The sequence below is a fragment of the Streptomyces sp. NPDC051207 genome (genome assembly GCF_040682395.1).
Lineage (GTDB): Bacteria > Actinomycetota > Actinomycetes > Streptomycetales > Streptomycetaceae > Streptomyces.
The window spans coordinates 57,140-246,784 of record NZ_JBFBAX010000007.1 but is presented as its reverse complement, the minus strand read 5'-3'; the positions used below and the strand labels follow the sequence as shown (position 1 = coordinate 246,784).

The window sequence follows — 189,645 nt, the reverse complement described above, 5'->3', positions numbered from 1 at the left end:
TCGAAGCTGACCACGTCCGGCTCCGACGAGTCCTACACGGTCAACGACTCCGCCAAGGTGGCCTGCGGCAACGTCAAGACCGCCAACGCCAACGTGTACATCATCGACACCGTCCTGATGCCCAAGAGCTGACCGCACAGCACGAGCCGGTCCGTCCGAGTCAGCCTCGGCGGACCGGCTCTGGTCGTACGACGGCCCCCCACGACAGCGCGGGAACCGGGTCACCCACCGTCGGACGGCTTCTCCTGCCCGGCGTCCGGCACGACCGTCACGGGGCCGGCAGGACGACGGTCCTCATCGTCGTCCGGGATGCCCACCAGGTCCTCCACGTCGAACATGCGGGCGATGGGCACGTCGGTGGAGCTGTGCGCGATGATCGAGAACGCGATGCACACCGCGATCATCGTGTACGCCTCCTCCGCCTGCGGGATGCCGGACTGCAGCACCAGCAGCCCGTACACCACCGAGGCGAAGCCCTTGGGGCCGAACCACGCCGCGGTGAGCTTCTCCCGCCGGGAGAAACGCGTCCCGATCAGTGAGATGAGCAGGGACGCCGGCCGGATCAGCACGATCGCCAGGACGACCGCCACGTACCCGCCGAGCGACAGATCCCCGAACAGCCGCGGGGTCAGCAGCGCGCCGAACACCAGCAGGGCGGCGAACTTGGCCAGCTCCGTCAGCGCCTCGCCCAGCGGCTCGAAGGCGTGCTTCGCCTCGGGTGACACGGCGGCCAGCACGGCACCGGCGGAGAAGGCGGCCAGGTAGGGGTTGGCGTGGGTGAGGTGGCACAGCCCGTACAGGAGGATGCCGGTCGCCAGCGGCAGCAAGGGCTGGAGTTTCGGCTCCGCGCACAGCAGACGGAACCGCACCAGCCAGTTGACGATGAGCGGCAGCAGGACACCGAAGGTGAGTCCGAGCCCGAGTTCCAGGGCGATCGTGCCGATCGACGCCTCTCCCGTCTGCCCGGCGGCCGGTCCGGCAGCGGCGATCAGCACCAGTACCACCGGCAGGGCCAGACCGTCGTTGATGCCGCTCTCGACGTTCAGCAGTTCACGGAGCTTGGCGGGCACCTCCTTGCGGCCGACGATCGCCGAGGCGAACACCGGGTCGGTCGGCGCCAGCACCGCGCCCACGAGGAAGGACGTCGTCCAGTCCAGGCCGACGAGGAAGTGCGTGACCAGCGCCATGAACACGAAGGCCAGCGGCATGCCCAGACCGAGCGCACGGGCGGGGTTGCGCCAGTTCGCCCGCAACTTCCCGAAGGAGACGTACTGGCCGTCGGTGAACAGCACGGCGAACAGTGCGAGGTCCGCCGTCACGGAGACGATCTCGCTGTCCGCGGTGATGTGCACCAGGCCCAGGAAGCCGTCGCTGACCAGCGCACCGCCGACCAGGAAGAGGAAGGAGGTGGACAGTACCGTCCGCGCCGCCAGACCTGACAGCAACACCGCCACCAGCAGCGCGACGCCGAAAACCGCCACGAGCACCATGCCGTACGCTCCGATCGGAAGAGAGAGTCCGCTCCTGCTCGCCGACCAGACTTCCCGGCACACCGGGGCGAACCCTACCTTCCTCGTCGCACCTTGAATAACGAGCCTTCCGGCACCTCCGGGCCCACTTCACTGCCGGAATCCGGCAAGGGCCGACACGGACGCACCCGTCGGAAGCGTGCGGCACTCAGCGGCGTCCCTGACCGGCATGCTCCCGTCCAGCCGGGCCGACGGCTCCGCCGTCCGGTGTCACCGGAACCGAATCAGGGATTGACGGCGAGAATCGGGTAGCCGTTCGTCATGAGCGACGCGCAAGACCCGAGCAAGGACGTCGAGAGCTGGGTGACGGGGGACGAACCGGCCACCGGACCACAGCTGAGCTACCTGGAGACGTTGGCCCGTGAGGCCGGCGAGGAGGTGCCGCCCGACCTGACGAAGGCGGAGGCGTCGAAGATGATCGACCGCCTTCAGGGGGCTTCGCCCCGCACCGCCCGGGACAAGCCCTCCCGCACTCCCGAAGACGAAGCCGACCGTGGCACCGGCCCGTAAGGGTGCCGCCCGGGGCGGGTCCGGCCGGCACCAGGGGAAAGGCGAGACGGCGGCCGACACCACCGGTCGGCTCCGCCGAACCGCCACGGAGGCCTTCGGCTGGCGGGAGCTGCGGCCGGAGCAGCTGAGGGCGATGACCGAGGTCGTGGCAGGGCGCGACACCCTGGTCGTGATGCCGACCGGGGCGGGAAAGTCGGCGGTCTATCAGGTGCCCGCGCTGCTGCTCGACGGCCCCACCGTCGTCGTCTCCCCGCTGCTCTCGCTCCAGCGCGACCAGATCGCCGGACTGCTGGAGCACCGGGCCCCGCAGGCCGTCGCCGTGAACTCGGCGCAGTCCGCGGGGCAGACGGAGGCGGCGTGGCAGGCGGTGCGCGCCGGGGACGCCGAGTACCTCTTCCTCTCCCCCGAGCAGCTCGCCAAGGAGGAGGTGCTGGAACGGCTCGCGCGGGTGGCGCCGGCGTTGTTCGTCGTCGACGAGGCTCAGTGCGTCTCCGCCTGGGGGCACGACTTCCGGCCCGACTACCTGCGTCTGGCCGACGCCGCCCGGCGCCTGGGCCGCCCGCCGCTGCTGGCGCTGACGGCCACGGCGGCTCCCCCGGTACGGCAGGAGATCGTCGACCGGCTCGGCATGGAGGAGCCCGCCCTGGTCGTCGCCGGGTTCGACCGGCCCAACATCGCCCTTCACGTGCTCCGTTTCCAGGACGACGACGACAAGCGCCGCGCCGTGGTGGAGCGGGCGGCCGGCGAACCGAAGCCGGGGATCGTCTACGCCGCCACCCGCAAGGACACCGAACGGTACGCCGAAGAGCTGGCCGGCCTCGGTCTGACGGCCGCCGCCTACCACGCCGGGCTGCGCAGCGGTGAGCGGTCGCGGGTGCACGACGCCTTCCTCGACGGCACGCTCGACGTGGTCGTCGCCACGTCGGCGTTCGGCATGGGCATCGACAAGGAGGACGTACGTTTCGTCGTCCACGCCTCCATCCCCGGCTCCCTGGACGCGTACTACCAGGAGATCGGGCGCGCGGGCCGGGACGGGGAGCCCGCGGTCGCCGTGCTGCACTACCGGCCCGAGGACACCGGCATGCAGAACTTCTTCGCCGCCCGCACGCCCGGCACCGACACGCTCGGCAAGGTCGCCCGGCACCTCAGCGACCAGCGGGAACCTCAGGACCTGGATGAGCTGCGGGACGAAACGGGGCTGTCCCGCAACCGCCTCACAGCCGCCGCCAACCTCCTGGAGGAGGCCGGAGCCGCGCACACCGACGACCAGGGCGCCCTGCGTATCGAGCCGGGCGTGTCCGCCGACGACGCGGTGGCGCAGGCCGGCGAGGCCGCAGAGACACACCGCAGGCTGGAGCGGACAAGGGTGGAGATGGTGCGCGCCTACGCCGAGACCACGGGATGCCGCCGCAGGTTCCTTCTCGGCTACTTCGGCGAGCCCTACGAGGCCCCCTGCGGGAACTGCGACGTGTGCGGGACGGCGGAGCCCGCGGCCGTCGGCGCCGCACCGGGCGCCGACGGCACACAGCGGGACCAGGCGCAGTCACCCTTCCCGACGGGGGCACGGGTCCGCCACCAGGAGTGGGGCGACGGCACGGTCCTCAGCGAGGAGGACGACCGGATCACCGTCCTGTTCGACACCATGGGCTACCGCACCCTGTCACTGGCGACAGTCGACGAGCACGACCTGCTGTCGGTCCTCGAACAGCCACCCGGCTGACCACCCCGTTCGAGTCCCCGGCCGATGCCGTCGTACGGCAGGAAGGAAGGGCCATGAGCGATTCCGTCCGGTCCGGCACCGCACCGGGCACCGGCTCCGCGTCCCGCAGGTCCATGGCCGTCTCCGCGCTGATCGGGGCGGCGGTCATGGCCTCGGTCGACGAGATCGTCTTCCACCAGATCCTGGGGTGGCACCACTTCTACGATCGTTCCACCTCCGGCGTGGGTCTGCTGTCCGACGGCCTGCTGCACACCGCCGAACTGCTGGGTCTGGTCGCGGGGTTCTTCCTCTACGCCGATCTGCGCCGCCGCGGGGCCCTGGCGTCGGCCCACGCGTGGTCGGGCTTCTTCCTCGGACTGGGCACCTTCCAGCTGTTCGACGGAATCGTGGATCACAAACTGCTGCGTCTGCACCAGATCCGCTACGGGGTGGATGTCACCCCGTACGACTGGGCGTGGAACATCGCCGGTCTGGTCCTGCTGCTCATCGGCGTGATCCTGGCGCTGCGTGCGACCCGCCGCGGCGGGGCCGGGCCGCAGTCGTGACACTCGCGCACGTCCACCCCGGCCCGGCCGGCGGACCCGGGACGGGCCAGGTGCTCGCCGCCGTGGCCGCGCTGCTGGTGACGGTGGCGTATCTGGCGGCCGCGTCGCGTCTGCGACGCCGCGGGGACGCCTGGTCCCGGTGGCGGGACGTGTCGTTCACCGCCGGGGGCGTCGGTACGGCCTGGGCGTCGGGGGGACCGGTGACGGGAGCACCGTTCACCGGGCACATGATCCAGCACCTCGTCGTGGGCATGGCCGCCCCGCTGCTGTTCGTCGTGGCCCGCCCCCTCACCCTCGCCCTGCGAGCCCTCGGGCCCGGCCGGGCCCGACGGGGCCTGCTGGCTGTCGCGCGATCCCGTCCCGTGGGCTGGCTCGTCCTCCCCCCGCTGGCGGCTCTGCTGAACGTGGGCGGCCTCTGGCTGCTGTATCGGACGGAGCTGTTCGCGGCGACGCGGCACCAGCCTTTGCTGCACGGCGTGGTCCACGCGCACATGCTGGCGGCAGGGCTCGTGTTCACCTTCGCCGTGTGCCAGCTCGATCCGGTGCGCCGTCGCTGGGGTGTCGCCGTACGCGGCGCCACCCTGCTGGCCGCCGGCGCCGCGCACGCGGTGCTCGCCAGGACCCTGTACGCACTGCCGCCGCCCGGCACCGGCTTCACCCCTGCCGACCTGCACAGCGGCGCCCGATGGATGTACTACGGCGGTGACGTGGTGGACGCCGCCCTGGCGGTGGTGCTCGGCGTGGGCTGGTACACGGCCGGCGGACGTGCCCGCGCCCGTCACCACCGACGGGGAGCTGCCCCGACCCGCTCCGGACAGAGCGCGACCGGCGCAGCCGCGGCACCCGGCCCGACGACCCCGGCGCGCCCTGCGGGAGGTGCGCGCCAAGGTGCTGGGGCACGCGGCCTGCGAGGAGCAGTACGAGTCGCCCCGGCCGCGCGAAAAGGCCCGAGCGCGGCGGCTTGCGATGATGGCCATCGCTGTCCGGGCCGCCGATGCCGTGGCGCCCCCCGCCCGCGCCCCGGAGTGGAGACCGCGGCACCGACACCGCCGCCGGGCCCGTGGCCGCCGTGAGGACCCGACCCGCGACGCCGCCCGCGAGGCGATGGGCGGCCAGGACGGCCCATCGCGTCGGGCAACCCGGCCGGCCCGACTCCGGCCTGGTCGGCCGTTTGCGGTGTGCGCAGGTGGGGACCCGGCCGCGCATGACCACGACGCCACGCCGTCGGATGCGGCAGAACCGGGTCCTGTGGCTGCTGGACCGCCTGGAACAGGACCCCCGGGCCGATGCGGTGATCGACGCGATCGGCCGGGGCGTGCGTGCCCTGCCGCTCGGTCGCGGCCGGGACGCGCTGCACGGGAGGTGGCTGGGCCACCCCGTGCATCCGCTGATGGTGCAGGTTCCGATCGGCAGCTGGCTGTCCGCGGCCCTGCTCGATCTACGGCCCGGCCGTTCCCGTGAGGCGGAAGCGCTCATCGGCGTCGGCCTGGCCGCCGCCGCCCCCGCGGCCCTGACAGGCCTGACCGACTGGGCGGAGCTGCACCACCGGCAACAACGCGTCGGCCTGGTGCACGCCCTGAGCAACGTGACGGCCGTCGCGCTGTACGCCACCTCACTCGCCTGCCGCCTCAAGGGACGCCAGGCCGCCGGCCGCGCCTACGGCCTGCTGGGACTGACGGCGGTCGGAGTCGGCGGCATGCTGGGCGGCCACCTCGCCTACCGCCAGGCCTCCGGCGCCAACCACGCCGAGGAGGTGCCGCACGTGGTCAAGGAGGGCTGGCACCGGATCGGCGCCGTGGACGAGTTCCCGGCCGGCCGGCCCGTGCGGCGCCGTGTGGACGACGTACCGGTCCTGGTCGTGCGCGAAACAGGCGGCACCATTCACGCGCTGGCCGACCGGTGCAGCCACCTCGCCGGGCCGCTGTCCGAGGGCACGATCACCGACGGATGCGTCCGGTGTCCCTGGCACGGAAGCGTCTTCCGCCTCTCCGACGGCTGGAACGTCCGCGGCCCCGCCACCGCTCCCCAGCCCGCCTTCGACACGCGGATCACCGGCGGCCACGTCGAGATCCGCCTGCGCCGGGACGACCGGGCGGAGCACGCGGACGACGGCCGCCGCGCCTGACAACACCGACGCCGCCGCGGCCGACAGGACGGCCGGCAGCCGCCTCGTACCACGCCTGCGCGAGCTTGCCCGGCGCACCGGACGACGGTACTCCGCAGGGCACGACCGGCCCCTGGGCGGCTGTCTCGCGGCCATGACGGCATTCGGGGCGACACGGCGGCCCGGGCCCCGGCGCCGCCGGCCGGCACGGGGCCCACGGTCACGCCCGGAGGTGCCGTTCCATCCAGTCCGCGGCGGCCCGGCGGAACAGGCGCCGGTTGTCCGCGCGCAGGAAGTCGTGACCCTCGTCGCGCAGGGTCAGCAGCTCGGCGCGGATGCCCCGTTCCCGCGCTGCCCGTACGAACTGCTGGGACTCCCCCGGTGGCACGTTGGTGTCGTGTTCGCCGTGGACGGCCAACACCGGAACACGCAGCGCTTCGATACGGCTCATCGGTGACAGGGCGCGCAGCAGCTCGCGGTCGCGCTCCGGGTGACCGTACTTGTGCGCCGCGGACTCCGCGATCCAGGGTTCCGTACCGGCGAAGAAGGTCAGGAAGTCCGACATGCCGCAGACGGCGACCCCGGTGCGGAAGAGATCCGGGTGCCACACGAGGGAGGCGAACGTCAGACAGCCGCCGTACGAGCGGCCCATGACCGCCAGCCGCGTCGGATCGGCGGGGCCCGCGGTGACCGCGTGGGCCGCGCAGTCCGCCACGTCGTCGAACGCGGCGAAGCGGCCCGCGCCCAGGTCCGCGTCGACGAACGACCGGCCGTGTCCCAGGGATCCCCGGACGTCGGGGGCGAAGACGTCCAGGCCGCGCCCGGTCAGCTCGTGGTAGAGCGGGTCGAACACCGGGCGTTCCTGTTCCTCCGGACCGCCGTGCAGGTGGATGACGCACGGTGCCGGTTCGTCGCGGGCGCGCCCCGGCGCCCTGTAGTACCAGCCGCTCAGGGGCAGCCCGTCCCGTGCCGTCAGACGCAGGGGGACGGGGCGTACCGGTGGCCGGCCCGGCGGGACGGCGTCCTCGTCCGGGGCGGACCAGGGCGTGCGGAGCACGGACACGCCTTCGTGGGCCCACCAGACACCCGGGCGGCGTTGCGACCCGGACAGCGCGAGCAGCAGTCGCCCGGCTCCGGCGGGGGTCACGCGGGTGACGACCTCGTGGGGCAGGGGAAGGGGGCGTGCCGGGCCGGTGCCGTCGGGGGCCTGCCCGGTCCGGAAGGTCTCGACGAGTTCCAGCTCGCCGGCGCCCTGCACGTTCCATGCCAGCGCGGCGGTACGGCCGTCGTGCGCCAGCGCCAGGAGTTCCAGGTCGCTTCCGTCGCGTTCCGCCGCGACGGACGTACGCTGTGGCCTTCCGTCGGCGTCCAGAACGACGGCGAAGAGCGCCGCGTACTCCCGGTCGGCGTTGCTGCGCAGCCACAGCGTCCGCCCGTCCGGGGAGAACCGTCCGACCCACGGGTCACCGTCGGCGACCGGCAGGGCGAAGGTGGTCGCCGCGTCGGCGGTGCGGTGGACGACGGCCTCGCGCCGTCCGCGCGGCCCCCGGCGCAGCAGTGCGAAGCGGCCGTCGTGGCTGAGGTCGCACGCGCGCAGGGAGGCGGCGCGTGTCTCCGTGGTGAGCAGCACGGGGGACGCGAGGCCGTCGGGATCGATCAGGTAGACCGACAGGCCGCCGCCGGGCCGGGCCGCGGGAGCCGTGGTGCCGGTCGGCGTCCCGTTCGGGACCGGCCTCGACGTGGCGTCGTACGCGGCCGGGCCGAGAAGCGTCGCATGGCCGTCCCGGTCCGCCCAGTCGGCCCCCGGGCGGGCCCCGGCGAGCAGGCCGTCCGCCGGGCCGTGGTCCCACGGGGTCTGCCCGACGAGGCCCGGGTGGACGGCGGCGGCCGGAGCCGCGACGGTGACGGCGAGGGCCGAGCCGTCGTGCGCCCAGCACCCCAGATGGGCGGAGCTGGCCGGGTCGGCCCCGGCCAGGATGCGGCGGCCGGTGCCGTCGGGCCGTACGCACAGCACCCGCGTGTGTTCGCCCCCGCCCGGCGCTGTGGTGTACGCGATCCAGCGGCCGTCCGGTGACCAGGACACCTCTTTCACGGGATCCGGTGAGGAGTCGAGCAGGCGCACCTCGTCGCTGCCGACGGGCCCGGCCCACAGCTGGGGGACACCGCCCCGGTCGCAGATGAAGGCCGCCTCGGTGCCGTCGGCGTTGGCGGACGGGTACCAGCAGCCGTGCGCGCGCAGCCGGGTCACCGCGTCTCGGGGGCCGCCCGCCTCGGGCAGCGCCACCGGCGCCGGCGCGGGCGCGGCGGCGCCGGAGGCGCCCGGCCGGTCCCCGGTCCGGCCGTCCTGGGGCGGCACGTGGGCCGGACCCGGTGCCCCGGGAGCGGGGAGGACCGGCGCCGGGCCGTCCACCGCCCGTGTGCCCCGGCCGCCGGTCACTTGATTCCGTGGGTCTGCAGCCATATCTCCAGCAAAGCTATCTGCCACAGGGCGTTCGCGCCCCGCCTGGTGCGGTGCTCGTCGGGCGCCTCGAGCAGCTCGGCGACATACGACTGCTGGAACAGTCCGCGCTGCTTCGCCTCCGGTGCCTCGAGTGCCTCGCGCACCCGCTGCAGGACGGGTCCGGCCATGTGCCGGATGGCCGGTACCGGGAAATAGCCCTTGGGGCGGTCGACGACCTCCCGGGGCAGGAGCTTGCGGCCCGCCTCCTTCAGCACGCCCTTGCCGCCGTCGGCCAGTTTGAGTTCCGGTGGGCAGGCCGCCGCCAGCTCCACCAGTTCGTGGTCGAGGAAGGGCACGCGGGCCTCCAGGCCCCAGGCCATGGTCATGTTGTCGACCCGCTTGACGGGGTCGTCGACGAGCATGACGTGCGTATCCAGGCGGAGCGCGGCGTCCAGCGCGGTCTGCGCCCCCGGTACCGCCATGTGGCCGCGGACGAAGTCACCCGAGACATCGTCGGGGGGCAGCAGTTCCGGCCGCAGGATCCGGGCGAGATCGGTGTGCGACCGGTCGAAGTACGTCTCGGCGTAGCGCTCCGGTTCGTCCTCGCGGGAGACCTCGGCCAGCTGCGGGTACCAGTGGTAGCCGGCGAAGACCTCGTCGGCGCCCTGCCCGCTCTGCACGACCTTCACCTCCTGGGACACCTGCTCGGACAGCAGGTAGAAGGCGACGACGTCGTGGCTGATCATCGGCTCGCTCATCGCGGCGACCGCCCCGTCCAGCGCCGTCGAGACCCGCTCCGAGGGAACCATCGTCCGGTGGTGGTCGGTGCCGAACTCCCGGGCCACGAGGTCGGAGTACCGGAACTCGTCCCCCTGCTCACCGCCCTCCGTCTCGAACCCGACGCTGAACGTCATCAGGTCGCGTTGCCCCTCGTCGGCCAGCAGAGCCACGATCAGACTGGAGTCGAGTCCGCCGGAGAGCAGCACCCCGACCGGCACGTCGGAGACCATGCGGCGGCGCACGGCTGTGCGCAGCGCGTCCAGCACCGCGTCCCGCCATTCGTCCGCGCCCATGCCGGCGTGTTCCGCCCGGCGTGTGTAGGACGGCTGCCAGTAGCAGTGATCCGTGTGGGTGCCGTCCGGCTCGACGACCCGCACCGTGGCCGGGGGGAGCTTGCGCACGCCGTTGAGGACGGTGCGCGGCGCCGCGACCGTGGCATGCCAGCTCAGGTACTGGTGGAGGGCGACCGGATCGAGTGAGGTGTCGACGTCTCCGGCGGCGAGAAGGGCGGGCAGCGTGGAGGCGAACCGCAGCCGGTCCGGTGTCCGTGCCAGGTACAGCGGCTTGATGCCGAGGCGGTCCCGGGCGAGGATCACCCGGCCGGTCCGGTGCTCGACGATGGCGAAGGCGAACATCCCGCGGAAGTGCTCGACGCAGGAGGTTCCCCACTGCAGGTAGGCGTTGAGCACCACCTCCGTGTCCGAGGTCGACTCGAAGCGGTGTCCGAGGCGGCGCAACTCCTCCCGCAACTCGGGATAGTTGTACACGCAGCCGTTGAAGACGCCGGTGACCTCTCCCCGGGCGTCCGTCATCGGCTGCCCTCCCCGGTCCGACAGGTCGATGATCTTCAGTCGCCGGTGTCCCAGCGCCACCGCGCCCCGCGTCCAGGTCGCCTGCCCGTCGGGTCCACGGGAGGCGAGCCGGTCGGTCATGCGTCCGACGGCCGCCAGGTCGGGCCGCCGGCCGTCGAAGCGGATCTCCCCGCTCAGACCGCACATCGCGTCCCGCCTCCCTTCCGGGTACCGACGACGGCGCGCCGTGACGGGACTACCGGCGCCCGCCCTCCTGTCGGGATCCGGGCGGTACTGCACGACATGACAAAACCCTTTCTGTACGGGGACAGGACACACGTTCTGCAAGGGCACGGCGGGCGGTGTCGCCCGGGAAGGCCGTACCACCGGGGCGGCGAGCGCCCGCGGGGGGCGTGGTGCGCACGGAGGCCGCGGGGCCGGCGGCGGTCTCATGACACGCACCGCTCATCGGGGGCCGATGGCCTCCGGCGCCCCGGAACCGGTGGTGGAGTGCGGGCCGGCAGCGGCGACGGCCGGGGTGAGCCCGCGGCCGAGCGGCGCGGACCGGCGGGGTGCGCGTTCACCGCGGGTCTCGGCGATCAGCATGTCGACACAGCCGAGGAGGTCCTCCTCCTGTGCCGTACGGCGGATGCGGCGGGCGGCGCTTCCGTCCGCGAGGGCAGCCTCGGTCAGCTCCCGCACGGTGTGCCAGTCCCCGTGGGCCTCGAGGGCGGGCCGCAGTCGGACGAGCAGCTTGCGCAGGACCTGGCGTGCGGGTGCCTCGCGGTGGGTCTCGGGGTCCACCAGGGCGCCCTCGAGCCCGGACCGGGCGGCACGCCATGCCGCGCCCCGCAGCCACTCGTGCCGACCCGCGCATCCGGGAGCGCGCTCGCGCAGCCGTTCGAGGGCCTCGGTCACCAGGGCGCGGAAGAGTCCGGCGATGAGCACGACGGTCTCGGCACGCGGGCAGGCATCGCAGATGCGCAGTTCCAGCGTCCCCAGGTGGGCGGAGGGGCGGACGTCGTAGTAGATCATCCCCGCGTCGCTGATGACCCCGGCCCGTATGAAGTCGTCCACCGCCGCGTCGTACTCGGCCGCGCTGGAGAAGCAGCCGGCCGGTCCCGCGGTGGGCCAGCGCTGCCACACCATGGAACGCCAGCTCGCGTACCCCGTGTCGGCCCCCTGCCAGAAGGGCGAACTCGCGGAGACGGCCAGCAGCACGGGCAGCCAGGGCGAGACCTCGCACATGACGCGTACGGCGGTGTCGCGGTCGGGCACGTCCACATGGACCTGGGCGCCGCAGATGAGCTGCTCGTCGGCGACCTTGCGGTACTCCTCGGCCATGTGACGGTAGCGGGCGCCGGCGGTGGGGGTCGCCGCCGCCGCGGGCGCCAGGGGGGCTGTCCCCGCGGCCACCACGGCCAGCCCCTGCGAGGAGGCGGCCGCGTCCAGCCGCCGTCTCAGGCGGGTGAGGTCGGCGTACAGGTCGTGCAGGGACGCGTGCACCGCGCTGTTGGTCTCGACGGTGCACTGGTGCAGTTCGGTCGTGAAGGTCTGCCGGGGAAGCCGTCGCAGGATCGCGTCGGCGCGCGGCACGAGCAGTCCGCTCTCCACCTCCAGGACGTGGAACTCCTCTTCCACCCCGATGCGCATGGTCACGTCACTCCTAGGGATCCGAGCGCTGCCCTCGGGCGGGAACGGGACCCTGCCCGGGACGATGGGCGGCTGTGATGTGCTCCGAGTTCCCAGCTCACCCGCGGATAAGCTCAGCACCGCGCAGGTGGCGCGCCGGCCCCACAGGTGAGCACGGCAGAGGGACAAAAGGGCACGGGCGTCGGGCGGCCCGTGACCGGGCGGCGGCAGACGAGTGCTTCGCCGGCGTAGGCGCCAGGAACAGACCAGAGGACCCCTGCCGGTCGGGCGGGGGTCCTCTGGTGTTGCGGCGCCGGGTTCAGTGGCTGCCGGCGAGTTCGCCGGTGAGCTTTCCGTGGAGGTCGGCGCTGGGGTCGTTCAGGCCGGTGATCTCGACGGTCTTGCCGCGCTGGGCGTACTTGGTCTCGATCGCGTCCAGGGCGGCGACGGAGGAGGCGTCCCAGATGTGGGCGGCCGAGAGGTCGATGACGACCTTCTCCGGGTCGCCCGCGTAGTCGAACTGGCCGACGAGGTCGTTGGAGGAGGCGAAGAACAGCTCCCCGGTGACGGAGTAGACGACCGTGTTGCCGTCGGGGTCGGTGACCGCGGTGACGTGGGCGAGGTGGGCGACGCGCTTGGCGAAGACGACCATGGCGGTGACGGTTCCGACGACGACGCCGATGGCGAGGTTGTCGGTGGCGACGACGACGATCACGGTGATGGCCATGACGGCCATCTCACCGGCGGGCATCCGCTTCAGTGTCCTGGGGGCGACGGAGTGCCAGTCGAAGGTGGCGAAGGCGACCATGACCATGACGGCGACCAGCGCGGCCATGGGGATGTCGGAGACGACGGGGCCGAAGACGATGCACAGCACCATCAGGAAGACACCGGCGAGGAAGGTGGAGACGCGGGTGCGGGCGCCGGAGACCTTCACGTTGATCATCGTCTGGCCGATCATGGCGCAGCCGCCCATGCCGCCGAAGAAGCCGGTGACGATGTTGGCGATGCCCTGGCCGACGGACTCGCGGGTCTTCGAGGAGTGGGTGTCGGTGATGTCGTCGACCAGCTTGGCGGTCATGAGCGACTCCATCAGGCCGACCAGCGCCATGGCGAGGGCATAGGGCGCGATGGTGGTCAGGGTGTCCAGGGTGAACGGCACGTCGGGCAGACCCGGCACCGGCAGCGAGGACGGCAGGTCGCCCTTGTCGCCCACGGTGGGCACCGCGATCCCGGCCGCGACGGTGATCACGGTGAGGATGACGATGGACACCAGCGGTGCCGGGATCACCTTGGTGACCTTCGGGAAGAACACCATCAGCGCCAGGCCGCCGATGATCAGCGGGTAGACCGGCCAGGGCACGTCGTGCATCTCCGGCACCTGCGCCATGAAGATCATGACGGCGAGGGCGTTGACGAAGCCGGTCATCACCGAGCGGGGCACGAACCGCATGAGCCTGGCCACGCCCACCGCGCCCAGCAGGACCTGGAACACACCGGCCAGGATGACGGTCGCGACCAGGTGGCCCAGCCCGTGTTCGCGGTTCACGGGCGCGATGACGAGGGCGACCGCGCCGGTGGCGGCAGAGATCATCGCGCGGCGGCCGCCGACGATGGAGATCGTCACGGCCATGGTGAAGGAGGCGAACAGTCCGATCGCGGGGTCAACACCGGCGATGATCGAGAACGAGATCGCCTCGGGGATCAGGGCCAGGGCGACGACCAGACCGGCAAGGACCTCGGTGCGCCAGACCTTCGGGTTGTTCAGCCAGTCGGGGCGCAGGCCGCGCAGGCGCGTGGCGGGAGTCACAGCAGCGGAAGACAAGGAGACGTGTACCTGTCGTGCTCGGGCACACCCCGTCGGCAGGCCGGGGCGTGCGGGAAGGACGTGCGGGGGCCGGGCCGGCACCCCGCGGAGGCCCGCGGGGCGGGCCGGAAGTCGAGGGAGAGGGGAGCGAGGCAGGGCGGCGCGCACGGACGGCCCGCCGGCTCACATCCGGGGGCGAAGGGTCACGGCGGGCAGGCGGCGGCGATCGGCGTCATGGGCTCGCGCACGCTCTCTCCTGCAGAAATGGGATCCTCGCCGGGGGCGCCTTCGGCCCCGGAACGGCAGTGGCAGGGGCAGCCGGGCCGCCCTCACCGCCAGCAACTCTACCCTAACGTTAGAGTAGAGGCCGGTGGGGTCGCACGGGACGCGGCCCGTCACGGACTGGAACGGCCAGGAGAGCGGCGTGGACGGCAAGCACATGCAGATCGGCGAGGTCGCCGCGCGGACCGAGCTGTCCCTGCGCACCATCCGGCACTACGAGGAGACCGGCCTGGTCATTCCCTCTGCCCGCTCCCAGGGCGGGTTCCGCCTCTACACCGAAACCGATGTCGCCCGGCTGATGGTGATCCGTCGGATGAAACCGCTCGGCTTCACCCTGGAGCAGATGCACGACCTGCTGGACGCCACCGACCGCCTGGACAGCAGCGACGCCCTCGACGCCGACGAGCGCGAGGCGCTGCTGGAGCGGGTGCGGACCTACGCGCGCGCCGCAGCCGAGCAGGTGGAGAAGCTGCGGGTCCAACTGGCCCGCGCCGAGGACTTCGCCGCCACCCTGGGCGCCCGCCTGGAGGAGAACGCTCCGGCCGCCCGTACCTGAACCGCGGCGCCGCTTCGAAAACGCCACCGCCCCGCCGGCCATCGGGGCGGTACACACACGCGGCGGTACCCCCGGTCGGGCCAAACAACGGGCAGGTTTCCCCGCTGAAGGTCAGGATGGCCATACCGGAACGCTCCTGCGGGCGGCTGTGCCGACCCCCGGTCAAGGAAATGCTGAGCGCTGTGCCGCCATTCTCGGCAGCAGCACCCGCGCGGCCCTCCAGGCGTGCCACGAACTTCTCGCCGGAGCGGACCGACCACTGCACCGAACGACCACCGAACCCGGCCTTCACAAAGCAAGGGGAACCACCATGGCAGACATCAGCCCCATCGACGTTCAAAAGGCCCTCAAGGGCGCCAACTACCCTTCCAGCCGCGACGATCTGATTGAGCTGGCAAAGGAAAACGGAGCGGACCGCAGCCTCGTCGACAAGCTCTCCAACGCCTCGACCGACCAGTTCGACGGGCCCAACGACGTACAGAAGGCCGTTTTCGGCGACGAATGACATCACAGGTGTCCATCACCCGGATCCAGCCGACCGCCCGGACCATTGCGCGGCGCGTCAGCCGGTGAGAAGAAACGCGCTCGAAAGGCGAGATGGTGGAACCGAATTCTTATGCGGGCCTCTCGGACAAACACGCCCTTGTCACTGGTGCGGCCCGCGGCCTGGGGGCATCGATCGCCCACCGCCTGGCTGAGGCAGGAGCGAGCGTCTGCCTGGCCGACGTCCGGTGCGAAGACGGGGAGAAGGTACGGACCGCCTTGACCGTGGAGGGCCACGACGCGCGATTCGTGGAACTCGACGTCTGCGACCCCCACGCCGTCGACGCGGTTGTCCGGGACCTGGAGCGGAACGGATGGCCGGTGGACATCCTGGTCAACAACGCCGCTGTCGACGTCACCAAGCCGATCGAGCATCTGACCCCCGGCGAGGTCACCCGCGTGGTGACCACGAACCTGCTGGGCCCGATGTACCTGTGCCTGGCCGTCTACCGGCGCATGCTCGCACGCGGTGGCGGTCACATCGTGAACATCCTCTCCACCGCGTCCCACCGGACCTGGACCGAAGCCGGCCCCTACGCAGCGAGCAAGTCCGGCCTGCGTGCCTTCACCCACACGCTGTTTCAGGAGGCACAGCGCGATTGCCTCGGCATCGGCGTCACAGGGGTCATCGCCGGGGGCATGGAAACACCGTTCATCCTGGAACGCTTCCCGGACGCCGACATCTCCAAGCTGCAACACCCCGATGTCGTCGCCGACGCGGTGCTGTGTGCCTTGTCCGTACCCGCGAGCAGCGCCATGCCGGAAGTGGTCGTCGTCCCGCGCAACGAGCCGTCCTGGCCGTGAAGTCGCAGCGTCACCTGCGGCAGGGTGTGGAAACGGCTGGCGCCGGCCGGGCGAGGGCTTGCCCCAGGTCTTCGGCGCCGGCGAACCCGGCACAGCCGAAGCGCAGCACGGAACGGTCTGCCCGCCCCGTTCGACCCCGGAGGCGCAAGGCAGGGCACCCCCTCCGGCCTGGGCCGGAGGGAGTGCGACAGGACGAGTCGGGCTGTACGCCGGGTATTCCTGGAGCACCCTTCTGACCTGCGGCTTTACGGGTCGGACCGGCTGTGACCTGCTAGGACGGGTTGCAGAGGCGATCGGAGGCAGTCAGAGGAAACCGCTCTGATTCGACCCGGGTTCGACCCGAGCTGCTCGGAGCCAGTCAGAGGCAATCGCCCTCTGTTTGGCTCCGAGTCGGCTGAGGTCGGGGCGGTGTCGAATCGGTTCGGACTCCTCTGGCGGCACTCCGAGTCGAACTCGGTCGAGCCGCGATGGGGACGTCTGCCTCCGCTGAGGAGCCAGGCATACGAAGGCCTCCAGGACGGCCATCCTGGAGGCTTCGCCTGGCACCGATTGGAGGTCGGTTCCGGACACCACCCGTGGTTTTAGCGGGCCTGGGTGGTGTCCACGTCCTTGCGAGACGACTCCACAGTGCCACACCACACCCAGCAGACGGACTCACCCCGACGTCCAATTCACCCGAGCGAGCGACTGGGCCTTCACCGGCTGCCCCGAGCCGCGGCTGACCTTGTCCTGCTCGGCGATCTCACCGGCCGCTACGCGGCGGGCAGCTACAGCAGGCTCGGCTCCGACGGCCGGAGCGTGGTCCTGCGCGAGGACCGTCAGGGCGCGGCCGAGCACGGGCACCGGATCACGGCGGCCATCGCCTGCCACGTCGCCCGCGCCGGCGGAACCGTCGACGAGCTGACCCGGATGCTGCTCCACCCCGACCACGAGGGCGGTCGGCACGCGCGGCACATCGCGCTGCGATCCGGGCAGGCGCGTGCCCTGGACTACATCCGCCGGGTGTGGGCCAGTGCCTCGGCCGCGGTCGCCAGCACGCGGGTCGTGGAGTCGCGTCAGCAGGCGTACGAGGTTCTGGCCGCGCTGCGGGACCGGATCGAGACGACGCCCTGGCGCGGGGAGCGGGGCCGGAACGCGCTTCGGGTGCTGCGGGCGCATCTAAACTTCGCCGAGATCGCGGGCGGGCCCCTGCACCACGCCAGTGAGCGGCAGACCGCCGAGGAGGCCGGGGTCTCCCGGACGACACTGCGGGTCGTCTACGAGACGGTCCTCAAGCCGCGTGGCTGGTTGCGTCGCTTGCGGGTCGGCCATGGCCGCGAGGGGTCCACCTGGTACCTCGGCGACGGCAGCGTCGGCCATCACGGCAGCCCCGATTCGTTGTCTCGTTTCCGGACCACTCAGTACCCCCCCGACCCGGTACTTGAGGAGTGGCCCACCCCTGAGACAGGTGCGGCGGCGGACATCGACTCCACCGTCATCGGCCGGCTGATGGGCCACGACGCCTTCGCCCACCACGGCCTCGGCAGCTCCGCCCTCATGATCATCGGCGCGCTGCACGCGCGCCCGGCCCAGACCATCGGCGAGCTCGTCGGCTCGACGTCGGTGTCCCGAGCCACCGCCTACCGGACCTTGCGTCGCCTGGCCGACCACGGCCTCGTGCACCACAGCGGAGAGACCTGGAGCCTCGCGCCTGGCGCGCTGGAGGGCTTCGGTAACAGCCTTCCAGATGTTGTGACCGACGACATCGCAGAACCGGCTCAGGGCTGGGACTCGGTGGCAAAGCAGCATGGCACCACAGGCGTCGCCGCCCGGCGCAAGGCCCTGCACGCGGCCGAACGGTCGGCGTACCGGGAGGCACTGGAGCGGCTGGCGGAGCACCGCAGCAAGGCCGTGGTGATCGTCCGCGACGGCCGCCAGATCCTCGCCCCGGCACCCCGCCCCGACGAGATCCCTTCCGCCTGGCACGCCCCGGGCGGTCGCGTCCTCGACCCGGTCACCGGTCGCGCCGTTCCCGACTGGCGGATCGCCACCGATGGACGGCTGATCCTCATCACCCCTGCCGACCAGCGCAGTTACGACGAGCTGGCCGCCGCCCATGCCGAAGCCCTCAGCGAATGGGAGTCCGCCGCATGAACCAAGAGCCCCCGGTCACCTCCGATGCGAGCGAGGCGGTGACGCCCGAGTCGCTACGCAAACAGTACGAGGCGGGTGCCACGGTCGACGAACTCGTCGCCGCCAGTGGGCTGTCGTACGGCACAGTCCTCAACCGGCTGCACGAGACCGGGACCGAGATGCGCACGTCGTGGCAGACCCGCCGGATGCGCCAGGATCCACAGGCGCGCCAGCGTCTCGCAGCCCACCTGCGCGCCCTGTACGAGCAGCACGGCGCGACCCTCACCGAGCTCGCCGCGGCGGGGGCTGGGACGAGGCGTGCTGCCCGACGCCTGCTGATCGAGGCCGGCGGCGCTGTGCGCACCCCGCAGCAAACGCTGCGGATGCGCGCCGCAGCGCGGGCCGCCGAGCGGCAGAAACTCGCGCTGTCCCTGCGGGCGCGCTACGAAGCCGGAGCCACGGTCCCGGAACTCGCCAAAGAGTGCAGCTACTCCGTCGCCACCGTCTACCGGCTTCTGCACCAAGCAGGCACCCACATGCGACCCCAGCACAACCACGGCCCGGCCTGCGCCCCAAGGAAGCGGCCATGAGCGCCCCCGTCCTCCCAGGTGTCCCCCGCGGTGCCGCTCGGCTCAACGACCCGCCCATCCACCATCCCGGCCGCAGTTGCGCAGCAAGGGCTCCCCCACACACAGCCACACCCGAAGCCTGCGTCGACGCCGTCGACAACCGCCACATCAACGCACCCTTCCAGTTTCAGGAGATCAAGCACACGTGAACGAGAACACCCGCATCAAGACCCTGGCGGCGGCCACAGCCCACGCCTGGGACGCCTTCGTGATCGTTGTCGGCATGCTCAAGGGCGGCACCGGCAAGACCACTTCCGCCTGGTTCATCGCCCTGTACTACGCGGTCGTCCTGGGGCTGCCGACGCTGCTGCTGGACGCCGACGCGACCAGCCAGTCCGCCTGGGACTGGTTCAAGGTCGCCCAGGCCGAGGGCTTCGAGATCCCGGAGAACCTGGTGGTCGAGCGGTACCCGTTCGACGACATCGCCGAGTACATCCGCGCCAAGCGCGCCGAGTTCGGCGCGATCGTGGTCGACGCCGGCGGCGGCAGCGCCCGCATCTTCCACGAGGCTGTTACCGAGGCGAACCGGCTGATCGTGCCGGTCGCCCCCACCAAGATCGAGCGCCGCAAGCTCGTGGCCACCTTCGACGAGGCCGAGCGCGCCGCCGCCCGCAACGAGCGCGACGTCACCGCCCACGTGGTCCTGGTCAAGGCCGACGACCGCACCAGCCTGCCCCGCAACGCCAAGGACAAGCTGCTGGAGCCGGCCGAGGGCGAGGGCATCGGTCCGGACCGTGACGAGCCGTTCCCGCTCGCCGAGACGACCATCCACTCCTGGGTGCACTACATGGAGGTTTTCGGCGAGATCCCGACCGAGCTGAGCGAGTACGCCGAGCTGATGAAGGAGCTGACGGCATGAGTGAGCGTATGAAGCCCCCGGCCCGCCGCACTGGTCGCACCCTGGGCGGGGCCAAGAAGGCGACTCCGCCGCCCTCTCCCCCGGCCGCCGAACTCACCCCCGAGCAGTACGCCGCCGAGCAGGCTGCCGCCCAGGGCGAAGGCCGTCCCACTGCGGGCGAGGCGCAGGTTCAGCCCGCTCCTTCCGCCGTTCCCGCCGAGGCATCGGCGCACGACCGGACCGAGGCAGTGCCCGAAGTGGCGCAGACCTCAGCCCAGCCGACTGCCGAGGCGCCGAGCAGCCCAGTGCCGGAGCCGGCTGCCAGTCAGCCGACTCACCCGGCTGTCGACGTGCCAGAGGCGGGGACAGAGTCCGCGCCGATGCCGGTGGAGCGGCACATGCCGCCTGTGGTCCTGGCTCCCCAGCCGGCCGCACCTGCGGTCCAGGCCACGCAGTCGGCCGCACCTGTTGCGCAGCATGGTCCGACTCCTGTTGCGTCCGCGGCTGCTGGTGCGGCTCCGGCCGCCGAGGTCGCCATTCGCCCGGCCGTTTCCCCGGTCGCAGGCGGTACGGCGTTCCCGGTGAGGACCGAGGGTCCGGGGGCTCACCAGGAACAGGACACTCGATCGCAGGAGGCTCACAGCGAGGGGACGCCGTACGCGCACGGTCCCGGACGGCCCAAGGACATTCCCGAGGTCGCCGTCGTTCTCAACCAGCGCATCATCACGCGGGAAAGTCTCGACTCGTCGGTCCCCGCCGCACTCAAGCTGAAGAAGCGGATCAAGCGCTTCGCGCTGGACAACGAACTCGACCACCTGCCCATCGGCGACATCGTCTCGGTCGCGCTGGACGAGTGGCTTACCGCCCGCGGCTTCTGAACCCGGCCGAAACGCACGGGGCGGCCGGCCCCCACATCAGGGTCCGGCCGCCCCCTCCCACCGACTATCCCAATAGCCCGATAGGCGGCTAGCTATCCGCCTAGCCGACCAACCGGAGGAGCTCTCGTGCCTGATCACTCCCTCTACGCCCACCGGCTGCGGGAAATCGCCGACGCGCTCGACGCCGAGCCCCAGCCACCCGACGACGCCCTTACGCCGCACCCGGACACTTTGGAGGTCATCAGCAACCGGCACACCAAACGCGGACGACTCAACTACGCCGTCCCCGAGGCGCTGGAACTCCAGCGCCGGATCCGCCGTTTCCATGCCGACACCGGCATACCGCACGGGGACATCGTGGCGCTTGCCGTTGACACCTGGCTCCGCGCAAAGGGCTATCCGCCAGGTCTCAGCCCGGCCAAGACGACGGCGACATGACCAGGCAGACCACGAACTACACGCCAATCCTGCTGTCCTAGGTGCAAACCGCGCATCAACTCGGCTTCCGGGACCGCGCCTGAAGCGTCCGCCGCTGGCTGGGACCCTGCGGGGAGCGGAGCCCTCCCTGCGCGGCCTGCCGCGGACACCCACCATCCGACGCGCCGTCACCTGGTTCCCCCGCCATCCCGACGGGCTGACCAGCGAGGAAGCACTCCGCCTGAAAATACTGCTGGAGCAATGCTCCGAACTGGCCGGCACCGCCCACCACGTCCGCGAGTTTCGCCGAGATCATGGACCGGCTGGACGGCAAGAGGCGCCTTCCCGCATGGACCACGCGGCCGAGCAAGCAGCTGTGCACTCGGTTCGGAACTTCGCCCGCAACCTGCGAAACGACCTCGTCGCGGTCACCCAGGGCCTGAGCAACTCCCTCAGCTCCGGCATCGTGGAGGGGCGTGTCGCAGACGCGAAATCGGTCAAGCGGCAGATGGCGGACCGAGCCGGCTTCCCACTCCTAAGGAAGCGCGTCCTACTCGTCGCCGCCAGCCGACGACCACCCAATGCCACTGAGGTCGCCGATCCCCGCGAACCAGTGGTGCCAGGGCGTCTGCTACTCAACCGAGCACCTTGGCCGGTATAACGATCTGCCATGACCATCATCGCGGCGCCGAGCGAGACCTTCTGGACGGCTATGGGGGCGGTGGGAGCCGTGCTCGCGATCCCGACCGCACTCTTCATCGGCTGGCTCAGTTACCGCGCCGTCTGGCCACGACGCCGGATCTATTGGTCGGCACGCGTCAGCACTCTCACACACACCGCCGCGCACGGCGCTCTGACCATCACACACGGAAGCACAACGCTGAGCAACCCGCATGTAGTGGAAATTGACATTTCCAACGTCGGCAACAAGGACCTAGAGCCCGCTCAATTCAACGGCCAGCCCATAGAGGTCACATCCACAGCCGACGTGATCGCTGTCCTCAACGAGACGTCACGGCCTACGTCGCAGCGGGTGCTGCCAGCCACTGTCGAAACCAAAGTTCTCAGCCTGAACCCTGCGACACCTCTGCACCAGGGCCAGACATTGACGTACATCATGCTGGTAGACGGCTCAGACCCGCAGATCGACCTGCGAGCATCGGCGAGCAACACACATATCAAGCGTCAGACCCGGCTGACCCCCGATGAGATCGTCCGCATGTACTACACGCGCATGTCCCAGGTCGTGGGAGCCAGCGCCGGAACAGGGCTTCTTTATCTCGTCTTCCTTCTGCTCTCCAAAGCGTGACGAGGCGGAACGAGACGCGCTGGAGACGCACGGTGCACCGGATGCCGACTACCGACGGCAACCACCCGAGGACGGCTGCCTGATCGGCTCACGAAAATCTTGGAAGAGCCGTATCTACTGGCCGCCATCGCGTGACTCGAACTCAAACACGGCGCCGGTTCACGCGTGCCATCGAAAGGGCGATTCGAATCGGACTTCCATCAGGCGAATCTTCAGAGACGATCGAGGATCACATGCCCGCCGACGAAGAGGTAGGGATTCACTGCGCGCGTGGGCCTTTGACGGGAAGCCGTCCGGGGTTGTCAGTGGCCGCCTATACGCTCCCCTGGTGATCATTGAACGTGACGCTCGCGTTGTCCCTCCCCGCTACCCCGACCGCGACGTACGCAGAAGGATGGGCGACGCGTTGGGCAAAGCCGACGAAGCTGACCTGCTCGCTGCGTACTTGTGGGTGCAGGAAGTCTCGATCGGCCGCGAAGCCTGCACCCAGCTGCGAAGGCAAAGAGATGCCCTCCGTAGAAATCTTGAAAAGCTGGAGAAACTCAGGGGCGACTCGCACTTTCGCGGGCGCACCTGGGACTTCACTCGGGCCGAACTTGATTTGGTCTTCGATGAGTTCATCAAGACGGTGAACGATGAGCTCGACCTCATCGGGCGCTGCTTGCAGCAAGCGAGTCTGGCCTTCGAGGAACTCAGCACGCTGCCCGAAGAAGACCTGTCCACGCGCTACGCTCCAGGCCGTGTCGACTCTCCGCTGAACACTATCGCCGAGCAGTGGGACGAGATCGTGCCCAGCACAGACCGCTTCGAAGCAATGAATCAATGGGCGCTGGCGGAAGCGGACCGGCTCGAAGCTGTTGATGACCGGAGGAACCTCTTCGCCCAGAGTCAGGAGAGCTACAGCCTGCGGCGCATCCAGGGTTTCGATGGCAAGGACTTCGAGCTTCTCGTCGCGTGGCTCACCCAGCGCGACGGGATGAAGGTGATCCGTCAGCACGGAGGGACCGGGGACCGGGGTGCGGACGTCATCTCTCAGACGCCTGACGGCCGGCGTGTGGTGGTGCAGTGCAAGCAGACCAGCAGGACTGCCAAGCACATGGTGACCAGTACGAACGTCCAGACGTTCAATGGCACTGCTCGCCTTGAGCACAAGGCTGACATCGCGCTGATGGTCACGAACGGTACCTTCTCCGAGCCAGCGCGCGATTTCGCCAATGATCACGCGATCCACTTGATCGGTGCAACGGAACTGGAGCGCTGGGCTACATGGGGAGACTCCCTGTACGAGGTCGTGGGAATTTCGCAGGGAAGCTCCAGTGAGGCAGCAGCAGCCTGATCCTTCTGCTCTGGTACGGAAGGTCGATCACGCCGACCGCGCGTCCGACTTGGCTGCCTGCGGGGCGGCAGGACCGGTCTTCGCTGTGCCCGGCAGCAGGGTCGTGTTGCTGCCGGGGGGTCTCAGCGTGTGAATCGCCGGGTCAGTTGTTCGGCGGTGAGCTCCACTCGCCCGGCCTGGAGGTCGTATCCGAACATGCGTGTGGGCCGGTTGAGGTATTCGGACTTTGACGGGTACTGGAAGTAGAGGATTTGCCCGCATACGGGGGCTACGTCTCGCATGAGTGTGTCTTGGCACGTGCCCAGGACGGTGATGCCGTGGGCGGTGGCGACTTTGGTGATCGCGCTGAGCACTTCGCGTCGGTGTTCTTGGCCCAGGGAGTCGCCTAGTTCGTCCAGGACGAGCACTCGGCCTTGGGCGTGAGGGGCTGCCAGGAGGGCGGCGAGAACGAGGTGGATGGAGAAGAGCTTTTCCTGGGCGGTGTTGGTGACGGTGTCGTAGGCGAGCATCGGGCCGTTGGGGTTGCGTCGCCACCGTGGTGTGACGGAGCAGCGCCAGCTGTGGTCGGTGTCCGTGGGCGGGTCGATCTGATAGTGCAGGTCTGCGCCGAAGAGGCCGGCGTCGCGGTTCAGTTGGTCCAGTGCCGTGGTGATGTTGTCGAGGGCTCCGGCGACGCGTTGGGTGATGACTTCCTGGGTGTGTCGGAGTTCCTCGGCGAGGGTCTCCACCGATCGGGAGATGAAAGCGTTCTCCTCAAGGCGCTCGGCACGCACCTTCTCTACGGTGGTGTGGATGTCGGCGTCGGCGGCCTCGTTGTCGGTGAGCCACTCGCTGAGTGCCTGGAGTGCGGCGTCGGCTTTCGCATCGAGGTCGGCGTCGTCGAGGCGGCTGGCGTGAGCGAGGGCGACAGTGGGGTAGCCGCTGGTTGCCGCCCGAAGGGTGAGGGCGACCATGCAGCCGTCGACGGTCGCGTTGGCGGACATGTGGAGTTGGGCGGCGGAGCGCCGTTCCCGGGGCGGTTCGCCGTGGGGCGCGGCGGGTGGAAGCGGTGCTTCGTTGAGAAGCTGCGTGTACTGCGTGGGTAGCCAGTCTGCGGGCCAGTTCAGCAACGTACGGGCAGCTTCAGCGTCCAGCCCCAGGTCGGCTGCCGCGGCGCTGGCGCCGTCTCGTTCGATGACCGCCTCTTGTTCGCGGCGCTCACGGTCGCAGTTTTGGAGTGTGATCTTCGTTTCCCGGATGCGCCGCTCGAGTTCTTCGATCCGTTGCTTTCGGCCGCTGAGGGCGGTTTTGGCCATGGCCCAGGCGTCCACTGCCTCGTCAAGAAGGGTTGCGACCTGGGGAAGCGTGTGGCGTCTGCGGGTGAGTCTGTCAGTGGCTTCGCTGTGGTCTTTCAGCAGTTGCGGTAGGGCTTCGAAGGCCTGGGCGCGCGTGAGTTCAGCCTCTGCCAGGGTGATGCGGCGTGCGAGATGCTCAAGGAGGTTCTCCGCTCTCTGCTGGCTGAGCAGGGCCTCGTGGTGTCGGGCGCGCAGCTGGGCGCACAAGGCGGCCCGCCCGACGGTCGGGTTGGGGAAGGCTCCGACGATGTGGACGCCGAGGGCGTCGACGCTGGAGTGCGGGGGTTGTTGGGTCCATTGGGTCTGGGCGGCGAGTGCGTGCAGGAACTGGCGTGCAGGTTCTGGCGCCGAGCGGATGCCTGTGGGCCACGTGGTCGCGTGGCTGGTGGGTGAGGTGGCGGTTGGGGTCCTGTCTGGGTTCTCGGTGATCAGGACGGCGCCGGGCAGGGCGGTCAGTGCTGTGAGGGCGGCGGGCAGATCGGCATGTGCTATGCAGACGGCGTCGCGCCACGGGTGAAGGGCGGCTTCCCACCTGTCCCGCATCTGGTCGTCGAGGTCGATCTGGTCGAGCAGTCCGACGCCGGTGATGTCCTCCTCGGCGGCCAGCGTGTGCAGGACCTCTCCGACGAGTCCTGCTTGTCCCTGCTCGGCTTTGCGGAGTTGGTCTGCGTAGTTGTGGGTGTCACGTTGGGCGATGCCGCGGTTGATCTCCGCTTCTGCCGTCTGCTGGGCGAGCAGGGTCAGCTGTTCCTGGAGCGCGGCCGCGGTTTCGCCGGCGTGGGCGGCGCTGAGGGTCCGGGCCTCGTCCAGTGCCTTTTGCGCCTTGGCGAGTTCTTCTACCAGGCGGCGTTCTTCGGTCTGTGCGTTGGTCAAGTCGGTGAGGCATTGGTTCTTGGTCTGCTCGGCTGTTTCGCAGGCCTGCTCGAGTGCGGTGAGGTTGGAGGCGTCGGTCTTCTGGGCCTCCAGGTCTCCTAGAAGATCGGTCGTCGTCTTGAGGGTGGCCGCGGTCTGGGGCAGGAGGGTCTCGGCACTGCGCAGCTGTGCGGTTTCGTCCAGCAGGATGCGGGCCAGGGCGGCGCGGCGGTCAGCTTCGGCACTGCCGATCTTGCGGCGGAGTTCGTCTCGGGCCTCTGCCTCGCGGAGCATGGTGTCTTCCCGGGCGAGTGCCTGTTCGTGCCGTTGAAGGGCCTTGGCGTACTTGTCTCGCTTGTCCTCCAGTGCCTTACGCTGCCCTTTGTCGTGTTCGAGCAGGCTGGAGCGGCCGGACAGGGTGATCAGGGCATCCCCGATGTGGTCGGGTGAGTAGGTGCCGGCTTCGAGCTTGAGCAGGGAGGGCCGTGAGCGTACCTGCCCGCGAGACGCCACGTAGGCCAGTACCTTCGGCGATCGGCCGTAGAGCTGGTTGGCGTATTCGCTGGAGCCCAGTGCCTCGACACCGAGTTGCTGGTAGAAGGCCGGTGCTGCGCGGTGACGCTCGTCGTCAGTTCCGTCGGTAAGCAGGTGGACGCCGGGATGGTGGCGTACTTGGACATGGGGTGAGTCGTTGCTGATCTGCAGCCAGACGCTGTGCGGGCGGCTGCCGTCGGATTCTGCGAAGACGCCGGCGATGTAGCCACGGTCGGCTGCGTCGACCAGCTGGGTGGAGGCCCCGGCGATGACGGGTTCGAAGAGCAGGTTGACGGTATTGGCTGTGCCGTTGCTGGTGATCTGCCATTCGGGGTCGCCCAGGAGCAGCGCCACGGCGGCGAGGAAGCTGGTCTTGCCTGACTCGTTGGAGTCTTTGGGGCCCCGGCCTGTCACGGCGATGAAGGTGCCGGGAATCAGTGCCACCGGGTCGCTGGTGAGCCGGGCGATGGCGAAGGTCTGGACGGCGACCAGTTGCCGGCTGCCGATGATGCCGGTGGACAGTTGGCTGTCGGGGCCGGGCGGGATGGTCACGTGTGCTCCTGGGACGGGGCGGTGGGGCGGGCGGCTTGGCGCCGCCGTGCGATGGCGCGGGCGAGGTGGCCGTCGGGCCGGCCGGCGAGGATGAGGTCCTCCCACAGGGCGGCGATGCTGGGTTCACTCAGGCGCTGCAGGCACGGGCCGGGGACGTAGTTTCCTTGGCCTGCGGTGTCGACCATCCCTGCCGCGGTCAGGGTGCGCAGGGCCTCGCGGATCGTGGTTTTGGTCAGCGTGCGGTTGCGGGCGAGTTCGCGCAGGGTGACGGAATGCTGGGTGGCGTTCCATTGCGGGTGCGTGTGGCGTCCCTGGGCTCGTGGCAGAGCGACGGTGTGCAGAAGGACCAGGGCGAGGACGGTTCGCTCGGCCGGGCTCAGGGTGCCGATCCCGGCCGCGGCGAGTGCTTCGGCGACCGGGTCTGGGTATCCGGTGGTCCAGGTGCCCTGGGGTGTGCGGATGAGCATGCGGCCGATGTCGGCCAAGGCAGCCTGGACGTGGGCACGGATATCGAGGTCGTTGAGGGCCGGCAGGTCGCGTGGGGGCAATGGACCTCGTGCGGTTTCCAGGGCAGTGATGATGCTGCGGCTGATGTGCTCGCTGCTGTGTTGAGCATCGTCGGGCGGGGTGAGTTCGTGCGGCGAGGTGGCGGTGTCCGGATCGCCAGCGTGCGCCTGTGGGGGATGGGGTGAGGAGTGCACGGTGTGCTGCTGGTAGGGGTCAGGCAGCCGGTGGTGGCCTCTGCGGAGCGCGGCGATGGTGGGACCGGGCAGAGTGGCCACGGCGGGCCCCAGATACAGCATCGGGCCGACCGCCACGATGAGACCGTGCCCGGGCAGTAGGCGCTCCAGAGCGGTGGAGACGCTTTTGGAATCCGCGCCCAGGTGCGCGGAGGCGGTCTCGATCAGCTGGGCGGAAAAGGGCTGGCCGGGGTAGTGCGGCAGCGTGGGATCGGGCCATGCGGCCTTCAAGCACAGAGCCCAGACCAGGGTGGGAATGCGGGCCAGAGCGGCGGGAGCCTGCTCCCCCAACTGCTCGATGTCCGGGGCGCTGCCGGCGGGCCACCCCAGCCGCAGCGTCATCATGCTCTCCCCTGCGGCCCGGAGCTGCAGCACGGTCCGGCCCGCTCGTTGGGCGGCATCAGCGGTTTCCTTGAGCAGGGCTGCACTGCGGGGGGCGGCGACTGATCCCGCGGCGCGGATGGCGGCCAGCAGGAGTGCGGACGGGGACGGTGGGGCGCTGTCACCGGTCACGGTCGTGGCCTCCCGCGTCGCCTCCGGCGTGGAGGGTGATGTCGTGGAGGTAGGTGACCTTGGCGGCGGGATCGACGCGTACCGGCACGGCGATGTCGATGTGGCAGTCGACGCGGGGATCTGCATCGGCGGCCAGGAGTTCGACCAGCAGTCGCCCGGCTCCGGGCCAGCCTCGTGCTTCGAGTACGTCGGCAAGGTGTGTGTGCTGCTGCCCGCCGAGGAGGTCCTCCAGGAGGATTTCCTGGCGGAGGATCTCGTGCTGGGTGGCGTCGTCCAGGACGGCGAAGGGGTCGGCGTCGTCATCGGGTGTCGGCTGGGGCGGGGCCGGACGCGGTCGAGACGGCCGCTGCGGGGTGTACGAGGCTGCGGTGTCAACCACGTGCTGGCCGTCGATCCACACCGGGGGCGTGTCGGCGACGAGGAACTCGCCGAAGTGTCCGAGACGGTCGATGCCGGCGGTCTTGGCGAGGTGGAGGTACTCGGCGGGGGTGAGGACGTCCAGGTTCAGGCTTCCGCCGCCGTGCTCCAGGATTTTGTCGATGGCCGCGAGGAGTTGCTGGCGGTAGAACTGTGCGGCCTCGATCAGCGCGGTGGCCGCGTCCTCCAGGACGAGGTCACCGGAGAAGGCCCGGGTGACCAGCTCGTTCAGGTCTGTCACCTGGCGGGAGAAGTCGGTGTGGTCGTGCTGGCGCTGGGCGTTGATGAGTTCTGCGGGCGTGGCCATGATGACCTGCCGCTGCAAATCCAGTGCGAAGACCGTCAGTCCGTGCCGGCATGTGCGCAGCGCTTGCAGCACGGGAGTGGGATCTGGGTCGTCTCGTTCCAGCAGCTCACGTGTACGGTCCAGCAGCCCGATGAGTTCGTCGACTCCCCCGTGCAGGGCGAGGCGTTCGGCGGCGATGGCGCCGGCAAGGCCGGCGGGGCGCATGACGTAGCGGTCCTGGTGCTTCTTGAGTACGTAGGGCTCCAGGAAACTCATGTCGATCATCAGCGACAGGCGTGAATCCAGGACGGCTGAGGGCCAGCCCCTCCCGCTGGGTCCCAGATACTCCCGCATCTGGTTTCGGGTCAGTCCGCTGGAGGCGGCGTGTTCGGCGAACACTGCGACGACGTCCGCGGCCAGGCGGACCAGTTCCGGGTCCTTCACCAGTGCCTCGCGGTGGGCGGCCAACGGTGCGAAGAATGCACGCCAGTTCATCAGCCGTTGGCCGGGGGCGAGGAGCACCTGGTCCTGTTCGTCCAAGGGCAGCTGACCGCTGGTCACCGTGTCTTCTCCTGGCTCGGGTGGGCGGGCCCAGGTACGGGCAGGTGGAGGAAGGGCTCCAGCAGCTCGGGCAGGCGGGGAAGAACGGAGGGGTAGAGCGTCTCTTGCTCTCGTGACTCCCCGCTCTCGGCGACGGCGAGGGCCAGCTCGCGCAGGGGACCCGTCACGTACTGTGCCAGGTCCGTGGCGTGTTCGGCGTCAAGGGCCTTGTCTTGCTCGGGATTCTTACGCCGCCGGTAAGGGCCTTCGCGCCATAGTTCCACGTCCATTCCGACGGCGTGCACCGGTGTGCCGAGCCGACGGGACAGGTCATGGATGATGCCGATGCCGTCGGCGTCCAGATCACACCAGGCGACGATCGGCCTGGGCTGCAGCCACTGGAGGAACGTGACGAGCTGATCGCGTGCGTAGCCGACGCCCCAGACGCACAGCCACTGTTCGGTCAGCTCCGGCAGTCTGCGGCACACGGCTCCGAAGGTGTCGGAGTTCTCGATCACCAGTACACCGCGGGCGCTGCACTGGGCCTGGCCGATCACTCGGATGCCCTGTGAGGGCAGTCCGACCCAGGGCTGGGCGACCGCGGCGTCTGCGGCGACCTCGCCGATGTGCCACGACAGAGGTCCCTTCACCCGAAGGTCGGTGTCTTCTTCACGGACTGCGTCCTCGAAGTCCACGCCGATGAGGTTGGCAAACCCGACCTGTTGCTGCGCCGTCCACGTCTTGGAGCCTCCCAGCGCGTGCGCGGCCAGCTGCTTCAAGGTCACTTCTTTCTCACCTTGACCACGCAGCTCCCACCACTGCGCTGCGGCCCGAACCGCGGCCTCGTAGACTGACCACGCCGCCGTCCGGACGCGGCTTCCAGCGGGAACGACCAGCCCCGCTCCTTCGGGGACTGCGGCAAGAATCTGGCGCTCCTGCGCGAGCTGTTCAACCGGTTCCATCACCTGCAGAAGCTCGCGGCGCGCACGGCGCGGATCACGGGCGCCACGCAGTTCCGCCAGGCGATCTTCCGCCTGCTCCTGCCAGGCCTGAGTCAACGTCCAGCGCACGGGTCGGCCCAGTTGGAGCAATTCGTCGACCTCGCAACGCAACACCACCGCCCCGCAGCGGACCAGGTCGGCTGTCACCTCGAAGGCCTGCCCGCCGAACCGCTTGACGACGGAGGTCCATTCGCGTCGGCCGGAGTCCAGGACCCACACCAGGTGTGACGGCGACAGCCCTTCGGGCGCTCCGAACAGGGGCACTTCGCCGGCTGGAACCAAGTCCACCCGCGTGACGTTCAGTTTGCGCCGTCGGTCGCGTGGCAGCCTGTCCTGTCCGTCTCGCCGTGTCGGGACTGTGACGGCACGCAGTCCCTCTGGTACTCCCTCAAGTGCGACGGGCACCCGTCCGAACGATTCTCCGAAGAGCAGTCCGCCCCCGGTACGCGCAGCGACTCCCACAGGTCTTCCCCACTCCCCGCGCCGCGGCATGCGTCAGCGGCTGTACGCGCTCGCCCCTGTCTTCGCGCACTGCGACGGGCCCGTGGCCGAGCGGCTCTGTTGCCCATCGAGGTTATCCGTGCGTTGGATAAGCGACAGAGCCTATGAGCTGAGGCGTATGTCACTTCTCAGAAATGTCATCACCATGCCGTCTAAAACGCGACTGGTCCACACCAATTGCTCTGGGGTCACTGCTGACGCTTTCGGCTCAGTCTGCGGGAGCACTGCACCCTCTGAAAGAGGTGCGATCACCAACGACGCGCTGCTGCCGCGTAAGTGAACGACGTCAGTCCCTGCTCCGACTTCGCCGATCGTCCGACGACGAGTGGTGCGGAACACCGGGGATGCCGTGACCATGCTGCCGGAAGGGAACCTCATCCGGGTGTCGCCGGACGCGCGCGCCGCCAAGCGACGTCGAAGGACAGATTCTCGTCGCTGACCGCGGGGACGCCGCCGGTCCAGGTCATCCTCACCACCCATAGCCCCAACCTGGCCTCGGCCATTCCAGTCGAACACCTCACGCTCGTCGCTCGCGGTCCAGGATGCAGGCCAACGCCACCGGGCTCTGCGCACCGTCGCGCTGGAAGATCCGGCTGTAGCGGAAGAAGCCCACCCGCGCAGACCTCAGGACAACCGCGACGATGCCGTTGGCAGACCGTACGACGGCAGCACGCCTGACGACATCACGATTCCCGGATTGTCACCTCGAACCACCGGGCGCGGAGTCACCGGATTCTTCTCGGGGGATGTGATTGACGAGTTCCCCGGGTTCCACATCGAGCCCTGCAGCGATGTCCAAGAGCGTAAGAACGCTGGGTCCACGCTGCCCGTGCTCGATATAGATGAGGCCGCGGAAGCTCAGCCCGCTGCGTTCTGCGAGTTCTTCCAGGCTGTATCCCCGCTCCTCTCTGAGGCGACGGATTTGCATACCCAGGGACAGGAGTCGCGGGTCTGGTGACGGTTCACGTGCTGGCACACGGTGACTCGACCGTCACACCTTTGCGTGCACCATGAACAGCTGTGCATAACTACCGGTTGTAGCGGACAGTATCGCCCTGGCGGACAGCAACAACGCCGTGGGGCACGTCGTCAAGCCAGCGCGAGAGGGCAGCGACGGGTCCAGCACGCAGCTCAGTTTCGCGGGCAGGGCGCATGAGCAAGCCAATCGAGCCGTTCGATCGCTGGCACAAGAGATATCCGAAACCAGAACGTGGTGACGCACCGTGCCGATGTGGCACGCCAGATCAGCCGCTGTATCCGTCTGCGGACCACGGCCGCGGCCATCGGTGGCAGGCCCGGTACACCGACTGCTCAGGAAAAGAGAAGCGACCGGCCTTTGCCACCTGGCAGGAAGCCCGCGGCTGCCTTGACAAGGTGCTCATAGAATCCGAAAGACAGGCGACGCGAGACAGCACCCCGGGCAGCCTGCAAGTTGAATACTTCGCAGCCGAGATGATGGAAAGGAAACGCAAGCGGAAGAAGAACACCAATACCTGCGACACCTACGAAAGCCATCTCCGCAACCACATCCTGCCCTTCGCCGGCGACCGCACGGCAACCAGCCTGCGCCGCCCCGATTCCATGGCCTTCGTCGACTACCTCCTCGACAAGGAAGGCATTGACTCGGCCTGCACCGTCCTCCAGATCTTCAAGACCTGGCGCATCCTTATGCATTACATGCTGGACGAGGATGTCCCGCTCCCTCCCAACATCGTGGCGCGGATCGAACTCCCGGACGTCACACCACGCGTCAAGGTCGCACTGTCTCCCGGGCAGGTCGCAGCAGTCGCAGCGGCAATGCGAAAGGTAGCGCCGCGCTATGAGGTGCTGGTCTGGCTCGGAGCCTGCGCCGGACTGCGCCAGGGCGAGGCCTTCGGGCTGAAGCGAAGTCAGGTGGCCTGGGGACACGACCTGCTTCACATCGAAGAGCAGCGGCAGCGCGGTAAGGCCGTGCGCCTCAAGACCGAGGCCAGTTACGCAACCTTGCCGGTGGATCGCTTCCTGATCGAGCGGCTGCTACACCACGTGTCACGGTTCTCCGAGCCGGAGCCCGTCTCGCCAGCCGCCGAGCGCCGACGCAGGGCACGCGGTTACGTTGAGCCGCCGGACGAGGGCCTGATCGTCACGAACCGTTTTGGCCGCCCTGTACTGAACACCGATTTCCATCAGAAGTGGCGAAGGGCAGTGAAGCAAGCCGGGCTACCGGACAGAACCCGCTTCCACGACCTCAAGCACTTCTACACCACTACGCTCGGCGGTTCCCGCAAGCACGACCCGAAGACGGTGCAAGCGCTCTCCCGGCACGCCAGATTCTCCGAGACCTGGGACACCTACGCCCACCCGCCCCTCGCTGTGGAGGAGGTCACGGTCACCGTGTTCGGAACCGCCTTCTCACACATCGACGCTCCCACGACCTCGTCGCGGAACGAGTCTGCCTTCGGTTCTTGCGCGTCGTCCGCGTCCTGACGTGCCTGCCATCTCCTGCCTCCAACTCGGCGTCCAGGAGCAGCCTCAGTCGCACCTTGCCTCGATGACCTTCTCGGCAGATCGCCCTCCCCTCCCTCTGCAGCCATCACAGGATCCAGCCAATTCGTTGCGGTTCCCGGTTGCCTCCGTTCGAACCTTCGACCGCGGTTCGGCTCCTGGCTGAGCCCTGGCCGCGTCGAGCAGCACGGCAGCAGCTCCGGCGTCCGTTTTCGGACTGTGCGCGGGTATGTCCCCTTGTGTGCGCCCGTCGCATCCGACCTAGCGTCTCGATCTTGTCGTGACGCCACCGATGCGACGTAGGGGGAATAGCCGTGGCAGAAGCAGCACAGGTGCTCAAGGAACTGGTGCAGGCCTGGAGTGTGCAGATCGACTCGACCGGCGCGTTGGCGGGGGCCGTTGCCGATGCCGCCGCGAAGGACGACAAGGAACGACGAGAGGACGGGCGCGAACCGCTTCGGCGGAAGCCGGGCTTGAGGGCGTTGCCGGCCACCGAGGGCGGCCCGTCGGTCATGTTCACGCCGTGGGATGTGCTGCACGCGCTGGGGCGTGCCACCGTGCTGTCCCGGCATGGAGCCGGGCGTGGGCTGGCTGAGCACTGGGGTTGTCTGAAGTACTGCCAGGCACTGGACGGCAGCCCTGGTCGGTATATGGCGCTGTCGGAGGAAGGGTTGAACCCCAGGCGCCACTACAAGACCGTGCAGTCGGGTGAGTTGGGCATCGGATTCGCGCTCGCCGTCGCCGAGCAAGCCCTCAAGAAGCGGTACCCGGACCACTTGATCTCGGTCGTGGACGCGGACATTGCCCTGCAGGCGGGCTGGGCGTTGGTGGGCAAGGACGTCAAGCGACGGGACTGGGTGAAGCTGCGCCCCGACTTCCTCCTGGAGGCCTGGAAGCCCGGCGAGCCGTCGAAGGTCATCCCCCTCGCGTGCAAGGGGACCCATGCGAAGGGCTCTTACGCGCATACGCAGCTGGCCGCTGCCTCAGCGCAGGTCGAGGCGGTGCACGTGGGCCCCTGGGATCAGACGCCGACCCTGGTGACGTCGACGGAGCTGCTCGGCCAGGGCGGCATCATCGTCCATGTGCTGCATGCCCCCGGTGACGGCTCCCTGTCCATGCCACCGGACGCTCTGGACGCGGATCGCGAGCTGGAGGACCTGAACATCTACCCCGACGTCCGCATCCCGGGCGCTGCCGGGGAGGACGAGCAACTCGTGAGCGGCTTCCAGGTACTGCCGGATCAGTACCCCTGGTTCCGCAGGGCGCTCGCACGGGCAGGGGCAGCCGGGCTGATGGGGTTCACCGGCGGCGGTGAACCGACCGCGCAGTACCTGACGGAGCGGCAGGGGAAGCGGCACTTCAAGGGCTTCACGCATGCCGGTACGGGAATCGTGCAGGACATCGATCACGAGATCGGCGGGATGACCTTTGTCGGGACGGATCACGTCTTCCGGCTGAACGGCACGCGGGTGGAGGCATTCTCCGGTCTCGAGGCAAGCCTCTTCGATCACCTGCGCGACGGGCGGGTGGAGGAGTACCGGCGCCAGGCACACGCTCTGCGATCGAGGTGGAGGTCTGTCCGCCGCCAGGACGACTGGGACGGCCCCGTTTCGCTGCGCGAGGACGGTTCCATCATGGCCATGCGGCTGCTGCCCGAGCCGCCCCGCAATCGCCGCCGCCTCCGCGCCCTCTGATCCGAGCCGACGGCGGGTGTTGCCACTCCCGGCTGGCTGAATGGTGCCCCTGCGGACACCCGCCGAGCTGTTGCCAGGGGCACCTTCATGCCAAAGTCATCCCACGTGACGACGCGATAACAAGGAGTGGTGCATGCAGGACGGGGGACGCCGGTGGCAGCTCGTGGTGCCGGCCGGCGGGGACGCGCTGCGGCAGGAACGTCTCACACGCGATCTGTACGCGGCCCTGCACGGGACGGAGGCGTGGTCGCCGGTTTCACCGAAGAGGACGCGGCAGTCCAGCCCGGCCACAAGGGCGCCGGCGTCGGTGAGGTGGCACTGTGGGCTGCCACGGCAACCGCGGTCGCCCGGCCCGCTTCCCAGGTCCTGATCACCGCGATCAAGGAATGGTGCGCCAAGGACCGTCACCGCAAGGTCGAGGTCACCTACGACGGGCATTCCGTCGCCATCACGGGACGCCCGGACCCTGCTCAGGAGCGCGTGGTCCGCGAATTCCTGGACAAGGTGGGTGACGCCCCGTCCAACGGACCGGAAGGTGACAGCGAGTGACCCGGCTGGTCAGGCGCCGCGCCCTGCTGATCGGCAATGAGCTCTACGACGACAGCCGCTTCCCGCCGCTACCCTCCACGCGGGCGGACATCTGGGGCATGGAGCAGGTCCTCAGACACCGCAACATCGGCGGGTTCGTCTCCATCACGTCCCGGGAGAACTTGAGCGCCGCCGACATGCAGGAGGCCGTCAGCGAGTTCCTGGAGGCCTGTGAGCAGGACGAACTGGCCCTGGTGTACGTGTCCGGACATGGCGCGCGACTCGTGCGGGACGGCGGGGAGTTCCACTTCATCGCCACCGACACCGACTTCGACCGGATCGCGGAAACGGGGGTGAGCGCGGGCTTCGTCAACGAGCAGCTGGAGCAGTGCTGGGCGCCGCAGAAGGTCGTAATGATCGACTGCTGCCGCAGCGGCGGCTTCGCTGTGGGCCTGCGCACCTCTGACCGGCAGCCCGACTCGGTCGCGAAGTCCGCCGAGCAGGAGCAGCCCCTGCTCACCAGCCGCGGCGTGTACGTGCTGTCGTCGTCGCGGGCCGGTGAGGACTCGTACGCCGACACAGGCAGCACCGGCGAGGTGCAGCCGTCCGCCTTCACCGCCGAGGTCATCGAAGCCCTGCGCACTGGCAAGGTGAGCAAGGACGGTAAGGGTGACGTGTCGGTGGAGGACCTCTTCCACTACGTCAACCGGCGCATGCGCGCCCAGGGTGCCCGTCAGGTGCCGGTCAAGTTCGCGCATGGCGTCGACGACCGCATCGTCATCGCCGACTGCCCGTTCGGCGCGGCCCCGCTGCTCACACCGCTCACCCGTCGCCCCACCCTTTCCTCCGAGCCATCGGTTCAGGCACCTACTCGCAAATCCGCCTCGTCTCAGCCGACGTGGCACCAGCTCCTGGACTACTACCGCGAGTGCGTGCTGTCCGACGAGACCGAAACGCCATTGATGTCGGTCAGCGACCACGGCACTTCGTACGTCTGCCTTTCCGGCTCGGAGCGACTTCTCTCCGGCGATGTCGACGACGACGGCTGCATTCCCGTCCCGACGGAGGCAGACGCGCTGATCGAGTCGGCCGTCGAGCAGGAGGCCGAACTGTGGGCCGGCTACCCGGCCGTGGTCATGACCGGGCCACGCGGCGGCCGACCTTGGTATCACCCGAAGTTCGCGCCCTTGCTGATCCGCCGCGTGGAGGTCGTGTCCGAAGACGGCCGGGTACGGCTCAAGCCCTACGGTCCGGTCCAGCCGCATCCTCAGCTGGCGCGGGACTGGCTGGGGGACGAGGAGGCCGCCCAGCTCGCCGACACCTTCCAGCCGACCTGGCATCGCGGCCAGCACGACCGCATGGCCGTGGAAGCGAGCAAGCTTCTCAGGGAGGAGTTCGAGATCCCGTGCGTCCAGGAACTCCTTCCCGATCAGCTTGCCGAGCGCATCGACATCCACACGCCCGGCGACGGCGCGCGCAACACCGCCGTGCTCTTCACAGCCCTGCCCGACACCGCCTACACGAAGAAGCTCCTGGACGACTTCGCCGGTATCACGGAGCAGACGGACCGCATCCAGACGACAGCACTCGCCGCCCTCTCGCCCGACGCGGCGGAACGCACCCGCGCACTGGCCCTGTCGGAACCGGAGCCGGCTCGTCTGGTGACGCCGCTGCCCTGCAACGAGGCCCAAGCCGCCGTGCTGCGCTCGGCCATGACCGGCCGGCTGACCGTCGCCACCGGACCTCCCGGCACCGGAAAGAGCCAGCTCGTGGCCAACCTCGTCGCCACAGCGGTGACGGGCGGCCAGACCGTTCTCGTGGCCTCCAACAACAACGAGGCGGTGGACGAGGTCTGGCGCCGCTGCGACACGCTCGTGCCCGGCAGTGTCATACGCACCGGCTCGGCCAAGGCCAAGACCGGGAACTACGTCGAAACCGAGGCCAAAGGCCTGGACGCCCTGCGCACCGCGCCGGAACCCGTCCCCAACGTGGCCACGGCCGCCATGGACGTCGACATCGCCCGCGGCCAACTCGACCGCGTCCGCCACGACCTCGCCCAGATCACCGCGACCGAAAAGGACCTGCTGCAAGCCGGCCAACTGCGTGAGGAACACGCCGCCCAACTCGGCCGGTCCGTAACCGAACTGACCGAGGTCCTGTCGCAAGCAAGAAGCCTGGATCAACTGGAGGCCCGGGCACGGCGTCTGGCCCACGCACGGTTCTTCGGCACCTGGCGGCGCGGCCGCTTCCTGAGCAAGATCGGTCTCAAAACTGTCGAAGGGGACCGGGCAGAAGGCTGCCTCGCTCTGGCCGGCTTCGCTGCTGCGGAAGCAGCCTGGCGTACCGGATACGCGCAGGTCGCCCATGTCGATGACGGCGCGCTGGCTGCGACGGTTGGCGCTGCCGAGGTGGGCGTGCAGAAGGCCTCGCGCACTCTGCTGGAGAGCACCGTACGGAGCAACGCGCGGGCCGGCCGTCAGCGCATCCGCAATCTTCTGAGCGCCAGGGACAGCAACCGCACCGACTGGGCCGCGGTGCGCGAAGTGTTCCCTGCCGCACCCGGATGGGCGGTCACGAGCCTTTCCGCTCGGCGCTTCCCGCTCGGCCCCGCCCTGTTCGACCTGGTCGTCATCGACGAGGCCAGCCAGTGCGCCATCCCGCACGTACTTCCGCTGCTGTTCCGGGCGCGGCGCGCCCTGGTCATCGGGGACGCCATGCAGCTACCGCACATCGCAAAGATCAGCCCGGAACGCGAGGCTCTGATCCGCCGCAAGACCGGCCTGCGCTCCGGCTGGCTGGAAAAGCACCGGCTCGCCCACCGCCGCCACTCCGCATTCCACGCTGCCGAGCGCTCCGCGGGAGGCACCCTCCTCCTCGACGAGCACTTCCGCTGCCACCCGGACATCGCCGCCGTGTCCAACGAACTCTTCTACGACCAGGGGCTGACGGTCCTCACCGACACCCGGGACCGCCCGTCTCTGCCCAGGCAACCGATCTTCTGGTCCCACGTTCCCGGACGGGCCACCCGGCCTCCGTACGGCGGCTCCTGGGTGAACCACGACGAGATCCGCCAAGTGGACAGTTTCGTGCGTGCCCTGCTGGAGGAACTCCCCGACGAAGCCACGATCGGCGTGGTCACCCCCTTCACGCCCCAAGCCGACGAACTCCGCGCACAACTGAAGCAATACGGCCGGCAACGCGTGCGCGTCGGCACCGTGCACACCTTCCAGGGCGGTGAGCGCGACGTCATGGTCTTCTCCCTCGTCGCCGGTGAGGGCATGCACGAGAGCGCGATCGGCTGGGTCCACCGCCAGCTCAACCTCTGGAACGTCGCCATCACCCGCGCCCGCAGCCACCTCATCGTGGTCGGCGACATGAACCTGTGGCGCAAGTGGGGCGGTGTCGCCGCCGAGCTTCTGAACGCCGCCACCATGAACGGACCGCGCATCGAAGACCGTGCGGGAGACGGCCTGCTGCTGCGCCTCTACGAGGTCATGTCCACACAGCCGGGAACGACAGCGGCGCTCGGCGAGAGCGTCCACGGCCACCCCGTCGACGTCCTGGTACGAACCGACGCTGCCAGTCCACAGGCCGTCCTGCTCGACCGCGGGCCGGACGAAGGCGCTGACGAAGCACGCCACCTGCGCCTGATGCTGCACCGTCGTCGGCTCGTGGACTGCAGCGAAGAAAGCGGTCACGCCCTGCGGTACCCGGCGTGGCGACTGTACGACACGAGCACCCGCTGACCGGTGAACGGCTTTTGGGCGCCGGTCACTTCCCGTAGGCCTGCTTCCAGCGCGCCCGGTGACGGAAGTCTCCCTGGCCGCGACCGTTCACACGGCTCAGCGCCAGAAGGGACGCTCCGTTGTTCCACAAGCCGAGGTGATCGCGGTGCAGAGCGAGAATGCCGTGCTCCACCGCAAACCGCTCGGAGGGACGGCTGAACCTGGTGGTCGTCACAAACACCGCCACGTCAGCGTGGAAGTGGACCTTGGCACCCAGCAGATCACGAAGCTCACGGCTGGCGATGGTGTTGCTGGGCGCGTACCGCTTGCACTGGATCACCACCCTCCGGCCGTCCGGCAGGCGACCGACGACGTCGGCACCGTTGTCGTGCGAACCGCCCACCCGCCGGACCTCCGTACACCCGTCCCTACGGCACAAGTCGGCGACCAACTCCTCGAATTCAATGCCCGTCATCGCATCCACCTCGGCCAGGGTCCGCCGACCGGCTTTCACCGCCTCGTCCTGGCGCCAACGGCGGTCCCGAGCACGCACCTTCCGGTCGGTGCGCCACAGCCACCAGCCCACAGCTCCGATACCGCCGAGAACTACACTCCCAACGACGTACGGCCACACCTCCGACCAGAACATCATCAGCACGATGAGCAGGCCGCCTCCGCCGAGCACGATCGGCTTTGCTCTTGTCGCCCGCCCGCGACGACGAGCCAGATTCCGTCCACGTTGAACAGCCATCTCGCCTTCCCCGAACCTTCCTGAAGCGAGAGTCTCGGCAACGCAGGACAAGCCCGGAAGAGCGCAAGTCAGCCATGACCGATTCCGCTCAGCCGGATCCAGCCGCCGATGCGACCATCCGCTGATTCAGCAGCGTGGCTGTCAGCGCGCTACTCGTAGACAGTCGTGATCGGCGTGGAGACGCTGGCTCCGCTGCCGGGAGCGGCGTACGAGATGGTCCACACGGCGGCGGTCTTGTTCGGATAGCCGTACAGGTAGCCGCCGTTGCCGCAGCCGTAGTTCAGGCGTTGTCCCGCAAGCGTTGCGGTGCCGCCACCGGCGAACGAGCAGCGGGCGCCGTTGGTCAGGACGAGGGTTATCGGTTCGATGTCGGGTCCGCCCGGGCATGTGGTTGTTGTTGCCGGGAAAGCACTCGGGGACCGACGGTTCGACCATGCGGTCGGGGGCTCCGTCCAGGCACAGTGCGCTGGTGTCCGAGGGATTGGAGTCTGGGGAGAAACAGGGGTCGAGGATCTGGTTTCCGGCGGTGCAGCGCCAGGCTTCCGTGCGCATCGTGGATTCGGCGGTCCTGAAGCAAGAGCCGCTGGCCCGGTCGGTGATGGTGATGCCGGTTGCCGGGGTGCCGCCTGGGGACCAGGGGCTGAGAGTGATCACCTGGGTCTGCGTCGGCGCGGACGACGCCGCGGCGGTCGGGGTCTGCGACTCGGTGACGGCGGAACGGGCGAGAGGTGACGTGGTCGCAGCCGTGATCCGGGCCAGCGGGCCGTGCGCCGCCGTGTGCTCTGCGAGCGTCAAGCCGGGTACGTAGGCCGTCGCCAGCCACGGGATGTCCGCGTCGGGATCGGCCTCCAGCAGCGGCACCAGACACGGACCTGACACTCGCCGCAGAACCTGCACCTCGCGCCGGAATCGGGCCCGGAACTGGTCATCTGCGGCCTGCCCAGCGTGCACGGCCTTCACCGCTACCCGCTCGCCCCGCTCCCCACCGCGGAGTACACGGTGCCCATCCACACGCGCCCAGCACCCCGACCACCCAGAAACGCCCGATCCGAGCCGGGTCCGAAGCACGACGAGCAGCAATCCGCGACCCGAACAAGACCCCCGCCGAGAGCAATTGTGGAAGAGATGTGAACCCTAGCGGGGATCGCCAACGCCACACGCCAGTCGGCATCAGATGGGATCCACCCGTGCCATGCCCGCCCTGCCGGACCCCGAGCCCTCCGCGATCAGTGCTGGCCAGCCAGCGCGGTGGGCAGATCCTGGTTCCAGCATCCTTTGCGGTGCCTGGAGGTTGCGTGCGTCGGTGACGGTGCGCAGGTTGGTGCCTGCAGCCAGGCAGCGCAGTTGCTCCGGTGCCCCTGGGCGGGTCTGTAGTTCGGCGACCTTGCGCGGAAGGTCCTTGGCGTGCCAGCGCAGATCGGTGAGCTGGGGATAGCGGCAAGAGAGGCGGAGAGCGAGAGCCTGGTGCAGAAGTTACCGAATCGACCTCCGTGCAGGGGACGCCTACTGCCGACCGGCGGGAACGGCCCCGGCCGTTCCCGCCGGTCGGCATCCGTGAGATGGCCCAAATCACCGGTCGTGATGCTTCAGCGTGGAGCGCCGCGGTCTCCAGGAGGTCAAGTCGTGGGTGCTGAGCCCGTACGCGCTGAGCATGTCTTCGAAGTGACGTTGGAACACCTCGACTTGGCCTACCTTGCCCGCCGATTCGTCCTGAGTCTCCCACCGGTGCATGGAGCGGAGCAGTTCCTGCACTCCGGCCAAGAGAGAGGTGAGACGACTCATACTCAGATTTGGTTGCCGGCCAATAGCACTGACCAAATCCAGCAGAACGCGAACACGATCTGTTCCGCTCCAGCCGGACCAACCGAGCAACAGACCACCCTCTTCGTCGACGACATCGGCGTAGGAGATGAAACGTTCCCGGGGAATGTCCAGCCTGCCTCGGATCGACCAGTAGGACGCGCGTTGAAAATCAGCGCTCACGTACTTGGGCGGAACCGGAATCCCCAATGCCTCGCCCGTCTGGTCCTCGCGGCGCTGAAGCTCCCAGACCCGCTCCCACTGTGCGCGCTTGCGTAGTCCCGACTCCTTGTACCTCAACGCTGCCGCATACGGGACCTGCTCACCTTCCAGGATCGTGGCTAGCACATCTGCGAGCGTGGCCTCCCGCAGCCCCAGGTGGTCGGCAGCGTAGAGCCCGGCTGCGGAACAGACTCCGGCATCGTCACCGAGTTCACTGGCCAGTTGACCGATCGTTCGGGGATGCGGACTCTTGTCGCCATTCTTCTCCTCGAACCACAGTTGTTCGTGCTCGCAACGATCGAGCAGCCAAGCGCGCAGCGCTCGCTCCTCGCGCTTCTTCCAGGGCTCCGTCGCCCACCGCCGCTTGTACTCAGGTCGCTCGACGAGGGCGATTGTCTGGTGGGACTCAATGGCATCGATCCTGGCCTGTACGACGTCCCGGTAGGCAGCCGGCCAGTGATTCGGGACGTCGGTGACCGGGCTGACTCCGTGCCTCTCGAACCAGGCCTGCCCCTCGAACCAGGACGACGAGGCCGTACCGTCGGCGACCTTGCGGGCCCACACAATCTCGAACGCGCGCTCCCCTGGCCTCAGCGCAGGGAGTTCGAAATCCGGCGAGGTGGTCAGACGCGCTCGCTCATCGGCGGACAGCAGTCCATACGAGCCGTAGACGTCCCAGTCCAGTTCCTCCTGCAGGGCGACCATCTCATGGCGGATATGCGTATATGCGGCTCTTGCCGCGTCCAAGACTCTCCGGCTGGGCTCACGGCGATCCGCGAGGACGGTGCTCGGCTCTTCGGCACCAAGAAGCCTGGCCCGCCTGGTCAGTTCCCGCGCTCGAGCATGAGGAGCGTCGGATGGAAGCGGAAGCTGAAGGAGAGACTTCGGCGCAAAGCTGTACGCACGTGCCCATTCATTGCCCGGCGCGGAGAGAGCCGCCCCACCGGTCCCCTTGCTGGGGCTGGTCTGCTTGAGCCAGAAACAGACCGTGGACGAGTTGAGGACTCCGAGCAGACCGACGTATGTGTCCTCGCTCGCGTCGGCCGGCAGTCGAAGTACAGGTGCGGTCCTGCTGAACGCCGTTTCGTCGTCCACTTGCGCGAAGTGATTGTGAGTAGCTACGGCGGCGAATGTAATAAGCGGACTCCGATGACGCTCGGGGAGCCAACGCCGCCAGGTCCACCACGGCCGGCGCTGCGACGATCCCCGCTGTCCGGTGGCCGTGCGGAGTACCTGTCGCATTGTCCAGAGGTGTCGCCCCCACGAGCTGCTGAGGTTCGGGAGAAGCGGTGAACCGTCCCCGTCATAAGGGGCCAGGACTTCCGTTGCAGCTTCGGCACGCCAGTCCCGCACGACTTCACCCGTGACAAGGCCGAGGCCCAGCCCGGACGCGTCGGGGTGCCGGTTGAACCAGGGACGACCGAGATCGAAAACGCCTCGCTCCCCCGGGTCGGAGCCCACTCCGACCGGTCCGGAAAGGACATCGCCCAGTCGCCGCGGGGATCCCGAGAGCTGATCCATGAGATCCGCTGCTCCGCCGCCCACCATGGTCCACGGGAAGCGGGAAAAACGGTGACGGGGTTCGTCCTCGACACTCACCCATTCCGAGGTGCTGCCGGGCAGGTCAATCTGGTCGAGGATCGACCGCCACACGATTCCCTGGGCCGGGTGCTCCGGTTGCCCGGGCTCACCGTGCACGCTGAACACCACCCGCACCGGGGCATCACGCATGGTCGGGTCATTCCGGCCGACAAGAATCAGGGTCGGTGTTCCGTGGCCCGGCACATAGGCACCCGAGGTGTCGATGACGTGCGTCAGTCCGACGCGGGGCAGGAAATTTCGATCAGCTTCTCACCGAAGGCCCGGTTCGTGAAGGAGCTGGATGTGTACTGCCCGACATACCCGCCGGACGTTCCTTCATTCTTGGTCACCGCCAGCTGGAACATGCGCTCCACGAAGAGAAGTGAGAGCGGAAATACCCCCGAAGCCACTTTATAGGACTCCCTGTATTCGGCTCTTCTCGCTTCGTCACTCACGAAAATGAAGGGAGGTTCGCCCACCACGACGTGGTAGGAATTCATCCCGAGGAGGTCACAGGAGGCAGAGAAGTCGGCAACGTCTCCGATCACACGCGGCGGCCCGCCGGGCGCGCCGCGGCCTTCCAGCAGTGCATCCCCCACCGCGACGTTGACCACCTGACCCGGCACCTGGCCCAGCATCCGTCGACCGCTGGCCTTTGCGGCGGCCATCAGCAGCCTGAATCTGGTGATGTTTACGGCGAACGCGTTCACATCGCAGCCGTGGACCGATTCCAGGGCGCGGCGGATCAGCTCATCGTTCGGAGTACCGGGCTCAACCGCCCGCCAGGCGTTCAGCAGCCGTCCGAAGATTCCGAGGAGGAACGCTCCAGAGCCGCAGGCCGGGTCGATCGTTCGAAAACCCTTGAGGCCGAAATCCGCGATAGCCGGATCCACGGTGAGGTCCAGGATGAATTCCTCGATGAATTCCGGAGTCGGAACGAGCGCGTAGGCCTGTCGCGCCGCCTCGCTGATGTCCTGGTACAAGTCTCCGAGAAAGCGGGTGTCGAGTTGCGGGTCGCTGAAATCGAATCGGAGGGAGCCGTCCTCGTCTCGCTGCCGCCAGAACTCGACCAGGCCGGTCGCGGCCCGCGGAGAAGGTGACAGCTGCCAGAGGGGATTGTGCTCGCGGGCGAAAATTCGGCCCATTACCGGGTGGGAACGCGCAAGATGCACGAACGCCTCGCCCAGCCAGTCCCGGTCCTGTGCCCCATCCTGCTGCGCCAGGCACGTGCTCTGCCGTTCCTCCGCCTCTGCCAGGCGCTCTCCCGGCCCCGCGATGAACGGCCGGGCGATCAGGTCGTTGTCCTCGCAGTAGCGCACGAACACTGTGCCCAGCACCCAGGCGACCGCGGCCTGCATGATGTGCTCGTCACGCCAGGCGCCATACGTGGCGCTGGTACGGCCGACGGCTCTCTCCTGCTCGTATGCGCCCCGCAGCCGGTCGCGATACTGATCGATATTGTCGCTGCGCTCACGAAGATCCGCCTCCAGGGTCCGGACCTGCTTGCGCAGACCAACAAGGAGCGCCTGCCTGTCCAGCGAGGGCGTCCCCGTATCGGCTCCGCGAGTCGGAGGCACCGCGGCGACCACTCCTCCCTACGTCGGCGATTTCACGGTCCACTGTCCTGTCGGACACATCTTGCCAGCTCTTGGGGCCGCCACCCCGATTCCGTCGCCCGCCACTGGCCTGACGCGTACCGTCCGTCACTGCCCGGCGCTCTATGATTCCTGTGCGCGCCGGACCGCCGAGGGGACACATGCTGACAAGACTCGAAGTCAGTGGATTCAAGAACCTGCTCGACCTCACGGTCGAGTTCGGCCCCTTCACCTGCATCGCGGGGGAGAACGGCACCGGAAAGTCCAACGTCTTTGACGCCATCCAGTTCCTGAGCCTGCTCGCCGACCACTCCATGATCGAGGCCGCCCAGGCCGTACGCGGGACCCATGGCGCACTGCACGGCGACGCGCGCGACCTGTTCTGGAACGGCTACTCGGACGACGAACACCGGATGGAGTTTGCCGCGGAGATGATCGTCCCGGGCGAGGTCGAGGACGACTTCGGCCGCCTTGCCGAACCGACGTCCACTTTCCTCCGCTACGAGCTTCACCTCGGGTACCAGCCGCCTCAGGGCGGTGAGCGGAGCGGCAGGCTGACGTTGCTCCGCGAGGACCTCAATCAGATCAGGTCGAGTGAGGCCGCCTCACATCTTCGGTTCCCGCACACCAAAGACTTCCGAAGCACCGTCGTCCGTGGTCGCAGATCCGCCCCCTACATCTCCACGTCTCTTGAGGCGGGCGCCGTCATCCGCGTTCACGCCGACGGCGGCCGCAAGGGGCAGCCACGTCCGGCACCCGCAAGCCGGGCGGCCAAGACCCTGCTCTCCACCATCAATCTGAACGACGATCCAACCATCCTGGCAGCCAGGCGGGAAATGCAGTCGTGGCGCCGGCTCGCCCTCGAACCCTCAGCCCTGCGCACGTCCGACAACTACCGCGATCCCAGCGAGATGCAGCCCGATGGCCTGCATCTGCCACGGAGCCTGGACCGGATCGCGCGGAAGAAGTTCCCGGACGACCCCGCCCGGGTCTACTCCCGGGTCGCGGGGCGCCTGTCGGATCTGTCCGGACTGCACGTCAAGACGCTGCACGTCGAAGCGGACGACACACGCGAGCTGCTGACCATCAAGCTCCATGAGATCGACGGAATGGTACTCCCGGCGCGCAGCCTGTCGGAGGGAACCCTGCGCTTCCTGGCCCTGTGCGTACTGCTCGAGGACCCACAGGCACACGGGCTGCTGTGTATGGAGGAGCCGGAGAATGGCATTCACCCGGCCAATCTCTCCGCCATGGTGAACCTGGTGCGCGATTTGGCGGTGGATCCTTCCGTACCGGTGGACGAGGACAACCCCTTCCGACAAGTCCTTATCAACACCCACTCCCCGGGTGTCGTCCAGCTCGTGGACGATTTCGACCTGCTGATCGCCGATACCGCGAGCATCCCCCGGGGTATGGGCAAGGCCGCACGCGGTCTGCGGTTGCGGCCCCTCGCCAGCACCTGGCGGGCGGGCGGTGCCGAGAAGGGCTACGGGACGAAGGCTGACATCCTCGCTTACCTCACATCTCCGCCAGAAGCCCGGCTGACTCTCGCGGGGAGCACCTCGTGATTATTCACGCCCTCTATCTCTGTGAAGGGTCCAGCGACATTGGCCTGCGCGATCACATCGAGGAGATCGGGGCAGAAATGGACCGCGAGATCCTTGTGACGCCTCCCGATCTGAACCGCCTCCCGAACAAGCCGGGCCACTCTGTCAGGGACAAGCTGCGCGCCGCACAGTGGCTCAGCGACGAGGGGCAGGTGTACGACCTCGTCATCATCCACCGCGACTCCGACGGCAACCCCCCGGAGCGGCGGCGCAGTGAGATCGCCGAAGCGGTCAATGAGGTGAGCCCTGGCCTGGCACACGTGCCCGTTATCCCGGTACGGATGCTGGAAGCCTGGCTGCTTCTGAACCAGGCGGCTATCCGCGAAGTGGCGGGAACCCCAATGGCAAGGTGGCACTCGACCTCCCAAAGCCGGCCCGGGTCGAGTCGGTGCCAGACCCCAAGGCACTCCTCAAGCAGGCAATCGCTACTGCCAGCGAGGAGAAAGGGCGCCGCTTGGAGAAGCTCCAAAGGCGCTTCCCAGAGAATCGAGCACGACTGCTGCAGATGCTGGATCGCGAAGGGCCGGTCCAGCAGCTCGCATCCTGGCAGGCGTTCACGCACGATCTGCGGGAATCGCTGAGCGGCCTCTGAGAGTTCCCGGCGTCGCGTCGCGGTCAGTCAGCCAACCGGGACAAGCAACGGACCACATAGGTCATGTGCTGGATGTTCCCCATGGTGTTCCACGTCCCACCGTTGCCCGTGCCCTTGGCGTCCGTGGTGCGGGCGCACTGTTCGTACCAGCGGTCGCCCGTACTCGCACCCGAGCCACGGAAGTCGGGGAATCCGGTGATCCAACGAGCCGCCTCGCGGGTGGCTCCTGTCTCGCCCCGCTTCTCGGCCCAGAACCTTGCGAGCAGGAAGGTGCGTTCCGTCGTGTACCGCAGTAATCCGTAGGGAGACCGGTCGGTATCGTCCGCCGATCGCGCCAGGTTGCGTGCGGCGAGGATGCCGTAGTCGCCGTAGCGGACGAACTGCGCGTAGGATCGCCGACTCGCCCGTAACTCGTGCCAGGTGTCCCAGTCCGCCCGCTCGGCCTCGCCCCGGTCTCGGTCGAGCACCCTGTCGACCTCGTCCGGGAAGCCGCCCGCCATCAGGGCGATCGTGCGCCATACGGCGAGTGGAACCAGCATGTCGAGTGCGCGCAGTGCTTCCTTGGCCGCGTCGGGGTGGATGGGCAGGACGGTGTGAAGGTCGAGGAGGAGATCCACGGGCACGTCGGGATCCACTCGCGCCAGCAGCGCCCTTGTGCGCTCGGCGAGTTCGTCGTTCCAGGCGCCGGGCAAGCGTATGCGGATTCCGAGGCCGCCACCGCCCTCACCGGCACACTCCATGGCCACAGCCTGGTGGGACGGGGGAAGGGCCGGATCGGTGACGGGTCGAAGCGCCGCGTGTGACCAGTAGAAAGGGAGCAGATGTCCGTAGGGGGCCTCGTCGAGGGCAGCGTACGGCGCATCCAGCCATGACGCCGTGTACTTGTGGACGCTCGCGATGCGCCTCAGCTCCTTGTCCACCGCCACTTCGAGCTGACCGGCGTCCTCGCCCACGATGATCGGCAGCGTCCACACCGGGGCCACCCGATCACGGATCCCTGGGGCCAAGCCCTTGATCGCTGCCACGGCATGGGCGCGCACTGGAAGGACTGGCACGTACAGCGGTCCGGACATGGCGGCCCCCTCCACACTGCCCCGCGACGGTGTGGAACCAGCGTGAGCTGGGGTGATGCGCACCGAAAGGGCGCAATCCAGTCACCGGGTGTGCTGCGTGCCAGGTTCGGCGCCGTTGTCAGACCGGTTCACTCTCCCAGCGCGTACGTTGGGACAGCACAGCATCGGCCCCATCCGTGTCGGCAAGGCGAGCGGCCAGCACGCTGGCGGCGAGGTCATCGGGGAGCGCTGCGGAGAACTTGAGGCCACGTACGGCGGCCGCAGAGACCTGCGGGAGCTCCTCCCTCCGCGGCGTGCTTCGCGCCTGGTTCCACTCCTCGCGGGTCAGGTCGTGGCGGAGCCGGACGTAGGAGTCCGCAGGCCGCTGCAGCGGGTCGACCGCGCCGGCCAGCCACGCCGTGAGGGTCGCGTTCGCGCGGAAACCGGCCCAGGTCCACCACCGTACGTCGCGTCCGCTGCGGGTGATCAAGGTCGCCTCCGGGTGAGCGAACCGGCATTCGGTTTCCCGTAGTTCCACGAGACCGGCCTGTGCGCGCCGGGTGAGACCAACCGCGGGGTCGGCGCCGAGCAGCACCTCGCGCATCGCCTGGGCAAGCCGGTACGACAGGCCGCGGACGGTGCCGGTCTGCCACTTGGCGACCCCGCCCGACTCGGCGGCCTCGACGAAGACCCGATGCCGTCGCCAGTCCACATACGTCACGTGCCAGCTGCGTCCGGCGAGCAGCAACCGAAGGGGCCCCTCGTGTTCCTCGACCAGCAGAGCCGGGTCTGTGTGCCCGATCTCCGTACGTCCGTGCAGGACTGTGAACTGGGGCGGTGCGGTGAACGACGCGGTGAGGTCCATGAAGTGCCGCCTGCCGAAGCGCTTCTCGGCCTGTTCGCCGATGAAGTAGATGCCGCTGTCCTGTTCCAGGAAGCCTTCGGTGAGGAGGTGATCGAGGACAGGCCGGGCAGATCCGTCGAAGGGAGCGAGGCCGTTCCACTCCTCGTGCCAGTCCGCGGCAGGCAGCTTGTGGCGCTGGAGGGCGACGGCGAGCAACTGCTGGGCGACGAGGTGTTGCGGTCCCGGCGGTGCGGCGACCGGCTCCACCCAGTGCCTGCCCCACAGGGTCAGCAGCCCGGCTGCCTGGAGGAGGCTGTCGTGGGAGGTGGCAAGGAAGAGACAGTTGCGCGTGCTGTCGGACCGGCGTCCGGTACGGCCGAGGCGCTGCAGGAAGGACGCGACGGTCGCGGGAGAGTCGATCTGGATCACCCGGTCGAGGTCGCCGACATCGATGCCGAGTTCGAGCGTGGAGGTGGCGACGATCACGCAGTCGCGTGCCTGCGCAAAGGCTTCCTCGGAGCGTTGACGCTCGGCTGCCGAGAGCGACGAGTGCGAGAGGAAGACGGTCACGCCGCGTGCTCGCAGTGCCTGCCCGAGCTCTTCGACCTGCCGGCGGGACTCGCAGAAGACGAGGCGCTTCTCGCCCCGGTGGAGGGCGGAGATGACGGTGGCTGCGTTCGGCAGCGAGCCGACATAGTCCAACTCGATGTCACCGGGCGGGGGTTCAGCTGCGTGCGGCTGAGGTTCCGCCGTCGTGGCTATGGGGCCGGTGTCGACGCCGGGGGCGATGACCTGGCCGGGCGTTCGACCGCGACCTGAGCCTTGTAGCCAGGCGAGGAGTTCGTTCGGGTTACCGACCGTGGCGGACAGGCCGATGCGCTGCAACCGCCGGCCGGTCAGCCGCTGGAGTCGTTCCAGGACCGCCAGCAGGTGCCAGCCGCGGTCGTCCCCGGCGAAGGCGTGCACCTCGTCCACGACGACCGCCCGGACCCCGCCGAGCAGCAGGGCGTGATCGGTCTTGACGCTGATGAGCTGTGCTTCGAGGGATTCCGGTGTCGTGAGAAGGATGTCCGGCGGCTCGCGGCGCAGACGTCGCCGTTCGCCCTCGGCCGTGTCCCCGTGCCAGAGCGCAGCCGTGCGTCCCAGCCACTGGGCATAGGCGTGCAGGCGTGGCTGGAGGTTGTTGAGCAGGGCGCGTAGAGGCGTGAGGTAGAGAACCGAGGTGCCGGACCAGCCGTTCCGGGCCATGGCAGTGAGGAGGGGGAATGCGGCGGCCTCGGTCTTGCCGCCTGCTGTTGGCGCCAGCAGTACGGCGTCCTCGCCGTCGAGGAGCGGTCCGATCGCGGAGGACTGCAGGGGCCTGAGGCCGGGCCAGCCGAGGGTGTTGACGATGTGGTGGAGGAGGACTGGATCAAGCCGGTCGACAGGGTCGGCGTCCGCTGTTCCGCTCACGCTCACAGGTCGAGCTCCACCTCGTCGGCCGAGGCTGCGGGGGCAACCGGAAGGGTGGCGGCGTGGCGCTCGGCGTGGGTGAGTTCGGTGCGGTCGACGGTGAGGCGGTAGTAAACGCGAGGATCGAAGTCGGGGAACTGGTCGATGCGGTCGAGGACGTCGCCGACGAGCTTCTTCAGATAGAGGCGGGGGGCGACGCCGACCTTGCCGCCCAGGGCTCCGCCGACGGCGTGGGCCAGGTCGGCCACGTACGCGTCGTCGGCGACGGAGCGCACCCGCTCCGGGTCGGTGCTGCCTGTCGCGTACAGGTCGCGGATCTTGCGGCCGAGTTCGGTCAGCGTCTCCAGCTGGAAGCCGGGAAGACGGAGTTGCACGGCCCTGGGGTTGTCGAAGCGTGGGTCCGTGGAGAAGTCGGTGGCCAGGCGTTGAGCCAGGGGCGCGAGACGCTGTACGCCCTGCGGGCCGTCGTAGAACGCGGGAGTTCCGGTGATCACCAGGTAGAGGCCGGGGAATCGGCCGGAGTGGACCTCGTCGATCAGCTGCCGAAGGGCGTTGAGCGCCTTGTCCCGGGCGTCGGAGCGCACGCGCTGCAGGGTTTCCACCTCGTCGAGCACAAGGAGGAGGCCAGGGTGTCCGCTGTCGCGCAGAACGGCGAGCAGCCCTTGAAGGAAACCGAGGGCGCCGAAGTGGTCGAGGTCGCCGCGTACCCCCGCAGCGCGCTTGGCGGCGGCCGCCACATGCGGCTCGCCGCCGAGCCAAGCGAGAACGGCCGCAGCGGTGGCCTCGTCGTCCGCGCCCAGCGCGGAGTGGTAGCCGCGCAGTGCGGCGGCGAATCCGGGGGCGCCGCGGGAGACCTCCGAAAGGCGGTCGTCGAGGAGCTTCGCGACGGCCTGCTCCAGCCGGGAGTCGTCGGCGCCGGCGGCAAGGGCGTCCTCTTCGAGCGCGTAGAACCACGCGTCGACCACGGGCCGGAGGGCCGACGGCTGGAAACTCGCGGTGGCCAGGCGCTCGGTGGCCCGGCGGTAGACGGTCTCCAGCCGGTGCAGGGGCGTCTCGGTCTCCGACACCTGTACCTCCGCGACGGCGAAGCCGCGGCGCTTGGCACGTTCGCCGAGCCAGCGGGCGAAGAAGGTCTTGCCGCTGCCGTACTCGCCACGGACGGCCTTGAAGGCGGATCCGCCCGCGGCCACGGCGTCGAGCTCGCCGTCCACGGCCGCCTCGAACCGGTCGAGTCCCGTGGCGAGGAGATCGAGACCGCTGTCGGGGACGGCTCCGCGCCGCAGCGCGTCGACGACGGCCCGCCGCCGCGCGGGCGACACCGTGACGCCGGAGGCGGAGGATGCGGAGGAGGGCTGTTCACTCACCCTGCCAGTTTCCCACGGTCACTGTCCCGCTCGGCTCCGCCTCCGAACGGGACGACGCGACCGCCCCCACTCAGAGGCCGAACTGAGCTTTCAGCAACGGCTCGTTGAGCCGGAGCGTACGGTTGTCCGGCAGGATCTCCAGCACCTGTTCGCCGTCGTGGTTGAGGAGCTGCCGCAGTACCGCGGCGAACCCGGCAGCGCGCACGGGCCGCTCCCCGGCACGCTGTGCCAGAGCCGTGAGCGGCAACGTCCTCGACGCGAGCAGTTCCTGTACGGCGGCGCGCACCTTGTCCAGGTCCACCGTGCGGCCCACGAGCTTCAGCTGTGCCTCGAAGATCTCCGACGACATCAGCGCGTCCACGAGCGCGGTACGGGGATCGGACGGCACGGCGGGCTCGGCCTGCCGGACGGGCACGGCAGGGGCCGTTTCGGCCTGAACGGCGGGCTCGGCGAACAGGCTCTCCTCCTGGGTGACCTGCTTCGACTTCGAGGGGCGGCGACGTGCCGGAGCGGGCGCCGCGGCCGGGTCCGCGGAAGGAGCCGGGGCAGCAGGGGCTTTTTCAGCCACATGGTCGAGCGACCACCAGTGGGGAGCGGGATCACCGAGTTCCCGCCATCCTTCGGGCGGCGTGGCGCCGAACGGCAGGTAGGCCTGGAGCGGAATGGCGATCTCGGCGAGGGACGCGCCGCCGTGGTAGCCGGCTTTGCGCCCGGTGTAGCGGGAGTCGGCGTCCCACAGGGCGATGACCGCTCCCCCGGGCTCGGGCGCGACCACACGAGATCCGCGCAACCGGATCTCCCGCTCGTCCAGCTCTCCCTCGGTGTACGGGCGGTAGCGGTCCGCAGCTTCGGGCACGGAGACCCGGCGGTCGCGCCGGTCGACGACGTGCCCGTGGTCGGAGAGGAGCAGGACGGCCATGCCCTCGGCGGCGGCGGTGTCGAGGAGCTCGCCGAGGAAGCCGATCTCGTCGACGGACCATCGGGTCGCGCCCAGGCGCTGTTCCTTGGCGAGCCGGTCGTCGATGGTGTTCAGGACCACCGCGACGTGGGTGCGCCCGTCGTGCAGAGCGGCCTCCAGTGGTGCGCTGAAGGGGCTCCCGGTGCGCTCGGCGCGCAGGTCGTCCTTGTGGAAGACGGCCGCCGCGCGCCCGGGACCGGCGAATGGGTGCTGACGGAACAGCCGCTTCTCGTCGGCCTGCGCGCCGCGCAGCAGCCGCCCGGCGAACAGGCTGGTGCGGCTGACGGCGGTGACGCTGGGCAGTGCGGCGGCCACAGCACGGCGCCGCGGGCCTCCCGTCGCCTCCGGGAACGGGTCGTACTCGCTGAAGCGCTCGCGCAGCTCCTGCCCGAGCTCGGCGGCGATGGCGGAGGTCATGCCGTCGACGACGACGATCAGCAGGCGGCGCCGGTCCTTGGCCCTGGCCGCGGGGGCGGCGACGCGGTCGAGGAAGTCCTCGACGGTGAGCAGGTCACCGGGTGCGCCACCGCCCTCCGTGAAGGCTGCGAGCCGCTGGGCGAAGGCATGGTCCATCTCGCGCCTGCGTTCGCGGACCTGCTCCCCGAGCCGGTCGTACGCGTCCCGCAGGGCGGGAACGTCCTCGCCTCCCGCCTCTATGCGGTCGAGGGCGAGGTCGGCCCAGGCGGTGTCGGTGATCTGCAGCCTCAACCAGTCCTCCACGGACTGCGGCTGCTCTGTCGGACCGGTCAGCCAAGCGGCAAGCCGCTGTGCCATGCGGGCGCGCTCGACGCGGGCGCGACCCTCCGGGCGACCCGCGTGCCGGTGTTCGCCCCACGCGCCCACGGCCTGTGCGATGCGGTCCGGATCGCCGGTGGCCAGGGCGGCGCCGGCATCGGCCGCGCGCGCCTCGAAGCTGATGGGGAGGAACAGACTTACGGCCGCGGCCTGTTCGGCCCCGAACTGGCGGGCGAGAACATCGGCGCGCTGCAGCAGCGGGGTGAGCACACGCCGGTCCTCACGGGCGACGAGCGTGTCCACCGTCGCTTCGGCCACCGTGCCGTACTGGGCGAAGTGCACGTCGGACTCCTCGGGCGAGAGGACGCCCCCCTGGCCGCCCGCCCACAGCTCGGCCCGGCCACGGGCCCGGTACACCTCGGGGCCGGGAGAAGCGGTGTGGCTCCACAGCGCGGCGGCGACCAGACCGTAGGCGAGTGCGTCGGTGCCGTGCCCCTCGCTGATGAGGCCGAAGAGGATGGTGGCGGCTGGTCCGGCCTGGCCCTTCTCGCAGAGGAACCCGGCCAGGCCGTCGCGTTCGGCGTCGCGCAGGGCGAGGAACCGTTCGGCGGCTCCGGGCCGCACGGCCCACCGCAGCAGAGCCGTGAGGCCGATACGGTCGTCCGCGACGTCTTGTGTCTCGTCCGCCGCGTCCGCGTACCGGCCGAGGCCGAGGCGCCGCTGGGCGAGCTGGGCGAGGGCGTGGTCGCGGGTGAGCGTGCCGCCCGCGATCTTCGGCCAGCGGTCGAGCGGTGCCGCCTCCAGCAGGGCCTCGGCGGCCCAGCCTCCGTCGGAGACCTGCAGCCGGTGGTCCACGGCACCGGCCCCGAAGGAGGTGCGTACGACTTCCCAGTTGTCCACGCTGCGGACGCCGTTGTGCCACACGCGAGCGAGAAGACCGGGGTCGAGCGTGGCCTCCTCGCAGTCGGTGAGTACGACGAGGACACGGGGGCCGGACCCGTCCCCGGCACTGTGGAGATGGCCGATGATCTGCTCGTGCACGGCGAGCGGCGAGGGAGCGGCGGCGACGGTGGCCCGCTGCCCGCCGCCGTAGGTGAGCGTGTCGGGTCCGTCCCACTCGGGCTGGGCGCGGAGCAGGACGACGGCACGGGTACGCCCGTCCAGTCCGGGTCGGGCGGACAGGTACTGGACGAGCAGCGCGGGCGTGAGCCGGGCCAGGCAGGCGGCTGTAGTCGCGGTGGTCACTCGCCCACCATCCGCCAGGTGATCTCGATCTCGGCGTCGGGCTGTGCCTCGGCGAGGGCCTGGATCTCGGCGGCGAACTGGGCCGCGGCGGCCCGGGCCTTGGTACGCCCGCCGCCGGCCCGCCGCACACCGCCGGAACCCGGGGTGGCCGTGTGGGTGGACGGCACGGACGGCTCGGCGTCGTCCCCCTTGAGGGAGATGTCGTCGGGGCCGGAGGGACCGGGAGGCTGCTGCTCGGGCGGGGTGGGCGGTGTCTGGCGTGCCTTCAGCAGGGCGATCACCTCGCGTCGGGCCCTCTCGAGGGCACCCGCCAGGTCAGCCGTCTGCTGGTCGCTGCGAGCGGCGGCCTTCAGCCGCTCCAGGATGGAGTGGCCCTCCGGACCGAGGCCCTCGGCGAGTTCCAGGGTGTCCCAGTCGGCGTTGGCCTCGGCGAGCGCCGAGGCGACCTTGCGGGCCTGCGCGAGCGACGTGCCGTAGCGCAGGGGCGAGACACCCCGCAGGTCGAAGCCCGCGAGGGTCTCGACCGTGCGGCGGGCTGCGGCCGAGCCGGCCTCGGCGGTGTCGATGAGCTGCTTGACCAGAGCCAGGGACCGGCGGGCGAGAGCGAGCCGCCCGGCCGGGTCCGACTCGTCGAGGCCCAGCTTCCCCTGGGCGTCCTCCAGCCGGCGCACCAGCTCACCGGCGGCCTCGTCGCACGCCCGCGCCTGCTCGCGCACCGCCGTGGCGAACTGGTTGATGATCTGCCCGCGGTAGAGCCGGGACTTGGGCTTCTCCCCGAAGAGGGACTCGTAGCGGTCGAGTGCCTCCTCCCAGTCGGGCTCCGAGGGCCGGGGCTGGGTGCGCAGGGCGTCTCCGGCACGGGTCGCGAAGGCGAGCGAGACGTCCTGGACGGCACCGCCCCGCACCCACACCCGGTCGGCGATCTCGGCGAACCCGGCGATCACGAGCTGCCGGGCCGTCTCGTGCAGCCCACGCGGCTCGGGCCGGTCGAGCCAGTCCGTCAGGCGTACGTATGTCAGGTCGTCGCCCGCGGACAGTTCGTCGGCGCGGGCCTGGTCGTCGAAGAAGTCCGTCCAGTGCGAGGACAGTTCGAAGTACGCCTCACCCATGGTGCCCAGCAGCAGGGGCTGCGCCAGCCGCGTCATCAGTTTGCGCTCACCGGAGGGCACCTCCACCCGCCGGTCGCGGGCGAGCGCGGCCCGCCGCACCAGCTCGTACACCTTCTTCGCGTCGGACGTGGTGATCGCCCTGCCGGTGTTCTCCGGATCGAGCTGCGGGTGGGCCGGGAACTGGCACTCCAGCAGGCGGGCGGCGATGAGCCGGACGGCCTTCTCGAAGGAGGCGCCGATCGGAAGGGACAGGCCGGGCACCGGATGCACGGGGTCGAGGTGGTCCTCGAAGCCCAGCTGGACCTCGGTCTCCTTCTTATCGGCCAGTCCGTACGCCTGCTTGAACGCCTTCTCCGCCTCCCGCGTAAGGGTGTCGCGCTGGGCTTCGAGCAGCTGCCAGGCGCGTACCCGCTTGTCCTGGCTGAGGTGCTTGGCGAAGGTTCCGTGGAAGCGGTCCTCGTCGGAGAGGACGCTGTCGATGACGGTGAGCCGCCGGAAGCTGTCGCGCGCCTGCTGGGACAGGTGGGTGGGCAGCCAGGCGAGGGTGCGGGCGGGACCGTCAGGGCCGGCCTGCGCCCGCAGGCCCTCGATTCGCATGGCGTCCTCGCGCGGCCCGTAGTTGCCGTCGTCGAACGGGTAGTCGACGACGATCCGCCACAGCCCGTCGGTGGCAGGCTTGAGCTGCTCGTCGCCGACCCGGTCCTTGTCGCGGACGTTCGCGAAGTTCACCTCGAGCGTGCGGGGCGATCCCTTCCACACGAGGGCGAGTTCGTCGTAGCCCGTGCGCGGGGTGGTGCCGAGCAGCCGGCGGAGGATCCGTTCGGCCAGGTCACGCTGGAAGCGGGTCTGGGTGTAAGTGTTGGCGTTGGCGAGGATCGAATCGAGGTCGATGTCGGTCAGTTCGAGCAGCACGGAGGCCTGGGCGCCGGAACCGCTGACCTTGATCTCGGCGAACTTGCCCGCCCACTGCTGGAGCTTGCCGTCCAGGGCCTGGACCGCGCCCCCCTTGAACCGGCTCTTGATCGAGCCGTGGTTCAGGGCGAGGAGCCGCTCCACGGTGAGGTTCTGCAAGGACACCGCCCCGGGAGCCAGCGCGGACAGCAGGAGGGTCCGCATGATCCGGTCGTCCCCGGTGAACGCCTCCAGCGACGGCCGCCTCTCGGCAGGCACGGAGTCGGGGTCGCGCGCGTAGGCGTCGATCTCCTCCTCGCTGACGTCATGGGTGGTCATCAGGTACGGCCGGAGTTTGGTGTTGTAGAGCCGCTCGGCCGACTCGAACACCACTCGGGTCGCGTCCTGGAAGGGCTTGTTGCCGCCCTTGCCCAGGTAGGGGTAGAGGTCACCGAGGCACACCAGGTCACCCAGGCGCAGCCGGTTGCGCTGGTCGGCGAGGATCTCGCCCATCAGCTTCATACCGGTACGGTTGCGCTGCAGCGCCGAGGAGATCTTGACCAGCGCGTCCATGAACGCGGGCGTGAACGGGTACGCCTTGCGCAGCGGCTCCTCGCCCGCACCCACCAGGGCCTTGTCGTCACCGAGCCAGGTGTCGCGCACCGCACCGGGGTTGGCGGCCAGCAGCCGGTCGAGCCCGGCCTGGATCTCCTGCCGGGCCTCGTCCGAGCGCGGCCTGAGCAGCCGCTCGTGGGCGATCTCCGGCAGGTTGCGGTCCTCCAGCTTGATGGAGTCGAAGCGGCCGGAGGCGTAGTTGAGGTTCTGCTGCATGGCCGCCTCACCGGTGCCGTGCATCTCCTCGCCGGTGATCTCCCGCAGGTCGCGCTGGCGGGCGATGAAGGAGATGATCGGGATGGCGCGCCGGCTGTCGCCGCCCTCCACGAAGTTGGTGAACTTCGCGGACTCGCGCAGAACCTGCTTCTCCTCCTGCATCATCATCGTGAGCCACAGCATCAGCTCGTCGAGGAAGAGCACCAGCCCGTCGTAGCCGAGGGACTTGGCATGCTCGGCAATCACGGAAAGGCCCTCGTCGAGCGGGATGAACCCGTCCGCCTGCGCCGCGATCCTGGCGTACCCGCGGGCCACGCTCTGCAACGCGTCCTCGGTAAGACGCGCGCGCAGCTCCGCCGGGGTGGTGGGGTTCTGCACGTCGAGCCGCACGTTCTTGTCGTGGACCTCGGCCGCGTTCAGCGCGGTTTCGAGCCGCTCAGCGGTCCAGAACGCGGCGGGGTTGCCCCACTCGTCGACCTCCCCCGAGGCGCCCGCGTTGAGCTGGGCGAGGAACTGCTCGTCCCCGAAGTCCCGCTTCAGATCCCGGAGTTGGTCGAAGAGGGCGTCGGTGCGGTAGACGCGGGGGGTGGAGCAGCCGGGCCGGACCTTGGCCACCCACTCGACGTAGCCGCCCAGCACCCTGTGCTCCAGGCTCTCGGCGTTCAGCATGTGGTACGGGACGAGCAGGAAGTTCTTGCCGCCCGTCCGCAGCCACTCGAACTCCTGGTACAGCGGGTCGAACTCCTGCCGGGCCCGGGCCGCCTCGCTGTTGGACAGCAGCGCATGCAGTACGGCCATGAAGTGCGACTTACCGGCACCGAACGAGCCGTGCAGATACGCCGCCTTGGAGCTCTGCGTCTCCAGCGCGGTCGAGATCATGTTGAGGGCGTCGCGGAAGTTCCGCAGCAGCTCACCGGTGACGACGTAGTCGTCCAGGGCCTTCCGGGCCCCCTCCTCGGTGACCGCCTCCGACAGCTTGAGCACGTAGGAAGACGTGGAGACGGACACCGGCAGGTCCATCAGGTCCTTGAGCAGCGGTGCCGTGCTCTGTCGCGCAGGGGCGGCCATCGGTGTCAGGACTCCTTCGTGGTCTTCGTCGTGCTCTTGGTGCTCTTGGCTGTCTTCGCGCTCGCCCCGCGTCCGCGACGGGCGGCGGGCGGCCGCCACGCCTTCAGGTCCTCGTCGGTGAGGTGACGGTCCCCCTGAAGGGAGCGGCGCTGCGCAAGCGCGTCGGCGGCGGGCGAGGTGCCGTACGCCGGGTCGATCTCGCCGTGCCACTGGTCCAGCCACAGCTGCAGTTCGAGGAGGGCGGCGAGCAGCGGCGGCCACTCCTCGTCCGACATCTCGTGCCCATGGGCGTGGAGGTGGCCGATCAGCGCCTCGGCCTGCTGGAGGTGGTCCCAGCCGGCCCAGCCGTAGAGGGGCGGGGACTGGACGTTCTCGGTGCCGTAGGAAATGAAGCGCTCCTTGGGCACGTCCAGCTTGCCGCGCAGACTCCAGTAGGAGCTGCGGAGGAAGTCCGCGCTGGTGTAGGGCCGTGGCACCGGGATCGCGTCGCGGATCTTCTTCTTGGCGATGAAGTCCTGCTCGGCGTCTTCCTTGCGCTGCTCCTCCCAGGCCCGCTCCCAGTCGGTGCGCTTGTCCAGGCCGGAGGGCTTGTAGCGGAGGGCGGCGACGGCCGGTACGTGCTCGGTGGAGAGGAGAGCGGCGACCGTCTTCGCGAACTCCTGTCCCGGCGCGAAGAGCTCGGCGACCGCAACGAAGTCCTCGTCCTGCTCGAGATCGTGGACCAGCTGGTTGAGGGTGCGGATCAGCGGGCCGCCCTCCGCGTCGAACCAGAGGGCGCGGTCCTCCATGCGGTTGAGCAACCAGGAGCGCAGCGCCTTCTCCTGAAGCGCGTCCCAGCCCTCGGTGGCCCAGCGCCGCTTGTACTCGGGGCGCTCCACCATGCCGATCTGGCGGTTCGACTCGATCGCGTCGATGCGCTTCTGGACGATCTCCCGGTAGGGGGCGGGCCACTCGGCCGGGATCTCCGTGATAGGCGTGGAGCCGTGACGCCGGAACCACTCGCCCGACGCCTCACCAGCCTTGACCTTGCGCGCCAGCACGATCTCGAAGGCGCGCTGGCCGAGAGCGAGTTCGGGGATGTCGGCGAAGTCGTCGCCGTTGCGGGGGGCGGGGCGGAGGTCGTCGTCGAGGAGGTTGTAGAGGGCGTAGACCTGCCAGTCCAGTTCTTCTTGTAGGGCGATCAGGCGAGCGCGCAGGTGCTCGTAGCGTGAGCGGGCCTCACACAGAGCAGCTGCGCTCGGTGTGCCTGCGGCGGCCACGGCTGATGGAGTGGCGGTGGCCAATTGCTCGGCTAGGTAGTCAAGCTCGATTACAAGGGCAGTGGGGTGGACAGGCGGAAGGGGGAAGTCCTCCACCATCGTGCTGTTGTATTGGTGCCGTACGGTCCACTTCTCCGACTCGAGGCCCCGCTTTACCCCGTTACTCGGTTTGTCCTGCGTAACCTGTCGCAACCAGAACGCAGCTGTAGAACTGTTGAGCACCCCGAGCAGTTGCAGGTGCTCTTCCTCCGAGGCATCTTCCCGCAGCTTGACCACAGGTGCGGTCTGCTTGAAGACCTTTCCGTCACGATCCAACACAAAGTGGTTATGGGTGGCCACCTCGGCGAACGCGATCGACCACGAGTGGCAGCCCGCACTCGGAGTTACCTGGTGCCACTCGTACCAGGGTCTCCCGTCGGAGAAGTATGTTCCTTTGGAGAAAGTGGCCCGGTGTCCTAGCACCGTTCGGCTAGGCCACATCCATTTGTACGCACCCGAATCCTCGGGCAAGGGCACAAGCTCGAACTTCTCCGGAGTCGCCTCGTAGGGGAAGAAGGTGTACGTCCCCTCTGAGTGGAGCCAGTCACGCAGCTCTTCACCGACTACGAGGGTCCGCCCAAGCTCCTCCTCGCAACCACGACGCAGCCACGCCTCACGGTCTGTGGTCATGATGCTGTCAGCGCTGGTCCGTCCCGTGCTTCCCAAACGGGGGGCGACCGCCTTCAGTTTGCGACGCCCGCTTCGCTCAAGGGAGTCCAGCAACTCCTGTCCCCCATCGGCCAGCACCCAAGGCTGCTTCGCGAAGAACTGTTTACGATCAAGGTCGCCAACGGACACCCATTTGCTTACACTGCCGGGTTTCTCGATCTGCTCGACGATTGCCGACCACACGTGCCCCTTGGCCGCATCGTCGGGAATCCCCGGCTCTCCCTGCACCGACCGCACAGTACGTACAGTCGATGTCCGGTGTCGGCCACCTCGCCGCCGCCCCACGAGGATCACCGTGGGCGTGCCATGCTCCGGAATGAAGGCACCGGAAGTATCGATGACCTCCGTCAGCTCAACTTGATGCCCGAAGTACCCCTCAATCAGATGCACACCGAACTCGCGCTTGATGAACGAGTTGGAGGTGATCTGCCCGACCATCCCATACCCACGACCAGTCTCGGGATCGCCGTTCTTGGACAGCTCGAAGAACCGCTGCGCGAACGGCACGGTGAGTGCGTACTCCTTGTGGCACACCTCCCGGTACATCTCCCGATACCGCTGATTGAGCTCCTTGTCCTTCACGGTGATGTACGGCGGGTTACCCACAACCACGTGATACCGTCCCGGCTTCAGAATGTCCGGGTGTTCCAGCCAGTCCTCCGTGCGGTACGCGAACGAGGCCAGCGGATCCTCCGCTGCCTCCCCGTCCAGCGTGAGCTCCAACTGGCGGGACTTGATGAGCGAGTCGCCCACCGCCAGATGGACCGGCCACTCGTACCGCGCCGCCTTGCTTATCGTCCGCACGTTGGCGGCAGCCATGGCCGCGACCAGCAAACGGAAGCGCGCGATGGCGACTGCGAACGGGTTGATGTCCACTCCGTGTACCGAGTCGAGCGCTGCCCGCACTCGCTCATGCACGTCTACTGTCGAGGCCTTGCTGGACCATTCCTTCAAGAGCCGCTCGAATGCGCCAAGGACGAAATGCCCGGACCCGCAAGTCGGGTCAATCATCCTCAGGCCCTTGAAACCGTGCTCCCTGAGAGCCGGAGTCATCGTGCGGTCGAGGATGAAATCCTCCACAAACTTCGGTGTTTGCAGCAGCGCGTACCGCTCCTTGGCGTCCTCGCTCAGGTCCTGATACAGGTCCCCAAGGAAACGAGTGTTCCACCCCCGCGTCCCCTCGTCATTCAGGGGATCCGTGAAGTCATGAACGAGCGTGCCGTCCTCCCTCCGCCGCCCCCAGAAGGCGACCAGCGCACCCGCCCCCTCATGCGACAGCGGCACCTGGTACAGCGGGTTGTGCCACTCGTCGAAGAGAAGCCGTCCCGCCTGCCCGTCCCCGATCTCCGCGAACGCCTTGAGGAGCCAACCCCGCCAGGTGGGATCTGCCGCCGTCGACTTGTACTCGTCGTACCGCGCCTGCGCCAGCTCCCGCCGGTCGATGTCCGGCGACGTCAGGTACGGCTCGTCGATCAGCCTGTTGTCCTCACAGAACCGTACGAACACGGTGGCCAGCACCCACGCCACGGCCACCTGCGTGAGCTGCTCGTCGAGCCAGGCCTTCCTCGACGCCGCCGTACGGCCGAGCTCACGAGCCTGCTGGTACTCGATCCCGTACCGCTCACCCACCTCGGGACGCTCGTCGACCTGCCGCTCAAGGTCCTTCTTGGCTGCGGCGACCTGCGGCTTGAGGTCGTCCAGCAGGGCCTTGCGGTCGATCATCGGGCGTACTCCTCAGTGCTTTCGGTCTGTGCGCGGTGCGGTTGCCGAACCCACGACTCCGGCAACGGGATCCACTCCCCCAGCGGCTCCTGGTAGGCGGCGTACACGTCCCGTACGCCATCGGGCCCCACGGCCCTCCCCAGGACCGGTGCGCGACCAGGATCGGCCTGCGGAACCAGCAGCCACAAGGGCCGCTTGGCTTCGCCCTCCCGTGCCTGCCGGGCGAGTTCGTCCAACCCGCCGACGTACTCGTAGCGGGCAAAGACAGCCGCGTCCGTCAGCAGCAGCGGGCGCGGATCCTCGCCCTGGCACAGCAACGCACTGATCTCCTCCCGCATGCGGTCGCATGCGTTCCGCGCGAAACGGGCGAAGTTCACGGCTGCCGTGGACCCCGCGTCCGCAGCGTCGGCCTTGAGGAGCGTCTCCCAGCGCGGCAGCCCCTTCGGGTTCGCGGCCGCCTTCGTCTCCTGCTCGTCGTGAAGGTGCCGCAGGAACAGCGAAGTGGCCGAGACCGCGACCGCTCCCCCACCGAACCTCGCGTCCGTCAAGTGACGCACCGCCCGCTCGGCCAGTCCACTGCGGACGGTCAGCACCCGGTAGCCGTCGCCCCGTCCCGCGGCCAGCAGGCGGTCCTCGGCGCGGGCCCTCGCGGCCAGGTCGGCGTCCTCCGACCAGGCGGCGGCGGAGGCGGTTCCGGTGGACGTGCCGTCCAGCCCGGAGCGGAAGTGGCTGGCGTTCTCCAGGCCCTCCGGGAGGTAACGCTGGTGCCGCCCGTCCTTGTGGGTGCGCAGGATGAGCGGGAAGCCCGCCTCGCGCAGAGCATCGGTGAGGGGGGCGTCCGTCGGGAGTCCGTGTCCGTCCTCGCCCTCCCCCGTCCGCAGTTCGGGGAAGCGGGAGCGGACCCGCTCGTGGACGGCGGCCACCGTCAGGCCCGGCTGCTCGTCGTCCGGCAACCCGGGGATGATCTTGACGATGCCTGCCTGCGTGAGGCGCAGTGCCCGCACCAGGCCGAGGCCGCGCGGGTACAACTCCAGGCGGGAGGAGACCGCCGCATCCTGTGAGGCCGCCGCGGCGACGTCGACCATCCTCCGCTCGTCCCAGTCCAGGGTGCCCTCAGGCGGCTCCACCCGGGTCAGGTCGGCCAGCACGGCTGCGGCCGTCGGCAGGGTCTCGACCTGGACGAGCCGGTCGGCGCGCCTGCCCAGCCTGATCGCGTAGTCGAGCAGACCGGGCGCGGAGGGGGTGTCAGGGCTGTCGATGCCTTCCCGGGCGTGCAGGGCGAGCAGGCCGGGGCGCAGGGCGTCGTCAGTGGCCTGGCGGCTCATGCGGTGCAGGAAGGCCGGGGTCGCGGCACGTTCCTCCATCTCCACGACGGCTCGTACGGCGGCCAGGGCGAGGGCGCGGCGCTGGTACAGCTCGGGCAGGTCGGTGCCGCGGCGCAGGATCAACGCATCGGCGATCTCGCCGGCGGAGGCCAGGCGGCCGGACTGCTCCAGGATCTCCAGCACCTCGACGCGCAGCTCCCGCAGGACCTGCTCCTCACGCCACTTCTCCCGCAGGCCCAGGATGTGCGGGTTGACTCCGCCCTGGGTCATGTCGAGGAACTTGGCCACGTCCGTCTGTGTGGGCCAGCCGGGCAGGTGCGGCAGCCGTCCGTCGTCGTCGGGCAGGCGCAGCAGCGCGCGGGCCACGGCGACCCGGGTCTCGTTGCTGCCCACCGGGCCCCGCTGGCCGGGCACCAGCTCGGGCACCAGACGGGTGGCGAGCGCGTCGAGGGAGACCCGCCGCAGGGCGGAGCGGTCGCCCGAAGCCAGGCCCAGGTGGTCGCTGAGCTTGCGTTCCAGGCCCGATTCGGCCTTGGCCGCGTCCAGTTCGGCCTTGGCCGCCTTGCGGCCCTCACCGGTGAGCGGGTTGAGGTCTGCGGCGCGCAGCCGGCGCCGCCATTCCCGGACACGGCGCTGGATGTCGGCGAGGGTCTTGGCGCCCAGGCCCGGCTTGTTGATCAGATCGCGCTCGCTGCGGTCCAGCAGCTGCCCGACCTCGGTGATCCCCAGGCCGTAGAGGAAGGACTCGGCGGCGGCGGTCAGGCCCGACAGGGAAAGGTGGGTGTCGAGCTGGGCGGCGGCGGCCCGCTCGTCGCGCACGGCCTCGGAGTCAACCGCCTCGTCGAGGCCGTGTCCCTTGTCGTGCGACGAGGGCACGGCCTGCTGGGACGCGTCAAGGAAGACCTTCTTCCACGCGTCGTGCATGTCCTTGAGCGTGGCGAACCGCTTACCGGCGTCCCGGTGCAGGGCCTTGCGGAAGAACCGCCACAGGCCCTTGCGCACCGGGTCGTCGAACGCGTCCTTGGCGATCTCCGGGTGCGGCATCTCCTCGGGGTCGGTCATCTCGGGTGTGACCGAGCCGTCTCCCCAGCGGGGCAGCTCGCCGGAGGCCATCTGGTGCAGGGTGACCGCGAGGGCGTACCACTCGGCCTGGTCGTCGTAGACCGCCCGCCTGTTCACCGGGCCGCCGACGAAGGGGTCCATGTACCCCCGAGTGCCGACCCCGGTCTCGCTGGCCGGGTAGGAGGCGAGGGAGAAGTCGATCAGGACCAGTTCGCGGGTGCCGTTGGGGCGCTTGCGGATGGCGATGTTGTCGGGCTTGATGTCCCGGTGCCACACGCCTTCGCCGTGGAGGAAGTCGACGGCGCCGAAGAGCTGGTCGCCGTACTTCTCCAGGGACTCCGTGCCCATGGCGCCGAGCTCGCGCAGCCAGCGGGCGAGGGTCTCCTCGCGGGCGCGGATCTTGCCGGTCGCGCCGTCGTCGTCGGAGAGTTCCGCCTTCTCGTCGCCGACGTACTCGACGGCGAGCACGGTGCGCTCGCCCAGCCGCAGCGGCTCGTCCACAACCAGGTTGATCACGCGGGAGTCGGCGCGCATCCGGCGCATCACCTGCGCCTCGTCCTCCAGGATGGAGGCGCTCCGGTCCGCGACGGCCACCTTGAGGACGGCGAGCGGCCGGGTCCGGAACTCCTCGGCGCGCAGATCCCGGACAAGGAAGGCCCGCGAGGTGGAGCCCGTGCCGAGGCGCCGGCGGACCTGCCAGCGACCGCCGCCCAGTACGTCGCCGGGCTCGGCCTCCAGCGGATCGGGCTCTTCCTGCGGCTCGGGTTCTGCCTGGGCCTCGGCAGGTCCGGCCGCAGCCGCGGGGGCCGCGGGCTCGGCGGGTGGCGCATGCCGGATGCCCACCGACTCCTCGGCGTCGGCGAGGAGTTCGAGGAACTCGTCGACGGAGGACATCCGGTGGAAGGGGTTGAAGGCCGTGGCCGCGTGCACCAGCAGGTCGACGTCGTCCGTCAGGCCGTCGACCACGGCCGACGGCGTCAGGCCGTCACCCTCGCGCAGCATCGCCAGGACCTCGGCCTGGCTGGATGCCGGAGGGCGGCCCGTGACCAGCAGATAGGCGAGCGTGCCCAGGCCGTACACGTCCAGCAGCACCGGGTCGGGCCGGGTGGCGGTCAGTTCCGGCGCAAGGTACGGCCCGGCTCCCTCGGCCACGTGCGTTGCGGACAGCGCCGTCGGAGCAAGGGCCGCGGCAGCGCGCGCCCCGCTGCTCGAACCGAAGCTGCGGGCGCTGGCCACCTGCCAGTCGGCGATCTCCAGACGCGGACGGAGCCACGCCTCTTCCGCACCGGGCTTGCGCGGGCCCGGGATCACGTCGATCGAGCGGGCGGCGAGGGCCCGGTGGTGGAGCAGGCCGGCGTGCGCCGAGCGGATCGTCTCGGCGAGCTGCCGCAGCAGTCCCAGGCGGGCCTGGATGGTGAGTCCGTCCCCGTAGCGGCGGATGTACTCGTCCAGGCGCATCGCCCGCATGTCGTGCTCGAAGAGCAGGGCGGGCCCGGCGGGGTGGCCCGCCGGTTCGAAGGTCTTGTACTTCGCGGCCCCCGGGTGCTTGAAGCGGCTGAGCACGGCCGCCTCACGGCGCGCCGCCCGCTCCACGGACTCGCGCGCCTCGTCGGTCGAGCCCCGCTCGCGCAGGTAGACGCGCACGCGGACAGTCTCGTGCAGCTCCTTGTGGTGGCCGACGTAGTCCACCCAGGTCGGGCCCGAGGCGAGCTCCTTGTCCAGGCGGTAGGCGCCGACCCATTTCTCGGCCTCACTCGGACGGATACCGGCCTTCTTGAGCCACTTGGCGATGTTGTCCGAACGGCCCTCGTTGATCTTGAACCGTTCGTCGCGTGGCGGTCGGCTCAACTCCTTGACCAGCTCGGCGATGGTGAACACGTTCTGCCGCTCGTGCGGCGGCAGCTCCACGCGCAGCTTGGGATTGGTGAAGCAGACGGCTTCCCGGATCCACACCTTGGGGGCCTTGGGCCCGGCCGCCCGCTCCAGCAGCCCCGACAGCTGAGCAGCCTTCTTGTTCAGCAGGTGCAGCGGGTTGCCGTGGTCGACCTCTTCGCCGTTCCCCTTCGTCTGCACCCAGGTGCCGTACGGAGCCGAGAGGCGTCCGACCCAGTCCTTGAGCTCAACCAGCCACACACCGCCGGGAGCGACAACGAGGAGGTCACATTCGCGAGGATGGCCCGAATTGGCAGTGAAGGTGAAGTTCGACCAGGCTCGCCACGGCTTGCCGTCAGGGAGCTGTTTGCGGATCGACTCCAGGCCCCGCTTCTCGTGCCCGTATTCAGACTCGGTGACGGTCGTCCACCGGTCCTTCTCCATCGCTCCTCGCTAACTTCGCCACCCCGTCAACGGTGCGATCACGCCGGTGACCGCGGGACATCGTATCCCTCACGCACGCACCGGCGAGATGCCATTACTTGACGTAGCACTCCGCGCACCGGACGAACGCGGACCACTGAGGGGCGGGGCCTCCCTGAAGGTCCGGCAGATTCTTGACGGCGTGCAGTGAGCGGTACGCATGGCAGCGCTCACTGCACGCACGACATCCACAGGGCACAGGCGCTCCTGGCCTCCGCCCGAGGTCTATGGCTACCTTCGTGGCCACGTACGTAGCCACGTGACCCCGTTTGAACCGGTGCCGAACGGGGTCTGGTCAAACCCTCTGCTCCGACAAAAAGGCCCCCTGCCCAGCACATTCCCTGGTCAGGGGGCCGACCGGCAGACGAGTCGGGCTATACGCCGGATTCTGTCACCCAGTCGCCTCGCGGCAGCCGGGGAGACGGCCATCCATCTAGGGCCGACGTTGCCGCCGGCCTCGTGCGGTCTACCCGCGGACTCGGGCGGGCAGCCCTCGAACGTCCGCGCAGAGCCGCCTTCTACAGCGGCTCCTCTTGACCTTGCTCCGGGTGGGGTTTACCTAGCTGCCCAGGTCACCCTGGGCACTGGTGGTCTCTTACACCACCGTTTCACCCTTACCCAGCGCCTGAGCGCTGGGCGGTTTGCTTTCTGTGGCACTGTCCCGCGGGTCACCCCGGGTGGCCGTTAGCCACCACCCTGCCCTGTGGAGTCCGGACGTTCCTCGGGAAGCCCCTGGGAGCTCCACGCGGCCGTCCGCCCGGCTCGTCTGCCGTGTGGACCATGGTAGCCGACCAGGCGCGGCCCCCGGTTTCCTCCGATCAGCGACCGACGGGCGGATCCGGCGTCTCCTTGATCTGCGTCCCAGGCGCAATTTTCTCCATGGAGTAGTCGAGCCACAGCTCTCCGGTCACTCTCTCCCTCGCGCCCAGCTGGCGTCCTGCTCGCACCGCCCACTCGCGCACGCGTGCCGCATCCAGCAGCCCGTCCGGGCCGAGCAGGTCGTGACGCCCGGCTTGGTCGAGCCGGTAGGAAGCGGTCACCCGGTCCGGGACCCGGCCGCTGCCACCGATGGCTATCCCCTGTTGGTCAGCCCAGGCTCGGACGGCGTGGGTCTCGGCCTGGGAGACGGCTGGTCGCCGACGTCGCCTGGCCTGTGTGGCCAGACATCCACAGCTGCGGGTGTTTCCGTAGGTGACTTGCGACTGGACAGCGGTGAAGATCTCGGGATTGCGGCATGCGCACTGGTAGTCGCGGACGATCTCATCCGGATTTTCCGGGTTCCGGTAGGGCTCTGAGATGGGTGACAGCAGGCTGTCTGCGTGCGGGGCTGTTGGGGAGAGGCGGCGCGGTGTCGGCGGGCCCGCCTTTTTTGGCTTTCGGCGCGGAGGACGCAGTTCGCCCCATACCGCGGTGATGTAGGCATCGGCAGTGACTTGGTGCCGGGCCGTGCCACTGTTGAGGTACGCGTCCAGGCCCGGCACATCCCCGGGATAGCGCACCGAGAGGGCCGAGGCCACCGCGCTGGCCTGCCGGTAGGCCGTGGCTCGTTCGTGCACCGCCACGACCAGAGCGTGGGGGGCCTCCATCTCCGGCAGATCGCCGATTCTCACGTGAATGAGCATGTCCAAGAGCCCTGCTTCTACCAGTACCCGGCTCTTGTCGTTCTCGTACTGGCGGCGGTCCCGGTGTCTGGCCGAGTGGTGGAACGCGCCGTCGTACTCGAGGCCTACTCGGACACCGTGAGGCAGATGGAAGATCGCGTCGACCTCGACGTCCTTGTAGCGCCAGTGGGTCGGCTTGTGCTCGGGCGGAACGGTGAGGTGGTGCGAGGCGAAGTCGGGCACGCCGTCCGGCAGCCGTGGATCCCGGCTCTTCGGCGGTACGAGGTCGATGAGTCCCGCGAGTTCAGCAACCAGCCGGACCTGCTCCTTCGATATCCCAGACTTTGAGCACTTGCCGCAACCCGTGCCCTGGACGCGGTTGAGGATGGTGGCCTCCCAACCGTGGCCGTGACGGCACCTCCAAGGCAGGGTCGCGTACATGCCCTTGCTCTCGGCTTCAGCGGTTTGCTTTCGAGGGATGTTGTGCTGGCTCGTAGGCAGCCGGCGCGGGTCAAGGCCCGGAGCATCCAGCTCGTCGGCGATTTCCGGGAACCAGGTGGACAACGAGTTCGTGTCGTCGATCACGTACCCAGCACAGACCAGGCAGCCGTCACCCTGAAGAGCCCGCTCTTTGACCACCGCTTCGAAGCGGTGCTCAACTGGCTGCCACACCCCGGTACTTGGATCGACGGCCCATGTCCGGCACGTCCATGGCACGCTCTCGTGTGCTGCGTGGGTGATGCCGCTAGCCAGTCTCTGTCCTCGGTACTGGGAGGCCAGGGTCGGAAGGTCTGCGACCCGGATCAAACGGCGGCACTCGGGGCACCCTGCACCTTTCTGGATACGGTCCTTGGGCCAGGCCGGCCACGGTTCATGGCCAAGGCCAAGGGGGCATTGCCACAGGTACGGGCTGACCTCGCCGCCTCGCTGAGCCATCGCCGAGACGTTCTCGGATAGGGCGAGGTTGTCCCGGTGCCACTGCGCTGCGACCTCCGGGATGTCCGCGACGGTGGTTTCTCCCCGGCCACCGATACGGCTGTCCCACCGGTCCTTGACCGTGACCTTGTGCCGATTCCAGTAGGCGGTGACTTCGGCCTGCCGGGCCTGGGCCGCTGCGAGTTCCTTCTTGATCAGCTCACGGCGGGCAGCGTTGACGTCGTTCCAGACCGAGCGCATCTGGCGAAGCATCCGTAGGCGGTCCTCGCGCCCGCCGCTCCCGGTATCGAGCGGCACTGGCTGAAGTGGCCATGCGGCCAGCGCTGCCGCGTCACTCCCGGACGCGTCTGAACCTTGAGATGCGATCACGGCGTGAGGATACGAGCGAGGTCTGACAGAGCCGCGCCGATGTCCAGATCATTCACATTTCGCCAGGCCAGACACCTCGGACAATACTTTTTGTATAGTCCATGCTGTCCCACTGTCAGGTGCAACGCTGCTGGTCACAGCCTTTTCATCGAATGGTGCTTCAGGCAGCGGACGTCGCACTGCACGCACACGGCGAAATTCGACCCGGATTCGACCCTGCCGCCGATTTTCTCCGCACCACAGCCCTCTGACCTGGGAAAATACCGGGCGGGAGCAATACTCGGATGTTACGCCGGGTTCTGTGCCGAGGGACCTCGCGGTCCGTTCGGTGACGGCCATCCATCTAGGACCGGTGTTGCCACCGGCCTCCAGCGGTCTACCCGCGGACTCGGGCGGGCCGCCCTCGATCGTCCGCGCAGAAACACCGGGGTGTTTCCTTCTTGACCTTGCTCCGGGTGGGGTTTACCCAGCTGCCCAGGTCACCCTGGGCACTGGTGGTCTCTTACACCACCGTTTCACCCTTACCGAGGATCGAGATCCCCGGCGGTCTGCTTTCTGTGGCACTGTCCCGCGGGTCACCCCGGGTGGCCGTTAGCCACCACCCTGCCCTGTGGAGCCCGGACGTTCCTCGGGAAGCTCCCCCTGGGGAGAACTCCACGCGGCCGCCCGCCCGGCTCGTCTGCCGTGTCGACCATGGTACCGGGCCGGGGACGGCGGCGGTCCCAGCCGTTCGCCACGCCGCAGCGCCCCCTTCCGCTCTCGTGCCGGCCCTCACGCGGGCGTGAAGATCACCCGGCGTGCTGCCGGGTCCGCCTGGGTGAGGCGGACCTTCAGGCGCCGGCCGAGCATGTCCTCCGCCGTGTTCTCGATGCGGCCGATGACCGCCGGGGACTCCACCTGGACGGTGCCGGTGCCGGGGCGGCGGTCCCCGAGGTCCACGACCACGCCCTCGAACTCCTCGCCCACCCGGTCCTTCAGCAGGGCCGCCTCCACGATGTCGACGCAGGCGCGTTCGACGGCGTTCGCGCGGCGCCCGCCGTCCGCCATCTCCCCCGGCAGCGCGTCGAGGGCGGCGAGCGCCCAGTCGGGCGGGGCCTGCCCGGCGACCGCCGCCAGGCACAGCTCGGCGGCGTACCGGTCGGCGAGGCGGCGCAGCGGCGCCGTGCAGTGGGTGTACGGGGCGGCCACGGCGGAGTGGGTGGTGATGTCGGGCAGGGCGCCGTCGCGGAAGACGGTGTACCCGGCGCCGCGCAGCAGCGTCGTGCACTCCTGGAGGAACGCCGCGTGCCGCGGTTCGCGGGGGTCGAGGGAGCGGATCAGTGCCGCGTACGGGACGTGGTGCGGCCAGTCGATGCGCAGGGCCTGCGCGGTGCGGCGGAGCCGGCCGACCGCGCCGTCGGGGGCGGCGGGCAGGGTGCGCAGGACGCCGGTGCCGTGCGCGAGCATCAGGTCGGCGGCGGCCATGCCGGTGAGCAGGGAGATCTGGGCGTTCCAGCCGTCGGCGGGCAGCGGGGCGCGGTAGGCGAGTTCGTACGTGTGGTCGTGGGGGACGATTTCCTGCTCGGGGACGTTGAGGGAGATGCCGCCGCGTTCCGCCTCGCGGCGTTCGCGCAGCCGGCCGATCTCGGCGAGCAGGGCGAGGGGTTCCTCTGCGGTGCCGTCGTCGATCCGGCGCTGCGCGGTCTCGTAGTCGTACCGCATCCGGCTGCGAACCAGCGCGCGGCGTACGTCCACGGCGGTGGTGCGGCCGTCCGCGTCGAGGTCGACCGTCCACAGGACGGCGGGCCGGTCCTGGCCCGGCAGCAGGCTGGCGGCGCCCTCGCTGAGCACGGGCGGGTGCAGCGGGACGCGGGTGTCGGGGAAGTACAGCGTGGTCACGCGCCGGTGCGCCTCCGTGTCGACGGCTCCGCCGGGGCGGACGAAGGCGGCGACGTCGGCGATGGCGTACCGGACGCGGTAGCCGGTGCCCTGCCGGGAGAGGTGCATCGCCTGGTCGAGGTCGGTGGAGGTGGGCGGGTCGATGGTGAAGAGGAAGATGTCGGCGGTGGTGTCATGGTCGGGCAGCACCGGGTTCTTCGCCGACTGTTCCGCCTCGGCCAGGGCCTCGGGCGGGAAGTCCTGCGGGACGCCGAGTTCGGCGCGCAGGGCGGTGAGGGCGGCGCGCAGCGGGGCGGCGGGGGTTCCGGTCACGCGTATGTGGCGGCGAGGCATACGGCGAGCGTAGGGCGGGGGCGGCCGGGAGGCACACCGTACGCTGTCGAAAGCTCAACAGAAGGAGATCTTCGTGCTTGTCCTGCTGCCTCCCTCGGAAGGTAAGGCACCCTCCGGCCGCGGCGCCCCGCTGAAGCCGGACGCCCTGTCGCTGCCGGAGCTCGCCGCGGCCCGCGAAGCCGTGCTGGAGGAGCTGGTCGAGCTGTGCACGGCGGACGAGGACAAGGCCCGCGAGGTGCTCGGACTGAGCGAGGGGCTGCGGGACGAGGTCGCCAAGAACGCCGGGTTGCGCACGGCGGGGGCCCGCCCGGCCGGGGAGATCTACACGGGTGTGCTGTACGACGCCCTGGACCTGGCCTCGCTGGACACGGCGGCGAGGCGCCGGGCCGGGCGTTCGCTGCTGGTGTTCTCGGGGCTGTGGGGCGCGGTCCGGGTGACGGACCGGATTCCGTCCTACCGCTGCTCGATGGGCGTGAAGCTGCCCGGCCTCGGCGCGCTGGCCGGGCACTGGCGGGCGCCGATGGCCGAGGCGCTGCCCGCGGTGGCCGGGGGCGGGCTGGTGCTGGACCTCAGGTCGGCCGCGTACGCCGCCGCCTGGAAGCCGAAGGGCGAGGTCGCGGAGCGCACGGCGACGGTACGGGTGCTGCACGCGCCGACCCGGAAGGTGGTCAGCCACTTCAACAAGGCGACCAAGGGCCGGATCGTACGGAGCCTGCTGACGGCCGGTGCGGTGCCGAAGGGACCGGCGGAGCTGGTGGAGGCGCTGCGGGACCTCGGATACGCGGTGGAGGCGCAGGCGCCGCAGAAGGCGGGGCGGGCGTGGTCGCTGGACGTGCTGGTGACGGAGATCCACTGACCAGCGCGTGTTGCACCCTGCGCAACGTTCTTTGCGCAGGGTGTGTGTGCTGGGCAGGATGAGGTCATGGTCCCCTCCTCCGCCTCCTCCGCCTCCTCCCCCTCCGCCGCCGTGCCCGGTTCCGTGCTGGGTCTGGCCCCCGTGGTGCCCGTCGTCGTCATCGAGGACGCCGCCGACGCCGTACCGCTCGCGCGTGCGCTGGTGGCGGGCGGGCTGCCCGCGATCGAGGTGACGCTGCGGACGCCCGCCGCGCTCGACGCGATCCGCGCGATCGCCGACGGCGCGGTGCCGGGTGCGGTGGCCGGGGCGGGCACCGTGATCACGCCCGGGCAGGTCGCCGGCGCGGTGGCGGCGGGGGCGCGTTTCCTGGTCAGCCCCGGCTGGACGGACGGACTGCTGGAGTCGATGCGGGCGTCCGGGGTGCCGTTCCTGCCGGGGGTGTCGACCGCGTCCGAGGTGGTGGCGCTGCTGGAGCGCGGGGTGCGGGAGATGAAGTTCTTCCCGGCCGAGGCCGCGGGCGGCACCGCCTACCTCAAGTCGCTCGCCGGTCCCCTGCCGCAGGCCCGCTTCTGCCCGACCGGCGGCATCGGCCCGGCCTCCGCACCCGAGTACCTGGCGCTGCCCAACGTCGGTTGTGTGGGCGGCAGTTGGATGCTTCCGCCGGACGCGATCGCCGACCGGGACTGGGGGCGCGTGGAGTCACTGGCCCGGGAGGCGGCCGGTCTGGGGGCGGGTGCGGGCCTGAGGGCCGGTGAGTCGGCGCAGGTGTGAGGTGTCGTTGAAGAGGCGGACGCTGGCGGCGCCGTCCGCGTAGTACGCCACCGCCGACAGGGACGCCGCGGACAGTTCCATGCGGAACAGCGACTCGGGCGGTGCGCCCAGGGCGAGGCGTACGAGCGTCTTGATCGGCGTGACGTGCGAGACGAGCAGGACCGTGCGGCCCGCGTACGCGACGACGAGCCGGTCCCGGGCGGCGGCGACCCGGGCCCCGGTCGCGGCGAAGCTCTCGCCGCCGCCGGTCGGAGCGGCGTGCGGGTCGGCCAGCCAGGCGTTCAGATCGTCCGGGTGGCGCTCGCGGACCTCGGCGAAGGTGAGCCCCTCCCAGGCGCCGAAGTCGGTCTCGCGCAGCCCCTCCTCGACGGCGACCTCCAGACCGAGACGGGCGGCGACGATCTGCGCGGTTTCGCGGGCACGGGCCAGGGGCGAGGACACGATCGCCTGGACCGTCCCGCGCCGGTCCAGCGCCTCGGCGACCCTCTCGGCCTGCTCCCTGCCGACGTCGGACAGCGACGGGTCGCTGCCGCCGCTGCCGGAGAACCGCTTCTGCGGGGTGAGCGGCGTCTCACCGTGCCGCAGCAGGACGAAGGTGGCGGGGTCACCCATGTCGGGGGGACCCCAGCCGGGGGCGGGGGCGGCTTGGGCGGCGGGGCTGCGGGTGCTGGAGGGCTGGGCGGCGCGAGCGTCGGCGGCGGGCCCGGCGACTCGGGGGTCGATGGCTACGGCCTGGGCGGCGCGGGTGTCCGCGGCCTCGCCGGACGCGGTGACTTCGCCCGGCCCGGCGGCTCCGCCCGGCCCGATGGCTCCGCCCGACGCGGCGGTTTCGCCGGGCTCGGCGACTCTCCCCTGAGCCAAGTCCGCGACCTCCCGGCGCACCACGTACGCCCCCTCCGACGCTCCCCCGTCCATCGCCTCGTTCGCCAGGCGGTCCGCGTGCTTGTTCCGCTCGCGGGGGATCCACTCGTACGTGACCCGCCCGGGCGGGAAGATCCGTGCCGCCTGGGCCGCGAGCGGCTTCATGTCGGGGTGTTTGATCTTCCAGCGCCCCGACATCTGCTCGATGACCAGCTTGGAGTCCATGCGGACGTGGACCGTGGCGGACGGGTCCAGTTCACGGGCGGCGCGCAGGCCGGCCAGCAGCCCGCGGTACTCGGCGACGTTGTTCGTGACGACGCCGAGGTACTCGGCCGCCTCGACCAGCGTCTGCCCCGTCGCGGCGTCGGCGACCACGCAGCCGTAGCCCGCGGGCCCCGGGTTGCCCCGAGACCCGCCGTCGGCCTCGACGATGAACTCCCGCACGGGCCGCGCCCCTTACAGGCCGGACTCGGCCGTCCGCACCAGGATGCGGCGGCAGTTCTCGCAGCGCACGACCGTGTCGGGGGCCGCGGAGCGGATCTCGCTCAGCTCGGTGATGGCGAGCTCCTGGCGGCAGCCCTGGCAGGTGCGGGCGTAGAGCTTCGCCGCGCCGACGCCGCCCTGCTGCTGGCGGAGCTTGTCGTACAGCTTGAGGAGGTCGGCCGGGACGGAGGCGGCGATGACCTCGCGCTCCTTGGTGACGGTGGCGACCTCGCCGTCGATCTCCTCGAACGCGGCGTCCCGGCGCGCGGTCGCGGCGTCGATCTTCGACTGGACGGAGGAGACCCGCTCGGTGAGCTCGGCCACCCGCTCCTGCGCGGACTCGCGGCGCTCCATGACCTCCAGGACGACGTCCTCCAGGTCGGCCTGCCGCTTGGCGAGGGAGGCGATCTCGCGCTGGAGGTTCTCCAGGTCCTTCGGGGAGCTGACCGCGCCCGAGTCGAGGCGCTTCTGGTCGCGGGCGGCGCGCTGGCGCACCTGGTCGACGTCCTGCTCGGCCTTGGTCTGTTCGCGGGCGCAGTCGCTCTCCTCGGTCTGCGCGGCCACCAGCAGGTCGCGCAGCTGCGTGAGGTCCTTGGTCAGCGACTCCAGCTCGGCGTGCTCGGGCAGGGACCTGCGCCGGTGGGCGAGCTGCTGCAGGCGGACGTCGAGGTCCTGGACGTCGAGGAGTCGGATCTGGTCGGCGGGCGCGGCGTTCAGTTGGGGGCTCCCAGTGGGTCGGGGGTGGCGGCGGAGGCCGCGTGGGCGGTCCAGGGGTCGGTGACCGTCTTCGACACGTGGACGCGGAGATCCCATCCGTGCCGGTCGGAGATCTCGTCGAGCTGGCTCGCGGCCAGCTCGCACCAGGGCCATTCGGTGGCCCAGTGCGCCGCGTCGAGCAGCGCGAGCGGACTGTGGGCGCGATCCGCAACGAACTCCGACGCCGGGTGGTGGCGCAGGTCCGCGGTGAGGAAGGCGTCGACGCCGGCCGCGCGCACGTGGTCGAAGAGGCTGTCGCCGGAGCCGCCGCTGACGGCGACCGTACGGACGGTGGCGCCGGGGTCGCCGGCGACGCGGATGCCCTGCGCGGTGGCGGGCAGCCGCTCGGCGGCGCGGGCGGCGAACTCGCGGACGGTGAGCGGGTGGTCCAGCTCGCAGATCCGGCCGAGGCCGCGGCGGCCCCCGGGGTCGGTGGTGTCCGGCACGAGGGGACCTGCGACGCGCAGGCCGAGCGCGCCCGCGAGCGCGTCGGAGACGCCCGGGTCGGCGGTGTCGGCGTTGGTGTGGGCGACGTGCAGCGCGATGTCGTTCTTGATGAGGGTGTGCACGACGCGGCCCTTGAAGGTGGAGGCCGCGACCGTCGTCGTCCCGCGCAGGTAGAGCGGGTGGTGGGTGACGAGCAGGTCGGCGCCGAGCTTCACGGCCTCGTCGACGATCTCCCGCACGGGGTCGACGGCGAACAGCACCCGGGAGACGTCCTGGCCGGGATCGCCCACGACGGTCCCGACCGCGTCCCAGGACTCGGCCCGCTCGGCGGGCCACAGGTTCTCCAGCGCGGCGATGACTTCAGACAGACGGGGCACGTGGGAAAGGCTACCTGGCTGCTTCGTACGGCTGAACCGGTGCCGCCCGCCGCGGGGGCCGGCGCCGGGTGCGACGCCCGGTCGGCCGTCCACCGTCGGGGCCGGCGTCCCGCACCGGGAGCACATATGCCGTCGTTTCCTCAGCAGAATCGCTTTTGCGCCACCCGTAAGGGCGAAGCCGGTGCCCGACCGTCACACGTCCATCCGTGCGAAACCTAGTTTCGTCACCGGAGGTGACCGAACGATGACGGCCTGTGCGATCGAGTCGGCGGCGGAACACGCGGGGCCCGGGGAAGAAGGGACTCCGCAGGCAGGCTGCGCCCTCAGCGCGGACGGCGCCTATGCGGCGCGGCTCGCCCCGGACGGCGACGCGTGGTTTCCGGAGCGCTGGACGCTGGACGGACCCGAGCCGTACGTGGTGCCGCTGCCCGGCCGGCAGCCGGAGGGGCCCGGCACCGAAGTGCAGCCGATGGGCGACGGGCGGGTGCTCATCCGCCGGCCGCTGGACGGGCGGCACGCCTTCTCGCTGCTGTATCCGACCGGGCCCGGCACTGGCGAGCTGCCGCTCGGCACCGTGGAGTGCCCGGTCGAGGGCACCCGGCTGCGGCTGCTGCCGCCCGCGCCCGGTGGTGACCGGGCCTACGCGCTCGCGGTGGGCCGGCGCTCCAGCGCGGTGTGGCTGGTGGCGGGCGGGGCCTTCGGGCCCGAGCGGCTCGCCGAGGTGCCCGGCCGGTGCTCGGGCGGCGTGTGGCTGGACCGCACCGGGCGGATGCTGGCCCTGGACCGGGAGACCGGCGGCCGTACCAAGGCGGTCGTGGTCGACCTGGAGCGCGGCGGCGAGGTCTCACCGCTGCTGCAGCTCACCGAGGACAGCGACGACCGGCTGCTGCTCGCGGACCCCGACAGCGGCCTGCTGCTGATCGCCTCGGACGCCCCCTCGCCGGGCGCTCCCCGGCTGGGCTGGGGCATCCTCGGCAGCACGCTGCCGGTGCGGTTCCCGGAGAGTCTGCGCGTGCCGGACTGCACGGTCACACCGTTCGCGGTGCAGCCGGGGCAGGTGCTGACGCCGGAGGCGTGCGGGGTGGCGCTGCGGGTGGACGGACCGCTCGGAAGCCGGGTGGGTGTGTGGCGGCCCGCCGGCCGGCGAATCCACCATCTCCCGGCGCCCGGCGGCTGGTTGGCGGGCACCGGCCAGTGGACCGAGGAGGGCGAACTCCGCCTCCCCTGCGTCACACGCGAAATGCCGTGCGGCGTGGCGCGGCTCGCGGCGCCGTGGGCGGGCGTGGGTGGCGTGGAGGAAGCGGGGCCAGGTGGTGCTCGGCCGCGGGCGGCGGAGCAGGCACCCCCGGCAGTGGGTGACGCGGGCGGCCGGGGGTGGGGGGAGGCCTCCGTGTCGCCCGGCCAACCGGTCGGCCGGGGCCGGGAGTCGGTCGACGTGACGCGGGTCGGCGCGGTCGGCCAGAGGTCCGCAGGATGTGCCGCGCCGCGCCCTGTGCCCTTGCGGGAAGCGCCACTTGGACGGCTGGTAACGAACTAGTGCCGGTTGGCGTGGCCGTCTGGATTCGCCCCACGGTGTGCCGGTTACACTCGCCCGGCTGTAGGAAAGATCATGTTTGACGGGGTGAGTTCCTTCCGATGAGCGACGTAATGAACCAGCCGTGCCCGGCCGACGTCCAGGACATAGCCGCCGGCCACGGCCGGCACCGGGGCGAGGTCTCCACGCAGGACAGCGACACGGCGCCGCGCGGTCGTCACCGCAAGCCCGCCGAGGAGTCCGAGTCGACCGCGGCCTGACCCAGTACTGGCCGGTCGCGCGCGGCAGGCCGCGGGTCCCTCCGCGGTACGCCGCACCGGTCGGCCATCGGCGTCACACGGCCCCGCCCGTCGTCCGACGGGCGGGGCCGTTCCGTTGGGCAGGTGGGCTCCCGGCTCGGGTCTCCGGTGCCCGTCGCGCCGTCACGCGTACTCGATCCGCCCGGCCGCCAGTACGGGGGTCTCCCCCCGCTCGGCCGTGCTCACCTCCACCCGGACCGTGCGGGCCTGCCCGGCCCCGCGCCACATCCGGATCCGGAGCGTCTCCCCCGGGTACACCACGCCCACGAACCGCGCCCGGTACCCCCGTACCCGGTCCGTCTCGCCCGCGAGCAGCGTGTCCACGGCCGCCTTGAGTGTCATGCCGTAGGTGCACAGCCCGTGCAGGACGGGCTGTTCGAAGCCCGCGGCCCGCGCGAACTCCGGGTCGGCGTGCAGGGGGTTGTCGTCACCGGTGAGCCGGTACAGCAGGGCCTGGTCCGGGCGGACGGCCCGTTCCACGGTCACCTCGGGCTCCCCGCACGGCGGTTCGGGATGCGTGGACGGTCCGCGTTCGCGTTCACCGGCCCAGCCGCCTTCCCCGCGGACGTAGACCTCCGCCTCCTCCGTCCACAACGGCCCGCTGCCGTCGGTCACTTCGGTCCGCATGACGAGCAGCGCCGCCTTGCCCTTGTCGTGTACGGCGACGAGGCGGGACGTGGCGGTGGCGGTGCCGTCGGTGGGGACCGGCCGGTGCAGCCGCAGACTCTGCCCGGCGTGCAGGACGGCCGCCAGGTCCACGTCGACACCGGGCATCGACAGGGCGCCGATCACACCGGGCGGTCCGCCGCCGGCGACGGTGGCGAAGCTCGGCAGGACGTGCAGGCGGGACTCCAGGGTGTAGCGCAGTTCGGCGGGGTCGGTGGCGGGGACGCCCGCGCCGATGCCGAGGTGGTAGAGCCGCACGTCCCGGCCGCTCCAGGAGATCTCCTCGACGCGGGGCGCGCCGCCGAGGGCCTGGGCGACGTCGATGGGCATGGCACTCCTTGTCGGGGTCGGCCGGTTGGGCGGTTGGGCGGCCGTCGTGCGGGCGGGGCACACCCCCGTGGAACGGCGGACAGCGGCACCGGTCACGGTGGCATTCAACGCGGCGCGCGACGGAACAGCGCCGTCCACAGGAAGTCCGCCCCGAAGTACGGCGAGTCCTCCGGCTGGTCGCGCATGCGGCGCAGTTCGCGTTCCGTGAGGTTCGGCTCCCGGTGGCCCGAGAAGATGTGGCGCAGCGCCTGAGGGGTGTACGCCAGGCCGCCGTGCAGCCGGCCCTGGCGGTAGAAGTCGGCGTCCGGCAGCTCGGAGCCCATGCCGCCCGCCGCGAAGCAGGTCAGCGCGAACGCGCCGCCGGGGGCCAGCACCCGGTCCAGCAGGGCGAGGTGGCTGACGCGGCGGTGCGGGGGCAGATGGTGGAAGCAGCCGGAGTCGTACACGAGGTCGTACGGGCCGGGCAGTTCCGTGCCGGCGAGCGCGAAGGCGTCCCCGCAGTGGAAACGCACGCCTTCGGCTCCCGTCTCCGCCGCCCGTTCCCGCGCCCAGGCGACGGCCGTCGGCGAGAGGTCCACGGCGTCCACGTCGAAGCCGCGCGCGGCCAGGTGCAGGGCGTTGCGGCCGGGGCCGCAGCCGAGGTCCAGGGCGCGGCCCGGCCCGAGGAGGCCGCGGTCGATCCAGGACGCGAGGCTCTCGTCGGGCTTGGCCACGAAGAACGGCACCTGCCGGGAGCGGTCGGTGTAGAAGCCGTCCCACCAGTCGGCGCCGCCCCGGCCGGTCCAGCGGTCGGCGTCCGGTGCGAACAGGTCGTCCAGGAGCGTGAGTACGTCGTCGACAGTGCGTATGTGCCGGTCCATCCGGCCCCCCTTCCGCGTCCCCGTGATGCTACGCCGGGACGGGAAGAAACCCCAGGTCAAGCCCTGTTTGCTCACCTCTCCGGGGCCGCTGTGCGGTCGCGTGGCGGGGTGTGGGGGCGGCCCGTGGGGGATCACTCCGGGGTGGGCGGGAGAGGCCCGCCGTGGCGCCTCCGGGGCTGTCCACGGCTCCTCCTCCGGCACCCGGAAGCCCCGTTTTGACTCCTGCCGGCCCGGCACTCCCCTCACCGGGCCGCCCGCCCCCTCACCCCCCGCCGCGCGCCCGTGTCCGTGTCCGTTTCTGCGCCGGGCCCCGCCCGCTTCTCGCCCCGGGGCAGCCACAGCCACATCAGGAGCGTGCCCGCGCCGAGAACCGCCGTGCCCGCCCGGAACACCAGCGCGTACCCCTCCGTCAGCGCGTCCGGTGAGGTGCTGCCGCCCGAGCGGGCCGCCGCCAGGGTCGACATGACGGCGAGGCCCAGTGAGCCGCCCATGATGCGCGAGGTGTTGATCAGGCCGGACACCAGCCCGGCCTCCCCCGGCGCGGTCCCCGACGTGGCCAGTGAGGCGAGCGGGGTCGTGGCGAGGCCGGCGCCGAGCATCATCAGGACGCCGGGGATCATGATCGCGGTCACGTACGCCCCGTCGGCCGTCAGCGTCGACTGCCAGCCGAAGCCCGTCGCGGCGACCGCCGTGCCGAGGGCGGCCAGTGCCCGCGCGCCGAGCACCCGCATCAGCCGGGGGGCGACCTTGGAGCCGGCGATCACGGCGAGGGAGCTGGGGATCAGGGCGACGCCGGCCTCCAGCGGGGAGTAGCCGAGGACGTTCTGCGCGTACAGGGTCATGAAGAACCACATGCAGAACATGGCGGAGCCGCTGAGGAACATCGCCGCGTTCGCCGAGGCCACCGGCCTCAGCCGCAGCAGCCCGAGCGGCATCAGCGGGGTGGCCGTGCGGGACTCGACGGCGAGGAACAGGCCGAGCAGGGCGAGTCCGGCGAGCAGTGGGACGAGGGTGGCCGCCGCCGTCCAGCCGTCGGCCTCGGTGCGGGAGATGCCGTACGCGAGGGTCGCCAGCCCGGCGGTGGCCAGGACGGCGCCCGGCAGGTCCAGGCGCCGTCCGTCGCCCGCGCGGCTCTCCGCGAGGTACCAGGCGGCGCCGGTCAGGACGACCGCGCCCACGGGGACGTTGATCAGCAGGACCCAGCGCCAGGACAGCAGGTCGACGAGGATTCCGCCGACGAGCCCGCCGGCCGCGCCGCCGCCCGCGCCGACCGCCGTCCAGGTGGCTATGGCGCGGTTCCGTGCGGCGCCCTCCGGCACGGCGGCCGTGAGGATGGTCAGGGTGGCGGGCGCGAGGACGGCGGCGCCGAGTCCCTGCACCGCCCGCGCCAGCAGCAGGTGCCCGCCCTCCTGGGCGAGGCCGCCGCCGAGCGAGGCCAGCGTGAACAGGGCGAGCCCGGCGAGGAACATCCGCTTGCGGCCGTAGAGGTCTCCGGCCCGGCCGCCCAGCAGCATGAAACCGGCGAAGGCGATGGCGTAGGCGTTCACCACCCACTGCAGTCCCTGCTCGCCGAGGCCGAGCCCGGTGCGCATGGACGGCAGGGCGACGTTGACGACGGAGACGTCGAGCACGACGAGGAACTGCCCGGCGCACGCGAGCGCCACGACCAGCCAGGTGGGTGGCGTGGCGCGACGGGCGGGGCGGCGAAGGCGTGCGGCTCGGGGCATGGGTGTCATGGTCCCAGCGGCCGGACGCTCCGGGGATCGGGAATCCGGCCGAGTCGTTCCCGGACCTGGGGACGGAGGCTCTGTACGGGGGCTCTGGGTGCGGGCTCTGAACATGGGTCCCGGGCGGGTGCCCGCCTCGTGCGGCGGGACTGCCAAGAGAAGGTCAAGATTTCGTGGGGCCGTCGATGCGGCCGGGATGGCGACCCTCCCCCCCCGGCCGAACCCCCGGAGCGCGATGCGGCAGCATGGAGCCCGCCCGGGTGCCCCGCCCGGTCGCGCACCACCGGAGTGAAAGGCAGGACCCCATGTCGGCGGCGCCCCAGCCGGAGGTCATGGCCGCGTTCGAGGCGGCGAAGGGGTTCATGCCCGTGGACGAGGGCCTGGCCCTGTACGCGGCGGCCGTGCGGGCCGGGCGGCTGGGGCTGCCGCTGCTGGAGGTCGGCACGTACTGCGGGCGCTCCACGATCCTGCTCGCGGACGCCGCCCGGCAGGCCGGTGTCACCGCGCTGACCGTGGACCACCACCGCGGCAGCGAGGAGCAGCAGCCCGGCTGGGACTACCACGACCCCGAGACGGTCGACCCCGAGCTGGGCCTCATGGACACCCTGCCGGCCTTCCGCCGCACCCTGCACCGGGCGGGTCTGGAGGAGCACGTAGTGGCGCTGGTCGGGCGCTCCCCGCAGATCGCCCGGCTGTGGAACGCGCCGCTCGGCCTGGTCTTCGTCGACGGCGGCCACACCGACGAGCACGCGGGCGCCGACTACGAGGGCTGGGCCCCCCATGTGGCGGAGGGCGGCCTGCTGGTCGTCCACGACGTGTTCCCGGACCCGGTGGACGAGTTCACGGGCCAGGCCCCTTACCGCGTCTACCTCCGCGCCCTCGCCTCCAGGGCCTTCACGGAGGTGTCCGTCACCGGTTCGCTGCGGGTGCTGCGGCGAACGGGAGCGGGGATCTGACGGCGCGGTTAGAGTCGCAGACGTGTCGTACGCAGGCCCCGATGCCGAACCCTCCCGTCCGCCGCGGTCCCGCCGCCCGCTGACTGTGGCGCTGGCCGCGCTGCTGCCGGGTGCGCTGCTCGGCTGGCTCGTGTACGAGGCGGTCGGGGATTCGGGGGGCGGTTTCGGCGGGGCGGCGGACGTGTCGTCGCCCCCGGCGGCGGGCGGCGGGTCCGCTCCGGAACGTGGTGACGACGGCAAGAAGCCCGGCCCGTCCCCCACCGCCTCCAGCGCGTCGCCCTCGTCCTCCGCGCCCGCCGCCTCCGGGCCGCTCAAGGGCAAGGTCGTCGTCATCGACCCCGGGCACAACGCGGGCAACTTCCGGCACACCTCCGAGATCAACCGCAAGGTGAACATCGGGACGGGCTGGAAGGAATGCGACACGACGGGCACGTCCACCAACGCCGGTTACACCGAGGCGACGTTCACGCTGGACGTCGCCCGCCGGGCCCGCACCCTGCTGGAACAGCAGGGCGCCACGGTGAAGCTGACGCAGAACGCCGACCGCCCCTTCGGGCCGTGCGTGGACGAGCGGGCCCGGATCGGGAACAACGCCCGTGCCGACGCCGTCGTGTCCGTCCACGCCGACGGCTCGGCCGAGGGCAACCGCGGCTTCCACGTCATCCTGCCGGGCAGCGTCCACGCGGGCGAGGCCGACACCCGGCCCATCGTCGGACCCTCCCGTGACCTGGGCGAACGCCTCGTCGGCAGGTTCGTCCGGGTCACCGGCAGCGCGCCCGCCAACTACGTGGGCGACGGCACCGGCCTCGTCACGCGCACGGATCTCGGCGGTCTCAATCTGTCAACGGTTCCCAAGGTGTTCATCGAGTGCGGCAACATGCGCGATAGCAAGGACGCGGCGCTGCTGACCAGCGGCGCCTGGCGGCAGAAGGCGGCGCAGGGGATCTCTGAGGGAATCGTGAGTTTCCTGCGCGGGTAGCGGTCCGCGGGCTGATCCCGGCGGACACCTCAACCGGTCGGACGATAGTGTCGTCCTTACGATGAGGGGCCACCCCCGCGCTTCCCACCCGGGCCTGACGGCGACATGGTGACAGCGACGCCTCTACCGACGACGAGACGACCTACGAAGGACCTGAAGTGAATATCCGCTCCCTCACTCGAGGCGACGGCGTGGTGATCGGAGCAGCGGTATTGCTGTTCATCGCGTCGTTCCTCGATCTGTACTCCGCCAAGGGGTTCGACCTGGACGTCACCGCGTGGGACAGCCTCGGCACCGGCCTCGGTCTGTACATGGCCGGTGTCATCGGTGCCGCTCTGATCGTCGTCAACCGCTGCCTGCCGCAGCCGCGCAAGGTCGCCGGCCTCGACCTCGGGACCGTCGGCACGGCGTTCACGGTGCTCGTCGCCTGGAGCCTGTTCTGGTCGCTGGTGGACGTCGGTGACGGCGCCAGCGCCGCGGCCGGTCTCATCCTCGGCTTCATCGCGGCTCTGCTGCTGGCCGGTGCCGCCGTCGCCACGCCGCTGATCCCCGCCCTCCAGGGCTCGCTCGTCCCGGCCCCGCGTCCCGCCGCCCCCCAGCCCTACGGCGTGCAGCCGCAGGGCGGTTACGGCTACCCGGGTGCGCAGCAGCCCGCGTTCGGCGGTCAGCCCCAGTCGGGCCAGCCGCAGGCGGGCCAGCCCTACGGCGCCCAGCCGCAGCAGGGGCAGCAGCAGCCGGCGGGTCAGCCGGCCGGGGACTTCTCGCCGTTCTGGTTCGCGGTTCCGGTGCCCCGGCCGCTGTTCGCGGAGGACGGCTCGCCCACACCGATCGCCGAACTCGCGCCGGGCACCTGGTACCTGGCCGTCGAGCAGCGCGGTCAGGCCCTGGTCGCGCAGACGCAGGACGGCCGCCGCGGTGTCCTCCAGGACACGTCGGGCATCCAGCGCGGCTGACGCGCACCGCACGTCGTGGCGGCCGTCGGCCCCCGCCCTTTCCGGGCGGGGGCCGACGGCCGTTTTGCGTGCCCGGAGCGGCGCGCGGGCCCGGGTCCGGCGCCTCCGGGCCACACGGGTCACTTCCTCCCACGCCGTCACCCGGCGCGCCGGAACAGGCCGCCGCGCGGGGCCCGTTCGGGTTTCGTCCGGCGTTCCGGGGCTACCCGAAGGGCATGTCCCCTCGATATCGCACCAGCGCCAATCAGGCCGGGACGGTCATAGCGGTCGTCGCCGACATCATGGCTCTCATCCTGGGCCTGTGGATCCTGATGTACCTGCTGGACGCGAACCGCGCAAACGACTTCGTGCAGTTCGTCCACGACGCGGCCCGCTGGCTCGCGGGCTGGTCCCACGACCTGTTCACGTTCGACGCGGAGTGGGCCCGGGTCGTCGCCGGGTACGGCCTGGCCGCGGTCGTCTACCTCTTCGTGGGCCACGCGATCGCCAACCGCGTCCACCGCCACTGAGCCGCCGCGGCCCGCACGGGCCTGACGCCGGCCGCGGCGCCGCACGGGCCCGCCCGTCAGTCGCAGCAGTCCGGGTCGAGCCCCGTCGGCAGGTGCTCGCCGCCGAAGACCGCGCAGGTGGCGTCGTGACCGCCGAGCGCGGCGACGGCCAGCAGCAGTGAGCCGGCCGTCCAGGTGGTGAGTTCCCGCGGCCATATGACGCCCTCGTCGAAGACGCGGCCGGTCCAGTACAGGCCGGTTTCCGGGTCGCGCAGATGCTGGATCGACTGCAGGATCTCCAGCGCCCGGTCGGACTCGCCCGTCGCCCACAGCGCCAGGGCGAGTTCGGCCGACTCGCCGCCCGTCACCCAGGGGTTCGGCACCACGCACCGCACCCCGTGGCCGGGCACCACGAAGCGGTCCCAGCCGTCCTCGACGCGGGCCTTGGCCTCGGCGCCGGTCAGCGCGCCGCCCAGCACCGGGTAGTACCAGTCCATCGAGTAGCGGTCCTTGTCGAGGAACCGCTCCGGGTGCCTGCGGATCGCGTGCCGCAGCGCGCCCGCCGCCAACTCCCAGTCGGGTTGCGGTTCTTCACGCTGCTCGGCGATGGCGAGCGCGCAGCGCAGCGCGTGGTGAACGGACGACGAGCCGGTCAGCAGCGCGTCCGCGGTGTCGGTGCCGTCGTCGTCCCGCCGCCAGCCGATCTGGCCGCCGGGCTGCTGGAGCCGCAGCACGAACTCGACGGCCGCGTACACGACCGGCCACATGCGGTCCAGGAACGTGTCGTCGCCCGTGGACAGGTAGTGGTGCCACACGCCGACGGCCGGGTACGCGACGAAGTTGGTCTCCCGGCCGCGGTCGGTGACCTCGCGCGCGTCGCCGTCGGCATAGGCGGCGTACCAGGAGCCGTCCTCGTTCTGGTGCCGGGCCAGCCAGGTGTACGCCCGTTCCGCCGCGGCGTGTTCACCGGCCGCGTCCAGCGCCATCGCCGCCTCGACGTGGTCCCACGGGTCCAGGTGATGCCCCCGGAACCACGGGATGGCGCCGTCCGGGCGCTGCCCGGCGAGGATGCCGCGCACGGTCCTGGCGGCCTGCTCGGCGGTCAGCACCCCGGGCAGGACCAGGTGCTCCGTCCGGGGAGTGGTCACGTGGCGTCCGCCTCGGCCACGCGGGGCAGGTGCGGCTTGGTCGCGTACGCCACGAAGCTCTTGCCGATCAGCGGGTTCAGCGCCTGCTCGGCGACCCGGGTGGCGAGCGGCTTCTTCATGATGTCCCAGACCAGCAGCTTGTGGTACGCCCGCACGGGCAGTGCCTTGTCGTTGTCGACGCCGAACGCGCACTTCAGCCACCAGTACGGCGAGTGCAGCGCGTGCGCGTGGTGCGTGCCGTACGGCTTGAGGCCGGCCTCGCGCATCCTGGCGAGCAGTTCGTCCGCCCGGTAGATGCGGATGTGGCCGCCCTCGACCTCGTGGTAGGCGTCGGACAGCGCCCAGCAGACCTTCTCGGGGCCGTAGCGCGGGACGGTGACGGCGATCCGGCCGCCGGGCCTGAGCACCCGCACCATCTCGGCGAGGACGCCCTTGTCGTCGGGGATGTGCTCCATCACCTCGGAGATGATGACGACGTCGAAGGAGTCGTCCGGGAAGGGCAGCGCGAGGGCGTCGCCCTCCATGGCGGTGGCGGTCGCGCCCTCGGGCGCCTCACCGGCCTCCTTCATCGCCGCGAACCACTTGGCGACCTCGCGGATCTCCTCGCCGTTGCGGTCCAGCGCCACGACCCGCGCGCCGCGCCGGTAGCACTCGAACGCGTGCCGTCCGGCACCGCAGCCGAGGTCCAGGACCCGGTCGCCCGGTGCGAGGGGGAACCGGGAGAAGTCGACGGTCAGCACGTGGCCCTGCTTTCGGGGTAGACGCTGTCAACATCGGGGGTGGGGGCCCCGGGTGCGCCGGTGCGGGACGCGGCGGCGATGGCCTCCCGGTAGCGGGCGACCGTGCCCTCGGCGGCCCGCGCCCAGGTGAAGTGGCGCAGCACCCGCTCCCGCCCGGCCGAGCCGAGCCGCGCGCGCAGCCCGGGATCGCCGAGCAGACGGCTCAGTCCCGCGGCCAGCGCGTCCGCGTCGCCGGGCGGCACGGCCAGGCACGTCTCGCCGTCGCGGCCGGCGACCTCGGGGATCGCGCCGCCGGTCGTGGCGAGCAGCGGGGTGCCGGTGGCCATGGCCTCGGCGGCGGGCAGCGAGAAGCCCTCGTACAGCGACGGCACGCAGGCGATCTGCGCCGAGCGCACCAGGTCGACCAGTTCGGCGTCGGAGATGCCCTTGACGAACCGGACGGCGCCGCCGAGGCCGTAGCGTTCGACGGCCCGCGCGACCGGCCCGTCCGTGGGCTGCTTGCCGACGACGACGAGGTGCGCGGCGGGGTGCTCGGTGCGCACCTTGGCGAGCGCCTCGACCAGGAAGACCAGGCCCTTGAGCGGTACGTCGGCGCTGGACGTCGTCACGATCCGCCCGGGCACCTGCGGCACCGACGGATCGGGCGAGAACAGGTCGGTGTCGGCGCCGATGTGGACGACGTGGATGCGGTCGTCGCGCACGCCGAGGTGGTCGACGATCTCCTGGCGGGAGGTGCCGGACACGGTCAGCACCGACGGCAGCCGGCGCGCGACGCGCTTCTGCATGCGGGTGAAGGCGTACCAGCGGCGCACGGCGTACCGTCGTCGCCGGCTCCGGGCGGCGTCCAGCTCCAGCCGCCGGTCGACGGTGATGGGGTGGTGGATGGTGGTGACCAGGGGCGCGCCGAGGTCGCCGAGGAGGCCGTAGCCGAGCGTCTGGTTGTCGTGGACGACGTCGAAGTCGCCGCGGCGGGCGCGCAGATGGCGGCGGGCGCGCAGCGAGAAGGTGAGCGGCTCGGGGAAGCCGCCGGTCCACATGGTGGCCACCTCGAGGGCGTCGATCCAGTCGCGGTACTCGTCGCGCCTCGGGGTGCGGAAGGGGTCCGGCTGGCGGTAGAGGTCGAGGCTGGGCAGCTCGGTGAGGACCGGTCCGCCGCGGCCCTCGCCGAGGACGTCGAGGACGGGGTAGGGCTGGGCGCCGATGACCTCCACGCGGTGCCCGAGCCGGGCCAGTTCGCGGGACAGGTGCCGGACGTAGACGCCCTGGCCGCCGCAGAACGGGTTTCCCTTGTACGTGAGGAGCGCGATGCGGAGCGGTCGCCTGCCGTCGGCAGCGGGGCCCTCCGGGGGCGCCGCCTCCCTGGCCTCAGCGGTCACTCTGGGCCCCCTTCTGCCTGCACTGTCCCGCGAGATTACGACGGGACGCTAATCTAGAACAAGTTTCAGACTTGATCGTTCGAGAGGCTCCGAATCTACCGGCAGGTAGGGGCGCTGTGGCCGGCGGACCGGGTGATTCGTGCCACGGTGTGCGACCCCGGCATGCCGTGCGACCACTCGCCCTCACCGACTGTCGCGGAACGCACGGGAACGCACGGAACGGACGGAACGGCACCATGGCTGCGGGATCCACAGCGGAGGCGGGCGCGGCGGGACCGGCCGCCGCCCCGCTCACCGAACGGCAGGAGGCGCGCCGCCGCCGCATCCTGCGCGCGACCGCGCAACTGGCCGCGCGGGGCGGGTTCGACGCGGTGCAGATGCGGGAGGTCGCGGAGTCCTCGCAGGTCGCCCTCGGCACCCTGTACCGCTACTTCCCGTCCAAGGTCCATCTGCTGGTCGCCACGATGCAGGACCAGCTGACCCGGCTGCACGGCACGCTCCGTAAGCACCCGCCGGCGGGCGAGACGGCGGCCGAGCGGGTCGCGGAGACGCTGATGCGCGCCTTCCACGCGCTCCAGCGCCGGCCGCACCTGGCCGAGGCGATGGTGCGGGCCCTGACGTTCGCGGACCGCAGCGTGAGCACGGAGGTGGAACAGGTCTCCCGCCGGACGACGGCGATCATCCTGGAGGCGGCGGGCCGCCCCGCCCCGAGCCCCGACGAGCTGTCCGCGATCCGCGTCATCGAGCACACCTGGCACTCGGCCCTCATCACCTGGCTGTCGGGCCGGGCGTCGACAGCGGAGGTGCAGAGGGACATCGAGACGGCGTGCCGTCTCATCGGGCCCGCGGGGGCCCGGCGGGACGGTTAGACGGCGGGACCGCGGCCGGTCGCCGGGAGCGGCAGTGCGGGCCCGGTGGTCGCCCCTCTCCCCGCGGTCCGCTCCCTACGGGCGGGTAGAGTGGCGAGTCGTCATCACACCCGTACGGGGGAAGCCGGTGCAGTTCCGGCGCCGCCCCTCCCCGCGTCTCGACGCCGCTCGACCCGGGGACGCCCCTGTCCGTGAACCGCCCCCGGGTGGTGAGCCGGATCGCCCCGTACGGTGCGTGAACGGCCCACGTGCCCGGCAGTCCGCCGGAGCACGGCACCGTCGAGGTACACGGAGCCGAGCCGCCGGGGGCATCCCGTGCTGCCCGGCTCCCCCGCAGGGAGAGGCACCCGCCGATCATGAACGTCCGCCGCAGCGCCGCGGTCCTGGCCGCCACCGCCGTGATCGGTGCCGCCGCACCGGCCGCCGCCGACTCGTCCCCGTCGCCGTCCGCGGCCCTCCCGTCCGGCCTGTACGGCAAGGCCGACCCGACGTACGACGGTGTCTGGCGCCAGTCCCTCGCGCTGCTCGCCCAGGACACGGCGGGCGTGCGGCCCGCGCCGAAGGCCGTCGACTGGCTGCTGGCGCAGCAGTGCGCGAACGGCGCCTTCGCCCCGTACCGCGCCGACCCGGCCAAGCCCTGCGACGCCAGGACCACGGTCGACACCAACAACACGGCCGCCGCCGTCCAGGCCCTCACCGCGCTCGGCGGCCACGACACCGCCGCCGGCGAGGCCGTCGACTGGCTGAAGTCCGTGCAGAACGCGGACGGCGGCTGGGGCTACGTGCCCGGCGGCGCCAGCGAAACCAACTCCACGTCCGTCGTCGTCGGCGCCCTCGCCTCGGCCGGCGAGAAGCCCGCCGACGTGGTGAAGGGCGGCAAGTCCCCCTACGACGCCCTCCTCGCGCTCGCCCTGCCCTGCGAGGGCGCGGACGCGGGCGCGTTCGCCTTCCAGCCCGACAAGAAGGGCAGGCTCGCCGCCAACGCCGACGCCACGGCCGCGGGTGTCCTCGGTGCCCTGGGCAAGGGCCTGGTGGTGGAGCCCGGCAAGAAGGCCGGTACGGCCCCGGCGCCCTCCTGCACGGACACCGGACGGGCCACCCCGGAGCGGGCCGCCGCCAACGGTGTCGCGTACCTCACCAAGTCCCTTGCCAAGACCGGCCACTTGACCCTCGCCGGGTCCGGCGGCCCGGACGTCGGCAACACCGCCGACGCCGTCGTCACCCTCGCCGCGCACGGCGCCACCGGCCAGGCGGGCAAATCCCTGGACTGGCTGCGGAAGAACTCCGCCGCCTGGGCCGGGCAGAGCGGCCCCGCCGCCTGGGCCCAGCTGATCCTCGCGTCCCACGCCATGGGCACGGACCCGCGCGACTTCGGCGGCAGGGACCTCGTGAAGCAGCTGAACGCGACGGGCCCGGCCCCGCAGAGCGAGAAGGCGGCCGAGGAGAGCGGGGAGAAGAACGAGGAAGACAAGGGGGAGGACGGCTCCTCGCCGTTCGGCGTGTGGTGGTACGTGGGCGTGTGCCTGGTCGTCGGCATCGGCTTCGGCTTCCTGCTGAGCGGCCGCACCCGGAAGCAGCAGCCGTGACCGGCCGCCGCCGTCCATGGGCCCTGCTCGTGGCCGTGTTGGTCCTGTGCACGGGTGCGGGCGCGGGCCAGGCGCAGGCCGCGGACTACCGCTACTGGTCCTTCTGGGACCGCGACGGCGACCGCTGGACGTACGCCACGCGGGGTCCGTCGACCGCCCGCCCCTCCGACGGCGACGTCCAGGGCTTCCGCTTCGCGGTGAGCGAGAACTCCGGTGACGCGGCCCGCCCGCGCGGCACGGCCGGCTTCGCGGCGATCTGCGCGTCGACCCCCGAGCGGGAGGGCAGGAAGCGGGTCGCCCTGGTCCTCGACTTCGGCACCAGGGCCGACGCCCCGGCCGGGGAGACCCCGCCCCCCGCGCGCACGGCCTGCGCGAGCGTCTCCCCCGGCGCGACGACCTCCGACGCGCTGGCCGCGGTGGCCAAGCCCCTGCGCTACGACACGAACGCCCTGCTGTGCGCGATCGGCGGGTACCCGAAGCGGGGGTGCGGGGAGCAGGTCGCGCACCGGGAATCCGGGAAGCGGCAGCCCGCCACGGACAGCGGACCGTCGCTGGGCCTGGTGGCCGGCGGGGCACTGGTCGCCGCGCTGGCAGCGGGGGCGGTGTGGCAGGTGCGGCGCAGGCATGGGTAGTGGTGGGGTGCCGTGCCGCGGCGGGTCGCTGGGCCGCCCGGGCGGTGCCCGTCCCGGCGCTGGGGACGGGCATGCCTAGCGGCGGGCTGCCCGGCGGGACCCGGCCCGCGCCGGCGAGTGACCCGGCCCCCGGGCAGCGCTCCCGCGCTCAACTGCACCCCGGTGCCTGGTGGCTGTGGGCGATATCGCTGGGCGTCGCGGCCACCCGCACCACCAACCCCCTCCTGCTCACCCTCCTCACGGCCGTCTCGGCGTACGTCGTCGCGGCCCGCCGCCCCGACGCCCCCTGGGCCCGCTCCTACGGCAGCTTCCTCCGGCTCGCCCTCGCCGTCCTGGTCGTCCGCCTCGCCTTCACGGTGGTCCTGGGCTCGCCCGTCCCGGGCACCCGCACCGTGCTCGTCCTCCCCGAAGTGCCCCTCCCGGCCTGGGCGCAGGGCATCCGGCTCGGCGGCGAGGTCACCCTGGAGCCGCTCGTCTTCGCCCTGTACGACGGCCTGAAACTGGCCACGCTCCTCATCTGCGTCGGCGCCGCGAACGCCCTCGCCAACCCCTCCCGCCTCCTCAAGTCCCTGCCCGGCGCGCTGTACGAGACGGGCGTCGCCGTCGTCGTCGCCCTCACCTTCGCCCCGAACCTCATCGCCGACGTCCACCGCCTGCGCGCCGCCCGCCGCCTGCGGGGCCGCCCCGACAAGGGCCTCAGGGGCCTGCTCCAGGTCGCCCTGCCGGTCCTGGAGGGCGCGCTGGAACGCTCGGTCGCGCTCGCCGCCGCGATGGACGCCCGCGGCTACGGCCGTACCGCCCGGGTCCCCGCCGCCGTACGCCGTACGACCGCCGCGCTCACCCTGGGCGGCCTGCTCGGGGTGTGCGCGGGCACGTACGGGACGCTGACCGCGGAGGGCGGCGCGTACGGGCTGCCGGTGCTGCTCGCCGGGGTGGTGACGGCGCTGGCGGGGCTGCGGCTCGGCGGGCGCCGCTCGCTGCGCACCCGGTACCGCCCGGACCGCTGGGACGCCCGCGCATGGCTGGTCGCCGGGTCCGGGGCCGCCGTGGCCGCCGCGCTCGCGCTCGCCGCCGTACACGATCCGGCCGCCCTGCACCCGGGGGTCGTCCCGCTCGTCACCCCCTCTCTCCCGCTCTGGCCGGCCGCGGCCGTGCTGCTGGGCCTGGTGCCCGCGTTCGCCGCACCGGCCCCGACCCCACCGCCCGGGGAGCAGTCGTGATCCGCTTCGAGGATGTCTCCGTGACGTACGACGGCGCGGCCGGGCCCGCCGTGACGGGCATCGACTTCGAGGTCCCGGAAGGTGAACTCGTGCTGCTCGCCGGGCCGTCGGGGGTCGGCAAGTCGACCGTGCTCGGCGCGGTCGGCGGTCTCGTCCCGCACTTCACGGGCGGCACGCTGCGCGGCCGGGTCACCGTCGCCGGCCGGGACACCCGCACCCACAAGCCGCGTGATCTCGCCGACCTCGTCGGCACGGTGGGCCAGGACCCGCTGGCCCACTTCGTGACGGACACGGTGGAGGAGGAACTGGCGTACGGCATGGAGTCGCTGGGGCTGGCCCCGGACGTGATGCGGCGCCGGGTGGAGGAGACGCTGGACCTGCTGGGGCTCGCGGATCTGCGGGACCGTTCCATCGCCACGCTCTCCGGGGGCCAGCGGCAGCGGGTCGCCATCGGCTCCGTCCTCACTCCGCACCCGTCGGTGCTGGTCCTCGACGAGCCGACGTCGGCGCTGGACCCCGCCGCGGCGGAGGAGGTCCTGGCCGTCCTGCTGCGGCTGGTGCACGACCTCGGTACGACGGTGCTGCTGGCCGAGCACCGCTTGGAGCGGGTCGTGCAGTACGCCGACCGGGTCGTCCTGCTGCCGGAGCCGGGCGCGGCGCCGGTGGTGGGCGAACCGGCGGAGGTGATGGCCGTGTCGCCGGTGTATCCGCCGGTGGTGGGGCTGGGCCGGGTGGCGGGCTGGTCACCGCCGCCCCTGACGGTACGGGACGCCCGGCGCCGGGCGGCACCGCTGCGCGAGCGGCTGGCGGGCAGGGAGATCGCGGGCGACGCGACGCCGAGGGTGATGCCGGCGCCGACGACCGGTGAGGTGCCCGAGGTGGGCCCTCGTCGGCCGGCGACCGGCGCGGCGTCCGGGGTGACGTCGGCGCGCCGCCCCCGCTCCGTCGCCGTCCGGCGTTTGCTGCGCCGTCGTACCCCGGCCGATCCAACTGCCCCGCACGTGGCGGAGGTCCGCTCCCTCGCCGTGCACCGTGGCCGCGTCCAGGCGCTGCGCCACGTCGACCTCGCCGTCTCCCCCGGCGAGACCGTCGCCCTGATGGGCCGCAACGGCGCCGGGAAGTCCACGCTGCTCGGCGCGCTGGTCGGCCTCGTCGAGCCGGCCGCCGGTTCCGTGCGCGTCGGCGGCGCCGTACCGCACCGGACGGCACCGCGCGACCTCGTGCGGCGCGCCGGGCTCGTACCGCAGGAGCCGCGCGACCTGCTGTACGCCGACACGGTCGCCGCGGAGTGCCGGGCCGCCGACCGGGACGCGGACGCGGAACCCGGCACCTGCCGGGCCCTGCTGTCCGCGCTCCTGCCCGGCGTCGGCGACGGCACGCACCCGCGTGACCTCTCCGAGGGGCAGCGCCTCACCCTCGCGCTGGCCGTCGTGCTGACCGCGCGCCCGTCGCTGCTCCTGCTGGACGAGCCGACCCGCGGCCTGGACTACGCGGCGAAGGCCCGCCTGGTCGGACTGCTGCGCGAGCTGGCCGCCGAGGGTCACGCCGTCGTCCTGGCCACGCACGACGTCGAGCTGGCCGCCGAGGTCGCCCACCGGGTCGTGCTGCTGGCCGACGGCGAGGTGATCGCCGACGGACCGACGGCCGAGGTCGTGGTGTCGTCCCCGTCCTTCGCGCCACAGGTGGCGAAGATCCTGGCGCCGCAGCGGTGGCTGACGGTGGGACAGGTGGGCGAGGCACTGGGACGGGCCGCGGGGGTGGCAGCCGTGGATTCGCCGGGGCCGGCGGGGACGGCGGACTCGGCCGGTGGGTCGCGGGGGCCCTCGGCGTCGCCCGGGTCGGCGGACTCGCCGGGGTCGCCCGGTTCACCCGGGGCGGCGGACTCGCCCAGGTCACCCGAGGCGCCGGGGTCACCCGGGGCGGCGGACTCGCCCGGGGCAGTCTCGTGACCGGGCGGGTGCAGCGGCAGGTCCGGGGTGTTCGGCTCGGGCCCCGCTCGGTCGCCGCGCTGCTGCTCGTCGGCGCGGTCGGGGTGGTGGCCGTCGGCTGGCCGTTCCTCGCGCCGCCGGACTCGCAGGTCGCGGCGCACGCCCAGGACGCGCCGTGGCTGTTCGCGGGGCTGCTGGTGCTGCTGGTCGCGGTGGCGGCGGCGACGATCTCGGAGACGGGGCTCGGCCCGAAGGCCGTGTCGATGCTGGGCGTGCTCGCGGCGACCGGCGCCGCCCTGCGGCCCATCGGGGCGGGCACGGCCGGCATCGAGCCGATGTTCTTCCTGCTGGTGCTCAGCGGCCGGGTCCTCGGGCCGGGCTTCGGCTTCGTGCTGGGCGCGGTGACGATGTTCGCGTCGGCGCTGCTCACGGGCGGGGTGGGGCCGTGGATGCCGTTCCAGATGCTGGCGATGGGCTGGTTCACGATGGGCGCGGGCCTGCTGCCGGGCGCGGACCGGCTGCGCGGCCGTGCGGAACTGCTCCTGCTGGCCGCGTACGGCTTCCTGGCGGCCTTCGCCTACGGCACGGTGATGAACATGGCGGGCTGGCCCTTCCTCGCCGCCCTGTCCTCCCACATCGCCTTCGACCCGGACGCGGCGGTCCCCGTCAACCTGGCGCGTTTCCTGGCCTACTGCCTGGCCACCTCGCTCGGCTGGGACCTCGGCCGCGCGGTCGTCACCGTCGTCCTGACGATGACGCTGGGCGCCCCGGTCCTGCGCGCCCTGCGCCGCGCCACGCGCCGGGCGGCCTTCGAGGCGCCGGTCGCGTTCGAGGCGCGCGGCGAGCAGGACGGGGCGTACGGGCGGTCACGTCCGGGGCGAGGCGCAGGGTGAGTCCGCTTGGCCGGTGGTGCGGGCCGCCGCTGCGGGTGTCCGCGCCCTCGGACCCCGGAGCACGTACGTCAGGCCGAAGCCCGCGCCGACCACCAGGGCGCCGCCCGGCGCGTCCAGGACCCAGTGGTTGCCGGTCGCCACGATCGCCGACGCCGTGAACAGCGGGTGCAGCAGGCCGAGCGCCTTCATCCACGCCTTCGGCGCGACCACCGCGATCACCAGGCCGCACCACAGCGACCAGCCGAAGTGCAGGGACGGCATCGCCGCGTACTGGTTGGTCAGCGCGGTCAGCGTGCCGTAGTCCGGCCGGGAGAAGTCCTGCGCGCCGTGCACCGTGTCGACGATCCCGAAGCCCGGCATCAGGCGCGGCGGCGCCAGCGGGTACAGCCAGAAGCCGGCCAGCGCGAGCAGTGTGGCGAAGCCCAGCGCGGAACGCGCCCAGCGGTAGTCGGCCGGGCGGCGCCAGTACAGGACGCCGAGCACCGCGAGCGGGACGGCGAAGTGGAACGACGTGTAGTAGAAGTCGAAGAAGTCCCGCAGCCGGCCGGTCCGCACCACGGCGTGGTTCACCGCGTACTCGATGTCCAGGCGCAGGAATCTCTCCAGGCCGAGGATCTGCCACCCGTGCTCCTCGGCGCGCTCCCGCCCGCCGGCCGCCGCCAGCCGCACCTGCGCGTACGCGGCGTACGTGACGCGGATCAGGAGCAGTTCGAGGAGGAGGTTCGGGCGGGTCACCGTGCGACGCAGCGCCGGTACGAGGGGCACGTGCCGGAACCGGGCCGGGACCGGCGCCGCGCGCTCCGCCGGGACCGGCGACCGGTAGTACGGCGAGGTGCGCGGCAGGAACGGTACGGCGGTGGCGGCGGCCAGCGCCACGACCAGGACGGCGTTCTCGCGCAGCGGGTGCAGCACCGTCAGGTCCGGCAGCAGCATCGTCGCCGGCAGCGTCATCACCAGGACGACGGTGACCGGCCAGACCCAGCGGTCCCGGGCCCGCCGGCCGACGCGGCCGACGACCGCGAGCAGCACCCACAGCACCTGGTGCTGCCAGGCCGTCGGCGACACCGCGACGGCGGCGCAGCCGGTGATCGCCACGGCGAGCAGGAGCTGGCCGTCGCGGGCGCAGCGCACCGCGCGCCGCACGCCGAGCACGGCCACGGCCGCGCCCAGCGCCAGAAAGAGGGCGATCTCCGGCGGGCCGGTCAGGCCGAGGCGGAGCAGGGCACCGTGCAGGGACTGGTTGGCGAGGTCGTCGGCCGGGCCGCCGAGGCCGACGCCGGCCACGTGGTGCACCCAGTAGGTGTACGAGTCGTGCGGCATCGCCGCCCAGGTGAGCGCGGTGGCCGCCGCGAACGTGGCGGCGGTGGCGGCTGCCGCGCGGCTGCGGCCGGTGAAGTGCAGCAGGGGGACGAAGAGCAGGACGGTCGGCTGGAGAGCGGCGGCCACGCCGATCAGGGCGCCGCCGGTCCGCCGGCCGCGGGCGGCGAAACAGCCCAGGAGGACGAGCAGGACCGGGACGATGCTGGTCTGGCCGAGCCAGAGGGTGTTGCGGACCGGCAGCGACAGCATGAGCAGACTGACCGCCACGGGGGCGGCCAGGAGGGACGTACGGCGGCTGACGGGGCGGGGCAGGGCGCGCGCGGCGACGAGGCCGAGGGCGACGGCGAGGAGGAGCGAGCCGAAGACCCAGCCCCCGCCGAGGGCCTGCTCGGCGGCGCGGGTGAGGGGTTTGAGGAGGAGGCCGGAGAACGGGGTGCCGGTGAAGCGGGTGGAGCCGTAGAGGGAGCCGGTGGCGTGCAGGACGCCGGCCGGGCCGAGCCGGGTCTCCAGGTCCGTGAGGCGCTCCCCGCGCGGGGTGCGCAGGACGACGGCCGACTGCCGTACGGCGAGGATCGCGGCGACGGCCCACAGCGCGAGGCGGGCGGCGCGCATCCGGGCGGTCGCGCCTGCGGCAGCCACCCGGAACCCCTCCGCCGCGCCCCCGGCACGCTCCGCCTCCACCACGCCTCGCCCGCCCCTTCTGTCCGATGAAGTCCCACTTGGGATCACTTCACGAACCTTAGGAGGTGCGCATCCTTCGGGAAGGGGGACGCGACCGGCCGGCCTTTCACCTCGTCCTCGCCTGCCGCCCCGGCGTCGGCGTCGGCGTCGGCGTCGGCGTCGGCGTCGGCGCGGAGTCTGCTCCGTGCGGCCGAAAATCGGTGACGGGGGAACACGGACGCCCCCACCACCCGTTGGTCCAGCTAGTCAGGTCATCCAAAGGGTCAGGGCAGGTCCACGAAAGGCATGTGCGCATGAGCGACTCGCAGCTCTGGGACGACGTCGACGACTACTTCACCCGCCACCTCGCAGCCGACGACGACGCCCTCGCCGCCGCCCTGCGCGACAGCACCGCGGCCGGCCTGCCGCAGGTCGGCGTCACCGCGACGCAGGGCAAGCTGCTCCAGCTCCTCGCCCAGGTGCAGGGCGCCCGCACCATCCTGGAGATCGGCACCCTGGGCGGCTACAGCACCATCTGGCTGGCCCGCGCCCTGCCCGCCGACGGACGGCTGATCTCCCTGGAGTACAACCCGCTGCACGCCGAGGTCGCCACCCGCAACATCGCCCGCGCGGGCCTGGACGGCATCGTGGAGGTGCGGGTGGGCCCCGCCCTGGAGTCGCTGCCGAAGCTCGCCGACGAGCACCCCCCGCCGTTCGACCTGGTCTTCATCGACGCCGACAAGGCCAACAACGCGCACTACGTGGAGTGGGCCCTGCGGCTGACCCGCGCGGGCAGCCTGATCGTCGTCGACAACGTGGTGCGCGGCGGCCGGGTCGCCGACCCCGGCAGCACCGAGCCGGACGTGCGGGGCACCCGCGCCGCCGTCGAACTCATCGGCAGCCACCCGCGGTTGAGCGGTACGGCCGTCCAGACGGTCGGCAGCAAGGGCTACGACGGTTTCGCCCTCGCGCGCGTGCTCGGCTGAGGCCCCGGCCGGGAAGGTCCCGGCCCGGCGTCACATGTCGTGGTAGAAGCCCACGTTGACGCTGCGCGGGGCGGTGCGGTCCTGGATCACGACCTCGCCGCTGCCGCCCCTCGGCAGCGGCACCACCCCGCCGTAGGACACGGCACGGACCTCGCCCGCGACGGTCAGCCGGACCTCCGAGGACGGTTCCGGCTGCGAGCCGCGCAGCCACGTCATCTGCCAGCCGCCGTCCGGGCCGCACAGGAACTCCAGGTGCACGCGGGAGACGAACAGCCAGTCGTCCGGCGTCGACAGCCGGCACAGGGACGTGTCGCGGCCCACCCGCAGCACGGTGCCCGGCTCGCTGGGCGCGTCGGCCATGAGCATGCCGGCCGTGGCGCCCTCGTCCGCCGCGGAGACGGCGGCCATGGTGAGTTCGAGCACGAGCGCTCCTCCTGGGACTCCCGGTACGGCCGCCCGCAACGACCGTGCGCGGTCGCCCCGTTGGCACACCGCCGCCGCCGCATGATAGATCGACCGGCGCCGCGGCGTCCGGCGCAACGGCCTCACCACGGCCACTGCCGCACGACGTCCTCGACGTCGTGCGGCAGTGGCGGGAGCACCCGGTCCCGGCCGTGACGGGGCGGCGGGCGGGCGTCGTCTCACACGCGCAGCAGGCGCTCCGCGAGGTCCCGGTAGTCCTTGAGGGCCAGGCGGAGTTGCTCGGTGTCGCCCGCCGGGCCTTCGGAGCCGGTCGTGGTGCCGTCGGGCTGCCAGGAGGAGCGCAGGCCGCGGCGCCGGTTCGTCATCGCCTCCGTGAAGTGGGCGACGATGTCCTCCAGCACGTGGTCGGCCTCCTCCACGGCGTCCCGCGGCCCGTCCACGAACCCCGCCGCCGCCTGCTGCATCCGCAGCGCCAGCCGGTCGCACTCGTCCTGCGGCAGGAGGCTCCCGCCCGTTCCGGCGGTGGCGTCCTTGCCGCCTGTGGTGCGGTGGGTGCCCGTCGTGCCAGTGGTGCCTTCGGTGCCGGGGGTGGCCCCCGTTGCCGTACCGCTCGTACCGCCCGCGCCGGGGCCGCCGGTCGCCGTCGCGCCCGCGCGTGCCGCTCCGGGCGCGCTGCCCGGCCGTACGCCCGTCCCGGCGCCCGTTCCCGCTCCCGCGTTCCCCGGTCCGCGGGATGCCGTGCCGGTGGTGCGGTCCGTGGTGTCTGCCGGGGTGCCGAGCGAGGTCTCGCCCCGCGCGTCCCGGTCGTTGTCGCCGCCGCGCGGCGGTATGCCGCCGATCGGGCCCGTGGGATGCGTCATCGCGTCAGCCCTCCTTCGTGCGGCGGCCGTGCAGGACCGACGGCATGTGGCCGCGGCGAGTGGTGTGCCGTTCGACGTCGCTTCCGGCGCGGTGGCGGCCGTGGTCACCCCGGGAGTCGGAGATCAGGTCGTCGAAGAGGGCCCGCGCCTGGACCATGGCCTCGCGCATCTCCTCGGTGCCGAGGCCGGTGCCGGGGGCGCCGTCCCGCGTGCCGTCCGGGTGCGCGCGCGCCGCGCGGTGCACGCGGCGGTAGCCGTCGACGTGCCCGGCGTGGTGCACGGACAGCGCGGCGAGCTGCTCCTCGTACTGCCCGCCGTTCGGGAAGCCACGGGCGCCGGCCAGGTCCGCGAGCAGCCGGTCCGCCTCGGCGACGGCCTCACGCGGGGAGTCGACGAAGCGCTCCTGCGCGGCCGCCCAGCGCGCCTCGTACTGCTCGCGCTCGGCCGGTTCCAGCGGCCGTTCCCGCAGGTTGCCGTGGCGCTCGAGGCGCTCGGCGAGTTCCCGCTCGGCGGCCTTGGTGTCCCCGTCGTGCCGGGCCACGGTGTGGTCGTACTCGGGCCCGAAGCGCTGCCTCAGGTCCGGCCCGCTCCGGGTGCGCCGGGCGCGCAGGGTCAGGGCGACCGCGAGGATCACGACCGCCGCAATCACGATCAGAGCAATGATCAGGCCAGTGGACATGAATGCCTTCCGGATTCTCGACCGGACCGGCTCTCCTTGCCTAGCCGGTTCACCGGACGGGTAGCCCGGCGGACCGCCGCCAAACGACGCACGACGGCGCTCCCCGGCGAGCCGGTGGCGGATCCGGCCGCCCCGAGCGCCGGTCTCCGAGGGCGGATCCGGCCGCCCCGCGTGCCGGACGGCGGGCGGGGACGCTCACCCGGCGCGGGTCGGGGCCGCCCGGTTGTCGTGCGGGCGTTCCCGTTCCGAGCCGCACAGTTCGCCGTTCAGCTCGGCCACGAGCTGGATCAGGTCGCGCGGGCGGTCGGGGCCCCACCAGTCGCCGAGCAGTTCGGCCAGCGACTCCTCGCGGGCCCGCGCCAGGTCGTCGGCGATCTCCCGGCCCCGCTCGGTGAGGTACAGGTCGAGGCCCTCGCGCACGGCGAGGCGGCGTTCCTCGACCTGCCGTACGCCCTCCATGACGACCTGCAGCGGTACGGAGGTCCGCTCGGCGAGCACGGCCGGTTCCACCGTCCCGTACCTGCGGATGCGCAGCAGCAGCCAGCCCGCGGCGGGCAGCAGGTCGTACCCGGCGCGTTCGATGATCTTCCGGTAGACCTCGCGCCGGCCCTCGCGCGTGCCGAGCACGGACAGCGCGCGGCACACCTCGTCGTACGAGGACCGCTCCACGGGATTGCTGGCGAGGGTCTCCGTGACGTCGGGTGCGGTGACCGAGCCGCGCAGCGGGTCCTCGTGCAGGAACCACGCCAGGACGAACCCGGCAAGGGCGACGGGCGCGGCGTACAGGAAGACGTCGGTGATGGACGTGGCGTAGGCGTCGACGGCGGCCGGGCGCAGGGCGGACGGCAGGGCGGCGATGCCGCGCGGGTCGGCCTCCAGCGCGTCCACCGAGACGCCGGGCGGGAGCCGGACGCCCCGGAAGGCGTCGGTGAGCTGGTCGTCGAGGCGGCCGGTGAAGATCGTGCCGAAGACGGCGACGCCGAACGAGGCGCCGATGGACCGGAAGAAGGTCGCGCCGGAGGTGGCGACGCCGAGGTCCTGGTAGGAGACGGCGTTCTGCACGATCAGGACGAGGACCTGCATGACCAGGCCGAGGCCCAGGCCGAAGACGAAGAAGAAGGCGCTCATCTCGAAGGCGGGGCTGTACTGGTCGAGCTGGTGCAGCAGGAGCAGGCCGAGGGCGGTGACGCCGGTGCCCGCGACGGGGAAGACCTTCCAGCGGCCGGTGCGGCTGACGATCTGGCCGGACGCGGTGGACGCCAGCAGCAGGCCGAGCACCATCGGCAGCATGTGCACGCCGGACATGGTCGGGGTCACGCCCTGCACGACCTGGAGGAAGGTCGGCAGGTAGGTCATCGCGCCGAACATGGCGAAGCCGACGACGAAGCTGATGACGGCGGCCAGGGTGAAGGTGCGGATGCCGAACAGCTTCAGGGGGAGTACGGGTTCGGCGGCGCGGCGTTCGACGGCCACGAAAGCGACGGCGAGGACGGCGCCGAGCACCGCGAGCCCGATGATCTGCGGCGATGCCCAGCTCCAGGTGGTGCCGCCGAGGGAGGCGACCAGCACGAGGCAGGTGGCGACGGACGCGATGAGGAAGGTGCCGAGGTAGTCGATGACGTGCCGGGTGGCCCGGCGCGGGATGTGCAGGACGGCGGCGATGACGGCGAGCGCGACGACGCCGACGGGCAGGTTGACGTAGAACACCCAGCGCCAGCTCAGGTGCTCGGTGAACAGGCCGCCCAGCAGCGGTCCGAGGACGCTGGTCGCGCCGAACACCGCGCCGAACAGGCCTTGGTACCGCCCGCGGTCGCGGGGCGGCACCAGGTCGCCGACGATGGCCATGGACAGCACGATCAGCCCGCCGCCGCCCAGGCCCTGTACGGCGCGGAACGCGATCAGCTCGGCCATGTTCTGCGCCATGCCGCACAGCGCCGAGCCGGCCAGGAAGATCACGACGGCGGTCTGGAACAGCCGCTTGCGCCCGTACTGGTCGCCGAGCTTGCCCCACAGCGGGGTGGCGGCCGTCGCGGCGAGCAGGTACGCGGTGACCACCCAGGAGAGGTGGTCCATGCCGCCGAGTTCGCTGACGATGGTGGGCAGCGCGGTCGACACGATGGTCTGGTCGAGGGCGGCGAGCAGCATGCCGAGGAGCAGGGCGCCGATGGAGACCAGGACGTTCCCCGGCACGTGCTCCCCGGTGGCGGCGTCCTGCCCGGGTGGCCCCCCCGCCGAGGGCTGCGGGTGCCGCACTTCTCCTGTCGTACCGTGCGCGTCTTCGGCCATGAAGACCTCCGGAGGCTCTCGGTGACCCTTCCATCCTGAACGGTGTGGCCGGTTATGGCCCGTTGAGTCCCGCTGGAACCCGTTGTTCCGGGGGGCTTGTCGCACAAGGTGCAGCGCAGGACTGGATAATCTCTGGGGTTCGCTGGGGGACGCGAAGGGAGGGGACGATCACATGGCGAAGCCGAAGGGGCACCCGTGCCCGGAGTGCGGGGCGCCGCGCGAGCCGGACAACACCCCGTCCTGCGCGTGCGCGCGCCGCGCTTCCGAGGCCCTGCGCGAGGCCCGTACGGCCCAGGTGGCGGCGGCGGAGGACTTCGACCCGCTGCGGATCAGGCCGTACGTCGAGCTGGACGGTGCCGCGACAGCCCCGGGAGCGTCCTCACAAACGCCGGGAGAGTCCTCACGAACGCCGGGAGCGCCCCACGCCACCCCGCACGCCCCCGCCCCCGACCACGCCACCTCCGTGCTCCCCACCCCCCTGGCGCCCCCGGCCGGCGCGCCGAGCGACACCGACCTGCGGCTGTTCGAAGCGGCGGAGGTGGAGAGGACCGGCCCGGCCGGGGACGACGGCGACGACAGGGACGGCGCACGCCCGCGCCGTCGGCGTCGCGGACTGCTGCTCACCGCCGCGGGAGGCGTCGTCGCCGTGGTCGCGGCGGCCGGGTACGCGAGCGGGCTGTTCTCCTACGAGACGCCGTCCCGGGACTCCGCCCTGCCGTCCGGCCTGCGGGCGAGCATCCCCGACGCCCCGGCCGACGCGGTGTCCGACGCGGCGAGCGGCAGCGCGTCCCCGTCCGCGTCGCCGACCTCCGCGTCGCCGACCGCGTCCGCCGGTGAGAGCGCCTCGCCGTCGCCGAGCCCGTCGCGGTCGAGCGCCTCCCCGAGCCCGTCGAAGGAGCCCGCGGAGCCGTCGGCGGCGCCGACGGTCACGGCCACCGGCACCGTGTCGTCCGGCCCGGACGACGGCCGGGTCGGCGAGGCGGCCGTCCTTCGCCGGGGCGACCGGGGCCCCGAGGTCACCGAGCTCCAGCTGCGCCTGCGCCAGCTGTACCTGTACACGGGCGACGCCGACGGCCGCTTCACCGACCAGGTCGAGAACTCCCTGCGCAACTACCAGTGGTCCCGGGGTGTGGAAACGGGCGAGGGCCAGCTCGGGGTGTACGGCCCGGAGACCCGCCGAAGCCTGGAGTCGGAGACGCGGGAGCCGTAGGGGCACGTACGGACGTGCCCCCGGCCGGGTACGGCGGAGACGGCGGGCGGCGAACCCGGGCGCCGCGACCGAGCCCCGGCCGGGTACGGCGGAGACGGCGCGGCCCGGCGCGGGAAGCAACCCGCGCCCTCGGCCCTCGTCACCCCACCCGCACCCGCACGCCCCCGCCCGCCGGCACCTCCACGGCAACCTCCGTGAGGTCCGTCACGAGCGCGTCCGGCCGGTGGACGGCGGCCCGGGCCCCGACGCCCACCACCCGCATCCCGGCGGCGCGGGCGGCCGTGATGCCCGCGCCGGAGTCCTCGAAGACGACGCAGTCGGCGGGGGCCACGCCCAGTTCGGCGGCGGCCTTGAGGAAGCCCTCGGGGTCGGGCTTGCTGGCGCCGACGGACTCGGCGGTGATCCGCACGTCGGGCAGCGGCAGCCCGGCGGCGGCCATCCGGGCGGTGGACAGCGCGACGTCGGCGGAGGTCACGAGGGCGTGCGGCACGTCGGCCAGGGCGGCGAGGAATGCGGCGGCGCCGGGAATGGCGACGACGCCCTCGGTGTCGGCGGTCTCCTCGGCGAGCATGCGGGCGTTGTCGGCGTGGTTCTGGTGCATGGGCCGGTCGGGCAGCAGCAGCGCCATGGAGGCGTAGCCCTGCCGGCCGTGCACGACCTTCATGACCTCGTCGCCGTCGAGCCCGTGCCGTTCGGCCCAGCGCCGCCAGACGCGTTCGACGGCGGCGTCGGAGTTGACGAGGGTGCCGTCCATGTCGAGCAGGAGGGCGCGGGCGGTGAGGTCGGCGGTGACCGGCATCGGCAGGCTCCAGGGAAACGGGAACGGGGGCGGACGTGAGGTCCGCCCCGGGGGGACAAAACGGCCCCGCCCGCCGGTCAGGGAAAACGGGCGGGAGCCACTTTGTTCCTCCACGGTACAAAACAAGCCCCGAGAGCGCCAGGGCCCCGCGCGACCGTTCACCCGGTGTTCAGCTCAGCCGGTCACGGCCTCCCACAGGCTCCACACCCCGAGGCCGAGCATCAGCAGCGCCGCGATCTGGGTGATGAGCTTCAGCGGCACCCGCTTCATCAGCGCCTTTCCGCCGACGATGCCGAGCCCGGCGACCGCCCACAGCGCCAGCACCGCGCCGAGGCCGACGGAGAGCGGGTCGTCGTAGCGGGCGGCGAGGTTCGCGGTCATGATCTGCGTCAGGTCGCCGAACTCGGCGACCAGGATGAGCATGAAGCCCGCCCCGGAGACCTTCCAGAAGGACTGGTTCTCCGGCCTGCGGATCTCCTCCTCGTCCTCGTCCTTCTTCAGCAGCAGCATCGCCGCGCCGGCCAGGAACAGCACACCCGTGAGCGCGTGCACGATCTGCTGCGGCAGCAGGGTGAGCACGCTGCCCGCGGCGACGGCGAGCGCGACGTGCAGCGCGAAGGCGGCGGCGACCCCGGCGAAGACGTACGAGGCGCGGTAGCGGGTGCCGAGGACGAGGCCGGCGAGGGCGGTCTTGTCCGGCAGTTCGGCGAGGAAGACGACGCCGAAGACGATCGCCGTCACGGAGAAGCTGATCAAGGGTTCCTCAATCGGTCGGGGCTGCCCCACCGAGAGCGCTGAGCCTTTCCGCCACGACACCCCGGCACGGCAGCACACGGGTCACCCGGGCCTGACGGCACTGGCGTGCACTGCTTGCCGAAGGTCTCGCCGGCCGGTCCGCGAGGACCTGCCTCCGGGCGCCGGCCCAGACGAGCTGAGCAGTGTGTCGACGGTCCGGCGAAGAGCTACTCCCCTTCTGCGCGCCCCATGGTACGCGACCGGCGCACCGCGACCCGATCGCGACGGGGTGCCGCACGCCCATGGACACGACATGTACGCGTCATTAGCTTCTTACCGAACGCACACCCCACCGCCATACGGCGTCGCGAGCATTCCCCCGCTCGTATCCCCACGCCCGTCCCTCCCAAGGAGTTCGCATGGCCAAGTTCTACGCGCGTCGACGCTGCGGCATCCTGCTGGCGCTCGCCGGGCTCGTCGCCTCCGCCGGCCTGTTCAACGCGCCGGCCGCCTCCGCGGCCCTGCCCACCCCGGTCAGCGGCGCCACCGCCCGCAGCTACCTCGCCACGCTCCCCGTGCGCACCGAGAACCGCACCGGCTACAGCCGCGACCTGTTCCCGCACTGGATCACCATCAGCGGCACCTGCAACACGCGCGAGACCGTCCTCAAGCGCGACGGTTCGAACGTCGTCACCGACTCCGCCTGCTACGCCACGAGCGGCAGCTGGTACTCCCCGTACGACGGCGCCACCTGGACCGCCGCCTCCGACATCGACATTGACCACCTCGTCCCGCTCGCCGAGGCCTGGGACTCCGGTGCGGGCTCCTGGACCACCTCGCGCCGCCAGGCCTTCGCCAACGACCTGACCCGCCCGCAGCTCCTCGCGGTCACCGACCACGTCAACCAGGCCAAGGGCGACCAGGACCCGGCCACCTGGATGCCGTCGCGCACCTCGTACCACTGCATCTACGTCCGCGCCTGGGTGCAGGTGAAGTACTACTACGGCCTGTCGGTCGACTCCGCCGAGAAGTCCGCGCTGACCAACCACCTGTCCGGCTGCTGACACACTCCGCTCTCCGGTGACGGAAGCCTCCCCTTCCGGCACCGTCGCCCCGTACCGTACGGGGCGACGGAAGAGGTGATCACGTGGCCGGACTGCGGCTGGGACCGCTGCTGAGGTACACGGGCGGCCGGTCGGCGACCGTCTGGGTCGAGACGAGCCGCCCGTGCACCGCCGAGGTGCGCTGCGCCGACGGCGCGCACGGCACGGCCCGCACCTTCCAGGTCGCGGGCCACCACTACGCCCTCGTGCCGGTGACCGGGCTCACGGCGGGCACGGGGACGCCGTACGAGGTGTTCCTCGACGGCGTCCCCGTGTGGCCGCTGCCCGGCTCGCCGTTCCCGCCGTCCGTCATCCGCGCGCCGGGCGAGGGCGACGAGGTCAAGGCGGCCTTCGGCTCCTGCCGCTGGGCCTCGCCGCCGGCCGGGGGCAAGGACCCGGTCGGCCCGGACGCCCTGGACACGCTCGCCAGGCGCATCGCCGCCGACCCGGGGGCCGAACGGCCCGACGTGCTGCTGCTGCTCGGCGACCAGGTGTACGCCGACGAGACCTCCGGCGCCACCCGCCAGTGGCTCGCCGCCCGCCGCGACCTCTCCGAACCGCCGGGCGACCAGGTCGCGGACTACGAGGAGTACACCCGGCTCTACTACGAGTCCTGGCTCGACCCCGAGGTGCGCTGGCTGCTGTCCACGGTGCCCAGCTGCATGATCTTCGACGACCACGACGTCGTCGACGACTGGAACACCTCCGCCGCCTGGCTCGCCGACATGCGGGCCACGCCCTGGTGGCGGGAGCGGCTGCTGAGCGGTCTGATGTCGTACTGGGTGTACCAGCACCTCGGCAACCTCACCGCCGCCGACCTGGCCGCCGACCCGCTGTACGCCGAGGTGTGCGCGACCTCCGACGGCACCGACGCGCTGCGTGCCTTCGCCGCCCGGGCCGACGCCGAGCCCACCTCGGTCCGCTGGAGCTACCGGCGCGACTTCGGCCGCGTACGCCTGCTGATGGTCGACACGCGCGCCGCGCGGGTGCTGGACGAGGAGCGGCGGTCGATGCTCGACGCGGGTGAGGCGGCGTGGCTGCGCGAACAGGTCATGGACGAGCGGGAGTCCTACGACCATCTGCTGATCGGCACCTCGCTGCCCTGGCTGCTGCCGCATCTCGTGCACGACGTGGAGAACTGGAACGCGGCGCTGTGCGGCGGCGCCAAGGGCACGTGGTGGGCGCGGACCGGCGAGCGGGTACGGCGCGCCGCGGACCTGGAGCACTGGGCGGCGTTCCCGGCGTCCTTCGAGGCGCTGGCCGGCCTGATCGCCGAGGCGGGCAGCGGGCCCGGGGCCCCGGCGACGGTGTGCGTGCTGTCCGGGGACGTGCACCACGGGTACGTGGCCGAGCCGTCCTGGCCGGACGGGGGCCCCGACGCCCGGGTGCTGCAGCTGACGTGCTCGCCCGTGCACAACTCCGTTCCGCTGTCGATCCGGCTGGGCTTCAAGTTCGGCTGGAGCGCCCCGGCGCGGGCGCTGGGACGGCTGTTCGCCCGGCACGGGCGCGTGCCGCGGCCGCCGGTCACCTGGCGCAAGGACGGCGGGCCGTGGTTCGGCAACCAGCTCATGACGCTCACACTGCGGGGGCGTTCGGCCCGGCTGCGGCTGGAGCGGGCGCGGGCCGGCGGCAGTGCCGGGCCCCGGCTGACGACGGTCACGGAGTCCGAACTCACCCCGTAATCCCGCCTGCTGCGCCTGTTTGTCGGACGTTGTGACGGCGTGTCCCGGGATGCTCGTGAGGCATCCCACAGTGAGGGCCGTTCCTGCGGCCCGGAGGTCGGCTGTCCGGCGCGGCGACGGCATGATGACCCGGACCGTCCGCCTCCAGCGGGCGGTCCGCCGCCACGAACCCGCACTGCCACGCGCCACACGCCCGGGAGTCACACCCTTGTCCGCACCGACCGAGGCCCCCACCGAGGAATCCATACCGGCACACGGGAGGGCCGCCGACCGCGCCGGAAGGCCGGCGGCGGTCGCCGTCGCCCTCGTGGGCGCCGGGCCGCGCGGGACGAGCGTCCTGGAGCGGCTGTGCGCCTCCGCGCCGGAACTCCTGCCGCCCGGCACCGGGTTGACGGTCCACGTCATCGACCCCGACCCGCCGGGGCCGGGCCGGGTGTGGCGCACCGCGCAGTCGCCGGAGCTGCTCATGAACACCGTGGCCGGCCAGGTCACCCTGTTCACCGACGACAGCGTGGACTGCTCGGGCCCCGTCCGGCCGGGCCCGAGCCTGTACGAGTGGGCGGCCCGGGGGACCGCCGGGGACCGCGGACCGGCCCTGGGCCCGGACGACTACCCGACCCGCGCCCAGTACGGCCGTTATCTGGAGTGGGTGTTCGCCACGACGGTCCGCGACGCGCCGCCCGGGGTGCGCGTGGTGACGCACACGGCCCGCGCCACCCGCCTGGAGGACACCCCGGACGGGCGCCAGGCCCTCACCCTGGACGACGGCCGGGTGCTGCCGGGGCTGGCCGCCGTCGTCCTCGCGCAGGGCCATCTGCCGGTGACGCCGGACCCGGAGCAGCGGCGCCTGGCCTCGTACGCGCGGCGGCACGGCCTGCGGTACGTGCCGCCCGCGAACCCGGCCGACGTCGACCTGTCGTCGCTCGCGCCCGGCGAGCCGGTGCTGCTGCGCGGCCTCGGCCTCAACTTCTTCGACCACATGGCCCTGCTGACCACCGGCCGCGGCGGCCGGTTCGTGCGCGACCGCGCCGGGCTGCGGTACGTGCCGTCCGGCCGCGAGCCGCGCCTGTACGCCGGTTCGCGGCGCGGCGTGCCGTACCAGGCGCGCGGCGACAACGCCAAGGGCCCCTACGGGCGGCACGTCCCGCTGGTGCTCACCCCGGAGGTCGTCGCGGGCTTCCGCAAGCGCGCGGACTCCGGTGACGCGCCGGACTTCCGTGCCGAGATATGGCCGCTGGTCGCCAAGGAGGTGGAGACGGTCTACTACGCGCGCCTGACACGCCGGCCCGGCTTCACCGACCGGTTCCTCGCCGTGCCGCACGGCGACCCGCGGGAGGCGCTGCTGCTGGACGAGTTCGGGGTGGCCGCCGCCGACCGCTGGAGCTGGGAGCGGATCGCCCGCCCGTACGGGTCGCGTACGTTCGCGCATCCCGGCGAGTGGCGCGACTGGCTGCTGGCGTACGTGCGCGAGGACGCCGCGCAGGCCGCCCTGGGCAATGTGGACGGCCCGCTCAAGGCCGCCCTCGACGTGCTGCGCGACCTGCGCAACGAACTGCGGCTGATCGTCGACCACGGAGGGCTGACCGGCGTCTCGCGCCGCGACCACCTGGACCGCTGGTACACCCCGCTCAACGCCTTCCTGTCCATCGGCCCGCCCCGGCGCCGCATCGAGGAACTCGCCGCGCTGATCGAGGCGGGGGTGGTCGAGGTGCTGGGGCCGCGTGTCGAGGTGCGGTGCGCGGAGGACTCCTGGCTGGCGCACTCCCCCGACGTGCCGGGTTCCCGGGTCCGGGCGGCGACGCTGATCGAGGCCCGCCTTCCGGAGCCCGAACTGCGCCGCACGGCCGACGAGCTGCTCGCCGGTCTGCTGCGCAGCGGGCAGTGCCGGGCGCATGTGGTCGACGGCTACGAGACGGGCGGCCTGGACGTGACGCGGCGTCCGTACTTCCTGATCGACCGGCAGGGGCGGCCGCATCCCGGGCGGTTCGCGTTCGGGGTGCCGACCGAGGGGGTGCACTGGGTGACGGCCGCCGGAGCGCGCCCAGGAGTGGATTCGGTCACACTTTCGGACGCCGATGCGGTAGCCAGAGCCGTGCTACGTGCGGTTACCCGTGGGGCGAGTTTGCAGTATGTGGAAAACCTTTGGCCAGATGTTGAACTTGCAAGCTTTGATGAGGCGCACCTAACGTGAAGTGCCCCATTCGGTTCCGTCCCCTGCCGGTCCGCCGCCACAGGCCGGTACCTCCGAAGGAGTCCCTCTGCCATGACCGACCCCCTCAACAGAGCTCAGCCATACGCTCTCGGCCTGTTCCGCATCGTGATCGGCCTGCTGTTCACCTGCCACGGCGCGGCCTCCCTCTTCGGCGTGCTCGGCGGCGCCCACGGCGGGGGCACCGTCCCGCTCGGCTCCTGGCCGGGCTGGTACGCGGCCGTCATCCAGCTGGTCTGCGGCGGCCTCGTCCTGGTCGGCCTCGGCACCCGCGCCGCGGCCTTCCTCGCCTCGGGCTCCATGGCGTACGCGTACTTCAAGGTGCACCAGCCCGAGTCCCTGTGGCCGCTGCAGAACGGCGGCGAGGCCGCGGCGATGTTCTGCTGGGCGTTCCTGCTGCTGGTCTTCACCGGCTCCGGCGCCTTCGGCGTCGACAAACTGCTGACGCGCCGTTCCGCGGCGCCCGCGGAGGCTCCGCGGGAGGCTCCGGTCGCGGTCTGACCGGTCCGGCCTGGTTTGGACGGTGCCCTTCCGCGCGTGCTGTGCGGGAGGGCAGCGTCGCGTTCAGGCAGGCCGGTCGAACGGCACCGTGAAGCAGGCGACGCGGGTGCCGCCGCCCCCCGGCGCGGTGTGCAGCACCACGGAGGACGCCTCGCCGCGCCGGAAGCCCCGCTCGTGCCGGGCGCTCGCCGCGCCGCGGCCGAGCCCGTCGGCCGTGAAGTCGAGCCAGACCTCGTTGCGCGGGTTGACGGCGGCCGGGTCGCCGGACGGCTCGTGCTGGTAGTGGCCGCCTGCCGTCGCGGGGTCGGCGCCGCAGGGCCTGCGGTGCACGTGGACGCCGTAGGCATGGCCGGGCCTCAGCCCCGCCACGCGCAGCGTCACCGTCATGGCACCCCCGGGCCGCGTCCGCCGGCGCACCTCGATCCAGGAGGCCACCGGGACGAGTCTCGTGTCGTACGTCACCGCCGTCGGGGGACCGCCGGCCAGGAAGGCGGCGGGGGGCGCGAAGAAGGCCGCCGTTCGCATCGAGTGGCCGTGGGCGCCGGGCGCGTGGGCGTTCGCGCCGGTTGCGTAACCGTCGGCGCCGGTCGCGCCTGCCGTGCCTGTCACCAACACGGCCGCCGCGAGGGCACCCGCGCACAGTCCTGCCATGGTCTCCACCGTTCCCGGGCCCGGCCGTCCCGTTGTCCGTCCGGCGTCCGTCCGCGCCCGTCTCCCCGTTGCTACGGCAGACCCGCACCGGCCGCGCGCCGGGGGCGGCAGCCGGGTGAACGCGCCGTGCCCAACACGCGAGCCCCCCGTGAACCCCCTGTCACACCTCAGGCGTACGCTGTATGGCTGTCACGGCCACTCCTGCCGCTCCCCCCGTGTCGTTCACCGGCGGCACGGTCTGGCCCACGGGGGAACGACGGGGAGTTGCGGTGCTGGAGAGTATGGGGCCACTGACCGGTAGCCCATGGATCTACGCGGTGGTGGCCCTGTCGGTGCTGCTCGACGTGTTCCTGCCGGTGCTGCCCAGCGGCGTGCTGGTGATCACGGCGGCCACCGCAGCGGCGGCAGCGGGCACCGGCGCGGCGACCGGCAAGGTGCCCGCCGACGTGCCGGACATCCTGGTCCTCACGCTGTGCGCCGCGACGGCGTCCGTCCTGGGTGACCTGGTGGCCTACCGCATCGGCTGGAGCGGCGGACCCCGGCTGGACCGCGCGATCGCCCGCTCACGCCGGCTCACCGGCGCGCAGGAACGTCTCGGCGCGGCGTTCGCGCGGGGCGGCGGCGCGCTGGTCGTCCTGGCCCGGTTCGCACCGGCCGGCCGCTCCCTGGTCTCGCTCGGCGCGGGCGCCGCACACCGCCGGGTCCGCGAGTTCCTCCCCTGGTCGGCGCTGGCCGGCCTGTCCTGGGCCGCGTACAGCGTCGCCCTCGGCTACCTCGGCGGCCACTGGCTCGGCGCGACCTGGCTCGCCACGGCGGTGTCCGTGGCGGCGCTGTTCGGGGCGGGGGCGGGGGCGGCCTATTTGATGCGGAGGGGGCCGAGGTAGGGGCGGGTTGCTTGCGGTCGCTCTTCGGCGTCGCCGACCGCCGGCGTCCGCCCCTCCCCTGCCCGACCCGTCACGTCACGTCCGCCGCCGCGTCACCCGGCGCGTTTCGCCGTCCGACCCCGTACCTCCAGGCCTGCCAGCAGTTCGGCCGTGGCCTCGGCGATCACGTTCACGGCGTGGTCGAAGACCTCCTGGTTGTGCGCGGCGGGGGCCCGGAAGCCGGACACCTTGCGCACGTACTGGAGGGCGGCGGCCCTGATGTCGTCCTCCGTGGCCTCCTCGGGCAGGACGGGCGGGCGGAGCGTCTTGATGCTGCGGCACATGCCCCCAGTCTCGCTCGTTCCCGGGAATACCGTCGCGCCCCGGCCGGATTGAGCGGAACATGATCGCAGCGGCCACCGTCCCGGGGCCGACCGACGAGAGGACCGACACATGGCGCAGGACACAACCACGGTGGCCGTACTGGGCCCGGGCGGCGTGGGCGGACTGCTCGCCGCGCTGCTCGCGCGGGCCGGGCACCGGGTGATCTGCCTGGCCGGCGAGGACACCGCCCGGACGCTGCGTACGGACGGGATCCGGGTGCGCAGCGGGCAGTTCGGCGACTTCACGGCCCGCGTCGAGGCGGACACCGAGCTGCGCGAGCCGGTCGGCGCCTGCCTGGTCGCGGTGAAGCACACCAGCCTCGCCGCCGCCCTCACCCGCGTCCCGGTCGGCGCGCTCGGCGACGACGGCCTGCTCGTGCCGCTCCTGAACGGCGTCGAACACCCGGCCGCCCTGCGCGCCCGCTACGGCACCGACCGCGTCGCCCCCGCCGTCATCCGCGTCGAGTCGACCCGTGTCGCACCCGGCGTGGTGCAGCACGGCAGCCCCTTCACCGAGGTCGACCTGGCAGGCGACCCCGTGCCCCGCGCGCGGCTCGACGCCCTGGCCGCGACCCTGGCCGCCGCGGGCCCGGCCACCCGGGTACTGGAGGACGAGGCGGCGGCGCTGTGGGCGAAGATGTCGTTCCTCGCGCCGTTCGCGCTGCTGACCACCCGCCACGGCCTGCCCCTCGGCGAGATCCGCACCCGGCACCGCGACGAGCTGACCGCGCTGGTGACGGAGACGGCGGCGATCAGCGGGGCGTGCGGCGGCCCCGCGGACCCGGCCGGGGCGCTCGCCCGGTACGACGCCTTCCCGCCCGGCATGAAGTCCTCGATGCAGCGGGACGCCGAGGCGGGCCGCGCCCTGGAACTGGACGCGATCGGCGGCGCGCTGCTCCGCGCGGCCGAACGCCACGGCGTACCGGCTCCGGTGACCGCCCGCGTGGTGCGGGAGCTGACCGAGCGCGGGTACTGACGGCAGGTAAGTCTGACGGCAGGCGGAACGGCCGACCGCCCGCGGGGTCGGCCGTCCCGCGAGGAAGCCGGACATCGGCCACCCCCGGTCAACCGCCCCGCACGAACAACCGGCCCCCGCCGCCGGTCAGCCGTCCCGCGGGGGCCGGACGTCGGCCAGGTCCCTCCGCCAGTCGTTCGACGTGATCGGGTTGCCCTTGGGGTATGCGAACGCGACCGTCCCGAGCAGGGTGAACCCGGCCCTGCGGCACACCGCGTTGGACGCGAGGTGGTCCACCTTCGGGAAGGCGTGCAGGCACTGGTGTCTGCCGGCGTCCCGGGCGGCCCCGGCGACCGCCCGCGCCGCCCGTACGGCGAGCCCCCTGCCCTGGAACTCGGGCAGGATCCCCCACCCGGTCTCCCACACCGTCCCGCCCCGCCACTCGTGCTCCCAGAACCCGATGAGGCCGACGGTCTCGCCGCTGCCGGCCGACTCGATCCGGAACATCCCGCCCGCCGCCAGTCGGAGATACCGGCGGTGCCGGGCGAGGAGCATCTCCTCGGTCTCCGGGCCGCCCAAGTGCCCGGTCATCTCCGGGCTGTTGTGGCGGCGCAGCAACCACAGGTCCCCGTCCGCGTACGGCACCAGGCGCACGTCCTCACCGGTCACGCCCCCGCCCGTGTTCTCCATGCCGCCACGTTACGCAGCAGCCGTCCACCGAGCAGCACCGCACAGGCCCCGGCGGTCAGCGACCCACCGGCGAGGAAGGTGCCCCGCACGTCGGCGAGCGGCAGGATCAGTCCCCCGAGGGCGGCGCCCGCCGCGATGCCCGCGTGGTAGGAACCGGAGTTCGCCGCGAGTGCGATGTCGGTGCGGCCCGGTGCGCAGTGCAGCATCGCGTTCTGGGTGGTCATGAACACCGGCCCGAGTGCGCCCCCCATCAGCAGCAGGAACACCACCGCCGCCGCAGGATGGCCGCCGGCCGCGTACAGGCCGAGCATGCCCACCGCCTGCGTGGCCACGGCAGCGGTCAGCGCGGCCTGCGGAAAGCGGTCCAGCAGCGCCCCGGTGATGCTCACCCCGACCAGGCAGGCAGCGCCGAAAGCCACGAGCAGGGCAGTGACCGTGTCCGGGGAGAACCCGCTCACGTCGCCCAGGAACTTCACGACGTACGTGTATCCCGTGAACGCCCCGGTGGCGGACAGGGCGCCGGCCGCCAGCACGGTCCCGAACCGGCGGGCGTCGGGACCGGTCGCGTAGGCGGCGGGCTCGTCCTCGGGACGCGAGGTCGGCAGCAGAACGGCGATCGTCACCAGGGAGACGAGCCCCAGGACCGCCGGCACGGCGATGGGCACCGGCCAGCCGCTGTGCCGGCCCAGCCAGGTCCCGGCGGGAACACCGAGCACGAGGGCGAGCGATCCGGCCACGGACAGCGCCCCGACCACGCGGCCACGGACCTCGGGGGCGAACAGGCCCGCCGCGACCGGCCCGGTCACGGCCCAGAACAGCGCCTGGGCGAGCGCGGTCAGCAGCCGCGCCGCGAGCAGCAGCCAGTAGGAGGTCGCCAGTGCCGCGACCAGGCTGGACACGACGAGCGCGGCCAGCAGCCCCGTGAGCACGTGGCGTCGGGGCACCGCCCGCACCATGTGGGCGAGCGGCAGGGACGCGACGGCCACCGTCAGGCCGTAACCGGTGACCAGGAGGCCGACCGCCGGCACCGAGACCCGCAGGCCTTCGGCGATGAGCTCCAGGAGGCCGATCGGCAGGTTCTCCGCCGTGTTGAAGGTGAAGGCGGCCAGCATCAGGGCCACGAGCACCGCCGACCTCTGCCACGGAGCCGGCCGCGCCGCACCCGTCCGGTCCCGTCCCGCCCCCGCCCCCGCCCGTCGCGCCTGCTCCACGGCACCGTCCATGGCAGAACCTCACCGGGCTCACCGGTCCGGCCGCAACCGAATTCGGGCAGGGCGGTCACGCGAGGCGCCGTGTCCGACTCGCACCTCAAAATCGAACAGGCGTATCATTGGGCTGTGGCAACGACCTATGACTTTCCGAGTGACCTCCTCGCCGGTCAGGAGGAACTGCATCAGGTCCGGGCCGAGCTGTCGGCCCTGCTGAAGCGCCTCCCCTGGTCGGTCGAACCGCTGGACGGCTTCAGCGACGACAACGGCTGGCGCAAGGTGGAGCGCCCGGCCTCGCCCGGCTGGACGGCCGACGAACAGGCCGAGGTGGAAAAGCTGCGGCGGCGCGAGCGCGAGCTGGCCGTGTTCGTCAGCACCCACCGCTACTGGACGGAACTGACCGGCCCCGACCGGATGCGCGCCCGCTCCGAGCTGAAGCACGCGCACGAGGCGCCGGCGGAGGACCCCGACGGCGCCCCGTAGCGCCGTCAGCCCTTGCCGAGCAGCTCGTTCATCTCGGCGATCTCCTCGGTCTGTGCCGTGGCGATGGCGCCGGCCAGCTTCCTGGCCGGACCGTGGCGGCCCTTGCTCTTCTCGGTCGCTGCCATCTCCACGGCACCCTCGTGATGCTCGATCATCATCGTGAGGAACATCCTGTCGAAGGCCTTGCCCGACGCCTTCTCCAGCTCGGCCATGTCCTCCTCGGACATCATCCCTGGCATGCCCGCGCGCCCCGAGTGCGCGGAGTGGTCCGAGCCGGGCGCCTCCCCGGGCACCTCCTCGCCCCAGGCCCTCAGCCAGCCGGACATGGTCCGGATCTCCGGGTCCTGCGCCTTCTCGATGCGCCGGGCGAGGTCCTCGACCTCCGCGGAACCGGCCCGTCCGTCGGCCAGGCGGGCCATCTCCAGGGCCTGCCGGTGATGCGGGATCATGCCCTGCGCGAAGGCGACGTCCTGGGCGTTGTGCGCACCGGCCGTGGCGTCGGCCTGCGCGCTGGACGTGGCGCTCGCGGACGAGGAGCCATGGCCCCCGTGTCCGCCGCCGTCGCCGCCACAGGCGGCCAGGGCGACCCCGGCGAGGGCCGCGACCGCGACCGGAGCGGCACGGCGCGTGAGGGTACGAATGCTGGTCATACGGTGAACTCCTCCTGCGGGAAAGGGACGTGCGGCACACTGCTGCGCCACGCCGAGGGGGCGCGGCGCGGGAGCGGTGCCTATATCCGCAGGAGCTGGAGTTCGGCCAGGGAGGGCGGCGCGCGTGCACCGTCAGGCGCCTCGGCCGCGTACGCCCGTACGGCGTCGGCCCGGACCACCGCCGGAACCGGGTCAGGGACGGGCGCGGGCAGCACCGGCCCACCACTCACCGCACCCGCTGCACAGGCCGGGTCGGCGTGCCGTGGGTGACCACCACCGCCGTCCGGGCAGGCCGTCTCCGGGGTGGGTGTCGTGGCGGGGGCGGCGTGGTGGTGCTGGGCCGCCCCATGAGAGCCCTGCACCTCACCGGGCGCCAGCCCATGCATGGCCAGAACCCCTGCCAGCAGCCCCAGCACGCACACCGCACGCCACCACCACGCGGGTGGTCGCCGGTCGCACGCTCGGGGGCCCTTCACAAGGGGTCATCCTAAGGACCCCGCCGGGCGGCACGGGAAACGCCCCGGACCGATGGCACGGTCCGGGGCGTCTCCCTCATGCTCCGGTGGGCGCGGACGGTTTCGAACCGCCGACATCCTGCTTGTAAGGCAGGCGCTCTACCCCTGAGCTACGCACCCGGTTCCCGGGCCACGTGGCCCAGGACGAGTCGACAGCCTACATTGCCCGGGCCACAGTCCCGCAAACCCGTATCGCGTCCCATGGGGGAACGGCGGGGGTTAACCCCACCCCGGATCCGGGAGCGGCCCGGATGCCCCGGGGCCGTCCCGCTCCGTACGGTCGTAGAGCCCGCACAGCAGCGGGTGCCGGTCGCGGAGCCGCCGCGCCGACCGTCCCAGGGGGAGACCGTCATGTCCCGTACCGCCCGCCGTACCGCCTCCGTTCGCGCCGTCGCCGGTGCCGTCGTCGTGCTCGTGGCGGGTGTGAGCGCCTGTGCCGCCGCCGGGGACGACAAGGACCCCGAGCGCCGGTCCTTCGCGCTGTCCGGCCGCACCCTCACCGTCGACTCCGACGACTCGGCGCTGGAGATCGTCGCGGCGGACGGGCACAAGGAGGGCGCGGTGGAGGTCACCCGCTGGTTCGACGGCTCGGTCGCCCTCGGCGAGGACCCCGAGGTGACCTGGGAGATGAAGGGCGACCGGCTGGTGCTGCGCGTGCACTGCACCGGGATGGTCGCCGACTGCGAGGCCAGACACCGCATCGAGGTGCCGCGCGGCGTCGCCGTCAAGGTCGAGGACGGCGACGGCAGTGTCCGGGCGAGCGGCTTCCGCGAGGCGCTCGACATCCGCACCGGGGACGGCGCGGTGCGTGTCAGCGACTCCAGCGGACCTCTGCGGGTGCGCACCGGGGACGGCTCCGTGAGCGTCAACGGCTCCAGCGGGCCCCTGCGGGTGCGCACCGGGGACGGCTCCGTACGCGTCACGGACACCTCCGGGCCGGTCCGGGTGCACACCGGGGACGGCTCCGTCAGCGCGGACGTGTCCTCGCGCAAGGTGTCCGCCCGCACCACGGACGGCTCGGTCCACCTCGAACTGGGCGCCGTACCGGACCTGGTGGAGGCCCGCACCGGCGACGGCTCGGTGACGATCGCGGTGCCCAGGGAGACGTACCGGGTGACGACCAGGACCGGCGACGGCTCGGTGAACGTGTCCGTGCCGCGGAGCGACACCAGCGCCCACGTGGTGTCCGCGCACACGGGCGACGGGAAAGTCACGGTCCGCACCGCGAACTGATCGGCCCGTGTGTTCGTCCTCAACCGGTGGGACAATGACATGACACCGGGCAGGGCGGATCACAGCACGGGAGAGGGATGTGACGGCGACACCATCGCGGCCGTACCCACCGTTCGCGCCGCGCGCACGCCGCCGCGCCCCTCGCACCCCGGGCCCGCGCGCACGCCGTGCGGCCGGCGCCCCGGGGCCGCTGCGTGACGCGCTGACCCTGGTGGCGCTGCCGCTGGCCGCCGTGCTGGTGCTGCCCGCCGCGTTCGCCGGCGGCGGCACACGGCGCTGGTTCGGCGGGCGGGCCGAGGGCCAGCGGGCCGAGGCGCAGGCCGCGAAGGACGCGGCGGCCACGGCCTTCTACGAGCTGGACACCGCCCAGCGGGACCTGCGGATCTCCATCGAGACGATCACCGCCGTGGACGCCTCCCCGGCGGCCCGCCGTGCCGTCGCGGACTTCGAGGAGATCGGCCGCCGCATCGACGAGGCCAGCCACCGGTACATCAACGCCGTCGACGCCCACGACCTCGACCGGGACGACCTGGAGGCGTCGGCCGCCGCCCGGGCCCGCGCGGAGCTGACCGAGGCCAAGGGTGAACTGGAGCGCGTGAAGCGGGAGCTGGACCGTTTCACCGAAGGGCTCGGCCCGCTGCTCGGGAAGGCCGAGACCCAGCTGGCCCGGCTCGCGCCCGCCGTCGAGCGGGCCCGGCAGTCCCTGCTCGCCGCGTCCAACGCCCTCGACGCGGCACGCGGCTCGGGACTGCGCGCCGACGACCTCGCCGCCCGGCTCGCCGCGCTCGCCCCGGAGCTGACCCGGCTGAACGAGGGCGCCGGGCAGCACGGCGTGCCGCAGACTTTGGAGCGGGCCGAGCGGGTGACGCGCGAGGCCGAGGCGGTGCGGGTGGAGGCGGAGCGGTTGCCGGAGCGGGCCGCCGAGATCGGCCACCGGCTGGTGTCGCTGCGCACCCGCGCCGAGGCCCTGACCACCCGCACCGAGCAGGTCGAGCCGGTGCTGAGCGAGTTGCGGCGGCGGTTCACGGCCGCCTGCTGGCAGGACCTGCAGCACGTGCCGGGCAAGGCGGTGGAGACGGTGCGGCAGGCCGAGGCGAAGCTGCGGGAGGCGCAGGCCGCGCGGGACGAGCAGCGCTGGCCGGACGCGACGGCGCTGCTGTCGACGGTGCGGGCGCTGCTGAACGCGACCGACGAGGCGGTGTCGGCGGCCGGTGACCGGCTGCGGCGGCTGAACGCCGTGCAGAAGGACCCGCGGGCGGAGATCGAGCGGACGCGGTTCGCTGTCCGGGACGCCCAGCGGCTGGCGATGGCGGGCCGCACCACCCCCGACCCGCGTCACGCGCGCCCGCTGGACGACGCGGTGGCCCGCCTGGACCGGGCGATCGGCACGCTGGAGGGCCGGCACCCCGACTACTGGCACTTCCTGACGGAGACGGAAGCGGTACGGCGGGCGGTGGCGCAGGTGGTCTCCGCGATACGGGAGGAGCGCGGCGCCGGCCAGTGACGGGACCGGCGACGCCGCGGGCCGCGCCCGTTAACCTGTGGGCATGCCTCGTTACGAGTACCGCTGCCGGACCTGCGGCGACACGTTCGAACTGAGCCGTCCCATGGCGGAGTCCTCCGCTCCCGCGAGCTGCCCCACGGGCCACGACGACACGGTGAAGCTGCTGTCGACGGTGGCCGTCGGCGGCACGTCCGCGGGGTCCGCGCCGGCCCCCCGGCAGGGCGGCGCGGGCGGCGGCTGCTGCGGCGGGGGCTGCTGCGGCTGACCCCGCCGTCACCCCGACCACCGCTCACCCCGTACCGCCCACCGCCGTCGGACCGACTACGCGCCGCCCCGCACTTCCCGCAGGAACTCCCGCAGAATCCGCTCCCCCGCGAGAACCCCCCGCTCGGGCAGCGGCGTGATCGCCGGTGCCGTCCACTGCGCGTCGGCGAGTTCGCCGTGGCCGGGGCGCCAGCCGCGGTCGGCGGCCAGCAGCAGGTCGGCGTCGAGGAGGGAGTCGCCGGCGGCGAGGGTGAGGTCGGCGCCGGTGCGGCGGGCGACCTCGCGCATCGCGGCGCTCTTGGTGAGCGGCTTCGGCACGGCGTAGACCTTGCGGCCCTGCACGGACACCGTCCAGCCGCGGTTCTCCGCCCACACCGCGAGTTCCTTCACCCAGTCCTCGGGGAGCAGTTCGCGTTCCACGACGAGGTAGGCGAACAGGTCCTCGGCGATGCGGTGCTTGCGCACCCACAGCGGGTCGGCGGTGTTCATGAGGTGCTCGCGCACCTCGGTCAGCGGGGCGCACTCGTCGGCCAGCCGCGCGGTCACGCGCGCGTGCCACTCGGGGTCCGACACACCGTCCACCAGGAGATGGCCGCCGTTGGCGCAGATCGCGTATCCGGGCGGCGGGCCGGGCAGGTTGATGCGCTGGTACTGCTTGCGGGTGCGGGTGGTGGTCGGCACGAACACCGCCGCGTCACCGAGTTCGGTGAGCAGGTGCCCCGCCGTCTCCGTCAGGTAGGACAGCGGCCTGCTCTCGTGGACCTCCACGCACAGCAGCCGGGGGGCCCGGGCGTCCGGCATGGTGAGGGCCAGCGCCGCCGCCGAGTAGATCAGTGTGCGGTCGAGGTCGCTCGCGACGAGCACCGGCATCAGACCGTCACCGCCCTGCCGTCGGCGCCGGTGGCGCCGCGCGTGAACCGGGGGTGGATCAGTCCGACGCAGGTGTAGGGGAGTTCGGCGACCTCCTCGACGGGCACCCCGCGCTGTTCGGCGAGCAGCCGCACATGGTCGAGGTCGCGGCCTGCGTTCTGCCGGGCGAGGATCTTCCACGGCACGCGGCGCAGCAGCACCCGGGTGGTCTCGCCGACGCCGGGCTTGACGAGGTTCACGTCGTGGATGCCGTACTCCTCGCTGATGCGCTCGACGGCCGCCCAGCCCTCCCAGGTGGGGGCGCGGTCGGCGGACAGCAGCTCCTTGACCTGCCGCCCGACGGCGTCGTGGACCTCGGGGAAGCGGGCGGAGACGGCGTCGAGGAAGGCCACGGAGACGTCGGCGCCGGCGAGTTCGCGGTAGTACTTCGCGCCGTGGTAGTCGTGCGGGCCGACGAGGTCGGACCGCAGGACGGTGCGGGAGATCAGTCCGGAGACGGTGGAGTTGAGGCAGGCGGAGGGGACGAGGAAGTCCTCCCGGGTGCCGTAGGTGCGGACGCAGGAGCCGGGGTCGGCGAGTACGGCGATCTCCGGGTCGAAGCCGGTGATGCCGTCGCTGTCCTCGAACTCCCGCAGCGCGGTCGCGAGTTCGCGGGTGATGGCGCCCTTGCCGGTCCAGCCGTCGACGAACACGACGTCGCGCGGGTCGTGGTCGGCGGCCAGCCGGCGCAGCGCGTTGGCGTCGATGCCGCGGCCCCGCACGATGGACACGGCGTAGTGCGGCAGGTCGAGGCCGTGCCGGTACTGGGCCCAGCGGCGCATCAGGATGCCGATGGGGGTGCCGGCGCGGGCCAGGGACACCAGGACGGGTCTCGGGGAGCGTTCGGCGAGCACCAGCTCGGTGACAGCGCCCGCGGCCAGCGCGATGCGGGCGGCGGAGGTGTCGAGGGCGGCGTGGAACAGCTCCTGGTACTGCTCGCTGGGCTGGTACTCGACGGGCAGGGACTCCGCGTAGTGGGCGCCGCCGCTCTGGATGGCCTCCTCGCGCTCCTCGGTCGGCGCCTCCAGCGTCACGTCCGAGAGGTCCTGGAGCAGCCAGCCGACCTCCTCGGGCGGGTACGAGGAGAAGGCGGGGCCGCGGAGGGGCTCGGGCAGCATGGCGGGCCTTTCGGTGCGGGGCTCGGGGACGTGACTGGGGACGACCACGAGCAGGACCTGCGGGGTGTGCGCGGCGAGCCGGTCGAGCAGTCCGCCGGGCGCGTGCAGGGCGGGCGTGTCGGCGACCGAGTCGACGACCGCGATCACGGCGTCGAAGCCCGCTCCGGCCACGTTGTAGGCGTAGCGCTCGCCGGGCCCGTCGGCCGGGTCGTCGTGCGCGGGGAAGACCAGGCGGGTGCGGATGGCGTAGCCGGGGTCGTCCACGGCGAGGACGGGCGAGCGGGTGGTGGTGGAGAAGCGGACGTCGGCGGTGACGGTCTGCTCCAGTTCGCCGGCCAGCCTGAGCGGCGCGTACATCAGCTCCTCGCAGCCGAGCACGAGCACGCGGCGGGCGCCTGCGGGCAGCGCTTCGGCGACGCGGGCCGCCATGGCGGGCAGGGCGGCCTCCAGGCGGGCGCGGTGCGCGGGCGTGAAGCCGTGCCGGCCGCCGTCGGGCAGGCCGCGCGGCCAGCGCGGGTCGAGGCGCGTGATCCGGCCGCGGGGACGTCCGGTGGGGGCGGTGTCCGGGGTTTCGTGCCGTGCGACGAGTTCGCGGCCCTTCTCCAGCACGCCGTCGGGCAGGGTCACCGTGCCGGAGGCGGCGGTCACGAGGTCGACGCGGGCGCCGATCTCGCGGGCGAAGGCGGTGAGCCGGTCGCTGTCGGCGGGTGAGCGCATGTCGACCAGGGCGACGACGACGTACCGTTTCCGCGGGTGGCGGGCGTGCAGGTCGCGGATGGTGTTGAGGACCGTGTTGCCGGTGGAGAACTCGTCGTCCACGAGCACCAGCGGCCCGTCCCCGGCGAGCAGTGCCGGGTCGGCGGGCAGCAGCAGGTGCGAGGTGGCGTGCGAGTGGGACTCCTCGAAGCCGCCGGCCGGGGCCACGCCGTCGACCGGGCGGCGGGTGGAGTGCAGGTAGGGGGCGAGTCCGACGCCGTCGGCGACCGAGTGGCCGAGGCCGGTCGCGGTCTCCGCGTAGCCGAGGACGACGGCGGTGGCCGCCTCGGCGCCCAGCAGCTCGCGCACCCGGCGGCCGAGCCGGAAGCCGTGGCCGTGGACGACGGACGGCGACTGGGGTACGTGCTTGCCGAGGACGTTCGACACGAGCAGGTGGGCCCGTTTGGGGTTGCGGCGCAGCGCGAGGCCCAGCATGCCGGTCAGCGAGTCGTCGCCGGTCAGCCGCACGCCGAGCCGTTCGGCGACCCAGCGCCCGGACCATATGCGGTCGGTGCCGTCGGACGGCCCGCCCTGCTCCCCGTGTCGCACGCGCTCGTGCACCTCCCTGTTCGCCCTCATGCATATCCTGCGCCCGCCCGGAACCGAAATCGCGTCCACGGCCCGGGCGGTGCCGTCTTCGGTCACGTGCCGTCCGTGAGGCCCGCGGCGAGCAGCTCCACGAAGCCGATGTCCTCGTTGGCGACGCCGAACGCCTCGGCGCGCAGCAGCGTCCGCTCGGCCCAGGCGCGGTGCGGCTTCACCTCGTTCATCTTGTTGGTGTACGCCGACCTCAGCACGCCCCCGCCGCCCCGTTCGGGCCGCAGGATGTCCTGGGCGTCGGTGAACTCCTCGTGGCTGACGACGGACAGCGCGTGCACCGGCAGTACGTGGGTGGGGTGGATGCAGGTCTTGCCGAGCAGGCCGTTGGCGTGGTCGAGGGAAACCTCCCGCAGCAGTCCGTCCATGGCGTGCTCGATCAGTTTCTGGCGCAGCTCGACGGCCTGTACCTCCAGGAAGGGGCTCTGCCGCAGCTGCGGCTTGAACATGCGTTCCTGGACGTGGAAGTACTCCCAGACGGGCCCGGTCACGGTGAAGCCGGTGCCGTCGGCCCGCCCCAGCATGTTCACCACGTCGGAGATGACGGACGCGACGACCTGGATGTCGTACGCCGTCATGTCGGGGCCGCGGCGCAGGCCGTAGGAGGAGCAGAAGTCGGTGACGCCGAGGCGCAGCGCGAGGACCCGGTCGCGGTACTTGTCGACGGCGCGGAAGATGCCCTCCAGGGTCGCCACGCGCGACTCCCGGTAGAGCAGTTCGGGGGACTCCAGCACGGGCATGGCGAACAGCCGCCGTCCGCCGGCGGCCTCGGCGCCGGCCAGGGCCTCCAGGAAGGCCATGCCGCGTTCCTCGGTGAACTTGGGCAGGACGAACCCGGACAGCAGCCGGGCGGCGGGGCCGAGCCGGTGCACCAGGTCGGGGATCTGCTCGGGCACCCGGACCCGGACGAACAGCAGCGGCAGGTCGGCCCCGGCGCGGCCCGCGAGGGCGGTGAGCTGCCGGACGAGGTTGTCCTCGCCGGCCGGGACGTCCGCGTCGTCGATGGAGTCCTCCAGGCACAGCACCATGGACACGACGCCGCGGGCGGCCTGCTTGAGGACGTCGTCCGCGAGTCTGGGCCGGGTGGCGGGGCTGTAGAGCGTGGCGCCGAGGGCCGCGGACAGCAGACGGGCCGGGGAGTCGGCGGTGAACTCGCACGGCTCCCGGTAGAAGATACGTTCCCGCACCGCAGGGGCGATGTGTCCGAAATGCCGCATGAACTCCCCAGTGGTGTGTGGGCGACCGGTAACCGGTCCGAAGGTGGCCGGTAATAGTACGTAGAAGTGCGTGTCGGGGGTTCCCGGCAGGCGTGAACTCCGAGTGAAGCGAGCACACCGTTCCGGCCAACCGCGCCCGCCCCGGGTTCCCCGTGACGTGCACCGGAATCCCTTCCCCCGCGTTGTCGTGACCAGGACCGGCAAGGCAGGATGAACGGCATGACGCACGCGATGCTGAAGGGGTCGAACGTCCCGCTGGACGCCACCACGGTACGTGCCGTGCTGCGCTGGAATCCCGGGCAGGGGGTCCCGGACGTCGACGCCTCCGCGCTGCTCCTCGGCCCCGGCGGCCGTGTGCGCTCCGACGAGGACTTCGTCTTCTACAACCAGCCCCGGCATCCGTCCGGTCAGGTGTGGCGGCTCGGCAAGGAGCGCGTCGCCGAGGCGCTCACCGACACGATCCAGACAGACCTCGCCGGTGTCGAGCCGGAGGTCGACCGGATCGTCCTCGTCGCCTCGGCGGACGGCGTCACCTTCGACCGCGTGCGGGCGCTGCGCATCCTGCTGTACGACGCGACGGCCGCCGACGCGGAGCCGCTCGCGTACTTCGACGTCAAGCCGGAGACCGGCGAGGAGACGGCGCTGATCTGCGGCGAGCTGTACCGGCGCGGCGAGGGCTGGAAGTTCCGCGCGCTCGGCGAGGGCTACAGCAACGGCCTGAAGGGCCTGGCCACGGACTTCGGCATCTCGGTGGACGAGTCGGAGCAGACGGACGGCCCGACCCGGGTCACCCCGCGGTCCGAGGTCTCCCAGCCGCTGCCGCCGGAACAGCCCACCGCGGCGGTCCCGGCCCAGCCGTCCTACGGCTACCCCCAGCCGCAGCCCTCCTACGGCTACCCCCAGCCGGCGGGCGCGGCCCCCTCCTACGGCTATCCGCAGCCGGCCCCGGCCGCCCAGGGCTACGGCTACCCGCAGCCGGACCACCCGGACCCGGACTTCCGGCTGCCGCCGCAGGGGCCGCAGTTCATCGGACGCTAGAGGGGCGCTCCCGGGCTGCCCCGGGCCACCGGGGGCGGCTCACCGGTCCGCCTTGGACTTGTAGCCGCGCCCCCACTGCAGGCCCCACCCGTACAACCGGTCCAACTCGCCCTGGAAGCCGTACACGAACTTGACCTCGCGGCGCACCAGGATCTCCCCCTTCACGTTCTCGATCATCACCACCGCGCAGGACCGTGCCTGCGGGTGCCTCTCGTCGAGTCCGATCTCGATCCGGGGCCCGCTGCTCGGGAAGAGGGTCACGATCGCGTGCGTGCGGTCGAACGCCGGGGTCTGGTCGTAGATGTACACGAACACCAGCAGCCGCTTGATGTCCTCGCGGTGGTCGAGGTTGATGTACATCGTCTCGCCGGACGCCGAGCCGAACCGGTCGTCACCGCTGAGCTTGACGTACGGCGGTGCGTTCACGTCGCCGAGGAGGCCGCCGAGCGGCTGGACGACGCCCTTGGTGCCGTCCTGGAGCTCGTACAGGCACCCCAGGTCGAGGTCGACGTTGACCATGCTCTGGCTGTGGCCCATGACCTCCGGCGGTTTCAGCGCCCTGAAGGGGTGCCGCAGCAGGCTCTCGCGCTGCGGGCCGCCGATGTCGGAGGTCCGCATGCGCCAGTTGAGGTTGACGCGCAGATGGCCGGTGGCCGCGCCCTGCTTGGTCAGGGACACCTGGCCGTTCCGTTTGGTCAGCTCGATGGCGTTGCTGGACGCGCTGCCCGAGTCGAAGTCGGCCCGGCGCCCGCGCCACAGACCGTCCAAGATGCCCAATTCCCGCCCCCACGTTGCCTGGTGGACCGACCGAGACGGGGCGGCCGTCCAGGACTTCTCCCCGACGGCCGCCCCGCTCAGAGCGTTCCTCACCCGGATGGGTGTCACACCCCGGACGACACCTCAGTCTTGTCGTCCGTTCCCGCTTTTCCCTCTGCTGCGGCCAGTGCCTTGTTGCGGCGCAGCGACGACCAGAACGACCAGCCGATCAGGGCCACGCCGATCAGGCCGGTGATCATCTCGTGGATCTCGTACTGGATGGTGATCAGCAGGATCATGGCGAGCGCGCCGATGGCGTAGTGCGCGCCGTGCTCCAGGTACACGTAGTCGTCCAGGGTGCCCTGGCGGACCAGGTACACGGTGAGCGACCGGACGTACATGGCGCCGACGCCGAGGCCGAGCGCCATCAGGACGATGTCGTTGGTGATGGCGAAGGCGCCGATCACGCCGTCGAAGGAGAACGACGCGTCGAGGACTTCCAGGTAGAGGAACATGAAGAACGCCGCCTTGCCGGCGAGGGCGACCGCGGAGCGCGGCTTGCCCTTCTTCACGGCCTCTTCCTCCTGCTCGTGCTCGCGTTCCTCCTCCTCTTCGAGCTTGTCCTCGAAGTAGCCGGAGAGACCGCCGACGATCATGTACGTGATGAGGCCGGCGATGCCGGACAGGAGCACCGTCTCGGTCTTGTCGACGTGCGCGCCGCCGTGCTGGTGGGCGTTGGCCGCGAAGGTCATCGCCGAGACGAGCAGCACGATCAGGGCGATGCAGACCGACAGCATGTCGACCTTGCCGAGCTTGGCCAGCGGGCGCTCGAGCCAGCCGAGCCACTTGATGTCGCGGTCCTCGAAGATGAAGTCGAGGAAGATCATCAGCAGGAACATGCCACCGAAGGCGGCGATCGACGGGTGGGCGTCGGTGACCAGTTCCTGGTAGCGGTCCTTGTCGGTGAGCGCGAGGTCGACGGCCTCGATCGGTCCGAGCTGGGCGCTGACGGCGACGATGACGACGGGGAAGACCAGCCGCATGCCGAAGACGGCGATCAGAATGCCGATGGTCAGGAAGATCTTCTGCCAGAAGGCATTCATCTTCTTCAGGATGCCGGCGTTGACCACCGCGTTGTCGAACGACAGCGAGATCTCCAGTACGGAGAGGATCGCCACGATGCCGAAGGCGGTCCACCCCCCGTAGAAGACCGCTGCGACCAGTCCGAGCGCGGTGACCGCGAACGACCAGCCGAAGGTTTTCAGAACCACTGGCTACCCAATCCCTTGTGTGCGGGGTGTACGGGTCTCCCCCGCGCCGCACCCGGCTTTACGAAACGTTGACTCCGAAGTCTAGGGCGATGCCTCGCAGCCCCGACGCGTACCCCTGTCCGACGGCTCGGAACTTCCACTCCCCCTGGTAGCGGTAGACCTCGCCGAAGATCATCGCCGTCTCGGTGGAGGCGTCCTCGCTGAGGTCGTAGCGGGCGAGTTCCTGACCGTCGGCCTGGTTCACCACGCGGATGAACGCGTTGCTGACCTGGCCGAAGGCCTGGCCGCGCTCGTCGGCCAGGTGGATGGAGACCGGGAAGACGATCTTGTCGCACTGGGCCGGCACCTTGGACAGGTCGACCAGGAGGGACTCGTCGTCGCCGTCGCCCTCGCCGGTGAGGTTGTCACCGGTGTGCTCCACCGAGCCGTCCGGGCTCTTGAGCTGGTTGTAGAAGATGAACCACTCGTCCCCGAGCACCCGGCCGTTGCTGCACACCAGCGCGCTGGCGTCCAGGTCGAAGGGGGCTCCGGTGGTGGAGCGCGCGTCCCAGCCGAGCCCGATCATCACCTGGGTGAGGTTCGGTGCGGCCTTGGACAGGGAGACGTTGCCTCCCTTGGCGAGCGTGACGCCCATGTTCTGGTCCCTCCCCGTTCGGTACTGCTGTCTTGGTTGTCCTGCGCGTCCGGCGCCGCACGCAAACCGCGCGGCGCCGGACGGTGCGGGCGTGGGACCCGCTCAGACGTTCACGCCGAAGTCCTGCGCGATGCCGCGCAGGCCCGAGGCGTACCCCTGGCCGATGGCGCGGAACTTCCACTCCGCGCCGTGCCGGTACAGCTCGCCGAAGACCATCGCCGTCTCCGTGGAGGCGTCCTCGCTGAGGTCGTAGCGGGCGATCTCCGCGCCGCCGGCCTGGTTCACGACGCGGATGAAGGCGTTGCGGACCTGGCCGAAGGACTGCTGGCGGTTCTCGGCGTCGTAGATCGAGACCGGGAAGACGATCTTCTCGATGTCGGCCGGGACGGCGGCGAGGTTGACCTTGATCTGCTCGTCGTCGCCCTCGCCCTCACCGGTGAGGTTGTCACCGGTGTGCTCGACGGAGCCGTCGGGGCTCTTGAGGTTGTTGAAGAAGACGAAGTGCGCGTCGCTGGTGACCTTGCCGGAGCTGGTCAGCAGCAGTGCGCTGGCGTCCAGGTCGAAGTCGGTGCCGGTGGTGGTGCGCACGTCCCACCCCAGACCGACGATGACCGCGGTCAGGCCCGGAGCCTCCTTGGTCAGCGAGACATTGCCGCCCTTGCTGAGGCTGACTCCCACGAGTCCTCCATTGGTGTCCTGGGGCGGGGAGCCCCGAAGTGCTGGATGTCGGATCAACGAGTCGATCCTAGTGACGGGTTCCCGTCCCTCGCAGGCCCGGGCGGTCCGCGATCACAGGGTGTCGAGCGCCTTCACGTAGTCGTTCAGGTCGCGGGCGTCCGGCAGGCCGTTGACCACGGTCCAGCGCACGACGCCCTCCTTGTCGATGATGAAGGTCCCGCGCACCGCACACCCCTTGTCCTCGTCGAAGACGCCGTACGCGCGCGAGACATGGCCGTGCGGCCAGAAGTCGGACAGCAGCGGGTACTCCAGGCCCTCCTGCTCGGCGAAGACGCGCAGGGTGTGGACGGAGTCGTTGGAGACGGCGAGCACCTGGGTGTCGCGGTCGGAGAACTGCGGCAGGTGGTCCCGCAGCTCGCACAGCTCACCGGTGCACACGCCGGTGAAGGCGAACGGGTAGAAGAGCAGCACGACGTTCTTGTGACCGCGGAAGTCGGAGAGCTTCACGGTCGCGCCGTGGTTGTCCTTGAGCTCGAAGTCGGGGGCTTTTTCGCCGACCTTGATCGCCATCGCGCTGAATGTCCCTTCGGTGGGCTGTTCGAGTGGTGGCACCACCCTACGCAGCGATCACCGGGGACCTTCGGACGGGCCGGGCGCGACGGCCCGGCCCGTCCGGTCTGTCATGGGCCGGCGGGGGTCACTTCTTGGACTTGGCCGCCTTGGGCGTGGCCAGGCGGCTGCCGCTCCAGTCCTTGCCCACACTGACGCTCTTGGACGCCGTCAGGCCCGCCGTCGTCGCGGCCTCCGAGATGTCGCTCGGTTCCACGTACCCCGCACGGCCGGTCTTCGGCGTGAGGAGCAGGATCGCGCCGCCTTCTTCGATGTACGTGGTGGCATCCACCAGCGCATCCGTCAGGTCGCCGTCGTCGTCACGGAACCACAGCACAACGGCGTCGGCCACGTCGTCGTAGTCCTCGTCGACCAGGTCGCCCTCGACGACTTCCTCGATGGCCTCGCGGAGTTCCTGGTCCACGTCGTCGTCGTAGCCGATCTCCTGGACCACCTGCCCGGGCTGGAACCCCAGCCTGGCGGCAGGGTTCGTCCGCTCCTCCGCGTGGTCCGCGGTCGCGCTCACGGGTTGCCTCCTGATCATGTCTGGTGAATCTGTGTACCCCCCGCTCTGACGAGCTGGGGGAATATCAGCCACGCGCGTGCGCGAAGCATTGGCCGTAGTCCACACGGGCGGGACGGATCGCGCAAGTACCCGGCCTCCGGGACCGCCGAAACGGTGACGATCCCGGCCGTGTCACCGCAACTCCTTGCACATCCTCCCGCCCCATGGTGACGCACACCACACCTTTCTGCCCTGTTTGCGCATTTGGGAACCGGTCACGGGTACGAGACTCGAAGGAGTCTGCCGAGCCGGGCAGGGCCGGGAACCGACTCGGTTACCTCTCGGTAAAGATGACGTCCGCCTCCCAAGAGGTACACGATGGGGACGGCGCAGGCACAGCGACATCCCTCTCCCAGCAGCCCCCCGACAGGTAAGGACCAGCGTGGCTTCCGGATCCGATCGCAACCCGATCATCATTGGCGGCCTTCCGAGTCAGGTTCCTGACTTCGATCCCGAGGAAACACAGGAGTGGCTCGACTCCCTCGACGCCGCCGTGGACGAGCGCGGCCGGGAGCGGGCCCGCTATCTGATGCTGCGGCTCATCGAGCGGGCCCGCGAGAAGCGCGTGGCCGTGCCCGAGATGCGCAGCACGGACTACGTCAACACCATCGCCACCAAGGACGAGCCGTTCTTCCCCGGCAACGAGGAGATCGAGCGCAAGATCCTGAACGCCACCCGCTGGAACGCGGCCGTGATGGTCTCGCGCGCCCAGCGGCCCGGCATCGGGGTCGGCGGGCACATCGCCACGTTCGCCTCCTCCGCCTCGCTGTACGACGTGGGCTTCAACCACTTCTTCCGCGGCAAGGACGAGGGCGACGGCGGTGACCAGGTCTTCTTCCAGGGCCACGCCTCGCCGGGCATCTACGCCCGCGCGTTCCTGCTCGACCGGCTCGGCGAGCGGCACCTCGACGGGTTCCGGCAGGAGAAGTCGAAGGCGCCGTACGCGCTGTCGTCGTACCCGCACCCGCGGTCGATGCCGGACTTCTGGGAGTTCCCGACCGTGTCGATGGGGCTCGGCCCGATCGGCGCGATCTACCAGGCGCGGATGAACCGCTACATGCACGCGCGGGGGATCGCGGACACCTCGAAATCGCACGTGTGGGCGTTCCTCGGCGACGGCGAGATGGACGAGCCGGAGTCGCTGGGCCAGCTGTCGATCGCGGCCCGCGAGGGCCTGGACAACCTGACCTTCGTCGTCAACTGCAACCTCCAGCGCCTCGACGGCCCGGTGCGCGGCAACGGCAAGATCATCCAGGAGCTGGAGTCGATCTTCCGGGGCGCCGGCTGGAACGTGATCAAGCTGGTGTGGGACCGCACCTGGGACCCGCTGCTCGCGCAGGACCGCGACGGCGTGCTGGTCAACCGGATGAACACCACGCCGGACGGCCAGTTCCAGACGTACGCCACCGAGTCCGGCGCGTACATCCGCGACCACTTCTTCGGCGACGACCACCGGCTGCGGGCCATGGTCGAGGGCATGACCGACGACCAGATCCTGCACCTCGGGCGCGGCGGCCACGACCACCGGAAGATCTACGCGGCGTACAAGGCGGCCGTCGAGCACAAGGGCCAGCCGACGGTCGTCCTTGCCAAGACGATCAAGGGCTGGACGCTCGGCCCGAACTTCGAGGGCCGCAACGCCACCCACCAGATGAAGAAGCTGACGGTCGACGACCTCAAGCGCTTCCGGGACCGGCTGCACCTGCCGATCTCCGACCGGGAGCTGGAGTCCGGCGTGCCGCCGTACTACCACCCGGGCCGGGACTCGGAGGAGATCCAGTACATGCACGACCGCCGCAGGAGCCTGGGCGGGTACGTGCCGACGCGCGTGGTGCGCTCCGAGCCGCTGCCGCTGCCGGACGACAAGACGTACGCGACCGTGAAGAAGGGCTCCGGTCAGCAGTCCATCGCGACCACCATGGCGTTCGTGCGGCTGCTGAAGGACCTCATGCGGGACAAGGAGATCGGCAGGCGGTTCGTGCTGATCGCGCCGGACGAGTACCGCACGTTCGGCATGGACTCGTTCTTCCCGAGCGCGAAGATCTACAACCCGCTCGGCCAGCAGTACGAGGCGGTCGACCGCGATCTGCTGCTCGCCTACAAGGAGGCACCGACCGGGCAGATGCTGCACGACGGCATCTCCGAGGCGGGTTGCACGGCCTCGCTGATCGCCGCCGGATCGGCCTACGCCACGCACGGCGAGCCGCTGATCCCGGTGTACGTCTTCTACTCGATGTTCGGTTTCCAGCGCACCGGCGACCAGTTCTGGCAGATGGCCGACCAGCTCTCGCGCGGTTTCGTGCTGGGCGCGACCGCGGGCCGTACGACCCTGACCGGTGAGGGCCTCCAGCACGCGGACGGCCACTCGCAGCTGCTGGCGTCGACCAACCCGGCGTGCGTGGCGTACGACCCGGCGTTCGGCTTCGAGATCGCGCACATCGTCAAGGACGGCCTGCGCCGGATGTACGGCGCGTCCGAGGAGCACCCGCACGGCGAGGACGTCTTCTACTACCTCACCGTCTACAACGAGCCGATCCAGCACCCGGCCGAGCCGGAGAACGTGGACGTCGAGGGCATCCTCAAGGGCATCCACAGGCTCAGCGAGGGCACGTCCGGCGCGCTGCCCGCGCAGATCATGGCGTCCGGTGTGGCGGTGCCGTGGGCGCTCGAGGCGCAGCGGATCCTCGCCGAGGAGTGGAACGTCAGGGCGGACGTCTGGTCGGCGACCTCCTGGAACGAGCTGCGGCGCGACGCCGTGGAGTGCGAGGAGCACAACCTGCTGCACCCGGAGGAGGAGCAGCGGGTGCCGTACGTGACGCGGAAGCTGGCCGGCGCGCAGGGGCCGTTCGTGGCGGTGTCCGACTGGATGCGGTCGGTGCCGGACCAGATCGCGCGGTGGGTGCCGGGCACGTACCAGTCGCTCGGCGCGGACGGCTTCGGCTTCGCGGACACGCGGGGCGCGGCGCGCCGCTTCTTCCACATCGACGCGCAGTCGATCGTGGTGGGCGTGCTGACCGAGCTGGCCAGGGAGGGCAAGGTCGACCGGTCGGTGCTGAAGCAGGCCGTCGACCGGTACCAGCTCCTCGACGTGACGGCCGCGGACCCGGGCGCGGCGGGCGGCGACGCGTAGCACCGCGCGGGCGGATCCGGGGGCGGCGGGGCCGACCGGCCCGCCGCCCCCGGGCGTTTCCTACGATGCCGGGCATGAGTATCGGCGCGGACGCGCGAAGCGGGGACGGGACCAGTGCGGCGGACCGTTGGGAGCGGCGGACCCAGCGGCCGCTGCTGGCCCTGGCGGTGGCGTTCGCCGTCGCCTACGCGGTGCCGATCGTGGCGAGCCCGGCCGGCCCGGCGGTGACGCGCGCGTGCGCGGTCGTGGAGTGGGCGGTGTGGGCCGCGTTCGCCGCCGACTACCTCGTGCGGCTGTGCCTGGCCCGGGACCGCCGGACGTTCGTGCGCACCCACTGGCTGGACCTGCTCGCGGTGCTGCTGCCGCTGATCCAGCCGCTGCGGCTGCTGCGCCTGGTGTCGACGCTGCTGCTGGTCGGGCGGCGGGCGCGGATGGCGTCGCAGGTCCGGCTGACGACGTACGTGGCCGGTTCGGTCGTCGGGCTGCTGATGTTCGGCTCGCTGGCCGTGCTGTCGGTGGAGCGCGACGCGCCGGACGGGAACATCAAGACGCTCGGCGACGCCGTGTGGTGGTCCTTCACGACGATGACGACCGTGGGGTACGGGGACCACGCGCCGACGACCGGCCTTGGCCGGGTGCTGGCCGTGGGGCTGATGCTGTCCGGGATCGCGCTGCTCGGTGTGGTCACCGCGAACATCGCGGCCTGGTTCATCGCCCGGTTCGAGGACGACGCCGAGGAACGGCGGCAGACGGCGGCCATCGAGGCGCTGACGGAGGAGGTACGGGCGCTGCGGGCCCAGGTGGCGGCGCTCGAGGAGCGGAAGCCGTAGGCGGCGCCGCCCCCGGGCCCTCGCGCCGCGCCGGGGTCCGTGAGCCGTGCCGTGCCGTCTCCTGGGCCCCCGTCCCCCGCCGGGGTTTCCATGAGCCGGGCCGCGCCGTCCTGGGCTGCGGCGTTCCATGAGCCGCGCCGGGCAGAGGTGGGCCCCCGGCGCGCGGCCGGGGGCCCTGCCTCACTGCCCCGGGCGTTACATGCCGATGCCCGGGGAGGCCGCTCCCGCGAGCCAGATGACCGCCAGCAGCGTGTCGACGGCTCCCAGAACCAGGGCGACCACGGCCGGTACGGGCCGGGAGCCCACCCAGCTGCGGCCCATGGCCAGCCAGCCGCAGACCATCGCCACGGGACCGAGGACGATCCCGAGGACGAAGAAGCCCGCGACCGCGCAGATGACTCCGATGATTCCGAGCGTCGCGCGATCCGGCCCGCTCCGTGACCACGTCCGGCCACGTGACCGGGGGTGCCTGCGCGATCCATGTCCGAAGCTCGCCATCATCAACTCCCTTGAACCCCTCTACGGTTGGGTTCGTTCCGGGTCCGGGAGGCGAGTACCCCCGTACGTGTGTTCAATCCCCGGGGTGGCCGGGAGGGGGCGAAGCGGTCGCCGCACGCCCCCTTCCGACGGGCCGTCAGATGTGGCCGACGCCCGCGCCCGCCTCGGCGTTCGCGCCGCGCTTGGTGAGGAACGCGACCAGCACCGCGAAGGTGGCGACGCCCGCGGCGGTCAGGGAGGCCAGGCTCATGCCGGAGATGAACGTGTCGTGCGCGACCTCGGTGATCTTCCCGGCGATCTGCGGCGGGGTGCCCTCGGCGACCGGGGCCACGCCGACCTGGACCGCCTCGGACGCCTGGTCCATCTGCTCCGGCGGCAGCTTCGGCAGGCCCGCGTCCGCCCAGTTGCCCGCCAGGTCGCTGTCGACCTTGGAGGCCATCACGGCGCCCAGCACGGCCGTGCCGAGGCTGCCGCCGATCTGCATGGCGGCCTGCTGGAGACCGCCTGCCACACCGGACAGCTCCATCGGGGCGTTGCCGACGATGACCTCGGTGGCGCCGACCATGACGGGCGCGAGGCCGAGGCCGAGCAGGGCGAACCAGAGCGACATCGGGCCGCTGCCGGTGTCCACGTCGAGCGTGGACATGCCGTACATGGCGACGGCGGTGACCGCCATGCCGCCGGCCAGCGGCAGGCGCGGACCGAACTTGGTGATCATCACGCCCGCGAGCGGGGAGCCGACGATCATCATGCCGGTGAGCGGCAGCAGGTGCAGGCCGGCGTCGATCGGGCCCATGCCGTGCACGTTCTGCAAGTAGAAGGTGACGAAGAACAGGCCGCCCATGAAGGCGATGGCCATCAGGACCATGAGGACGACACCGGCCGACAGCGGCACCGAGCGGAACAGCGCCAGCGGGATCAGCGGCTCCTTCACCTTCGTCTCCCAGCGGGCGAACAGCAGGAAGCCCACGGCGGACACGGCGAGGTAGATCCAGGTCCGGCTGTCGCCCCAGCCCCACTCCGGGGCCTTGATCAGGGCCCACACGAGGCAGAACATCGCGGCGGACAGCAGGGCGATGCCGAGCACGTCGAAGGAGCGCGGGGCGTTCTCGGCGCGGTGGTCGAGCAGGATGACGACGCCGAGCACGACGGCGAGGATGCCGACGGGGACGTTGACGAAGAACACCGACTGCCAGTTGACGTGCTCGACGAGGACGCCGCCGAGGATCGGGCCGCCGGCCGTGGAGGCGCCGATGACCATGCCCCAGATGCCGATGGCCATGTTGAGCTTCTCGGCCGGGAAGGTCGCGCGCAGCAGGCCGAGCGCGGCCGGCATCAGCAGCGCGCCGAACACGCCCTGGAGCACGCGGAAGGCGACGACCAGCGCGATGCTGTCGGACAGGCCGATGGCCCCGGAGGCGGCGGCGAAACCGATCACGCCGATGAGGAAGGTCTGCCGGTGGCCGAACCGGTCGCCGAGCTTGCCCGCGGTGATCAGGGAGACCGCGAGGGCGAGGAAGTAGCCGTTGGTTATCCACTGCACCTCGGCGAAGGTGGCGCCGAGGTCGCGCTGGATGGCCGGGTTGGCGATGGCCACGATGGTGCCGTCCAGGGCCACCATCATGACCCCGACCGCGACGGTGATGAGGGTGAACCAGGGGTGGCCGCGCAGCCCCTTGGCCGGTGTCGGGTCCGACGGGGCGCCCGGCGCCTTGTCCCCCGGTCCGGTCGCTTCGACGGTGGTCTGACTAGTCATGCGTTCGAGGCTAAAGTCAGTCGCTGACACTTGACAAACCCATTCACAAGTCGGCGACTGACACGAACCCGCGTATAGCCTGAACTGCACGGAGAGGCGGACGCCGCGCGAAGATCCGTGCAGGTGCGAGCCCTTGAGAGAAGTGAGGCGCATTGGAGACGGCGGACACCGCCCGTACGGCGACGCCGCGGCCGGGGCTGCGCGAGCGGAAGAAGCAGCGCACCCGGGACGCGCTGCTGCGGGTCGCCCTGGAGCTGTTCACCACCCGCGGCTTCGAGCGGACCACCGTCGACGAGATCGTCGAGGCCGTCGACGTCTCGCAGCGCACCTTCTTCCGCTACTTCACGAGCAAGGAGGACGCCGCCCTCTTCGTGACCCGGCTGGTGGAGTCCCACTACGTCCAGGCTGTGCGCGAGCGGCCGGCGCACGAGGCGCCGCTGGAGGCGCTGCGCCGGGCCGCCCTGGAGAGCTGGGACGCCATCGGCGAGGCGATCGAGCGGGTCGTGCCGCTGGAACTGCACATGCGGGCCTACCGGGCGATCGAGTCAACGCCCGCGCTGCTCGCCGTCCATCTGCGCCGGTCGATGGAGGTGGAGGAGGAGATCGCCCGCATCATCGCCGAGCGCGAGGGCCTGGACGTGGACGCCGATCCCCGGCCGCGGCTGGTGGTGGCCATGTTCGGCGCGGTGATGCGGGTGACCGAACGGCGCTGGTCGGTGGGCGAGGACGTCAGCATCGCCGCGATCCGGGACCTCACCGCCGCCCACCTGGACCAGGTGGGACCGGCCCTCACCGGGAGCTGGCGCGTCGACTGAACCCTCGTCGGCAGGATCGAAACGTGATCCCGGCCACATGGCTCACGCGAGACCCTTCCGTTCTCCTAGTGTGTCCTTTCAGTGACTTCCTTCGACACCTCCCCGCAACTGAACGTCTGGCGTGCCCTGCTCGCGCTGGCCGTGGTGTTCGTGATGCTGGCGACCACCGGCTGGACCGCGATGCGCGGCCAGCAGCCGGCGACGCCGCTGAAGGCCGCGCTCTCCGCCTGGGAGAACGGGCGCATCGCCGGACACCGGCTGCCCGACGCGCAGGCCGCCCCCGCCCGGCTCGCCCGGTTCTTCGCCTCGCTCACCGAGCGGCAGCGCACCGGCCTCGCCCGCCGCCACCCGCTCGTGGTCGGCAACATGAACGGCGCCCCGGTAGAACTGCGCTACCGCGCCAACCGCATCGCGCTCCGCCAGGCCCGCGACGTCGAGCGCAGGCGCATGCGCGACAGCCGCCTCACGCCCGCCGGGAAGCACGAGGCGGGCCGCCGCATGCACCGCCTCCAGGCCCTGATGAGCCCCGGACGCCGCATCCTCGCCTTCAGCCCGGAGGGCTCCGGCCGTGTCGCCGAGGTGTTCGGCAGCCTGCGGAAGGCCGAGCGGGTCTCCGTCGTCGTCCCCGGCGTCGACACCCACCTGCTCACCTTCCAGCGCACCCACCGCACGTACTCCGCGCCGGTCGGCATGGCCAAGGCGCTGTACGCGGCCGAGCGCGCCGCGAGCCCCTCGACCCGTACGGCCGTGATCGCCTGGGCCGATTACACCGCGCCCCGCGGCGTCGGCATGGACGCGGCCACCGCGCCGCGCGCCGCCGACGGAGCCGTCCGGCTCGACGCGCTGGTGCGGGCGCTGCCCGGCCGCGCGCCCGTCGCGCTGTTCTGCCACAGCTACGGCTCCGTGCTGTGCGGGCTCGCCGCGCGCCACCTGCCGGACCGGGTCGCCGACATCGCGGTGGCGGGCAGCCCCGGCATGCGCGCCGCCACGGCGTCCCAACTCCGCACCACCGCCCGGGTGTGGGCGATGCGGGACGCGGACGACTGGGTGCAGGACGTGCCGTACCTGGAGGTCGGCGGGCTCGGTCACGGCGCCGACCCGGTGTCGCCGGGCTTCGGCGCGCGGGTGCTGTCGGCGGCGGACGCGAAGGGCCACAGCGGCTATTTCGAACCCGGCACGGACAGCCTGCTGAACTTCGCCGGGATCGGTGTGGGCGCGTACGACTCGGTCCGGTGCGCGGGTCAGGACGGCGGCTGCCGTGCGGGTGTGTCCGGCGCCGCCCCTTCCGGACGCGCGTAGAAGCGGAGAAAATGCGGGATGCGCGTGGAGGGGACGGAAGAGGGCGTGCCGCATACGATGAGCCGCATGGGTGATGTACTGGCCGGATTTCATGCCGCCTGGGAGTTCGAGTCCGACTCCGTGCTCATCCGCTACGAACGAGGGCTGCGCACACCCAAGCTGTTCCAGGCGCTCGGTGAACGGCGCATCCCGCTGGAGGCGATCGCCTCGGTGACGCTGACGCCGGGCAGGCGCGGCACGGTCGTGCTGCGCGCCGAGCCGCGGCCCGGCGCCGACCCGCTGATGGAGGCGGCGGCCGGACAGCTGAAGGAGGGCTGCGACCCGTACCGGCTGGTGCTGCCCGCCGAGCGGGAGACGCTCGCCGAGTACTACGCCGACGAGCTGCGCGCCCGGCTGACCTCCTCCGGCCCGGCCGAGCGGCACCTGGTGGCCGCGCCGCGGGCACCGCTGCACTTCAAGGCGTACGACGGGAAGGCCTCCTTCGACGGGACGTCGGTGTCCTTCCGGTGGTCCTGGACCGGCGCGTCGACGGCGAAGTGGAAGGCCGGCGACCAGACGTTCCCGGTCGACGGCCTCGTCGGCGTGGAATGGCGCTCCCCCGAGGTGTTCGAGGGGCACCTGCGGCTGCTGCGCCGGGACGCGGCGGGCGGGCAGCCGCCGCAGCCCGACCAGGACCCGGCCGCCGTCGTGTTCGGCCTCGGGTACGGGACCGTGCACGAGTCGCTGCCGTTCGCGGCGGCGGTGCTGGCGGCGGTACGGCGGTGCCGCCCGGCCGACCCGGTGTCCGTGCCGGCGCCCCGGCGGGACCCGGCCGACATCGCCGAGCGGATCCGGCACCTCGGGGAGCTGCACCGGGCCGGGCTGGTCACGGACGAGGAGTTCTCCAGCAAGAAGCGGGAGTTGCTGGCCGAGCTGTAGCTCCGCCCCGGCCGGGTGTTACTCCCGGCCCGCCGACGTGAACGTCATGTCGGCGTAGCGGTCGCCCGCCACCTTCGACGCGATCGGGTCCAGCAGGGCCAGTTCCTCCCGCGTCAGCTCGATGCGTGTCGCCGCCGTGTTCTCCTCCACCCGCGCCGGCTTGCGGGTGCCGGGGATCGGGACGACCGGCAGGGCGTGGACCGCCGCCTGGGCGTGCACCCAGGCCAGGGCGATCTGGCCGGGGGTCGCGCCGTGCGCCTCGGCGACCGCGCGGACCGGTTCCAGCAGGGCCGCGTTGGCCGCCGCGTTGTCGCCCGTGAAGCGGGGCTGCTGACGGCGGAAGTCACCGGCCGTCAGGTCCTGTTCGGCGTTGACGAAGGCCCCGGTGAGGAAGCCCCGGCCGAGCGGCGAGTACGGCACGAGGGTCACGCCCAGCTCGCGGGCCGCGGGCACCACCCGGGCCTCGATGTCCCGGCTGAACAGCGACCACTCCGACTGCACGGCGGCGACGGGGTGCACGGCGTGCGCGGCGCGCAGTTCCTCGGCGGTGACCTCGCTCAGGCCCAGCTGCTTGACCTTGCCCTCGCGGACCAGCTCCGCCATGACGCCGACGGTGTCCTCGATGGGGACGTTCACGTCCCTGCGGTGCATGTAGTAGAGGTCGATCACGTCGACGTCGAGCCGCTTCAGGCTGGCCTCGACGGCCTGGCGGATGTACGGCGCGTCGTTGCGGATGACGCGCCGGGTCGGCTCGTCCGGGGGGATGGCCAGGGCGAACTTCGTCGCGATGACGACCTCTTCCCGGTGCGCCTTGAAGAACGGCGCGAGGAACCGCTCGTTCTCGCCGGCGCCGTACGCGTCCGCCGTGTCGTACAGCGTGACGCCGAGTTCCAGGGCCCGCTCCAGGGTCGCCCTGGAGGCGTCGGTGTCCGCCGGGCCGTAGGCGAAGCTCATGCCCATGCAGCCCAGGCCCTGCACGCCCACCTCGGGGCCGTCCTCGCCCAGTTGTGCCGTCGCGATCCTGCTGTCCGTCATCGGGACCTCTCCGACGCCAGGGGCTGCCCGGCGTCCGCGTAGAAGCTGATCTTGCGGTCGAGCACGGCCAGCGTGCCCTGGAGTTCGGCGATCCGCGCGAGCACGTCCTCGCGGGTCGACTTCAGCAGCTCGAAGCGCTCGCCGTAGGTGTGGTCGCCCTCGCGGACGAGTTCCGCGTACCGCACCATGTCCGCGACCGGCATGCCCGTCAGGCGCAGCTTGCCGACCAGGTCGAGCCAGTCGAGGTCGCGGTTGGTGTAGCGGCGCTGCCCGGTGTGCGAGCGGTCGATGTGCGGCATCAGCCCGATGCGCTCGTACCACCGCAGGGTGTGCGCCGTCAGGCCGGTGAGGGCGGCGACCTCGCTGATCGTGTACTTGTCCTGGCCGTCCGGGCGCCGGTCCTGCTGCCGTGGTCCCGCGCAACTGTCGGTTGTGGGGGTCTCCATCACCGTCATGCGCCCCACGCTAGAACCCTGGAGTGCACTCCAAGCAAGCGAAACCCGGGAGAAATCGGCCCGCGGGAGGCGGCCGGGGGCGCCGGGCCACCGGATCCGACCCCTCGGTGCGGCCGGGTCCGTGAGCCGCATAGGCTCGTCCGCATGTCGCTGAACAGCCTCGCGTTGATCGAGAACTGGCCCGTTCCCACCGCCGCGGCCGGTGCCGTACGGACCGACGGCACGGTCCTCGGCACCCACGGGCCGGCCGGGCGGCGCTTCCCGCTGGCGTCGGTCACCAAGCCGCTCGCGGCGTACGCGGCGCTCGTCGCCCACGAGGAGGGCGCCGTCGAACTGGACGAGCCCGCCGGGCCGCCCGGGTCGACGGTCCGGCACCTGCTCGCGCACACCTCCGGCCTCGCCTTCGACGAGCACAGGGTGACCGCGCCGCCCGGTGAGCGGCGGCTGTACTCCAACGCCGGGTTCGAGCAGCTCGGGGACCACCTCGCCAAGGCCACCGACATCCCGTTCGCGGAGTACCTGCGGCAGGCGGTGCTGGAGCCGCTGGGCATGACGTCGACCTCGCTCGACGGATCGCCCGCGAAGGACGGCGTGTCCACGGTGGAGGACCTGCTGCGGTTCGCCGCCGAGGTGCAGGCGCCGCGCCTGCTGGACCCCCGCACGGTGGCCGAGGCGATGACCGTGCAGTACCCCGGGACCAAGGGCGTCCTGCCGGGCTACGGCCACCAGAACCCCAACGACTGGGGCCTCGGCTTCGAGATCCGGGCCGCCAAGTCCCCGCACTGGACGGGCTCCGCGTCCTCGCCGCGCACCTTCGGCCACTTCGGCCAGTCCGGGACCTTCCTGTGGATCGACCCGGTGGCCGGGCTGGCGTGCGTCGCCCTGACCGACCGGGCGTTCGGCCCGTGGGCGGCCGAGGCGTGGCCGGCGTTCACCGACGCCGTGCTCGCCGAGCTGCGCCAGGGCCCGTCGTTCGGACCGGCCCGGCCGTGATGCGCCGTGCCTCCGGGCCCGCCCGGGCGGAGCCTGGTGCGTGCAGCTGCGAGGCGGAGGAGGGCGACGACGCGATGGGGGTCCCTCCCGCGCGACCCTAGGTCATCTCCCACAGCAGCAGCTCGGCCGCCGTCTCCGCCGTCGCCGTCAGGTCCTTCGCCGCCGTGACGCGGGCCGCGTCGCCCGGGGCCAGCCGCGTGCCGTCGAGTCCGACCTCGCCGCGCACGACGTGCACGTACACGTGGCCCGCGTCCGGGACCGCCGTGCGCTCCCCCGGGGCCAGGCGGCGCACGTGCAGCATCGCCCCCGCCTCCGGGAGGGCGTACGGGGTGGCGTCCGCGATGCCGTGGACCGTCTCGTAGTGCGGGTCGCCGCCCGGCCGGAGCGGGGCCAGCCACATCTGGACGAAGACCAGCGGGATGTCGCCGTCGTTGCGTTCGACGTGGCGCACGCCGCTCGCCGCGCTCAGGCGCTGCACGTCCCCGGGCCGGATGCGCGTCTCGTGGCCCGTCGAGTCGCGGTGCGTCAGCTCGCCCTCGACCACCCACGTCACGATCTCGGTGTGGCTGTGCGGATGCTCGGCGAACCCGGCACCGGGTGCCAGGCGCTCCTCGTTGCAGGCGATCAGCGCGCCGAAGCGGAGGTTGTCCGGGTCGTAGTGGGGGCCGAAGGAGAAGGCGTGCCAGGACTCGATGCCGGCCGCCGGGTCGCCCCCTGGGTAGCGCTCGTCGGCGCGCCGTACGTCCATCACGGCGTCCACGGTAGCCCCCGGCGGCGCACGCTCCCGTCCGGATAAGGCACTCTTGTCCCCGTGCCCGAACCCGAATCCAGCAAGTCCGCAGCCGCAGCCCGTGCCTCCCACCCGCACACCGCGACCCTGAAGCGGCTGGAGAAGTCGTCCGGTACCCTCGCCGCGCAGGCCATCGCGCGGATGGACGAGACGCTGCCGTGGTACCGGGCGATGCCCCCGGAGAACCGCTCCTGGATCGGGCTGGTCGCGCAGGCGGGCATCGCCGCGTTCACCGAGTGGTTCCGCCGCCCGGACGCCCCGCAGGCGATCTCCACCGACGTCTTCGGCACCGCGCCGCGCGAGCTGACCCGGGCGATCACGCTGCGGCAGACCGTCGAGATGGTGCGCACCACCATCGAGGTCATGGAGAGCGCCATCGACGAGGTGGCCGCACCGGGCGACGAGTCGGTGCTGCGCGAGGCGCTGCTGGTGTACGCCCGGGAGATCGCCTTCGCCACCGCGCAGGTCTACGCCCAGGCCGCCGAGGCACGCGGTGCCTGGGACGCGCGCCTGGAGTCGCTCGTCGTGAACGCGGTCCTCAGCGGAGAGGCCGACGAGGGCGCCGTCAGCCGGGCCGCCGCGCTCGGCTGGAACTCGCCGGAGCACGTGTGCGTGGTGCTGGGCACGGCGCCCGACGGCGACTCGGAGCTGACCGTGGAGGCGATCCGGCGCGCCGCCCGGCACGCCAAGCTCCAGGTGCTGACCGGTGTGCTCGGGGCGCGCCTGGTGGTGATCGCGGGCGGCAGCGACAATCCGCTGGCCGTGGCGAAGTCGCTGATCGGGCCGTTCGCCGCGGGCCCCGTGGTGGCCGGGCCCGTCGTGCCGGACCTGCTGGCCGCGACCCGGTCCGCGCAGGCCGCCGCTGCCGGGCTGAAGGCGTGCTCCGCGTGGCAGGACGCCCCGCGGCCGGTGCTGGCGGACGATCTGCTCCCGGAGCGGGCGATGGCCGGAGACCCGTCGGCGCGCGAGCAGTTGGTGGAGGAGATCTACAGACCGCTGGAGGAGGCGGGGGCCGCGCTGCTGGAGACGCTCAGCGTCTATCTGGAGCAGGCGAGCAGTCTGGAGGGTGCGGCGCGGATGCTGTTCGTGCACCCCAACACCGTTCGCTACCGGCTCCGACGTGTGACTGACGTCACCGGATGGTCGCCTTCGGATGTACGGTCGGCGTTCACGCTCCGGATCGCGCTGATCCTGGGGCGTCTCGCCGACGGAGATCCCCAGTTCTAGCGTTTTGTCGGGGCTCCACAAAACCCCTTCGTGTTCTTCGTCCCTGTCGTCACGGGCGGCCGTGCCCGTACCCAAGAGAGAGTGTGAGAGTGCTCGTACTCGTCGCTCCCGGCCAGGGCGCCCAGACGCCCGGCTTCCTGACTCCCTGGCTCGAACTCCCCGGTGCCGCCGACCGCGTCGCCGCATGGTCGGACGCCGTCGGACTGGATCTCGCCCACTACGGCACGAAGGCCGACGCGGACGAGATCCGTGACACCGCCGTGGCGCAGCCGCTGCTCGTCGCCGCCGGCCTGCTGTCCGCCGCGGCACTCGGTGACATCTCGCCGGGTGCGGTCGCCGGGCACAGCGTCGGCGAGATCACGGCCGCCGCGTTCGCCGGCGTCCTGGACGACACCGCGGCGCTCACCCTCGTCCGCAGGCGGGGCCTGGCGATGGCCGAGGCCGCGGCGGTCACCGAGACCGGCATGGCGGCGCTGCTCGGCGGCGACCCCGAGGTCACGGTGGCGCACCTGGAGAAGCTGGGTCTGACCCCGGCCAACATCAACGGCGCGGGCCAGGTCGTCGCGGCGGGCACGCTGGAGCAGCTCGCCGCACTGAACGAGGACAAGCCCGAGGGCGTCCGCAAGGTGGTCGCGCTGAAGGTGGCCGGCGCCTTCCACACCCACCACATGGCCCCGGCCGTGGACCGGCTGGCCGAGGCGGCGAAGGAGCTGACGCCGGCCGACCCGGCGACCCGCTACGTCTCCAACCGGGACGGCCAGGCCGTCGCCACCGGCGCCGAGGTGCTTCAGCGGCTGGTCGGCCAGGTCGCCAACCCGGTCCGCTGGGACCTGTGCATGGAGACGTTCAAGCAGCTCGGCGTCACCGCCCTGATCGAGGTGTGCCCGGGCGGCACCCTGACCGGCCTCGCCAAGCGCGCCCTGCCCGGCGTGCGGACGCTGGCCCTGAAGACCCCCGACGACCTCGACGCGGCCCGCGAGCTCGCCGCCACCGCGTCCGAACCTGCTGCCGACGCAGCGGGCGCCTGACGCCCTAAGGAGCCCCACCGCATGGCGAAGATCAAGCCCAGCAAGGGCGCCCCGTACGCGCGCATCCTCGGTGTGGGCGGCTACCGCCCGACCCGGATCGTGACGAACGAGGTCATCCTGGAACGGATCGACTCCTCCGACGAGTGGATCCGCTCGCGCTCCGGCATCGAGACGCGGCACTGGGCGGACGCCGAGGAGACCGTCGCGGCGATGTCGATCGAGGCGTCCGGCAAGGCGATCGCCGACGCCGGGATCTCGGTCGCGCAGATCGGCGCCGTCATCGTCTCCACGGTCTCGCACTTCAAGCAGACCCCGGCCGTCGCCACCGAGATCGCCGACAAGCTCGGCACGAACAGGGCCGCCGCCTTCGACATCTCGGCGGGCTGCGCGGGCTTCGGCTACGGCCTCACCCTCGCCAAGGGCCTGATCGTCGAGGGTTCCGCCGAGTACGTGCTGGTCATCGGCGTGGAGCGGCTCAGCGACCTGACCGACCTGGAGGACCGGGCGACGGCCTTCCTGTTCGGCGACGGCGCGGGCGCGGTCGTGGTCGGCCCCTCGCAGGAACCGGCGATCGGCCCGACGGTGTGGGGCTCCGAGGGCGACAAGGCGGAGACCATCAAGCAGACGGTGCCGTGGACGGACTACCGCGACGGCACGGTCGAGCGTTTCCCAGCGATCGCGCAGGAGGGCCAGGCGGTGTTCCGCTGGGCCGTGTTCGAGATGGCGAAGGTCGCGCAGGAGGCGCTGGAGGTCGCCGGGGTCAGCCCGGCCGACCTGGACGTCTTCATCCCCCACCAGGCCAACGAGCGGATCATCGACTCGATGGTGAAAACCCTCAAGCTGCCGGAGCACGTCACGGTCGCGCGTGACGTGCGCACCACCGGCAACACGTCGGCCGCGTCGATTCCGCTCGCGATGGAGCGGCTTCTGGCGACCGGCGAGGCGAAGAGCGGCGACACCGCCCTCGTCATCGGATTCGGGGCGGGTCTCGTGTACGCCGCGACGGTCGTTACCCTCCCTTAGGCACTCAGTGCCGGATTTCTGTCCGGCACGGGCACCGCAGACGCCTGCCGCTCGCGCGGCGGGCGCCAACCCTCTGGAAAACAACGAAGGAGCGCCTGACATGGCCGCCACTCAGGAAGAGATCGTCGCCGGTCTCGCCGAGATCGTGAACGAGATCGCCGGCATCCCCGCCGAGGACGTCCAGCTGGACAAGTCCTTCACCGACGACCTGGACGTCGACTCGCTGTCCATGGTCGAGGTCGTCGTCGCCGCCGAGGAGCGCTTCGACGTCAAGATCCCGGACGACGACGTGAAGAACCTCAAGACCGTCGGCGACGCCACCGACTACATCCTCAAGCACCAGGCCTGAGTCCCCGCTCGGGCCGGTGCCCGGCCCCGCCACCCGGCGGTGGCGCCGCTGAATCCTCGTATTCGTTGGAGAAGGAATTCCCGTGAGCTCGACCAATCGCACCGTGGTCGTCACCGGTATCGGCGCAACCACACCGCTGGGTGGCGACGCAGCCTCTACCTGGGAGGGCCTGATCGCCGGACGTTCCGGCGTGACGCCGCTGGAGCAGGAGTGGGCCGCCGACCAGGCGGTCCGCATCGCGGCGCAGATCGCCGTGGAACCGTCCGAGGTCATCCCGCGGCCGCAGGCCCGCCGCCTGGACCGTTCGGCGCAGTTCGCGCTGATCGCCGCCAAGGAGGCGTGGGCCGACGCCGGCTTCACCGGCAAGGCCGGTGAGGACGGTTCCGTCGACCCCGACCGGCTGGGCGCGGTCATCGCGTCCGGCATCGGCGGCGTGACGACCCTGCTCGACCAGTACGACGTGCTGAAGGAGAAGGGCGTACGCCGTGTCTCCCCGCACACCGTTCCCATGCTGATGCCGAACGGCCCGTCGGCGAACGTCGGTCTGGCCGTGGGCGCCCGCGCGGGCGTGCACACGCCGGTCTCGGCGTGCGCGTCGGGTGCCGAGGCCATCGGCTACGCCATCGAGATGATCCGCACCGGCCGCGCCGACGTCGTCGTCGCGGGCGGCACGGAGGCGGCGATCCACCCGCTGCCCATCGCCGCGTTCGGCAACATGATGGCGATGTCCAAGAACAACGACGACCCGCAGGGCGCCTCGCGGCCCTACGACGTCGCCCGTGACGGCTTCGTCCTCGGCGAGGGCGCCGGCGTGGTCGTCCTGGAGTCCGCCGAGCACGCCGCGAAGCGCGGTGCGCGGGTGTACGTCGAGGCGGTCGGGCAGGGCGTCTCCGCCGACAGCCACGACATCGTGCAGCCGGAGCCCGAGGGCCGCGGCATCGCGCACGCCCTGCACAACCTGCTGGACCGCACGAACCTGAAGCCGGCCGAGATCGTGCACGTCAACGCGCACGCCACGTCGACGCCGGCCGGTGACATCGCCGAGCTGAAAGCGCTGCGCAAGGTGTTCGGCGACGACACGGACCACGTGGCGGTGTCCGCGACGAAGTCGATGACCGGGCATCTGCTCGGTGGTGCCGGTGGTGTCGAGACGGTCGCCTCCGTGCTCGCGCTGTACCACCGGGTGGCTCCGCCGACCATCAACGTCGACAACCTCGACCCGGAGGCCGAGGCCAACGCGGACGTGGTGCGCGGTGAGGCGCGCAAGCTGCCCGTGGAGGGGCCGATCGTCGCGCTGAACGACTCGTTCGGCTTCGGCGGGCACAACGTGGTGCTGGCGTTCCGGTCGGTGTGACGGCGCTGTGGACGAGCAGTGGCCCGGTCTCCCTGGGGAGGCCGGGCCACTGGCCGTTTCTCAGGTCTCTCGGACCACCCGGTGCAGCCGGCGCGTCAGACCACCTGGTGCAGCCAGCGCACCGGGGCGCCCTCGCCCGCGTACCGGAAGGGTTCCAGCTCGTCGTCCCAGGGCTTGCCCAGCAGCCTGGACAGTTCCGCCGCGAGGTCGGTCTCGCCGCGCTGGGAGCGCTGGAGGGCGGCGCGCAGCCGGTCCTCGGGGATGAGGATGTCGCCGTGGATGCCGGTGACGGCGTGGAAGATGCCGAGGTCGGGGGTGCAGCTGTAGCGCTCGCCCTCGGCGGTGGCGCAGGGCTCGGCGGTGACCTCGAAGCGCAGCAGGTGCCAGCCTCTCAGCGCGGACGCCAGCTTGGAGGCGGTGCCGGCCTCGCCCTGCCAGGAGAACTCCGAGCGCCAGGTGCCGGGCGCGGCGGGCTGCCGGATCCAGTCGAGGCTGACGCGGGTGCCGAGCACCCCGGCGACGGCCCACTCGACGTGCGGGCACAGCGCGCGCGGCGCGGAGTGCACGTACAAAACTCCACGTGTCGTCACCTGGACCTCCGGGCTGAGCGGGACCTGTCGATACGGGCGGGCAGTGGCACGCCGGCCATGGGCCGAGGCTACCGCGCGGGGGCGCGGGGAGTGTGACGTACCGTCGGTCCCACTGCCCCGAAACTCCCGCATTCACCCAGGGGGACGCCTGTACGGGTGTGTGACGTTGCACCGGCCGGGTCCGGGAACCCGCGCGCGTTGTCATGGAGGAGGACCTTTGTACGCCGACCGAGGGGACCAGCGGGGCATGGGAATGCGGAACGGGGCGCGGGCCGTGGCCGCCGTCGTGGCGCTGGCCGTCGCGGGGGTCGCCGGGTGCGACGCCGGCGGTGACGGCTCCGCCGGGGCGTCCGGCTCCCCGACGCGCGTGAGGCCGTCGCCGGAGCCGGTGTGGGACCGCAGCCCGTCGTCGGTGGCCGCCGTGGGCGACTCCATCACGACGGGTTTCGACGCCTGCGAGGTCCTGGCGGACTGCCCGGAGGTGTCGTGGGCGACGGGCGGCAGCCCGCGGGTCGACAGCCTGGCCGTGCGGCTGCTGGGGAGGGCGGGCGCGGCCCGGCGGAGCTGGAACCTCGCCGTGTCGGGCGCCCGGATGGCGGACCTGCCGGGCCAGATGGCGCGGGCGGTGCGGCACGAGCCGCAGCTGGTGACGGTGCTCGTCGGGGCGAACGACGCCTGCCGTCCGACGACGGCGGCGATGACGCCGGTCGCCGCGTTCCGCGCCGACTTCGAGAAGGCCATGCGCACGCTGCGCGAGGCGCTGCCGAAGACGCAGGTGTACGTGGCGAGCGTGCCGAACCTGAAGCGGCTGTGGGAGCAGGGCCGCACCAGCACCCTCGGCCGGCAGGTGTGGAAGCTGGGCATCTGCCCCTCCATGCTGGGCGACGCGGAGGCCGTGGACGCGGCGGCGAACCTGCGCCGGGAGACGGTGCACCAGCGGGTGCGGGACTACAACGAGGTGCTGGCGCAGGTGTGCGCCAAGGACGAGCGGTGCCGCACCGACGGCGGCGCCGTGCACGACTACCGCTTCGGCACGGACCAGTTGAGCCACTGGGACTGGTTCCACCCGAGTGTGAACGGCCAGGCCCGGTTGGCGGAGATCGCCCACCGCTCCGTCACGGCGCCACGGCCCTGACTTAGAGTTCCGCACATGAACGAACTCTTCGGCACGCTTCCCGACGGCTCCCCGGTCCACCGCTGGACCCTGGAGCGCGCGGGGGTACGGGTGCGGGTGCTGTCGTACGGCGGGATCGTGCAGTCCGTCGAGGTCCCGGACCGGGACGGGCGCGCGGCAGACGTGGCGCTCGGGTTCGACGGCCTGGACGGCTATGTCGCACAGCCGGAGCCGTATTTCGGCGCGCTGATCGGCCGGTACGCCAACCGGATCGCCGGGGGCCGTTTCCCGCTCGACGGGCGCACCTACGCCCTGGCGCGCAACGACGGGCCGAACTCGCTGCACGGCGGGGAGCGCGGCTTCGACAAGCGGGTGTGGGACGTCACCGGCATCGAGCACGGCGTGCGCCTGACGCGGGTCAGCCCGCACGGCGAGGAGGGCTTCCCGGGCCGCCTGGAGGTCACGGCGACGTACACGCTGGAGGAGTCGGGTGCGCTGCGCTTCGCCTACGAGGCGGTGACGGACGCCCCGACGGTGGTGAACCTGACGCATCACGGCTACGTCAACCTGGCGGGTGCGCGTGCCGGGGACGCGGGTGGTCACGAACTGCGGCTGGACGCGGCGCGTTTCACGCCGGTCGACGAGGACCTGATCCCGGTGGGCGCCCCGCGGGAGGTGGCGGGCACCCGCTTCGACTTCCGGCAGCCGCGCAAGGTGGGCGCCGGGTACGACCACAACTTCGTGCTGGACAAGGGCGTCACGGCCACGCCCGTCGAGGTGGCCGAGCTGTACGACCCGGCGTCGGGCCGGGTGATGACCGTGTCGACCACCGAGCCGGGTCTTCAGCTCTACACCGGGGACTACCTGAGCGAGCCGTTCGCGCCCGGCGACGGCATCGCGCTGGAGACCCAGCACTTCCCCGACTCCCCGAACCGGCCGGACTTCCCGAGCACGGTGCTGCGGCCGGGCGAGGTGTACCGCTCGGAGACGGTGTACGCGTTCTCGGTGCGCTAGCCGGGCCGGCCGGGGCACGCGCCATGGCGTGCCGTCCTTCCGTCGCGCATACTGCGGCCCTCCGGTGCCACGCACCGCCGCGACGACGGAAGGACCTGGACTGCCTTGGCTTCCCCACGTGTTCGGATCGGCGTACTCGGACTGACCCTGGTGGCAGGGCTCGCCACCACTCCCGCGACGGCGGGCACGGCCGGGGCTCCCGCCGCTCCCGCGCCGACCGTCGAGGAACAGCGGCTCGACAGGCACGTGCCGCGGGAGATCCTGCGGCTCTCCGGCTTCGACGCCGCGGCGGCGCGGTTCACGCGGGCGCTGGAGGCGGCGCGCTCCCCCGCCGAGGCGCGCCGGGTCGTCGTACGGGAGGGCTCGGCGCTGTGGCGGCGGGCGGTCGACCGGGTGCAGGGGCGTGGCCCGGCGGGCGGTGACCTCAGCCGGGACGACGACCGGCCGCTGTACTGGGCGCGGCTGGCGATGACCCGGGAACTGCGCTCGTGGGAGCCGGAGTTCGGGCTGACCGAGGCGCAAAGGGCCGGGCTGGTCGGCGAGCTGGAGCGGACCTCGCGCGGTCAGGGCGCGATCCGCTATCCGCGCGATGACGGGATCAAGCGGATTCTGCTCACCGGGTTCGACCCGTTCACGCTGGACCGGGACATCCGGATCTCCAACCCGTCCGGGGCGACGGCGCTGGCCCTGGACGGCACGGTGATCGAGACGGCGGACGGACCGGCGCGCGTCGAGACGACCGTGTTCCCGGTGCGCTGGCGGGACTTCGCGGACGGCGTGGTGGAGCGGGCGCTGCGGCGGTATCTGCCCGAGGTCGACCTGTTCACGACGGTGAGCCAGGGGCGGGTCGGCCGGTTCGACGTGGAGCGGACCAACGGGGCCTGGCGGGGCGGCTTCCCGGACAACGAGAACGCCTCCTCCACGGGGACGATCCCGGTCGCCGACCCGGCCTCCCAGCCGCAGTGGACGACGACCACGCTGCCGTACGAGGCCGTCACGGGCGCGGAGACCGGCCGCTTCCCGGTCTACGACAACACGGGCGTGACGGAGATACCGGCGGGCGGGACGCAGCCCGTGGTGCGGCCGGACGGGCCCACGCCGGGGTCGGCAGCGCGGGCCGGGGGCGGCGGGGACTACCTGTCCAACGAGATCGCGTACCGGGTGACGCTGCTGCGGGACCGGCTGGGGCTGGGCGGGGTGCTGCCGGGCGGGCATCTGCACACGCCGGTGCTGCAGTTCGGCGCCGGGAACACCGATCCGGCGAGCGGCACGGTGACGGACCCGGAGTTCGTGCGCAACCGGCTGGACATCGTCGCGCAGGTGCGGTCGATCCTGGTGGTGGCCGCGGAGGCCGGCGGGGCGACGGAAGGCTGACGCCGAGGGGGCCGGGATGCCGGTCAGCGGGCGCCGTCGTCCTTCGCCGGGGCGGTGGCGCCGTTCTCCCGCGTCTCCTCGCCCATCAGGTCGCGGGCGAGGAGGGTGGCGCCCGCGACCGCGCCCGGCATCAGGAACACCGCGACGAACGGCACCAGGAAGGACACCGCGAGGGGCGTGCCGAAGCCCCAGACCAGGGTCCTGCGGGAGCGCAGCAGGGTGAGGCGGTCGCGCAGTTCGACGCCGCGGCGCTGGAGGGCGACGGCGGCGAGTTCCTCGGTGAGGAAGAAGCCGGTGACGAGGAAGCCGATCACCGGGACGGCCGTCTGGCCGAGGACGGGCACGAAGCCCAGCGCGAAGAGGAGCACGCCCCACACGGCGGCGCGCAGGACGACGCGCAGGCTGTCGCGGCCCGAGATCCACAGCTCGCGCCAGAGCGGCAGGTTCGACTCGGGCGCGGTGCCGTCCGGTGAGACGTCGCGGTCGACCCGCTCGGACAGGCTCTCGTAGAAGGGCTGGCCGATCAGGAGCGTCACCGCGGTGAAGGTGACGACGGACAGCAGCAGGGCGAGGACGAACAGGACGGCGGTGAGGAAGCCGCGGAACAGTCCCTGCCACGGGCTCGTCCAGTCGTCGGCGAAGGGCGTGGCCCAGCCGACGAGGTTGTCGCCCCACAGGGCGAGGGAGACGAGCGCCGCCGCGTACAGGACGAGCGTGATGAGGCCGGGCAGCAGCCCGAAGCCGTACTGCCTGCCGTGCCGGGCCACCCACCGCTGGCCCTTCAGCAGATACCCGAGACCCACCCCAAGATCGCGCATGGGGGCACCCTACCGAGGCGCGGTCATCCGCGGGTCACCGGTGGGCGGGCTGTCCGTCCTGCCCCAGCATCCGGCGCAGCGCGTCCCGCAGGGCCACGCGCTCCTCGTCGGAGAGGGCGGCGAGCGGCTCGCGGGCGAAGCGCAGGGATTCCCGCAGGCTGCGGGCGACCCGGCGGCCCTCCTCCGTGGCCGCGGCGACCTTCACGCGGCGGTCGGCCGGTGCGGGGCGGCGCTCCACCAGACCGCGGGCCTCCAGGCGGTCCACGATGCCGGTGACGTTGGACGGCTCGCACTTCAGCCGCTGGGCCAGCTTGCGCATGGGCAGCGGCTCCAGGGAGAGCAGGCTCAGCAGCTTCGCCTGGGCGCCGGTCAGGGCGTGGCCGGCCGCGGCCTCCTCGTAGTCCGCGTGGTAGCGGGCCACGACCTCGCCGACCAGTTCCACGACTTCCGCCGTCAGGGCGTCGGGGCGGCGGGGTGCGGATGAGGGGGCCATGGCGCCATGGTACCCAGTTGCTTGACACGATGAAATATTCAGGAGCATGGTTGTTTCAGGTTCTGAAGTAAATGGCACGGCACAGCGTTCCGCCGAAGATGGAGAGGCCCGCTCATGATCAACCGCGAATGGCACCTGCTCAGCCGCCCGGAGGGCTGGCCGCGGCCCGAGGACTTCGCCCTGGTCGAGGCGGAGGTCCCGACGCCGGGCGAGGGACAGGTCCTGGTCCGGAACAGGTACCTCTCCGTCGACCCGTACATGCGCGGCCGGATGAGCGCCGCGAAGTCCTACGTGGCCCCCTACGAGCTGGGCAGGGCGATGGAGGGCGGCGCGGTCGGCGAGGTCGTCGCGTCGAACGCGGAGGGCATCGCCGTCGGCGACCACGTGCTGCACTTCCTCGGGTGGCGCGAGTACGCGGTGGTGGACGCGAAGAGGGCCGTGGCGGTGGACCCGCAGGCCGCGCCGCTGTCGGCCTACCTCGGCGTGCTCGGCATGACCGGGCTCACGGCGTACGCCGGGCTGCTGCGCACCGCCTCCTTCCAGGAGGGTGACGCGGTGTTCGTGTCGGGCGCGGCCGGGGCGGTCGGCAGCCAGGTCGGGCAGATCGCCAGGCTGAAGGGCGCCTCGCGGGTGATCGGGTCGGCCGGCTCCGACGAGAAGGTGAAGCTGCTCCTGGACGAGTACGGCTTCGACGCGGCCTTCAACTACAAGGCGGGGCCGGTGCACGAGCAGCTGAAGGAGGCGGCGCCGGACGGCATCGACGTCTACTTCGACAACGTCGGCGGCGACCATCTGGAGGCCGCGATCGGCCGCCTCAACCGCGGTGGGCGCATCGCCGTCTGCGGCATGATCTCGGTCTACAACGCCACCGAGCCCGCGCCCGGGCCGCGCAACCTCGCCCGGCTGATCCAGACCCGGGGCCGGATCGAGGGCTTCCTGGTGGGCGACCACTACGACCTTCAGCCGCAGTTCGTGCGGGAGGTCGGCCCGTGGGTCGCGTCGGGCGCGCTGAAGTACCGCGAGACGGTGGTCGAGGGGATCGAGAACAACCTGGAGGCGTTCCTCGGCGTGCTGCGCGGCGACAACACCGGGAAGATGATCGTCAAGGTCTGACCCCTCTCCCTCTTCTCGCATATTCCGTCATGCGGTAACTTCTTTCCGAAACCGTCGGGATCGTGGGCGCGAGTCGCGGCGGAACGAGGAGGAACGCACCGTATGACCATCCAGCAGTCCGACGTCCTCTACACCGCGGTGGCGACCGCGCGGAACGGCCGTGACGGGCGGGTGACCACCGACGACGGCCGGCTCGACGTGGTGGTGAACCCGCCCAAGGAGATGGGCGGCAGCGGCTCGGGGACCAATCCGGAGCAGTTGTTCGCCGCGGGGTACAGCGCGTGCTTCCGGAGTGCGCTCGGTGTCGCCGCCCGGGAAAAGGGGGTCGACGTGTCCGGGGCGACGGTGACCGCGAAGGTCGGCATCGGGAAGAACGACGACGGCTTCGGGCTGATCGTCTCTCTCGCGGCGGAGATCCCCGGCGTCGACGCGGGGGTTGCGCGGGGGCTTCTGGAGAGGGCGCACGAGGTGTGCCCGTATTCGAAGGCGACGCGGGGGAACATCAGCGTGACGCTTGTGTGACGCCGTCGTTGCGTACGGCGAGGGCCGCATCCTTGGACGTGGGGTGCGGCCTTCGTGCGTGCGGGCGCGTTGTGCCGCCCGGGGTGCCGTGCCACCCGGGGCCGCGGTGACCGACGCGCTACGTGCACCACCACAGGAAGCGGTCGCACGTCTCCGTCGGGGTCGGCGGGGCCGGTGTCGGGGCCGGGTCTGACGGCTGCGGGGACGGGGGCTGCGTTTCGGACGGCGGGGGTGGGGGCGGGGCTGTCGTCGTCGCCGAGGACTGCGGTGTCTGGTCCTCCGGGGGCCGGGAGGGGGCCTCCTCCTGGGACTCCGACATCGACGCCGACGGTGAGGTGGACGGGGATTCCGACGCCGAGGGGGACGGAGAGCCGGACGATCCCCGTGCCGGCCGCGTCGCGTCCGCCGCCGGCTCTCCCGCGTCCACCTCTCCCGACGCCCCACCGTCCGCCGTCGCCGCGCCCGCCGCCGCAGGTCTCGGCGTGTCGGCCGGGGTGTCCGCCCCCAGTTCCGCCAGGCTCAGGCCGGCCGCCGCCAGGACGAAGCCCGCGCCGATCAGCAGGGCCCTGCGGCGGCGGCGCCGGTGGGCCGCCGCCTTGCGGTCCCGGCGGCCGCGCGGGGACCGCGCCCGCTCGCGCGGCAGCGCGTCGTCCGCCTCGACGGGCGTGCCCACGGGGTCCGCGTACACGTGCTGAGCCCGCGTGTACGCGGCCGGGGTCCCGCACCCCGGGCAGTTGAGGGCGCCGTTCAGGTGCCGTCGGCACGGCTGGCAGTAGTCCATGACGCGGGAAGATTAGGTTCCCGTCCGAGGGTGTTCCTAGAGCCCTCTGTGAAGATTGCGTAGGGACTGCCGGGTTCCGGTTCTCGAAAGTGCCGAAACCGTTATGTGCCGGCCCCATTGACACTCCGACCACCACGTCCTTACTGTCACGCCAGCATTTCGAACGTGTGACGAAATCTCGAACACACCGAGTCGCACCGAAGAGACAACGACAACGACGCAGCAAGGGGCAACCGCCGTGCGCATCACTGGAATCAGCACACACGTGGTCGGGACGCCGTGGCGCAACCTGACGTACGTCCAGGTGCACACCGACGAGGGCATCACGGGAGTCGGCGAGACCCGCATGCTCGGACACACCGACGCCCTTCTCGGTTACCTGAAGGAGGCTGAGGCCAACCACATTCTCGGTTCCGACCCGTTCGCTGTCGAGGACCTCACCCGGCGCATGAAGTACGGCGACTACGGCCGCGCGGGCGAGATCGTGATGTCCGGCATCGCCGTGGTCGAGATGGCCTGCTGGGACATCAAGGGCAAGGCGCTCGGCGTTCCCGTCTGGCAGCTGCTGGGCGGCAAGGTCACCGACAAGGTGAAGGCGTACGCCAACGGCTGGTACACCACCGAGCGCACCCCGGAGGCGTACCACAAGGCGGCGCAGGGCGTCATGGAGCGCGGTTACCGCGCGCTGAAGATCGACCCCTTCGGCACCGGGCACTACGAGCTGGACCACCAGGAGACCCTGTACGCCGTCTCCCTCATCGAGGCCGTCCGTGACGCCATCGGCCCCGAGGCCGAGCTGATGCTGGAGATGCACGGCCGCTTCTCCCCCTCCACGGCCGTCCGCCTGGCCAAGGAGCTGGCGCCGTTCAAGCCGGCGTGGCTGGAGGAGCCGGTGCCGCCGGAGAACCTGAAGGCGCTCCGGAAGGTCGCCGAGAAGGTGGACATGCCGGTCGCCACGGGTGAGCGCATCCACGACCGGATCGAGTTCCGCGAGCTGTTCGAGGACCAGTCCGTGGACATCATCCAGCCGGACGTCGGCCACATCGGCGGCATCTGGGAGACCAGGAAGCTCGCCGCGACGGCGGAGACGCACTACATGATGGTCGCGCCGCACAACGTGGGCGGTTCCGTCCTGACCGCCGCCTCCCTCCAGGTCGGCTTCACCTCCCCGAACTTCAAGATCCTGGAGCACTTCAACGACTTCGCGGACGCGGAGATCAAGAAGGTCGTCAAGGGCGCCCCGCAGGTGAACCCGGAAGACGGCTGCTTCCACCTGTCCGACGCGCCGGGCCTGGGCGTGGAGCTGGACACCGACGCCGCCGCGGAGTTCCCGCAGCAGCAGGCGCGTTTCGACCTGTGGGCCGAGGGCTGGGAGCAGCGCAGGCCGAAGGCCACCACGTGAGCACCGCCGTCGTCGTCGAGGCGCCGGGCGAGCACCGGCTCGTGCCGCACGAGCCGCGCGACCCCGGCCCCGGCGAGGCGCTCGTGGCCGTGCACGCCGTGGGCATCTGCGGCAGCGACCGCGAGGTGTACCAGGGCAACCGGCCCGTGGGGTACGTACGGTATCCGCTGACCCCCGGACACGAGTGGTCCGGGACCGTCGCGGCGGTCGGCGCCGGGGTGCCCGGGAGCCTCGTCGGCCGCAAGGTGGTCGGTGAGGGCTTCCGCAACTGCCAGGTGTGCGACCGCTGCCACGCGGGCGAGACGACGCTGTGCACCGCCGGGTACGAGGAGACCGGGTTCACGCAGCCCGGCGCGATGGCCGGCACGCTCACGCTCCCGGCGCGGCTGCTGCACGTGCTGCGGGACGACTGCGACCTGACGGCCGCCGCCCTGCTGGAGCCGGCCGCGTGCATCGCGGCGGCCGCGCTGAAGGCGAACGCGCGGCCCGGCGAGCGGGTGGCGGTGGTCGGCACGGGCACGCTCGGCATGTTCGCCGTGCAGGTGCTCGCGGCGGGCTCCCCCGCGGAGCTGCTGGTGGTGGGCACGCGGGACGACCGGGAGGCGCTGTCGCGGCGGTTCGGCGCGAGCGACTTCCGCACCAAGGACCAGGAGCTGCCCGGCGGTTTCGACGTCGTGATCGAGACGGCCGGGTCCGCCGACGCGGCCCGTACGGCGGCGGCGCTGCTGCGGCGCGGCGGGCGGCTGGTCCTGACCGGCATCCCGGCGCCGGGCGCGCAGGGCCTGGACCCGACCGACCTGGTGGTGCGGCAGCTGGAGGTGCACACGGTGTTCGGCGCGCCGCCCGGGGCGTGGGCGCACACGGTGCGGATGTTCGGGGCCGGTCTGCTCGACCCGTTGCCGCTGGTGACGCACGAACTGTCGCTCGCCGAGTTCCCGCACGCCATCGAGCTGGTCGGCTCCGGTGACCCGAAGGTGGGCAAAGTGCTCCTGCACCCCTAGCCGTACGCCGGTACGGGGGCACCTGACGGCCTCCGTACCGGCGTACACCCACCGCCCGGCACCACCCCTTCGGCAGGGCTCTTCCCGCCCCGAGCCGCGAACTTCGTCCGGCATATCGAAGACAGACAAAGGACAGCTTGTGACCGACGCTTCCGCCCCGGCAGCCCGCCGACCCGGTGAGCCGGCGCTCACCACTCTGGGTCTGGGGGCGCCCGCCCCCGACCCCGCCGACGCCTCGCCGCACTCCTTCCCCGGCGGCGGCCGCTGGCGCACCGAGATTCCCTCGTGCGAGGGGCCGGAGGCGCTCGCGGCGGTACTGAAGGAGGCCTCGCGGCTGGACGTGCCGATCCACCGGATCAGCCAGGGCAGCGGCGTGTGGATGCTGACCGACGCCGAGATCACCGAGATGGTCGAGGCCACCGCCGAACGCGACATCGAACTGTGCCTGTTCACCGGCCCGCGCGGCACGTGGGACATCGGCGGCTCCACCCGCACCGACTCACGCGGCGGCGGGCTGCGCGCCCGGGGCCACGACGCGGTGGCCGGCTGCGTCGAGGACGCGGTGCGGGCCACGGAGCTGGGCGTCAAGTGCCTGCTGGTGGCCGACGAGGGCGTGCTGTGGACGCTGCACCGGGCCCGCGAGGCCGGGATCCTCCCGGCCGACACGACGCTGAAGGTGTCGGCGCTGATCGGACCGGTGAACCCGGCCGCGTACGCGGTGTACGAGCGGCTCGGCGCGGACTCCGTCAACGTGCCCAGTGATCTGACGCTGGATCACCTGACGGAGATACGCCGGGTGTCGGCGGCCCCGATGGACATGTACATCGAGGCGCCGGACGACCTGGGCGGCTATGTGCGGATGTACGAGGTCGCCGAGCTGATCCGGCGGGGTGCTCCGCTCTATCTGAAGTTCGGCCTGTCCAAGTCGCCCGGCATCTACCCGTACGGCCACCACCTGCGGGAACTGACGCTGGCGACCGCGCGGGAGCGGGTGCGGCGCGGCCGGCTGGCCCTGGACCTGCTGGCCCGGCACGGCGCGGACGGCGACATGGCGCCGCTGGGCTCGCGCCTGCCGGGGCCGCTCAACCGGTTCGAGATTTCGTCATAACGTTCCGGAAACACTCTTCACAAAAGAAGACACAGCCGCGCACAATCCCACACACCCGAGCCCCCGCACCACGCAAGGATGATGACCATGCGCAACCGCAGAGCCGCACTCGCCGCCCTGGCCGGAACCGTCTCACTCGCCCTGTCCCTGACCGCCTGCGGGCAGAGCGGCGAGGGCGGCAGCGAGGAGGACAAAGGTGACGCCAAGGGCGCCACCATCGGCATCGCGATGCCGACGAAGTCCTCGGAGCGGTGGATCGCCGACGGCAACAACGTCAAGCGGGACCTGGAGTCCAAGGGCTACAAGACCAAGCTGGTCTACGGCGAGGACGACCCGGACCAGCAGGTCTCGCAGATCGAGAACCTGATCACGCAGGGCGTGAAGGCCCTGATCGTGGCGGCGATCGACAACAAGTCGATGAACAACGTCCTCCAGCAGGCGAAGGAGGCCGACATCCCGGTCATCTCCTACGACCGCCTCATCCTGGGCACCGAGGACGTCGACTACTACGCCTCGTTCGACAACGAGAAGGTCGGCGAACTCCAGGGCAGCTACATCGTCGAGCAGCTCGGCCTGAAGGACGGCAGCGAGAAGGGCCCGTTCAGCATCGAGCTGTTCGCGGGCTCCAACGACGACAACAACACCCGCTACTTCTTCCAGGGCGCGATGAACGTCCTGCAGCCCTACATCGACAAGAAGCAGCTCGTCGTCAAGTCCGGCCAGACGAAGCTGACGCAGGTCACCACGCTCCGCTGGGACGGCGCCACCGCGCAGCGCCGCATGGACGACATCCTCACCAAGTCGTACAAGACCGGCCGGGTGGACGCGGTGCTCTCGCCGTACGACGGCATCTCCATCGGCATCCTGTCGGCGCTGAAGTCGGACGGCTACGGCTCGAAGGGCAAGCCGCTGCCGGTGGTGACCGGGCAGGACGCCGAGGTCGCGTCGGTGAAGTCGATCATCCGCGACGAGCAGTCCATGACCGTCTACAAGGACACCCGCGAGCTGGCGAAGGTGGCCTCGAACATGGTCGACGCGCTGCTGAACGACAAGAAGCCCGAGGTCAACGACACCAAGACGTACGACAACGGTGCCAAGGTCGTGCCGTCGTACCTGCTGGAGCCGGTCGCCGTCGACAAGGGCAACTACCAGAAGGTCGTCGTGGACTCCGGTTACATCAAGGCGAGCGACCTCAAGTAACCGCCGCCGCCCCCCGACGACCCATCACTGACTGGAAGGCACGACCATGGCGGGACCCGTCCTGGAAATGCGCTCGATCGTCAAGACCTTTCCCGGCGTCAAGGCGCTGTCGGACGTCTCCCTGACCGTCCGGCAGGGCGAGGTCCACGCCATCTGCGGGGAGAACGGCGCCGGGAAGTCCACCTTGATGAAGGTGCTCTCCGGCGTCCATCCGCACGGCACCTACGAGGGCGACATCCTCTTCGAGGGTGAACTGTGCCGCTTCAAGGACATCCGGGCGAGCGAGCAGCACGGCATCGTGATCATCCACCAGGAACTGGCGCTGGTGCCGTTCCTGTCGATCGCGGAGAACATCTTCCTCGGCAACGAGCACGCCACCCGCGGGCTGATCAACTGGAACGAGACCCTGCGGCACGCCACCGAGCTGCTGCGCCGGGTCGGCCTGAGCGACCACCCGGAGACCCGGGTCGCCGACATCGGCGTGGGCAAGCAGCAGCTCGTGGAGATCGCCAAGGCGCTGTCCAAGAAGGTGAAGCTGCTCATCCTGGACGAGCCGACCGCGGCCCTGAACGACGAGGACAGCGACAAACTGCTCGATCTGATCCTGGAGCTGAAGAACCAGGGCATCACCTCGATCATCATCTCCCACAAGCTGAACGAGATCCGCAAGGTCGCCGACTCGGTGACGATCATCCGGGACGGCCGGTCGATCGAGACGCTCGACGTGAAGGCCCCGGGGACCACCGAGGACCGGATCATCAGCGGCATGGTCGGCCGCGACCTCGACCACCGCTTCCCCGAGCGCACCCCGCACCACCCCGAGGAGGGCGCGGCGCCCGCGCTGGAGATCCGCAACTGGACCGTGCACCACCCGATCGACCAGCAGCGCAAGGTGGTCGACGACGTGTCGCTCACCGTGCGGCGCGGGGAGATCGTCGGTATCGCGGGCCTGATGGGCGCGGGCCGCACCGAGCTGGCGATGAGCGTGTTCGGGCGCTCCTACGGCCGGTACGCGGGCGGCACGGTCCTCAAGGACGGCCGGGAGATCCGCACCAAGAGCGTCGCGGACGCGGTCGGGCACGGCATCGCGTACGTCACCGAGGACCGCAAGCACTACGGCCTGAACCTCATCGACACGATCAACCGCAACATCTCGCTGACCGCCCTGAGGAAGGTCTCCCGGCGGGGCGTGGTGGACGAGCACCAGGAGCGGCAGGTCGCGGAGCGCTTCCGCACGTCGATGAACATCAAGGCGCCGACGGTGTTCGAGCCGGTCGGCAAGCTGTCCGGCGGCAACCAGCAGAAGGTCGTCCTCAGCAAGTGGATCTTCGCGGGTCCGGACGTGCTGATCCTGGACGAGCCCACGCGCGGGATCGACGTCGGCGCCAAGTACGAGATCTACACGGTCATCGACAAGCTGGCCGCCGAGGGCAAGGCGGTCGTCTTCATCTCCTCCGAGCTGCCGGAGCTGCTCGGCATGTGCGACCGCATCTACACGATGGCCGCGGGACGGCTGACGGGTGAGTTCTCGCGGGCCGAGGCCTCGCAGGAAGCGCTGATGCGTCAGATGACGAAGGACAAAGAGGTAACCCGATGAGCACGGATGTGTCCGCCAAGAGCCCGGCCCCGGCGCCGCCGGGCCGCACCGGACCGGTCTCGGCCGGCGGCCTGCTGCACCTGGTGCTGGACGGCCTGCGGCGCAACATGCGCCAGTACGGCATGCTGCTGGCCCTCGGCCTGATCGTGGCGCTGTTCGCCGTGTGGACCGACGGTGACCTGCTGCTGCCGCGCAACGTCTCCAACCTGGTGCTGCAGAACAGCTACATCCTGATCCTGGCGATCGGCATGATGCTGGTGATCATCGCGGGTCACATCGACCTGTCGGTGGGATCGCTGACGGCGTTCGTGGGCGCGTTCGCGGCCGTACTCACGGTGCAGCACGACGTGGCGTGGCCGGTGGCGGTGGCGCTGTGCCTGCTGGCCGGCGCGGTCGCGGGCGCGGCGCAGGGCTTCTTCATCGCGTATCTCGGCATACCGTCGTTCATCGTCACCCTGGCCGGCATGCTGATCTTCCGCGGCATCACGGAGATCCTGCTGGAGGGACAGACCCTCGGCCCCTTCCCCGACGGGCTGCAGAAGATGGGCAACGGCTTCCTGCCCGAGGTCGGCCCGGAGACCAACTACCACAACATCACGCTGCTGCTGGGCTTCGTCCTGATCGCGTTCGTGGTGCTCCAGGAGATGCGCGACCGCAGGCGCCAGCAGGAGTTCGCGCTGGAGGTGGTGCCGCGCAACCTGTTCCTGCTGAAGCTCGTCGCCATCGCCGCCGCGCTCCTCACCGTGACGCTGCTGCTGGCCAGCTACAAGGGCGCGCCGATCGTGCTGCTGATCCTGGGCGCGCTGGTGGTCGGCTACGGCTATGTCATGCGCAACTCGGTCTTCGGCCGGCACATCTACGCGATCGGCGGCAACCTGCCGGCGGCGAAGCTGTCCGGTGTGAAGGACAAGAAGGTCACCTTCCTGGTCTTCCTGAACATGGGCGTGCTCGCGGCCCTGGCGGGTCTGGCGATCTCCGCCCGCCTGAACGCGGCCTCTCCGAAGGCGGGCCTGAACTACGAACTGGAGGCGATCGCCTCGGCGTTCATCGGCGGCGCGTCCATGAGCGGCGGTGTCGGCACCGTGCTCGGCGCGATCATCGGCGGTCTCGTCCTCGGCGTGCTGAACAACGGCATGAATCTCCTGAGTGTCGGCACCGACTGGCAGCAGGTCATCAAGGGCCTCGCCCTGCTGGCCGCGGTCGGGTTCGACGTCTGGAACAAGCGCAAGTCAGGTTCTTGAACGGTCAGCTCGGGCCCCGCCGGAAGGCGGGGCCCTCTCCTTACGCCTCACAGCAGGAGCCGCACATGGACATGAGCAGACGAACCGTCGTCGCCGGGGCGGCCGCCGCCGGTGTCACCGCCGCGCTGAGCGGCACCGCGCACGCCACGGGAGGCAGGCACCCGGTGAAGGAACTCTTCGGCAGGCTCGCCGACGGCACGAAGGTGTACCGCTGGTCGCTGGAGAACGGCGGCACGCGGATGAAGGTCCTCTCCTACGGCGGCATCGTGCAGGCCCTGGAGATACCCGACAGCCGGGGCCGCTACCGCAACGTCTCCCTGGGCTTCGCCGACCTGGACGACTACGTCGCCTCCAGCCCGTACTTCGGCGCGCTCATCGGCCGCTACGGCAACCGCATCGCCAAGGGCCGGTTCACCCTCGACGGCACGACCCACCAGCTGTCGGTCAACGACGGCGAGAACAGCCTGCACGGCGGTGAGCGGGGCTTCGACAAGCGCGTGTGGGACGTCGAGCCGTTCACCCGGGGCTCCGACGTCGGGCTGCGGCTGTACTGCACGAGCGCCGACGGGGAGATGGGCTACCCGGGCACGCTGAAGTCGAAGGTGACGTACACGCTGACCCGCGGCGGCGACTGGCGCATCGACTACGAGGCCACCACGGACAGGGCCACGGTCGTCAACCTCACCAGCCACGTGTACTGGAACCTGGCCGGTGAGGGCAGCGGCTCGATCTACGACCACGAGGTGTCCATCGCCGCCTCGCGCTACACGCCGGTCGACGCGGGGCTGATCCCCACGGGGGAGCTGGCGAAGGTGGCGGGTACGCCGTTCGACTTCCGGCGGGCCAAGGCGGTCGGGCGGGACATTCGCGTCGCCCACCAGCAGTTGCTGTACGGGAAGGGGATCGACCACAACTGGGTGCTGGACAAGGGGATCACGGGGACGCCCGAGCACGTGGCCACGCTGCGGGACCCCGGCTCGGGGCGGACGATGAGGATGGCCACGACCGAGCCGGGGTTGCAGTTCTACTCCGGGAACTTCCTCGACGGGACGTTGGTCGGGACAGGCGGGGCTGTGTACCGGCAGGGGGACGCGTTGTGTCTTGAGACGCAGCACTTCCCCGACTCGCCGAACCAGCCGGCGTTTCCGTCCACGGTGCTGAGGCCGGGGCAGGTGTACCGGTCCACGACTGTGCACTCGTTCGGGGTGTGACGTGCGGGCCGGGCAGCGCGCCGTGAGGTGCGGTGCGCTGCCCGGCGCTCGCGGTCACACCGGGTTGAGTCTCCACTGCTGACAGGTGTTGTTCAGCCAGGTCCATTGGCGGACGTCTGCCGCGTCTGCTGTGGAGCAGTTCGCCACGTCTGCCACTTTGCCCGAGGCCTGGTTGGTGATGCGGACGTGACCGGTGTCCGTGGCGATGAAGCGGAAGCGCTGGCAGGTGTTGTTGAGCCAGGGCCACTGGCGCAGGTCGGCGCCGTCGGCCGTGGAGCAGTCGGCCGTGTCGAGCACCTTGCCGGTCGCCACGTTCAGCAGCCGGCTGGTGTCGTCGCCCTGGTCCTCCAGGCGCCACCGCTGGTGGGTGCCGCCGTTGCAGGTGTACTGCTGGACGTTGGCGCCGTCGGCCGTCGAACCGCCCGCCACCTCAAGGCACTTGCCGGTGCTGCGGTTGGTGATCGTGTACGTGCGCTGCACTCCGGACGGTTCGCCCGACGGGCCGGCCAGCGAGGCGCCGAGCGCGACCGGTGTGCCCAGGTTCGGCGTGCCGTCGGCGTTCCACGTGAACTTCTGCGCGCGTGCCGTACGCCCGTTGTCGCAGCCGTCGGACGCGGAGTCGTTGGCGTGGTAGACCATCCAGCTCTCGGAGCCGTCCGGTGAGGTGAAGAAGCCGTGGTGGCCCGGGCCGTACACGCCGGCCGAGTCGTTGCGCTGGAAGTCCGGCGTGGACTTCTTCGTCCAGGAGGACGCGGAGAGCGGGTCGGTCCCGGTCAGGGTGAGCCGCCCCAGTTTGTAGTCGGGCGTCCAGCAGCCGCTGGCCGAGTAGGACAGGAAGGTCTTCCCGCCCCTCTGGAGGATCTCCGGGCCCTCGTTGACCGGGGCGCCCGACCGCTCCCACGCGTACGTCGGCGTCGAGACGGTCGAGAAGGAACCGCTCACCGTGTACGGGTTGGACATCCGCGCGGCGACGATGTTCTGCGTGCCGCCGCCGCTCGCGCTGCCGAACAGGTACAGCTGCCCGTTGATGGTGGCGACCGTCGGGTCCAGCATCCAGGAGGAGTTGAGCTGCGCCCGGTACGTGTACGGCCCGAGGGGGTCGGAGCCGACGCTCTCCAGGACGTGGGTGCGCTGGGTCGGGTTGTAGTCGGCGACGTTCTGCCCGGCGACGTAGTACAGGTACCAGCGGCCGTTGAGGTAGTGCATCTCGGGGGCCCAGATGTTGCAGCACCGCGAGGGCGCGTCGCCCCGCCACACCTGGATGCTCGGCGCGGTGGACAGCCCGGCCAGCGTGGCCGACCTGCGGACGGTGATGACGTCGGTCCAACTGGTCGACACCAGGTAGTAGGTGCCGTTGTGGTACGAGATCCAGGGGTCGGCGCCCTTCTGCGCCTTGACCGGGTTGGCGAACGAGGCCGCGCTCGCGGTGGGCTGCCCGACGGCCAGGGCCAGCAGCAGCGCGGCCAGCAGGGTCAGTAGGCGACGGGCCATCCGCTGCTCCAGTTCAGGAGGTTGATGCCGAGCTTGGGCGTGCCGTTGTCGTTGCCGTCGTAGTAGTGGTAGACGATCAGGTCGCCGTCGGTGTCGCTCATGATGGACTGGCCGCCGGGGCCGATGACGCGGCCGTGCGACTCCAGCACCGGGGTGCCGCCGTTGTTCATCATGCTGACGCCGTTGCGGTCGTAGTACGGCCCGGTGACCTTGGTGGCCCGGCCGACCTTGACCTTGTACGTCGAGCTGGTTCCGTTGCAGCAGGTGTCGTACGACGCGAAGAGGTAGTAGTAGCTGCCCCTCTTGACGATGTACGGCGCCTCGACGGCCTTCGTGCCGGTGGGGCGGGAGGCGAGCGCGTACCGGGTGGTGTTGGTCGACAGCTGCTTGCCGGTGGACGGGTTGATCTGGATCATCTTCAGCCCGGTCCACCAACTGCCGAAGGACAGCCACCACGTGCCGTCGCCGTCGACGAAGAGGTTCGGGTCGATGGCGTTGTAGTCGCTGGACGTGGACGAGCTGTAGACGACGCCCTGGTCGGTCCAGGACCCGGGCAGGCCGGTGGTGGACGTGGCCAGCCCGATGGCGGACCGGTTGGAGCCGAACGTCGAGACGGAGTAGTACAGCAGGTACTTGCCGCCGTGGTACGAGATGTCGGGCGCCCACGCCTCGGTGTTCCCGTACGACGACCACCAGCCCGGCCGCGTCCCGAACGCGTCGCCGCCCGCGCTGAACGCGATCCGGTCGGTGGACGAGCGGTGGCTCAGGCCGCCGCCCGTGGCGTACAGCAGGTAGCGGCCGGACGAGGTGCGGATCATGGTCGGGTCGTGGACGACGGTCGCGCCCGTCACCGCGCCCGGGTTGGGGTACGCCGAGGCGGTGGACGGGATCAGCGCGAGCAGGGCGGCGGCGGGGACGGCGATCAGCGCGGCTCTGCGCCGCAAGGTGCGGGGGGTGCGGGGAGTGCGGCTCACTCGGGGCCTCCAGTGTGGGGATGCGGACATCACGGCAGTTCGAGATCTCGAACGTCAGTCGTATTGTCGGACGTGATGTCGAACGGGACCGTAGAATCGAACTCCCTGCGCGTCAATGGTTCGCGCAGCCGTAACCCCCCGCACACCGGCCTCACTTGACCAGCGCGCGCCGGCCCGGCAGGTCGACCTCCGCCCGCAGGGTCTTGCCGGGCTCCCGGTGCGCCACCTCCCAGCGGTCGGCCACCGCGTCCACGAGCAGCAGCCCGCGCCCGGATTCGGCCAGCGGGTCCGGCGCCGTCAGCTCCGCGGGGCCGGGCGGCCGGGGCGGCCCGCCGTGCGTGTCGCTCACCTCGATCCGGACGCTGCCCGTGACGAGCGAGAGCCGCAGCTCGAAGTCCCGTCCCGGCACCCGGCCGTGCGTCACGGCGTTCGCCGCCAGCTCGGCCACGATCACGGCCACGGCGTCGGAGGCGTCCGAGCCGTACGGGACGCCCCACGCCTCCAGTTGGCGGAGGGCGAGACGCCGGGCGAGCCGTGCCCCTCGCGGGGTGGCGCTGAGTCGCTGGACGAACATACGCGCGGTGACCGGGAGTCGGTGGCGGGGAGGTGCAGTCATGCGCCCAATATGTCCGCCTCGGTACCCGCTCAACCAGCCCAGAGGCGTGTACAGCGCAGGCTGTACACGGTGACGCCCTGGACGGTACGCGTCACCATCCGTAACGATGCCTGCGGGAGGTGACCGACAGTGGTCGACATGGGCGAGCAGGAAACGTCGGACAGTCTGCGCACGTTCGGGGCGGTCGTGCAGGGTTTGCGGGAACACGCCGGGTTGAGCCGGGAGGAATTCGGCCAACTGGTGGGGTACTCCAAGCACACGGTGGCGTCGGTGGAGCTGGGCCGCCGCATGCCGGACCCGATGTTCGTGGAACGCGCGGAGGAAGTCTTCGGCAACACGGGGGCGTTACGCCGGGCGGCGGCCTGTCTGGTGCGGAGGCCGGGGCTGGCGGCCTGGTTCCGGCAGTGGGCGCGGTTGGAGGGCACGGCGGTCAATCTCTACACCTACGAATGCCGACTGGTGCCTGGGCTGTTGCAGACGGAGGCATACGCCCGCACGCTGTTCGTCAACCAGCTTCCGCCGCTGAACGACGAGCAGATCGAGGAGCAGTGGCTGGCGCGCGCGGAACGGCAACGGCTGCTGCGAGAACGGCCGAACACGGCGTTCAGCTTCATCCTGGAGGAGCATCTGTTCCTACGGCGGACGGGCGGGGCCGAGATGACGCGAGAGCTCATCGACCATGTGCTAGAAGTCGCCGCGATGCGGCACATCGAGATGCAGGTCATGCCTGTCGTGCGAGAAACGCATGCCGGACTCGCCGGTCCCATGCAGCTCTTGGAGACGCCGGAGAACCAGTGGTTCGCCTACTGCGAGGGGCAGCGAGGCGGCCAGTTCATCGTCGACTCGAAGGAGGTCAGCGTTCTTCAAGGCCGTTATGCCAGGATGCGTTCGCAGGCTCTCACCCCTGAAGATTCAGTGGGTCTGTTGGAGCGGATCCGAGGAGCGCTATGAGCAACGAACTGACCTGGTTTACATCGAGCCACAGCAGCAGTGCTTCCGGCGACTGCGTGGAGGTGGCCCTTTCTTGGCGCAAGTCCAGTTACAGCAGTAGCGGCGACGGCGACTGCGTGGAGATAGCCACCGAACCCCACACCATCCACGTCCGCGACTCCAAGAACGCGCACGGCGCCCGTCTCGCCCTCTCCCCCGCCGCCTGGGGCGACTTCCTGGGGCACGTCTCGGCGCACGGCACCGCCGAGTAGGTGCAGCGGGGCGACGGCCTCCGCCTCGACCGGGCCGTCGTCCTGCCGCAGGGCCCGTTCCCGCACGGCCCGCACCGCATGGTCCGCCCGCGCCGGGACCTCGTTTGAGCATTGTGCGGGGCGTCCGTAGAGAATGACCGGCATGGAGCTCAGCAGACGGACATTCGGTGCGCTGGCCGGCACGGCGGTGCTCGGCCTGGCACTGACCGGCAGTGCCATGGAGGGTCCCGGCACGCGCAGGGGAGGCCGGGTGGCCACGGGGCCCGCGCCGGAACCGCCCACGGCGGACGGCAGGCGGCACGACATAGACGTCGACCGGTACTCGCTCGTGGTCGACGGCAGACGCCTCGTGCTGTGGTCCGGCGAGCTGAGTCCGTTCCGGGTGCCGAGCCCGTCCCTGTGGCGGGACCTGCTCCAGAAGATGCGCGCCCACGGGTACAACGCGGTGAGCGTGCGGGTGCCGTGGAACTTCCACGCCTTCGGCCCCGGGAAGTACGACTTCACCGGGCCCCGGAACCTGGACCTGTTCCTGCGGCTGGCCGCCGAGGCCCGGCTGTACGTGCTGCTGCGGCGCGGCCCCTCGATCGGCGCCGACGTGGACGCCGGAGGGCTGCCCGGCTGGCTGGCGGGGCGGGCGCGGGGCGACGACCCGGAGTACCGGCGGCACGTGGACGACTGGCTCGCCGCGGTGGACCGCGTGACCGTCCGGCACCTGTACGCCGAGGGACGCGGGACCGTGCTGCCGTACTGGATCACGGACCTGGTGCGGGAGAGTCGCAGCGGGCCGCCCGACGTGTGGGGCGGGCCGGGCTACGCGGCGCTGCGCCGGTCCCACGACGCGGCCCGCGAACGGCGGGCGCTGCTCGCCGGGTTCGGCGGCCGGCCCGCGCTGCACGGCACCCGCCCGGCGTTCGGGGGCACCTCCTGGGGCTGGCTGCCGTCGTCGGGCCACTACACGTCGTACGACTGCGCGGCGCCCTTCGACGAGGCCCGCAACGCCACGCCCAAGCTCGCCGCGGCGCACCAGCTCGGCCAGCTGCTGCGGACCGTGCCCGACCTGGCCCGGCTCGACCGGGCGCCCCGGGTGCGCGCCTCCGACCGGAGGGTGGCCGTGACCCACCTGCGCAACCCGGACACCGGCGCCCACTTCTACGTCCTGCGCAACGACTCCGCCGAGCCGGTCTCCACCCAACTGCCCCGCACGCCCGTCGACACGCCGGTCACCGTCCCGGCCCGGGACGCCAAGCTGATCGCGGCCGGGGTGCGGCTGGCCGGGCGGAAGATCGCGTACTGCACGGCGCAGCCCATGCTGGCGCGGACCGTCGGTGGCGTGGACCTCGTGGTGTTCGCGGGCCGCCACCGCGAGATGGCGCAGGTCGTCGTGGAGTATCCCGAGGAGCCGGTGCCGACCCGGATGGACGCCGAGGCGGCCTGGGCGTTCAGCGACGGCCGGCTGCACGTGACGGTGCCGCTCGGGGTGGGCGGCCTGTGCCGGGTGCGGGTCGACGGCGGCGGCTTCGACCGGCCGCTGCTGCTGGTCTTCGCCGACGACGCCGCGTCGCTGCGGCTGTGGCCGTACGACACACCGGACGGTCCGCTGCTGGTGTACGGCCCGGCGCTGCTGCGCAAGGCCGCCGTGCGGGGCCCGGTGGTGCGGCTGACCGGCGACACGACCGGCGAGACCGGCCTGGAGGTGTGGGGGCCGGCCGGGACCGGTGACGTGCGCTGGAACGGACGCCCGGTGCCGACGGTGCTCAGCCGCTCCGAGAGCCTGGTGGCGGAGCGGCCGCTGCCGGGCGCGCCCCGGCCCGCGCTGCCCGCGCTCGACGGCTGGCGGCGCCGCACGGAGAACCCCGAGTCCGACCCCGGCTTCGACGACAGCGCGTGGCGGCCCGCGGACAAGAGGACGTCCGGCAGTACGACACCCGTGCCGGACGGGCAGCCGGTGCTGTTCGCCGACGACTACGGCTTCCCGTACGGCGACGTCTGGTACCGGGGCCGCTTCACGGGCGCCGAGGGCGTGCGGTCGGTGTCCCTGGCCTACCGCACCGGCACGCAGGGGCTGCTGATGGCCTGGCTGGACGGCCGGCCGCTCGGCACCCACCGGATGCCCGTCCCGGACCGGGACTCGCCCGGCACGTGGGCGGCCACCGCCCGCTTCGAGGTGCCGCAGGCGTCCCGCACGGGCGGCCCGCACGTGCTGTCCGTCCTGGTGCGGCCCATGCAGCACGACCAGGACGGCACGGCGGCCCGCGGCCTGACCGGGGTCACCTTCGAGGGCGCCTCCCCGGACGTCGGCTGGCGCATCCAGGGCACGGCGGAACCGGACCCGGTGCGCGGGCCGGTGAACAACGGCGGCCTGTACGGCGAACGGCACGGCTGGCACCTGCCCGGGCACGACGACACCGGCTGGGAGGAGGCCGAACTGCCGCGCCGGGACCGGCGGCAGGGCGTCACCTGGTACCGGACGCGGTTCCGGCTGGACATCCCGGCGGGCGTCGACGCGTCGGTCGGGCTCACCCTGGACGACGACGAGGACCGCGCCTGGCGCGCCCAGATCTTCCTCAACGGCTGGAACCTGGGCCAGTACGTCAACGACGTCGGCCCGCAGCACACGTTCGTCCTGCCCAACGGCATCCTGCGCACCCGCGGCGGCAACACCCTCGCCCTCGCGGTGCTGTCCGACGGCACCACCCCGTCGGGCCCGCGTGACGTGCGGCTGACGCTGCTGGGCCGCGCGGCCGGAGGAGTGCCGGTGGCACCGGTCGACTCCCCCGGCCGCTGAGCGTGGCTACGCCAGCCGGATCACGTTCCAGGACAGCGGCTCCAGCGTCGCCGTGAGCGTGCCGTCCGCCAGGGCCGTGCCGTCGACCGGGTGGGGGGTGACCCGCTCGGGCTCCGCGAGGGTGTTGCGGGCCTCCGGGTCGGCGTCCGCGAGGGCGCTGTGCTCCACGACCCGCGTCAGGTCGAGGCCGGCCAGGGCGACTTCCAGGGGCAGCGGCTCGGTGCGGCTCCGGTTGACGGCGAAGACGGTGACCGTGCCGTCCTCGGCGCGCACGGCGGTGGCGTGCAGCAGGTCGGCCTCGCCGTACTTCTTCGTCTCGTACGTCGGCGAGTCCACCCGCACGTCGAGGACCTGGCCGCGCCCGTACCGGGAGGCCTGCGCGAACGGGAAGAACGTCGTCTGCCGCCAGGCCGGACCACCCGGCTCGGTCATGATCGGGGCGATCACGTTGACGAGCTGGGCGAGGCAGGCGACGGTCACGCGGTCGGCATGCCGCAGCAGGGCGATGAGGAGCGAGCCGAAGACGACGGCATCGGTGACGCTGTAGTTGTCCTCCAGCAGGCGCGGCGCCTCGGGCCAGTCCAGGGCGCCGACCTCGGCCTCGGTCCGGGACAGGTACCAGACGTTCCACTCGTCGAAGGAGAGGTTGATCCTCTTCTTCGACTTCAGGCGGGCGCCGACGTGGTCGCAGGTCGCCACGACGTTCTCGATGAAGGACTCCATGTCGACGGCGGACGCCAGGAAGGAGTCGACGTCACCGTCCAGCGGCTCGTAGTAGGCGTGCAGGGAGATGAAGTCGACCAGGTCGTACGTCTCCTTCAGGACCGTCGCCTCCCACTCGGCGAAGGTCTCCATGGACTGCCCGGAGGAGCCGCAGGCGACCAGTTCCACACCCGGGTCGATCTGCCGCATGGCGCGGGCGGTCTCGGCGGCGAGCCTGCCGTACTCCTCGGCGGTCTTGTGGCCGGTCTGCCAGGGGCCGTCCATCTCGTTGCCGAGGCACCACAGCCGGATGCCGAAGGGGTCCTTGTCGCCGTGCGCGGCACGGAGGTCGGACAGGGCCGTGCCCGAGGGGTGGTTGGCGTACTCCTGGAGCTCGATGGCCTCGGCGACACCGCGGGTGCCGAGGTTGACCGCCATCATCGGCTCGGCCTGCGGGCCGACCTTCTTCAGGAACGCGATGAACTCCGACAGGCCGAAACGGTTGGACTCCGTGGTGCGCCAGGCCAGGTCCAGGCGGCGGGGGCGGTCCTCGACCGGGCCGACGGAGTCCTCCCACTTGTAGCCCGAGACGAAGTTTCCGCCGGGGTAGCGGATGGCGGTGACGCCGAGTTCCCTCACCAGGTCCAGGACGTCCTGGCGGATGCCGTCCGCGTCCGCGGTGGGGTGGTCCGGTTCGAAGATGCCGGTGTAGACGCAGCGGCCGAGGTGTTCCACGAAGGAGCCGAAGAGGCGGGGGTTCACGTCGGCGACGGTGAAGGCCGGGTCGAGAGTGAAGCGGGCGGTGTGCATGGTCGCCTTTCCAGGGGTGGTTCTTGTTCGTCGGTGCGTGCGGGTGCGTGGTGGCCTGTCGCGCCCACGCGGCGGAGCCGCACATGGACGCCGCCCCGCGCCCCCAGGGCCTGTCGTTTGGATCAGCCTGGCCGTGATGCGCTGTGCCTCCGGGCCGACCCGAGCGGGGTCTGGTGCGTGCAGCTGCAAGGCGGAGGAGGGAGTCGACGCGGAGCGTCGGCGAGTGACGACAACGCCGCAGATGTGCGTACCAGACCCCGCGACGCCGGGATGATCCAAACGACAGGCCCTAACGGAGGCTCGGCCAGCCGTCCGGCTTCCAGCTGAGCCTGTTCAGGCCCAGCTTGGGCGTGCCGTTGTCCGCTGCGTCGTAGTAGTGGTACGCCAGCCAGTCCTCGCCCTTGTTCTTGAAGACGGACTGGCCGCCCGGGCCGATGAAGCGGCCGTGGCCCTTCAGGAGGAGGTCGCCGCCGCCCTCCAGGAGCGGCTTGCCGGTGCTGTCGACGTAGGGGCCGGTGACCGAGGTGGAGCGGCCCACCTTGATCTTGTACGTGGAGTTCACGCCGGAGCAGCAGGCGTCGTGGGAGGCGAAGAGGTAGTAGTGGCGGCCGTGCTTGACGATGTACGGGCCCTCGACGGCGTAGGGCGCGTCGGGGCGGGTCGCCAGGTGGTGGACGGTGGCGCCGGGGACGGCCTTGCCGGTGACGGGGTCGAGTTCGACCATGCGGATGCCGGTCCAGTAGGAGCCGAACGACATCCACAGCTTGCCGCCGGACCTGATCAGGGCCGGGTCGATGGCGTTCCACTGGTCGGTCGTCTCGGAGGAGAAGGCCTTGCCGTGATCGGTCCAGGTGCCGGGCAGGCCGGTCGCGGAGGTGGCGACGCCGATCGCGGAGTGGTTGGTGCCCCACGAGGACACGGCGTAGTACAGCCAGTACCTGCCGTCCCGGTAGGAGAGGTCGGGCGCCCACGGGTCGCCCGTGTCGTTGTACTCGTACCACCACGTCGGCGGCTCGGCGAAGGCGTTGCCCGCGTCCTTCCAGTGCCGCATGTCGTCCGAGAGGCGGGCGCCGATGACGCCGCCGGTCGAATAGGCGACGTAGCCGCCGGACTTGAGGCGGGCGACGGTCGGGTCGTGGATGATCTGCTGGCCGGTGATCGGCAGCGGGTCGGGGTGGGAGGTGTCGGCGTGGGCCGTGGCCGGGAGCAGGGCGACGAGGGCCGCGGCGAGCACCGCCGCCGTTCTGAGGGACTTCAACTGGGATCTCCTGACAGGGGGTTCACTGGCCGGCGAGGCCGGTGTGCGCGACACCCGCCACGATCTGGCGCTGGAAGAAGACGAAGACGACGATCAGCGGCAGGCCCGCCATCAGGCCGCCGGCCATGAGCTGGGCCCACTGGATGCCGTAGGAGTTCATGACCGTGGCGATGCCGTTCGGCATGGTCATCAGGTCGGGGTTGTTGGTCACCATGTACGGCCACAGGAAGTTGTTCCACGAGGCGATGAAGGTGAAGATGCCGACCGCGGCGAGGGAGGGGCGGGACAGCGGGAGCACGATGGTGAAGAAGACCCGCCAGCGGCCCGCGCCGTCGATGAACGCGGCCTCCTCCAGTTCGCGGGGGATGCCCTGGAAGAACTTGTAGAGGATGTAGACCATCGCGGCGGGCGCGCACTGCGGCAGGATCATGCCCCAGTAGGTGTCCACCATCCCCATCTGCTGGACGGTCGTGAACAGCGGCACGCCGAGCACGGCGGGCGACACCATCAGCCCGGCCATCACGAGGCCCAGCAGCGCCTTCTTGCCGCGGAACTCGGTGCGGGCGAATCCGTATCCGGCGAGCGCGCTGACCACGAGCACGACGGCGGTCACGCACACCGAGACGACCAGGGAGTTGACGAACCAGTTGGTGATGTTGCCCGTCTCGAACAGGGCCTTCCAGGCCTGGCCCGTCCAGACCTCGGGCAGCCAGTGCGGCGGGATCTGCGCGGCCTCGGCCTCCGACTTGAACGAGGTCAGCAGGGCCGCGGCGATCGGCGCCACGAAGACGGCGGAGACGGCGACGCCGAGCACCGTCAGGACGATCTGGCCGGGCGTCCAGGAACTGCGGGGCTTGAGCCGGATGCCGGTGACGCTCATCGGGCGCCCTCCTCACGGGTGCGCAGCAGCCACATCCGCGCCAGGGCGACGACTGCGATGATCACGAAGAAGATGATGGACATCGCGGAGGCGTAGCCCACGCGGTAGCTGGTGAAGCCCTGTTCGAGGGTGTACTGCACGAAGGAGCGGGTGCTCAGCTCCGGTCCGGGGCCGAAGTCCATCATCACGACGGCCTGGTCGAACAGCTGGAGCGAGGCGAGGATCTGGAGCGCGATCACCAGGCCGGTGATGTTGCGCAGCAGCGGCAGGGTGATGTGCACCATGCGGTGCCAGGCGTTCGCGCCGTCCAGCTTCGCGGCCTCGTACAGGTGGGCGGGGATGCCCTGGAGGGCGGCGAGGTAGAGCAGGAAGCTGAAGCCGACCGTCCACCACAGGGTGGTGATGACGATGGCGAGCATGGCGTACGACTTGTCGGTCAGCCAGGGCGTCTCGATGCCGAGGGTCTCGTTGAACAGGCCGATGCCCTGGGTGAACAGCCACTGCCACATGTTGGCGGCGACGGTCGACGGCAGCAGGAACGGGGCGAAGAAGCACAGCCGCCACAGCCACTTCCCGCGCTCGATGTGGTGCGCGAGCATCGCCAGCAGGAAGGCGAGGAGCGTGATGCAGGGCACGACGAGGAACGTGAAGTACGCGCTGTGCCCGAGCGCGTCCCACATCGCGGTGTCGTTCAGTGCCTCGCGGTAGTTGTCGAGGCCGACGAAGGCGGTGTTCTCGCCGGAGACGTTGGCGTTCGTGAAGCTGAGGTAGACGCCGCGCAGCAGCGGCCAGATCACGAACAGCGCGAACAGCGCCAGGAACGGGGCGACGAACCAGCCCCCGTGCTGGAAGCCCTGCTTGCGGCGGACGGTCGCGGTGGCCGTGGCGGTTCTGGCCCGGGCCGGGGCGACGACGGTTTCGGCGCTGGTGGTCATGCGACGGCACCTCCCTGCGCGGCTGTGGTGCCGTCCATCGGGTTCTTCGAGGCGAGGAGCGTGGTGAGCCGGGCCTTCATGCGCTGTGCGACGGCGGCGGGCCGGGCGGAGCCCGTCGTGGAGGAGACGACGACGGGGCCGAGGTCCTGGGCGAGGACGCCGGTGGAGCCCGCGAACCACACCTTGGGCTCGGTGGCCTGGTGGTCCATGGCGCTCACGTACTCGTTCTGCGGCGCGAGTTTCTGGTAGCCGGGCGTGGTCAGGGTCGGGGTGTAGGCGGGGATGTGGCCGCCTCCGGCCCAGGCCTGGGCGTTGCGCACGACGTAGGCGGCGAGCCGGTGGGCGCCCTCGTTGGCGGGGCCGCCGCGGCCGGCCTGGTGGGGCAGGACGAAGGCGTGCGACTCGGCGTGGGTGGCCTGCTTGCCGAAGACGGGCGGCAGCGGGGTCGCGCCGTAGTCGAGCTCGGCGCCGGAGAACACCGGCACCGACCAGTTGCCCTCCCAGGTGAAGGGGGCACCGTTGACGAACTGCTCGCCGGTCGGCGCGCCCGGGATGGTGTACCCGTCGGTGACGTGCTGCCGCAGGAACTCGAGGACCTGGGTGGCCTTGTCGACGTCGAAGGTGACCTCGGTGTTGGCGGCGTTGAACCAGGTGCCGCCGAGCTGGGTGTAGAAGGCGACGAAGAACCACCACTGGAAGTTCTGGTCGTTGGTCCACAGGCCGATGGTCTGCAGGCCCTTCTTGGTGACCTTCTTCGCCTTCTTCAGCACGTCGAACCACTCGGCGGTGGAGGTCACCTGGACCATCCTGCCGTCGTCGCCGAGCAGCCCGGCCCTGCCCAGCACGTCCTTGCGGTAGAAGCAGAGCTGTACGTGGATGTCGAGGGGCAGGGCGTAGAGCTTGCCGTCGATGACGGCGCGCTTCCACAGCTCGGGGTTGAAGTCGGCTTCCTTCACGCCGTACTTGGCGAGCAGCCCGACGTCCCAGGGGTCGAGGAGCCGGCCGGGTGAGAAGCCGGTGACCCGGCCGAGGTGCATGACGCCGAGGTCGGGTGCGCGGTTGCCCGCGGCGGCCATGGCGAGCTTGGTGTAGAAGGGGTTGCCCCACTGGAGGGTGGAGTCCTTCACGTCGATGCCGGGGTTCTCCTCACGGAAGGCGTCCAGCATCGCGATCATGTTGTAGCCGTCGCCGCCGCTGAAGAGGTTCCAGTAGCGCACGCGGGTGTCCGCACCGGAGGCGAGCGCGTCGGCCCCGGTCCCGAGCGCCGCGAAGCCGAAGCTTCCGGCGACGGTCAGCCCGCCGATTCCGGCGAGAAGGTGCCTGCGACTGAGGCCAGGTCGTCCCATGCCCTGCCCTTACTGTTCGAAAGTGCCGTTCACATTGCTGTGCGGGATTGCTGTTCTGTCGTTCGAGATTTCGAATGATGCTCGTAACTTCGAACGGGACCGTAGGTTCGTTGAGCGTGCGCGTCAATGGCTCCGGCAAAACTTTCAGAAACCCCGTGGCCCGGGGCCGACCGGACGACGTGGCACGCAGTGCACCGGCCCCACTGCACGCAGTGCACGGCCTGCCGGAGGACATGACGGCGGCAGTTCCGGCCGCGTAGTCTCCGAGCAGGCCGCCGCCCGGCGGCGAGAAGGGGGTGCGATGGTGTTGGCGGGCGCGCTCAGGAGGGCGTCCCGGGTCGCCCCGGCGCTACGGCGCCCGAGGAGCGGCTCCGCCCTGCGCGACCTGGCGTCCGACCTGGCCGGCGCGGTCCGCTCCGGACCCCGGGCCCCGGCCGGCGTGCGGGACCTGTGCCGGGCCCTGTGCGAGGAGATGAGCGCGCGGCGCGGCGGGCGGCGCGTCGAGCTGCGCTTCGAACGCTTCCCGGACGAGATCGAAGTGACCGGGCTGTGGGTGGAGTTCCAGGACTTCGACCTCGTCATCGTGGAGGAACGCGCCGAGGCCCTCCAGCAGTTGGTCATCCTCGGCCACGAGCTGTGGCACCTGCACGCGGGCCACGGCCACCACCACGCCGTCGGCACGGCCGCCGCCCGCGCCCTCGCCGGCGCCCCCGACTGGCACGACGGCGCCCTGACCGTCGCCGCCCGCAACGGCTCCCGCGAGGCCGACGAGGCGGAGGCCGACGACTTCGGGCACCGGCTGGCGGCGGCGCTGCGGCCGTACCTGCACGGCGAGGGCGGCGGCACGGCCCCCGGCCCGGTCCAGAGGTCCCTCGGCTACCGCGGACGCGGAGGTACGGCGCGGTGACGCTCGCGTCGGAACCCGCCGAGTGGTTCAGCGGGCTGCCGATCTCCTTCTGGCTGCCCGCCCTGGTGCTGGGCGCCGCCCTGGCGCTGAAGCTGCCCACCATCGTCAAGATGTGGCGGGACCCGCTGCTGCGGGCCGTCGGCGGGCTGCTGCTGTTCGGCTGCGCGGTGTTCGTCTTCGCCGCGCCCGGCACCATCGCCTGGACCAACCGCGTCACCGGCGTGCCGAACATCTCGGCGCCGTGGGTGTACTCCCTGCTGACCGTGCTCAGCGCGTCCTGGCTGCTGCTGATCATCGCCTGGCGCAACGGCCTCGACGCCCGCTCCGACCAGACGCGGCGCGCGACCCGCTGGGTGGTGTCCGTCTACGCCGGGGTGGTCGCCACCCTGTGGATCCTGTTCTGGCTCGCGGACGCGCCCGTGGAACGCCTGCGGGACCTCGACACGTACTACGCCAACACGCCGTTCATGCGCGAGCAGATCCTGCTCTACCTGACCGCGCACACCGTGGCCTGCGCCATCACGGCCCGGCTCATCTGGAACTGGATCCGCACCGACGGGCTCGACGGCTGGCTGCGCGCGGGCCTGCGCTTCCTGGGCGTCGGATACGCCTCGAACCTGTTCTTCGACGCGTCCAAGCTCACCGCCGTCGCCGCCCGGTGGACCGGCCACGACCTGGACTGGCTGAGCACTTACGTGGCGCCCTCGGCCGCCTGCGTCTCGGCCACCCTCGTCGCCGTCGGCTTCATCATCCCGCACGCCGGCCAGTACCTCCAGGAACAGTGGCGGGTCCGGCTCGGGCACCGGCGGCTGCGCCCGCTGTACCGGCTGATGCGGACCGTCACCGGCCGGCGCGAGCCGTACGCGCTGCGCGCCACCGCCCCGCTGCGGCTGATCCGCCGCGAGACGTTCATCCGCGACGGGCTGCTCCAGCTGTCCCGGTACCTCGACGAGGACCTGCGCGGCCGGGCCGAGGAGGCCGCCCTCGCCCTCGGCCATCCCCCGGCGCGGGCCCGCGCCCTCGCCGCCGCGGTGACGATCCTGGACGCCGCGACCGCCCGGGAGCGGGCCCCGGGGAGCGACGGCGCGGGCGCGGGCTCCCCGGCCGGCCCCGACACGGCGTACCTGCTGCGGGAGATCCGGGACGTGTCCCGGGCCCTGCGCCGTCCCGACGACCTCCAGGCGGTGCGCGCCCGCGCGACCGCACCGGCAGAGAGCGTGCCCGCGCATGAGTGAACGTCCCGACCCCGCCAGAACCGCCGTCGTCCTCGGCGGTTCCCACACCGGCATGCTCGCCGCGAGCGCCCTGGCCGGGTGCGCCGACCGTGTCGTGGTGGTCGACCGGGACGTGCTGCCCGCCGGGCCCGAGCCCCGCAGGGGCCTGCCCCAGGCGCGCCACGCGCACATGCTGTGGTCGGGCGGCGCCCTCGCCGTCGAGGAACTGCTGCCGGGCAGCACGGCGGCGCTGCGGGACGCCGGTGCGCGCCGGCTGCCGGTCACCACGGACGTGGTGGCCCTGTCGGCGCAGGGCTGGTTCCGGCGCTGGCCCGAGTCGCACCACGTGATCCTCGCGGGGCGCGACCTGCTGGACGCCACGGTCCGCGCCCGGGTCCTCGCCGACGACCGGATCGAACTGCTCCCCCGCACGGAGGCACGGGGCCTGACGGGAACCGCCGCCGCCGTCACGGGCGTACGCGTCCGCGACAGCGACGGCACCGAGCGCACCCTGCCGGCCGGTCTGGTCGTGGACGCCACGGGGCGCGGCTCGGGCGCGGCCCGGTGGCTCGCCCGCCTCGGGCTGCCCGCGCCCAGGCAGCGCGAGGTCGACTCCGGGCTCGCCTACGCCAGCCGCCTCTACCTCGCGCCGCCCGACGCCCGCGACGGGTTCCCGGTCGTCAACGTGCAGCCCGACCCGCGCGAGGGCGGCCCCGGCCGGGCGGGCTTCCTGCTGCCCGTCGAGGACGGCCGCTGGATCGTCACCCTCTCCGGCACGCGCGGCGGCGAACCCTCGCCCCGCAACGACGACTTCGTGGCCTTCGCCCGCGACCGGCTGCGCCACCCCGTCATCGGCGAACTGCTGGAGCGCGCCGAACCCCTCTCCGACGTGTGCTTCACCCGCTCCACCGCGAACCGGCGCACCTTCTACGAGCGGATGCCGGCCTGGCCCGAGAACTTCACCGTCCTCGGCGACGCGCTCGCCGCGTTCAACCCCGTCTACGGCCACGGCCTGTCGGTCGCCGCCCAGTGCGCGCTCGCCCTGCGGGACGTGACACGCCGGCACGGCTGGGGCACGCCGGGGCTGGCGCGCCGCGTCCAGAGGGCGGCGGCCCGGCCGGTCGCCGCCGCCTGGGACCTCGCCATCGGGCAGGACGTGTTCTACCCGGGCGCGAGCGACAGCGGCCCCACCCTGCGCGACCGCCTCGTCGCCGCCTACGTCGACCGCCTGATGCTCACGGCCACCGGCAACGGCCGCATAGCCCGCCGCGTGACCGACGTGACGTCCCTGCAGCGCCGGGCGGAGACCCTGCTGACGCCGAGCATGCTGCTGGCCGCGGCGGTGGGCCCGCTCAAGCCCCGCCTGACGTCGCCGCCGCTGACGGCGGAGGAGCGGAAGGCGGCGGGGCTGGTGTAGGCGGCGGGCCCCCGTGGTGGCCGGGGCCGGGTGGCGGCCGGGCCGCTCGGCCGCAGCCGCCGTACCGGTCGGCCGGCGGGCAGCTCAGCCCGCGAACGGCGGTTGCGGCAGGCCCTGCCCCGCGCCCGGGACCACCAGCAGTGAGCCCGACAGCGGTCCGGGTGCGTCAAGGCCGACGCGGGCCGTCGTGACGTACAGGTCGGTCAGGCCGGGGCCGCCGAAGGCGCAGGCGGTCACGCGCGGCACCGGCAGCTCGATCACCCGGTCCAGCACCCCGTCCGGCGTGTAGCGGCGTACCGCCGCGCCGTCCCACAGGGCGACCCACACGCAGCCGTCGGCGTCGACGGTGAGGCCGTCGGGGAACCCCGCGCCCTCCTCGATCTCCGCGAGCGGACGCCGGCCGGAGACGCGCCCGCCGCCGTCCCCGTCGTAGTCGAAGACGTCGACGCGGCGCGTGGGTGAGTCGATGTAGTACATCAGCCGCCCGTCGGGGCTCCACCCGGTGCCGTTGCTGACGGCCACGCCGGGCAGGACGACCTCGACCGTGCCGTCCCCGGTGACACGGGACAGCGTGCCACCGCCGGGCGCCTCGTCGTACCGCATGGTCCCGGCCCACAGCGCCCCGTCGGGTGCCACGGCCGCGTCGTTGGCGCGGCGGCCGGGGACGGTCTCCCGGTGCAGCCAGCGGAAGCCGCCGTCGGGGTCGAGCAGGCCGATGCCGTCCCGGAGGTTCAGGACCAGCCCGCCGCCCGCGCGGGGCTTGACCGCACCGACGTGCTGTTCCGTCGTACGGACCGTGCGCCGCCCGGACGCCGGGTCGTAGCCGTGCACGCGGGAGCCGAGGATGTCGATCCACAGCAGCCGTCCGGCCGCCGCGTCCCACGTGGGCCCCTCGCCGAGCGTGGCCTCGGCCCGTACCGCCACCTCGTAGCCGCTCATGCGACGCTCCGGTGGCCGAGCCGCTCCGACAGGTCGGCGGCGCCCTTGACGGCGAGTTCCTGCAGCTCGGCGAGGCGGTCCTCACTCCAGCGGATCATCGGCACGGAGATGGACAGCGCGGCGACGACCTGCCCGGTGCGGTCGCGCACGGGCGCGGCGACGCAGGAGACGTCCGGGTTGGACTCCCGGCTCTCCACGGCTATGCCGCGCTGCCGGATCTCCGCGAGGGCCTCGCGCAGCACGGCCGGGTCGGTGATGCTGTTCGGTGTCATCCCGGCCAGCTCGGCGTCGTCCGGGATGCGCGCGGCGAGTTCGTGCTCCGGGAGGGAGGCCAGCAGCATCTTGCCGACGGAGGTGCAGTGCGCGGGCAGCCTGCGCCCGGCCGCGGACACCATGCGCACGGCGTGCGTGGAGTCGACCTTGGCGATGTAGATGACGTCGGTGTCCTCCAGGATCGCCACGTGCACGGTCTCGTCGCAGGTCTCGGCGACGGTCCGGGCGACCTGCTGCCCCTCGGCGGCGAGGTCGAGCTGCTCGGCGTACCGGGCGCCGAGCTGGTACGGGCGTACGCCGAGCCGGTACCGTCCGGGCTGTCCCTGGACCTGGACGATGTACTTCCGGGCGGCGAGTGTGGTGACCAGCTCGTGCACCGTGGTGCGGGGCAGCTGGAGCCTGCGCACGATGTCGGGTGCGGAGAGCGTCCCGTCTCCGTCGAGGAAGAGCTCGAGTATGTCGAGAGCCCGGGTCACGGCTGGTACGAGTCGTCCCACGACCGGCCCCTCCCTAATAAGTCTCAGGCGCCTGCGTTCGAGATTTCAACAGGCGATCGGCATGACGAACACAGGCTAGTCACATCGCGTTTTGCCGGGCAATGGGCGGGGGCGGATCGGAGGACGCGGGCCCCCTCGGCGGAGATCCCGGTCCGGGGGCCTCGATTCCGGACATGCCGCACACCGGCACCAGTTGAGCATTACAGTCCTCCATGTGCGACGCGTCACATCGGTTCGCGTCGGTTCGCATCGGTTCACGTGGGTCGCACGGCAGACGGCCGGGGCAACGGGAGAGCCTCATGCCGTGAGTTGGGGATTTTGGGGGGTTTTGTGCAGGTCATGGTCAAGGGGTCGAACGTCGCGCTGTCGTCGCTGAGCGAGAGCGCCGGTTCGGTGATCCTCAGTCTCGAGTGGGCCAGCCAGAACGGCGAGGGCGACGCGGACGTGTCGGTGCTCCTGCTGGACGCGGACGGCAAGGTGCGCAGCGACGCGGACTTCTTCTTCTACAACAACCCGGTCGCCGCGGACGGCAGCGTCCAGCTCCTGGGCAAGAAGCCGACCGCGAACGGCAGCGAGGACCAGATCAGCTTCGACCTGACCGCCGTACCGGCCGGCGTCGAACGGATCGTGGTGGCGGCGAGCCGGTACGAAGGCGCCCGCTTCGGCGAGCTGGAGAACGTGCGGGCCACCCTGGCCGACGCGGCGGGCGAGGCCCTCCTGCGCTTCGTCATCGACGACGCGGACGCGGTGAGCGCGATCATCTTCGGCGAGCTGTACCGGCGCGCGCAGGAGTGGAAGTTCCGGGCCGTCGGCCAGGGCTACGACACGGGTCTCGCCGGACTGGCCTCGGACTTCGGCGTCGACATCGAGGACGACGCGGCGGCGGACCCGGACGCGGATCCGGCAGCGGCGGCGGCACAGGACACGGACGGTGCGGAGCGGCCGGGCGCGGCGCCCGCGGACACCGGAGCGGTGGCCGGGCCGCCGTCCCTGCTGGGGGCCGTGCCCGCGCCGCGCCGCCCCGCCGAGGAGCCGCCCGCGCGCAAGCGGGCCGCGCGTCCGCGCACCGCGAAGAAGAAGGTCACGCTGCCGAAGGCCGTCAAGCGGTCCCTGGCGGAGAACGAGTCCTGGAACGACGCCCGGCTCTTTCCCCTCACCGTCCTCAAGAGCGACCGGGACCGCGAGACCCGCGCCACGTCGGTGCTGCTGTCGGTGATGGCGCAGGTGCCGGAGTTCGGCAGAAGGCTCACGGCGCCGTTCGGCGCCCCGGCCGGCCGCATGGAGACGTTCACCGAGGTCACCCTGGCGCACGGCGACACCCCGCGGCGCCCCGACGGCGTGATCCGCGTGGAGCGGGCCGGCAAGCTGTGGACGGCCCTGGTGGAGACCAAGACCAACGGCAACGCGCTCAGGTCCGACCAGGTGCAGGCGTACATGGACATCGCCGCCCGCCGCGGCTACGAGGCCGTCGTCACGCTCTCGAACGACGTCGCGCTGGAAGGCAGTCCGCTGGTCGACGTGAAGACCGACGGCAGACGCAAGCACAAGGTGGCCCTGTGGCACCTGTCCTGGGCCGAAGTCACCCACCAGGCGCAGCTGCTGATCCGCCACGAGGGCGTGGGCAACGCGGCGCACGCGTGGCTGCTCCAGGAACTGCTGCACTACCTCCAGCACGAGAACTCCGGCTGCCACGGCTTCCAGAACATGGGCCCGGCCTGGGTCCCGGTCCGCAACGGCATCGACACCGAAACCCTCTGCCAGGGCGACGCGCGCGCCCTCCAGGTGGTCGAGAGCTGGGAGCGTCTCGTCCGGCAGGTGTGCCTGCGGCTCGGCGGCGAACTGGGGCAGAAGGTGCTGCCGGTCCAGCGCACCCGGCGCGGCACCGACCCCGGCACCCGCCGCGCCCTGCTGGCCGACCAGCTCTGCCTCGACGGCAGGCTGCACGCCGAGCTGCGCATCGACGACGCCCCCGGCCTGATCGGCATCGCCGCGGACCTGCGCACCGGCAAGCTGCGCACGTCCGTCGACATCCCGGCACCCGAGCAGGGCTACCCGCTGTCCTGGGCCAAGCGCCTCGTCCGCCGCCTCGCCGAGGCACCGGCCGACCTGCACGTCGAAACGCTGGTCGACACCGCGACCGGTGGCCCCCGGGGCACCTTGGAACGCCTGCGTCCGGAACCGGCCGACATGCTGCCGAAGGACGCCGCCGTGGGGATCACCGGCTTCCGCCTGTCCCTCTTCAAGGGCATGGGGAACAGCCGCGGCAACGCCGAAACCGGCTTCATCCGCAGCGTGGACGATGCCGTGCAGCGCTTCTACAGCACCGTGGTGGTCCACCTCGACCGCCCCGCGCCCCGGCGCAGCTCCTCCCGGGAGCCCGCCGAGGCGGGATGAGCGCGGGGACGGCCCGGAGTGCCGGTGGCTGTGCCGGGCCGGTGACGCCGGTGCCCGTACCGCTACCGGGGATGCCGGTGGCGGTGGCCGTTTCGCTGTCGCCCGTGCGGACCGGTGGGTGACGATGGGACGCATGTCCTCCGCGAAGCGCCCCGCCCATCCCGCCGGACCGTTCACGCCGGCCGACTTCCAGCTGGTGCTGCTGCGCCGCATGGCCGATCACAACCCGGACCTGGTGGAGGGCGCCCGGCACGAGCTGGGCGCGTCCGTCGCGGACATGCGGGAGGCCAACCGGCGCTGGCAGGCGATGGTCCGCTCCCCGCGCTCCCGGTCGGCCGCGAGCAGGTACCGCTCGGTGCTGGGCGAGCCCGAGGCGGTGGAGCGGCGCCGGGTCGGCGACCTGGACTGCGAGGCCCGCCTGTGGCGGTTGCCGCTCTGGCCGGACCTGCGCTTCGAGGTGCTGCTCGCGCCGGACGGCGGCGTCTGGAACGAGTGGCTGGTCCGCGCGCCGGGCGCCCGGCCGCCCACGCTCACCGCCCTGGAGGATCTGACGCCCTGGTCGTGCACCATCGACGAGGCGGCCCGCGCCTTCTCCCCCGCCCGCCCCCTCCAGGGCTCGGCCCCCACCCGCTGGGGCCTGGCCTTCACCGCGCCGGACCGCGGGGGCGTGCGGCACGAGGTGGCCGCCGAGTTCACCTGGGGCCTGCTCCAGCGGACGGCGGTCAGCGGCGAGCGGCCCTGAGCAGCGCCGCCACCACCCGCGGCACCGACGCCGTGTGCAGCGCCAGGAAGAAGTTCGGCTCCACCAGCTCCAGCTCCATCACCACCGGCTCACCGTCCTGGCCGGTCACCAGGTCGACGCGGGCGTACAGCAGCTCCGGCCTGCCCGGTACGGCGGCCAGGGCCCGTTCGGCGACGGCCACTTCGGCGGCGGTCGGCGTCCAGGCCTCCAGACCCGGGTGGGCGACCTTCTGCGCGTCGTAGGGCGTGCCGGGTACCAGGACGGCCCCCTTGCGGGCGGCGTGCAGCAGCCGCCCGTCGAGGAACACCAGGGCCCGCTCGCCGTCCGTGTCGATGCTCCCGACGTACGGCTGGACCATCGCCGTGAACCCCTCGGCGTGCATCCGTGCGACCTGCGCGGCGGCCGTCTCCCGCTCGCCGGGTCCGTACCGCGCGGCGAACCGGGCGCCCGCCCCGGAGGTGGGCTTGACGACGTACTCGTGGTCGCCGTCGGGCAGGCCGAGCGGGTCACCGGGGGCGACGTACCGGGTGGGCACGACGGGCACCCCGGCCGCGGCCAGCTCCCCGAGGTAGCGCTTGTCGGTGTTCCAGCGGACGACCCCGGCCTGGTTGCGCAGCCGCGTGGCCTCCCCGCAGGCGTCGGCCCACGCCGTGAACTCGGCGGCGCGCCAGCTGTAGTCCCAGGTGGACCGTACGACGGCGAGGTCGAAGGCGCCCCAGTCCACGCCGGGGTCGTCCCACACCGGCGCCGACGCCTCCGCCCCGGCCTCCCGCAGGGCCCCCACCAGCAGCGGAAGATCCGGGTCGGCGCTGACGCCGGGGCCGGGGCGGCAGGTGACGAGAGCGATGCGGGGCATGGAGGGCTCCTCCGGGGCGGGTGATCGGACGGGACGCCGGGCCGGCGGACGGGCCGCCCGGCGGACGGCTGACGGACCGGGCCGCCCGGCTGACGGGCGGGGCGAACAGCCGGCCTCACGGCAGGCGGCCGTACGGCAGGCACACCGCGGGACCAGGCGACCGAGTGGCCTGGCGACCGTGCGGCAGGCAACCACAAGGCAGGTGACCGTGCGGCAGGCAACCGCAAGGCGGGCGACCGTGCGGCAGGCTAACAGCCCGGGCCGGTCCGCCCGTCCGGCTTTAATGGTCGAGCCCGGCGTGGGTAGGCCTGCGGACGAAGACCGCACACCGTTCACGACAGCCGGTCCCCGGCAGCTAAGGAGTCCGACGCGTGTCCACTCTCTTCCCGGCCCTGACCGACGGCCCGCCCGGCCGGCCCGCCCTGCGGTTCGGGGAGCGGTCCCTGACGTACGGGGAGCTGGGCGCCGCCGCCGGCGCGCTCGCCGGGCGGATCGGCGGGGCCGGGCGGGTCGCGGTGTGGGCGACCCCCGTGATGGAGACCGGCGTCGCCGTGGTCGCGGCGCTGCTCGCCGGGGTGCCCGCCGTGCCGCTCAACCCGAAGTCGGGCGAGAAGGAACTCGGGCACATCCTGTCCGACAGCGCCCCCTCGCTGGTCCTGGCCGCCCCCGGCGACGACCTGCCCGCCGCGCTGCGGGGCCTGGAACGCGTCGACGTCGACATACGGGAAACGGGACCCCTGCCGGAGGACCGCGCGGGCGACGGCGACCCGGCGCTCGTCGTCTACACGTCCGGCACGACCGGCCCGCCGAAGGGCGCCGTCATCCCGCGCCGGGCCGTCGCGGCCACCCTGGACGCCGTCGCCGACGCCTGGCAGTGGACCGGGGACGACGTCCTGGTGCACGGGCTGCCGCTGTTCCACGTGCACGGGCTGGTGCTGGGCATCCTGGGCCCGCTGCGGCGCGGCGGGGCGGTGCGGCACCTCGGGCGGTTCAGCACGGCCGGGGTCGCCGCGGAACTGGGGTCGGGGGCCACCATGCTGTTCGGGGTGCCGACGATGTACCACCGCATCGCGGAGACCCTGCCGGACGACCCGGAGCTGGCCAAGGCGCTGGGCCGGGCCCGGCTGCTGGTGTCCGGTTCGGCCGCGCTGCCCGTGCACGACCACGAGCGGATCGCGGCGGCGACGGGCCGCCGGGTCGTCGAGCGGTACGGCATGACGGAGACGCTGATGAACACCAGCGTCCGCGCGGACGGCGAGCCGCGCGCCGGCACGGTCGGCGAGCCGCTGCCGGGCGTCGAGCTGCGGCTCGTGGAGGACGACGGCACGCAGATCACGGCGTACGACGGGGAGAGCGTCGGGGAGATCCAGGTGCGCGGCCCGAACCTGTTCACGGAGTACCTGAACCGGCCGGACGCGACGGCGGCGGCGTTCACGGCGGACGGCTGGTTCCGGACCGGTGACATGGCGGTCCGCGACCCCGACGGGTACGTCCGCATCGTCGGCCGGAAGGCCACCGACCTGATCAAGAGCGGCGGCTACAAGATCGGCGCCGGGGAGATCGAGAACGCGCTGCTGGAGCATCCGGGGGTGCGGGAGGCGGCCGTCACCGGGGAGCCCGACCCGGACCTGGGCGAGCGGATCGTCGCGTGGGTCGTGCCGGCCGATCCGCAGGCACCGCCGACGCTGGAGGAGCTGGCCGGTCACGTGGCCCGGCGGCTCGCACCGCACAAGCGGCCCCGGGTCCTGCACCACCTCGGCGCGCTGCCCCGCAACGACATGGGGAAGATCATGAAGCGGACGCTGCGCCATGACTGAACGCGGCTCCGCCCGCGCCACGCTCGCCCTCGTCACCGACGACTTCGCCGAACTCCCCCGCCCCTCGGGCGAGTTCCGACCCGACGGCCCGCTCGGCTGGCAGGGCTACGACGCCGCCCGTGCCCGCGCCGCCGGGCGGACCGGCGAGGAGGAGTCCGTCGTGTGCGGCACCGGGCACGTGGGCGGCGTGCGGGCCGTGCTGACCGCGTTCGAGTTCGGCTTCCTCGGCGGCTCGCTCGGCGAACGCACCGGGGACCGGCTGGAGGCG

155 protein-coding genes, 1 tRNA gene, 2 other RNA genes and 1 pseudogene (1 of these 159 running past the window's edge) are annotated in these 189,645 nt (G+C 71.6%); 82 read left to right on the top strand and 77 right to left on the bottom strand.

Features of this window, described 5'->3' with window-relative positions:
• Positions 1–132: fasciclin domain-containing protein (locus AB0M97_RS10405; protein WP_365960362.1), on the top strand; the 132-nt coding region annotated here is incomplete at its 5' end.
• Between the two features lie 89 nt (positions 133–221).
• On the opposite strand, the gene AB0M97_RS10400 is transcribed toward AB0M97_RS10405, so the two are convergent.
• Positions 222–1,490 (bottom strand): cation:proton antiporter, encoded by a 1,269-nt coding sequence (locus tag AB0M97_RS10400; protein ID WP_365960351.1) that lies wholly within the window; start codon positions 1,488–1,490, stop codon positions 222–224.
• Positions 1,491–1,790: 300 nt separating this feature from the next.
• Here AB0M97_RS10400 and AB0M97_RS10395 point away from each other — a divergent pair, with 300 nt between their 5' ends.
• The 5 genes from AB0M97_RS10395 (at position 1,791) to AB0M97_RS10375 (ending at position 6,429) form a co-directional block, all read left to right on the top strand.
• Positions 1,791–2,039: a DUF3072 domain-containing protein gene (locus AB0M97_RS10395; protein WP_365960350.1), complete on the top strand. Its 249-nt coding sequence runs from the start codon at positions 1,791–1,793 to the stop codon at positions 2,037–2,039.
• A complete protein-coding gene (locus AB0M97_RS10390) occupies positions 2,023–3,759 on the top strand; it encodes an ATP-dependent DNA helicase RecQ (RefSeq protein ID WP_365960349.1) in 1,737 nt (578 codons plus the stop codon). Before AB0M97_RS10395 ends, AB0M97_RS10390 begins: the two co-directional genes overlap by 17 nt.
• Before the next feature lie 53 nt (positions 3,760–3,812).
• Entirely contained in the window at positions 3,813–4,304 is a 492-nt protein-coding gene (locus tag AB0M97_RS10385; RefSeq protein WP_365960348.1) for a DUF2243 domain-containing protein, read from the top strand.
• Positions 4,301–5,377, top strand: coding sequence for a cytochrome c oxidase assembly protein (locus AB0M97_RS10380; protein WP_365960347.1), 1,077 nt, complete (start codon positions 4,301–4,303; stop codon positions 5,375–5,377). The genes AB0M97_RS10385 and AB0M97_RS10380 overlap by 4 nt, the downstream gene beginning before the upstream one ends.
• Before the next feature lie 131 nt (positions 5,378–5,508).
• Positions 5,509–6,429: a Rieske 2Fe-2S domain-containing protein gene (locus AB0M97_RS10375; protein ID WP_365960346.1), complete on the top strand. Its 921-nt coding sequence runs from the start codon at positions 5,509–5,511 to the stop codon at positions 6,427–6,429.
• 199 nt (positions 6,430–6,628) lie between these two features.
• Here the strand turns inward: AB0M97_RS10375 and AB0M97_RS10370 are convergent, their stop codons facing one another.
• The 4 genes from AB0M97_RS10370 to AB0M97_RS10355 all read right to left on the bottom strand — a co-directional run bounded on the left by AB0M97_RS10370 (position 6,629) and on the right by AB0M97_RS10355 (position 13,876).
• Positions 6,629–8,869: a prolyl oligopeptidase family serine peptidase gene (locus AB0M97_RS10370; protein WP_365960345.1), complete on the bottom strand. Its 2,241-nt coding sequence runs from the start codon at positions 8,867–8,869 to the stop codon at positions 6,629–6,631.
• Positions 8,842–10,626, bottom strand: a complete 1,785-nt coding sequence (locus AB0M97_RS10365) for an N-acetylglutaminylglutamine amidotransferase (RefSeq protein ID WP_365960344.1) — start codon at positions 10,624–10,626, stop codon at positions 8,842–8,844. Before AB0M97_RS10365 ends, AB0M97_RS10370 begins: the two co-directional genes overlap by 28 nt.
• A gap of 258 nt (positions 10,627–10,884) precedes the next feature.
• Entirely contained in the window at positions 10,885–12,072 is a 1,188-nt protein-coding gene (locus AB0M97_RS10360) for a glutamate--cysteine ligase (RefSeq protein WP_365960361.1), read from the bottom strand.
• A 298-nt stretch (positions 12,073–12,370) separates the two neighbouring features.
• Positions 12,371–13,876: a SulP family inorganic anion transporter gene (locus AB0M97_RS10355; protein ID WP_365960343.1), complete on the bottom strand. Its 1,506-nt coding sequence runs from the start codon at positions 13,874–13,876 to the stop codon at positions 12,371–12,373.
• A 406-nt stretch (positions 13,877–14,282) separates the two neighbouring features.
• Between AB0M97_RS10355 and AB0M97_RS10350 the strand changes: the two genes are divergently transcribed.
• The 10 genes from AB0M97_RS10350 (at position 14,283) to AB0M97_RS10305 (ending at position 23,562) form a co-directional block, all read left to right on the top strand.
• Complete coding sequence (locus AB0M97_RS10350; protein ID WP_365960360.1) at positions 14,283–14,696, top strand: MerR family transcriptional regulator; 414 nt, start codon at positions 14,283–14,285, stop codon at positions 14,694–14,696.
• Positions 14,697–15,006: 310 nt separating this feature from the next.
• Entirely contained in the window at positions 15,007–15,201 is a 195-nt protein-coding gene (locus AB0M97_RS10345; protein ID WP_365960342.1) for a DUF2795 domain-containing protein, read from the top strand.
• A gap of 92 nt (positions 15,202–15,293) precedes the next feature.
• Positions 15,294–16,043, top strand: coding sequence for an SDR family oxidoreductase (locus AB0M97_RS10340; RefSeq protein ID WP_365960341.1), 750 nt, complete (start codon positions 15,294–15,296; stop codon positions 16,041–16,043).
• A 627-nt stretch (positions 16,044–16,670) separates the two neighbouring features.
• A complete protein-coding gene (locus AB0M97_RS10335) occupies positions 16,671–18,176 on the top strand; it encodes a helix-turn-helix domain-containing protein (protein ID WP_365960340.1) in 1,506 nt (501 codons plus the stop codon).
• Complete coding sequence (locus tag AB0M97_RS10330) at positions 18,173–18,745, top strand: helix-turn-helix domain containing protein (protein WP_365960339.1); 573 nt, start codon at positions 18,173–18,175, stop codon at positions 18,743–18,745. Before AB0M97_RS10335 ends, AB0M97_RS10330 begins: the two co-directional genes overlap by 4 nt.
• A 184-nt stretch (positions 18,746–18,929) precedes the next feature.
• Positions 18,930–19,643 (top strand): ParA family protein, encoded by a 714-nt coding sequence (locus tag AB0M97_RS10325; protein WP_365960338.1) that lies wholly within the window; start codon positions 18,930–18,932, stop codon positions 19,641–19,643.
• Positions 19,640–20,500: a hypothetical protein gene (locus AB0M97_RS10320; RefSeq protein WP_365960337.1), complete on the top strand. Its 861-nt coding sequence runs from the start codon at positions 19,640–19,642 to the stop codon at positions 20,498–20,500. The genes AB0M97_RS10325 and AB0M97_RS10320 overlap by 4 nt, the downstream gene beginning before the upstream one ends.
• 126 nt (positions 20,501–20,626) lie before the next feature.
• Positions 20,627–20,938: a hypothetical protein gene (locus AB0M97_RS10315; RefSeq protein ID WP_365960336.1), complete on the top strand. Its 312-nt coding sequence runs from the start codon at positions 20,627–20,629 to the stop codon at positions 20,936–20,938.
• Positions 20,939–21,587: 649 nt separating this feature from the next.
• The gene (locus AB0M97_RS10310; RefSeq protein WP_365960335.1) at positions 21,588–22,226 is read left to right on the top strand and encodes a hypothetical protein; all 639 of its coding nucleotides are present in this window, start codon (positions 21,588–21,590) and stop codon (positions 22,224–22,226) included.
• A gap of 328 nt (positions 22,227–22,554) precedes the next feature.
• Positions 22,555–23,562 carry a restriction endonuclease gene (locus AB0M97_RS10305; RefSeq protein ID WP_365960333.1) on the top strand — a complete coding sequence of 336 codons (1,008 nt, stop codon included), beginning with the start codon at positions 22,555–22,557 and terminating at the stop codon, positions 23,560–23,562.
• 122 nt (positions 23,563–23,684) lie between these two features.
• On the opposite strand, the gene AB0M97_RS10300 is transcribed toward AB0M97_RS10305, so the two are convergent.
• The 5 genes from AB0M97_RS10300 to AB0M97_RS10280 all read right to left on the bottom strand — a co-directional run bounded on the left by AB0M97_RS10300 (position 23,685) and on the right by AB0M97_RS10280 (position 31,760).
• A complete protein-coding gene (locus tag AB0M97_RS10300; protein ID WP_365960332.1) occupies positions 23,685–26,834 on the bottom strand; it encodes a hypothetical protein in 3,150 nt (1,049 codons plus the stop codon).
• Positions 26,831–28,087, bottom strand: a complete 1,257-nt coding sequence (locus AB0M97_RS10295) for a hypothetical protein (RefSeq protein WP_365960331.1) — start codon at positions 28,085–28,087, stop codon at positions 26,831–26,833. Before AB0M97_RS10295 ends, AB0M97_RS10300 begins: the two co-directional genes overlap by 4 nt.
• Positions 28,077–29,351 carry a hypothetical protein gene (locus tag AB0M97_RS10290; RefSeq protein WP_365960330.1) on the bottom strand — a complete coding sequence of 425 codons (1,275 nt, stop codon included), beginning with the start codon at positions 29,349–29,351 and terminating at the stop codon, positions 28,077–28,079. Before AB0M97_RS10290 ends, AB0M97_RS10295 begins: the two co-directional genes overlap by 11 nt.
• On the bottom strand, positions 29,348–30,619 hold the full coding sequence (locus AB0M97_RS10285; protein ID WP_365960329.1) for a Wadjet anti-phage system protein JetD domain-containing protein: 1,272 nt from the start codon (positions 30,617–30,619) through the stop codon (positions 29,348–29,350). The genes AB0M97_RS10290 and AB0M97_RS10285 overlap by 4 nt, the downstream gene beginning before the upstream one ends.
• Before the next feature lie 913 nt (positions 30,620–31,532).
• Positions 31,533–31,760 (bottom strand): helix-turn-helix transcriptional regulator, encoded by a 228-nt coding sequence (locus tag AB0M97_RS10280; protein WP_365960328.1) that lies wholly within the window; start codon positions 31,758–31,760, stop codon positions 31,533–31,535.
• A gap of 224 nt (positions 31,761–31,984) precedes the next feature.
• Between AB0M97_RS10280 and AB0M97_RS10275 the strand changes: the two genes are divergently transcribed.
• The 4 genes from AB0M97_RS10275 to AB0M97_RS10260 all read left to right on the top strand — a co-directional run bounded on the left by AB0M97_RS10275 (position 31,985) and on the right by AB0M97_RS10260 (position 39,284).
• Positions 31,985–33,298: a site-specific integrase gene (locus tag AB0M97_RS10275; protein ID WP_365960327.1), complete on the top strand. Its 1,314-nt coding sequence runs from the start codon at positions 31,985–31,987 to the stop codon at positions 33,296–33,298.
• A 332-nt stretch (positions 33,299–33,630) separates the two neighbouring features.
• Positions 33,631–35,010, top strand: a complete 1,380-nt coding sequence (locus AB0M97_RS10270) for a hypothetical protein (protein WP_365960326.1) — start codon at positions 33,631–33,633, stop codon at positions 35,008–35,010.
• A 243-nt stretch (positions 35,011–35,253) separates the two neighbouring features.
• On the top strand, positions 35,254–35,559 hold the full coding sequence (locus AB0M97_RS10265) for a hypothetical protein (protein WP_365960325.1): 306 nt from the start codon (positions 35,254–35,256) through the stop codon (positions 35,557–35,559).
• Positions 35,556–39,284, top strand: coding sequence for an AAA domain-containing protein (locus AB0M97_RS10260; protein ID WP_365960324.1), 3,729 nt, complete (start codon positions 35,556–35,558; stop codon positions 39,282–39,284). Before AB0M97_RS10265 ends, AB0M97_RS10260 begins: the two co-directional genes overlap by 4 nt.
• A 25-nt stretch (positions 39,285–39,309) precedes the next feature.
• Here AB0M97_RS10260 and AB0M97_RS10255 read toward each other — a convergent pair whose 3' ends face one another.
• From AB0M97_RS10255 to pglX (AB0M97_RS10245), 3 genes and pseudogenes are all read right to left on the bottom strand, one after another.
• Positions 39,310–40,014: a restriction endonuclease gene (locus tag AB0M97_RS10255; RefSeq protein ID WP_365960323.1), complete on the bottom strand. Its 705-nt coding sequence runs from the start codon at positions 40,012–40,014 to the stop codon at positions 39,310–39,312.
• Between the two features lie 141 nt (positions 40,015–40,155).
• Positions 40,156–40,875 (bottom strand): hypothetical protein, encoded by a 720-nt coding sequence (locus tag AB0M97_RS10250; RefSeq protein ID WP_365960322.1) that lies wholly within the window; start codon positions 40,873–40,875, stop codon positions 40,156–40,158.
• Positions 40,876–41,583: 708 nt separating this feature from the next.
• A pseudogene (gene pglX / locus AB0M97_RS10245) lies at positions 41,584–45,194 on the bottom strand (BREX-2 system adenine-specific DNA-methyltransferase PglX).
• Between the two features lie 179 nt (positions 45,195–45,373).
• Here pglX (AB0M97_RS10245) and AB0M97_RS10240 point away from each other — a divergent pair.
• A complete protein-coding gene (locus AB0M97_RS10240; protein WP_365960321.1) occupies positions 45,374–46,780 on the top strand; it encodes an AAA family ATPase in 1,407 nt (468 codons plus the stop codon).
• Positions 46,781–47,168: 388 nt separating this feature from the next.
• A complete protein-coding gene (locus AB0M97_RS10235; RefSeq protein ID WP_365960320.1) occupies positions 47,169–47,411 on the top strand; it encodes a hypothetical protein in 243 nt (80 codons plus the stop codon).
• 23 nt (positions 47,412–47,434) lie between these two features.
• Here AB0M97_RS10235 and AB0M97_RS10230 read toward each other — a convergent pair whose 3' ends face one another.
• The 11 genes from AB0M97_RS10230 to AB0M97_RS10180 all read right to left on the bottom strand — a co-directional run bounded on the left by AB0M97_RS10230 (position 47,435) and on the right by AB0M97_RS10180 (position 72,508).
• Positions 47,435–48,484, bottom strand: a complete 1,050-nt coding sequence (locus AB0M97_RS10230; RefSeq protein WP_365960319.1) for a hypothetical protein — start codon at positions 48,482–48,484, stop codon at positions 47,435–47,437.
• A gap of 118 nt (positions 48,485–48,602) precedes the next feature.
• Complete coding sequence (locus AB0M97_RS10225; protein WP_365960318.1) at positions 48,603–50,759, bottom strand: DEAD/DEAH box helicase; 2,157 nt, start codon at positions 50,757–50,759, stop codon at positions 48,603–48,605.
• Positions 50,760–50,761: 2 nt separating this feature from the next.
• On the bottom strand, positions 50,762–52,123 hold the full coding sequence (gene brxD / locus AB0M97_RS10220) for a BREX system ATP-binding protein BrxD (protein ID WP_365960317.1): 1,362 nt from the start codon (positions 52,121–52,123) through the stop codon (positions 50,762–50,764).
• Between the two features lie 70 nt (positions 52,124–52,193).
• Complete coding sequence (pglZ, locus tag AB0M97_RS10215) at positions 52,194–55,061, bottom strand: BREX-2 system phosphatase PglZ (protein ID WP_365960316.1); 2,868 nt, start codon at positions 55,059–55,061, stop codon at positions 52,194–52,196.
• On the bottom strand, positions 55,058–58,960 hold the full coding sequence (locus AB0M97_RS10210) for a phage resistance protein (RefSeq protein WP_365960315.1): 3,903 nt from the start codon (positions 58,958–58,960) through the stop codon (positions 55,058–55,060). The genes pglZ and AB0M97_RS10210 overlap by 4 nt, the downstream gene beginning before the upstream one ends.
• A 5-nt stretch (positions 58,961–58,965) precedes the next feature.
• Entirely contained in the window at positions 58,966–62,649 is a 3,684-nt protein-coding gene (pglX, locus tag AB0M97_RS10205) for a BREX-2 system adenine-specific DNA-methyltransferase PglX (protein WP_365960314.1), read from the bottom strand.
• Positions 62,646–67,352: a BREX system serine/threonine kinase PglW gene (pglW, locus tag AB0M97_RS10200; RefSeq protein WP_365960313.1), complete on the bottom strand. Its 4,707-nt coding sequence runs from the start codon at positions 67,350–67,352 to the stop codon at positions 62,646–62,648. The genes pglX (AB0M97_RS10205) and pglW overlap by 4 nt, the downstream gene beginning before the upstream one ends.
• A gap of 400 nt (positions 67,353–67,752) precedes the next feature.
• An RNA gene (gene rnpB / locus AB0M97_RS10195) (RNase P RNA component class A) lies at positions 67,753–68,156 on the bottom strand.
• Positions 68,157–68,209: 53 nt separating this feature from the next.
• Complete coding sequence (locus AB0M97_RS10190; protein WP_365960312.1) at positions 68,210–70,180, bottom strand: zinc-ribbon domain-containing protein; 1,971 nt, start codon at positions 70,178–70,180, stop codon at positions 68,210–68,212.
• 389 nt (positions 70,181–70,569) lie between these two features.
• Positions 70,570–70,975, bottom strand: an RNA gene (gene rnpB / locus AB0M97_RS10185) — RNase P RNA component class A.
• Positions 70,976–71,068: 93 nt separating this feature from the next.
• Positions 71,069–72,508, bottom strand: coding sequence for an RNB domain-containing ribonuclease (locus tag AB0M97_RS10180; protein WP_365960311.1), 1,440 nt, complete (start codon positions 72,506–72,508; stop codon positions 71,069–71,071).
• Between the two features lie 73 nt (positions 72,509–72,581).
• Here AB0M97_RS10180 and yaaA point away from each other — a divergent pair, with 73 nt between their 5' ends.
• Both yaaA and eda read left to right on the top strand, forming a co-directional pair.
• Positions 72,582–73,364, top strand: coding sequence for a peroxide stress protein YaaA (yaaA, locus tag AB0M97_RS10175; RefSeq protein ID WP_365960309.1), 783 nt, complete (start codon positions 72,582–72,584; stop codon positions 73,362–73,364).
• Between the two features lie 66 nt (positions 73,365–73,430).
• Positions 73,431–74,135 carry a bifunctional 4-hydroxy-2-oxoglutarate aldolase/2-dehydro-3-deoxy-phosphogluconate aldolase gene (eda, locus tag AB0M97_RS10170; RefSeq protein ID WP_365960308.1) on the top strand — a complete coding sequence of 235 codons (705 nt, stop codon included), beginning with the start codon at positions 73,431–73,433 and terminating at the stop codon, positions 74,133–74,135.
• On the opposite strand, the gene AB0M97_RS10165 is transcribed toward eda, so the two are convergent.
• From AB0M97_RS10165 to AB0M97_RS10155, 3 genes are read right to left on the bottom strand one after another with little or no spacing between them, the layout of a single operon-like run.
• On the bottom strand, positions 74,064–75,440 hold the full coding sequence (locus tag AB0M97_RS10165; protein ID WP_365960307.1) for a bifunctional RNase H/acid phosphatase: 1,377 nt from the start codon (positions 75,438–75,440) through the stop codon (positions 74,064–74,066). The two genes, eda and AB0M97_RS10165, sit on opposite strands and share 72 nt — an antisense overlap.
• A gap of 12 nt (positions 75,441–75,452) precedes the next feature.
• A complete protein-coding gene (locus AB0M97_RS10160) occupies positions 75,453–76,196 on the bottom strand; it encodes a C4-type zinc ribbon domain-containing protein (RefSeq protein WP_365960359.1) in 744 nt (247 codons plus the stop codon).
• A complete protein-coding gene (locus AB0M97_RS10155; RefSeq protein ID WP_365960306.1) occupies positions 76,193–77,059 on the bottom strand; it encodes a Nif3-like dinuclear metal center hexameric protein in 867 nt (288 codons plus the stop codon). Before AB0M97_RS10155 ends, AB0M97_RS10160 begins: the two co-directional genes overlap by 4 nt.
• Before the next feature lie 244 nt (positions 77,060–77,303).
• Between AB0M97_RS10155 and AB0M97_RS10150 the strand changes: the two genes are divergently transcribed.
• The gene (locus AB0M97_RS10150; RefSeq protein ID WP_365960305.1) at positions 77,304–78,596 is read left to right on the top strand and encodes a hypothetical protein; all 1,293 of its coding nucleotides are present in this window, start codon (positions 77,304–77,306) and stop codon (positions 78,594–78,596) included.
• Between the two features lie 98 nt (positions 78,597–78,694).
• Positions 78,695–78,853 carry a hypothetical protein gene (locus AB0M97_RS10145; RefSeq protein ID WP_365960304.1) on the top strand — a complete coding sequence of 53 codons (159 nt, stop codon included), beginning with the start codon at positions 78,695–78,697 and terminating at the stop codon, positions 78,851–78,853.
• Between the two features lie 162 nt (positions 78,854–79,015).
• On the opposite strand, the gene AB0M97_RS10140 is transcribed toward AB0M97_RS10145, so the two are convergent.
• The 3 genes from AB0M97_RS10140 to AB0M97_RS10130 form a co-directional block, all read right to left on the bottom strand.
• Positions 79,016–79,888: a MaoC/PaaZ C-terminal domain-containing protein gene (locus AB0M97_RS10140; RefSeq protein ID WP_365960303.1), complete on the bottom strand. Its 873-nt coding sequence runs from the start codon at positions 79,886–79,888 to the stop codon at positions 79,016–79,018.
• A gap of 104 nt (positions 79,889–79,992) precedes the next feature.
• Positions 79,993–80,748 carry a class I SAM-dependent methyltransferase gene (locus AB0M97_RS10135; RefSeq protein WP_365960302.1) on the bottom strand — a complete coding sequence of 252 codons (756 nt, stop codon included), beginning with the start codon at positions 80,746–80,748 and terminating at the stop codon, positions 79,993–79,995.
• 242 nt (positions 80,749–80,990) lie between these two features.
• Positions 80,991–82,475 carry an MFS transporter gene (locus tag AB0M97_RS10130; RefSeq protein WP_365960301.1) on the bottom strand — a complete coding sequence of 495 codons (1,485 nt, stop codon included), beginning with the start codon at positions 82,473–82,475 and terminating at the stop codon, positions 80,991–80,993.
• Between the two features lie 305 nt (positions 82,476–82,780).
• On the opposite strand from AB0M97_RS10130, the gene AB0M97_RS10125 reads away from it, so the two are divergent.
• The 4 genes from AB0M97_RS10125 to AB0M97_RS10110 all read left to right on the top strand — a co-directional run bounded on the left by AB0M97_RS10125 (position 82,781) and on the right by AB0M97_RS10110 (position 85,872).
• Positions 82,781–83,431 carry a class I SAM-dependent methyltransferase gene (locus tag AB0M97_RS10125; RefSeq protein WP_365960300.1) on the top strand — a complete coding sequence of 217 codons (651 nt, stop codon included), beginning with the start codon at positions 82,781–82,783 and terminating at the stop codon, positions 83,429–83,431.
• A 22-nt stretch (positions 83,432–83,453) separates the two neighbouring features.
• Positions 83,454–84,410, top strand: a complete 957-nt coding sequence (locus AB0M97_RS10120) for an N-acetylmuramoyl-L-alanine amidase (RefSeq protein ID WP_365960299.1) — start codon at positions 83,454–83,456, stop codon at positions 84,408–84,410.
• Positions 84,411–84,568: 158 nt separating this feature from the next.
• Entirely contained in the window at positions 84,569–85,363 is a 795-nt protein-coding gene (locus AB0M97_RS10115; RefSeq protein ID WP_365960298.1) for a hypothetical protein, read from the top strand.
• Positions 85,364–85,578: 215 nt separating this feature from the next.
• Positions 85,579–85,872, top strand: coding sequence for a hypothetical protein (locus AB0M97_RS10110; RefSeq protein ID WP_365960297.1), 294 nt, complete (start codon positions 85,579–85,581; stop codon positions 85,870–85,872).
• A gap of 56 nt (positions 85,873–85,928) precedes the next feature.
• Here the strand turns inward: AB0M97_RS10110 and AB0M97_RS10105 are convergent, their stop codons facing one another.
• From AB0M97_RS10105 to AB0M97_RS10095, 3 genes are read right to left on the bottom strand one after another with little or no spacing between them, the layout of a single operon-like run.
• A complete protein-coding gene (locus tag AB0M97_RS10105) occupies positions 85,929–86,999 on the bottom strand; it encodes a prenyltransferase (protein ID WP_365960295.1) in 1,071 nt (356 codons plus the stop codon).
• A complete protein-coding gene (locus AB0M97_RS10100; protein WP_365960294.1) occupies positions 86,996–87,739 on the bottom strand; it encodes a methyltransferase domain-containing protein in 744 nt (247 codons plus the stop codon). Before AB0M97_RS10100 ends, AB0M97_RS10105 begins: the two co-directional genes overlap by 4 nt.
• The gene (locus AB0M97_RS10095) at positions 87,733–89,115 is read right to left on the bottom strand and encodes a glycosyltransferase family 4 protein (protein ID WP_365960293.1); all 1,383 of its coding nucleotides are present in this window, start codon (positions 89,113–89,115) and stop codon (positions 87,733–87,735) included. The genes AB0M97_RS10100 and AB0M97_RS10095 overlap by 7 nt, the downstream gene beginning before the upstream one ends.
• Before the next feature lie 236 nt (positions 89,116–89,351).
• On the opposite strand from AB0M97_RS10095, the gene AB0M97_RS10090 reads away from it, so the two are divergent.
• The 6 genes from AB0M97_RS10090 (at position 89,352) to AB0M97_RS10065 (ending at position 96,243) form a co-directional block, all read left to right on the top strand.
• A complete protein-coding gene (locus AB0M97_RS10090; RefSeq protein WP_365960292.1) occupies positions 89,352–89,984 on the top strand; it encodes a TetR family transcriptional regulator in 633 nt (210 codons plus the stop codon).
• A gap of 356 nt (positions 89,985–90,340) precedes the next feature.
• On the top strand, positions 90,341–91,570 hold the full coding sequence (locus tag AB0M97_RS10085; RefSeq protein WP_365960291.1) for a prenyltransferase/squalene oxidase repeat-containing protein: 1,230 nt from the start codon (positions 90,341–90,343) through the stop codon (positions 91,568–91,570).
• Positions 91,571–91,593: 23 nt separating this feature from the next.
• Positions 91,594–92,202: an SCO2322 family protein gene (locus AB0M97_RS10080; protein WP_365960358.1), complete on the top strand. Its 609-nt coding sequence runs from the start codon at positions 91,594–91,596 to the stop codon at positions 92,200–92,202.
• A 71-nt stretch (positions 92,203–92,273) separates the two neighbouring features.
• Positions 92,274–93,422 (top strand): energy-coupling factor transporter transmembrane component T, encoded by a 1,149-nt coding sequence (locus AB0M97_RS10075; RefSeq protein WP_365960290.1) that lies wholly within the window; start codon positions 92,274–92,276, stop codon positions 93,420–93,422.
• Positions 93,419–95,371 carry an ATP-binding cassette domain-containing protein gene (locus AB0M97_RS10070; RefSeq protein WP_365960289.1) on the top strand — a complete coding sequence of 651 codons (1,953 nt, stop codon included), beginning with the start codon at positions 93,419–93,421 and terminating at the stop codon, positions 95,369–95,371. The genes AB0M97_RS10075 and AB0M97_RS10070 overlap by 4 nt, the downstream gene beginning before the upstream one ends.
• Positions 95,368–96,243: an ECF transporter S component gene (locus AB0M97_RS10065; protein WP_365960288.1), complete on the top strand. Its 876-nt coding sequence runs from the start codon at positions 95,368–95,370 to the stop codon at positions 96,241–96,243. The genes AB0M97_RS10070 and AB0M97_RS10065 overlap by 4 nt, the downstream gene beginning before the upstream one ends.
• Here the strand turns inward: AB0M97_RS10065 and AB0M97_RS10060 are convergent.
• Positions 96,217–98,247: a bifunctional glycosyltransferase 87/phosphatase PAP2 family protein gene (locus AB0M97_RS10060; RefSeq protein WP_365960287.1), complete on the bottom strand. Its 2,031-nt coding sequence runs from the start codon at positions 98,245–98,247 to the stop codon at positions 96,217–96,219. The two genes, AB0M97_RS10065 and AB0M97_RS10060, sit on opposite strands and share 27 nt — an antisense overlap.
• A gap of 41 nt (positions 98,248–98,288) precedes the next feature.
• The gene (locus tag AB0M97_RS10055) at positions 98,289–98,459 is read right to left on the bottom strand and encodes a hypothetical protein (protein ID WP_365960286.1); all 171 of its coding nucleotides are present in this window, start codon (positions 98,457–98,459) and stop codon (positions 98,289–98,291) included.
• Between the two features lie 78 nt (positions 98,460–98,537).
• Between AB0M97_RS10055 and AB0M97_RS10050 the strand changes: the two genes are divergently transcribed.
• Positions 98,538–99,209, top strand: coding sequence for an O-methyltransferase (locus AB0M97_RS10050; RefSeq protein WP_365960285.1), 672 nt, complete (start codon positions 98,538–98,540; stop codon positions 99,207–99,209).
• Positions 99,210–99,239: 30 nt separating this feature from the next.
• Here AB0M97_RS10050 and AB0M97_RS10045 read toward each other — a convergent pair whose 3' ends face one another.
• The 4 genes from AB0M97_RS10045 to AB0M97_RS10030 all read right to left on the bottom strand — a co-directional run bounded on the left by AB0M97_RS10045 (position 99,240) and on the right by AB0M97_RS10030 (position 103,457).
• Positions 99,240–99,632 (bottom strand): hypothetical protein, encoded by a 393-nt coding sequence (locus AB0M97_RS10045; protein ID WP_365960284.1) that lies wholly within the window; start codon positions 99,630–99,632, stop codon positions 99,240–99,242.
• Between the two features lie 218 nt (positions 99,633–99,850).
• A complete protein-coding gene (locus AB0M97_RS10040; protein ID WP_365960283.1) occupies positions 99,851–100,492 on the bottom strand; it encodes a hypothetical protein in 642 nt (213 codons plus the stop codon).
• Positions 100,493–100,496: 4 nt separating this feature from the next.
• Positions 100,497–101,171 carry a hypothetical protein gene (locus tag AB0M97_RS10035; protein WP_365960282.1) on the bottom strand — a complete coding sequence of 225 codons (675 nt, stop codon included), beginning with the start codon at positions 101,169–101,171 and terminating at the stop codon, positions 100,497–100,499.
• 195 nt (positions 101,172–101,366) lie between these two features.
• On the bottom strand, positions 101,367–103,457 hold the full coding sequence (locus AB0M97_RS10030; protein WP_365960281.1) for an MFS transporter: 2,091 nt from the start codon (positions 103,455–103,457) through the stop codon (positions 101,367–101,369).
• Positions 103,458–103,629: 172 nt separating this feature from the next.
• Between AB0M97_RS10030 and AB0M97_RS10025 the strand changes: the two genes are divergently transcribed.
• The gene (locus tag AB0M97_RS10025; protein ID WP_365960280.1) at positions 103,630–104,667 is read left to right on the top strand and encodes a peptidoglycan-binding protein; all 1,038 of its coding nucleotides are present in this window, start codon (positions 103,630–103,632) and stop codon (positions 104,665–104,667) included.
• A gap of 139 nt (positions 104,668–104,806) precedes the next feature.
• Here the strand turns inward: AB0M97_RS10025 and AB0M97_RS10020 are convergent, their stop codons facing one another.
• Positions 104,807–105,466, bottom strand: a complete 660-nt coding sequence (locus AB0M97_RS10020) for an HAD-IA family hydrolase (RefSeq protein ID WP_365960279.1) — start codon at positions 105,464–105,466, stop codon at positions 104,807–104,809.
• 174 nt (positions 105,467–105,640) lie between these two features.
• Entirely contained in the window at positions 105,641–106,222 is a 582-nt protein-coding gene (locus tag AB0M97_RS10015) for a TMEM165/GDT1 family protein (RefSeq protein ID WP_365960278.1), read from the bottom strand.
• Between the two features lie 398 nt (positions 106,223–106,620).
• On the opposite strand from AB0M97_RS10015, the gene AB0M97_RS10010 reads away from it, so the two are divergent.
• From AB0M97_RS10010 to AB0M97_RS09995, 4 genes are all read left to right on the top strand, one after another.
• The gene (locus AB0M97_RS10010) at positions 106,621–107,265 is read left to right on the top strand and encodes an HNH endonuclease family protein (protein ID WP_365960277.1); all 645 of its coding nucleotides are present in this window, start codon (positions 106,621–106,623) and stop codon (positions 107,263–107,265) included.
• 83 nt (positions 107,266–107,348) lie between these two features.
• Positions 107,349–108,986 carry an alkaline phosphatase D family protein gene (locus AB0M97_RS10005; protein ID WP_365960276.1) on the top strand — a complete coding sequence of 546 codons (1,638 nt, stop codon included), beginning with the start codon at positions 107,349–107,351 and terminating at the stop codon, positions 108,984–108,986.
• Positions 108,987–109,230: 244 nt separating this feature from the next.
• The gene (locus AB0M97_RS10000; RefSeq protein ID WP_365960357.1) at positions 109,231–111,177 is read left to right on the top strand and encodes an FAD/NAD(P)-binding protein; all 1,947 of its coding nucleotides are present in this window, start codon (positions 109,231–109,233) and stop codon (positions 111,175–111,177) included.
• Between the two features lie 72 nt (positions 111,178–111,249).
• Positions 111,250–111,696 carry a DoxX family protein gene (locus AB0M97_RS09995; RefSeq protein WP_365960275.1) on the top strand — a complete coding sequence of 149 codons (447 nt, stop codon included), beginning with the start codon at positions 111,250–111,252 and terminating at the stop codon, positions 111,694–111,696.
• 63 nt (positions 111,697–111,759) lie between these two features.
• Here the strand turns inward: AB0M97_RS09995 and AB0M97_RS09990 are convergent, their stop codons facing one another.
• The gene (locus tag AB0M97_RS09990; RefSeq protein ID WP_365960274.1) at positions 111,760–112,347 is read right to left on the bottom strand and encodes a superoxide dismutase family protein; all 588 of its coding nucleotides are present in this window, start codon (positions 112,345–112,347) and stop codon (positions 111,760–111,762) included.
• A 269-nt stretch (positions 112,348–112,616) separates the two neighbouring features.
• Between AB0M97_RS09990 and AB0M97_RS09985 the strand changes: the two genes are divergently transcribed.
• Positions 112,617–113,231 carry a VTT domain-containing protein gene (locus tag AB0M97_RS09985; protein WP_365960273.1) on the top strand — a complete coding sequence of 205 codons (615 nt, stop codon included), beginning with the start codon at positions 112,617–112,619 and terminating at the stop codon, positions 113,229–113,231.
• 92 nt (positions 113,232–113,323) lie between these two features.
• On the opposite strand, the gene AB0M97_RS09980 is transcribed toward AB0M97_RS09985, so the two are convergent.
• Positions 113,324–113,554, bottom strand: a complete 231-nt coding sequence (locus AB0M97_RS09980; RefSeq protein ID WP_365960272.1) for a DUF2277 domain-containing protein — start codon at positions 113,552–113,554, stop codon at positions 113,324–113,326.
• A 109-nt stretch (positions 113,555–113,663) separates the two neighbouring features.
• On the opposite strand from AB0M97_RS09980, the gene AB0M97_RS09975 reads away from it, so the two are divergent.
• The gene (locus tag AB0M97_RS09975) at positions 113,664–114,569 is read left to right on the top strand and encodes a 2-dehydropantoate 2-reductase (protein ID WP_365960271.1); all 906 of its coding nucleotides are present in this window, start codon (positions 113,664–113,666) and stop codon (positions 114,567–114,569) included.
• A 126-nt stretch (positions 114,570–114,695) separates the two neighbouring features.
• Here the strand turns inward: AB0M97_RS09975 and AB0M97_RS09970 are convergent, their stop codons facing one another.
• Entirely contained in the window at positions 114,696–115,238 is a 543-nt protein-coding gene (locus AB0M97_RS09970; RefSeq protein ID WP_365960270.1) for a GNAT family protein, read from the bottom strand.
• Complete coding sequence (locus tag AB0M97_RS09965; RefSeq protein WP_365960356.1) at positions 115,214–116,350, bottom strand: MFS transporter; 1,137 nt, start codon at positions 116,348–116,350, stop codon at positions 115,214–115,216. Before AB0M97_RS09965 ends, AB0M97_RS09970 begins: the two co-directional genes overlap by 25 nt.
• 225 nt (positions 116,351–116,575) lie before the next feature.
• Between AB0M97_RS09965 and AB0M97_RS09960 the strand changes: the two genes are divergently transcribed.
• Positions 116,576–116,929, top strand: a complete 354-nt coding sequence (locus AB0M97_RS09960) for a hypothetical protein (protein ID WP_365960269.1) — start codon at positions 116,576–116,578, stop codon at positions 116,927–116,929.
• Positions 116,930–116,934: 5 nt separating this feature from the next.
• Here AB0M97_RS09960 and AB0M97_RS09955 read toward each other — a convergent pair whose 3' ends face one another.
• The 3 genes from AB0M97_RS09955 to AB0M97_RS09945 form a co-directional block, all read right to left on the bottom strand.
• Positions 116,935–117,579, bottom strand: a complete 645-nt coding sequence (locus AB0M97_RS09955) for a DUF305 domain-containing protein (protein ID WP_365960268.1) — start codon at positions 117,577–117,579, stop codon at positions 116,935–116,937.
• Positions 117,580–117,659: 80 nt separating this feature from the next.
• Positions 117,660–117,995 carry a DUF6153 family protein gene (locus tag AB0M97_RS09950; protein WP_365960355.1) on the bottom strand — a complete coding sequence of 112 codons (336 nt, stop codon included), beginning with the start codon at positions 117,993–117,995 and terminating at the stop codon, positions 117,660–117,662.
• Positions 117,996–118,142: 147 nt separating this feature from the next.
• Positions 118,143–118,214 (bottom strand) — tRNA-Val (locus tag AB0M97_RS09945).
• Positions 118,215–118,445: 231 nt separating this feature from the next.
• On the opposite strand from AB0M97_RS09945, the gene AB0M97_RS09940 reads away from it, so the two are divergent.
• The 3 genes from AB0M97_RS09940 (at position 118,446) to AB0M97_RS09930 (ending at position 121,096) form a co-directional block, all read left to right on the top strand.
• Entirely contained in the window at positions 118,446–119,327 is an 882-nt protein-coding gene (locus tag AB0M97_RS09940) for a DUF4097 family beta strand repeat-containing protein (RefSeq protein WP_365960267.1), read from the top strand.
• Positions 119,328–119,406: 79 nt separating this feature from the next.
• Complete coding sequence (locus AB0M97_RS09935; RefSeq protein ID WP_365960266.1) at positions 119,407–120,831, top strand: hypothetical protein; 1,425 nt, start codon at positions 119,407–119,409, stop codon at positions 120,829–120,831.
• A 43-nt stretch (positions 120,832–120,874) separates the two neighbouring features.
• A complete protein-coding gene (locus tag AB0M97_RS09930) occupies positions 120,875–121,096 on the top strand; it encodes a zinc ribbon domain-containing protein (protein WP_365960265.1) in 222 nt (73 codons plus the stop codon).
• A gap of 56 nt (positions 121,097–121,152) precedes the next feature.
• On the opposite strand, the gene AB0M97_RS09925 is transcribed toward AB0M97_RS09930, so the two are convergent.
• From AB0M97_RS09925 to AB0M97_RS09915, 3 genes are all read right to left on the bottom strand, one after another.
• Positions 121,153–121,965, bottom strand: coding sequence for an HAD family hydrolase (locus AB0M97_RS09925; RefSeq protein ID WP_365960263.1), 813 nt, complete (start codon positions 121,963–121,965; stop codon positions 121,153–121,155).
• Entirely contained in the window at positions 121,965–124,457 is a 2,493-nt protein-coding gene (locus tag AB0M97_RS09920; RefSeq protein WP_365960262.1) for a phosphoribosyltransferase, read from the bottom strand. Before AB0M97_RS09920 ends, AB0M97_RS09925 begins: the two co-directional genes overlap by 1 nt.
• 62 nt (positions 124,458–124,519) lie before the next feature.
• Positions 124,520–125,692: an HpcH/HpaI aldolase/citrate lyase family protein gene (locus AB0M97_RS09915; RefSeq protein ID WP_365960260.1), complete on the bottom strand. Its 1,173-nt coding sequence runs from the start codon at positions 125,690–125,692 to the stop codon at positions 124,520–124,522.
• 219 nt (positions 125,693–125,911) lie between these two features.
• Here AB0M97_RS09915 and AB0M97_RS09910 point away from each other — a divergent pair, with 219 nt between their 5' ends.
• A complete protein-coding gene (locus AB0M97_RS09910) occupies positions 125,912–126,730 on the top strand; it encodes a TerD family protein (protein ID WP_365960259.1) in 819 nt (272 codons plus the stop codon).
• Positions 126,731–126,769: 39 nt separating this feature from the next.
• Here the strand turns inward: AB0M97_RS09910 and AB0M97_RS09905 are convergent, their stop codons facing one another.
• The 6 genes from AB0M97_RS09905 to AB0M97_RS09880 form a co-directional block, all read right to left on the bottom strand.
• Positions 126,770–127,507 (bottom strand): Tellurium resistance, encoded by a 738-nt coding sequence (locus tag AB0M97_RS09905; protein ID WP_365960258.1) that lies wholly within the window; start codon positions 127,505–127,507, stop codon positions 126,770–126,772.
• A 104-nt stretch (positions 127,508–127,611) separates the two neighbouring features.
• Positions 127,612–128,757, bottom strand: a complete 1,146-nt coding sequence (locus AB0M97_RS09900; RefSeq protein WP_365960257.1) for a DUF475 domain-containing protein — start codon at positions 128,755–128,757, stop codon at positions 127,612–127,614.
• Between the two features lie 58 nt (positions 128,758–128,815).
• Positions 128,816–129,391, bottom strand: coding sequence for a TerD family protein (locus AB0M97_RS09895; RefSeq protein WP_365960256.1), 576 nt, complete (start codon positions 129,389–129,391; stop codon positions 128,816–128,818).
• Positions 129,392–129,493: 102 nt separating this feature from the next.
• Entirely contained in the window at positions 129,494–130,069 is a 576-nt protein-coding gene (locus AB0M97_RS09890) for a calcium homeostasis/redox stress adaptation protein (RefSeq protein ID WP_365960254.1), read from the bottom strand.
• 111 nt (positions 130,070–130,180) lie between these two features.
• The gene (locus AB0M97_RS09885; protein ID WP_365960252.1) at positions 130,181–130,639 is read right to left on the bottom strand and encodes a peroxiredoxin; all 459 of its coding nucleotides are present in this window, start codon (positions 130,637–130,639) and stop codon (positions 130,181–130,183) included.
• Positions 130,640–130,766: 127 nt separating this feature from the next.
• Complete coding sequence (locus AB0M97_RS09880; RefSeq protein ID WP_279549089.1) at positions 130,767–131,204, bottom strand: DUF3052 domain-containing protein; 438 nt, start codon at positions 131,202–131,204, stop codon at positions 130,767–130,769.
• A gap of 421 nt (positions 131,205–131,625) precedes the next feature.
• On the opposite strand from AB0M97_RS09880, the gene aceE reads away from it, so the two are divergent.
• Positions 131,626–134,373 (top strand): pyruvate dehydrogenase (acetyl-transferring), homodimeric type, encoded by a 2,748-nt coding sequence (gene aceE / locus AB0M97_RS09875; protein WP_365960250.1) that lies wholly within the window; start codon positions 131,626–131,628, stop codon positions 134,371–134,373.
• A 74-nt stretch (positions 134,374–134,447) separates the two neighbouring features.
• Positions 134,448–135,203, top strand: a complete 756-nt coding sequence (locus AB0M97_RS09870) for a potassium channel family protein (RefSeq protein ID WP_365960249.1) — start codon at positions 134,448–134,450, stop codon at positions 135,201–135,203.
• Positions 135,204–135,398: 195 nt separating this feature from the next.
• Here AB0M97_RS09870 and AB0M97_RS09865 read toward each other — a convergent pair whose 3' ends face one another.
• Positions 135,399–135,704 carry a small hydrophobic protein gene (locus tag AB0M97_RS09865; RefSeq protein ID WP_365960248.1) on the bottom strand — a complete coding sequence of 102 codons (306 nt, stop codon included), beginning with the start codon at positions 135,702–135,704 and terminating at the stop codon, positions 135,399–135,401.
• Between the two features lie 133 nt (positions 135,705–135,837).
• Positions 135,838–137,457, bottom strand: coding sequence for a DHA2 family efflux MFS transporter permease subunit (locus AB0M97_RS09860; protein ID WP_365960247.1), 1,620 nt, complete (start codon positions 137,455–137,457; stop codon positions 135,838–135,840).
• A gap of 152 nt (positions 137,458–137,609) precedes the next feature.
• On the opposite strand from AB0M97_RS09860, the gene AB0M97_RS09855 reads away from it, so the two are divergent.
• From AB0M97_RS09855 to AB0M97_RS09845, 3 genes are all read left to right on the top strand, one after another.
• Positions 137,610–138,272, top strand: coding sequence for a TetR family transcriptional regulator (locus tag AB0M97_RS09855; RefSeq protein ID WP_365960246.1), 663 nt, complete (start codon positions 137,610–137,612; stop codon positions 138,270–138,272).
• Positions 138,273–138,353: 81 nt separating this feature from the next.
• On the top strand, positions 138,354–139,571 hold the full coding sequence (locus AB0M97_RS09850) for an alpha/beta hydrolase (protein ID WP_365960245.1): 1,218 nt from the start codon (positions 138,354–138,356) through the stop codon (positions 139,569–139,571).
• A 66-nt stretch (positions 139,572–139,637) separates the two neighbouring features.
• Positions 139,638–140,489 carry a DUF4429 domain-containing protein gene (locus tag AB0M97_RS09845; protein WP_365960244.1) on the top strand — a complete coding sequence of 284 codons (852 nt, stop codon included), beginning with the start codon at positions 139,638–139,640 and terminating at the stop codon, positions 140,487–140,489.
• Positions 140,490–140,507: 18 nt separating this feature from the next.
• On the opposite strand, the gene AB0M97_RS09840 is transcribed toward AB0M97_RS09845, so the two are convergent.
• Positions 140,508–141,524 carry an aldo/keto reductase gene (locus AB0M97_RS09840; protein WP_365960243.1) on the bottom strand — a complete coding sequence of 339 codons (1,017 nt, stop codon included), beginning with the start codon at positions 141,522–141,524 and terminating at the stop codon, positions 140,508–140,510.
• Entirely contained in the window at positions 141,521–141,979 is a 459-nt protein-coding gene (locus AB0M97_RS09835; protein ID WP_365960242.1) for a MerR family transcriptional regulator, read from the bottom strand. The genes AB0M97_RS09840 and AB0M97_RS09835 overlap by 4 nt, the downstream gene beginning before the upstream one ends.
• A 144-nt stretch (positions 141,980–142,123) precedes the next feature.
• Here AB0M97_RS09835 and AB0M97_RS09830 point away from each other — a divergent pair, with 144 nt between their 5' ends.
• Positions 142,124–142,972, top strand: a complete 849-nt coding sequence (locus AB0M97_RS09830; protein WP_365960241.1) for a serine hydrolase domain-containing protein — start codon at positions 142,124–142,126, stop codon at positions 142,970–142,972.
• Between the two features lie 97 nt (positions 142,973–143,069).
• Here the strand turns inward: AB0M97_RS09830 and AB0M97_RS09825 are convergent, their stop codons facing one another.
• Entirely contained in the window at positions 143,070–143,720 is a 651-nt protein-coding gene (locus tag AB0M97_RS09825; RefSeq protein WP_365960354.1) for a pirin family protein, read from the bottom strand.
• Positions 143,721–143,783: 63 nt separating this feature from the next.
• Here AB0M97_RS09825 and fasR point away from each other — a divergent pair, with 63 nt between their 5' ends.
• The 5 genes from fasR to AB0M97_RS09800 all read left to right on the top strand — a co-directional run bounded on the left by fasR (position 143,784) and on the right by AB0M97_RS09800 (position 148,743).
• The gene (gene fasR / locus AB0M97_RS09820) at positions 143,784–144,989 is read left to right on the top strand and encodes a fatty acid biosynthesis transcriptional regulator FasR (RefSeq protein ID WP_365960240.1); all 1,206 of its coding nucleotides are present in this window, start codon (positions 143,784–143,786) and stop codon (positions 144,987–144,989) included.
• Between the two features lie 89 nt (positions 144,990–145,078).
• On the top strand, positions 145,079–146,017 hold the full coding sequence (locus AB0M97_RS09815) for an ACP S-malonyltransferase (RefSeq protein WP_365960238.1): 939 nt from the start codon (positions 145,079–145,081) through the stop codon (positions 146,015–146,017).
• A 21-nt stretch (positions 146,018–146,038) separates the two neighbouring features.
• A complete protein-coding gene (locus AB0M97_RS09810) occupies positions 146,039–147,040 on the top strand; it encodes a ketoacyl-ACP synthase III (RefSeq protein WP_365960237.1) in 1,002 nt (333 codons plus the stop codon).
• 100 nt (positions 147,041–147,140) lie between these two features.
• On the top strand, positions 147,141–147,389 hold the full coding sequence (locus AB0M97_RS09805) for an acyl carrier protein (RefSeq protein ID WP_279549074.1): 249 nt from the start codon (positions 147,141–147,143) through the stop codon (positions 147,387–147,389).
• 82 nt (positions 147,390–147,471) lie between these two features.
• The gene (locus AB0M97_RS09800; protein ID WP_365960236.1) at positions 147,472–148,743 is read left to right on the top strand and encodes a beta-ketoacyl-[acyl-carrier-protein] synthase family protein; all 1,272 of its coding nucleotides are present in this window, start codon (positions 147,472–147,474) and stop codon (positions 148,741–148,743) included.
• A gap of 95 nt (positions 148,744–148,838) precedes the next feature.
• Here AB0M97_RS09800 and AB0M97_RS09795 read toward each other — a convergent pair whose 3' ends face one another.
• Positions 148,839–149,333, bottom strand: a complete 495-nt coding sequence (locus tag AB0M97_RS09795; RefSeq protein ID WP_365960235.1) for a DUF3145 domain-containing protein — start codon at positions 149,331–149,333, stop codon at positions 148,839–148,841.
• A 253-nt stretch (positions 149,334–149,586) separates the two neighbouring features.
• On the opposite strand from AB0M97_RS09795, the gene AB0M97_RS09790 reads away from it, so the two are divergent.
• From AB0M97_RS09790 to AB0M97_RS09780, 3 genes are all read left to right on the top strand, one after another.
• The gene (locus AB0M97_RS09790) at positions 149,587–150,468 is read left to right on the top strand and encodes an SGNH/GDSL hydrolase family protein (RefSeq protein ID WP_365960353.1); all 882 of its coding nucleotides are present in this window, start codon (positions 149,587–149,589) and stop codon (positions 150,466–150,468) included.
• Positions 150,469–150,483: 15 nt separating this feature from the next.
• The gene (locus AB0M97_RS09785) at positions 150,484–151,461 is read left to right on the top strand and encodes an aldose epimerase family protein (protein WP_365960234.1); all 978 of its coding nucleotides are present in this window, start codon (positions 150,484–150,486) and stop codon (positions 151,459–151,461) included.
• A gap of 105 nt (positions 151,462–151,566) precedes the next feature.
• The gene (locus AB0M97_RS09780; protein ID WP_365960233.1) at positions 151,567–152,835 is read left to right on the top strand and encodes a pyroglutamyl peptidase; all 1,269 of its coding nucleotides are present in this window, start codon (positions 151,567–151,569) and stop codon (positions 152,833–152,835) included.
• A 23-nt stretch (positions 152,836–152,858) separates the two neighbouring features.
• Here the strand turns inward: AB0M97_RS09780 and AB0M97_RS09775 are convergent, their stop codons facing one another.
• Together AB0M97_RS09775 and AB0M97_RS09770 are read right to left on the bottom strand one after the other, a co-directional pair.
• Positions 152,859–153,653 (bottom strand): EI24 domain-containing protein, encoded by a 795-nt coding sequence (locus AB0M97_RS09775; protein ID WP_365960232.1) that lies wholly within the window; start codon positions 153,651–153,653, stop codon positions 152,859–152,861.
• A gap of 34 nt (positions 153,654–153,687) precedes the next feature.
• Positions 153,688–154,146, bottom strand: coding sequence for a MarR family transcriptional regulator (locus tag AB0M97_RS09770; protein WP_365960231.1), 459 nt, complete (start codon positions 154,144–154,146; stop codon positions 153,688–153,690).
• A gap of 114 nt (positions 154,147–154,260) precedes the next feature.
• On the opposite strand from AB0M97_RS09770, the gene AB0M97_RS09765 reads away from it, so the two are divergent.
• Both AB0M97_RS09765 and AB0M97_RS09760 read left to right on the top strand, forming a co-directional pair.
• The gene (locus AB0M97_RS09765) at positions 154,261–155,259 is read left to right on the top strand and encodes an NADP-dependent oxidoreductase (protein ID WP_365960230.1); all 999 of its coding nucleotides are present in this window, start codon (positions 154,261–154,263) and stop codon (positions 155,257–155,259) included.
• 102 nt (positions 155,260–155,361) lie between these two features.
• A complete protein-coding gene (locus AB0M97_RS09760; RefSeq protein WP_365960229.1) occupies positions 155,362–155,781 on the top strand; it encodes an organic hydroperoxide resistance protein in 420 nt (139 codons plus the stop codon).
• Positions 155,782–155,899: 118 nt separating this feature from the next.
• Here AB0M97_RS09760 and AB0M97_RS09755 read toward each other — a convergent pair whose 3' ends face one another.
• Positions 155,900–156,562 (bottom strand): hypothetical protein, encoded by a 663-nt coding sequence (locus tag AB0M97_RS09755; protein WP_365960228.1) that lies wholly within the window; start codon positions 156,560–156,562, stop codon positions 155,900–155,902.
• Between the two features lie 238 nt (positions 156,563–156,800).
• On the opposite strand from AB0M97_RS09755, the gene AB0M97_RS09750 reads away from it, so the two are divergent.
• The 7 genes from AB0M97_RS09750 to AB0M97_RS09720 all read left to right on the top strand — a co-directional run bounded on the left by AB0M97_RS09750 (position 156,801) and on the right by AB0M97_RS09720 (position 165,322).
• Positions 156,801–157,964 carry a mandelate racemase/muconate lactonizing enzyme family protein gene (locus AB0M97_RS09750; protein ID WP_365960227.1) on the top strand — a complete coding sequence of 388 codons (1,164 nt, stop codon included), beginning with the start codon at positions 156,801–156,803 and terminating at the stop codon, positions 157,962–157,964.
• A complete protein-coding gene (locus AB0M97_RS09745) occupies positions 157,961–158,965 on the top strand; it encodes an alcohol dehydrogenase catalytic domain-containing protein (protein WP_365960225.1) in 1,005 nt (334 codons plus the stop codon). The genes AB0M97_RS09750 and AB0M97_RS09745 overlap by 4 nt, the downstream gene beginning before the upstream one ends.
• Before the next feature lie 139 nt (positions 158,966–159,104).
• Positions 159,105–160,073 (top strand): hypothetical protein, encoded by a 969-nt coding sequence (locus AB0M97_RS09740; protein WP_365960223.1) that lies wholly within the window; start codon positions 159,105–159,107, stop codon positions 160,071–160,073.
• Positions 160,074–160,160: 87 nt separating this feature from the next.
• Positions 160,161–161,273, top strand: a complete 1,113-nt coding sequence (gene chvE, locus AB0M97_RS09735; RefSeq protein WP_365960222.1) for a multiple monosaccharide ABC transporter substrate-binding protein — start codon at positions 160,161–160,163, stop codon at positions 161,271–161,273.
• 46 nt (positions 161,274–161,319) lie between these two features.
• Positions 161,320–162,870: a multiple monosaccharide ABC transporter ATP-binding protein gene (gene mmsA / locus AB0M97_RS09730; RefSeq protein ID WP_365960221.1), complete on the top strand. Its 1,551-nt coding sequence runs from the start codon at positions 161,320–161,322 to the stop codon at positions 162,868–162,870.
• Positions 162,867–164,111 carry a multiple monosaccharide ABC transporter permease gene (gene mmsB, locus AB0M97_RS09725; protein ID WP_365960220.1) on the top strand — a complete coding sequence of 415 codons (1,245 nt, stop codon included), beginning with the start codon at positions 162,867–162,869 and terminating at the stop codon, positions 164,109–164,111. The genes mmsA and mmsB overlap by 4 nt, the downstream gene beginning before the upstream one ends.
• A 65-nt stretch (positions 164,112–164,176) precedes the next feature.
• Positions 164,177–165,322, top strand: a complete 1,146-nt coding sequence (locus AB0M97_RS09720; RefSeq protein WP_365960219.1) for an aldose epimerase family protein — start codon at positions 164,177–164,179, stop codon at positions 165,320–165,322.
• Between the two features lie 54 nt (positions 165,323–165,376).
• Here the strand turns inward: AB0M97_RS09720 and AB0M97_RS09715 are convergent, their stop codons facing one another.
• The 3 genes from AB0M97_RS09715 to AB0M97_RS09705 form a co-directional block, all read right to left on the bottom strand.
• Positions 165,377–166,813, bottom strand: a complete 1,437-nt coding sequence (locus AB0M97_RS09715) for a family 43 glycosylhydrolase (RefSeq protein WP_365960218.1) — start codon at positions 166,811–166,813, stop codon at positions 165,377–165,379.
• Positions 166,795–167,787, bottom strand: a complete 993-nt coding sequence (locus tag AB0M97_RS09710) for an arabinan endo-1,5-alpha-L-arabinosidase (protein WP_365960217.1) — start codon at positions 167,785–167,787, stop codon at positions 166,795–166,797. Before AB0M97_RS09710 ends, AB0M97_RS09715 begins: the two co-directional genes overlap by 19 nt.
• A gap of 151 nt (positions 167,788–167,938) precedes the next feature.
• Complete coding sequence (locus AB0M97_RS09705; RefSeq protein WP_365960216.1) at positions 167,939–168,403, bottom strand: ATP-binding protein; 465 nt, start codon at positions 168,401–168,403, stop codon at positions 167,939–167,941.
• Positions 168,404–168,541: 138 nt separating this feature from the next.
• Between AB0M97_RS09705 and AB0M97_RS09700 the strand changes: the two genes are divergently transcribed.
• From AB0M97_RS09700 to AB0M97_RS09690, 3 genes are all read left to right on the top strand, one after another.
• The gene (locus AB0M97_RS09700) at positions 168,542–169,354 is read left to right on the top strand and encodes a helix-turn-helix transcriptional regulator (protein ID WP_365960215.1); all 813 of its coding nucleotides are present in this window, start codon (positions 168,542–168,544) and stop codon (positions 169,352–169,354) included.
• Complete coding sequence (locus AB0M97_RS09695) at positions 169,351–169,605, top strand: DUF397 domain-containing protein (RefSeq protein WP_365960214.1); 255 nt, start codon at positions 169,351–169,353, stop codon at positions 169,603–169,605. Before AB0M97_RS09700 ends, AB0M97_RS09695 begins: the two co-directional genes overlap by 4 nt.
• 142 nt (positions 169,606–169,747) lie before the next feature.
• Entirely contained in the window at positions 169,748–172,390 is a 2,643-nt protein-coding gene (locus AB0M97_RS09690) for a beta-galactosidase (RefSeq protein ID WP_365960213.1), read from the top strand.
• 6 nt (positions 172,391–172,396) lie between these two features.
• Here the strand turns inward: AB0M97_RS09690 and AB0M97_RS09685 are convergent, their stop codons facing one another.
• From AB0M97_RS09685 to AB0M97_RS09665, 5 genes are all read right to left on the bottom strand, one after another.
• Positions 172,397–173,902, bottom strand: coding sequence for an alpha-N-arabinofuranosidase (locus AB0M97_RS09685; RefSeq protein ID WP_365960212.1), 1,506 nt, complete (start codon positions 173,900–173,902; stop codon positions 172,397–172,399).
• A gap of 289 nt (positions 173,903–174,191) precedes the next feature.
• Positions 174,192–175,160: an arabinan endo-1,5-alpha-L-arabinosidase gene (locus AB0M97_RS09680; RefSeq protein WP_365960211.1), complete on the bottom strand. Its 969-nt coding sequence runs from the start codon at positions 175,158–175,160 to the stop codon at positions 174,192–174,194.
• A gap of 22 nt (positions 175,161–175,182) precedes the next feature.
• Positions 175,183–176,040, bottom strand: coding sequence for a carbohydrate ABC transporter permease (locus AB0M97_RS09675; RefSeq protein WP_365960209.1), 858 nt, complete (start codon positions 176,038–176,040; stop codon positions 175,183–175,185).
• Positions 176,037–176,975, bottom strand: coding sequence for a sugar ABC transporter permease (locus tag AB0M97_RS09670; RefSeq protein ID WP_365960208.1), 939 nt, complete (start codon positions 176,973–176,975; stop codon positions 176,037–176,039). The genes AB0M97_RS09675 and AB0M97_RS09670 overlap by 4 nt, the downstream gene beginning before the upstream one ends.
• A complete protein-coding gene (locus AB0M97_RS09665) occupies positions 176,972–178,321 on the bottom strand; it encodes an extracellular solute-binding protein (RefSeq protein WP_365960207.1) in 1,350 nt (449 codons plus the stop codon). Before AB0M97_RS09665 ends, AB0M97_RS09670 begins: the two co-directional genes overlap by 4 nt.
• Before the next feature lie 301 nt (positions 178,322–178,622).
• On the opposite strand from AB0M97_RS09665, the gene AB0M97_RS09660 reads away from it, so the two are divergent.
• Genes AB0M97_RS09660 through AB0M97_RS09650 form a run of 3 tightly spaced genes read left to right on the top strand, consistent with a single transcriptional unit; the run spans position 178,623 to position 181,859 of the window.
• Positions 178,623–179,228: a toxin-antitoxin system, toxin component family protein gene (locus AB0M97_RS09660; RefSeq protein ID WP_365960206.1), complete on the top strand. Its 606-nt coding sequence runs from the start codon at positions 178,623–178,625 to the stop codon at positions 179,226–179,228.
• Positions 179,225–180,463: an MAB_1171c family putative transporter gene (locus AB0M97_RS09655; protein WP_365960205.1), complete on the top strand. Its 1,239-nt coding sequence runs from the start codon at positions 179,225–179,227 to the stop codon at positions 180,461–180,463. Before AB0M97_RS09660 ends, AB0M97_RS09655 begins: the two co-directional genes overlap by 4 nt.
• A complete protein-coding gene (locus AB0M97_RS09650) occupies positions 180,456–181,859 on the top strand; it encodes a pyridine nucleotide-disulfide oxidoreductase (protein WP_365960204.1) in 1,404 nt (467 codons plus the stop codon). Before AB0M97_RS09655 ends, AB0M97_RS09650 begins: the two co-directional genes overlap by 8 nt.
• Positions 181,860–181,943: 84 nt before the next feature.
• Here AB0M97_RS09650 and AB0M97_RS09645 read toward each other — a convergent pair whose 3' ends face one another.
• The gene (locus AB0M97_RS09645) at positions 181,944–182,798 is read right to left on the bottom strand and encodes an SMP-30/gluconolactonase/LRE family protein (RefSeq protein ID WP_365960203.1); all 855 of its coding nucleotides are present in this window, start codon (positions 182,796–182,798) and stop codon (positions 181,944–181,946) included.
• Positions 182,795–183,568, bottom strand: coding sequence for an IclR family transcriptional regulator (locus AB0M97_RS09640; protein ID WP_365960202.1), 774 nt, complete (start codon positions 183,566–183,568; stop codon positions 182,795–182,797). Before AB0M97_RS09640 ends, AB0M97_RS09645 begins: the two co-directional genes overlap by 4 nt.
• A gap of 339 nt (positions 183,569–183,907) precedes the next feature.
• On the opposite strand from AB0M97_RS09640, the gene AB0M97_RS09635 reads away from it, so the two are divergent.
• Both AB0M97_RS09635 and AB0M97_RS09630 read left to right on the top strand, forming a co-directional pair.
• The gene (locus AB0M97_RS09635; RefSeq protein WP_365960201.1) at positions 183,908–185,962 is read left to right on the top strand and encodes a TerD family protein; all 2,055 of its coding nucleotides are present in this window, start codon (positions 183,908–183,910) and stop codon (positions 185,960–185,962) included.
• Between the two features lie 124 nt (positions 185,963–186,086).
• Entirely contained in the window at positions 186,087–186,704 is a 618-nt protein-coding gene (locus AB0M97_RS09630; protein WP_365960200.1) for a hypothetical protein, read from the top strand.
• On the opposite strand, the gene AB0M97_RS09625 is transcribed toward AB0M97_RS09630, so the two are convergent.
• Complete coding sequence (locus tag AB0M97_RS09625) at positions 186,685–187,560, bottom strand: hypothetical protein (RefSeq protein ID WP_365960199.1); 876 nt, start codon at positions 187,558–187,560, stop codon at positions 186,685–186,687. The genes AB0M97_RS09630 and AB0M97_RS09625 overlap by 20 nt on opposite strands.
• Positions 187,561–187,931: 371 nt before the next feature.
• On the opposite strand from AB0M97_RS09625, the gene AB0M97_RS09620 reads away from it, so the two are divergent.
• Entirely contained in the window at positions 187,932–189,377 is a 1,446-nt protein-coding gene (locus tag AB0M97_RS09620; RefSeq protein ID WP_365960198.1) for an acyl-CoA synthetase, read from the top strand.
• Positions 189,370–189,645, top strand: partial view of a carboxyl transferase domain-containing protein gene (locus tag AB0M97_RS09615; protein ID WP_365960197.1) — the 5' portion only. 1,050 nt of this gene lie beyond the right edge of the window; the window shows 276 of its 1,326 coding nt (coding positions 1–276); the start codon lies at positions 189,370–189,372; its stop codon lies beyond the right edge, outside the window. The genes AB0M97_RS09620 and AB0M97_RS09615 overlap by 8 nt, the downstream gene beginning before the upstream one ends.

Coding starts and splice junctions, on each gene's coding strand:
- AB0M97_RS10400 (WP_365960351.1), bottom strand. CDS start 1,490: ATGGTGCTCGTGGCGGTTTTCGGCGTCGCGCTGCTGGTGGCGGTGTTG.
- AB0M97_RS10395 (WP_365960350.1), top strand. CDS start 1,791: ATGAGCGACGCGCAAGACCCGAGCAAGGACGTCGAGAGCTGGGTGACG.
- AB0M97_RS10385 (WP_365960348.1), top strand. CDS start 3,813: ATGAGCGATTCCGTCCGGTCCGGCACCGCACCGGGCACCGGCTCCGCG.
- AB0M97_RS10375 (WP_365960346.1), top strand. CDS start 5,509: ATGACCACGACGCCACGCCGTCGGATGCGGCAGAACCGGGTCCTGTGG.
- AB0M97_RS10370 (WP_365960345.1), bottom strand. CDS start 8,869: ATGGCTGCAGACCCACGGAATCAAGTGACCGGCGGCCGGGGCACACGG.
- AB0M97_RS10365 (WP_365960344.1), bottom strand. CDS start 10,626: ATGTGCGGTCTGAGCGGGGAGATCCGCTTCGACGGCCGGCGGCCCGAC.
- AB0M97_RS10360 (WP_365960361.1), bottom strand. CDS start 12,072: ATGCGCATCGGGGTGGAAGAGGAGTTCCACGTCCTGGAGGTGGAGAGC.
- AB0M97_RS10345 (WP_365960342.1), top strand. CDS start 15,007: ATGGCAGACATCAGCCCCATCGACGTTCAAAAGGCCCTCAAGGGCGCC.
- AB0M97_RS10340 (WP_365960341.1), top strand. CDS start 15,294: ATGGTGGAACCGAATTCTTATGCGGGCCTCTCGGACAAACACGCCCTT.
- AB0M97_RS10330 (WP_365960339.1), top strand. CDS start 18,173: ATGAACCAAGAGCCCCCGGTCACCTCCGATGCGAGCGAGGCGGTGACG.
- AB0M97_RS10320 (WP_365960337.1), top strand. CDS start 19,640: ATGAGTGAGCGTATGAAGCCCCCGGCCCGCCGCACTGGTCGCACCCTG.
- AB0M97_RS10310 (WP_365960335.1), top strand. CDS start 21,588: ATGACCATCATCGCGGCGCCGAGCGAGACCTTCTGGACGGCTATGGGG.
- AB0M97_RS10280 (WP_365960328.1), bottom strand. CDS start 31,760: ATGCAAATCCGTCGCCTCAGAGAGGAGCGGGGATACAGCCTGGAAGAA.
- AB0M97_RS10275 (WP_365960327.1), top strand. CDS start 31,985: ATGAGCAAGCCAATCGAGCCGTTCGATCGCTGGCACAAGAGATATCCG.
- AB0M97_RS10255 (WP_365960323.1), bottom strand. CDS start 40,014: ATGGCTGTTCAACGTGGACGGAATCTGGCTCGTCGTCGCGGGCGGGCG.
- AB0M97_RS10240 (WP_365960321.1), top strand. CDS start 45,374: ATGCTGACAAGACTCGAAGTCAGTGGATTCAAGAACCTGCTCGACCTC.
- AB0M97_RS10230 (WP_365960319.1), bottom strand. CDS start 48,484: ATGTCCGGACCGCTGTACGTGCCAGTCCTTCCAGTGCGCGCCCATGCC.
- AB0M97_RS10210 (WP_365960315.1), bottom strand. CDS start 58,960: ATGGCCGCCCCTGCGCGACAGAGCACGGCACCGCTGCTCAAGGACCTG.
- pglX (WP_365960314.1), bottom strand. CDS start 62,649: ATGATCGACCGCAAGGCCCTGCTGGACGACCTCAAGCCGCAGGTCGCC.
- pglW (WP_365960313.1), bottom strand. CDS start 67,352: ATGGAGAAGGACCGGTGGACGACCGTCACCGAGTCTGAATACGGGCAC.
- AB0M97_RS10190 (WP_365960312.1), bottom strand. CDS start 70,180: ATGCTTCGCCAGATGCGCTCGGTCTGGAACGACGTCAACGCTGCCCGC.
- AB0M97_RS10180 (WP_365960311.1), bottom strand. CDS start 72,508: ATGCCTCGCCGCCACATACGCGTGACCGGAACCCCCGCCGCCCCGCTG.
- eda (WP_365960308.1), top strand. CDS start 73,431: ATGGTCCCCTCCTCCGCCTCCTCCGCCTCCTCCCCCTCCGCCGCCGTG.
- AB0M97_RS10150 (WP_365960305.1), top strand. CDS start 77,304: ATGACGGCCTGTGCGATCGAGTCGGCGGCGGAACACGCGGGGCCCGGG.
- AB0M97_RS10145 (WP_365960304.1), top strand. CDS start 78,695: ATGAGCGACGTAATGAACCAGCCGTGCCCGGCCGACGTCCAGGACATA.
- AB0M97_RS10140 (WP_365960303.1), bottom strand. CDS start 79,888: ATGCCCATCGACGTCGCCCAGGCCCTCGGCGGCGCGCCCCGCGTCGAG.
- AB0M97_RS10135 (WP_365960302.1), bottom strand. CDS start 80,748: ATGGACCGGCACATACGCACTGTCGACGACGTACTCACGCTCCTGGAC.
- AB0M97_RS10130 (WP_365960301.1), bottom strand. CDS start 82,475: ATGCCCCGAGCCGCACGCCTTCGCCGCCCCGCCCGTCGCGCCACGCCA.
- AB0M97_RS10125 (WP_365960300.1), top strand. CDS start 82,781: ATGTCGGCGGCGCCCCAGCCGGAGGTCATGGCCGCGTTCGAGGCGGCG.
- AB0M97_RS10110 (WP_365960297.1), top strand. CDS start 85,579: ATGTCCCCTCGATATCGCACCAGCGCCAATCAGGCCGGGACGGTCATA.
- AB0M97_RS10090 (WP_365960292.1), top strand. CDS start 89,352: ATGGCTGCGGGATCCACAGCGGAGGCGGGCGCGGCGGGACCGGCCGCC.
- AB0M97_RS10085 (WP_365960291.1), top strand. CDS start 90,341: ATGAACGTCCGCCGCAGCGCCGCGGTCCTGGCCGCCACCGCCGTGATC.
- AB0M97_RS10075 (WP_365960290.1), top strand. CDS start 92,274: ATGCCTAGCGGCGGGCTGCCCGGCGGGACCCGGCCCGCGCCGGCGAGT.
- AB0M97_RS10050 (WP_365960285.1), top strand. CDS start 98,538: ATGAGCGACTCGCAGCTCTGGGACGACGTCGACGACTACTTCACCCGC.
- AB0M97_RS10040 (WP_365960283.1), bottom strand. CDS start 100,492: ATGACGCATCCCACGGGCCCGATCGGCGGCATACCGCCGCGCGGCGGC.
- AB0M97_RS10035 (WP_365960282.1), bottom strand. CDS start 101,171: ATGTCCACTGGCCTGATCATTGCTCTGATCGTGATTGCGGCGGTCGTG.
- AB0M97_RS10030 (WP_365960281.1), bottom strand. CDS start 103,457: ATGGCCGAAGACGCGCACGGTACGACAGGAGAAGTGCGGCACCCGCAG.
- AB0M97_RS10025 (WP_365960280.1), top strand. CDS start 103,630: ATGGCGAAGCCGAAGGGGCACCCGTGCCCGGAGTGCGGGGCGCCGCGC.
- AB0M97_RS10020 (WP_365960279.1), bottom strand. CDS start 105,466: ATGCCGGTCACCGCCGACCTCACCGCCCGCGCCCTCCTGCTCGACATG.
- AB0M97_RS10010 (WP_365960277.1), top strand. CDS start 106,621: ATGGCCAAGTTCTACGCGCGTCGACGCTGCGGCATCCTGCTGGCGCTC.
- AB0M97_RS09995 (WP_365960275.1), top strand. CDS start 111,250: ATGACCGACCCCCTCAACAGAGCTCAGCCATACGCTCTCGGCCTGTTC.
- AB0M97_RS09990 (WP_365960274.1), bottom strand. CDS start 112,347: ATGGCAGGACTGTGCGCGGGTGCCCTCGCGGCGGCCGTGTTGGTGACA.
- AB0M97_RS09980 (WP_365960272.1), bottom strand. CDS start 113,554: ATGTGCCGCAGCATCAAGACGCTCCGCCCGCCCGTCCTGCCCGAGGAG.
- AB0M97_RS09975 (WP_365960271.1), top strand. CDS start 113,664: ATGGCGCAGGACACAACCACGGTGGCCGTACTGGGCCCGGGCGGCGTG.
- AB0M97_RS09970 (WP_365960270.1), bottom strand. CDS start 115,238: ATGGAGAACACGGGCGGGGGCGTGACCGGTGAGGACGTGCGCCTGGTG.
- AB0M97_RS09965 (WP_365960356.1), bottom strand. CDS start 116,350: ATGCTGGCCGCCTTCACCTTCAACACGGCGGAGAACCTGCCGATCGGC.
- AB0M97_RS09955 (WP_365960268.1), bottom strand. CDS start 117,579: ATGACCAGCATTCGTACCCTCACGCGCCGTGCCGCTCCGGTCGCGGTC.
- AB0M97_RS09940 (WP_365960267.1), top strand. CDS start 118,446: ATGTCCCGTACCGCCCGCCGTACCGCCTCCGTTCGCGCCGTCGCCGGT.
- AB0M97_RS09930 (WP_365960265.1), top strand. CDS start 120,875: ATGCCTCGTTACGAGTACCGCTGCCGGACCTGCGGCGACACGTTCGAA.
- AB0M97_RS09925 (WP_365960263.1), bottom strand. CDS start 121,965: ATGCCGGTGCTCGTCGCGAGCGACCTCGACCGCACACTGATCTACTCG.
- AB0M97_RS09920 (WP_365960262.1), bottom strand. CDS start 124,457: ATGAGGGCGAACAGGGAGGTGCACGAGCGCGTGCGACACGGGGAGCAG.
- AB0M97_RS09915 (WP_365960260.1), bottom strand. CDS start 125,692: ATGCGGCATTTCGGACACATCGCCCCTGCGGTGCGGGAACGTATCTTC.
- AB0M97_RS09910 (WP_365960259.1), top strand. CDS start 125,912: ATGACGCACGCGATGCTGAAGGGGTCGAACGTCCCGCTGGACGCCACC.
- AB0M97_RS09895 (WP_365960256.1), bottom strand. CDS start 129,391: ATGGGCGTCACGCTCGCCAAGGGAGGCAACGTCTCCCTGTCCAAGGCC.
- AB0M97_RS09885 (WP_365960252.1), bottom strand. CDS start 130,639: ATGGCGATCAAGGTCGGCGAAAAAGCCCCCGACTTCGAGCTCAAGGAC.
- AB0M97_RS09870 (WP_365960249.1), top strand. CDS start 134,448: ATGAGTATCGGCGCGGACGCGCGAAGCGGGGACGGGACCAGTGCGGCG.
- AB0M97_RS09865 (WP_365960248.1), bottom strand. CDS start 135,704: ATGATGGCGAGCTTCGGACATGGATCGCGCAGGCACCCCCGGTCACGT.
- AB0M97_RS09860 (WP_365960247.1), bottom strand. CDS start 137,457: ATGACTAGTCAGACCACCGTCGAAGCGACCGGACCGGGGGACAAGGCG.
- AB0M97_RS09845 (WP_365960244.1), top strand. CDS start 139,638: ATGGGTGATGTACTGGCCGGATTTCATGCCGCCTGGGAGTTCGAGTCC.
- AB0M97_RS09840 (WP_365960243.1), bottom strand. CDS start 141,524: ATGACGGACAGCAGGATCGCGACGGCACAACTGGGCGAGGACGGCCCC.
- AB0M97_RS09835 (WP_365960242.1), bottom strand. CDS start 141,979: ATGACGGTGATGGAGACCCCCACAACCGACAGTTGCGCGGGACCACGG.
- AB0M97_RS09830 (WP_365960241.1), top strand. CDS start 142,124: ATGTCGCTGAACAGCCTCGCGTTGATCGAGAACTGGCCCGTTCCCACC.
- AB0M97_RS09825 (WP_365960354.1), bottom strand. CDS start 143,720: ATGGACGTACGGCGCGCCGACGAGCGCTACCCAGGGGGCGACCCGGCG.
- AB0M97_RS09810 (WP_365960237.1), top strand. CDS start 146,039: ATGGCGAAGATCAAGCCCAGCAAGGGCGCCCCGTACGCGCGCATCCTC.
- AB0M97_RS09805 (WP_279549074.1), top strand. CDS start 147,141: ATGGCCGCCACTCAGGAAGAGATCGTCGCCGGTCTCGCCGAGATCGTG.
- AB0M97_RS09790 (WP_365960353.1), top strand. CDS start 149,587: ATGCGGAACGGGGCGCGGGCCGTGGCCGCCGTCGTGGCGCTGGCCGTC.
- AB0M97_RS09785 (WP_365960234.1), top strand. CDS start 150,484: ATGAACGAACTCTTCGGCACGCTTCCCGACGGCTCCCCGGTCCACCGC.
- AB0M97_RS09775 (WP_365960232.1), bottom strand. CDS start 153,653: ATGCGCGATCTTGGGGTGGGTCTCGGGTATCTGCTGAAGGGCCAGCGG.
- AB0M97_RS09770 (WP_365960231.1), bottom strand. CDS start 154,146: ATGGCCCCCTCATCCGCACCCCGCCGCCCCGACGCCCTGACGGCGGAA.
- AB0M97_RS09765 (WP_365960230.1), top strand. CDS start 154,261: ATGATCAACCGCGAATGGCACCTGCTCAGCCGCCCGGAGGGCTGGCCG.
- AB0M97_RS09760 (WP_365960229.1), top strand. CDS start 155,362: ATGACCATCCAGCAGTCCGACGTCCTCTACACCGCGGTGGCGACCGCG.
- AB0M97_RS09755 (WP_365960228.1), bottom strand. CDS start 156,562: ATGGACTACTGCCAGCCGTGCCGACGGCACCTGAACGGCGCCCTCAAC.
- chvE (WP_365960222.1), top strand. CDS start 160,161: ATGCGCAACCGCAGAGCCGCACTCGCCGCCCTGGCCGGAACCGTCTCA.
- mmsA (WP_365960221.1), top strand. CDS start 161,320: ATGGCGGGACCCGTCCTGGAAATGCGCTCGATCGTCAAGACCTTTCCC.
- mmsB (WP_365960220.1), top strand. CDS start 162,867: ATGAGCACGGATGTGTCCGCCAAGAGCCCGGCCCCGGCGCCGCCGGGC.
- AB0M97_RS09720 (WP_365960219.1), top strand. CDS start 164,177: ATGGACATGAGCAGACGAACCGTCGTCGCCGGGGCGGCCGCCGCCGGT.
- AB0M97_RS09715 (WP_365960218.1), bottom strand. CDS start 166,813: ATGGCCCGTCGCCTACTGACCCTGCTGGCCGCGCTGCTGCTGGCCCTG.
- AB0M97_RS09705 (WP_365960216.1), bottom strand. CDS start 168,403: ATGACTGCACCTCCCCGCCACCGACTCCCGGTCACCGCGCGTATGTTC.
- AB0M97_RS09700 (WP_365960215.1), top strand. CDS start 168,542: ATGGGCGAGCAGGAAACGTCGGACAGTCTGCGCACGTTCGGGGCGGTC.
- AB0M97_RS09695 (WP_365960214.1), top strand. CDS start 169,351: ATGAGCAACGAACTGACCTGGTTTACATCGAGCCACAGCAGCAGTGCT.
- AB0M97_RS09690 (WP_365960213.1), top strand. CDS start 169,748: ATGGAGCTCAGCAGACGGACATTCGGTGCGCTGGCCGGCACGGCGGTG.
- AB0M97_RS09685 (WP_365960212.1), bottom strand. CDS start 173,902: ATGCACACCGCCCGCTTCACTCTCGACCCGGCCTTCACCGTCGCCGAC.
- AB0M97_RS09675 (WP_365960209.1), bottom strand. CDS start 176,040: ATGAGCGTCACCGGCATCCGGCTCAAGCCCCGCAGTTCCTGGACGCCC.
- AB0M97_RS09670 (WP_365960208.1), bottom strand. CDS start 176,975: ATGACCACCAGCGCCGAAACCGTCGTCGCCCCGGCCCGGGCCAGAACC.
- AB0M97_RS09665 (WP_365960207.1), bottom strand. CDS start 178,321: ATGGGACGACCTGGCCTCAGTCGCAGGCACCTTCTCGCCGGAATCGGC.
- AB0M97_RS09660 (WP_365960206.1), top strand. CDS start 178,623: ATGGTGTTGGCGGGCGCGCTCAGGAGGGCGTCCCGGGTCGCCCCGGCG.
- AB0M97_RS09650 (WP_365960204.1), top strand. CDS start 180,456: ATGAGTGAACGTCCCGACCCCGCCAGAACCGCCGTCGTCCTCGGCGGT.
- AB0M97_RS09645 (WP_365960203.1), bottom strand. CDS start 182,798: ATGAGCGGCTACGAGGTGGCGGTACGGGCCGAGGCCACGCTCGGCGAG.
- AB0M97_RS09635 (WP_365960201.1), top strand. CDS start 183,908: ATGGTCAAGGGGTCGAACGTCGCGCTGTCGTCGCTGAGCGAGAGCGCC.
- AB0M97_RS09630 (WP_365960200.1), top strand. CDS start 186,087: ATGGGACGCATGTCCTCCGCGAAGCGCCCCGCCCATCCCGCCGGACCG.
- AB0M97_RS09625 (WP_365960199.1), bottom strand. CDS start 187,560: ATGCCCCGCATCGCTCTCGTCACCTGCCGCCCCGGCCCCGGCGTCAGC.